Source organism: Streptomyces sp. CA-251387, assembly GCF_050936625.1.
Lineage (GTDB): Bacteria > Actinomycetota > Actinomycetes > Streptomycetales > Streptomycetaceae > Streptomyces.
In genome coordinates this window covers 5227018-5455374 of record NZ_JBNJMJ010000001.1, presented here as the reverse complement: position 1 = coordinate 5455374, position 228357 = coordinate 5227018, and the positions used below count along the sequence as shown (strand labels likewise).

The following is a 228357-nucleotide window of genomic DNA, read 5'->3' as shown; positions in this document are numbered from 1 at the left end:
GAGAGCGCCGTTGCGCTGGCAGGCATCCTTCAGTCCCTGGTTGAAGCCGGGGAGCGGCGGGACGACGCCCATGTTGCCGGGCGAGGCCTCGGTGATCACACAGGCGATCTCGCCGGGGAACCGGTGGAAGGCCTCCTGCACGGCCTCGAGGTCGTTGTAGGGCAGGACGATGGTGTCGCCGGCCTGGGCGCCGGTGACGCCGGGGGTGTCGGGAAGGGCGAAGGTGGCCACGCCCGACCCGGCCGCGGCGAGCAGCGAATCGACATGCCCGTGGTAGCACCCGGCGAACTTGATCACCTTGGTGCGCTGGGTGAACCCGCGGGCGAGCCGGATGGCGGACATGGTGGCCTCGGTCCCGCTGGACACGAGCCGCACCTGCTCGAGCGGCTCGATCCGCCCGACCATCTCCTCGGCGAGGGCGACCTCGCCCTCACCGGGCGTACCGAAGGAGGTACCGCGGGAGACGGCGTCCTGGACGGCGGCGATGACCTCGGGGTGAGAGTGCCCGAGGATCATGGGCCCCCAGGAGCAGACGAGGTCGACGTACTCACGTCCGTCGGCGTCGGTCAGGTACGGACCGGTGCCGGACACCATGAACCGGGGCGTACCGCCCACGGCACGGAAGGCGCGCACCGGGGAGTTCACGCCGCCGGGCGTGACGGCGGCGGCACGGTCGAACAGGGCCTGCGAGGCCGGTGCTTCGTACGGATAGGGCGATTCACTCATGGGCCTGCGACTTCTCCGACCTTCTGTCGACTTCTCGGACTCCGATTGCCAGTGACCTCCTCAGGGTAGGCCAGCGGGAGGTGACGGCAGCGGGGCCACCGCTGACCGGCAGGAGGGCCACCGCTGACCGGCAGTGGAGCCACCACGGACCCGGCAACGGGCCTCCCCTCCCCCGCGATCTGCGAGACTGGTCGTGATACACACAGCTCATGCGGGGTGTGGTGGTCGGGGACTGAAAAGATCCTGCGGACAGGTGTTTCAACGCACGTTTCGGCGGGCGGCCGTGGGGGAGGTCACTGACACGATGATCGGGTTGCGCGGCGGGGGCCACGCGTCCTAGAAAAGCAGTCGGGTGGAGATATGCATCGCGGTGGCGGACTGGGCGAGGGGACTGATGACCTGGGTCCTCGACGTGCCCGGCGGGGAAGGCACCGGCGCGACGCGGAGGATTCGAACGAAGCACGCCAGGGACACGTAGTACCGGATATGCCTGGTACACCGAACGAGTCAGAGCGGGCCGACCGACGCATGGATCGGCTGAGGGCGAGCAGGAATGGTGGTCGGGTGGGGGTGACGTACAAGTACTTCGGCGCGCCCGACGGCGCGACCGCGGCCCGCGTCCCGATCTCGATGCGCCCCGAAGAACTCGGCGGCGACGAACTCGGCATGAACGGCATGTTCACCAAGATCAAGCCGGAGACGATGGCCGCGATGGTCCTGACGGGCATCGAGGGCGTCCCGCTGCACAAGGTGCCACCGCTGGAGCTGGTCGTCCTGCACCCCGACTACGCGGTGGTCAAGCTGCCGATGACGGTGGTGGACCCGCTGCGGGGTATAGGAGAGGAAGCGGTCGGCGCGGCCGCGTTCATCTGGTCGACGGTGCCGGACCGGGGTGGGCCCCGGGATGCGTTCAATGTGTACCAGCTGCTGCACGAGTGGCAGGACTTCTCGCATCGGTTGCATGAGGCGGGGCATCAGCCGTACTGCCTTGTTTGGCCCTGAGCTGGGGTTTCGTGGTTTTCGGGCGGGGCTTTCGGGCTCCGCCCTCGTCGTGTGCCGGGAGGGGCCGTCAGGGGGCCGGGGCGCGGCCGGGCGCAGACCGCGGGCCGCCCTCACAGCCCGTTCCACCGCGGGGAGCACTTCACTACGATCACCGGCCATGGACTGGCTGGAGCGCACCGCGAAGTTACGGCAGTGGAGCAGGGGTGGGGCGCGGGCGCCGCACAAGCCGCTGCTGTTGCTGTACGCGCTCGGCCGGTTCCAGGAGGACGCCGACAGCGAGCTGCGTTACAGCACGGTGGAGGCCGACCTGGCCCGGCTGCTGGCCGAGTACGGCCCGCCCAACAGGACAACCCCCGCCTATCCGTTCCACCACCTCGTCAGCGACGGGGTCTGGGAGGTGCGGACCGACCGCGGACCTGGCAGTCCGGGCAGCGGGGTACGGGATCTGCGCGAGACAGGTGCCATCGGAAGGCTCGACCCCGAACTGCGCGCGGCGCTGCGGCGCGAACCGGCGCTGCTCGGCCGTATCGCGCGGGTCCTGCTCGACCTGCACTTCCCGCCCTCCCTCCACGGCGACCTGTGCGAGGCCGTCGGCCTGGAGCTGGAGCCGGTGGAGAACGCCCGGCTCTCCGACGGACGCCAGCAGCGGGATCGGCGTATGCGGGACCTGGTGCTCACCGCCTACGAATACCGCTGCGCCTTTTGCGGCTACGACGGCCGGATCGGCGCCGTACCCGTCGGGCTGGAGGCCGCGCACGTGCGCTGGTGGGCCTTCGACGGCCCTGACGACATCGACAACGGCCTGTGCCTGTGCTCACTGCACCACAAACTCTTCGACAAGGGCGTCCTCGGCATCGGCGACGGCCACCGCGTCCTGGTCTCCCAGCGCTTCGTCGGCCACAGCCCCGCCGCGCACCAGCAGGTCATCGCGCTCGCGGGCCGCCCTCTCCTCGGCCCCCAGCCCGGCGTGCGCCCCGTCGCTGCAGCCCACCGTGACTGGCACACCAGCCAGGTCTTCCACGGCGCTCCCCGCCTGGCGGATGCGGCCGGTCACATCCCGGAATCCCGTGCGTCGAGGAAGCGTACGCCGAACGTGGGGGCGCCGAGGGGTTCGCGGGGATGACGTTCGGGCCTGCCTGCCCAGCAAGGCTCGAGCGTCCTCAGACCCCACTCAAGCGCCCAACGCGGCGCGCACCGCCTCGGCCCTCTCCTCCGTGAACACGCCACCCCCCAGCAGCGACAGGACGGACAGCACCCCACCCGAGGAGCCCCAGCTCCCCTCCTCGATCACACGGAAGTTGACCCACCAGGCCGGCGACGGCCTCTCCATCCCGCATGCCGCCGCCAGCGCGGCCAGCACCCGCTCGATGACCTCGGCCCGGACCTCCATCTCCCAGGCGGCATCCATGACCGCCACGTCGATCACCATCACGTCGAGTGTCCCGGGTCACGCTGCGGGAGATCGCCGACGAGACGTTCGTGGACTTCGCGGCCGGCACCCCCGCCCGCGCCCAGTCCGATCAGGCGTTCGCCGCCGCGGGTCTGGTGCGGGACGTCGCGTACGAGGCCGGCGTCGTCGAGCTGATCTCCCGCCTCGTCGCGCGCGGACTCGGCATCTCGCTCCTGCCGTCGGCGTACATCCGGCCGCTGGCCGCCGACGACCCCGAACTGGCGCTGGTGCCGGTCGTGGACGGACCGCGGCGCATCGAGTATCTGGCGTGGAGCCGCTTCAACCCCAGCCCGGCCACGCGGGCGATGCTCGACGTCCTCGGGGTGACACGACAGGCGTAGGCCTCAGTCCCGCGTCGGCAGGTGCGGTGCCGTATCCGGATGACCCGCCGTCTCAGATGTCCCGGCCTTCCTCACCCGCGGGCGGCGGAGCCGTGGTCTCCCGGGGGATCAGGTGCGTGGGCAGGACGACGTGCCGGACGTGGTCCGCCTCGGAGTCGTTGATGAGGGCGAGGGCGAGTTCGCCGGCCTCGCGGCCCATGTCCGAGGGTGACTGGGCGACCGTGGACAGGTCGAACCAGTCGGCGATGGGCTGGTCGTCGAAGCCGAGGACGGAGACGCGTTCGGGCACCGGGATCTGTGTCTTGCGCAGGGTCCAGACGGCGGCGACGGCGACCTCGTCCTGTTCGGCGAAGACGGCGGTGGGCGGCTCGCGCAGGCTCAGCAGCTTGCCCACCGCCTCCGCGGCGGCGCGCTTGTCGCCGACCTCGGTGGCGACCACCAGGTCGTCGTCGAGGGGGATGCCCGCTTCGGTGAGCGCCTGCTGGTAGCCGAGCAGGCGCTCGTTGGAGCTGAAGGAGAAGCCGCTGGCACCGACCGTCTGGACGAAGGCGATCCGCCGGTGGCCGAGGTTGAGCAGGTGCCGGGTGCCGTGCAGGGCGGCGGCCACGTCGTCGACGTAGACGCTCGGCCGCCCCTCGACGTGCTGGCTGACGTAGATCACCGGCATGCCGAGGTTGTCCAGGCTCTCGGTCTCCTCGTCCGTGAGGTCGAAGCAGAACACCAGCAGCGCGTCGGCGTTGCGCCGGGCCGGGAGGCGTTCGAAGAACGAAGTGCGCGCGGCCAGGTCGGGGATCACGTAGACGTTCAGTTCCAGGCCGGCCGCCCGCAGCAGCGGGGCCAGGCTGGACAGGGCGGCTCCCATGAACCACGACTGGAGCGTCGGCACCATCACCGCCACGTTCCCGGTCTTCCCCGTGACAAGGCTTGCAGCCTGCCTCGACACGGCGAAGTTCAGCTCGCGTGCGGCCTGCTCGACGCGCGCGCGGACCTCCGGAGAGACGGTGGACATGCCGCGCAGGGTGCGCGAAACGGTGGATGTGGAGACCCCGGCCCGTTCGGCTACGTCAGCCATCGTGGGGTGCCGCTGAGCTGGTGGCATGAGCGGACGGTAGCACAGGCGGCACGGACTTCTGGGCAGTTCGTGACAGCGCTTTCATGCACCGTAAACCATCCACCGCATCGTATTACCGAGTAGTAACGCATTGACTTCCGCCAAATGCGACCCCTAGCTTGCAAGCGTTGTCACGACGAGGTCATACAGCCAGCCCGCCGAGCCGATAAAAACGGGCTTTACCTGCGGCTTTCATTCAGAAACAGGCGTGACAACGCGGTCTCGCAACAGGGACAGACGACTCCGTACGACCAGTACGAACCACGTACGACCAGGAGACACCGTGAAGACCACAACCACCAGAGCGTTCCAGTGTGTGGGCATGCTCGCCGTCGGCGCCCTCCTCCTCACCGGCTGCGGCTCGTCCGACGAGGGCGCCGCCGGGCAGGCCGGGCCGGGGACCTTCGAGGGCCGCGGCCCCATCACCTACGTCGCGGGCAAGGACACCACCGGGTCCGTCCAGCCGATGCTCGACCGCTGGAACAAGCTGCATCCGAAGGAGAAGGTCACCTTCATCCAGCTGCCGACGGACGCGGACGCGCAGCGCCAGCAGATGATCCAGAACGCGGAGACGAAGTCCGACGCCTATACGGTGCTCTCCCTCGACGTCGTGTGGACGTCGGAGTTCGCCGCCCACCAGTGGATCGACAAGCTGCCCGAGCAGCGATTCCCGCTCGACAAGATGCTGAAGCCGGTCGTGGAGACGGCCAAGTACCGCGACGGCCTGTACGCGGTCCCGGCCAGCTCCGACGGCGGCATGCTCTACTACCGCACCGACCTGCTGAGGAAGGCCGGCATCAGCCAACCCCCGGCCACCTGGGCCGAGTTGAAGGCCGACTGCGCCAAGGTGAAGAAGCTGCCCGAGGCCAAGGGCATGTCGTGCTACGCCGGGCAGTTCCAGAAGTACGAGGGCCTGACCGTCAACTTCGCCGAGGCGGTGAACTCCGCGGGCGGCGTCGTCACCGACGCCAACGGCAAGCCGGACGTCGACACGGCGGCGGCGAAGAAGGGCCTGGACTTCCTGGTCGGCTCGGTCAAGGACGGGACGATCCCCAAGGAGGGCATCACGTACCTGGAGGAGGACGGCCGCCAGGCGTTCCAGTCCGGCAAGCTGCTCTTCCTGCGCAACTGGCCCTACGTGTACTCCCTGGCCGGCAAGAGCGACATCAAGGGCAAGTACGCCGTCGCCCCGCTGCCCGGCCTGGACGGCCCCGGCTCCTCCAGCCTCGGCGGCCACAACCTGGCCCTGTCCTCCTTCGCCAAGAACAAGGCCACGGCCCTGGACTTCATGAAGTTCTTCAGCAGCGAGGAGAACACGGCCACCTTCCTCAAGGACGCCTCCCTCGCCCCGCCGTACGCCTCCCTGTACGACGACAAGGCGCTGGTGGAGCAGTACCCGTATCTGCCGGTGCTCAAGGAGTCCATCCTGCGCGCCGTTCCCCGCCCGCGCGTCGTGCAGTACGGCGACGTGACCTCGGCGGTCCAGCGGGAGGCGTACGCCGCCCTGACCGGGAGCAAGAGCAGCGCCGAGGCGCTGAAGGACCTGCAGGCAGCCCTGCAGAAGTCCACCGGGCAGTGAGGAGCGGGGTCATGGCCGACACCAAGATCCCGCCCCCGGCGCCGGTGGTGAACCCGCAGCCCGGGGAACCGGCGAGCCCCCGCCGTACGCCGCGGCAGTCCCGCGCGACCGCCGGCTCGGCACGGATGGCCGCCCTGCTGGTCTCCCCGACGCTGCTGGTGCTGACGATCGTCGTGCTCTACCCGACGCTCATGGCGCTGAACGAGTCGCTGTACGGGGCGAAGGGCCTGGATCCGGCGACCGGGTTCATCAGCACGACCGAGCCGTTCGTCGGGCTGCGGAACTACGCCGACATCTTCGGCGAGGCCGGGGAGCGGTTCTGGAACGCCTTCTGGAACACCACCGTCTTCACCGTCGTCACGGTCGCCCTGGAGACGGTGATCGGGGTGGCGATGGCCCTGATCATGCACAAGGCGTTCCGGGGCCGCGGCCTGGTCCGGGCGGGCATCCTCATCCCCTGGGCGGTGCCGACGGCCATCTCGGGACTGCTGTGGCGGTGGATCTTCAACAGCGACGGCATCGCCAACGCGCTGATCGGCCATCAGGTCCTGTGGACCACCGAGGGCTTCCAGGCCAAGGTCGCAGTCATCGTCGCCGAGGTGTGGAAGACCGCCCCGTTCATCGGGCTGCTGGTGCTGGCCGGACTTCAGGTCATCGGCAAGGAGGTGTACGAGGCCGCCCGCATCGACGGGGCGAGCCCGCCGCGCCAGTTCTGGCACATCACGCTGCCGCTGGTGAAGCCGGCGCTGCTGGTGGCGATGCTGTTCCGCTGCATGGACGCGCTGCGCATGTTCGACCTTCCGTACATCCTCATCGGCGCCCAGAAGCACTCGGTGGAGACCCTGTCGATGCTCGCGCAGAACGAGGCGTCCAACGTCCGCTTCGGACCGGCCTCCGCGTACTCGGTACTCCTCTTCCTCTACGTCTTCCTCGTCGCCCTGGCCTTCGTACGGCTGCTCGGGGCCGACCTGATCGGAGACGTCGGCGCGGGCGGCCGTAAACGGAAAGGCAGCCGCATCCCGGCACTGCGCCGCCGTACGGAGGTGACGGCATGACCACGCTCACGGCGAAGTGGCGCAGCGGCCTGCTGTACGCGGGTGTCATCGCGGTCGTGGCCTACTGCCTGGCCCCGTTCTACTGGATGCTGGTCTCCAGCCTGCGCCGCACCACCGACATCTTCGACACCTCGCTCTTCCCGTCAGCGGTGTCGTTCGAGAACTACCGTGCGGTGTTCGACCCCGCGCAGGGCTTCGGCCGCGCGCTGCTCAACAGCCTGGTCGTGGCAGGCATCACGACCGTCCTGGCGCTGCTGCTGGCGACCTTCACGGCGTACGCCATGGCCCGGCTGGAGTTCCGTTTCAAGCGGCTGATCCTGACCCTGATCATCGCCACCTCGATGTTCCCGGTGGTGTCGATCGTGGTGCCGCTGCTGAAGCTGTTCACGGACATGGGCTGGATCAACACCTACCAGGCCATGATCGTGCCGAGCATGTCCTTCGCGCTGCCGCTGGCGGTGTGGAACCTGACCACGTTCTTCCGGCAGATGCCGGACGAGCTGGAGCACGCCGCCATGGTCGACGGCTGCACACGCGGCCAGGCGTTCCGCAAGGTCATCATCCCGCTGGCGGCGCCGGGCATCTTCACCACCGCGATCATCACGTTCATCGCGGCCTGGAACGAGTTCCTCATCGCCCTGTCGATGACCAACAAGCCCGGCATGCAGACCGCGCCGGTCGCCATCTCCAAGTTCACCGGCGCGACGACGTACGAGACCCCGTTCGGCAGCCAGATGGCCGCGGGCGTCCTCGTCACGGTCCCGCTGGTGGTCATGGTGCTGGTCTTCCAGCGCCGTATCGTCGCCGGGCTCACCGCCGGCGCGGCGAAGTAGACACGCCCACCCTTCGACTCCCGAGGAGCAACCCCATCGTGCCCCCCGTGTCCCCCACCGCACCCTGGTGGCGCAGCGCCGTCATCTACCAGGTCTACATCCGCAGTTTCGCCGACGGCAACGGCGACGGCGTCGGCGACATCGCCGGCCTGCGCTCGCGGCTGCCGTATCTCAAGTCCCTCGGCGTGGACGCCATATGGATCAACCCGTGGTACAAGTCGCCGATGGCCGACCACGGTTACGACGTGGCCGACTTCCGCGAGATCGACCCGCTCTTCGGCACGGTGGCCGAGGCGGAGCGGCTGATCGAGGAGGCGCACGAGCACGGGATCCGCGTCATCCCCGACATCGTGCCCAACCACACCTCCGACCAGCATGCCTGGTTCCGGGCGGCGCTGGCCGCGGGCCCGGGCAGCCCGGAGCGCGACCGCTACGTCTTCCGTCCCGGCCGGGGCCCCGACGGCTCCGAGCCGCCCAACGACTGGGTGTCCAGCTTCGGCGGCCCGGCCTGGACCCGGCTCCCCGACGGCGACTGGTACCTGCACCTGTTCGCGCCCGAGCAGCCCGACCTCAACTGGGAACACCCCGAGGTGCGCGAGGAGTTCGAGTCGATCCTGCGGTTCTGGTTCAGCCGGGGCGTGGACGGCTTCCGGATCGACGTCGCCCACGGCCTGGTCAAGCACCCGGAGCTCCCCGACCTGCCGCCACGCCAGGACCCGGTCGACGGGCGGCCCTGGCAGCACATCGACCACCCGCACTGGGACCGCGACGAGGTCCACGACATCTACCGTGCCTGGCGCAAGGTGGCCGACGAGTTCCCCGGCGACCGGTGCTTCGTCGCCGAGGCATGGGCGGACACCCCCGAACGGCTCGCCGCCTACGTCCGCCGGGACGGCCTGCACACCGCGTTCAACTTCGACTTCCTGATGTCCATGTGGGACCCGAAGGAGCTGCGCACGGTCATCGACGACTCGCTCGCCATGCTCGGCTCGGTGGGCGCGCCGGCCACCTGGGTCCTGTCCAACCACGACGTCGTACGGCACCCCAGCCGCTACGGCCGCCCGAGCCCGGCCCGGCGCTGGGTGGCCAACGAGCCCTACCGCGCCGAAGGCCCGCTCGACCTCGACCTGGGCACCCGCCGCGCCCGCGCCGCCGCCCTCCTCATGCTGGCCCTGCCCGGCGGCGCCTACGTCTACCAGGGCGAGGAGCTCGGCCTGCCCGAGGTCGAGGACCTGCCCGAGTCCGTGCTGCAGGACCCCATCTGGGAGCGCTCCGGCCACACCCAGCGCGGCCGTGACGGCTGCCGGGTGCCGATCCCGTGGTCCGGGCAGAGCGCGCCGTACGGCTTCAGCCCCGACGACGCGACCGTCGCACCCTGGCTGCCCCAGCCGGCCGACTGGGCCGAGCGCAGCGTGGCCGCCCAGACCGGCGACGCGGCCTCGATGCTGGAGCTCTACCGCACGGCCCTGCGCCTGCGCCGCGACACCCCAGCCCTCGGCGACGGCACCCTGACCTGGCTGGACGCCCCCGACGGCGTCCTCGCCTTCCGCCGCGAGCCCGGCTTCGTGTGCGTGGTCAACCTGTCGGTCGATCCGTACCGGCTGCCCGGCCACAGGGCCGTTCTGCTGGCCAGCGGCCCGGTCGAGGGCGGCGTGCTGGCGCCGGACCAGGCGGCGTGGCTGGCGGTGTAGCGATCGAGCAGTGACCGGCGGGCAGTGACCGGCGCGCGGGAGGGGCGGGGTGCATCTCGCCCCTCCCGCGCGCTCAGCACACCGCCGCAGCTTTTCTCACGGATGCCGCCATTCCGTACCATGACAGTCATGAAGGAGCCCGTCGAGCCACCGCTGCCGCCCGCGCCGGGCGCGGAGCAGTACCCGTCGCTCGCCCTCGTCAACAGCGTCATGGCGCTGCCGGGCGGTCACTACGTCGATCTGCTCGGCACCCCGGCCGCCGCGAACCACTGGCTGGTCGGCCTCGGGCTGGCTCCCGTCGACGCCGGGATGCGGGAGATGTGCGCGGCGCAGCTGCGTTCGCTGCGGGAGCAGATCCGGTCGCTGTTCGACGCGCGCGTCGCGGCGCTGCCGGCCCTCCCCGCCGCCCTGGCCGCCGTGAACGACGCGCTGACCAGGGTCCCCACGGCGCCGCTCCTCCAGTGGGACGACAAGAACGGCCCCTACCGCGCGGCCCCGCATCCCACCACCGAGATCGTCGACCACGCCCTGGCGACGCTCGCCGCCGACGCCGCCGACCTGCTCACCTCCCCCGACGCCGAACGCCTCACGGCCTGTGGCTCCGCGCCCTGCACCCGCTACCTGCTCCGGCACGGCCGCCGCCACTGGTGCTCCACCCGCTGCGGGGATCGGGCGCGGGCGGCCCGTGCGTACGCCCGGCGCACGCAGGCCACGACCGACCGACCCGGCTAGACCCTCACCCGCCGCTCGCAGTTCGCGGCGATCAGGTCGCGGACGTTGGCGACCACGGCATCGTTGCCGCCGCCGTTGCAGTCCGCCGAGTCGTTGCCGATCACGCCGTCGCGGAGGTCGATCGTGTCGTTGCCGCCGCCGGTGCGGACGAAGTCGCCGCCGGTTCCGGCGTTGATGACGGTGTTGATGGGGGCCGTGGAGAAGAAGCTGTCCCCGAAGTTGCCCAGCGCGGCGTTGATACGGGTGACGCCGGTGGCAAGGCCGCAGTCGGCGGCGGTGCCGTCCGTGTTGGGCACCGCCGTGCAGCCCGGGCGCGCGAGGATGTCCGCGTCGTCTTCGACGATCAGATGCCCCTCCAGTGCCCCGTCGGCGGCGACGCTGACTCTCATGTGGTTCGCCACGTTGTGGAGGGCCAGGATCCGGACGGTACCGTCGACCCGGTCCACCACGGAGCCCGGCGTCTCCTGCGCCACGGCGGGGACGGCGGGTACGGCGAACGCGGCCAGGGACACACCCGCGACCAGCACCGGAGCGGCCGTTCGCGTCAGAGACCTCTTCGCGATCTTCATGATTGCGCTTCTCTCCTTGCTTCGGGAGAGGGTGCCAAGGGCGGCGCCCTCGGCTCAGCCAAACATTCGGCAATGGATCACGCGCGGTGAGTAAGGCGCATGGGTGTCGTCGGCGGGGGTGCGGGGGCCTTGAGGGCGAGGTCGAACCAGACGGCCTTTCCACGCGGTACGGCCGGGCCGTGGCCCCATTGGCCGTGGGTGAGGGCATCCACGAGATACAGCCCGCGCCCGCCCGTCTCCCACGCGTCGGGAATCAACTCCTTGGCCACCGGCGGACTTTCGTCCCGGTCGTACACGACAACCCGCACCCGCCCGTCCTCGACCCCCAGCCACAGCGCGGCACCGTCACCGCCCTTGGCGTGGACGCATGCGTTGGTGACGAGTTCCGAGGTGCAGAGGGTGGCGTCGTCGACGAGCTCGGCGTCGAGTCTGAGTTCACGGAGGACGGTGGCGACGAAGTCGCGGGCGATGCGGGGGGAGGTTTCGAGGGGCGGGCAGGTGAGGGTGTACGAGGGCATGGGGGATCAACTCCGGTGATGTGAGGGGTGCTTGGCGAGCCCGGCCGCGTTGCTGTCCGGCGCCCCGGGTGTCGACGGGCCGGGGTGGCGCTTCCAACGGGCTTAGGGCGTGCAGAAGTTGCGGATCCGTGTGCATGCAGGCACGCTCCGTGACTACGATGACGACGCTAGCGGTGATAATTACACCCGCGCAACCTCGTCGGACGAACTGCACTCAACTCCGTGATAGGGAGAACGCCATGCCACCGAGGATCACTCCCACCGCGCGGCAGCTGCGCATTGGCGTAGAACTGCGCAGATTGCGCGAGGCCGCAGGTGTCGTGTCCCGGGACGCAGCCGAGTTCCTCGGCACGAGCCAGGCGCAGATCAGCAACATCGAGGCTGGGAAGAACGGCATCAGCGAGGCGCGGCTGCGGAGACTCGCTCGCATCTACGGCTGCGACGACCCCCAACTCGTCGATGCGCTGGCGGAGATGGCGAACACGCAGGGGAAGGGCTGGTGGGAGGAGTACCGCGGCATCCTGCCTCCTGCAGCCCTCGACCTTGCCGAGCTGGAGCATCACGCGACGTTCGTGCGCACATTCCAGGTTGTGCACATCCCTGGCGTCCTGCAGACCGAGGAACACGTACGCGCGGCCTCGATCTTCGTGGAGCCCGACCTTCCAGAGGAAGACCGCGAGGCTCGCGTCACGTTCAGGATGCGGCGGCAGCATGTTCTCGCGTCTGGGACGCCGTACGACGTGATCATCCACGAAGCAGCGCTGCGTATGCGTGTCGGCGGCCCGAAGGTCACCCGTGCTCAACTTGAGCACATCCTCCAGGTGGCCGAGAGGGACAATGTCACGGTCCGCGTCATCCCGTTCACGGTCGACGGCTTCGCAGGCGCGGGGCACGCGATGCAGTACGTCGGCGGGTCCGTCCCTCAACTGGACACCGTGCAGCTCGACTCCACGCACGGAGCCGTTTTCATCGACGCCCCCACTCCACTGCTCCGCTACCGAGCCCGCTGGGAACGCGTTGACAGTGCCGCCACCACACAGGACGCTTCCCTCGACCTAATCCGCCGTATCGCCCAGGAACTGTGAAAGGCCGCTCATGTTCCCCACTCTCCACTGGCAGAAGTCGTCGTTCTCCGGCGGCGGGGCCGATGAGGACTGCCTGGAGATAGCCACCACGCCCACCGCCCTCCACCTCCGCGAAAGCGACGACCCCACCACCGTCCTCACCCCCACCCCCACCGCCCTCCACGCCCTGCTCACCACCCTGAAGGCAGATTGAGGGAAGCGTCCTACTTCGTCCCCACCGTCCGCAACACCGCAACCACCAACGTCCGGGCCACCTCCACGACCTCCGTCACGGACACGGACTCCCGCGCACTGTGCGCCACCCGAATATCCCCCGGCCCGAACTGCAACGTAGGAATCCCCGCCCCGGCATACAACCGCAAATCACTGCCGTACGGCGCCCCACACTCCCGCAACCCGCCCCCGCCCCCCACGGCATCGGCATAAGCCCCCCGCATCACCCCCGGCAACACATGCCCCTCCGGCAACCACCCACTCGCAAACTGCCCACCCGGCCAGCTCACGACCGCCGGATGCTCCCGCAACCAGGGATCCTCAGCGCACGCCTCGGCCACGCACCGCTCAAACGCACCCCGCGCCTCCGCCGGATCCTCCCCCAGCCGCACCCCCAACCGCCCCTCCGCAACCAGCAGATCAGGCACGCTGCTCGCCCAGTCACCGGCGCGCACGGTCCCCACCGACAGGGCATACGGAATCGGATGCTCGGCCATCAGCGGATGCACATCCCGATTCCGCTCGGCCTCCAACCGCCCCAGCGCCCGATGCAACGGCACATACGCATCGATCGCGCTCACACCCTGGTCCCGCGCACTCCCATGCGCCGCCTTGCCGGGCACAGCCAGCCGGAAGGTCAACGCCCCGGCGTTGGCGGTGACGAGCGCACCACCCGTCGGCTCGGTGATGACGCACGCATCACCCCCGTGCCCCCGCCGCAGCGTGCCGAAGGCACCGAGCCCGCCGTCCTCCTCCCCCACCACGAAGTGCACCCCCACCCGCCCGCGCAGCCGCACCCCGGCGGCCCGTATCGCGGCGAGCGCGGCGAGGTGGGCCACCAGCCCGGCCTTCATGTCGCAGGCACCGCGGCCGTGTACGACATCCCCGACCACCCTCGGCACGAACGGATCCCCGGCCCACGCGTCGAGATCCCCCGGCGGTACGACATCCACATGCCCCTGCAGGACGAACGTAGGCCCGTCTCCCCCGTCCTCCGTCACCCCGACCAGCCCCCACGCCTCGTCCCGCGCCGCCTCCGTCCCCGGGAACTCGGGATCCGCGCGCAGAGCCTCCAGATCCATGGACCACAGGTCGACGTCCAGTCCCAGCCGCTCCAGCCGCCCCGCCAGCAGATGCTGCAGCTCCGACTCGGCCGCGCTCCCGGTGACACTCGGCACCGCGATCAGCTCCAGCAGCGCCCGCCCGATCCCGGCCTCGTCGATCTCCGCCAGGACGGCGCTCTCCACATCACTGAGCACGATGACGCCCCTCCCCACCTCGCCCGGACAGACCCGGCCGCCGCGCACGGCACGCCGAAACCGATCGTCACCCATACCCAGGGAGAACCGACAGGGCCTAGACGGAACCGCCCACCGTGAACCCGTCCACCGTGAAGCCGCCCACCGTGAACCCGATCACCGTCCCACCCCCGTCCCGCCGGAAGGCGAACGGCGCTCCCCCGTGCGACAGCGCCACCTCCCGCACGATCGACAGGCCCAGCCCCGACCCGGGCAGCGACCGCGCGTCGGCGGCGCGGTAGAAGCGGTCGAAGACGCGGATCAGGTCGTCCTCGGCGATGCCCGGACCCCGGTCGAGGACCTCCACCCGGACCGTCCCGGGCCGCGCCGGCCCGGCGACGTTGATCTCGATCGGTGCCGTGCCGCCGCGGTCGAACTTCGCCGCGTTCTCGACGAGATTGGTCACCGCGCGCTGGAGCATCCCCGGCCGCCCGTCCGTCGTCGTGTCACCGCTCGCACGGACCTCGATCCGCCGTCCCGTACGCCTTCGGGCGAGCCCCGCGACGTCCTCGGCGATGTCGGCGAGGTCCACCCGCTGGGCCGGCTCGGTGTCCGACTGCCCGGCCGCCAGGTCGACCAACTCATTCACCAGGTCAGTGAGTTCGCGCGCCTCCTGGCCCAGGTCCGCCACCAGCTCGTCGCGCGTGGCCGGTGGCAGTTCATCGATACGGCGCAGCAACGAAATGTTCGTACGCAGTGAGGTCAGCGGGGTGCGAAGCTCATGCCCCGCGTCCTGCACCAGCCGCCGCTGGTCCTCCTCCGACTGCGCCAGCCGCCCCAGCATCCGGTCGAAGGCGCGGCCCAGGCGGCCGACCTCGTCGTATCCGGTGACCGGCACCTGGATGCCGAGCCGCCGGGTGCGGGCGACGTCCTCGGCGGCGGCGGTGAGGACGACCAGGCGGCGCGTGATGCGCCGGGCCAGCCACCAGCCGAAGAGCCCCGCGAGCGTGACCACGGCGGCCATCAGCAGCAGGGTCCGCTGCTGCAGCGCCCGCAGCAGGTCCTCGGTGTCGCTGAACTCCTGGGCCACCTGCACCGCACCCCGCCCGCCGCCGAGCGCGACGGTCGCGACGCGGTAGACGTCGCTGCCGACGCCGACGTCCTTGTACTGGACCATCCGCCCGGCCGTCGCGTCCCCCGCGATCCGCCGGTCGGCGGCCGTGACCGGCAGCCCCGGCCGCCCCGGGTCGACCACGGCACCGTCCGAGCCCAGCACCTGCACATCGGTCCGGGCGGGCCGTACGAGATCGTGGCCGGGCGCGGAGGACGAGAAGTCCTCCGGAGTCATCGGCCGCTCCCGCACCTCGCCGCGCAGATCCTGCACGACCTCGTCGAACACGGACTCCTGGTCCACCCGCACCAGCCGGGCGGCGGCGGTGTACGACAGCAGCCCGACCAGGACGGTGACGACGGCGGTCACGGCCGCGAAGGACACGGCGAAGGTGGTGCCGAGCCCGCTTCTGCGCCGCCCCGTCAGCAGCCGCCCCAGCCGACGGCGGACCCGGCGCACTCAGTCCTCCCGCAGCACATAACCCACCCCGCGCACCGTGTGGATCAGCTGCGGAGCGCCGGGCTCGTCGAGCTTGCGGCGCAGGTAACCGACGTAGACGGCGAGGTTCTTGGAGCCGGGGCCGAAGTCGTAGCCCCAGATGCGGTCGTAGATGGTGGAGTGGTCCAGGACGATGCCGGCGTTGCGGACGAGCAGCTCCAGCAGCTCGAACTCGGTCCGCGTCAGCTCCAGCTCCCGCGCGCCCCGCCACGCCCGCCGCGCCTGCGGGTCCATCCGCAGTCCCGCCGCCTCGATCAGCCGGCCGGACGCCGCGGGAGCAGCGGGAGTGTCGGGGGCCTGCTTCGGTACGTCGACGGGGGCGCCGTTCGTCTCCGTGGTGCGGCGCAGCAGGGCGCGCAGCCGGGCGAAGACCTCCTCGACGTCGAAGGGCTTCACCACATAGTCGTCGGCGCCCGCGTCCAGGCCGGCGATGCGGTCCTGGGTCTCCACGAGCGCCGTCAGCATCAGGATCGGGGTGCGGTCGCCCTCGGCGCGCAGCACCCGGCAGACCTGCAGCCCGTCGATGCCGGGCATCATCACATCGAGGACGAGCACGTCCGGAGGCGTCTTGTGGGCCTGCGCGAGCGCCTCCACACCGTCGGCGACCGCGGTGACCTGGTAACCCTCCAGGGTCAGCGCGCGCTCCAGCGCGTTGCGGATGGCGCGGTCGTCTTCGGCGAGGAGAACAGTCTGGGGCACGGATTCATACTGCCAAGCCATCACGTCGTACGACGTGATGAGCGGCTCACCCGGCGCCCTTCTTACTCCCCTCTCACCCGCCGGGGGACGACCGCGACCGAGCCCCGTACCGTCTTCTCACCCGGCGGGCCGCAGTGCCGCCAGCTGCTCCTCGAACGGCACCACCGCGAGGTCGTCCTTCACCGTCCGCCCCGCCGACAGCCCGGCCATCAGCCCCGCCAGTTCCCCCGCCGCCCGCTCGATCCGCCCGTCCAGCCCCTCGGCGCCCCAGTCCTCCGAGGCGGCGTAGACGCCGGTCGGGACGACGACGGCCCGCAGGTGGGAGAAGAGCGGACGCAGGGCGTGCTCCAGGACGAGGGAGTGCCGGGCGGTTCCGCCGGTCGCCGCGATCAGCACCGGCATGCCGGTCAGGGCGTCCTTGTCGATCACGTCGAAGAACGACTTGAACAGCCCGCTGTACGAGGCCGAGAAGACGGGCGTGACGACGATCAGGCCGTCCGCCGAGGTCACCGTCCCGATCGCGGCGGCCAGCTTCCGCCCCGGGAAGCCGTTGGTGAGGTTGTGCGCGATCTCCACCGCGAGGTCGCGCAGCTCGACGACCTCCACGTCCGCCTCGGTCTCCCGGACGGCCGCGGCCGCGAGCCGGTCACCCAGCAACCGCGTGGAGGACGGGACGCTCAGCCCCGCGGACACGACGACGAGCTTCATGCGACGGTCACCTCCTGGGCGGCCTTCGCAGCCTTGAGGGTGGCGTGGGTGGGCGCCTCCGGGACGTCGGCCGGGCGGCCGTTCGCGAACTCCTTCCGCAGCACCGGCACGACCTCCTCCCCGAGCAGGTCGAGCTGCTCCAGGACGGTCTTCAGCGGCAGCCCGGCGTGGTCCATCAGGAACAGCTGGCGCTGGTAGTCACCGGCGTACTCGCGGAAGGACAGCGTCTTCTCGATCACCTGCTGCGGTGAGCCCACGGTCAGCGGGGTCTGGTCCATGAAGTCCTCCAGCGACGGCCCGTGCCCGTACACCGGAGCGACGTCGAAGTAGGGCCGGAACTCGCGGATCGCGTCCTGGGAGTTCTTCCGCATGAAGACCTGACCGCCCAGCCCGACGATCGCCTGCTCGGGCGTGCCGTGCCCGTAGTGGGCGTACCGGGCCCGGTAGAGCTCGACCATCCGCTTGGTGTGGTCGGCCGGCCAGAAGATGTTGTTGTGGAAGAAGCCGTCGCCGTAGTAGGCCGCCTGCTCGGCGATCTCCGGCGAGCGGATCGAGCCGTGCCAGACGAACGGCGGTACGCCGTCCAGCGGGCGGGGCGTGGCGGTGAAGCCCTGCAGCGGCGTGCGGAACTTGCCCTCCCAGTTCACGACGTCCTCGCGCCACAGCCGGTGCAGCAGGGCGTAGTTCTCGATGGCGAGGTTGATGCCCTGCCGGATGTCCTGCCCGAACCACGGATAGACCGGCCCGGTGTTCCCGCGCCCCATCATCAGGTCCACGCGCCCGTCGGCCAGGTGCTGGAGCATCGCGAAGTCCTCGGCGATCTTCACCGGGTCGTTCGTGGTGATGAGCGTGGTGGAGGTGGAGAGGATCAGCCTCTCGGTCCGTGCCGCGATGTAGCCGAGCATCGTGGTCGGGGACGACGGCACGAACGGCGGGTTGTGGTGCTCACCGGTCGCGAAGACGTCGAGTCCGACCTCCTCGGCCTTCAGCGCGATGGCGACCATGGCCTTGATGCGCTCGCGCTCGGTCGGCGTCCGGCCGGTCGTCGGGTCCGGCGTGACGTCGCCGACGCTGAAGATCCCGAACTGCATGGTCGCTCACCCTCCAGGTTGTTGACTGTTCAACTATACCCGGAGAACAGAGGCCGGCCCACGACTATTCCGCCGCACTCAGCCCTTCCAGTGCGGGTCCCTCCCCGTCGCCGCCAGCAGCCGCTCGAAGTCCGACGAACCCTCCGCCACCGGCACCGGCTCCCCGAACACACCCATCTGCCGGGCCGTCGGCGCCAGCTCGTCGACCGCGCCCGCCAGCTGCTCCACGACAGCCCTCGCCGCCTCGCCCAGCCGGTACTCCCGCCCCGTGGCGCACGCCAGATCCCACACGTGCACGGTCAGATCTAGCAGCGCCATCGACCCGACGAGCCGCGCCGGCATGTTCATCGCGCCGGTCACACCGTCCTCGGCGCCGGGCGCCGACCAGGCCGCCACCAGCTTGTCGATCTCGTCCGCGAGCCGCTCGCGCCAGTCCGGCCCCGCACCGACCCGGTCGGGCGTCTCACCGAAGTCCGACGCCTCCTTCGCGGCCAGCTTCTGGAACTGCACGACCACCTGGAAGAGGTGATTGACCAAGGTCTTCACGTCGTACTCGGCACAGGGCGTGGGAGCGGCGAGCGCCGCGTCGGGAATGCCCCGCACCACCGGAACCGCCCGCTCCCGCGCCATGCCCAGCAGCTCGCCGATGCCGTACTCGTTCGCCTTCGCGCTCTTCGTGTCCATACCCCGACCGTAGGGACACGCGGGCCTGCCCTTCTTGAAGAAACGCGACATACGATCCGGTCATGGCCGCACCCCGCCACGACACCCGCGGGATCGTCGACCCGTCCGGACTGCTCAGCCGCGTCCGCTTCCGCCGCCACGAGCCCGCCGAGCCGCTGCGCCGGTACATCGAGTGGTACTGGCTCATCGACTGGGACCTGCCCGAGCCCTACGCCTCCCACATCGTCCCGCATCCCGCCGTCAACCTCACCTTCCAGTGGGACGAGGACGAAGGCGCGCCCTACAGCGAGGTCACCGGGGTCGCCCTCGGCCTGTACACCAGGAAGCTGACCGGGCGGGGCAGGGTCTGCGGGGTCAAGTTCCGGCCCGGCGGCTTCCGGCCGTACGCCCCCGACGCGCCGGTGTCCCGCTGGACGGGCGTGGCACTGCCCGCCGAGGACGTCTTCCCGCAGGCCACGGCCGACACCGCCCGCGCGATCGTCACCCGGGCCGACGACCACGCCAAGGTGGCCGCCCTCGACACCTTCCTCCTCTCCCTCCCCTGCGCCCCGGACCCCCAGGCCGACCTCGCCACCGCCCTCGTCCAGCGCATCCGCACCGACCGCACCGTGCGCCGCGTCGGCGACTTCGCCCGCGCACAGGGCCTGTCGGTGCGGGCCCTGCAACGGCTCTTCTCGGCTTACGTCGGCGTCAGCCCCAAGTGGTGCATCCTCCGCTACCGCATCCACGAGGCCCTGGAACTCGCCGGCACCAAGCAGGACGTCGACTGGGCGATCCTCGCCACCGACCTCGGCTACGCCGACCAGGCCCACCTGGTACGGGACTTCACAGCGACGGTGGGGGTGCCGCCTACGGCGTACGCACAGGGGGCGCAGTGAGCCGACGCGACATGCCCAGCGTCGAGACCACCGTCAACCGCACCGAAGCGGGCGCTCCGACTCACGGCACCAGCACCAGCCGCCCGCGAACCCCACCCTCCTCAAGCCACGCATGCGCCTTGGCCGCGTCCTCCAGCGCGAACGTCTCAGCCACCCGAGTGGTCAGCACCCCGCCATCGACCAGCCGCACCAACTCGGCCAACTGCCCCCCATCGGCGCTCACCTCGACCGCACCGGTCCGCACCCCCCGCACAGCCCCAGGCTGCGCCTGCGGAATGACCCCCACGTACACGCCCCCGTCCCGCACCCAACTCAACGCGGTCTCCCCCAGCACCGCCGCGTCCAGCACCGCATCCGCGCTTTCCGCCCCCACCGCCCCGCTCACGAACTCCGCCGCCCCCAGCGACCGTACGAACTCCTCGTCCCCCTCCCGCGCCAGCCCGGTCACGGATATCCCCCGATGCGCGGCCAGTTGGACGGCGTACCCACCGACGGCCCCCGCCGCCCCCGTCACCAACAGCGACTGCCCCGGCGCCAACTCCAGCAGATCCAGGGCCTGTACGGCGGTCAGCGCGTTCAGCGGCAGCGTCGCCGCATGGACGGCGTCCACGGTGGCCGGCGCCTTGGCCGCGGCATCGGTGTCCACGACGACGTAGTCGGCATGGGTACCCAGCGGCTTGACCATGCCGTAGTCGAGCGCCACGACCTCGTCGCCGACGCTCCACGAACTGGCCACACCCACCGCGTCCACGGTCCCGGCCACGTCCCACCCGAGCCCGATCCGCTTCCCCGCACCCCCGAAGACCCCGGCCCGCACCCCCGCGTCCACGGGATTCAGCGCGGCCGCCGAGACCCTGATCCGCACCTGACGCGCACCGGGCTCCGGTACCTCGGTCTCCACGACCTCCACGGCCTCGGGCCCGCCGAACGAGTTCACCACAACAGCACGCACAGCGCTCTCCTTGGTTGTCGGCATTCGGGATGTTCTCCCGTTGACTGGCAACAACCCTAGGAAGAGTTACTATCCCTCAGTAAGTAGTTACCTGAGAGTGCGTACGTACCCCGGAGGTGAGCCATGGCGACCATGACGGCGGCCCAGCGGCGCGAACAGGCCCGCGTCGAGTACGACGCGTTCCTCAGGAGCTGCCCCACCAACCAGCTCCTGGACCGCATCAGCGACAAGTGGGTCAGCCTCGTCGTCTCCGCCCTCGCCCCCGGCCCCCTGCGCTACAGCGACCTCGGCCGCAAGATCGCCGGCGTCAGCCCCAAGATGCTGACCCAGACCCTGCGCTCCCTGGAACGCGACGGCCTCCTCACCCGCACCGTCACCCCCTCCGTCCCGGTCCGCGTCGACTACGAACTCACCCCGCTCGGCCACAGCCTGGCCCTGCTGCTGACGGCGGTGAAGGACTGGGCGGAGACGCACTTCGACCAGGTCCGGGATGCGCGTGACCGGTACGACACCGAGAACCCCGACGACTGACCGCGAGCAGACGGCAGGCCGCCGGCGGCGAAGCGGACAACGGCCGTCAGGGGTAAGCGGACAACGGCCTCAGAAGTAGTACGTGTCCCCCGTGTCCAGCACCAGCACCCGCTGCCGTTCCTCGCTCCGCTCACCGTCCACCGCCGTGCCGCTCCGCACGGTGTCGAACTCCAGCAGCACCTCCGACGGCGCACCCCGCAGCCGTACCCCCAGCTCGATCCGCTCCCCCACCCCGTCCGCGTTCAGCACCCCCACCCGGCACAACACCGCCCGCTCCCCCTCACGCGCACACCCCTCCGGCAGCACCTGACGCTCCGCCAGCGGCTCCGACCAGCGCAGCCGTACCGTCGCCGCCGAGTCCGGCAGGGCGCTCGGCCCGGAGTGGTGCGGCGTGAACCGTACGTCGACCCGGCCGGCCGACAAGGCGGCGGAACCGTGATAGGCGAGGTCGGCCTCCGGACCGCCCACGGCCCAGGCGCCCACAGCCGCTCCCCCCACCGCAACCACCGCCGCACCGCAGCCCGCGAGCACCCTTGGAACCCTCCGCATACCGCCCGCTCCTCACTGCACCGTGGCCGTCGTGGTCGTACGGATGTATCCCACGCGCAGCGAGCCGCAGGCGCCGTCCAACAGGTGACGCAAGGCCCCGCCGACCGGCATGCCAAGCTGCCCCCATGCTCATCCTCCGCTCCGCCGCCCTGTTCGTCGTCGCCGCGCTCTTCGAGATCGGCGGCGCCTGGCTGGTCTGGCAGGGCGTGCGGGAACACCGCGGCTGGCTGTGGATCGGCGCGGGCATCATGGCCCTCGGCGCCTACGGCTTCGTCGCCACGCTCCAGCCCGACGCCGACTTCGGCCGCGTCCTCGCCGCGTACGGCGGCGTCTTCGTCGCCGGCTCCCTCGCCTGGGGCATGCTCGCGGACGGCTACCGCCCCGACCGCTGGGACGTGACGGGCGCACTGATCTGCCTCGCGGGCATGGCCGTGATCATGTACGCGCCGCGGGGCGACTGAGACCACCCACGGACCCTACGGCTCAGGCCGGCGGAAGCAGCCCCAGCTGGTCCAGGAAGTCCATTTCATCGAAGTAGATCCGGTACTCCACGATCTTGCCGTCCTTGACGGTGGCGAGGTCCACCCCGCGGATCTTGATCTCCTTCTGGGTCGGGGGAAGGGTCTCCCCGGTGGGCAGCTGAACGGGCCCGGTGTTGTGTCCGCTGAAGAACCCCTCGTCGATGGCCGTGTCCCCGACCTCGTACGCATGCAGCGTCTCGTACGTCCCGTCCGGAATCGCGTCCGTCATCTGACGCCAGTACGCCACGATGTTGTCGCGCCCGCGGATCTCACCGCCGTCAGGGGTGACGGCCACCGCGTCCTCCGCATACAGCTCGCCGAGGGCCTTCAGATCCGGGTGTGTGGTCACCGCGTCCGTGAGCCGGTCCATGACCTCACGTGCCTGTCCCATGATCCACCTCCGCTCCAGGGGATCACCCATCTCATTGTCGCACCGCAGCGCCCGCCTATCCTGGCCGGACAGTCTTCCGACTCGACCACGCTCGACTCGACCCGACCACGCACGAGGAGCAGCCATGCCCACCGCCGCCCCGTCCGCCGCCTCCCGCATCGCCGTCGTCACCGGTGCGAGCAGCGGAATCGGCGCCGCCACGGCACGGCAGCTCGCCGCGGCCGGATACCGCGTCGTCCTGACCGCCCGCCGCAAAGACCGCATCGAGGCGCTGGCGGAAGAGATCAACGCGACCGGCGGTTCCGCGACGGCGTACCAGCTGGACGTCACCGACCGCGCCGCGGTCGACGAGTTCGCCACGGCCTTCAAGACCATCGGCGTCCTCGTCAACAACGCGGGCGGCGCACTCGGCGCCGACCCCGTCGCCACCGGTGACCCGGACGACTGGCGCACGATGTACGAGACGAACGTCATCGGCACCCTGAACCTGACCCAGGCCCTGCTCCCCAAGCTGGAGGCGAGCGGCGACGGCACGGTCGTGGTCGTGTCCTCGACCGCGGGCCACGCCACCTACGAGGGCGGCGCGGGCTACGTCGCCGCCAAGCACGGCGCCCACGTCCTCGCCGAGACCCTCCGCCTGGAGATCGTCGGCCTCCCGGTCCGCGTCATCGAGATCGCGCCCGGCATGGTCAAGACGGACGAGTTCGCCCTCACCCGCTTCGCCGGCGACAAGCAGAAGGCGGAGAAGGTCTACCAGGGCGTCGCCGAGCCCCTCACGGCCGACGACGTGGCCGACACGATCACCTGGGCGGTCACCCGCCCCAGCCACGTCAACATCGACCTCCTGGTCGTCCGCCCCCGCGCCCAGGCGTCCAACACGAAGGTGCACAGGGAACTGTGACGGCGGGCAAGGGCGGAGACGGCAGCAAGGCCAAGGGCGAAGGCAAAGGCAAAGGTCAGGGCCCGCACGACGAACGCCAGATGTGGTGGTGGCTCGGCTACTTCCTCTTCGGCATCCACATCGTGGCGTTCGTGATGATCTACGCGGTGACGCACGCACCGAAGTAGGGTCACGCAGCGTGGACAGACACATACGTTTCGACGCCCTGCACAACTTCCGCGACCTGGGCGGCTACCGCGCCGGGGACGGCCGCCGCATCCGTCCCGGCCGCCTCTACCGCGCGGACTCCCTGGGCAAGCTGGCGCAAGCCACCCCGGACTGGTCCCGTTTCCGCTCCCTGGGCATCCGCACGGTGATCGACCTGCGCTACCCGTGGGAGATCGAGGAGCGGGGCCGTATCCCGGACGACGCCTCCTTCACGTACCACAACCTGAGCATCGAGCACCGCCCGTACAACCAGGCGGCGTTGGGCCCCGAGGTGGACGTCGGCCCCTACCTGGCCGAGCGCTACATGGAGGTGGCGCAGGACGGCACGAAGGAGATCCGCAGGGCACTGGAACTGGTCGCGGAATCCGCCGAGTCGGACGAACCCCTGGTCTTCCACTGCGCCTCCGGCAAGGACCGCACGGGCCTGCTGGCGGCGCTGGTCCTGGGCCTGCTCGGCGTTGACGAGAGCACGGTCATCGAGGACTTCACCCTCACAGAGCTGGCGGCCCCGGCCCTGCTCGCCGACTGGCGGGCGAAGCACGACGGCCGCGAACCGACATGGCCGGGCTACGGCCGAGCCCCGGAGGCGGTGATGCGCCTGTTCCTGTCGTCCCTCACCACCCACCACGGCTCGATCGAGGACTACGTCACCCAGACCCTGGGCCTCGACGCACCCTCCCTCGCCCGAACCCTCCGCACCCACCTCCTGGAACCATCCCCGACCACCTGGCCACCCCTGACCCACCGCAAGGCCGCCCCCGCGGACGCCGCCCTCCTGGTCCACCTCCGCGACTCGGCCGCCCTGTGGCAACTCGCCCGCGGAATCGACCAATGGCGCCCCGGCGAGAAGGACGAGGCCCACTTCCGCCACCGCATGGAGGAGGGCGAGGTCTGGCTGGCCCACGCGAACGGCCATGTCGCCGGCGCCTGGGAACTCTGGTGGACCGACCCCGCGGCCTGGGGCCCCCGCCCACCCGACGCGGGCTACATCCACCGCCTCATGACCACCCCTCACACGGCCCCACCCGGCACGGGCCGCGCGATGCTGGCCCAGGCGGAGACACGCATCGCAGCCGAGGGCCGCCCCTACGCCCGCCTCGACTGCCTCGCCTCCAACCCACGCCTGCGCGCGTACTACGAGGCGGCGGGCTACACGGTCGTCGGCGAACAGCGGGCGAAGGACGGCGGGTTGGGCAGCCCGTACGCGGTGACGTTGCTGGAGAAGCGGCTCGGGTGACCCACAAGCGGTCGCTGAGATGAGTGAGGCCCCCGGTTCTGGCCGGGGGCCTCTCGCATCAGCCCTTCACACAGACGACCTGCTTCAGCTTCGCCACGACCTCCACCAGGTCCCGCTGCTGGTCGATGACCTGCTCGATCGGCTTGTACGCCCCCGGAATCTCATCCACGACACCGGAGTCCTTACGGCACTCCACGCCCCGCGTCTGCTCCTCCAGGTCCTTCGTCGAGAACCGCCGCTTCGCCGCGTTCCGGCTCATGCGCCGACCCGCCCCGTGCGAGGCCGAGTTGAAGGACATCGGGTTCCCGAGACCCTTCACGATGTACGAACCCGTGCCCATCGAGCCCGGAATGATCCCGTACTCGCCGGAGCCCGCCCGGATCGCGCCCTTACGGGTCACGAGCAGGTCCATGCCGTCGTAGCGCTCCTCGGCCACGTAGTTGTGATGCGCGCTGATCTCGGGCTCGAAGGTCGGCTTCGCCTTCTTGAACTCCTTACGGATGACGTCCTTCAGGAGCGCCATCATGATCGTGCGGTTGTACCTGGCGTACTCCTGCGCCCAGAACAGGTCGTTCCGGTACGCCGCCATCTGCGGGGTGTCCGCCACGAAGACGGCGAGGTCACGGTCGACCAGGCCCTGGTTGTGCGGGAGCTTCTGGGCTACGCCGATGTGATGCTCGGCCAGTTCCTTGCCGATGTTCCGGGAACCGGAGTGCAGCATCAGCCACACAGCACCGGCCGTATCCGTGCACACTTCGACAAAATGGTTGCCCCCGCCGAGCGTTCCCATCTGCTTTCCGGCACGTTCCTGACGGAACTTGACCGCGTCCGCGATCCCGTCGAACCGCCCCCAGAAGTCGTCCCACCCCGCGGTGGCAAACCCATGCATCCGCCCCGGGTCGACGGGATCGTCATGCATCCCCCGCCCCACCGGAATGGCCTGCTCGATCTTCGACCGCAGCCGCGACAGATCCCCCGGCAGATCATTGGCCGTCAGCGACGTCTTCACCGCCGACATCCCACACCCGATGTCCACCCCCACCGCCGCAGGACACACAGCCCCCCGCATCGCGATGACGGACCCGACCGTCGCGCCCTTCCCGTAATGCACGTCCGGCATCACGGCGAGGCCCTTGATCCACGGCAGGGTCGCGACGTTGCGCAGCTGCTGCAGGGCCACGTCCTCGACCGTCGCCGGGTCGGTCCACATACGGATCGGCACCTTGGCGCCCGGCATCTCCACGTACGACATATCGCCCTCTATCCCCCGGAAACAAAACACAAGTCTGAAATCGCAAAACCGGCGCCAGGTCGGCTAAATGGGACAACGGACCGGCGTCCACGGCAGTGCGTGCGATACACATTGTCTCCAGGGAGCGCCCCCGCGCAGCAAGCGAATAACCAGCGGGGACACTGGGAGACCGGCAACGCACCGGCCACACGACCACCGTCGAGAGGAGCCTGACCGTGCAGCGGAAGGCGTACGTATCCGGCGTCGCCGCGCTCCTCGCGGCGCTGCTGGCCGGCTGCACCGGAAGTTCCGACGACGGCGGTACGACCGACGACTCCAACCCCGGCGGCTCCAGTACGGCGACCGCGGCGGCCGAGCCCGGCCGGTACCGCACGCTGCCCGAACCGTGCGGCGTGGTCGGCGAGGACACGCTCGACGCGCTGCTGCCCGGCATCAACGAGCTCACGGACGAGGAGCAGCGCCAGAAGGCGTACGAGGGCACGCCGACGCTGACGTTCGACACGGATCGCAAGGTCGGCTGCCGCTGGAAGGTGGAGTCGACGGAGGCGACGGATCATCTCTTCGTCGACTTCGAGCGTGTGGTGTCGTACGACAAGACGGTCAGCGACGACAGCGAGGCGGAGCAGCTCTTCGCGACGCAGCGGGAGGCGGCCGACCTTCCCGCGCCGACGAGTTCCGGTGCCGTCGACGGCGGCGCGAGTGCCGCGGCTGCCGAGAGCACCGAAGGGGGCTCGTCCGCCGGTCCGAGCGGCTCGCCCTCCCCGTCGACTTCGACGTCTACGTCCGCTTCGTCCAGCTCGTCCTCTTCCTCCTCCGCCTCCTCCACCTCCCCCGATGCCTCCGCCTCCAGCTCGACCGACGGCGTGCCCCCGGCCGAGCTTCAGCCGCGTGTCCTTGACGATCTCGGGGACGAGGCGTTCCTCGACGACGAGCTCAGCAGTTCCGGTTCGACGGCTCAGCAGCGCACGGTGACTGTGGCGTTCCGCACGTCCAACGTGATCGTGAGGATCGTGTACGAGGAGCAGCCGGCGACCGTCGGTGCGGTCCCGGACAGTGAGGAAATGCAGGACAGGGCCCGGAATCTGGCCGCGCAACTGGCGGACGCGCTGGCGGAGTAGCGCCCCTCGCTCACCCTCGTACGCCTGTGTGCGACGTAACCGAAACGAGACCACACAGCTTCTTCACCGCGTACCGTGGCCCCTCGGACCCGATCCGACGCAGGAACCACGAGTGTCAGTCATGAGTGAAGGAACCATGCAGCGAGCAGCAGAGCGAGAGCAGCGTGACCGGCGTGAGCAGCGTGAGCAGCGGGTGAAGGGGCTTCACCGCGTCCTTGTCTGCGCGGGCGTCGTCCCCGTGATGCTGATAGCCGCGGGCTGTTCCTCGGACTCCGGTTCGGACGACGCCGCCACCGACAGCAGCGCGAAGGCCTCGGCGTCGGCGTCCGCGAGTCCGTCGCCGACGGTGCAGGCGGCCGCGTACGCGTCGCTACCGGAGCCGTGCAAGGTGCTGGCGAAGAAGACGCTGGAGGACCTGGTCCCGAAGGCCAAGTCGGGCAAGAAGGGCTCGTCGGACGACGTCTCGACGCGGGGCTCCTGCTCCTGGAGCAGCCTCGACAACAACGGCGTGAAGGGCTCGCAGTTCCGCTGGCTCAACGTCTCCCTGCTGCGTTTCGACTCGGACGTCACGCGCGGGTCGGCCGACAAGCTGGCGCGGGACTACTACGAGACGCAGGTCCAGGACGCCCGGTCGGTGAGCGGCGCTAAGAACGTGAAGTCGGAGCCGGTCGCCGGGGTGGGCGACGAGGCGACGGCGGTGCGCTACGACCTGAAGAAGAAGGAGGGCGCCTTCAAGCAGCAGACGGTGGTGGCCCGGGTGGAGAACGTCGTCGTGACGCTCGACTACAACGGCGCCGGTCTGGCCGGTGACAAGACCCCGAGCGCGGACACCCTGAACAAGCTGGCGCAGAAGGCGGTCAAGGAAGCGGTGGCCGCGGTGGCGAAGGCCAACGGCAGCGGCGGCGCCAGCGCGGGCACGCCGAACAGCACCCCTTCGAAGTCGGCTTCGAAGTCTCCCTCGAAGTCCCCGTCCAGCAGCCCCTCGAAAACGGCGTCCAGGTCCCCGTCCACCTCAGCGTCGAAGAAGAGCTGACCGTCACACCTGCCCCACCGCTGCGTCACAACGCGCAGCTCAGCCCCGTCTGTCGCACGAGCCCGGCCCCCACCAGGGGCCGGGCTCGTGCCGTACGTGAATCCGTAGGCCGCACAGATGTGCCACCCTGTTGCGCGCAACAACACGCACTGGGAGGGGAGTACGAGTGGCCGGGCCACCGCAGCTGACTCGGATGCACCGCGTTCTCATCGGCGTGGTCGTGTTCGGCGCCGTGATCATCGCCGGCATCGGCTTCGCCGGTTCGTACGCGGCCGTCCGCGAGCTGGCCGTCAAGAAGGGCTTCGGGAACTTCAGTTATGTCTTCCCGATCGGCATCGACGCGGGTATCTGCGTCCTGCTGGCCCTGGATCTGCTTCTGACGTGGATCCGCATCCCGTTCCCGCTGCTGCGCCAGACGGCCTGGCTGCTGACGGCGGCGACGATCGCCTTCAACGGCGCGGCGGCCTGGCCGGACCCGCTGGGCGTCGGCATGCACGCGGTGATCCCGATCCTGTTCGTGGTGTCGGTGGAGGCGGCCCGCCACGCGATCGGCCGCATCGCGGACATCACCGCCGACAAGCACATGGAAGGCGTCCGCCTGACCCGCTGGCTCCTGTCGCCGGTCCCGACGTTCCTGCTGTGGCGCCGCATGAAGCTGTGGGAGCTCCGCTCCTACGAGCAGGTCATCAAGCTGGAGCAGGAGCGCTTGGTCTACCAGGCCCGCCTGCGCTCCCGCTTCGGCCGGGCGTGGCGACGCAAGGCGCCGGTGGAGTCCCTGATGCCGCTGCGGTTGGCGCGGTACGGGGTGCCCCTGGCGGAAACGGCTCCGGCAGGCCTGGCCGCGGCCGGTATCGAGCCCGCCCTGCTCCCTCCGGCACCGAAGCAGGCCTTGGACGCGGCACCTGCGGCCCAGGTGGCTGACGTAGCCGTAGCCGCTCCCGCTGCGGGCAGTCGTGCCGCTGCGGCGGCGCCCGTCCCCCAGAGAGCGGCACCTCCCAGCGAGCAGCGCCCTGAGCTGCTCGGCAACCAGGACGCCGAGCAGCCCGAATACGTACAGGACTGGTTCAACACCCCCCGCCAGGTCGAGTACCACGGCAGCTACAACCCCGCGTACGACCCCCAGGAACACTACGAGCAGTGGTACCAGGAACAGCTCCAGGCGGAGCAGTACCAGGACCAGTACCAGCAGGAACCCCCCACTCAGGAACCCTCCCCGGAGGACACCGGCACGTTCCCGATCCCGGTGACCGGCAACCGCACGCGCCAGCTCGGCGAGGGCGGCGGCACCCCGGCCCCCGAGCCGAACGAGGAGGACTACTACCAGGTCTTCCGCCAGTCGATCGACGGCAGCTTCCCCACGCCCCGGGTCCTCGGCGACAACATCCAGGCGACGTACGGCACGACGCTGAGCGTCAGTGAGCTGAAGAACCTCACGGAACGCTTCCAGAACCGCTTCAACACGGAGCTGGAAGAGGACCACATCGCCTGACGCGCAATCGCCTGACGCGCAGCAGAAAGGGGCCCTCACCGGAGGGCCCCTTTTCCATGCCGCCTGTGTTCGGTGCCGCTTACTCCCCGAGCAGCTTCCGCACCCGCTCCTGTCCCACCGCCAGCAGCAGCGTAGGCAGCCGCGGCCCGGTGTCGCGCCCCACCAGCAGGTGGTACAGCAGCGCGAAGAACGACCGCTGAGCCGTCTTGATCTCGGCCGGCAGCTCCTTGGGCGTCGCGTCCGCGGAGAACCCGGCCTGCACCTTGGGCACGCCGTACACCAGGTGGGTCAGCCCGTCGAGCGACCAGTGCTCGGCGAGCCCGTCGAGCAGCAGCCGCAGCGACTGCTGGGACGCCTCGTCGAGGGACTTCAGCAGCTCGACGTCCGGCTCGTCCCGGACGATCGTCCGCTGGTCGGCCGGTACGTGCGTGTTGATCCAGGCCTCGGCCTTGTCGTACCGGGGCCGCGCCTCGTCCAGCGCCGCCAGCGGGTTCTCCGGGTCGAGCTCGGAGAGGATCCGCAGCGCCTGGTCCTGGTGCCCGGCGGTGATGTCGGCGACGGACGCGAGCGTCCGGTACGGCAGCGGCCGCGGCGTACGCGGCAGCTCACCCGTGGCCGTGCGCACGGCACGCGAGTGCGCGGCGACGTCGGCCGGGAGCGCGGACCCGTCGGCGACCTTGGCGTCCAGCTTGTCCCACTCGTCGTAGAGCCGCTGGATCTCCTGGTCGAAGGCGATCTTGAAGGACTGGTTGGGCTTGCGCCGGGCGTAGAGCCACCGCAGGAGCTGCGGCTCCATGATCTTCAGGGCGTCGGCGGGGGTGGGCACCCCACCCCGCGAGGACGACATCTTCGCCATCCCGGAGATCCCGACGAAGGCGTACATGGGCCCGATGGGCTGCTTGCCGCCGAAGATCCCGACGATCTGCCCGCCGACCTGGAAGCTCGACCCCGGCGACGAGTGATCGACGCCGCTGGGCTCGAAGACGACGCCCTCGTACGCCCACCGCATGGGCCAGTCGACCTTCCAGACCAGCTTGCCGCGGTTGAACTCGTTGAGCCGGACGGTCTCCGCGAAGCCGCACTCGTTGCAGGTGTACGACAGCTCGGTGGTGTCGTCGATGTACGAGGTGACGGTGGTCAGGTCCTTCTCGCAGTTGCCGCAGTAGGGCTTGTACGGGAAGTACCCGGCGGACCCGGAGCTGCCGTCGTCCTCACTGGCCGCGCCCGACCCCTCGGCGGCCTCCAGCTCGGCCTCGTCGACCGGCTTCTGCGACTTCTTGGCACCGGCCTTGGGCTTGGTGCGGTACTGCGCGAGCACGGCGTCGATGTCGTGCCGGTGCTTCATGGCGTGCAGGATCTGCTCGCGGTACACGCCGGAGGTGTACTGCGCGGTCTGGCTGATCCCGTCGAACTCCACGCCCAGCTCGGCGAGGGACTCGATCATCGCCGCCTTGAAGTGCTCGGCCCAGTTCGGGTACGCCGAGCCCTTCGGCGCGGGCACGGAGGTCAGCGGCTTGCCGATGTGCTCGGCCCAGGACTCGTCGACGCCCGCGACACCGGCCGGCACCTTCCGGTACCGGTCGTAGTCGTCCCAGGAGATCAGGTGCCGGACCTGATACCCACGCCGCCGGATCTCGTCGGCGACGAGGTGCGGGGTCATGACCTCGCGCAGGTTGCCGAGGTGGATGGGCCCGGAGGGGGAGAGTCCGGACGCGACGACGACCGGTTTGCCCGGGGCCCGACGCTCCGACTCCTCGATGACCTCATCCGCGAAACGGGAGACCCAGTCGGTGGTCTCGGTGCTCTGAGCCACGATCGGCACGTCCTTCTTTCTCCTGAAGCAGCCGGTACGGTCACACGGCTGACCGCTCCATTCTCCCAGCTCCGACGGCAACCACGAAAACGCCTTTTCAGAGCAGGGCGGCGCTCTCGCCGAGCTCGCCGCAAAATCCGCTTTACCCCCCATGGGATACTGACCGTGTCTATCCATCCCCACGAGGAGAACGGCACCCATTCCTATGGCCTCGGTCACGTCCCTCACCGCTTCCGTCCACCAGCACCTCGCCGACGCCCTCGCTTCCGCCCTCCCGGAGGCCGACGGAGTCGACCCGCTGCTGCGACGTAGCGACCGGGCGGACTTCCAGGCCAACGGGATCCTGGCCCTCGCCAAGAAGGCGAAGGCGAACCCGAGGGAGCTGGCGACCCAGGTCGTCTCCGAGGTCGTCACCGGCGATGTGATCAAGGACATCGAGGTCTCCGGCCCGGGCTTCCTGAACATCACGGTCACCGACAAGGCGATCACCGAGAACCTCGCCGCCCGCGCCGCGGACGAGGACGGCCGCCTGGGCGTCCCGTACACCGAGAACCCGGGCACGACGGTGATCGACTACGCCCAGCCGAACGTGGCGAAGGAGATGCACGTCGGCCACCTCCGCTCCGCGGTGATCGGCGACTCGGTCGTCCAGCTCCTGGAGTTCACCGGCGAGACCGTCGTACGCCGGCACCACATCGGCGACTGGGGCACCCAGTTCGGCATGCTCATCCAGTACCTGGACGAGCACCCGCACGAGCTGGACCACAAGTCCTCGGAGGTCTCCGGCGAGGAGGCGATGTCGAACCTCGACCGCCTGTACAAGGCGGCCCGCAGGAAGTTCGACGCGGACGAGGAGTTCAAGACGCGGGCCCGGCGCCGGGTGGTCGACCTCCAGGCGGGCGACCCGCACACCCTCGCCATGTGGCAGAAGTTCGTGGACGAGTCGAAGATCTACTTCTTCTCCGTCTTCGAGAAGCTGGACATGGAGATCCGCGACCCCGACATCGTCGGCGAGTCCGGCTACAACGACATGCTCGCGGAGACCTGCCGCCTCCTGGAGGAGTCGGGGGTGGCCGTCCGCTCCGAAGGCGCCCTCTGCGTCTTCTTCGACGACATCAAGGGCCCGGACGGCAACCCGGTCCCGCTGATCGTGCAGAAGTCGGACGGCGGCTACGGCTACGCGGCGACCGACCTGTCGGCGATCCGGGACAGGGTCTTCAACCTGAAGGCGAACAGCCTCATCTACGTCGTGGACGCCCGCCAGTCGCTCCACTTCAAGATGGTCTTCGAGACGGCCCGCAAGGCCGGCTGGCTCAACGACGACGTGAAGGCCTACCAGCTGGCCTTCGGCACGGTCCTCGGCAAGGACGGCAAGCCGTTCAAGACGCGTGAGGGCGAGACCGTACGGCTGGTGGACCTGCTGGACGAGGCGATCGACCGCGCCACGGCCGTCGTACGGGAGAAGGACACCCAGGGTCAGCTGTCCGATGAGGAGATCGCCGAGCGGGGTGCCCAGGTGGGCATCGGCGCGGTGAAGTACGCGGACCTGTCGACGTCGGCGAACCGGGACTACAAGTTCGACCTGGACCAGATGGTCTCGCTGAACGGCGACACGAGCGTGTACCTCCAGTACGCGTACGCCCGTATCCAGTCGATCCTGCGCAAGGCCGGCGACGTACGCCCGGCCGCGCACCCGGAGCTGGAACTGCACGCGGCGGAGCGGGCCCTGGGGCTGCACGTGGACGCGTTCGCGGAGACGGTGGCCGAGGCGGCGAGGGAGTACGCCCCGCACAAGATGGCGGCGTATCTGTACCAGCTGGCTTCGCTGTACACGTCGTTCTACGACAAGTGCCCGGTGCTGAAGGCCGAGACGCCCGAGCAGGTGGAGAACCGCCTGTTCCTGTGCGACGTCACGGCCCGCACGCTCCACCAGGGCATGGCGCTGCTGGGCATCCGGACGCCCGAGCGGCTCTGAGCATCTGAGGGGCTCTGAGCATCTGAGGTGACGAGCGCGGCCCGTCCTCTCCCCCGCAGGGAGGACGGGCCGCGGTCGGTTCGCGGCGAGCGCTAGCAGTACTGCCTGGAGTCCGCCGCGAAGTCCTTGAAGGCGGCCTTGGTGCCCGATCCGGCGATCCCGTCGATCGCGCCGGTGTAGCCGTGGTACGCCTTCAGGTCACGTTGCAGGGCCTTGATGGTGTTCGGGCCGACGATCCCGTCGATGCTGTCGTTGTAGCCCCAGTGCGCCTTGAGCCAGCGCTGGAGCGCCTTCCAGCTGTTGGTGCCGAGCTGCCCGTCCAGGGCGCCGGTGTAGCCCCAGTAGTCCTGGATCCAGCACTGGACGTACTTGGCCTCCGTGGTGCTCAGGCCGAGGTTGTTGACCGCGAGGACGGTGACGTCGGAGCTCACGGAGCTCGCGACGGGCTTCGATTCCGACGCGGCGAAGCTGGTGCCCGCGGTCGCGATGCCTCCGGCGGCGAGGCCGACGACGGCGCTGACACCGACGAGGGTCCTCGTCCAGATATTCGGTCGCATGCGTTTCCCTCTCGCTCTGGTCGGTGGCGGTCCCTGCCGCCGGCTGGCGAGACGAGAGTGCGGGGCGGGCGGTGAGGGTTGCCACAGTTGCCGCAGAACCGACGTCATCGCGGGACGTCCCACCCCCTGACCTGGGTGAACGCCGAGCTCCGGGACGCCAGGGCGGGACGGCTGTGGCGCACGGTGGCCGATTCCTTACCGGTGCGGGAACCCGCTTCCGCTACGGGCCGTGGATGCTGATGCAGAATGCGACCGGGCGCGGGGCCGCCGACCACGGACCACGGGCCCGGACCGTGAACGCGAGTGGGGGGAACATGTCGCGTTGGGCAGCGCTGCCCGCGGATCTGGATCCGCGCGTACGGCAGTTGGTGGTACGGCTGCGCCGGCTGAAGGACCACAGCGGGCTGAGCCTGCGCCGGCTGGCGGGGAGGACGGGGTACAGCCCGAAGTCCTGGGAGCGGTATCTGGGCGGCAGGTCGCTGCCGCCCCGGGAAGCCGTCGAGGCGCTGGCCCGGGTGGGGGGCGAGGATCCGACCCGGTTGCTGGCGTTGCACGAGGTCGCCGCGGAGGCGTGGGCGAGGAGACGCGGGGACGTGACGGCGGCGGCCGCGGACACGTCCGTACCGGACGCAACGGCATCGGCCCGGACGGCACCGGAACCGATCGCGACAGAGCCGGAGCTCCTGTCGGTCGGGGTCAACGGGGCGCGGGCCCCTGGGGGTTCGCTGCGCATCGCGCTCGTGGCGGGGACCGTGGCACTGGTGCTGGCCGTCTGCACGGCGGTGCTGCTCGTCGTACGGCTGGCCGGCGGCGGGGGAGGGGGAGCAGCGGCTCCCGTCGTCGCGTCCGCCGGGCCCGCCACGTCCGCCGCGTCGGCACCGGCGTCGGCGCGCTCGGAGCCCCCGTACGTGTGCCGGGTCGAGCGGATCGACGGCCTCTGGTACGCGGGCAACAGCCGCACCCTGGATGCCGTCCTGGCGTACGGCCACGCGGGGCAGGAGGTGGCCGAGGTGCAGTGTCTGCTGCGCAGGGCGGGCATCTCGCCGGGCGGCATCGACGGGATCTTCGGCCCGCTGACGGAACGCGCGGTCAGCCGGCTGCAGAAGCGGGCGGGACTGGTGGTGGACGGCATCGTCGGGCCGCACACCTGGAAGGCACTACGGCGATGACGACACCGTCGCCGGCACGGGCCCGACTGGCCGCCGCGCTGGGGGAGTTGAAGGCCCGCACCGGCCTGAGCCTGGCCGGCCTCGCGGCGAAGACCGCGTTCAGCAAGTCCTCCTGGGACCGCTACCTCAACGGCAGGACGCTGCCACCGCGCGACGCGGTGCGGGAGCTGTGCCGCCTCGCCGGCGAGCCGGAGGGGCGCTGTGTGGCGCTGTGGGAGATCGCGGAGGCGGAGGGGAGCGGGCGGAGCGGACGGCCGCCGGAAGGGCGCCGACCGGCGTCGTCGGCCTCGTCCGGGACTCCTGCCTTGTCCCCGACTCCCGCCTCGTCTCGCTCCCCGGCCTCGTCCCGGCCCCCACCTCCGTCTTCCCCTCCAGCCGGGTCTCCGCCTCCGCCCGCTTCTCCGGCTCCCTCTCTCTTGGTCCCGTGCGCCGGTGGCGCTGCTGATGCCGATGCCGACGCCGATGCCGTGCACCGGACCGCGGCGGCCGTGGCCGTGCTCGCGTCCGTGTGTGCCGTGGCGGTCGGGGGCGTGGCGGCGGTGGCCCTCCTGCTGCCGCACGGGGACGGCGAACCGCGGTCGTCTTTGTCGCCGCCTCCGGCCGCGACCGAGCCGCGCTGCCGGGGTGCGGTCTGTGAGGGCAAGGACCCGATGCACATGAAGTGCGGCGCCACGCCGACGACTCTCGCCGAGCACCGCACGGTCGGCGGAGCCTGGATGGAGTTGCGCTACAGCGAGGAGTGCGGGACGAGTTGGGCCCGGATGTGGGGGACGCGGATCGGCGACCGGATCGAGATGACGGCGGTGGGTCAGGACGGCCCTGAGGATCCCGCGGGTCCCGTCCGCAGCGCGGAGGTGCAGGACGCCGTCGACGCGGACTCCTACGTCTACACCCCCATGACCGCGGCCCGCCCCGGAAGCGTCGTGCGGGCCTGTTTCCGGCCCACTGCGGGCGGCGAGGGGGAATGCTTCGACGGCCGGGTGGTGGGGTGAGCGGGCCGCTCATTGTCAGTGCCACCGCCTAGAGTCCCCGGCATGGCGACTCTTCCGAATCCCCTGCCGAAACTCGCGTCCCTCGGTCTGCGGCTCCCACCCGGCGGGCTGATCGACGCGACTGTCGACGGCCCGTGGCACGAGCCGCTGCTGTGGCTGGCGGACGACCGGGCGGCTCCCGGCGACTGGGCCGCGCTGCGGCGGACGGCACCGTCCGTCGGCCTGCTCCCGGTCGTCCTGGACGTCGGCGCGGGTCACGGCCGGCCGGAGCTGTGGGAGTTGATGCCCGGCGAGATGTCGTACCCGGGGGATCACGACGCCGAGGAGGTGCTGGAGGAGTTCTGGGACGAGTACGCGGAGGAGGACGCGGACTGGCCCGGCCTGGCCGGCACCGAGGGCGCCGACGACGACACGGACCTCGAACCCGCCGGCTCCGCCGACTCCGCCGAACCCGCCGAGTCCGTCGCCTCCGACATCGTGGACTCCCTCCTCGACGGCGGCGGCCCCCTCAAGGACCCCCGTCTCGCCCTCGTCCCGGCCCGCCGCAGCGCCGACATCCCCACGGCGATCGGCTGGATGGGCCCGGCGAACCACGAGAACGACACCGGCCGCCTGTCCGCGGTGCTGCGCTCCTGGGAGGACCGGTTCGGCATACGGGTCGTGGCGCTCGGCTTCGACACCCTGCTGGTGTCCGTCGCCGCCCCGCCCACCACCCTCGCCGAGGCGGAGGCCCTGGCCGCCGAGCATTTCGCGTTCTGCCCGGACAACATCTGGCAGGGCAGCGACCCGACCCTCACCGCGTACGCCGCACACCAGCTCCTCAACCAGCCGGCCTGGCACTTCTGGTGGGACTGACGCGCCGCGCGGCTCGTCCGTCGGCTCAACCCCGCAACCCCTCCCCCAGCCTCCTCAGCCCCTCCCCGATCTCCTCCGGCGTCTGCGTCACGAAGCACAGCCGCAGCGTCGACCGGTCGGGCTCACCGGCGTAGAAGGGCGCGCCGGGGACGTACGCCACGTTGTGCCGCACCACCTTCGGGAGCAGGGCCGTCGTGTCGTACGACCCCGGCAGGCGGGCCCAGAGGAACATGCCGCCCTGCGGACGGTTCCACGTCGAGCCGTCCGGCAGCGCCTCGGCCAGCCCCGCCAGCATGGCGTCGCGGCGTTCGCGGTAGACGTCCCTGACACGGGTCACGTGGGCGTCGAGGCCGGCGAGGCAGCGGGCGGCGGCGAGCTGGTTGACGGTCGGGGTGTGCAGGTCGGCGGCCTGCTTGGCGACGGCACAGGCACGCCGCAGCGCGGCCGGTGCGCGCAGCCAGCCCAGCCGCAGCCCCGGTGCCATCACCTTGGAGAAGGAGCCGAGCAGCACCGTGCGGTCCTCGGCGCCCGGGTACGAGGCGATCCAGGGCACGCGCTCACCGTCGTAGCGGAGTTCGCCGTACGGGTCGTCCTCGACGATCCACACCCCGCACCGGGCGGCGACCTCCGCGACGGCCGCCCTGCGCTCGGCGGGCAGGGTTCTGCCGGTCGGGTTCTGGAAGGTCGGCACGGTGTAGAAGAGCTTGGGCCGCTCCCGCGTCACCAGTTCCTCCAGCGCCCGCGGATCCACCCCGTCCGCGTCTCCCGGCACCGCCACGACCCGCGCTCCCGCGAGCCCGAAGGCCTGAAGTGCCGCCAGATAACAGGGGTCTTCGACGAGGACGGTGTCCCCGGGGTCCAGCAGCGCGGTGGCGAGCAGCGACAGGCCCTGCTGGGAGCCGGTGGTGACAAGCAGGTCGCCGGCGTCCGTGGGCAGACCCCGCGCCGACATGCGCGCGGCGAGCCCGGCCCGCAGGCTCGGCTCGCCCTCCGTCGTGGAGTACTGCAAGGCCTGCGCCGGCGTCTCGGCGAACACGTCATGGAAGGCGGCCGCGATGCCCTCCCGGTCGAACAGCTCCGGCGCCGGCAGCCCACCCGCGAAGTTGATGACCTCGGGGCGGGCGGTGACGGCCAGGATCTCCCGCACGGGCGAACCACCGACCGCCCCGGTCCGCGCGGCAAGCGGCGGCGTGGCGGCGGCGGTGTGGCGGGGGTGGGGGTGGGGCGCGGGTTCGACGACGGTCATGACACGGCTCCTTCAGCCTGCGACGACGAGGGTGGTGACGGCTCGTGCCGGGCAGCCTAGAGAACTACATGTCATCTACAAGCAGGTTTCCGGGATACGGACCACCCTGCCCGTCAGGGGCGCGCGCCGGCGGACTTCCTCCCCTCCGGCGTCCCACGTCACCCCCGCGGGACACGCCATCCCCGCAGGTCAGCCGTCGTCCCATCACTCGGGCGTCCCGAAATCCCGGCCGAAGGTGGCGGCCGGGACGAGTGATCACGCAGGCTGAGGCCAGACCCACCCCCCACCCACGGAGAGGGCCGCAGCATGTCCGCGTCCGCACACCCGACTGAGCAGATCGGGCTCATGCCGCTGCCCGGCGACGCCCCACAGGGGCGCGGGGCTGTCATCCATGTCCGGCTACCGCCGGGCGGGCGCGACCAACCACGACGGCGCCACGGTCGCCCGACAACACATCGCGGCACTTCGAATCGCGGCACTGCCGACCGAGCGCCCGCCCTGCTCGCCGCCACGCTGGTGGCGGTCGCCGCGCTCACGCTCACCGCGTGCGAGGACGGCGAGGGCCTGCGCGACGAGGGCCCGTCCACCCCGACCAGCCCCACCGCCACGACACCGGCGACACCCACGACACCGGCGACACCCGAGACGCCCAGGACGCCCGAGACGCCCGAGACGCCCGAGACGCCCCCGGCGTCGGACGGACGGTGACGAGACGACGTACGGCCGTTACTGGCGCCCCAGCTTCTGCGCCGCCTCGGTGGCCCAGTAGGTGAGGATGTTGCGCGCACCCGCCCGCTTGATGCCGGTCAGGCTCTCGAAGATCGCCCGGTCCCGGTCGATCCAGCCCTTCTCGGCGGCGGCCTCGATCATCGAGTACTCGCCGGAGATCTGGTAGGCGGCGACCGGCACGTCCACGGCGTCGGCGACCCGGGCCAGGATGTCGAGGTAGGGCCCGGCAGGCTTGACCATCACCATGTCGGCGCCCTCTTCGAGGTCGAGGGCGAGCTCCCGCATCGACTCCCGCGCGTTCGCCGGATCCTGCTGATACGTCTTCCGGTCACCCTTCAGCGACGAGGCGACGGCCTCCCGGAAGGGCCCGTAGAAGGCGGAGGCGTACTTGGCGGTGTAGGCGAGGATGGCCACGTCCTCCCGCCCGATCTGGTCGAGCGCGTCGCGAATGACGCCGATCTGCCCGTCCATCATCCCGCTGGGGCCCACGACATGGGCGCCGGCGTCGGCCTGCACCTGGGCCATCTCGGCGTACCGCTCCAGGGTGGCGTCATTGTCGACGCGCCCTTCGGAGTCCAGCACTCCGCAGTGCCCGTGATCGATGGTCTCGTCCAGGCACACGTCGGACATGACGAGAAGGTCGTCCCCCACCTCGGCGCGCACATCCCGGATGGCGACCTGCAGAATCCCGTCCGGGTCGGTCCCCGGCGTCCCGAGGGCGTCCTTCTTCGCCTCCTCCGGCACCCCGAAGAGCATGATCCCGGAGACACCGGCCTCGACGGCCTCCGCGGCAGCCTTCTTCAGGCTGTCCCGCGTGTGCTGGACCACGCCCGGCATGGCGGCGATCGGCACCGGTTCGCTGATGCCCTCGCGCACGAAGGCCGGGAGGATGAAGTCGGCGGGGTGCAGCCTGGTTTCGGCGACCATGCGCCGCATGGCGGGGCTGGTCCGCAGACGCCGCGGCCGCGTGCCGGGGAAGGATCCGTACGTCGTCATGCCACCTACGCTACGCCCGCCGCGACAGCACCTTTGCCGACGAGCCGTCGGCACGGCCGCACCGCCGAAACGGCCCGCATGCGCCCCTCACCCCCCGGGTCCATCCTGAAAAGAAGCCTCGGAAGACCCACCAAGCCCCTCGCACACGCCCTCACACCCTCGCAAGCCCGCTCGAACGGCAAGGACCCCGACGGCCGGACGGCCCGACGGCCCGAGGGCCCCGCCCCTCCCGCCTCGCCGCCGCCGTCCCTCCGTCCGTACCGTACGTACGCGCACCGCGGAGGACGCGATGACCGCCGCCCACCACCTCAACACCCCCGACCTGTTCGCCCTGTCCGAGATCCACGGCCCGGTCCTGCGCCCCGGCGAGGACGGTTACGCCGAGGAGGTCACCGGCTTCAACCTGGCCGCGTTGCACACCCCGGACGTGGTCGTGGGTGCCACGGGCGCCGACGACATAGTGACGGCCCTGCGCTGGGCGTCGGCCACCGGCACCCCGGTCGCGGTCCAGTCGACGGGCCACGGCGCGAACTTCCCCATCGACCACGGCCTGCTCATCAGCACGGCCCGCATGACCGACGTACGCATCGATCCGCAGGAGCGCCTCGCGACGGTCGCGGCCGGTGCGAAGTGGCGGCACGTCCTGGACGCCGCCGCACCCCACGGCCTCGCCGCCCTCTGCGGCACGTCCACGGACGCGGGCGCGGTCGGCTACACGCTGGGCGGCGGTCTCCCCGTCATGGGCCGGGCCTACGGCTACGCGACGGACCTGGTCCGCTCCTTCCAGGTCGCCACCCCGGACGGAGCGCTCCAGGAATGCGACGCCGCCCAGGAACCGGAACTGTTCTGGGCCCTGCGCGGCGGCAAAGGCAACGTAGGCATCGTCACCTCCATGACCTGCGAGCTGCTCCCCCTCCCCACGATCCTCGGCGGCGGCATCTACTCCCCCGGCGAGCACACCGAGGCCCTCCTGCGCGCCTGGACCGACTGGACCCGAACAGTCCCGGACGAGATGTGCAGCGCCTTCACCCTCCTGCGCCTGCCCCCCATCCCGGAAATCCCCGAACCCCTCCGCGGCGGCTTCTGGGCCCGCGTCGCGATCGCCTGGCCCGGCGACCCGGCCGAGGGAGAGCGCCTGCTGGCCCCGATCCGCGAGGCGGCACCGGTTGCGGTCGACACGATCGAGGACATGCCGTACACCGCCCTGGACCGCATCCACATGGAGCCGCAGGACCCGCTCCCGGCCCGCGAGTCGTGCAGCCTGCTGCGCGATCTGCCCCCCGAGGCCATCGCCGCATTCCTCTCCCAGGTGGGCCCCGAGGTCCCCGACTGCCCGCTCCTCCTGGTGGAGATCCGCCACATGGGCGGCGCCCTTTCCCGTCCCGCCCGCCAGGAGGACGCGATCTGCGCCCGAGACGCGAACTACCTCCTGGAAGCGATGGGCGTCCTGGCCGCACCGCCTGCGGCCGAGGCCATAGAACAGGCCACAACCGCCCTGCACACGGCAATGTCCCCCTACGGCACAGGCCGGACCATGATCAACATCCATGGCACCCCGGGCGACGAATCCGACCGGGCCCGAGCCTGGACCCCCGAGGTCTACGCCCGCCTGCGCAAGGACAAGTCCACGTACGACCCCGCCAACTTGCTCCGCTTCGGCCACACAGCCAGCCCGTCCGGCGTTTGAGAACAAGGCCCCTTCAGGGCCGAAGCAGGGGTCTGGGGCGGCGGGGGCGAAAACCCCCACCGCCACCCCACCTACGTCGTGGACCGTCTCCGCCGAGCCCCCGGCCGCCGCTCACTCGGCCGAGTAACCGGATCCCCGGCCTCCACCGCAGCCGCCCGCCGCCGCATCCCGAAGTCGGCAAGCGCCTCCGCGAGCTTGTGCACGGACGGCTCCGGAGCCATGACATCCACCCGGAGCCCATGCTCCTCAGCGGTCTTCGCGGTGGCAGGCCCGATACAGGCGATCACCGTCACATTGTGCGGCTTCCCGGCGATTCCCACCAGATTCCGCACGGTCGAGGACGACGTGAAGAGAACGGCATCGAAGCCACCCCCCTTGATCGCCTCCCGGGTCTCGGCCGGCGGCGGCGAGGCCCGCACGGTCCGGTAGGCCGTGACGTCATCGACCTCCCAGCCCAGCTCGATGAGCCCGGCCACAAGGGTCTCCGTGGCGATGTCCGCCCGCGGCAGGAACACCCGGTCGATCGGATCGAAAACGGGGTCGTACGGCGGCCAGTCCTCCAACAAGCCGGCCGCCGACTGCTCCCCACTCGGCACGAGATCCGGCTTCACTCCAAAGGCGACCAGCGCCTTCGCGGTCTGCTCCCCCACCGCGGCGACCTTGATCCCGGCGAACGCCCGGGCATCGAGCCCGTACTCCTCGAACTTCTCCCGCACGGCCTTGACCGCGTTCACCGAGGTGAAGGCGATCCACTCGTACCGCCCGGTGACGAGCCCCTTGACCGCCCGCTCCATCTGCTGGGGCGTCCGCGGCGGCTCGACGGCGATCGTCGGCACCTCGTGCGGCACGGCCCCGTACGACCGCAGCTGGTCGGAGAGCGAAGCCGCCTGCTCCTTCGTGCGCGGCACGAGCACCCGCCACCCGAAGAGCGGCTTGGACTCGAACCAGGACAACTGCTCACGCTGAGCGGCGGCGGAACGCTCACCGACCACGGCTATCACCGGCCGCCCGCCCTCCGGCGAGGGCAGCACCTTGGCCTGCTTCAGCGTCTGGGCAATGGTCCCCAGCGTCGCGGTCCAGGTCCGCTGCCGCGTGGTCGTACCGGCGACCGTCACCGTCATCGGCGTATCGGGCTTGCGCCCCGCGGACACCAGCTCACCGGCAGCCGCACCGACGGAGTCGAGCGTCGTGGACACGACGACGGTCCCGTCCGACGCGCCCACCTCCGTCCAGCACCGGTCCGAAGCAGTGCGCGCGTCCACGAACCGCACATCGGCGCCCTGCGCGTCCCGCAGCGGCACCCCGGCATACGCGGGCACACCCACGGCCGCGGCGACACCGGGCACGACCTCGAACGGCACGCCGGCCGCGGCGCACGCCAGCATCTCCTCGGCGGCGTACGCGTCGAGCCCGGGATCCCCGGACACCGCACGCACGACCCGCCTGCCGCTGCGCGCGGCCTCCATGACAAGATGTGCGGCATCCCGCACCGCGGGTAGCCCAGCGGTTGTTGACGCGCCGTCAACAACCGCTAGCTGAGGCGTGCCTGTGCCCGGAGCGGCGTCCGACTGGGGACCCGTGTCCGTGTGCACTTCGGCAACACCGGCTCTGGCGTGCTGGCGTACGACGTCGAGCACCTCGTGCTCGGCGACGAGTACGTCCGCGTTCGCCAGCGCCTCGACGGCGCGCAGAGTCAGCAGTCCCGGATCCCCGGGTCCGGCACCGAGGAAGGTGACGTGCCCGTGTTCAGGACCGGCGGCGGGAAGGGTGGTGGGGCTCAATGTGCTCGCTCCCCCATCAGACCGGCCGCGCCCTGGGCAAGCATCTCGGTAGCGAGTTCGCGACCGAGCGCCAGCGCTTGGTCGTGCGTCTCGGGCACGGGACCGGTGGTGGACAGCTGCACCATGCGGGTGCCGTCGGTCGTCCCGACGACGCCGCGCAGGCGCATTTCCTTGACAATCTGCCCGTCGGCCAACAGGTCGGCCAACGCGCCCACGGGGGCGCTGCAACCGGCCTCCAGGGCGGCGAGCAGTGAGCGCTCGGCGGTGACGGCGACCCGCGTGAACGGGTCGTCGAGTTCGCCGAGCGAGGCGACGAGGTCCGCGTTGTCCGCGGTGCACTCGATCGCCAGGGCCCCCTGGCCGGGGGCGGGCAAAACAGTGTCGACCGAGAGGAAATCGGTCACTTCATCGATCCGGCCGATGCGCTTCAACCCGGCGGCGGCCAGCACCACCGCGTCCAGCTCGCCATCGTGCACGTACCGGATCCGCGTGTCGACGTTCCCACGGATCGGCACCGCCTCGATGTCCAGCCCATGGCCGCGTGCGTACGCGTTCAGCTGCGCCATCCGGCGCGGCGAACCCGTACCGATGCGCGCACCGCGCGGCAGGTCGGTGAACTTCAGGGTGTCCCGCGCGACGATCACATCGCGCGGATCCTCCCGCTCGGGAACGGCCGCGAGGATCAGCTCCTCGGGCTGTGCGGTCGGCAGGTCCTTCAGGGAGTGCACCGCGAAGTCGACCTCGCCCCGCAGCAGAGCATCCCTCAGCGCGGTGACGAACACGCCCGTGCCGCCGATCTGCGCGAGGGCCTCGCGGGAGACATCGCCGTACGTGGTGATCTCGACCAGCTCGACGGGCCGTCCGGTCACCCGGCGCACGGCGTCCGCGACCTGCCCGGACTGGGCCATGGCGAGCTTGCTGCGCCTGGTGCCGAGCCGTAGTGGCTGCTGAGTCATCGTGGGCCTCGGTTCTTCTCGGTGCTGTCCTCGGCCCGGGAGACAGAGGCCACCGTCTCCTGGTCGAGGTCGAACAGGGTCCGCAGTGCGTCCGCGTATCCGGCGCCGCCGGGCTCGGCCGCGAGCTGCTTGACCCGGACGGTCGGGGCGTGCAGCAGCTTGTCGACCACGCGCCGCACGGTCTGCGTGATCTCACTGCGGTGCTTGTCGTCGAGGCCCGGGAGGCGGCCCTCCAGCCGGGCGATCTCGCTGGCCACGACATCGGCGGCCATGGTGCGCAGCGCGACGACGGTCGGCGTGATGTGCGCGGCTCGCTGCGCCGCCCCGAAGGCCGCGACCTCGTCGGAGACGATACGGCGGACCTGGTCGACGTCGGCCGCCATCGGAGCGTCGGCGGAAGCGTCCGCCAGCGACTCGATGTCCACCAGCCGCACCCCGGCCAGCCGGTGCACGGCCGCGTCGATGTCGCGCGGCATGGCGAGGTCGAGCAGCGAGAGGACCGGCGTGAGGCGGGGCGCCTCGGCGACCGGCTCGGGCTTGCGGCGCTCGGGGATCCGGCCCACCGTGGCCACGGTCGCGGCGAGCGCGGTGATCAGCTCGGCGTCGGCCTCGGGACTGCGCCGGGCGGCCTCACGGCGGTCGACGGCGCTGCCCGCCGCCCAGGCCGCGTGCTGCTCCAGCGTGGCCGCGTCCATACCGGCGACGGCGGCCTCCCCGAGCACAGAGAAACCTCCCTGCACGGCGGTGAGGTCCAGCGGGCAGTTCTCGTCGGTGCCGACGCCGGTGGGCGGCAGCGGAGTCTGCCGTACGTCGGCGGAGTCGGCGTTCGTCCGGAGAGCCGGCGCCTTGTCAGCCGTACGACCGCCGCTCGCGCCCTCCGCGAAGGCGACCGGCCGCCCGGTACGGCCCTCCACCGCCGACGCGACCTCCTCGGCCGTGAGGACGAGGCCGGTCGCACCGGTACAGGAGACGGCGACATCGGCACGTGTCAGCTCGACCGACACCGACTCCATCGGTACCGCGCGGGCGGGCACGTCCAGGTCGCCGGCCTCGGTCAGGATCTGCGCGAGGCGCTCGGCACGGTCGTAGGTGCGGTTGGCGATGACGATCTCGGCGACACCGGCACGCGCGAGCGTGGCGGCGGCCAGCGAGGACATCGAGCCGGCGCCGATGACGAGGGCCTTCTTGCCGGGGGCCCACGCCGTGACGTCCGTGCCCGCGGCCAGCTGTTCCAGGCCGAAGGTGACCAGCGACTGCCCGGCACGGTCGATGCCGGTCTCGGAGTGGGCACGCTTGCCGACCCGAAGCGCCTGCTGGAACAGGTCGTTCAGCAGCCGCCCGGCGCTGTGCAGCTCCTGCGCCTTGGCGAGGGAGTCCTTGATCTGCCCGAGGATCTGCCCCTCGCCGACGACCATGGAGTCGAGCCCGCAGGCCACCGAGAACAGGTGGTGGACGGCCCGGTCCTCGTAGTGGACGTACAGGTAGGGCGTGAGCTCGTCGAGCCCCACTCCGCTGTGCTGGGCGAGCAGCGTGGACAGCTCGGCGACACCGGCGTGGAACTTGTCCACGTCGGCGTACAGCTCGATGCGGTTGCAGGTGGCCAGCACGGCGGCCTCGGCGGCCGGTTCGGCGGCGACCGTGTCCTGCAGCAGCTTGATCTGGGCGTCCGCACTCAGCGCCGCGCGCTCCAGCACGCTGACCGGGGCGCTGCGGTGGCTCAGCCCTACGACGAGGAGACTCATGCCGGCATCACGGCGGGTACGTCCCCGTCGGGCCCCTGGTCGGCGGATGCGGCGGCGGCGTCGGCTTCCTCGCGGGTGACGGCGGCCGGTGCGGTGCCGTCGGAGTGGGCCTCCTCGCCGGCCTTGCGCTGCTCGTGGAAGGCGAGGATCTGCAGCTCGATCGACAGATCCACCTTGCGCACGTCGACGCCGTCCGGGACGGACAGCACGGTCGGCGCGAAGTTCAGGATGGAGGTGACCCCGGCCGCCACGAGCCGGTCGCAGACCTGCTGGGCGGCGCCGGCGGGGGTGGCGATGACGCCGATGGACACGCCGTTGTCCTCGATGATCTTCTCGAGGTCATCGCTGTGCTGGACGGGAATGCCGGCGACGGGCTTGCCCGCCATGGCCGGATCGGCGTCGATGAGCGCGGCCACCCGGAAGCCACGGGAGGCGAACCCGCCGTAGTTGGCGAGGGCGGCACCGAGGTTACCGATACCGACGATGACGACCGGCCAGTCCTGGGTGAGCCCCAGCTCACGGGAGATCTGATAGACGAGATACTCGACGTCGTAGCCGACACCGCGCGTTCCGTACGACCCGAGGTACGAGAAGTCCTTGCGCAGCTTCGCGGAGTTGACCCCCGCCGCGGCCGCGAGCTCCTCGGAGGAGACCGTGGGTACCGAGCGCTCCGACAGTGCGGTCAGCGCGCGGAGGTACAGCGGAAGCCTGGCGACGGTGGCCTCGGGAATCCCTCGGCTACGGGTCGCCGGTCGGTGAGTTCGGCCAGTTGCCACGGTGCTCCTGCGGGTAGAGCGGGACTGCCGGCGGTCAGTCGTCCCCAGACCGCCCCGTCGAAAGCAGGCTATGTCTTTGTGAACGCGTGCACAAAGATGGTGTCCGATTTGCCCGCCCAACGTGACCGGGCTCACGCACGCCCGGCGCACTGGTGTGGAACCGGCGCATTCGCACCACCGTTCCTCATCTCTTGGGGGCAAAACCGCACACTCTCCTCAACGATCCCCGCCCCCGAGACCAAGTCGCCGTCGATCCTAAGCCAGTTTCCGCCCCAGTTGGACTGGTCGGTCAGTGCTGGGGACTACTCACTCAGGGCTTTGCGGAGGCGATCTTCGTTCACGCGCCAGAAGGTGTGCTGGGCACCGTCGACGAGGACCACCGGGATCTGCTCCCAGTACTGGTCGTGGAGTTGAGGGTCCTCGGTGATGTCTTTCTCTTCCCAGGGAACCCCGAGATCACCACACACCTTCTCGATGACGATCTGTGCGTCATCACACAGATGGCATCCGGGCTTGCGGATGAGCGTGACCAGCCGGTCCTGGGGCGACTTGGCCGCGCCGCGACGAAAGAGAGGGCTCATGTCAGCCATTCTCGCGCGACGGGAGCGCCGACGGCGGTGACGGAGATCCGCAAGAACCACCAGCGAACCGGAGAGGCCGGCCGGCCGCCGAATCGGTCCTTTAACGACACGGTCGCGGAGAGTTCACAGCGTTCAAACCTCTCGACTCCGGTTGCACCGAACAAACTGGCTATGCTCACGGTCATGGCCGCTCTCGGATGGCTCACTCCCCGTAGGCGCTCCGCCACGGCGCGGAGTGTGTTGGCAGGCGAGGCCTCTGCGGAGGCAGCGCGCAAGTCGTCGCAGGAAGCGACGGCCTCGGAGGTCCCGGAGACCTCCTCGACCGAACCGGAGTTCCCGGTACTCGGCGACGAGAAGGCCGCCGCCTTCTTCGACCTCGACAACACCGTGATGCAAGGTGCCGCCCTCTTCCACTTCGGGCGGGGCCTGTACAAGCGGAAGTTCTTCGAGACCCGCGACCTCGCCAAGTTCGCCTGGCAGCAGGCGTGGTTCAGGCTGGCGGGCGTCGAGGACCCCGAGCACATGCAGGACGCACGCGACTCCGCGCTCTCCATCGTCAAGGGCCACCGAGTCTCCGAGCTGATGTCGATCGGCGAGGAGATCTACGACGAGTACATGGCCGAGCGCATCTGGCCGGGCACGCGCGCGCTCGCCCAGGCACACCTGGACGCAGGCCAGAAGGTATGGCTGGTCACAGCCGCCCCCGTGGAGATCGCCCAGGTGATCGCCCGCCGCCTCGGCCTGACGGGCGCCCTGGGCACGGTCGCGGAATCGGTGGACGGCGTCTACACGGGCAAGCTGGTCGGCGAACCGCTCCACGGCCCGGCGAAGGCGGAGGCGGTCCGCGCACTGGCATCAGCAGAGGGCCTCGACCTCTCCCGCTGCGCGGCATACAGCGACTCGCACAACGACATCCCCATGCTCTCCCTCGTCGGCCACCCCTACGCCATCAACCCCGACACCAAGCTCCGCAAACACGCCCGCCGGCTGGACTGGCGCCTACGCGACTACCGCACGGGGCGAAAGGCGGCAAAGGTCGGCATCCCGGCGGCCGCCGGGGTGGGCGCGGTGGCCGGAGGCACGGCTGCGGCAATCGCGCTGCATCGACGCCGGCGGTAGTACGGGGCGCGGCTGAGATCTGTGCGGCCGGGGGTCGCCCGAGCCCTGCGGTTGGGACGGCAGCGCAGGGCAGGGCAGGCAGTACGCAACTACCGGGAGCGCACGGGCCGCGCCGACGCCTCCCCTGCCGCTGGATCGGAATTGCCGCACACCCATCCCCGCCCCCACCCATCCACAGGCACCGCCACCTCTCGACACCGGTGACGGCACTCAGCCTGTCCGGCGTTTGAGGACGAGGCCCCTTCAGGGCCGAAGCGGGGGTCTGGGGGCCGCAGACCCCCAGGGACCGGGGTCGAAGGGGCAGAGCCCCTGGAGGATGGGACGGGTAGGGGCGGCGGGGGCGAGACCTCCGGGGCGCCGGGTTGACCACGCCCGGCCATGCGCCCAATCCGCACTCCATACCCCCACAACCCCCTGTCCAGTCCCCTTGGCTGCACACGGCCACAACACGCCCCGGAGTCAGCCCGAACACGGACGAATTCGATCAACAACCGGTCACTCTGCGGCACTTGATCGACCGTCAATCGGTTACAGAAGAGACGCAATCGGTGATTTGAGCAACTGGGCGTAGCAGTGCCTGCACGAAGCGTTATTCTCCTCAGACGCAAACCGGTACCCCTCCGTCGCTACGACGGGTGAACGGTCCCGCACTGCACGTGATGGAAGCTCTGCCTCTGGGAGTCCCGTGTACCCACACGTCGGGGTTGACGCCTCGGGCCTGGCTACGCTGCGCGCAACGGTCCAAGACCTGTTGCGCGGCTTCGTCCCCACCGCGTACGCCGTCCCCGCCCTCGCCGTAACCACCGTGCCCGTAGGCCCGTGCTACGCGCTCGCCGACGGCAGCGCCGCCGTCGGCAGACGCGGACGCTCGGCCGGTGCGGCGACCGCTCGGCGGCCGGCCGCGGACAGCGACAGCGCCCGCATGATGGATCTCGTGGAACGCGCACAGGCCGGCGAGGCCGACGCGTTCGGACGGCTCTACGACCAGTACAGCGACACCGTTTACCGCTACATCTACTACCGGGTCGGAGGCAAGGCCACCGCCGAGGACCTCACCAGCGAGACCTTTCTGCGGGCACTCCGACGCATCGGAACCTTCACCTGGCAGGGCCGGGACTTCGGCGCCTGGCTGGTCACCATCGCCCGCAACCTCGTCGCCGACCACTTCAAGTCCAGCCGCTTCCGGCTGGAGGTGACCACCGGCGAGATGCTCGACGCCAATGAAGTCGAGCGCTCCCCGGAGGACTCCGTCCTCGAGTCACTCTCCAACGCCGCCCTCCTCGACGCCGTACGCCGGCTCAACCCACAGCAGCAGGAGTGCGTCACCCTCCGTTTCCTCCAGGGCCTCTCGGTCGCCGAGACCGCCCGCGTCATGGGCAAGAACGAGGGCGCCATCAAGACCCTCCAGTACCGGGCCGTTCGCACCCTCGCCCGACTCCTCCCGGACGACGCGCGCTGAACACGCCGCCCGCCCGAAAATCGACACTCTCCGCAGCCGCCAACTCACCGTAAGTGAAAGTCCGTTGACTTCGCGGTCCGTTCATCCGCTGTCCGTAACCCAAGTGCCAAGCCGCTCGTTGTGCGGGATGCAGGCTCCCTGTGGTCACTCCCTGACCGACTTCGTTCACTCGATCGCGTGGATGTGGTCAGGGCGTGCAACCCTCAGGACCCCCTGGGGAGCCGACCGTCATCACGAGAGGAGGTGCCGCCAGTGATCGCGAACGTATCGGCACACCGGCGGGCGAACGCCTTCGCCCAGGCCCTGGAGGAGCTGACCGACCGGGGCTCGGCGGCCGAGCAGGCCGAGCAGCCCGATGGATCGGCACCGGCACCGGCTGCTGCGGAACAGACCGAGCAGGGGCGCCTGTTGGCCCTCACCGAGAGTCTCGGCGAGCTGCCCAAGCCCGTGCTCGACCCCGAGGTCAAGGTCGTCCAGCGAGCCCAGCTCGTGGCCGCGATGGAGGCCATGCTGCAGGAGGGCACGGTGGGAGGCGAGGCGGGCCCCGCCCTGCCCGAGCAGCGTTCGGACCGGGCACGGGGGCTCATCGGGCCTCCCCGCTGGGGAAGTTGCGGCCCCGTTCACGGCTCGCCAAGGGCCTCACCGCGGGCGGGCTCAGCGTCGGTGTCGCCGCGGGAGCCTTCGGTGGAGTGGCCGCCGCCAGCTCCGACGCCCTGCCCGGTGACTCCCTCTACCCCCTCAAGCGCGGCATCGAGGACTTCAGGCTCAACGTCCTGGCCGACGGCGACGACGAGCGCGGGCGCACCTACCTCGACCAGGCCTCCACCCGGCTGAGCGAGGCCCGCCGGCTGATGGAGCGCGGCCGCGGCGGACAGCTCGACCACGAGTCGCTCGCAGAGATCCGCCGCGCTCTGTCCGGCATGCAGCACGACGCCTCCGAGGGGCATCGCCTGCTGCGCGAGGCATACCAGCGTCATCCTGATTCCCTCGGCCCCATCCAGGCCCTCTCCGCCTTCTCCCGCTCGCACCGAGCGGCGTGGGGCAACCTCCGCGAGCGGCTTCCCCTCCAGCTCGTGGACGTCAGTGCCAAGGTGTCATCGGTGTTCGACGCCATAGACGAAGAGGTCGCCCCGCTGGAGTCCCTCCTCCCGCAGCCCCCGGCGAAGGACGGCGACGGCAAGCGGCGAGGCGGTTCCGGATCGACGTCGATCGGCAGCTCCGGCTCCGACCGGTCGGCGCACCCCAGCAAGGGCAGCGGCTCCTCCGACCGCAACCAGTCCAGCAGCCCCAGCAAGTCGACCGAGGGCTCCGGCAGCGAGAGCGAGGGCCTGCTCGGCGGAAACACCGGCGGCCTGCTCGACCCGCCGAAGGACACGGGCAGCACCAGCACCTCCCCGTCCACGTCCACCCCGAGCACCGAGCCCGCCGTCACCCTCCCCCCGCTCCTCCCAGGCCTCCTTCCCGGCCTGGGCATCGAGGGCGAGGACACGAACTAGCCGCAGCAGAGCAGCAAGTCGTACGGCCATGGGGGCGCCCCCCGTCACAGGGGGCGCCCCCATCGTGGTACGGACACCCCCGTCGTCGTACAAACGTTTCTGCCGTCAGCGTCACCCGGTCGGCGTCAGAAGAAGACCGACCTCCGCTGCACCAGCAACTTGTACAACGTGTGCTGAATCTGCTCCCTGACCTGGTCGGTCAGGTTGAACATCAGCATCGGGTCCTCGGCTGCCTCCGGCGGGTAGCCGTCCGTCGGGATCGGCTCGCCGAACTGGATCGTCCACTTGGTGGGAAGCGGGATCGCGCCCAGTGGGCCCAGCCACGGGAACGTCGGGGTGAGCGGGAAGTACGGGAAACCCAGCAGCCGGGCCAGCGTCTTGGCGTTGCCGATCATCGGGTAGATCTCCTCGGCCCCGACGATCGAGCACGGGATGATCGGCGTGCCCCTGCGCAGGGCCGTGGAGACGAAGCCGCCGCGGCCGAAGCACTGCAGCTTGTAACGCTCGCTGAACGGCTTGCCGATGCCCTTGAAGCCCTCCGGCATCACACCGACCAGCTCGCCCTCGCCCAGCAGCCGCTCGGCGTCCTCCGCGCAGGCCAGGGTGTGGCCCAGCTTGCGGGCGAGTTCGTTGACCACCGGCAGCATGAAGACCAGGTCGGCGGCGAGCAGGCGCAGGTGGCGGCCGGCCGGGTGGTGGTCGTGCACGGCGACCTGCATCATCAGGCCGTCCAGCGGCAGCGTCCCGGAGTGGTTGGCGACGATCAGGGCGCCGCCCTCGGTCGGGATGTTCTCGACGCCCTTCACCTCGACCCGGAAGTACTTCTCGTACACCGGGCGCAGCAGGGACATCAGGACCTGGTCGGTGAGCTCCTCGTCGTATCCGAAGTCGTCCACCTCGTAGTCCCCGGTGAGGCGGCGGCGCAGGAAGGACAGGCCGCTCGCGATGCGCCGCTCCAGGCCGCCGTCGCCTTGCGTCTTCTGGGGCGGCTGTTCCTCACGTGTCACAGGAACATCATCCTGCGCGAAGGACCGTCCGGGGAGAGGCTGGACCTCGCGTACCAGCGCGGATTCACCGTTCTTGCGCCGGCTCCCCACGCCCCGGCGCCGCTGCGGCCGTTGCACGGCGCTTCCGCGGGACCGGTCGTCGTCGAACGGAATGACCTTGGCGTCCGCCATCGTTGATGCGCTCCTCAGTTGGCGCTCTGCGTCGGGGGGTGTCCGCCGCCCAGGACGGGCAACGCGGCGATCCGGTCGACGGCCCCCGCAAGGGCCTCCGGCGGCAGCAGACCGGGGCCGCGGCTACGCGCGAACTCCGCGAAGGTCTCCGCCGTCGTGAACTTCGGCTTGAATCCGAGCGTCTCTCGCATCTGGTCCGTCGCCACGACCCGGCCATGCGTGAGCAACCGGATCTGCTCGGGCGAGAAGTCCGACATGCCCAGCGTACGCACCAGGGAGCCCGCCCAGGTGACCGCAGGCAGCAGCAGCGGCACGGTGGGGCGGCCCAGTCGCCGGGAGCACTGCGAGAGCAGCAGGACGCCGTCGCCGGCGATGTTGAAGGTGCCGCTGTTGAGCGTGCCCCGCTCCGGCTCGTGCGAGGCGATGCGCAGCACCTCGATCACGTCGTCCTCGTGCACGAACTGCAGCCGCGGGTCGTACCCGAAGACGGTCGGCAGCACGGGCAGCGAGAAGTACGAGGCGAGGGGGGTGTCGGCGCTGGGCCCGAGGATGTTGGCGAACCGCAGCACACACACGGCGACGTCCGGCCGCCGCCGCGCGAAGCCCCGCACATAGCCTTCGACCTCCACCGCGTCCTTGGCGAAGCCGCCGCTGGGCAGGGACTTGGGCGGGGTGGTCTCGGTGAACACGGCCGGGTCGCGGGGCGCGGAGCCGTAGACATTCGTACTGGACTTGACCACGAGTCGCTTGACGGCGGGCGACTTCTGACATGCACCGAGCAGCTGCATGGTCCCGATGACGTTGGTCTCCTTGACCGTGGTCCGGCTGCCGCTGCCGAGCGCGGTTCCGGTCACGTCCATGTGTACGACCGTGTCGGCGCCGCTCTCGGCCAGTACCCGCGCGATGGTGGGCTGCCGGATGTCGGCCTGGATGAAGTCGGCACCGCCCAGATGATGCTCGGGCGGGACCGCGTCCACGGCGACGACCCGGTCCACCTGCGGGTCACGCTGGATCCGTCGTACGAAACGGCCCCCCAGTTGACGGGCCACTCCGGTCACGAGCACGACCTTGCCCAAGATCAGCGCCTTCCTTCCAGCACTCGTACCCCTGCCGAGTTCCCCGTGTGCGGCCAACTTAGCGGTTCGATGTTGCGCTGTGATGACCGCCCAATGCATGAAGTGACGAGGATTCCCTGCGTACGACCAGACGGGTCACGGGCTTTGTCCAGGCATACGCACAGAGTTCGCCCCCTCGTACACCACCTCGATACACGTGTGGCCCCCCACCGGATGTGGTGGGGGGCCACAAGCACGCCGCCGCTTTCGCGGCGTCGCTTACTTCTTGTTGCGACGCTGAACGCGCGTGCGCTTGAGCAGCTTGCGGTGCTTCTTCTTGGCCATCCGCTTGCGCCGCTTCTTGATAACAGAGCCCACGACTACCCTCGCTCACTTCTCATCACTCGGTGTTTGGGCGCCATGGGCCCACACGACCTACGAGGGGCTAGCCTACCCGCCCGAGCGCTGAGGTCGTAATCGAGGGGGCGCGGGGGAATCCTGAACAGCCCTGAGGATCCCCCCTCGCCCACTGCCGTCAGGCGGTTTCCACCCCCACATAACTCTCGCGGAGGTACTCGTGAACCGCTTGCTCCGGGACGCGGAAGGACCGCCCCACCCGGATCGCGGGCAGATGACCGCTGTGCACCAGCCGGTACACGGTCATCTTCGACACTCGCATCACCGAGGCGACTTCCGCCACGGTAAGGAACTGAACCTCGTTCAGAGGCCTCTCGCCAGCTGCAGCCATGACACACCTGAACCTTCCGCACTCGACGGCCACCGGCTTCCCCTTCCGGTGACTCTTCGTCGCTGCGTGCTCACTCCCCAATGTAGGGGCGGGTGATGCGAGTGGGGAAGAGGTGCACCCATCGGCGGCCTACTGTGACAGACACGCTCGATTGAGTACGTAGCGGGTAAGCGGCCGGTAGTAAACAGACCGCACAGCGTCATCAACCGGAACGACGGCGGACACGACCCCCTCCGCCTCCCCCACAAAGAGCGCGGGGTCATTCGTATCGGCGAGACCAATGGCCTCAAACCCCAGCTGACCTGCCCCGCAGACCCACCCGTGGTCCCCGATCACCAGCTCCGGCAGCGGCCCGCCGGCCTCCGCGGCGGCGGCGAGCGCGGTACGAACCGGGAGGGGCGAATGGGTGTGTGCGCCGGTCTCACGCCCGGTGCGCGGAGCGCCGGGTTCCCGCACCAACGCGACTCCTCGTACGTAGTCAAGGTTGTACGTGCGTAGGCCGAACCGGGTCGTTATGTCGACACAGCGACCATGCGCGGGGGTGAGGACGGCACACCCCGCCGCCGACATCGCGTCCGCCAACGCGGCGTAGAAACCGAGCAGACGATGGGGGTGCCCGGTGCCGAGCAGCACGGGAGCGCCGCGCTGGACGGCAGCACCGATCCGATCGGCAAAGGCATCCAGCCCTCGCAAAGTCCGCCCGGGATCGATCACATCAAGTCCGGAAGTGCACGCCGGATCGGCCGAAACCCCACACTTGTCCGCCATCAACTCGATCAAATCCCGCTGCCGCCAGCTCAACTCGGGATCCAGCCCCATGAGCACCCGCGGATCACGAGCAGCGAAGAGCCGATAACTCCTGAGACTCTCCTCCCGAGAGGTAGCCACAGCCCCGGCAAGCCGAACGGCCAGAAGATGCGCCCGAAGGGCTCCGGTACTCACCACGCGAACGATGCTGACGGAGGGCACGGCACGGGGGCGTGGGAACGGGAAAACACCGCACAGTTGGGCTAACGGGCACAGCTGCATTCAAGCCCGTCCGGCTGCATTCAGCCCGTCCGGCGTTTGAGGACAAGGCCCCTTCAGGGCCGAAGCGGGGGTCTGGGGGCGGCAGCCCCCAGGAGCCGGGGTCGAAGGGGCAGCGCCCCTTCAGGATGGGACGGGTAGGGGCGGCGGGGGCGAGAAAACCCAGGCGCACCCCCACCACCTACGCCAACAACCCCCGCAACGGAAACACCGCCCTACGAGTAGCCAGCACCGCCTGATCCAGCCGATCCGCGGGGTCGTACCCCGCCTCCCACCCGGCCCACCCCACAGGCCACCGCCCATCAGTCATCCGCACCGGCCCCAACTGCCGCGTCCGCGCAAAAACTTCCTGCCGCCACCCCTCCGGAATCATCGCCTCCGGCTCAATCGGCCGCCCCGCCGCAATCCCCACCAGATGCGTCCACGACCGCGGCACCACCTCCACCACGGCGTATCCACCCCCGCCCAGCGCGACCCACTTCCCCCCGGCGTACTCGTGCGCCAGATCATGACAGGCCACCTGCACAGCCCGCTGCGCATCCAACGACACCGCAAGATGGGCAAGCGGATCCTCGAAGTGCGTATCGGCCCCATGCTGAGTCACCAGAACCTGCGGCCGAAAGTCGGCGATCAGCTCCGGCACCACGGCATGGAACGCCCGCAACCACCCCGCGTCCCCGGTCCCGGCCGGCAACGCCACATTCACGGCCGTACCCTCCGCGGACTCGGCCCCCGTCTCCTCCGGCCACCCGGTCTGCGGGAACAACGTCCGCGGATGCTCATGCAGCGAGATCGTGAGAACCCGCGGGTCATCCCAGAACGCCGCCTGCACTCCGTCCCCGTGATGCACATCCACATCGATGTACGCGACCCGCTCGGCCCCCAGCTCCAACAGCCGAGCGATGGCCAGCGAGGCGTCGTTGTAGATACAGAAGCCCGACGCGCCCCCCGGCATCGCATGATGCAGCCCACCCGCGAAGTTCACCGCATGCAGCGTCTCCCCCCGCCACACGGCCTCCGCGGCCCCCACCGACTGCCCCGCGATCAGCGCGGAGACCTCGTGCATCCCGGCAAAGGCAGGATCATCCAGCGTCCCGAGCCCGTACGACTGATCCGCCGCCCCCGGATCCGCCGAGGCCGCCTTAACGGCCTCGATGTAGTCCTCCCGATGGACCAGCCGCAACGTCGACTCCCCGGCCGGCTGCGCCGCCACGACGTCGACGTCCTTGTCCAGCCCGAAGGCATCGACGAGCCTCCTGGTCAGGGCGAGCCGGACCGGGTCCATCGGATGGTCCCGGCCGAAGTCATAGCCCGTTACTGCCTCGTCCCACATCAGCTGTGCGCGGCCGCTCATGCCCGCCACCGTATCGGTCCGGTTGAGCGGCGAACGACCGGGCGTACACAAGCGTCACCAGCACCAACACCATCGGCACCAGCATGGCCCCGCGATAGTTCCACGCATCACCCAGTGCCCCCACCAAGGGCGAACCGATCAAAAAGCCCCCGTAATTGAACACATTGAGACGCGCAATAGCCGCATCCGAAGCCCCAGGACCGTACTTCTCAGAAGCGAGCCGCCCGGCCGCCGCGAACGTCTGCGGCACCAGCACACACAACCCCACCCCGAGCAGCGTGAACCCCAGCATCCCGACCCACGGCCCCGGCGCCCCGGCCACGACCGCGAACCCCCCGGCCGCCACCAGCGCCCCCATCCGCACCACCGAGACAGCCCCGAACCGCCGCACCCCGAAGTCCCCCATGGCGCGCCCCAGCAACGTGGTCACCATGTACACGTTGTACGGCACGGTCGCCAGCTGCTCCGAGCTCCCCAGCACGTCCTGCAGATACTTCGCGCTCCAGTTGGAGACGGTCGAGTCCCCGATGTACGCGAAGGTCATCACAAGACAGAACGGCAGCAGCACCTTGAAGGCGACAGGCCCGCGCTCCCTCGACTCCTCCGCCACGGCGTCACCCCTGACGCCCCCACCGCCCCCGTCGACATACCACCGGCTCCCCACCAGCGCGGCCGGCAACAACACCACGACGACCGGCAGATACAAGACGACCAGCGCCAGATCCCAGTGCGCCCCCACCCAGGCCAACGAGGCCCCCACGATCCCGCCCAGGCTGTACGCGGCGTGAAAGCTGAGCATGATGCTGCGCCCGTACGACCGCTGCAGACTCACCCCGAGCATGTTCATCGAGGCGTCGAGCGCACCCACGCCCAGCCCGAACGCGGCGAGCGCGACCCCCAGCTCGACCATCCGCTCCCCCACCCCGACCCCGAGCAGCGCCAGGAGCACGACAGGCTGGGACCACCGCAGCAGCCGACTCGGCGGTACGCGCCGCACCAGCCGCTCCGTCGCCACACTCCCGACACCGGCCAGGATCGGCACGGCGGCAAGGAACGCGGGCAGCAGCGCGTCGGAGACCCCGTACCGGTCCTGAATGGCCGGAATCCGGGTTACGAGCAGCGCGAAGGCGACACCCTGAGCGAAGAAGCTGAACGCCAACGAGGCCCTACCGCGCCGCAGCACATCAGTCATGGCGGCGAGCGTAGGGCCCCGGACTACCCGTGGGTAGATCCAGCCAAAGATGAATTCTCCTCAGCTTTGTCGACGGGCAGAGCTTGAACCCCTCAGCCATCATCGGCTGGCCCAGCGCCACCAAAGCTCGGCATGACGCATGTCAGATCAGCGAGTGTCAGGCCCCGTTAGTCCAGCAGACCGGCCAACTTCCCCATGTCCGAGAAGAGTTGAGTGGCACCCCGAAGCCTGTCGGCAGGCGTCATGGCAGTGAATCCGTAGACGTCCATCCCGGCCGCGACAGCGGCCTGCACCCCGAGCGGACTGTCCTCGACGACAACACACCGCTCCGGCTCCACGCCCATCCGCTGGGCGGCGTGCAGGAACAGATCAGGCGCCGGCTTCCCCCGCCCCACGTCCTGCGAGCTGAAAATCCGCCCGTCATCGAAGAACCGCTCAAGCTCTGTCGCCCGATGCCCCACTCGAATCCGCTCATGACTCCCGGACGACGCCACGCAGTACGCCACCCCGTCCGCCGCAAGCTTCTCGAGGACGACCCGGGCTCCCGCCACCGCCTTCAACTCCCGCTCGAACGCGTCGAAGACACGCGCGTGGAAGACATCGTCGAAGTCCTCCGGCAACCGCTGCCCCGTACGTTCCAGGACCAGTTCATGGATCCGATGCATCGCGGAGCCCATGTAGTCACGTATCGAGTCCTCGTACGACGTCGGATGCCCCAGTTCGGTCAGGTAAGCCGCCAGGTGCCGGTTGGAGATGGGTTCACTGTCGACGAGAACGCCGTCGTTGTCGAAGATGACGAGGTCGTAGCGCATAGTGCGAGCTTAAACGCGAAAAGGCCCACACCGTGAGGCGTGGGCCTTTTCTCAAAATTTGTTCGGCGGTGTCCTACTCTCCCACAGGGTCCCCCCTGCAGTACCATCGGCGCTGTAAGGCTTAGCTTCCGGGTTCGGAATGTAACCGGGCGTTTCCCTCACGCTATGACCACCGAAACACTATGAAGTTAGACCGGAAAAAACACGGTCGTTGCCTCAGAACTAACACAGTGGACGCGAGCCTCTATGGACAAGCCCTCGGCCTATTAGTACCGGTCACCTCCACACGTTACCGTGCTTCCAGATCCGGCCTATCAACCCAGTCGTCTACTGGGAGCCTTACCCCATCAAGTGGGTGGGAGTCCTCATCTCGAAGCAGGCTTCCCGCTTAGATGCTTTCAGCGGTTATCCCTCCCGAACGTAGCCAACCAGCCATGCCCTTGGCAGAACAACTGGCACACCAGAGGTTCGTCCGTCCCGGTCCTCTCGTACTAGGGACAGCCCTTCTCAAGACTCCTACGCGCACAGCGGATAGGGACCGAACTGTCTCACGACGTTCTAAACCCAGCTCGCGTACCGCTTTAATGGGCGAACAGCCCAACCCTTGGGACCGACTCCAGCCCCAGGATGCGACGAGCCGACATCGAGGTGCCAAACCATCCCGTCGATATGGACTCTTGGGGAAGATCAGCCTGTTATCCCCGGGGTACCTTTTATCCGTTGAGCGACGGCGCTTCCACAAGCCACCGCCGGATCACTAGTCCCGACTTTCGTCCCTGCTCGACCCGTCGGTCTCACAGTCAAGCTCCCTTGTGCACTTACACTCAACACCTGATTGCCAACCAGGCTGAGGGAACCTTTGGGCGCCTCCGTTACCCTTTAGGAGGCAACCGCCCCAGTTAAACTACCCATCAGACACTGTCCCTGATCCGGATCACGGACCCAGGTTAGACATCCAGCACGACCAGACTGGTATTTCAACGACGACTCCACCTGAACTGGCGTCCAAGCTTCACAGTCTCCCAGCTATCCTACACAAGCCGAACCGAACACCAATATCAAACTGTAGTAAAGGTCCCGGGGTCTTTCCGTCCTGCTGCGCGAAACGAGCATCTTTACTCGTAGTGCAATTTCACCGGGCCTATGGTTGAGACAGTCGAGAAGTCGTTACGCCATTCGTGCAGGTCGGAACTTACCCGACAAGGAATTTCGCTACCTTAGGATGGTTATAGTTACCACCGCCGTTTACTGGCGCTTAAGTTCTCAGCTTCGCCCCACCGAAATGGAGCTAACCGGTCCCCTTAACGTTCCAGCACCGGGCAGGCGTCAGTCCGTATACATCGCCTTACGGCTTCGCACGGACCTGTGTTTTTAGTAAACAGTCGCTTCTCGCTGGTCTCTGCGGCCACCCCCAGCTTGAGGAGCAAGTCCTCTCACCAGAGCTGGCCCCCCTTCTCCCGAAGTTACGGGGGCATTTTGCCGAGTTCCTTAACCATAGTTCACCCGAACGCCTCGGTATTCTCTACCTGACCACCTGAGTCGGTTTAGGGTACGGGCCGCCATGAAACTCGCTAGAGGCTTTTCTCGACAGCATAGGATCATCCACTTCACCACAATCGGCTCGGCATCAGGTCTCAGCCACAAGTGCGACGGATTTACCTATCGCACGGCCTACACCCTTACCCCGGGACAACCACCGCCCGGGATGGACTACCTTCCTGCGTCACCCCATCACTCACCTACTACAGGTCTGGTTCGTCGGCTCCACCACTCCCCTTTGCCCGAAGGCTCCGGGGCGGCTTCACGGACTTAGCATCGCCTGGTTCGATGTTTGACGCTTCACAGCGGGTACCGGAATATCAACCGGTTATCCATCGACTACGCCTGTCGGCCTCGCCTTAGGTCCCGACTTACCCTGGGCAGATCAGCTTGACCCAGGAACCCTTAGTCAATCGGCGCACACGTTTCTCACGTGTGAATCGCTACTCATGCCTGCATTCTCACTCGTGAACCGTCCACAACTACCTTCCGGTGCTGCTTCACCCGGCACACGACGCTCCCCTACCCATCACGATCCCCGTTGGGGGTACATATCGCAATGACACGACTTCGGCGGTACGCTTGAGCCCCGCTACATTGTCGGCGCGGAATCACTAGACCAGTGAGCTATTACGCACTCTTTCAAGGGTGGCTGCTTCTAAGCCAACCTCCTGGTTGTCTGTGCGACTCCACATCCTTTCCCACTTAGCGTACGCTTAGGGGCCTTAGTCGATGCTCTGGGCTGTTTCCCTCTCGACCATGGAGCTTATCCCCCACAGTCTCACTGCCGCGCTCTCACTTACCGGCATTCGGAGTTTGGCTAAGGTCAGTAACCCGGTAGGGCCCATCGCCTATCCAGTGCTCTACCTCCGGCAAGAAACACACGACGCTGCACCTAAATGCATTTCGGGGAGAACCAGCTATCACGGAGTTTGATTGGCCTTTCACCCCTAACCACAGGTCATCCCCCAGGTTTTCAACCCTGGTGGGTTCGGTCCTCCACGAAGTCTTACCTCCGCTTCAACCTGCCCATGGCTAGATCACTCCGCTTCGGGTCTTGAGCGCGCTACTACATCGCCCTATTCGGACTCGCTTTCGCTACGGCTTCCCCACACGGGTTAACCTCGCAACACACCGCAAACTCGCAGGCTCATTCTTCAAAAGGCACGCAGTCACGAGACACCAGCAAGCTGATGTCCGACGCTCCCACGGCTTGTAGGCACACGGTTTCAGGTACTATTTCACTCCCCTCCCGGGGTACTTTTCACCATTCCCTCACGGTACTATCCGCTATCGGTCACCAGGGAATATTTAGGCTTAGCGGGTGGTCCCGCCAGATTCACACGGGATTTCTCGGGCCCCGTGCTACTTGGGTGTCTCTCAAACGAGCCGCTGACGTTTCGACTACGGGGGTCTTACCCTCTACGCCGGACCTTTCGCATGTCCTTCGCCTACATCAACGGTTTCTGACTCGTCTCACAGCCGGCAGACCGTGAAAGAGAGATCCCACAACCCCGCATACGCAACCCCTGCCGGGTCTCACACGTATACGGTTTAGCCTCATCCAGTTTCGCTCGCCACTACTCCCGGAATCACGGTTGTTTTCTCTTCCTGCGGGTACTGAGATGTTTCACTTCCCCGCGTTCCCTCCACATACCCTATGTGTTCAGGTATGGGTGACAGCCCATGACGACTGCCGGGTTTCCCCATTCGGACACCCCCGGATCAAAGCCTGGTTGACGACTCCCCGGGGCCTATCGTGGCCTCCCACGTCCTTCATCGGTTCCTGGTGCCAAGGCATCCACCGTGCGCCCTTAAAAACTTGGCCACAGATGCTCGCGTCCACTGTGCAGTTCTCAAACAACGACCAACCACCCATCACCCCGAACCTAGGTTCGAGTGCACTGGGGCCGGCAACTGAGGAAAAATCCATTCCCTCAGACACCCAACAGCGTGCCCGACACCCTCGCCACTCCCCATTCCGTTCCACGCCGAAGCAGTACTAGGAAGAAAAGCTGGTCAAGTGTGCCGAGTAGTCAACGTTCCACCCATGAGCTAACCACCGTCGATCGTTCGCCGACGTAGTGGCTCTGGACCACCAAGCAAGCTTGGCGGCCTAGATGCTCCTTAGAAAGGAGGTGATCCAGCCGCACCTTCCGGTACGGCTACCTTGTTACGACTTCGTCCCAATCGCCAGTCCCACCTTCGACAGCTCCCTCCCCGCAAGGGGGTTGGGCCACCGGCTTCGGGTGTTACCGACTTTCGTGACGTGACGGGCGGTGTGTACAAGGCCCGGGAACGTATTCACCGCAGCAATGCTGATCTGCGATTACTAGCGACTCCGACTTCATGGGGTCGAGTTGCAGACCCCAATCCGAACTGAGACCGGCTTTTTGAGATTCGCTCCACCTCGCGGTATCGCAGCTCATTGTACCGGCCATTGTAGCACGTGTGCAGCCCAAGACATAAGGGGCATGATGACTTGACGTCGTCCCCACCTTCCTCCGAGTTGACCCCGGCGGTCTCCCGTGAGTCCCCAGCACCACAAGGGCCTGCTGGCAACACGGGACAAGGGTTGCGCTCGTTGCGGGACTTAACCCAACATCTCACGACACGAGCTGACGACAGCCATGCACCACCTGTACACCGACCACAAGGGGGGCACCATCTCTGATGCTTTCCGGTGTATGTCAAGCCTTGGTAAGGTTCTTCGCGTTGCGTCGAATTAAGCCACATGCTCCGCCGCTTGTGCGGGCCCCCGTCAATTCCTTTGAGTTTTAGCCTTGCGGCCGTACTCCCCAGGCGGGGCACTTAATGCGTTAGCTGCGGCACGGACAACGTGGAATGTTGCCCACACCTAGTGCCCACCGTTTACGGCGTGGACTACCAGGGTATCTAATCCTGTTCGCTCCCCACGCTTTCGCTCCTCAGCGTCAGTATCGGCCCAGAGATCCGCCTTCGCCACCGGTGTTCCTCCTGATATCTGCGCATTTCACCGCTACACCAGGAATTCCGATCTCCCCTACCGAACTCTAGCCTGCCCGTATCGACTGCAGACCCGGGGTTAAGCCCCGGGCTTTCACAACCGACGTGACAAGCCGCCTACGAGCTCTTTACGCCCAATAATTCCGGACAACGCTTGCGCCCTACGTATTACCGCGGCTGCTGGCACGTAGTTAGCCGGCGCTTCTTCTGCAGGTACCGTCACTTTCGCTTCTTCCCTGCTGAAAGAGGTTTACAACCCGAAGGCCGTCATCCCTCACGCGGCGTCGCTGCATCAGGCTTGCGCCCATTGTGCAATATTCCCCACTGCTGCCTCCCGTAGGAGTCTGGGCCGTGTCTCAGTCCCAGTGTGGCCGGTCGCCCTCTCAGGCCGGCTACCCGTCGTCGCCTTGGTGAGCCGTTACCTCACCAACAAGCTGATAGGCCGCGGGCTCATCCTGCACCGCCGGAGCTTTACACCATCAAGGATGCCCAAGATGGTCATATCCGGTATTAGACCCCGTTTCCAGGGCTTGTCCCAGAGTGCAGGGCAGATTGCCCACGTGTTACTCACCCGTTCGCCACTAATCCCCACCGAAGTGGTTCATCGTTCGACTTGCATGTGTTAAGCACGCCGCCAGCGTTCGTCCTGAGCCAGGATCAAACTCTCCGTGAATGCTTCCCCGTAATCGGGGTGACACCACGAGAGCGGAACAGTCAGGCGGAATAAGCCCGACCGTTCACAGCGTCCTCGCTGTGTTTTTTCAAAGGAACCTCGCCACCAGGAACAATCCCGGTGTCGGGGTATCAACATATCTGGCGTTGACTTTTGGCACGCTGTTGAGTTCTCAAGGAACGGTCGCTTCCTTCGTACTCACCCTCTCGGGCTTTCCTCCGGGCGCTTCCCTTCGGTCTTGCGTTTCCGACTCTATCAGATCCTTTTCCGATCCGATTTCCTCGGCGCTTTCCAGGTTCCCGCTCTCGCGTTTCCCTTTCCGGCGGTTCTGACTCTATCAGATCCTTTCGGATCCGATTCCCGGTCAGTCGGGCTTGTCTTCACGGCTGTTGGGCCGTTCCGACGAGTGAGACTTTAGCGGATTCCCGGCTCCCGAGCTAATCGGGGGCCGCGTTCTTTCGAACGTGGATTCCTCATTCCGTAAATACGCATGCCAATGGCGCGACGGCAGACAGACGACTGTCGTCGAGTGATGGTTGGTACTTGCGGAGTGGCTGTCCGGGGACCGACCGGAGTCGGCGCTCACGTCGGACAACTCGGAGAACAGTACGGATGGGCTCGAGGCGTGTCAACTTCGCTCCCGACGGCGCCCCAGGGGGCGTAGTCTTGGACGTATGACGACGCGTACGTGTACCCAGCTGTGGTGGGCCGCCTGACGGCGGCCGATACTCACGTATGCACTCAACGGCCGCCGCCTCGGCGGCCGTTCTCGTATCTCCCTCCAGAGCTCCAGAGGGTCGGCCGGCCGGGGACGGCGGCCTCGACCAGGAGGAGGAGTAGAGATGACGCGGGTCTTCAGCGGGGTCAAGCCGACCGGGCATCTGACGCTGGGTAACTACCTGGGGGCCATGCGGCGGTGGGCTGTCGTCGATCAGCGCCAGGCCGACGCGCTGTTCTGCATCGTCGATCTGCATGCGCTGACCGTGGACCACGATCCGGCGCGGGTGCGCAGGCTGAGTCGGCAGGCGGCGACGCTGTTGCTGGCGGCTGGGCTGGATCCGGAGTTGTGCACCGTCTTCGTACAGAGTCATGTGGATGAGCACGCGCGGCTGTCGTATGTGCTGGAGTGCGTGGCCACCGATGGCGAGATGCGGCGGATGATCCAGTACAAGGAGAAGGCCGCGCGCGAGCGGGAGCGGGGCGGGGGCGTGCGGCTGTCGCTGCTGACGTACCCCGTGCTGATGGCGGCGGACATCCTGGCGTACGGGGCCGAGGAGGTACCGGTCGGGGACGATCAGGCGCAGCATGTGGAGCTGACGCGGGATCTCGCGGTGCGGTTCAACCAGCGGTACGGGCATACGTTCGTGGTGCCTCGGGCCACGCATCCGCAGGTCGCGGCTCGGGTGATGAATCTGCAGGATCCGACGTCGAAGATGGGCAAGAGCGATGACGCCGGGCCGGGGATCGTCTATCTGCTCGACGAGCCGGATGTGGTGCGGAAGAAGGTCATGCGGGCCGTCACCGACAGCGGGTGGGAGGTCGTGTACGACCCGGCCGCGCAGCCGGGGGTGGCGAATCTGCTGGAGATTCTGGCGGCGTGCACGGGTGGGAACCCATCGGACCTGAGCGGTGTATATGAGTCGTACGGCGCTTTGAAGTCAGCCACCGCGGAGGCCGTGGTGGAGGTCCTCAGGCCCGTACAGGAGAGGCACAGGGAGCTGTGCGCGGATCCTGGCTATGTGGAGGGGGTGCTGCGGGATGGTGCGGAGCGGGCTCGGGCGATGGCGCGGCCGACCGTGGATGCCGCGTATCGGGCGATCGGGTTGCTGCCGGCGGCTGCGGCCGCGGATATCCGCGTGACTGTTTAGGGGCGCCTGCTTGGGAGTGGTGCTGGGCCGCCCCTGGGCAGGGGCGGCCGGGTGCGTCAGCCGTTGTTGCCGGAGGCCAGTTCGCGACTGCGGTCGCGGGCGGCTTCGAGGGCCGCGATGAGGGCGGCTCGCACGCCGTGGTTCTCGAGTTCGCGGATGGCGTTGATGGTGGTGCCGGCGGGGGAGGTCACGTTCTCGCGCAGCTTGACGGGGTGCTCGCCGCTGTCGCGGAGCATCGTCGCGGCGCCGATCGCGGACTGGACGATGAGGTCGTGGGCCTTGTCGCGGGGCAGGCCCAGGAGGATGCCGGCGTCCGTCATGGCTTCGACCAGGTAGAAGAAGTACGCCGGGCCGGAGCCGGAGAGGGCGGTGCAGGCGTCCTGCTGGGACTCGGGGACGCGGAGGGTCTTGCCCACGGCGCCGAAGATCTCCTCGGCGTGGGCGAGGTCGGACTCGCTGGCGTGGGTGCCGGCGGAGATGACGGACATGGCCTCGTCGACGAGGGCCGGGGTGTTGGTCATGACGCGGACGACCGGCGTGCCGGGGGCCAGGCGCTCCTCGAAGAAGGAGGTGGGGATGCCGGCGGCTCCGCTGATGACCAGGCGGTCGGCGGGGACGTGCGAGGCGAGCTCGTCGAGCAGGGTGCCCATGTCCTGCGGCTTGACCGTGAGGATCAGGGTGTCGGCGGTCTTGGCGGCTTCCGCGTTGGTGACCGGGGTGACTCCGTAGCGGGTGCGGAGTTCTTCGGCTCGTTCCGCGCGGCGGGCCGTCACCAGGAGATCGGCCGGGGCCCAGCCGCCGCGGATCATTCCGCTGAGCAGGGCTTCGCCGATCTTGCCGGTGCCGAGGACTGCGACTTTCTGGGTCATGGCTGGGGTGCCCTCCGAGGGTTGCGTCGTCCGGGTTCATCCTCGCACCGGGGGCGGCCTTTGAGGTGGCGTGTCCGGTGGGCGGGACGGGCGGGAGGCGCGGGAGACCGGGTGCGCGCGTGCCGTGGCGACTGCCGGAGCGGTCATGCCGTCCTGCGTCGCAGGGTCGCCGCGCCCAGGCCCAGGACCAGCAGGGCGCAGCCCGCCACGATCAGGGCGTCGCGTACGAAGTTGGCGGTCATGTCGGTGTGCTTGAGGACTTCGTTCATGCCGTCGACCGCGTAGGACATCGGGAGGACGTTGGAGATGGCCTCGAGGGCGGGGTGCATGTTGTCGCGGGGAGTGAAGAGGCCGCAGAGCAGGAGCTGGGGGAAGATCACGGCGGGCATGAACTGGACGGCCTGGAATTCGGAGGCCGCGAAGGCCGAGACGAAGAGACCGAGCGCGGTGCCGAGCAGTGCGTCGAGCAGGGCCACGAGCAGGAGCAGCCAGGGGCTGCCGGTGACGTCCAGGCCGAGGAACCAGAGGGCGAGCCCGGTCGCCAGGGCGGACTGCATGATCGCGAGGGTGCCGAAGGCGAGCGCGTAGCCGGCGATCAGGTCGGCCTTGCCGAGGGGCATGGCGAGGAGGCGTTCGAGGGTGCCCGACGTGCGTTCGCGCAGGGTGGCGATGGAGGTGACCAGGAACATCGTGATCAACGGGAAGATGCCGAGGAGGGAGGCGCCGATGTTGTCGAAGGTGCGCGGGCTGCCGTCGAAGACGTAGCGCAGTAGGAACAGCATCACGCAGGGGATCAGGAGCATCAGCGCGATGGTGCGTGGGTCGTGGCGGAGCTGGCGCAGGACCCGGGCGGCGGTGGCGGCCGTGCGGGCGGGGTTCAGGGCGCCTGCGGGGGCGGGCCGGAGCGTCGTGGGCGTGCTCGTCGTCGTGGTCATCGCGTGGTCTCCTTCGCGCGGGCGGCCGCTGTCGCCTCGTCGACCAGGTGCAGGAAGGCCGCCTCGACCGTCTCGGAGTTCGTACGGGTGCGCAGGGCGTCCGGGGTGTCGTCGGCGAGGATCTGGCCCTCGCGCATGAGGAGGAGGCGGTGGCAGCGCTCGGCCTCGTCCATGACGTGGGAGGAGATGAGGAGGGTGGCGCCGCGGGAGGCGGCGATGTCGTGGAAGAGGTTCCAGAGATCGCGGCGCAGGACCGGGTCGAGGCCGACGGTCGGTTCGTCGAGGACGAGGAGTTCGGGGGTGCCGAGGAGGGCGACGGCCAGGGAGACGCGGCTGCGCTGGCCGCCGGAGAGGTTGCCGGCGAGGGCGTCGGCGTGGCTGGTGAGGTCGACGTCGGCGATGGCACGGGTGACGTTCTCGTGGCGCCGGTCGGCGGCTGCGTGGCCGGGGTCGAGAATCGCGGCGAAGTAGGTGAGGTTCTGGCGGATCGTCAGGTCGTCGTAGACGGAGGGGGCTTGGGTGACGTAGCCGATGCGGGTGCGCAGGGAGGGGTGGCCGGCGGGGCGGCCGAGGACGTCGAGGGTGCCGGTGACCTTGGCCTGGGTGCCGACGATCGCTCGCATGAGAGTCGACTTGCCGCAGCCGGACGGGCCCAGCAGGCCGGTGATCTGGCCGTGCGGGACGGTGAAGTCGAGGTTGCGGAGTACTTGGCGGGTGCCGCGTACGACGTTCAGGGTCTCGGCTCGGATGGCGGGGGAGTCGAGGGAGTCGGGGGGATCGGATCGGACGGAAGAGTAATTCATCATGTGATGAATAATGCTCCGGTGGGAGTGAGCCGTCAAGCGTCGAGGGGCTGCCTGAAGCGGCGGTGGACCAGGCGATGCGCTGTGCCGGGGGGCGGGGGCCGGGGGGCGGGTCGAGTGCCCGTGACTGCCCGGGCCTGCAGGTCGCCTGCCCTCTCGCGGCTCGGCGTTGCGCCGACGGGTGCAGATGAGGTCAGGGGGTGGGGGCGACGAGGAGGTCCACGTCGTAGGTCTCTTCGATGATTCCGTCCGGGAAGGTGTTGAGGAGGAGCCGCTTCTCCTCGGCGAGGAAGGCGGTGCTCGCCTCGGTGCCGTGCACCAGGAAGATCGAGTGGCTGCCGATGTTCGCCAGATGGGTGTCGATCGGGACGCGGCGGCTCCAGCGGACCTTGCGGCGGGCGAAGGTGAGGCGGCCGGTGGGGTCTGCCAGGGCTGCTCGGGCACCGCTGGCGTTCTGCTCGACGGCGGGGTGGGTGCCGAAGCGGCGCTCGATGCGTTGCGCTTGCGCGGCGTGCCAGGGGATGTCCAGCGGGGTGGTGTTCCACCACAGGGCGAGCGCGCCGCCGGGGCGCAGTACGCGGAGGGCCTCCGGTGCCGATCGGGTGGGGTCGGTCCAGTGCCAGGCCTGGGCGTAGGTGATGAAGTCGGCGGAGGCGGTGGCCACGGGGAGGGCGTTGCCGTTGCCGCGGACGATGGGTATGTCGGGGTGGGTTTGGCGGAACTGGGCCGCCATGCCGTCGCCGGGTTCCACTGCGAGGACGTCGGCGCCTCGTCCGCGGAGGAGGGCGGTGGCGATGCCGGTGCCGGCGCCCACGTCGATGACGCGCGCGCCGGGGAGGGGGCGGTCGGCGAGATCCTCGATCGCGTCGAAGAGGGCGGGTGGGTAGGAGGGGCGGTTCGCGGCGTACTGGGCTGCGGCGGCGTTGAAGGAGCGGGCGCGGGCGGTGTGGGAAGGGGCCGTCATACGGTCATGGTGGCGGCTGGTTGGTGCGGTGTGCCTCCGGCGGTTGAGCCGAGGGTGCGTGCGGGTGGTGGGGGTGCGCGTTCATGCCTGCGGCGCCTGTGCGGGTGAGGTGGGGGTGCGCGTAGCGCCTACGGGTCGGTGGGTGGGTCGGGGCCGCGCCGGGGGGTGTCCGTCCTCGGACCGGCGGCCGGACTTAGGCCAGGAGGTACCGCGTGTTGACGCCGGCCACTGCGGGCGGACACCCCCCGACACGTCCCCTTCCCGCCGTACGCCCCCGCGGGCCCGCGGGGGCTTGCGTCTCGGCACGCGGTCAGCCGCGCCTCTCGGCCCCGGTCCAGGCAATTTCAGCCCGTCCGGCGTTTGAGGACGAGGCCCCTTCAGGGCCGAAGTGGGGGTCTGGGGGCCGCAGGCCCCCAGCAGGGCCACGCCGACGCCGGAGTGTCGGGAAAGCGACGCGCGGGGTGGTTCGGCCCAACCGACGGAGTCACCCCGTGCGGCGGCGCTTCTTTGAGGGGTTGCCTGTGCGGCGGGTGGTGCGGTTCTCGTGTTGTTTGCGGGCCGCCTCGTATTCCTCGCGGTGGAGTTTCTCGCCAGGGGCCTCGGTGAGGGAGCGGAAGAAGTAGGCGAGGAGGGAGCCGACGAAGCCGATCATGAGGAGGCTGCGGAGGCTGGCATGGCGGTGCGGGTCGGGGCGTTTGGTGAAGCCGTCCCAGGTGTGGCGGAAGGCGAGGGCGCTGCACACCGCGAACATCACCACCACCAGGACGGTGACGAAGCTGCCGACGGCGGCGATCTGGATGCCCTCGTAGGCGAAGCGCAGGACCAGGCAGGAGGCGGCCGCGGTGACGAGGGAGCCGGCGGCCACCCCGATGCGGCGGGCGGTGTAGCCGCCCGTGTGGTCGACCCAGGTCGTGCCGAAGAAGCGGAGGGGCTCGGGGCGGGGGCCCGTGGAGCCCGCGGGGGTGTCCGGGGTGCCGTTCTTCTCGCTCACGCGTCGATTATGGCTCCGGTGTGGCCGCGGGCTCCGTACGGGTTTCCGGCGGACCCGGGTCGGTCTCGGTCCGATCGGGTCAGTCCGGATCAGTCCGGGTCAGGAGCAGCGCGGGCGGACGTAGCCGTCGCTGCCCGTGTTCACGTAGGCGTCCGAGACGTACTCGCCGTTGTCGATGTTGTCCCAGATGTTCGACGTGCCGTAGGGGCCGGCCACCGTCGTGCCCGGTGTCTGGCAGTAGATCGGGATCATGGCGCCCTCGGGCAGGACGCGGACGATGGAGTACTGGGTGCCGGGGCCCCGGCGGACGTTCAGGCGGACGCCCGGCGCGACCGGGTAGTAGCGCACCGCCGTGGTCGTGACCGCCGTGGCCGCCAATGTCGTGACGGCGTCCTCGCCGACCTCGGCCTCTGCGGCTCTCTCGACCTCTTCAGCGCGGTCCAAAGACATGAAAAACCTCCCCCGTTGATCCCCATGACGCCCATGGGGTCCCGTTGATTCCCCTAAATCACGCCACGCACACATGTGCGTGTTGGGAACACGGAGGCTAGCAAGCCGCCTCTGCCTCGCACGAGTCATCGACTAGGCTCCGTGCGTCGCGCGCGCGGACGAACAGCACGGGGGTGGTCCCAATGGCGCCACAGCAGAACGCCGGAGGGGGCGCGGAAGCGGAACTTCCGGAGTACGCCGGTCACTACCGCCTGGAGTCGCACCTGGGGTCCGGTGGCATGGGCGTCGTACATCTGGCGCGGAGCACCTCGGGCATGCAGCTCGCGGTGAAGGTCGTGCATGCGGAGTTCGCGCGGGATCCCGAGTTCAGGGGGCGCTTCCGGCAGGAGGTGGGCGCGGCGCGCAGGGTGAGCGGTGCCTTCACCGCGCCCGTGGTCGACGCCGATCCGGAGGCCGAACGACCCTGGATGGCCACGCTCTTCATCCCCGGGCCGACACTCTCCGACCATGTGAAGCGGAACGGTCCGATGGAACCGGCGCAGCTGCGGCGGCTGATGGCCGGGCTGGCGGAGGCGCTGCGCGACATACACCGGGTCGGCGTGGTGCACCGGGATCTGAAGCCGAGCAATGTGCTGCTCGCCGACGACGGGCCGAAGGTCATCGACTTCGGTATTTCTCGGCCAAAGGACAGCGAACTGCGGACCGAGACCGGGAAGTTGATCGGTACGCCGCCGTTCATGGCACCCGAGCAGTTCCGGCGGCCGCGGGAGGTCGGGCCGGCTGCCGACATCTTCGCGCTCGGGTCCGTCATGGTGCATGCGGCGACGGGGCGGGGGCCGTTCGACTCGGACAGTCCGTACGTCGTCGCCTACCAGGTCGTGCATGACGAGCCGGACCTGGCCGGCGTACCGGGGAATCTGGCGCCGCTCGTGCTGAGGTGCCTCGCCAAGGAACCCGAGGACCGGCCTACGCCCGACGAGTTGATGCGGGAGCTGCGGTCGGTGGCGGCGTCGTACGACACGCAGGCGTTCATTCCGGCGCAGCGGGCCAGTGAGAAGCCGCCCGAGTCGGAGCCGGATGCGGAGTCGGAGTCCGGGTCTGGGTCCAGGTCCGGGTCGGGGTCCGGTGGCGAGGAGCGGTCCGGGAGGTCGGGCGGGAGGCGTCGGCGCAGGCTGATCGCCCTCGGGGCCGGGGCCGTCGGGCTCGCCGCGGTCGTCGCGCTGGCCTCCGTGCATCTGCTCGGCGGTGCGGACCCGACACCGAAGCGGGAGGGCGCGCGGACCACGTCGGCCGGGTTCGGCGCGTGGACGGCGGCACCGGCGCCCAAGAAGGGTACGCCCCACTGTTCGTACGGTGCGGGGAAGGTGCTGTGCGCCCGTACCGGGCTCCTCTTCGCGCTCGACCCGCTGGACGGCCGGCTGCTGTGGCGGCACCCCGTCGACACGTCGGACGTGAACGGGCCCCCGGCCGTGGCGGGCGGCCTCGTACACGCGTCATCGGGGCAGGGCAGCCGGCTGGAGGCGCTCGATCCCGCTACGGGCAAGGCGCATTGGCAGCGGAACGTGCCCGCGTACGACGGGCTGGCGACCGTCGGCGGCATGCTGCTGCTCACCGGCGCCGACGGCACGGTCACCGGGGTGGAGGGTGCTTCGGGCGACACGAAGTGGACCCGAAGCCTGCCGGGGCACCAGATGCCGTACTTCGTCTCGTTCGCCGGAGATCCACTGGCGTACACGACGAGCACGTCCGACGACGGGTCGAGCACGCGGGTCACCGCGGTCGACCCGGCCACGGGTGATGTGCGCTGGGACGCCCGGCTGGACGGGACGCTGGAGCTCGTCGGTACGTCGGACGGGTCGGCCTTCTTCGTCTCCGTCGAGGGCGTCTACAGCGAGACGCGGGCCGTCGTCCGCTACTCCCCCGCGGACCGCACGTCGAGGCGGGTGTCGCTGCCCCTGCCTCTCCCGCAGGCGCACGGCACCGTGCGCGGGAACGTCGTCTACCTCATGGGCGGCGACGGTTCGCTGGTCGCCGTCGACGTGAAGGCGCGCAGGCAGCTGTGGAGTCTGCAGACGTCCGTGCTGCGGACGTCGTCGCCCGTCACCGACGGCCGCCATGTGTACGTCACGGCACCTGACGGCCGGCTGCTCGCCGTGGACGCCCGGGGCGGCAGCCTCCTGGGCCAGACGCCGCCCCGGCTCGGCGCGGAGGACCGGCTGTCGCCCGACCTGCCCGAGCCCGTGCTCGGCGATGGCCGTGTCTATGCGGCCGCCCCCGACGGCACCGTCTCCGCCGTGGACGCCCGCGACCCGTCCGCCTGGTGACAGGCAAAGAGGCCGCCTCCCGAGGAGACGGCCCCTGCGATACGAGCGTCAGCCCGGCATCGTGTGCCGGCGGCTCAGCCCAGCTTGGTCACATCCCGCACCGCGCCCTTGTCGGCGCTGGTCGCCATCGCCGCGTACGCCCGCAGCGCCGCCGACACCTTGCGGTCGCGGTTCTTCGGGGCGTACGCCCCGTCCAACGCCTGCTCACGGCGGGCGAGTTCCGCCTCGTCGACGAGTAGCTCGATCGAGCGGTTCGGGATGTCGATGCGGATCCGGTCGCCGTCCTCGACGAGGGCGATCGTGCCGCCGGACGCGGCCTCCGGGGAGGCGTGGCCGATGGACAGGCCCGAGGTGCCGCCGGAGAAGCGGCCGTCGGTGATCAGGGCGCAGGTCTTGCCGAGGCCGCGGCCCTTGAGGAAGGACGTCGGGTAGAGCATCTCCTGCATGCCGGGGCCGCCCTTCGGACCCTCGTAGCGGATGACCACGACGTCCCCGTCCGTCACCTGCTTGTTGAGGATCTTCTCGACGGCCTCCTCCTGCGACTCGCAGACGACCGCCGGGCCCTCGAAGGTCCAGATGGACTCGTCGACGCCGGCCGTCTTGACCACGCAGCCGTCGACGGCCAGGTTGCCCTTGAGGACCGCGAGGCCGCCGTCCTTGGAGTACGCGTGCTCGACGCTGCGGATGCAGCCGCCCTCGGCGTCCTCGTCGAGGGCCTCCCAGCGCTCGGACTGCGAGAAGGCCTCCGCCGACCGGACGCAGCCGGGGGCGGCGTGCCACAGCTCGACGGCCTGCGGCGAGGGCGACCCACCGCGCACGTCCCAGGTCTTCAGCCAGTCCGCGAGGGACGGGCTGTGGACGGCGTGCACGTCCTCGTTGAGCAGGCCGCCGCGGTGCAGCTCGCCCAGCAGGGCCGGGATGCCGCCGGCGCGGTGCACGTCCTCCATGTAGTACGTGCGGTCCTTGGCGACGTTGGGGGCCACCTTCGCCAGACAGGGGACCCGGCGGGAGACCGCGTCGATCTCGTTGAGGCCGAAGGGGACACCCGCCTCCTGGGCCGCCGCCAGCAGGTGCAGGATCGTGTTGGTGGAGCCGCCCATCGCGATGTCGAGGGCCATCGCGTTCTCGAAGGCCGCGAAGGTGGCGACGTTGCGCGGGAGGACCGTCTCGTCGTCCTGCTCGTAGTAGCGGCGGGTGATGTCCATGACCGTGTTGGCCGCGTCGACGTACAGCTGCTTGCGCGCGGTGTGCGTGGCCAGCACCGAGCCGTTGCCGGGCAGGGAGAGCCCGATGGCCTCGGTCAGGCAGTTCATCGAGTTGGCCGTGAACATGCCGGAACACGAGCCGCAGGTCGGACAGGCGTTCTCCTCGATACGGAGGATGTCCTCGTCCGAGATCTTGTCGTTCACGGCGTCGGAGATCGCGTCGACCAGGTCGAGCGTGCGGACCGTGCCGTCGACCAGGGTGGCGCGGCCGGACTCCATGGGGCCGCCGGAGACGAAGACCGTGGGGATGTTGAGCCGCAGGGCGGCGTTCAGCATGCCCGGGGTGATCTTGTCGCAGTTGGAGATGCAGATCAGGGCGTCGGCGCAGTGGGCCTCGACCATGTACTCGACCGAGTCGGCGATCAGGTCGCGGGAGGGCAGGGAGTACAGCATGCCGCCGTGGCCCATCGCGATGCCGTCGTCGACGGCGATCGTGTTGAACTCGCGCGGGATGCCGCCCGCCTCACGGATCGCCTCGCTGACGATCCGGCCCACCGGCTGGAGGTGGGTGTGGCCCGGGACGAACTCGGTGAAGGAGTTCGCGACGGCGATGATCGGCTTCCGGCCGATGTCCGCACCGGGTACACCGGAGGCGCGCATAAGGGCGCGGGCGCCCGCCATGTTGCGGCCGTGGGTGACTGTGCGGGACCTCAGCTCGGGCATCGTCGCTCGCTCCTTCAGAGAGTGCGATCAGAGACTTCTGACTGCTAACGAGCGTACGCCGGTCTTCCAGGGGTCGGGACGGGGTGTCCGGAATGCGGGACGCATGTCTCGCGGAACAGCCGACCGCAGCTGTCCACAGCCGCCGTCAGCGATCCACAGCCGTCGTACGTGCGTCAGCGGCCGGTGAGATGTCCCTGCACCACCGGCGCCACCCGCGCGATGATCTGCTCCACGTCCGCCGACGCGATCGGCTCGATCTTGATGACGTACCGCATCATCGCGATGCCCACCAGCTGGGCGGCCGCCAGCTCGGTGCGCAGCTCCGCGTCCGGCGCGTCGATCTCGCCGGCGATGCGGCGCATCAGCTGGGCGGAGACGAGACGGCGGAACACGGCTGCCGCGGCCTCGTTGTTGACGGCCGACCGGACGATCGCGAGCAGCGGCTTCCGCGTCACCGGGTTCTCCCAGAGACCGAAGATCACGCGGGTCATGCGCTCGCCGACATCGTCCAGAGGGCCTTCCAGGACGGCGTCGCGCACCTTCAGGGCGGGGGCGAACGCGACCTCGACGGAGGCCTCGAAGACCTGCTCCTTGGTGCCGAAGTAGTGGTGCACCAAAGCCGAGTCGACCCCGGCCGCCTTGGCGATGCCGCGCACGGACGTCTTGTCGTAGCCGCGCTCGGAGAACTCCTCGCGGGCCGCGTTCAGGATGCGGTCGCGGGTGTCGGCGGATTCCGTACGAGGGGGCCGGCCGCGGCGTCGGGAACCCGCCCCGTCCCGGCCCGACGTGGTGTCGGTCACGGTCGGGGCACCTTCACCGCCGAGGCCAGATGCAGCCGCGTGAAGGCGAGGGCCTCGGCGAGGTCGGCCTCACGTTCGGCGCTGGACATCGCGCGGCGAGTGTTGACCTCGATGACGACGTGGCCGTCGAAGCCGTTCAGGGCGAGGCGCTCCAGCACCTCCGCGCAGGGCTGGGTGCCGCGGCCGGGGACGAGGTGCTCGTCCTTGGCCGAACCCCTGCCGTCCGCGAGATGCACGTGGCCCAGCCGGTCCCCCATGCGGTCGATCATGTGCAGCGCGTCGGTGCGGGCGGTCGCCGTATGGCTGAGATCGATCGTGAAGTGACGGTAGTCGTCCTTCGTCACGTCCCAGTCGGGGGCGTACGCGAGCATCTCGCGGTCGCGGTAGCGCCACGGGTACATGTTTTCGACGGCGAACCGCACATGCGTCTCGTTCGCCATGCGCCAGATACCGGCGACGAAGTCGCGGGCGTACTGGCGCTGCCAGCGGAACGGCGGGTGGACGACGACCGTGCTCGCCCCCAGCTTCTCGGCCGCCGCCTGGGCGCGCTGCAGCTTGGTCCAGGGGTCGGTGGACCATACGCGCTGGGTGATCAGCAGGCAGGGGGCGTGGACGGCGAGGATCGGGATGCGGTGGTAGTCGCTGAGGCGGCGCAGCGCCTCCATGTCCTGGCTGACCGGGTCGGTCCAGACCATGACCTCGACGCCGTCGTATCCGAGGCGCGCGGCGATCTCGAAGGCCGTCGCCGTCGACTCCGGATAGACGGAGGCCGTCGAGAGGGCGACCTTCGCATCCGGGATGCGCACCACTGGTTCTGCCACGAAGGACAGAGTACGGGGCGGGGCTGGAGGCCGGGGAATGGATGGGTGTTGGCTCGCCATGGAGGCGTGGGGGTGGTCAGTGGCGCGAACTGGGCATATGCCGCGGGGGTGGAGTGGGGCCAGGGTTGACAGTGTGGCGGGGTTCACGACGCCCCCGGAGTGGACGCGGACCCGCCGGGGGCCGCGCCCCCAGACCTCCCCTTCGGCCCTGAACGGGCCTCGTCCTCAAGCGCCGGACGGGCTGAGATCGCCTGGCCCAGCGCCGAAAAGTGGCCGTCAGTCCACCGTCATGTGATCCAGCTTCCGCAGGATCACGCCCTCCCGCAGCGCCCAGGGGCAGATCTCCAGCGCCTCGACGCCGAACAGGTCCATCGCCCCCTCGGCCACCAGCGCCCCCGCGAGCAGCTGCCCCGCGCGACCCTCCGAGACGCCCGGCAGTTCCGCCCGCTGGGCGGCGGTCATGCCTGCCAGCCGGGGGACCCAGGCCTCCAGGGACTCCCGCTTCAGGTCGCGCTGGACGTAGAGGCCCTCGGCGGAGCGGGCGGCGCCGGCGAGGCGGGCCAGTTGCTTGAAGGTCTTGGAGGTGGCGACCACGTGATCGGGGGCTCCGAAACGGCTGAATTCGCCGACCGTGCGGGCGATCTGGGCGCGGACGTGGCGTCGTAGCGCCCGTATGTCCTCCGGCTCGGGCGGATCGCCCGGCAGCCAGGCGGCGGTCAGCCGACCCGCCCCCAGCGGCAGCGACACCGCCGCGTCCGGCTCCTCGTCGATGCCGTACGCGATCTCCAGGGAGCCGCCGCCGATGTCCAGCACCAGCAGCTTCCCGGCCGACCAGCCGAACCAGCGCCGGGCGGCGAGGAAGGTCAGCCGAGCCTCCTCCTCGCCGGTGAGAACCTGCAGCTCGACCCCGGTTTCGTCCTGCACGCGCGCGAGGACGTCATCGGCGTTGCTGGCCTCCCGCACCGCGGACGTCGCGAACGGAAGGACCTCCTCGACACCCTTGTCCTCGGCGGCCTGCAGCGCCTCATGGACGACGCCGATCAGTTTGTCGACACCCTCGGAATCGATGGCGCCACTGTCGTCGAGGAGTTGGGCAAGGCGCAGCTCCGCCTTGTGCGAGTGCGCGGGCAGCGGGCGCGCGCCCGGGTGCGCATCCACCACCAGGAGATGCACCGTGTTGGATCCAACGTCGAGGACACCGAGTCTCATGTACGGAACGCTACTGCCACCTGGGCGGTCCTCCGTCCTCGAAGGCGCAGGTACGGACGCCGTACCCTGGATCCGTGCCAAAGACGAAAAAGGCGAAGAACGACAAGACGGCCAAATCCGCCACGGGTTCTTCGCAGGCGAAGGCAGCCACGAAGTCGAAGCGGCCCGAGAAGGGCTCCCCGGAACCGGACGAGAAGGGGCTCGACTTCGCGCGCGCATGGGTGGAGTTCCCTGATCCGGCGGACGACGAGCAGGTTTTCCGCTGTGATCTGACATGGCTGACCTCCCGTTGGAACTGCATCTTCGGCAGCGGCTGCCAGGGCATTCAGGCGGGCCGCGCGGACGACGGCTGCTGCACGCTGGGCGCGCACTTCTCCGACGAGGACGACGAGAAGCGGGTCGCCGAGCATGTGGCGAGGCTCACGCCGGAGATCTGGCAGCACCATGACGAGGGCATGGAGCACGGCTGGATCTCGGAGGACGAGGACGGCGACCGCCAGACCCGCCCGTACCAGGGCTCGTGCATCTTCCAGAACCGGCCCGGCTTCGCCGGCGGCGCGGGCTGCTCGCTGCACATCCTCGCCCTGAAGGAGGGCCGCGAGCCGCTGGAGACCAAGCCGGACGTCTGCTGGCAGCTGCCGATCCGGCGGACGTACGACTGGATCGACCGGCCCGACGACACCCGGGTGCTCCAGGTGTCGATCGGCGAGTACGACCGCCGTGGCTGGGGCCCCGGCGGCCACGACCTGCACTGGTGGTGCACGTCGGCGACCTCGGCGCACGGCGCGGGTGATCCGGTGTACGTGTCCTACCGGGCGGAGCTGACCGAGCTGATGGGCAAGGCGGGTTACGACCGCCTGGTCGAGCTGTGCGAGGCACGGCTGGCGTCGCAGCTGCCGCTGCTGGCACCGCATCCGGCGGATCCCGTGGACTAGGTGAAGCGGGAGGCCGGCGCGCTAGGACGCCGACAGGGTCGGTTCGCCGCTGCCGCCGGGCGGTGGCGAGCTCCCCGGGGCGGACGGTGAGGGGTCGCCGGCCGTGGGGGACGGGTCGGGCGACGAGGGCGGCGGCTCGCTGGGCATGGGGTCGGGCGGGGCCGAGGTCGTCGGGGTCGGATCGGGGCCGGAGGACGAGGGCGGGGGGCTGCCGGGGTCGGTCGGATCGCCGGGGTGGGTGGGATCGGTGGGATACGGGTCCGGGCCGTGCCCCGGGTCGGAGGGGCTGGGGGCGGTGCCGTAGCCCTCGATGGAGACGACGGCGCCGGCGGGTGAGATCGCCACGCGCGCGCTCCAGTGCCCGGACGGCTCGCGCAGCTGGTCGACGTACACCTTGATCGTCAACGACTCGCCGGGCGCCAGGGTTCCCGCCGACCGGCTCAGATAGAGCCAGTGCGCGCCGGTGGTCGCGGACCAGCGCACCGGCGTGCGCCCCGTCGCCGTCAGGGTGACGAGCGTGGTGTCGCCGCTGTGGCCGGCCGTCACCTCCAGGTGACCGGTGCCGTGCGCGCCGCTGACGCCGATGACCTCCACCGAGACGTCCGGCTTGCCGCGGCTGCCGAAACGGCCACCTCGTTCGGGGCTCGCGTTGCCGGCGTTCTCGTAACCGCCGTCCGCCGTCTCTCCGTCGAGGCTGCCGGGGCCGTGCGCCTCGCTCGCGCTGGCCGAGTGGCCGTCGACACCCTCGCCGGTCGGGGTGCCCCGGTAGGCGGCCCACAGGGCGAGGACCGGGGCGGCGACGACGGTGGCGACGACGGTCGTGGTGACGGCACGCGCGCGTAGCCGGTCCCTGCGGGCGGCGCGGTCCTTCGGGTCCATCGGGAAGCCGCGCCGGTCGAAGCGCGGCACGGCGACGCCCCGCGCGCGCGGGTGGTGCGCCATGGCCGTGTGCAGGGCCGCGCGGGGCGCCTCCAGGACGGGCAGCTCGGCGGGGGTGACGGTCGCGCCGGGCCACCTGCCCGGGACCGCGCGCTCGGCGGTGCGACGGCAGCGCGGGCAGTCGTCGACGTGCCGGACGAGCTCGCGGCGCAGGGCCGTGCTGAGCACGAGCTGGTTGTCGCCGGTGAGCCGGGTGACGCTCGGGCAGGCGCCGGTCTCGACGACGGCGAGGGCCGCACGCGTGCGCTCGACCTCGCAGGCGGCGGAGGCGAGCAGGTCGCGGGCGGCGGCCAGGTCCATGCCGAGGACGGCGGCGACTTCGTGGGCGGCGAGGTGGTGGCGTACGGCGAGTTCGAGGGCCTCGCGCTGCTCCGGGGTGGTGCCGGCGGCCTCCGGCCAGGCCAGCAGGGCGAGTTCGCGGCGCCGCTGTTCCTGGACCTCCTCGGAGACGGGCGGCCCCGCGGACTGCGCCGCCGTCTGCCGATGGGCGCCGTGCCGGCCCGCCGCGTGGCTGCTCTGACGTTTCTGCTTGGCCTCGGCCAGCTTGCGCAGACACGCCCAGCGGGCCAGCGCGTACAGCCAGGGCCGCCGGTCCGCGGCGGCCTCCGGAACGCGCTGCCCGCGCCGCTCGGCGAGCGCCAGGGCGTCGCCGAGGGCGGCGGTCGCGGCGTCGTGGTCGCACAGCACGGACAGGCAGTAGGTGAACAGCCCGTCCAGATACGGCTCGTAGCGCGCGGGCGGCCGCTGCGCGACCGTACGCGCCGTCGCGCGATCACGCGCCTCCCGGTGCGCTCGATGGGCGCCGGCGGTGCGGGTCGAGGTTTCCGGACTGCTGCTCATCATTGGTGGACCGTAGGGGGCCTGAGGTGGCGCCTTCTTGCCGCTTGAGCGGTTTTAATCCATACGGGTGAAACGATCCCTCAATCGGGGACGGGAGCCCCGGATTCCGTGGCTTGTGCATGACGAGTTCGGTCGCTTGCGCATGAGGAATTCGGTGGCTTGCACATGCGGAGTCCGGTGGCTTGCGTATGACGAGGTGGCCATACGGCGGCCCGGAAGCGGTGGGTGCATGCGCGGCCGTACGGCGTTGTCAGTGGGCTCGGTTACGGTTCTTCGCATGGCTGCCCGTACCAAGACCACGAAGGACCGCCCGTCCTACCGCTGCACGGAGTGCGGCTGGCAGACGGCCAAGTGGCTCGGCCGCTGCCCCGAGTGCCAGGCCTGGGGGACGGTCGAGGAGTACGGCGCGCCCGCGGTCCGTACGACGACGCCGGGGCGGGTGACGACGTCGGCGCTGCCCATCGGCCAGGTCGACGGACGGCAGGCGACCGCGCGGCCCACCGGCGTGCCCGAGCTGGACCGGGTGCTCGGCGGCGGTCTGGTGCCCGGCGCCGTCGTCCTCGTCGCGGGCGAACCCGGCGTCGGCAAGTCCACGCTGCTGCTGGACGTGGCGGCCAAGTCGGCGAGCGACGAGCACCGCACGCTCTATGTCACCGGCGAGGAGTCGGCGAGCCAGGTCCGGCTGCGCGCCGACCGCATCGGCGCCATCGACGACCACCTCTATCTCGCCGCCGAAACCGATCTGGCCGCCATCCTCGGCCACTTGGACGCGGTGAAGCCGTCGCTGCTCATCCTCGACTCCGTACAGACCGTGGCCTCCCCGGAGATCGACGGGGCGCCCGGCGGCATGGCCCAGGTCCGGGAGGTGGCCGGTGCCCTCATCCGGGCCTCCAAGGAGCGCGGGATGTCCACCCTCCTGGTGGGCCATGTCACCAAGGACGGCGCCATCGCGGGGCCGCGGCTGCTGGAGCATCTGGTGGACGTGGTGCTGCACTTCGAGGGTGACCGGCATGCCCGGCTTCGACTGGTTCGCGGGGTCAAGAACCGTTATGGGACGACCGATGAGGTCGGCTGCTTCGAACTGCACGACGAGGGCATCACGGGCCTTACCGACCCAAGCGGACTTTTCCTGACCCGTCGTGACGAACCGGTCCCCGGCACCTGTCTGACCGTCACCCTGGAGGGCCGCCGCCCCCTGGTCGCCGAAGTCCAGGCGCTGACGGTCGACTCACAGATCCCGTCCCCGCGCCGCACCACCTCCGGTCTGGAGACCTCGCGCGTCTCGATGATGCTGGCCGTACTGGAGCAGCGGGGCAGGATCAGCGCGCTCGGCAAGCGGGACATCTACTCCGCGACGGTCGGCGGAGTGAAGCTCTCCGAGCCCGCGGCCGACCTCGCCGTCGCCCTCGCCCTGGCCTCGGCCGCCAGCGACACCCCGCTCCCGAAGAACCTCGTCGCGATCGGCGAGGTGGGCCTCGCGGGCGAGGTCAGACGGGTCACGGGCGTGCAGCGCAGGCTCGCCGAGGCGCACCGGCTGGGCTTCACGCACGCGCTTGTACCGGGCGACCCGGGCAAGATCCCCGCCGGCATGAAGGTGCTGGAAGTGGCCGACATAGGGGACGCCCTCCGGGTCCTTCCGCGCTCGCGTCGGCGAGAGGCCCCACGGGACGAGGAGGACCGCCGGTAGACTTTGCCCAGGTCTCGCCCGTCCGTACGAACCGAGTGTGCGAAACGGGAGCGCCCCAGAACCTGCGACCGGAGGAGTGCAGTGGCAGCCAACGACCGGGTAGCAGCTCCCGGAAAGTCCGGTGGGAGTGCCGGTTCCGATGGCCTGATGCGCGCCTCGCTGAGCGCGGTGGCTCCCGGCACGGCCCTGCGTGACGGACTGGAGCGCGTGCTCCGCGGCAACACCGGCGGGCTCATCGTGCTCGGCTTCGACAAGACCGTCGAGACGATGTGTACGGGCGGGTTCGTCCTGGATGTCGAGTTCACGGCGACGCGCCTGCGGGAGCTGTGCAAGCTGGACGGCGGCATCGTGCTGTCGTCCGATCTGTCGAAGATCCTGCGGGCGGGTGTGCAGTTCGTGCCCGACGCGACGATCCCGACGGAGGAGACGGGCACGCGGCACCGTACGGCGGACCGGGTCAGCAAGCAGGTCGGCTTCCCCGTCGTCTCGGTCTCCCAGTCGATGCGGCTGATCGCGCTCTACGTCGACGGGCAGCGCCGCGTCCTGGAGGACTCCGCGGCGATTCTGTCCCGCGCCAACCAGGCCCTGGCGACCCTGGAGCGCTACAAGCTCCGCCTGGACGAGGTCGCGGGAACGTTGTCAGCGCTGGAGATCGAGGACCTGGTGACGGTCCGCGACGTCTCGGCGGTGGCCCAGCGGCTGGAGATGGTGCGGCGTATCGCGACCGAGATCGCCGAGTACGTCGTGGAACTGGGCACGGACGGGCGGCTTCTGGCGCTGCAACTGGACGAGTTGATCGCGGGTGTGGAGCCCGAGCGCGAGCTCGTGGTGCGCGACTACGTCCCCGAGCCGACGGCCAAGCGGTCCCGCACGGTCGACGAGGCGCTGTACGAGCTGGACGCGCTCACGCACGCGGAGCTGCTCGAACTGCCGACGGTGGCACGGGCATTGGGGTACACGGGGTCTCCGGAGGCGCTGGACTCGGCGGTTTCTCCGCGGGGCTTCCGGTTGCTGGCCAAGGTACCGCGGCTGCCGGGGGCGATCATCGACCGGCTGGTGGAGCATTTCGGCGGGCTGCAGAAGCTTCTGGCTGCCAGCGTGGATGACTTGCAGACCGTGGACGGGGTTGGCGAGGCCCGGGCGCGGAGCGTGCGGGAAGGGCTTTCGCGGTTGGCGGAGAGCTCGATTCTGGAGCGGTACGTCTGAGCCAGCGGCCATGGCGAAGGTGCCCGGCGTTGCGGCTGCGGGCTGGGTGTGGCGCAGCGCGGCGCTAGCGGTGTGATGCCGTCTGGACGACTGGCCGTTGGCAACGCCGGTACGTCCAGTACGCCAATGCGGCGCGGGGAACTGCGCGACCAGCCACGACTGAGCGGGAGACAGCGGACGGCCGTCACGGCCTCCCAGCAGAGCGCTCAGTCGTTCTCCAGCACGAACGACGTCTGCGCCGTCCCGAAGCCCGGTGTCTTCGCCTCCACCAGATACGTCCCCGGCCCGGCCGTGCCCCCGGAAGGCGTCGCGCACTGGGGGGCGCTGGCGTTGCGGTCCCACTTCACCGTGTACGTGATGCTGGAGCCGGCGGGCACTCGGAACGGCAGGCTGCCGGCGACCTTTGGGCAGTCGGCGGAGGACCAGAAGTCGTCCTCGGCGCCCGCCTGAGTGATCGTCACCACCGCGTTCTTCGGGCCGAGGTCGACCTTGCAGTCGTAGGTGGAGGAGTTCGTCGCGGTCAGCAGCAGGGCGGGCGTCTCGCCGGGCTCGTACGCGTTGTGCAGGCTCCGCACGGCCAACTTGACCTGTCCCGCGATGCAGTTGGGCAGCGTGGAGCCCGCCGCGACCGTGTCGTCCACGCCGACACCGCTGCCCGAGCCGCCACCCGCGGATCCGCTGCCCGAGCCGGCCGACCCGCCGGAGTCCCCGGAGCCGCTGCCGTCCCCGGACCCCGTGCCGGACCCGGAGCCGTCGCCGGACCCGCCGGAGCCCCCACCACCGGTCGACTCGTCGCGCCCGCCCGGCGCCTGGCTGATCGCCGGACCCGAGCCCGACGGACCCGGCGTGATCGTCGAAGGTGCGGGATTCTTGCCGTCGGATCCGTCCGCGTTGTTCTTGCCGCCCCCGCCGCCCGACGCGACCACCCAGGTGATCAGCAGCGCCAACAGGGCGACCACAGACAGCAGTACGGCCCTCCGTCGCCAGTAGATGGAGGAGGGAAGCGGCCCGACCGGATTGCGCAGAGATCCCACGGCGCAAACTGTACGAGAGATCGGCGCGTTAGCTTGCTCCACCCGCCGCCGAGGGCCGCAACTTTTCCGGATCATCATCCCGGACATCACCCGGCGGCGGCCGTTCCACCCCTGTCTTCCGACCATGGACTTCGAGGGCGCGGAGCTGTACCGCGACATCACCGACTACGCCCACGACACTCCAACGCGGGTACAGCACACGGCCGAGACAGGGACGGAGGCCTGACTGCTGCTGCTCGCCGCGCTGTTCGTCACCAGGTGGTGGCGAGCCAGACGCGACAGCTCCCGCGCGTTCGCGATCGCGGCCCTTGCACCTCTGGCCACGGCTGTGGCGTACGTCCGCGGTGAGCTCCTCAAGTCCGTTGTCACACGGAACGTCCGTGCCGCGCGGTGCCGGAAGCGACCGCCCCGCCCGGCGTCTGCCCGCCACCCGGTGAGAACGCCCCGCCGCCGGGCCACGGCGACCGCGGCGGCGAGCACCACCAGACCTGCCGCCTGCTGCCACAGGGCACGCGGCTCGTTCGTCCCGAGCCGGTCGGCCGTGAGCGCCGACGCCACGAGCCGGGGGGGCGGGGCATCACTGCTGCCGATCGTCAGGTGCGGCGCGACTTCTTGGAGAGGGCGGAGGTCTGGCGCCCCGCAGCCACAAACGCACCGGCACCGCCACCTACCCACCCCGCCGCCCCCAACATGGCAGGATCGGAAAGGCCATGACTGCGCCCACGAAGCCCCAGCACTGCCACCCCACCGACGCCGACTCCGAGAGCCCCCTCGGTCAGCCACTGCACAGCCTTGTCATCGACTGGTTCGACGAAAACGCCCGCGACCTCCCCTGGCGGCGCCCCGAGGCCGGCCCCTGGGGGGTGATGGTCAGCGAGTTCATGCTGCAGCAGACGCCCGTGAACCGCGTCCTGCCCGTCTACGAACAGTGGCTGTCCCGCTGGCCCCGCCCCGCCGACCTCGCCAAGGAAGCCCCCGGCGAGGCCGTCCGCGCCTGGGGCCGGCTCGGCTACCCGCGCCGCGCGCTGCGGCTGCACGGTGCCGCCGTCGCCATAGCGGAACGGCACGGCGGCGACGTACCGACCGACCACGCCCAGCTCCTCGCGCTGCCCGGCATCGGCGAGTACACGGCCGCGGCGGTCGCCTCCTTCGCCTACGGCCAGCGGCACCCCGTACTGGACACCAACGTCCGCCGGGTCTTCGCCCGCGCCGTCACTGGCGTGCAGTACCCGCCGAACGCCACCACCGCGGCCGAACGCAAGCTGGCCCGCGCCCTGCTGCCCGACGACGAAGACATCGCCGCGCGCTGGGCCGCGGCCTCCATGGAGCTCGGCGCGCTGGTGTGCACCGCCAAGAACGAGTCGTGCCACCGTTGCCCGATCGCCGACCGGTGTGCCTGGCGGCTGGCCGGTAAGCCGGAGCACGACGGGCCGCCGCGCCGCGGGCAGACGTACGCCGGTACCGACCGCCAGGTGCGCGGCAAGCTGCTCGCCGTGCTCCGCGAGGCACACGGGCCCGTTCCGCAGGCGGCCCTCGACCGGGTGTGGCACGAGCCGGTGCAGCGCGCCCGCGCCCTGGACGGCCTCGTCGCGGACGGTCTGGTGGAGCCGCTGCCGGGCGGGGCGTACCGACTGCCGCTGACCTGACGAACCTGACGCACCGTCACATCACAGCTTCGGCGCCTGTGTGACAGCGAACAGACAGCAGCCGTACGGCCGTCGCACGGTCACCACCCCAACAAATCACCCCATACTCACCTCAACCCGACCTCCGTTTTGTCCCTTTCCTGATTCCGTTACACAACCGACGGACAGCCGAGCGCTAGCCGAAGGCTGCTTCGGACAGGCCCGTGACAACGCCTCCGTAGCTTCATTTCCGTACCCGACAGACGGGGACGACTACGAAGCACAGGCAGTGAAACCGACGGCGAACAGACCGGCGGACACGGGGAATCGGAGGCGGTCAACATGGCGCAGGGCGAGGTGCTCGAGTTCGAGGAGTACGTCCGCACCCGGCAGGACGCGCTGCTGCGCAGCGCCCGCCGACTGGTCCCGGACCCGGTGGACGCGCAGGACCTGCTGCAGACGGCGCTGGTGCGGACGTACCACCGCTGGGACGGCATAGCGGACAAGCGGCTCGCGGACGCCTACCTGCGCCGCGTGATGATCAACACGCGGACCGAGTGGTGGCGGGCGCGGAAGCTGGAGGAGGTGCCGACCGAGCAGCTCCCGGACGCCTCGGTCGACGACTCCACCGAGCAGCACGCGGACCGCGCCCTGCTGATGGACATCATGAAGGTGCTCGCACCCAAGCAGCGCAGTGTCGTGGTGCTGCGACACTGGGAGCAGATGTCCACGGAGGAGACGGCCGCCGCCCTCGGCATGTCGGCCGGAACGGTCAAGAGCACGCTGCACCGGGCGCTCGCCCGGCTCCGCGAGGAGCTGGAGTCCCGCGATCTGGACGCACGCGCGCTGGAGCGTGAGGAGCGGGAGCGTTGCGCGGCCTAGGCACGACGGCGGGCGGCACCGGGCGCACGGACAGGGGTGACAGGGGCACGGGCACGGTCGGGGGTTCCGGGGAGATCGGATCCGACCGCCCCGGACCCGCACCCGTCCGGGGGACCCTCCAGGCGGCGTTCACGGCGATGGCCGTGGTCGTCGCCCTCGCCCTTTTCGTCTCCGGCTGTGCCACCGGTGGCACCGGCGCCCGCGACGAGGGACCGGCGCACGACGACGCGATGGGCTCGGCCGTCTCGTCGTCGCTCGCGCCCGCGGCCTCGCCCTCCCCGTCCGCCGTCGCGGACCCTGCGGAGGCCGTCCGCCTGGTCAAGGCGGACCCCGAGGTCTCGGCGGAGGTCAAGCGCGAACTGAAGCCGTGCGTGTCCGACGGCTATCCCGTCGACGTGTCGTACGGCGACCTGACCGGCGGACCCGCGGACGACATCGTGGTCAACGTCCTGTCCTGCGGCGACCAGGTCGGGGTCGGCTCGTACGTGTACCGCGAGCAGGGTGGCGCGTACCACAATGTGTTCAAGGCCGAGGAGCCCCCGGTCTACGCGGAGATCGACCGCGGCTACCTGGTGGTGACCAAGCAGGTGTACGCGAAGGACGACGCGCTGTCGAACCCGTCCAGCGAGAACGTGGTCTCATACCTGTGGACGTCCGGCCGCTTCGTGCTGAAGTACCGCACGCGCACCGACTACGGCAATCTCGGCGGGGAGGACGAGTCGGCGGCGCCCGACGGCTGACGCGGCGCCCGCGGGAGTGAACGCATCGCCCGCTCCCCGCGTCCCTGAAGTGGACGCTTCCGACGGACCCCGAAGCACGCTTCGGACGCACACCAGAAGCACACGGCACACGGCACACGAGGACTGAGAGCACCGGGATGGCAGACCAGACCCACGTCCTGTTCGTCGAGGACGACGATGTCATCCGCGAGGCCACCCAGCTCGCCCTGGAGCGGGACGGCTTCGCGGTCACCGCCATGCCCGACGGGCTGTCGGGCCTGGAGGCGTTCCGGACGAACCGGCCGGACATCGCGCTGCTGGACGTCATGGTCCCGGGTCTGGACGGGGTCAGCCTGTGCCGCCGTATCCGCGACGAGTCGACCGTGCCGGTGATCATGCTCTCGGCGCGCGCCGACTCGATCGACGTGGTGCTGGGTCTTGAGGCGGGCGCGGACGACTATGTGACCAAGCCGTTCGACGGTGCCGTGCTCGTCGCGCGGATCCGCGCCGTGCTGCGCCGCTTCGGGCACGCGAGCGGCGGTGACCGGACGGACGAGGCCGATACGGCCGCCACCGGCGGGATGCTGACCTTCGGCGATCTGGAGGTCGACACCGAGGGCATGGAGGTGCGCAGGGCCGGGCAGCCGGTGGCGCTCACGCCGACCGAGATGCGGCTGCTGCTGGAGTTCTCCTCCGCGCCGGGCACGGTGCTGTCGCGGGACAAGCTGCTGGAGCGGGTGTGGGACTACGGCTGGGGCGGGGACACCCGGGTCGTCGACGTCCATGTGCAGCGGCTGCGGCAGAAGATCGGCCAGGACCGCATCGAGACGGTCCGTGGCTTCGGCTACAAGTTGAAGGCCTGAGCGGGGCGGGCATGCGGGGGATGTTCAGACGGCCGGCCGCGTCCGGCGCGGGACGCGTCAGCCTCACGGGTCCGGGGGACCTCGCGGGCCAGGGGGCGGGTGTCCGTACGGGCGCCGGGCGCATGGGTGGGCGTACGGGCCTGCGGGTGAGCGGTCACCGCGGCAGCCGTACGTCCATCCGCACGGGCCTGAGATGGAAGCTGAGCGCCGCGATCGCGCTGGTCGGCGCGCTCGTGGCGATCGTGCTGAGCCTGGTCGTGCACAACCAGGCCCGCGTCTCCATGTTGGACAGCGCGCGCGACCTCGCGGACGAGCGCCTCCAGATCGCCCAACGCGGCTACGAGCAGTCCAAGCGACTGAACTTCCCGAACGCCACCATCGACGACCCGGAGCTGCCGGCGGCACTGCGGGACAAGGTCGAGGAGGGCCGGCGGGCGACGTATGTGACGGACACGCCGAGCGGGGCGCCCGACATCTGGGCTGCCGTACCGCTCAACGACGGCCATGTCCTGTCCCTCCGCGACGGCTGGACCGACCGCAGTGAGCAGATCCTGAACCGCCTCGACCAGGCCATGATCATCGGCTCGATCGCGGTCGTTCTCGGCGGCAGCGCGCTCGGCGTGCTCATCGGCGCACAGTTGTCGCGCCGGCTGCGCAAGGCTGCGGCCGCGGCGAACCAGGTCGCGAGCGGCGAGCCGGACGTGCGGGTGCGGGATGCCATCGGGGGTGTCGTACGGGACGAGACCGACGATCTGGCGAGCGCGGTGGACGCCATGGCGGACGCGCTGCAGCAGCGGCTGGAGGCGGAGCGCCGGGTCACGGCGGACATCGCGCACGAGCTGCGCACCCCGGTGACGGGTCTGCTGACGGCGGCGGAACTTCTTCCCCCCGGCCGGCCCACCGAACTGGTCCTGGACCGGGCGAAGGCCATGCGCACGCTCGTCGAGGACGTGCTGGAGGTGGCCCGCCTGGACAGCGCCTCGGAGCGGGCCGAGTTGCAGGACATCATGCTGGGCGAGTTCGTCAGCCGGCGGGTCGCGGCGAAGGACCCCGAGATCGAGGTGCGGGTCGTCCACGAGTCGGAGGTCACGACCGACCCGCGCCGCCTGGAGCGGGTGCTGTTCAACCTGCTGGCCAACGCGGCACGGCACGGCAGGCCGCCCATCGAGGTCACCGTCGAGGGCCGCGTCATCCGCGTCCGCGACCACGGCCCGGGTTTCCCCGAGGATCTGCTCGCCGAGGGCCCCAGCCGCTTCCGCACGGGCAGCAGCGACCGCTCGGGCCACGGCCACGGCCTCGGCCTGACGATCGCGGCAGGTCAGGCCCGGGTCCTCGGCGCCCGCCTGACCTTCCGCAACGTACGCCCGGCGGGCGCCCCCGAGCATGTGCCGTCGGAGGGCGCGGTGGCCGTCCTCTGGCTCCCGGAGCACGCACCGACGAACACGGGGAGCTACCCGATGCTGCCGTAGTGAGCCGTACTGGTCGGCTCACTCGAACGGCTTGGAGAAGTCGAGCTCCTCGTTCCGCTCGGTCAGCGAGTACCAGTTGCCGTTGTCGTCGCGGAAGATCGCCTCGATGCCGTACGGCCGCTCCTGCGGCTCCTGGATGAACTCCACCCCGCGCGCCTTGAAGGTCTCGTAGTCCCCCCGGCAGTCGTCGGTCCGGAACGCCCCGGCCCCGATGACCCCCTTCCCGACGAGCTTCTTCAACGCCTCGGAGGACTCGGGATCAAGCCCGGGCCCGTCAAGGCTCATCAACGCGAGCTCGACATCCGGCTGGTCCTTGGCCCCCACGGTGACCCACCGCATATCACCCATCGAGAGATCGTTCCGCACCTCGAAGCCGATCTTCTCGGTGAAGAACGCTTTGGTGCGCTGCTGGTCAAACGTCCATACGGTGGTGATGCCCAGGCCCTTGATCATGACGGCACTCTCCCGTGCTCCGGCTTTGTCTTCCTGCCCGTCACGGTAGGCAGAGCCACCCTCGGCACGCTTCTCCAGAGTTGCTCTCCTGGCTCCTTTGCCGGCCGAGGTGGGTGTCAGTGGGGCGTGTCACCATCGGTTTCATGGACAAGGTGCGGCAGTTGCGGCTGGCCAAGGACGCCATGGACCGGGACTGGGCCGACCCGGACCTCGATCTGGATGCCGTTGCCGCGCATGCCGGGTATTCGCGGTATCACTTCGTGCGGGTCTTCAAGGCGGCATACGGCGAGACGCCGGGCCAGTATCTGACGCACCGTCGGATCGAGCGGGCCGAGGAGTATCTGCGGGGGGCCAATCTCACCGTGACCGAGATCTGCCATCTGGTCGGCTTCAGCAGCCTCGGCACATTCTCGGCCCGTTTCAAGGCCCGGACCGGACTGACGCCGAGCGAGTACCGGGACAAGCACGTCGGACGCGGAGCCTCGCTGATCCCGGGGTGCTACGCGATGTTGTGGGCCGGGGGGTTCCGACGACGGGACAGCCCGTCCGACACTTGAGATCACGCATTCCAGCCCGGCCGGTGTTTGAGGCCGAGCCACCACCGCCCCCAGCCCCCGCCCACCCGCAGAGGGCCGCCACCTCTCGACGCCGGCCCAGGCAATCCAGCCCGTCCGGCGTTTGAGGACAAGGCCCCTTCAGGGCCGACGGGGGTCCAGGGGGCGGAGCCCCCTGGGGTCGAAGGGGCGGAGCCCCTTCAGGATGGGACGGGTAGGGGCGGCGGGGGCGAAAAACCAACGGCGAAGACCCCCGGGCAGCACACCACCCGAGGGCCTCCCCACCGCACACTCAGACGGCCTCCACCACCGCCGCCTTGGCCCCCTCACCGGCACCACCGCCCGCAGCATCCCCCTTCGGCCCGGCCCCCTTCAGCGGCACCTCCTTCACGAACACCGCCGCCACCAAAGACACCACAGCAACCACGGCCCCCAGCAGAAACGCCCCATGCGTCCCAGCTGACACCGCCTGCCGATACGCCCCCGCCACAGCCTCCGGCAACCGCGCCAAGCTCGCCGCATCCAACTGCGCCGACCGCTCCGTCACCTTCGCCCCGAGCGCCCCACCCCGCTCGGCCATGACGTCCTGCACCCGGCTGTTGAACAGCGCCCCCATGATCGCGACACCGAACGAGGACCCGAGCGTCCGGAACAGCGTGGTGGACGAGGACGCGACACCCATGTCCTTCATCTCGACACTGTTCTGCGCGACCAGCATGGTGATCTGCATCAGACAGCCCATCCCGAGCCCGACCACGGCCATGTACACACCGGACGTGAAACGACTCGTCCCGGTGTCCATCAACGACAGCAGATACAGCCCGACGACCATCAGCACACTGCCGGCAATCGGGAACACCTTGTACCGCCCGGTGTTCGTGGTCACCCGCCCGGCCACCATCGACGTCACGAGCATCGCCCCGAGCATCGGCAGAAGCAGCAACCCGGAGTTGGTCGCGGACGCCCCCTGCACCGACTGCTGGTACAGCGGCAGGAACAGCGTCGCACCGAACATCACGAAGCCTGTGATGAAGCCGATGACGGACATCAGCGTGAAGTTGCGGCTGCGGAAGATGTGCAGCGGCACCACCGGCTCGGCAGCCTTGGTCTGCCAGAACACGAACCCGACCAGCGCGGCCACACCGATGCCGATGAGCTCCATGATCCGCGCGGAGGTCCAGGCGTACTCCGTACCGCCCCACGTGGTGACCAGCACGATCGCGGTGATCCCCACGGTCAGCAGCGCCGCCCCCAGATAGTCGATCCGCGCCTGCGCCCGCTTCTTCGGCAGATGCAGCACGACGCTGATCGCACCCAGCGCCACGACCCCGAGCGGCAGGTTGATGTAGAACGCCCAGCGCCAGCCCCAGTGGTCGGTGATGGTGCCGCCGACGAGCGGCCCGGCGATCATCGCGAGCGCCATCACGCCGGCCATCATGCCCTGGTACTTGCCGCGCTCCCGCGGCGGAATCAGATCACCGATGATCGCCATGACGCCGACCATCAGACCACCGGCGCCCAGCCCCTGCACAGCCCGGAACGCGATCAGCTGTCCCATGTCCTGGGCCATGCCGCTCAGCGCGGACCCGATGAGGAAGAGCACGATCGACGCCATGAAGACGCCCTTGCGCCCGTACATGTCACCGAGCTTGCCCCACAGCGGAGTGGAGGCCGCGGTCGCCAGCGTGTAGGCCGTGACGACCCACGACAGATGCTCCAGCCCGCCGAGTTCGCCCACGATCGTCGGCATCGCCGTGCCCACGATCATGTTGTCGAGCATCGCGAGCATCATCGTGATCATCAGCGCGAGCAGCACGACCCGCACGCTCCTGGGCTGCTTCTCCGCCCCTTGTCCGGCTTCTGTGCCGGCTGTCTGTGTGTCCGCCACGGTTCCCACGCCCCCAGCTACTTACTTGCCGCCCGGCTAGTTGTCTACACTCAGGGAAGGTAGAGGCGTAACTAGCCGGGCGTCAAGTAAGTTTTCCGGAAAGCCGAGGAGTACGAGGATGGGCGGCACCATGGACGGCACCAAGCAGCGGCGCCGCGGGAACACTCGCCAGCGCATCCAGGACGTAGCCCTCGAACTCTTCGCCGAGCAGGGCTACGAGAAGACCTCCCTGCGCGAGATCGCCGAGCGCCTCGAGGTCACGAAGGCGGCCCTGTACTACCACTTCAAGACCAAGGAAGAGATCATCGTCAGCCTCTTCGAGGACCTGACGCAGCCGATCGAGGACCTGATCGAGTGGGGCAAGCGGCAGCCGCACACACTCGAGACGAAGCAGGAGATCGTACGCCGCTACAGCGAGGTCCTGTCCCAAGCGGCCCCCCTCTTCCGCTTCATGCAGGAGAACCAGGCGACCGTCCGTGAACTGAGCATCGGCGAGATGTTCAAGAACCGCATGCTCGGCATGCGCGACATCATCATCGACCCGGACGCGGACCTCGTCGACCAGGTCCGCTGCATCAGCGCGCTGTTCACGATGCACGCCGGAATGTTCGTGCTGAAGGACCTCGAAGGCGACCCCGAGGAGAAGCGCCAGGCCATCCTCGAGGTCGCCACGGACCTGGTCACCCAGGCGCACAAGGGCGCCTGAGCGACTCGGTGACTCAGACCGTCAGACCCTTGGCCCGCAGGAAGGCCACGGGGTCGACGGCGGAGCCGTAGTTGGCGGTCGTACGGATCTCGAAGTGCAGGTGCGGCCCGCTGGAGTTGCCGGTGTTGCCGGACCGGGCTATCTCCTGGCCGGTCTTGACGACCTGGCCGACCCTCACGTCGATGCGCGACAGGTGGGCGTACTGGGTGTAGGTCCCGTTGCCGTGCTTGATGACGACGGCGTTGCCGTACGCGGGACCGTCACCGGCGCCGTTGCCGCCGGCCTTGACGACGGTGCCGCCGTGCGCGGCCATGACCTTGGTGCCGCTGGGAACGGCGAAGTCCTGCCCGCTGTGGGTGGACTGCCACCTGGCGCCGGCCTGCGCGAAGCTGGCGGTCTTCGTGTACTTCTTCACCGGGCTCACCCAGGAGACGGCCTTCTTGGCGGCGGCCTTCTTCGCGGCGGCGCTCTGCGCCTGTACGGCGGTGGAGACACCGGTGGCGGAGTTCATCTCGGCGGCGACCGCGCCTCCGGCGCCCAGCACGACCGAGGCCCCCAGGCCGGCGGCCAGCACAGCGGCACGGGTGCGGAACGAGGACGTACGGGACGAACGGAACGAGAAGCGCGGGGACATGCGAAACCTCGGGGGGAAGACGACAGGGAAAACCACCCGACGCACAGGCGGTCGCCGGATGGCCATCCCTTGGTAACCCGCGCCGCCCCGAACCCCAAAACGCCTTATCTACGACGGACTCTAGTACTCCCTAACAAAAATCCCTGCATCTTGACAGAGCTTCCATTAGAGATAAAACGGGACGAATGCCCACATCACCTGGCCAGTCCTGAGGCGAAAGCTCCTTTTGTCCGTGATCTCTTTTCCACTATTCCCTCTAGTAACGGACAAATCGCCTGTGCGGCATGTCACCGCCCAGCGCAATCACAAAACCCCGGAATGTGACGGGCGCTACGCCTCTCGCCCGATCTTGCTCAACCAATTCCGTCGCGACTCTGTGAGCGACGCCTCAACGTGAGCTACCGTCCGGTAACCCGCTGGTTCCCCACCAGCCACTCCTGCACACGAACATGCACGCGACAACCCAGCGCACGTGACGTGAGAGGACCCCCACATGACGCTTCGCCCCTGGGCGCGCCGTATCGCGGTCAGCACCGTCTCCGCGGCCGCCCTCGTGGCCCTCGCGGTCCCCGCCGAAGCGGCGACGACGACCGCGACCAGCACCTCCACCGCCACCACGGCCGCAGCGGCGTCCTCGGCGGATGTCGACTACGCCACCTGGCAGAAGGACTGCCAGGCGGTCATGGACCAGGCGCTGCCCTATCTCAAGCAGCGGATCGCGAACACCAAGCCGGGCGAGAAGCAGGCGATCGTCTTCGACATCGACAACACGACCCTGGAGACCGACTTCGGCTTCAGCTACCCGCAGCCGGCCAACAAGCCGGTCCTGGAGGTCGCCAAGTACGCCCAGGAGCACGGCGTCTCCCTGTTCTTCGTGACCGCCCGCCCGGGCATCATCTACTCGGTGACCGACTACAACCTCAAGCACGTCGGCTACCAGGTCTCCGGCCTCCATGTGCGGAGCTTCCTCGACCTCTTCAAGAACGTCGCGGACTACAAGACGGCCCAGCGCGCCACCATCGAGAACAAGGGCTACACGATCATCGCCAACATCGGCAACAGCGCCACCGACCTCTCGGGCGGCCATGCCGAGAAGACGTACAAGCTGCCGGACTACGACGGGCAGTTGTCGTAAGCCACGCCCTCCTGGGCATGCGAAAGGGGCCGGTGCGCATGTGCACCGGCCCCTTTCTTCGGCTCAACCCCCTGAGGGTCAGGCCTCCTTGCTCAGGTTCGGCCCGGTTCCACCGGCCGCCTGCTCGATCGGCGGGACGTCCGGCAGCGCCGACTTCTCCTCACCGCGGAAGGTGAAGGTCTTGGTCTCGCCCTCGCCCTCGGTGTCCACGACCACGATGTGACCGGGGCGCAGCTCGCCGAAGAGGATCTTCTCCGACAGGCTGTCCTCGATCTCGCGCTGGATGGTGCGGCGCAGCGGACGCGCACCCAGCACGGGGTCGTAGCCCTTCTTGGACAGCAGCTCCTTGGCGGACTGGGAGAGCTCGATGCCCATGTCCCGGTCCTTCAGGCGCTCGTCCACCTTGCCGATCATCAGGTCGACGATCCGCAGGATGTCGCCCTGGGTCAGCTGCGGGAAGACGACCACGTCGTCGACGCGGTTGAGGAACTCGGGGCGGAAGTGCTGCTTGAGCTCGTCCGACACCTTGTTCTTCATGCGCTCGTAGTTGGTCTTCGTGTCACCCGAGGCCGCGAAGCCCAGGTTGAAGCCCTTGGAGATGTCCCGGGTGCCGAGGTTGGTCGTCATGATGATGACCGTGTTCTTGAAGTCCACGACCCGGCCCTGGGAGTCGGTCAGACGACCGTCCTCCAGGATCTGCAGCAGCGAGTTGAAGATGTCCGGGTGGGCCTTCTCGACCTCGTCGAAGAGGACGACGGAGAACGGCTTGCGGCGGACCTTCTCGGTCAGCTGGCCGCCCTCTTCGTAGCCCACGTAGCCGGGGGGCGAACCGAACAGACGCGACACCGTGTGCTTCTCGCTGAACTCCGACATGTCGAGGGAGATCAGCGCGTCCTCGTCACCGAAGAGGAACTCGGCGAGCGCCTTGGACAGTTCGGTCTTACCGACACCGGACGGGCCGGCGAAGATGAACGAACCACCCGGACGCTTCGGGTCCTTCAGACCGGCACGCGTACGGCGGATCGCCTTCGACAGCGCCTTGACGGCGTCGTCCTGGCCGATGACCCGCTTGTGGAGCTCGTCCTCCATGCGCAGCAGGCGGCTGGACTCCTCCTCGGTCAGCTTGAAGACCGGGATGCCGGTGGCGGTCGCGAGGACCTCGGCGATCAGCTCGCCGTCGACCTCGGCGACGACGTCCATGTCGCCGGCCTTCCACTCCTTCTCCCGCTTGGCCTTGGCGGCCAGGAGCTGCTTCTCCTTGTCACGCAGGGAGGCGGCCTTCTCGAAGTCCTGCGAGTCGATCGCGGACTCCTTGTCCCGGCGGACACCGGCGATCTTCTCGTCGAACTCGCGCAGGTCCGGCGGCGCGGTCATCCGGCGGATGCGCATCCGGGAACCGGCCTCGTCGATCAGGTCGATCGCCTTGTCCGGCAGGAAGCGGTCCGAGATGTACCGGTCGGCCAGGGTGGCGGCCTGGACCAGCGCCTCATCCGTGATGGAGACGCGGTGGTGGGCCTCGTACCGGTCACGCAGACCCTTGAGGATCTCGATCGTGTGCGGCAGGGACGGCTCGGCGACCTGGATGGGCTGGAAGCGGCGCTCGAGGGCCGCGTCCTTCTCCAGGTGCTTGCGGTACTCGTCCAGCGTGGTCGCACCGATGGTCTGCAGCTCACCGCGGGCCAGCATCGGCTTCAGGATGGAAGCCGCGTCGATGGCGCCCTCGGCGGCACCCGCACCGACCAGCGTGTGGAGCTCGTCGATGAACAGGATGATGTCGCCGCGGGTGCGGATCTCCTTGAGGACCTTCTTCAGGCGCTCCTCGAAGTCACCGCGGTAGCGGGAGCCGGCGACCAGCGCGCCGAGGTCCAGGGTGTAGAGGTGCTTGTCCTTGAGGGTCTCGGGCACCTCGCCCTTGACGATGGCCTGGGCGAGCCCCTCGACGACGGCGGTCTTGCCGACGCCGGGCTCACCGATCAGGACCGGGTTGTTCTTGGTACGGCGGGACAGCACCTGCATGACCCGCTCGATCTCCTTCTCGCGCCCGATGACCGGGTCGAGCTTGGACTCACGAGCGGCCTGGGTGAGGTTCCGGCCGAACTGGTCGAGGACCAGGGACGTCGAGGGCGTGCCCTCGGCAGGCCCGCCGGCGGCGGCGGTCTCCTTGCCCTGGTAACCGGAGAGCAGCTGGATCACCTGCTGCCGCACGCGGTTCAGATCTGCGCCCAGCTTGACCAGGACCTGGGCGGCGACGCCCTCGCCCTCACGGATCAGGCCGAGCAGGATGTGCTCCGTGCCGATGTAGTTGTGGCCCAGCTGAAGGGCCTCGCGGAGCGACAGCTCCAGGACCTTCTTGGCACGGGGGGTGAAGGGGATGTGCCCGGACGGGGCCTGCTGGCCCTGGCCGATGATCTCCTCCACCTGCTGGCGGACCGCCTCGAGCGAAATCCCGAGGCTCTCAAGGGCCTTGGCGGCGACACCCTCACCCTCGTGGATCAGGCCCAGGAGGATGTGCTCGGTGCCGATGTAGTTGTGGTTGAGCATCCGGGCTTCTTCCTGAGCCAGGACGACAACCCGCCGCGCGCGGTCGGTGAACCTCTCGAACATCGTTAATCGCTCCTCAGAGCGGTCAGGCAGTGGGGGGAACTTCCCCTCCCTGTCCTTCCGCAGCTTAGTCCCGCAAGCGGGGACCGCTCATTCCAACTGCCGACACCGTCGATGGCCTCCTGACCCCGCTAACGCCGACATCTGCTCCAACCCGATGGTGCGAGACGATGTTCCCGCAGGCCAGGTGGTTACCCTCACCATCAGTACGCCGATGGCGAACGTGAGACCCACTGTCCTGCGTGTCGCCCCCTCCCACTAGGGATGTCTTACCCGCTGGGACTGACACTCCATGCCGCGCGCCCCGGTTCCCTCCGCTACGGGCGAACAACCTTGCGCCTCCCCACACCTCGCGCACGCCCCCATTTCAGCACCCTGCGCATTCGACAGGACACCTAGCGTAACCGGCATGCTCTTTCGGCGGTTGCACTTGGCATGGTCGGCACCCGCCCCGTGATCGCCACGGACCTCGCCACGATCCCCCTTCCCCGTCGGCCGCTCGGTCCGAGCGATCAGGTCCGCCGGTGGTACGAGAACGAACTGGGCTGGCCGGTGGTGCCCGAGGCACCCGGATTCCCGCTGTGTCTTCGCGTGGGACTGCGCTTCGACGTCCTGGACGTCCCGGCCGAGGCCGGCCGCGCGGCACTGCGCCATCTGACGCCGTACTCCCCGGTGGCCGTCCGAGGCGACCGGATGCGGCTGCTCATCGCCGCGGGCAGCGCGGAGGAAGTGCCGGGGGCGCTGGCCTGGCTGGAGTGGGGCACGCTGCCCCTGGACCTGACGACGCTCGGCGCGGGCGACCTCATGGAGGCACCCCTGCCACCCGAGCGGGGGCCGGTCATGGCCGTACGGCATCCCGTCGGTCCGGGACCGAGGGAGACCGCACGGCGTCCTGGCCTGCCGGGGCCCGGCGCGGTGCGGTCGCTTCCCCTGGGCCGCTCCGATGCCGTGCAGGGGGCCGCCGTATGGATGCGGCCCCCCGAGCCTGGGGGCGAGGTCGAGTCCTCGCTGCCGACGATGTCGGCCCTGGGGGGCGGTGGGGGCGCCCCCGATCTGGTGCGAATCCTGGACACGGTGGCCACGCACTGCCACCGTCTGCGGCTGCGACGCGCGTGCGCCCAGCCTTCGGCCTGTCCGTAGATCGGGCGTCGGCCCGAAGATCAGGCGTTGGCCTTCTCGTATGCCTCGCGAATGGACGCGGGGACGCGGCCGCGGTCGTTGACCTCGTAGCCGTTCTCCTTGGCCCACGCGCGGATCTGCGCCGTGTCCTGGCCGCCACCGGAAGCAGCGCGCGCCTTTCCGCGGCCACCCGAAGCACGGCCTCCGGTACGACGACCGCCCTTCACGTAAGGCTCGAGAAGGCCACGGAGCTTGTCCGCATTGGCAGTCGTGAGATCGATCTCGTACGTCTTGCCGTCCAGCGCGAACGTGACGGTCTCGTCCGCCTCGCCGCCGTCGAGGTCGTCGACAAGAAGGACCTGAACCTTCTGTGCCACCGGATTTCCTTTCATCGATAACTTGAGGGCCGGGGGTCTGCGGCGTCCGCCGTTTCGCCGTCCCCTGTTATATGCAGTACTGCAGTACGTCGGAAAGCAAACCGCTTTTGCGGGAAAAACACAAACCCCCGGGAGAGACCCACTGGCCCGACCCCGGCTCGGAAACATGCGCGTTTCGGACATAGGGCACCGGGGCATGGCCGTTCGGGCGGAATACCGGCTTGTGGATCCTTCGTGGATCCTTGATGGCTCCTTGGCGATCACAGATGCAGAAGCATCCGGCTGTTGCCCAAGGTGTTCGGTTTCACTCGTTCGAGACCGAGGAACTCCGCGACGCCCTCGTCATAGGAACGCAGCAGCTCCGCGTAGACATCGGTGTCGACCGGCGTCTCACCGATCTCGACGAAGCCGTGCTTGCCGAAGAAGTCAACTTCGAAGGTCAGACAGAAAACCCTGCGAACGCCGAGCCAGCGCGCGGTGTGCAGCAACTTCTCCAGCAACTGATGACCGACGCCGGCGCCCTTCAGACCCGGCTTCACGGCGAGAGTGCGGACTTCCGCCAGGTCTTCCCACATCACGTGCAGGGCGCCGCAGCCGACGACCTCGCCGTTGTCGTCGCGTTCCGCCACCCAGAACTCCTGGATGTCCTCGTAAAGCGTCACCGTGGCTTTGTCGAGCAGGATGCGGCGCCGGACGTACTCGTCAAGGAGACGACGTACCGCCGGGACATCGCTGGTGCGGGCCCGTCGGACGGTGATGGCTTTTGCGGTGACTTCCGGGCTCTCCCCCGAGGGGGTCTCGGCGGAGTGGCTCTCTGCTGACATGAGCGGACGCTATCGCCCGCCGGGCTGCTCCGCCGAGCCGGGGTTCTCATGGCCGGTATCGGGGCGGGTATCCGGGCCGGTATCCGGTGGGTGTATGGGGGGCCGTATCGGTGGTGGTATCGGTTGCGCGGGTATCGGCGCTGCTCGTATCGGTGCCGCGGGTATCGGGGCTGCTCGTATCGGTGGCGGCCGTATCTGCGGCGGGGGTATCGGTGGCTGTAACGGGGCGCGTATCGGGCGGCTGTGTGGGTTCGGGCGTTTCCGGGCCCTGGACGATGCGTACGGCGTCTCGCAGCGCGTGGCGCTGTTCCTCGCTCATCATGCCGAAGAAGGCGACAAGGGCGGCGGCGGGGTTGTCGCTCTGCGACCAGGCGTCGTTCATCAGGGCAGCGGCGTAGGCGGCTCGTGTGGAGACCGCCTCATATCGATAAGCGCGGCCTTCCGCTTCGCGGCGTACCCAGCCCTTCTGATGGAGATTGTCCAAAACGGTCATCACCGTGGTGTACGCGATGGACCGTTCCTGCTGGAGATCTTCCAGGACTTCTCGAACGGTCACCGGGCGGTTCCACTTCCACACCCGCGTCATGACCGCGTCTTCGAGTTCTCCCAATGGGCGAGGCACAGCTCAGCACCATAGTGGGAGATCTGGGTGTTGGCGTGCCGGACGGGCGCCTTCCCTGGCAAATGGGGATAAAAAGGGCGTACGACTCGGAAATTGCCGGGGTGGCCGTCGCGCTGGTGGGGGCGTCGGTCGGCTCAGGCGTCCGGGTTCGGGGAGGCCTGGCGGGTCCCCTCCACGCGCGCGAGGGCGGCGTCGACGGCCGCGTCCTCCTTGGCCTTGTTGGCTCCGCCCTGGGTCTTCACGATCACCCTGATCACACCGATGAAGAACACGGCCATGACGGCCGGGGGGAGGAGTGCGGAGACGTAGTCCATGCGTCCAGGGTAGCCAGGGGGTGGGCGGCGGGCGGGGTGGGGTGGCGTCGGGCGGGGTGGGGCGCCGTGCGGGCGGGACGGCTGCTCGGGGCGGGCGGGGCAGTGGCTCGGGGTGAGTGCCAGGCCGCTGGGTGGGCTGACTCCCTGGGGCGTGGCCCGTGTGGGTGAAGGTGTGGCTGGGGCGGCTGTTGCCCCCCGGGAAGTCGGGCTACGCCGTTGTCGGTGCTGCAGGGGGTTGCGTGGGGCTGCAGGAGGCTGCAGGGGGCTTCGGAGTGGCTCCCCGAGCCTCTGGCCCGGGAGCCCGGCCGGTGAGGCCGGGCGCGTTTCGGGGTCGCCTGCCTGGTCTTTGTGCTGCGGTTGTTCTCAGCCTGCGGCGAGTTGCTGGGTGGGGCTCGTCGTGGGCGGTGGGGTCGGCTTGCGGCGTGGGAAGACCTCGCCGGGGGTGGGGATGGGGCGTGACGGCTTGGGGGCGGCGGGGGTGGGCTCGGAGCCCGGGCCGGGGCCGGGGGCGGGTCGGGGGGCGGCCGGCTTTTCGGCGGGTTTCTTGCGGGGCTGCTTGGCCGGTTCCTGGCCGGCGTCCTGGGCGGGGAGGACGGCTGTGGTGGCGGGTGATCCCTCGGAAAGGCCTCCGGGGAGGGCCAGGAGGTGCGTGCGGGACGCCGGAATGGTGGGGATGGCCCGGGAGTCCGGCGCGACACGCGGCGCCGGGGTGGCCGCCGGGCGGACGTCCTGCTCGGCGAGGGTCTGGCAGCGGCTGAGGAGGGTGGCAGCGGTGGGGTTGCCGCGCAGGGGCCGGAGGGCGGCGAGGTCGTCGGGGGTGGGGAGGTACCCGGCGGCGAGGGACTCCTCGAGGAGGGTGAGGTAGCCGGCTGCGGTGCCGGGGAGGGCGGCGCGGTAGCGGGCGAGGTCGGCCACCAAGAACGCACGCAGCCGGGCGCCCTCGCGCATCGCCTCGTCTAGGGACTCGGTGAGACGGAGACAGTCCTGGACGTCCTCGGCCGAGGCGGGGCTGGGGTTGAGGGCAAGGGCGAGAGCGCGGCGGAGCACACGCAGCTCCTCCGCGCCGAACGCCATGCCGCCGCGGGATCCGTATGGCGTGGGCATGCGGCGACGATACGCGCTAATCAGACAAACGCGGCATAGGGCGGTGGGTGTGGCGCGGGGAGCCACTCGGGTGGTGGGGTGCGGCGTGCCTCCGGCGGTTGGGCGGGGGATGCCTGCGGCGGCCCGCGCGGGATCGGTGGGGGTGCGCGTAGCGCCTACGGGCCGATGGGTGGGTCGGGGCCGCGCCGGGGTGTCCGTCCTCGGACCGGCGGCCGGACTTAAGCCAAGAGCAACCGCGTCTTGACGCCGACCACTGCGGGCGGACACCCCCCGACACGCCCCCTTCCCGCCGTACGCGACTACAGGCCCGAAGGGGTACGCGCAGCAGCCCGCGCAGCTGCGGGCCCTCATGCCCACTTAGCTGCGGGCAGTCGTGCCGCTGGGGCGGCACGGGTGGGCGCAGCGGCACCCCGCCAGCGCCGGGCCGCGCGACCCACGCCCGCCCAGCACCGACGCCGAGCACCCCCGAACAGGCGGCACCGGTGCTCGCGGCCCCACCGACGGAGTCACATGCGGGAGACGTTGCGTTCGTACACCAGGCGTAGGCCGATCAGCGTCAGCCAGGGTTCGTGTTCGTCGATGACCGAGGATTCGCCGAGGACCATCGGTGCGAGGCCGCCCGTTGCGATGACCGTGACGTCGTCGGGGTCGTCGGCGAGTTCGCGGGCCATGCGGGTGACCACGCCGTCCACCTGGCCGGCGAAGCCGTAGATGATGCCGGACTGCATGGCCTCGACGGTGTTCTTGCCGATGACGCTGCGCGGGCGGGCCACCTCGATCTTGCGGAGTTGGGCGCCGCGTACGCCGAGTGCCTCGACCGAGATCTCGATGCCGGGGGCGATGACACCGCCGATGTACTCGCCGCGCGCGCTCACCGCGTCGAACGTCGTCGCCGTACCGAAGTCGACGACGATGGCCGGGCCGCCGTAGAGGTCGACCGCCGCCACCGCGTTGATGATGCGGTCGGCGCCCACCTCCTTGGGGTTGTCGGTCAGGATCGGTACGCCCGTCTTCACCCCGGGCTCCACCAGCACCGCGGGGACGTCGCCGTAGTAGCGGCGGGTCACTTCGCGGAGTTCGTGGAGGACCGACGGGACCGTCGCGCAGATGGCGATGCCGTCGATGCCGTCGCCGAGTTCCTCGCCGAGGAGCGGGTGCATGCCCATCAGGCCCTGGAGGAGGACCGCCAGTTCGTCGGCCGTGCGGCGGGCGTCCGTCGAGATGCGCCAGTGCTCGACGATGTCCTCGCCGTCGAAGAGGCCGAGGACGGTGTGGGTGTTGCCTACGTCGATCGTGAGGAGCATGCCCGTTCCTACTCCGCCGCTCGCAGGTCCAGGCCGATGTCCAGGATCGGCGAGGAGTGGGTGAGGGCCCCTACGGCCAGGTAGTCGACGCCCGTCTCGGCGTACGCCTTGGCGTTGGCGAGGGTCAGGCGGCCGGACGCTTCGAGCGCCGCGCGGCCGTGCACGATCGCCACCGCCTCCTCGCAATCGCCCGGCGTGAAGTTGTCCAGGAGGATCAGGTCCGCGCCCGCGTCCACCACCTCGCGGAGTTGGTGGAGGGTGTCCACCTCGACCTCGATGGGGAGGTCGGGGAAGGCTTCGCGGACCGCCTTGAAGGCCTGCGCCACGCCGCCTGCCGCCACCACGTGGTTGTCCTTGACCAAGGCCGCGTCGGACAGCGACATGCGGTGGTTCACTCCGCCTCCGCAGCGGACCGCGTACTTCTCGAGGGCGCGCAGGCCCGGGGTCGTCTTGCGGGTGTCCCGGACCCTCGCCTTCGTGCCTTCCAGTACGTCCGCCCACGCGCGCGTGGCCGTCGCGATGCCCGACAGGCGGCAGAGGATGTTCAGCGCGCTGCGCTCGGCCGTCAGGAGGTCGCGGGTGCGGGTGGTGACGGAGAGGAGTTTCTGGCCCTCCGACACGCGGTCGCCGTCCTCCACGTGGCGCTCCACCTCGAACTCGTCCTCGCAGACGATCGAGACCACCGCTTCGGCGACCCTGAGGCCAGCCACCACGCCCGCCTCGCGCGCGACGAAGTCCGCGGTGGCGACTGCGTCTTCGGGGATGGTGGCGACCGTCGTCACGTCCACGCCGTGCGCCAGGTCCTCCTGGATGGCCACGTTGGCGATGTCCTCGACCTCGACGGGGTCGAGGCCCGCGTCGGCCAGGAGCTGTGCGAGCGCGGGGTCGAGCCCGCACTCCAGGTACTCCTCGCCGTCGGTGTCGGCACCGCAGGCGCAGTCGTCGCCGCAGCCGCCGTTCGAGGCGAGGGGAAGATCGGGGGTGGTCACTTCTGTCACTGCTCCTGCTGTGGCTGCCGGGTCGGGGGGAAGTCTGCGGTGTCGGTGGTGTGCACGGCCAGTGTGCGGTCCGGGTTCAGGCGTACGACGATGTGGCGGCGCCAGGCCGTGTCGTCGCGGTCGGGGCTGTCCTCGCGCCAGTGGCAGCCGCGCGTCTCGTCGCGGAGTTGCGCCGCGGCGACCAGGACGCGGGCCACGCACAGGAGGTTGGTGCTCTCCCAGGTGTCGACGCCGGGCTCGGCGGTCTTGCCGTTCTCGGCGAGGGCGTCGCGGGCGTCGGTGTGCAGCTGCTGGAGCTGCTCGGCGGCCTTGGCGAGGGACTCGGCGGAACGCAGGACGCCGGCGCCGTCCGTCATGATCCGCTGGATCGCGAAGCGGGCCTCGGGGGTGAGGAGGGGGTGCTCCGGTGTTTCGGGGTACGGCACGGGGTGCGGCACGCGCGCGGGGAGGCCGTCGGCTGCGTGGGTGGCTGCGATGTCCGCCGCGATGCGTTCGGCGTAGACCAGGCCTTCGAGGAGCGAGTTGGACGCCAGGCGGTTGGCGCCGTGCACGCCCGTGCAGGCCACCTCGCCGCACGCGTACAGGCCGGGGACGGTCGTCCGGCCGTGGGAGTCGGTGCGTACGCCTCCGGAGGCGTAGTGGGCGGCCGGGGCGATCGGGATGGGGGTGGTGACCGGGTCGATGCCGTTCGCGCGGCAGGCGGCGAGGATCGTCGGGAAGCGGTGCTCCCACATGTCGGCGCCGAAGTGCCGCGCGTCGAGGAACATGTGCTCGGCGTCCTGCTCCTGCATGCGGCGCATGATGCCCTTGGCGACGATGTCCCGGGGGGCCAGTTCGGCGAGTTCGTGCTGTCCCAGCATGAAGCGCACGCCGTCGGCGTCGACCAGGTGGGCGCCCTCGCCGCGGACCGCCTCCGAGACCAGGGGCTGCTGGCCCTCCGCGTCCGGGCCGAGGAAGAGGACGGTGGGGTGGAACTGGACGAATTCCAGGTCGCTCACCTCGGCGCCCGCGCGGAGCGCGAGTGCCACGCCGTCGCCCGTCGACACGGACGGGTTCGTCGTCGCCGAGAAGACCTGGCCCATGCCGCCGGTCGCCAGGACCACGGCGGGGGCGTGGACCGCTCCTACGCCGTCGTGCTGGCCCTCGCCCATGACGTGCAGGGTGACGCCTGCGGTACGGCCGTCCGCGTCCGTCAGGAGGTCGAGGACGAGCGCGTTCTCGATTGTGCGGAGGGCACGCGCGCGTACCGCCTCGACGAGGGCGCGGGAGATCTCCGCGCCGGTCGCGTCGCCGCCGGCGTGGGCGATACGGCGGCGGTGGTGGCCACCCTCGCGGGTGAGCTCCAGGCCGCCTTCCTCCGACTCGTCGAAGTGGGCGCCGGTCTCGATGAGGCGGCGTACGGCGTCGGGGCCCTCCGTGACGAGGAGCCGTACGGCCTCCTCGTCGCACAGGCCCGCGCCCGCGACCAGGGTGTCGTCGAGGTGCTGTTCAGGGGTGTCGCCCTCGCCCAGGGCCGCGGCGATGCCGCCCTGGGCCCAGCGGGTGGAGCCGTCGTCGAGGCGGGCCTTGGTGACGACGACGGTCGTCAGGCCGGCGGCCTCGCAGCGCAGGGCGGCGGTGAGGCCGGCGACGCCGGAGCCGACGACCACGACGTCCGCGGAGATGGACCACCCGGGCGCGGGCGCGTGCAGTCGTATGCCTGTGCTGGTCACGAGGCGGCTCCGAAGGTCAGGGGAATGTTGTCGATCAGCCGGGTCGTCCCGACCCGGGCGGCGACGGCGAGGACGGCCTCGCCGGTGAAGTCGTCCTCGGTGATCTGCGTGAAGTCCGCCGGGTCGACGAGGGCGACGTAGTCCAGTTCGAGCGGCGGGTCGAGGCGGGCGGCCTCGTCGAGGACCAGGCGGGCGGCCGCGAGGACGGCCGCGGGGGCGCCGGGAACGGCTTTGGACACGGCGTGCGCGTCGGCCGCCGCGCGGGACTCCCCTATGGCGCTGAGCGCCTCGGCACGCGCGCGCGTGGCGGGCACTTCGCGCGCCCGTGCCCGCAGGGCCTCCTGCGCCGCGTGGCGGTCGCGGCCGGCGAACAGCGCCTGGGACAGCGCGAGCGCGGTGCGCCGTTCCTTGGGCGAGAGGTAGCGGTTGCGACTGGACAGCGCGAGGCCGTCCTCCTCGCGCACGGTCGGGACGCCGACGATCTCGACGCCGAAGTTCAGGTCGCGCACCATGCGGCGGATCAGGGCGAGCTGCTGGGCGTCCTTCTGGCCGTACAGGGCGACGTCGGGGCGGGTGAGGTGCAGCAGCTTGGCGACGACCGTGAGCATGCCGTCGAAGTGGCCGGGGCGTGAGGAGCCCTCCAGGCGCTCGCCCATGGGGCCGGCGCTGATGCGGACCTGGGGCTCGCCGCCGGGGTAGACCTCGTCCACGGCAGGGGCGAACACGGCGTCCGCGCCCGCCTGTTCGGCGATCTTGAGGTCGGCGTCCAGGGTGCGCGGATAGCGGTCGAGGTCCTCGCCCTTGCCGAACTGCAGGGGGTTCACGAAGACGGTGACGACGACCTCGCCGTCCGGTCCGGCGATCTCGCGCGCGGTGCGGATGAGGGTGGCGTGTCCCTCGTGCAGGGCGCCCATGGTCATCACGACGGCGCGGCGGCCGTCGCGCACGCGCGCGTGCAGTTCGCCGGCGGTGCGCAGCAGGGTGGTGGTCATCGGGCGTCTCCCTCGGCGCCGTTGGTCCCGTTGGCGAGTACCCCGAGGAGGTCCTCGGCGAGCTCCGGCTTGAGCAGTCCGTGGGCGAGTGCCCGGTCGGCGGTCGCGCGTGCCATCGCGAGGTAGCCGGCGACGGTCTGCGGGGCGTGCCGGCGCAGCTCGGCGACGTGCGCGGCGACGGTGCCCGCGTCCCCGCGCGCGACGGGGCCGGTCAGGGCCGCGTCCCCGGAGCGCAGCGCGTTGTCGAGCGCGGCGCCGAGCAGCGGGCCCAGCATCCGGTCGGGGGCCGCCACACCCGCCTCGCGCAGCAGCTCCATCGACTGGGCGACCAGCGTCACCAGGTGGTTCGCGCCCAGCGCGAGCGCCGCGTGGTAGAGCGGGCGCATCTCCTCGGCGATCCACTCGGGTTCGCCGCCCATCTCGATGACGAGGGCCTCGGCGGCCAGCCGCAGTTCCTCGGGCGCGGTGACGCCGAAGGAGCAGCCTGCAAGGCGCTGGACGTCCACGGGGGTGCCGGTGAAGGTCATCGCCGGGTGCAGGGCCAGCGGCAGCGCGCCCGCCCGCAGGGCGGGGTCGAGGACTTTCGCGCCGTACCGTCCGGAGGTGTGCACCAGCAGCTGGCCCGGCCGTACGGCCCCGGTCTCGGCGAGGCCCTCGACCAGCCCGGGCAGCGCGTCGTCCGGGACGGTCAGCAGCACCAGCTCGGCGCGCGCGAGGACTTCGGCGGGCGGCACCAGCGGCACGTCGGGGAGCATCCGCTCGGCCCGTCGCCGGGAGGCGTCGGAGACCCCGGAGACGGCCACCGGGCGGTGTCCGGCGAGCTGGAGGGACGCGGCGAGCGCGGGACCCACGCGGCCGGCGCCGACGACGCCGACGGTGAGCCGCGCGGGGCGGTCCTTGGGATCTGGCTGTTGGCTTGTACTCACTCGACGGCGGCCTTCCCGTTCCAGTCCGCTCTGGGTACCGGACGATTTCTCGTCATGTTAACGCGATCGGTTCGAGGGGCGTTCGGTTGTCCACAGGCTGTGGGTTACGCCACGCCTTCGCACGCGGGCCGGCGGGTGGGGATTTGCATGCGGTCCGGCGGGGTGGTGTGGGCGTGCGAAATGCGGATGCCCGCCGGGGTGGGCGCGCGGGATGATCCGGGGCATGAGCGATACGGCGGAGCAGGTCGGGCGGCGGGCAGGGGCGGAACCGGACGAGCAGTCACCGGGCCGGCGGGCACCGGACGGGCGAGGACCCGGCGAGCAATTGTCGGGCGTGCAGCTGTCGGACGACGAGCGGCGCAAACGGCGCCGTGAACGGCGCATCGCCGCCCTCCGCGGCGCGCAGCGCGTACTCGCACGCCCCGGCTTCCTGAGCACCCTCCGCGAGCGCCTGGCGCTGCTGGACGAGGCGCGTGCGCTGGATCTGCACGACCTGGACGAGCCGGCGGACATCTACGGCGACGGCATCGTCGAGGCCCTGGAGGAGAAGACCGCCGGGCTGCTCGGCACGGAGGCCGCCGCGTTCTTCCCGACGGGCACGATGGCCCAGCAGGTGGCCCTGCGCTGCTGGGCGGGCCGCACCGGCAACCCGACCGTCGCCCTGCATGCGCTGGCCCACCCCGAGGTGCACGAACGGCACGCGTTCAGCCAGGTCAGCGGTCTGCGCCCGGTCCGTGTGACGAGCGAGCCACGCCCGCCGACCGCCACCGAGGTACGCGACTTCGACGAGCCCTTCGGGGCACTGATGCTGGAACTGCCCCTCAGGGACGCCGGTTTCGTACTGCCCTCGTGGGAGGAGCTCACGGAGGTCGTGGAGGCGGCGCGGGAGCGCGATGCGGTGGTGCACTTCGACGGTGCGCGCCTGTGGGAGTCCCCCACCCACTTCGGCCGCCCGCTGGCGGAGATCGCGGGCCTGGCGGACAGCGTGTACGTGTCGTTCTACAAGTCCCTCGACGGCTTCGGCGGCGCCGCCCTCGCCGGCCCGAAGGCACTGGTGGACGAGGCGAAGGCCTGGCGGCACCGCTACGGCGGCACGGTCTTCCAGCAGTTCCCCACCGCGCTGTCGGCCCTCGCCGGCCTGGAGCGGGAGCTGCCCCGGCTGCCCGACTACGTCACCCACGCGCGCGTGGTCGCCGCCGCACTGCGTGACGGGTTCGCGGCGGCCGGGTGCCGTGGATGCGGGTTCACCCCGAGCCGCCGCACACGCACGAGTTCCAGTTCTGGCTGCCGTACGACGCCGATGTGCTCGCGGAGGCGGCGATCCGCCAGGCCGAGGAGACGAAGACCGTCCTGTTCGCCAATGCCTGGGACGCCAAGGGGCCGGACCTGGCCTTCACCGAGGTCTACGTACGGGCCGAGGGTCTCGAGTGGACGGCCGACGACGTGAAGGAGGCGGTCGGCGAGTTCGTGGCCCGGCTGACCGACGAGGTCAGCAAGTAGAGCGGGGCCGCGGGTGCAGCAACCGGCCCAGGGCCTGCCGTATCCGCCCATGGACCGGAGGCTCCGCCACGACCGCCCGGAACTGCCGGTAGTCGCGCCACTCGCGCGCGAGCTGCCAGTCGTGGGCGCCCGGCGCCGGCGGGGCGGGCTCGCCGAGCTGACGGGCGCGGTAGGTGTCGAGGACGTACTGCTGCGTGATGCTCATGGCGGGTCGCCTTCTCGGGACGTAGGAATCATGGGTGGTGGTGATCGGGCTCCGCGGCTGTCCCGGTGATCCCAGGTTGCGCCGCCCCGGCCGCCACGTCGCGTCGATTGACTGCCGCCGTCAATCGACGGCCGCGTTGTCAGTGCCGGGGTGCACCATGAGGGCATGAGCGTGACCATCGACATCGCGGGGCTGCGGCCGGAGAGGCTCGCCGTCGTGCCCTCCCCCCTGGCCGAGCTCGGCATGGCGCTGCACGCGCTGTCGGAGCCGGGGCACCACCCGGGCCTGCAGGGCTGGGTGACGGGCGTGACGGCCCGGCTGGACTCGCATCTGGCCGACCGGATGTGCGAGGCCGACTTCCTGTGGCGGACGACGTTCTCGGACCTGTTCCTGCCCTTCGCCGGAATCCCGGGCGGGAGCACGCTGCCGGGCGCCACGCTCGCCGAGGAGCTGGACCTGCTGGACAAGCTGACGGACGAGCAGTTCGTGGACGCGGCACTGGAGTTCACGTGCGCGCTTCCGTACACCACGCAGGCACCTGCCGTGCTGGCCGACGCGGAGCTGCGCGGGCGCGCTCTGGAGCTGGCCGCCGCGCGCGGGCCGCAGCAGTTGCGGTTCAGCCGGCGGCTGCTCGACGATCCGCCGCACATCCGGGCCTGGCTGCGGCAGTTCCTGGAGGACTGCGACGAGATGTTCTTCGCGGACGCCTGGTCCCGGCTGCGCCACCAGCTCGCGGCGGACGCCCGCCACAAGACCGACCTGCTGCGGCACAAGGGGCTGACCGAGGCACTGACCGCGGTCTCCCCGGCGGTGAGCGTCGACGAGGCCTCCGGCAGGGTCACCATCGACAAGCTGCGCCTGGGCCACACCGTCATCAAGGACAGCAGCCTGCTGCTCGTGCCGACGAGTCTGGGCTGGCCGCATCTGCAGGTGCTGGATCGGCACGGCTGGCAGCCGGTGCTGCACTACCCGGTCGGCTCCCCGGGGCTCGCCGCGCCTCCTCCGGTCGAGCAGCTGACCCTGAGGATGACCGCCCTGTCCCACCCGGTGCGGATGCAGCTCTGCCGCAACCTCGCCCGCAGCACGTACACCACGAGCGAACTCGTCCAGATCCACGGCATGACCGCGCCCGAGATATCCCGGCACCTGGGCGTCCTAAAGAAGGCGGGCCTGATCACCACCCGCCGCCGGGGCGGTACGTCCTGCACCAGCTGGACGCCACCGCGGTCGCGCGGCTCGGCAGCGACTTCCTCGAAGCGCTCCTGAGGTGACCGTCAGTCGAACCGGATGTGCCTGACCCCGACCCTCGCCTGCCGCAGCCTCGTCCGCAGCGGCCCCTCGTTGTTCGGCCGGAGCCTCAGCCCGGCCAGGACGGCGATCCGGTCCGCCGTCTTGGGCACGGTCGAGTGGTCCGTCCACAGATGCTCGGCGAACTCCGGCTCGCTCAGCCGCTCCAGGCAGTGGTCGAGCTGCTGTACGGCCCAGCTCTCCCGGCGCAGCCCGGCGTTCTTTCCGGCGACGTACGGAAGGACGTAGGGAAGGAGGTGGCCGAAGCCGCGCTCGCGCAGCCGCCTCAGCACGGTCTCCCGCTCGGCGAGGAGGGTGAAGTGCCGTACGTCATGACCCAGTTCGCGCAGTCGGCCGACCGTCTCGGCGAAGTAGTCCGGGTTGGTGACCGTCATGGGGGCGATCACCACGCCGTCATGCTTGGTGAGAGCCAGGTCGAGGACCTCGACGACGCCCTGCCGCCAGGACGCCAAGTCCTGGAAGTCCCCCCGCAGTTCCGGCGGAAGCATCCGCCGCAGGCCGAACCCGGCGTGCTCGGGATCGCAGATCACGCTGCCGGGCAGGCGGCGCTGGATCTCGTGTGCGGTCTGTGTCTTGCCGCCCCCGAAGGGCCCGTTGATCCACAGGAGCATGCGCAGACCCTAGTGGCCGCCGATCACGCGCACGTCACGTCGCCGCCCTCAGCCGTGGGCCGTACTCACACCGCAGGCCTCCTCAACCGTGCCCGCCGGCCCGTACCAGCCCCGTCTCGTACGCCAGGACCACCACCTGCACCCGGTCCCGCAGTCCGAGCTTGGTCAGGATGCGGCCCACGTGGGTCTTCACCGTCGCCTCGGACAGCACCAGCCGGGCCGCGATCTCGCCGTTGGACAGGCCCTGCGCGACCAGCACCATGACCTCGCGCTCGCGGTCGGTGAGCCGCTCCAGCTCCTTGTGCTGGGGCTCCTTGCCGGCGGAGGGCAGCATCGGCGCGAACCGGTCGAGGAGCCGCCGGGTCGTCGACGGAGCCACCACCGCGTCGCCGCTGTGCACCGAGCGGATGGCGCCGAGGAGCTCGGCGGGCGGCACATCCTTGAGCATGAAACCGGAGGCGCCCGCCTTCAGCCCCGAGAAGGCGTACTCGTCGAGGTCGAACGTGGTCAGGATCAGCACCTTGGGCGGATCGGGCTCCGAGCAGATACGGCGGGTGGTCTCCACGCCGTCCAGCTTCGGCATGCGCACGTCCATCAGCACGACGTCGACCGGGGTCGAGCGCAGCACCTGGAGGGCCTCGACGCCGTCGCCTGCCTCCGCGACGACCTCCATGTCCGGCTGGGCGGCGAGCACCATCCGGAACCCGGTGCGCAGCAGCACCTGGTCGTCGACGAGCATCACGCGGATCGTCATCGGGTCCTCTTCCGTGTCTTCCGTGTCCGGCTACGTCTTGCGTATCCGTCTACAGGGCCGTTACAGGTGTCAACAAAGGGCATACGCAGGCGTCAGTGTGCCGGTTTGAGCGGCAGCAGCGCACTGATGCGGAATCCTCCGCCCGGGCGCGGCCCCGCGTCCAGGGTGCCGCCGACCATGCCGACCCGCTCGCGCATCCCGATCAGGCCGTGCCCCTTGCCGTCGGCGCCGCCGTCCTCGTACAGCTCGTGCGGGGCGCCCTTGCCGTCGTCCTCGACGAGCAGGCCGAGGCCGTCGTCGAAGTAGACCAGGCGCACGCTCGCGCCCGCGTTGGGCCCGCCGTGCTTGCGCGTGTTGGTGAGCGCCTCCTGCACGATGCGGTACGCCGTCAGCTCGACGCCGCTGGGCAGCGGGCGCGGGGTGCCCTCGACCTTGAAGTCGACCGGCAGTCCGGAGTTGCGGCACTGCTGGATGAGGTCGTCGATCTGCTCGACGTCGGGCTGCGGGACGTACTCACCGCTCTCCTGGTGCTCGCCGGTGCGCAGGACGCCGAGCAGGCGGCGCATCTCGGCGAGGGCCTGGCGGCCGGTGGAGGAGATGGTCTCCAGGGCCTTCTTGGCCTGGTCGGGCGCGGAGTCGAGGACGTAGGCGGCGCCGTCGGCCTGCACCACCATCACGGAGACGTTGTGCGCGACGACGTCGTGCAGCTCGCGCGCGATCCGGGCGCGTTCGGCGGCGACCGCGACCTTGGCCTGCGCCTCGCGCTCCTTTTCGAGCCGGGTCGCGCGCTCCTCGAGCTGCTCGTAGTAGGCGCGGCGGGTGCGGATCGAGTCGCCGAGCACCCAGGCGAGCGCGAACGGCACCGTCGTGAAGATGACCAGGGCCACGTAGCCCAGGACGCTGGAGTCACGCTCCGGCCAGCGCAGCTGCGCCAGGGGAGCCGCGCACAGACCGACGCTCAGCGCGAGCCGGGAGGCCCAGCGGGCGCCGGTCGCGGCGACGGTGTAGATGATCACCAGGAAGGCGAAGTTGGCGGGCGTCGTCGCCACGTCCAGCACCAGCTGCGCCACTCCCACGCCGATGGCCAGCAGCAGCATTTTCTCCGGCATGCGGCGGCGCAGCGCGATCACCAGGCTCAGCAGGAGGAGGACCGGGACGATGACCGCCTCGGATCCGGTGCCCCGAGCCTCCTGCCCGCCCTCCTGCTCGACGGCCACGGTCACCGCGGAGATCCCGAGAAGGAAGACGGCCCAGAAGCTGTCGACCCATGTCGGGTGCCTGCGGAGGAAGTCATAGAGGCGCTGCACGTAACCCAGAGTAGGGAAGTGAGATGCGTGCAGGGGTCAACCGGAGGGCCGATCCGCATCACGCGCGCGTACTCCGCAAGGTGGAGGCTGTGTTCCCCTGTGCGCTTAGCCTGGGCCGGTGACAGCAGAGGCGACGGACGAGTGGCGCGGATGGCGTGCGGCGGCGGAGTCCGCCCTCTACGGGCCTGGCGGCTTCTATCGCAGGCCCGAGGGCCCGGCCGGCCACTTCCGTACGTCCGTCCACGCGTCGCCCCTCTTCGCCGGTGCCGTGGCCCGGCTGCTGTGCCGGGTCGACGAGGCCCTGGGCCGGCGCACCTCGCTCGACTTCGTCGACATGGCAGCAGGGCGCGGTGAGCTGGTCACCCGCGTCCTGGCCGCGCTCCCCGCCGACGTGGCGGCACGCACGCGTGCGTACGCCGTCGAGATCGCCGACCGCCCGGAATCCCTCGATCACCGGATCGAGTGGCTGCCCGAGCCGCCGCGGCGGATCACGGGCCTGCTGTTCGCCAACGAGTGGCTGGACAACGTCCCCCTGGAGGTCGCGGAGGTGGACTCGGCGGGCGTACCGCGCCAGGTCCTCGTACGACGGGACGGCACCGAGCGCCTCGGGAAGCCGGTCGCCGGCGCGGAGGCGGAGTGGCTGGCGCGGTGGTGGCCGCTGGGGCGCGCGGCGGGAGCGCGGGGCGCGGAGAAGACGCGGGGCACGGAGAAGACGCCGGTTGTGCAAGGGGCGCAAGCCGTTCCGGACACACCGGCCCCGGACGGGCTAGGGACCCTGGACGGGCTACGGGCCCCAGACGGGCTACGAACCCTGGAAGGGCTGCGGGCCGAGATCGGCCTCCCCCGGGACGAGGCCTGGGCCGCCGCTGTCGCGACGCTGGACCGCGGGCTCGCGGTCGCCGTGGACTACGCGCACACGGCGCGGACCCGGCCGCCCTTCGGCACGCTCACCGGCTTCCGCGAGGGGAGCGAGACGGCGCCCGTGCCGGACGGTTCGTGCGACATCACGGCGCATGTCGCGCTGGACGCGTGCGCAACGGCGTGCGCCCTGCCCGGCGTGCGCCTGCTGTCCCAGCGCAGCGCATTGCACGCCCTTGGCATCACAGGCGCACGCCCCCCACTGGAGCTGGCCTCCACACACCCGGCCGAGTACGTACGAGCCCTGGCGAGCGCGGGCGAGGCCGCCGAGCTCACCGCGACGGGAGGGCTCGGGGACTTCGGATGGCTGCTGCAGCCGGTGGGAATCCCGGACGTACTGGCGGATTGAACAGCAGTGCCCTACTTGTCGATGTCCCCCACCACGAAGAACATCGAGCCCAGAATCGCCACCATGTCCGCGACAAGCGTCCCCGGCAGCAGCTCGACCAACGCCTGGATGTTGTTGTACGACGCCGAGCGCAGCTTCAGCCGGTAAGGGGTCTTGTCGCCCTTGCTGACGAGGTAGTAGCCGTTGATGCCGAGCGGGTTCTCGGTCCACGCGTAGGTGTGGCCCTCGGGGGCCTTCAGCACCTTGGGCAGGCGCTGGTTGATGGGCCCGGGCGGCAGCTCGGCGAGACGGTCGAGGCAGGCGTCGGCGAGGTCGAGGGAGTTGTGGGTCTGCTCCAGCAGGCACTCGAACCGGGCGAGGCAGTCACCCTCCTGCCGGGCCACCACGTTCAGAACGTCTTGCAGCTCGCCGTAAGCGAGATAGGGCTCGTCCCTCCGCAGATCGAAGTCGACGCCCGAAGCACGCGCGATCGGCCCGCTCACGCCGTACGCATGCACGGTCTCCGGCGCGAGGGCGCCCACTCCCCGCGTACGCCCCCGGAAGATCTCGTTGCCGAGCACCAGATCGTCGAACCGGTCCATCCGCGAGCGCACATCCGCAACAGCGGCACGCGCGCGCGTGGTCCACCCGGCCGGCAGGTCCTCCTTCAGCCCTCCCACCCGGTTGAACATGTAGTGCATACGCCCGCCGGAGACCTCTTCCATCACATGCTGGAGCTCCTCGCGCTCCGTGAAGGCATAGAAGATCGGCGTGATCCCGCCCAGCTCCAGCGGGTACGACCCGAGGAACATCAAGTGATTGAGCACCCGGTTGAGCTCCGCGAGCAGCGTCCGTGTCCACACGGCCCGCTCGGGCACCTCCATCCCGAGCATGCGCTCGACGGCAAGCACCACACCGAGCTCGTTGGAGAAGGCCGACAGCCAGTCGTGGCGGTTGGCGAGCATGATGATCTGCCGGTAGTCCCGCGCCTCGAACAGCTTCTCCGCGCCGCGGTGCATATAGCCGATCACCGGCTCCGCGCGCGTGATGCGCTCACCGTCCAGCACGAGCTTGAGCCGCAGCACGCCGTGCGTGGACGGGTGCTGAGGCCCGATGTTGAGCACCATGTCGGTGCTCTCCGCGGCGCCGCCGATACCGACCATGGTCTCCGTCGTAGGAGTCATGGACACAGTCTCTCCTACGTACGCTGGCCCCATGGAGACGGGGAGCCCGGAGAACACGGGAACGGTGGGAGACGAACGGGTGGGGACCGACGAGGTGGAGCCGGACCCGGCGTGGACCGGGTTGCCGCCCGGCCTGCTCCGCATGCGCCGACTGTTGCTGGTGGTGTGGCTGGGTCTGCTGACGATCGCCGTGGCAGTGCTGCTCGGGATCCTCGCCGGCCCTGGCTGGGCCACCTTCGCCCTCCTCCCCCTGGCACTGATCGCATGGGGCTGGGTGATGCTCGGCCGCAACTGGCGTTCCTGGCGATACGCCGAGCGCGCCGACGACCTGCTGATCAGCCGGGGTGTGCTGTGGCGGGAGGAGACGGTCGTACCGTACGGCCGCATGCAGCTGGTCGAGGTCACCTCGGGCCCCGTCGAGCGTCACTTCGGCCTGGCGAGCGTGCAGCTGCACACGGCGGCGGCAGCAACCGACGCAACCATCCCCGGCCTCGACCCGGCGGAGGCGGAACGGCTGCGCGACCGGCTCACCGAGCTGGGCGAGGCCCGATCGGCGGGCCTGTGACGACGCCGGGCGTCGACGACGCCGTACGCGAACAGCGCCCCTTGACCGAACGCCGACTGCACCCCGTCACACCGCTCAGGCGCGCATGGGCACCGGTGGCCGTGCTCATCGGATGGGCGGTGCACGACCCGGACCAGGCGCAACGCCAGCTGACGAGGCTGACCACGACCACTCTCCTCCTGGCACTGGCCGTAGTGGTCCCCACAGCCGCCCTGTACGGCTTCCTCACCTGGTGGTACACGCACTTCGCGGTGACGGACACCGAACTGCGCATCCGCACCGGCCTGGTGTTCCGGCGCACCGCGCACATCCGGCTGGAACGCATCCAGGCCATCGACGTCACACAGCCGCTCCTCGCGCGCGTGGCGGGCGTGGCGAAGCTCAAACTCGACGTCATAGGCACGGACAGAAAAGACGAGCTGGCCTTCCTGGGCGCGGAGGAGGCACGCACGCTCCGCGCGGAACTCCTCGCCAGAGCCGCCGGTTTCGCCCCCGAAACGGCACACGAAATAGGCGAGGCACCCTCCCACCAGCTCCTCCGGGTCCCCCCGGCTGTCCTGGCCACCTCCGTCGTCCTCACCGGCGCGACATGGGGAACGCTGGCCGCCGCACTGGTCGTACCGACCGTCCTGTGGCTGATCACCGAAAGCGCATGGACGGTCCTGGCCACCGCGATCCCCCTGTTCGGCGCAGCCGGAGCGACGAGTGTGGGGCGCTTCGTCACCGAGTACGACTGGACGGTGGGCGAGTCACCCGACGGGCTGCGCATCGACCACGGCCTGCTGGACCGCGCGCACGAAACGGTGCCGCCCGGCCGAGTCCAGACCGTCCGGCTCGTCGAACCCCTCCTGTGGCGCCGACGCGGCTGGGTACGGGTGGAGCTGGACGTGGCAGGTTCCTCCAACTCACTCCTCCTCCCGGTCGCCCCGCGCGAGGTCGCCGAATCGGTCATCGCACGCGTGCTGCCCGGAGTGACGGTCCCCCCACGCGCGTCCCTCTCCCGCCCTCCCCGCCGGGCGGGTCGCTGCGTGCCGCTGTGGTGGCGCGGGTACGGCCTGACGGTCACGGACGCGGTCTTCGCCGCCCGCACCGGCCTGTTCCGCCGAAGCCTGGCGCTCGTACCGCACGCGAAGGTCCAGAGCGTACGAATGGCCCAGGGCCCCTGGGAGCGGGTGTGGGGCGTGGCCGACGTACACGTGGACACCGGAGCGAACAAGACGGTGACCGCGCGACTGCGGGACGCCGGGGAGGCGGCGGAACTGCTGCGCGGGCAGGCGGAGCGGTCGCGTACGGGGCGGAGGGATGCGCGGCCGGATCGGTGGATGGCGTGAGGCCTGTGACGTAGGAGCCCGGCGTGGGGGCTGGCCGGGGGCGGGTCGCGCAGCCCGGCGCTGACGGGGTGCCGCTGCGCCCACCCGTGCCGCCCCAGCGGCACGACTGCCGCAGCTAAGTGGGCATGACGGCTACACAGGCTGCTGCGGCCGTAAGGCGATGGCGCGTACCCCCACGGGCCCGCGGTCGCATACGGCGGGAAGGGGACGTGCCGGGGGGTGTCCGCCCGCAGTGGCCGGCGTCAACACGCAGCACCTCCTGGCCTAAGTCCAGCCGCCGGTCCGAGGACGGACACCCCCCGGCACGGCCCCGACCCACAACGAGACCGAAGGCGCAACGCGAACCCCCAACCAGCGACACAGGCCGCCGCAGGCATCCCGCCCAACCACCCCGTCAGGAAACCGCGCTCCGCAGCCCCTGCACATCGATCTGTTCCGTCTCGTCGTGAGCCGTCAGGTCGATGACCTGCCCGACTCCCCGGGACTCCTCGTCCGCAGGCTTGAACTCCGCCTCGGACTCAGCCTTGTGGAGGGCGAGGGCCTCCTGGCCCACGACGTCGGCGAGGTCCTCGTTCTGGACCGACTCCAACGCGGAGGGCGCCGCCCCCTTCTTCGTACCGAAGAAGTCGAACCCACCCTCGACCGCCGGACGCCGCACGGGCGTAGCAGGTACGACAGCCACGGCCGTCGGCGCGATGAAGTGCCCCGCCGGCTGCTGGGCCGGAGGCAGAGCAGGCTGGTCGGCCTTGGCGACCGCGCCTGCCGAGGGGTAGGCGGCCGCGCGCTCGTGCCCGTCGACCGCCCCGGGCTTCCCCTGCGCTTCGTCCTCCAGCGCGGGCTCCGTCACGGACTCGCCGCTGCTCACGGCCTCGGCAGCACCCGAACCATCGTGCGCGGACTCGTCGTTGGAAGGCCCGTCGCCCATCGGAGGCTTGTTCTTCGGGGGCTGGTTCTTCGGAGGCTCATCCTTCGGCGACTCGCCCTTCGGGGCCCCGCCCTTGGAGGGCTCGTCCTTGGAGGGCTCGTCCTTCGACCGCTCGCTGTCCGCAGCACCCTCCTCCCCGTCGAACCGCGCCAACGCCGCCTTGGCCCGCAGAAACAGCCGGGACCCTTCCGGAGAGAAGACCGCAGGAGCCACGGACGTCTCCTCGCCAGCCTGGCCCTCAGCGCCCTCGGCCGCACCCTCGACGTCAGACTCAGCAGCAGGGGCAGCCACAGCCCCCTCCGCAGCACCGGAACCCGAGCCGTCAGCCGGCACCGACACCGGCACAGGCGGCAACGCCCGCGCAGGCACAGCCGCCTCTATCTCCAGAACCCGGCGCTCCTCCAGGACACTCGCCCGCTCGGTCTCCGCCGTGGCGTACCGCCGCAGCAGCGCCGCATGCTCGTTGCGCAGCCCCGCGAGCTCCGCCCGCTTGGCCCGCAGCCGCTGCTCCAGCTTCACCCGCAGCTCGCGCGACTCCTCGAGATCGGTCTCCAGCTCGGCGACCCGCTCCTCGTACCGCCACTCGTCGCTCGCACGCGCGCGCGTGAGGTCGGCGACCTGCTTGCCCGCCTGCGTGTCCCAGCGACGCATGACGACCGCACCGACGACCGCCGTCGCCGCGGCGGCCGCGGCAAGGCCGCGCAGCACGATGGGCTCGGTGAACACCCAGGGGGCAAGGGCACAGACGACGGAGACGCCTGCGATCGCCGACGGGGGCAGCAGCCTGTGCAAGGGCGGGGAATGACGGTGACGTCCACGTGGCATGGCCAGAAACTTACCGCGCGTAGGCGAATCTTGTTGCCCCGCCCCGTAAAAAGACAGCCATCCCGAGCCGTTCGAAGAGCATCAGCAATCAGATGAGGCACCGAATTGCCCAAGAACCAAGATCACAAAGCCCCGCAGGGGACGTCACCTGCCACTCGACCTGCCGCTCAACCGTCCGCTCATCCACTCCAGCGTCCCCGGAATCTCCCGCCGCCAGGTGTTGAAGTTGTGCCCTCCGCTTTCGAGGATGATCGAGGAGATCCGCGTAACGCCGTTCGCCTTCACACGCTCAATGAACTTCAGCGTGTCCTTGTAGTTGGATTCTCCAACTTTGCTGCTGCTGACGAGCAGTGAAGTGTCCGGAGCCGGCATGTGCTTGAGGTACCACCACAGGTTCGCGCGATTGCGCAGTTCCTCGTCGCCATGGAAGAGATCGCCCGTCGTGGCGTCGATCGGCGCGTTGTAGTACGCGGAAAGCCCCGCCCCGGCGGCATACGCCTCGGGATGGTGCAGGGCGAGCTTCAACGCGCAGTAGCCCCCTGTGGAGTCACCGATGATCCCCCAACTGCCGGGCCCGCCGCCCACCCTGTAGTGGCCGCTCACCGCCTCGGGCAGATCCGAGGCGAAGAACGTCTCGGTCTGCGGACCGCCCGGAATGTCCACGCACTCCGTGTCCCGCGGCGGCGCCACGGTCGGCCGCATCATCACCAGGATCATCGGCTGCATACGACCGTCCTCGGCCAGCCTCGCAGCCGTACGCGGATAGTCGAGCTTGTCCACCAGCGCCTGCGCCGTGCCGGGATATCCGGTCAACACGACAGCCGCAGGGAACGTACGCGTGCGGAACTCCGGCTGAAAGTATTCGGGCGGCAGGTAGACGTACGCGGGCGTGGCGATGTGCGTCGTACGGCCCACGATGGCGACCTTCTGGACCTGACCGCCCCTCTGCGGACTGGCGCTCGCCGCCCCCGGCACCCGTCGCGTGTCGACGACCCGCAGCGGCCCACGCCCCGGCGTGTGGTCCACGACGACGCCCTGGCCCTTCTCCTGCCCGAACAGGTCGGCCCAGCTCGCGTAGAACCCGAAGGCCTGGTTGGCGCCGAGACCGACCGCCGCGAAGAGCATCAACTGAGTGGAGAGCAACAACCCGACCCGTCCCGACACTGCCCGCCAGCCGCGCCGCGCCAGCCGTGGCCACAGCCACACCGTGCCGACGAACAGCCCTACGGCGGCCGCGACCGCCAGCGCCAGCACCTTGTCGCTCGTGAGACCCATCGATGGTTACCTGTCCGCACTTTCCGCCCGGACGCCTCGGCCGCGCGGACACATGCTCCCCGCGCTGCCTCCCCCGCTCCTTCGCAAGGGCTTGCCCCGGACTTTCCTTGGCCTTTGAAACGGTTTTGGGGAGCCGAGTGAACCTCTCCCCTCGAGACACCGTCCTAGAGGGCGCAATGTCGCCGGATGCCCGAATCGGCACCGGATCCAAGGTCTCTCGCAGAACTGTGGGATGCGATGTCTGTCAGGACAGATGTGGAAATGTCGGGCAAGGTTCCTGAACGATCGAGCCAGGTGGGGCATCTGTCCGGCCGGGTACGGCACCTGCTGCGCGGGCCGCGCCCCGAGGCCGTACCCGTCCTCGTCGGCCGGGCCGGCGCCCTGGTGGGCCTGCTGAACATCGCCGCAGGCGTCTTCCCGCGCTTCCGGCACAGCCGTATGCACGCCATCGCCGAGGTGCTGCCGGGCGCGGTCGGCCCGTTCGCGGCCGCGCTGTCGCTCAGCACGGGCGTGCTGTTGCTGCTGCTCGCCCACGGCCTCAAGCGCGGCAAGCGGCGGGCGTGGCGCGCCGCCGTCGTCCTGCTGCCGGCCGGAGCCGTAGCGCAGTTCACCTACCGCCACTCCCTGGTGGGCGCCCTCATCTCCGTCGCGCTGCTCGTGGCCCTGCTGCGCCACCGCGACCAGTTCGCGGCACTGCCCGACCCGCGCAGCAGGTGGCGCGCGCTGGCCAACTTCGTCCTCATGGGCGCCGGTTCCCTCGCCCTCGGCCTGGTCATCGTCAGCGCCCACCCGGGGACCCTGGTCGGCGACCCGAGCCTGGCCGACCGCATCACCCACGTCCTGTACGGCCTCTTCGGCTTCGAAGGCCCGGTCGACTACCAGGGCAACACCTCCTGGACGGTCGCCTTCTCCCTGGGCGCCCTCGGCTGGATCACCGCGGTCACCACGATCTACCTCGCCTTCCGCCCCGAACACCCCGCCGCCCACCTCACTGAGGACGACGAGGCCCGCCTGCGCGCCCTGCTGGCCAAGCACGGCGGCCGCGACTCCCTCGGCCACTTCGCGCTGCGCCGCGACAAGGCCGTCGTCTTCTCCCCCAGCGGCAAGGCCGCGGTGACGTACCGCGTCGTCTCCGGCGTGATGCTCGCCAGCGGCGACCCGATCGGCGACGTCGAGGCCTGGCCGGGCGCCATCGAACGCTTCATGGACGAGGCCAAGGCCCACTCCTGGACCCCGGCCGTCATGGGCTGCTCCGAGACCGGCGCCGAGGTGTGGACCCGCGAGACCGGGCTCGACGCCCTCGAACTGGGCGACGAGGCGGTGGTGGACGTCCCGGATTTCTCGCTCGCCGGCCGCGCGATGCGCAACGTGCGTCAGATGGTCAAGCGCATCGAGCGCGCCGGTTACGAGACCCGGGTACGTCGTGTCCGTGACCTCGGCGAGGCCGAGCTGGAGCGCATCCGCCGCGCCGCCGAGGACTGGCGCGGCACCGACACCGAGCGCGGCTTCTCCATGGCGCTGGGCCGCGTCGGCGACCCGGCCGACGGCGACTGCCTGATCGCCACCGCGCACAAGGCGGACGAGGAGCCGGGTCCGTATGGCGACCTCAAGGCGATCCTCCACTTCGTGCCGTGGGGCACGGACGGCGCCTCGCTCGACCTGATGCGCCGCGACCGCTCGGCGGACCCCGGCATGAACGAACTGCTGATCGTGGCCGCGCTCCAGGCCGCCCCGAAGTTCGGCATCGCGCGCGTGTCGCTCAACTTCGCCATGTTCCGCTCGGCGCTGGCGCGCGGCGAAAAGATCGGCGCGGGCCCGGTGCTGCGCGCCTGGCGCGGGCTGCTGGTCTTCCTCTCCCGCTGGTTCCAGATCGAGTCCCTGTACAAGTTCAACGCCAAGTTCCAGCCCCGCTGGGAGCCCCGGTTCGTCGTCTACCGCGCCTCCGCCGATCTGCCCCGCCTCGGCTTCGCCGCCATGCAGGCGGAGGGTTTCGTGAACCTGGCCCTGCCGCTGCCGCGCTCCCTGCGCCGCCGCAGGACCGCTCCGCGCCCGTGCCCGCACCGGGTGGCGGAGCGAGAGGCCCAGGCGGCCTGACCGGAACCGCGGCCACCCGAGACCGGCCCGAGCGGAAGCCTCACCCCGCCCCACGCCCCCGAAGGCTCCCGCTCGGGCCACCGCACGTCGCGGCACCCGCTTGGGCCTACGCTGAACGTATGAGCAAGCAGAGCGGACGCGGGCGCGTCGCGGGCCTTCCGGAGTGGGACCGGTGCGCGGTCATGGGAGTCGTCAATGTGACCCCCGATTCCTTCTCCGACGGCGGCCGCTGGTTCGACGCCACGGCCGCCGTCAAGCACGGCCTCGCCCTCGTCGAGGAGGGCGCCGATCTGGTCGACGTCGGCGGCGAGTCCACCCGCCCGGGCGCCACCCGGGTCGACGAGGCCGAGGAGCTGCGCCGCGTCATCCCCGTCGTCCGCGGCCTCGCCTCCGAGGGCGTCACGATCTCCGTCGACACCATGCGCGCCTCCGTCGCCGAGCAGGCCCTCGCCGCCGGCGCCGCCCTCGTCAACGACGTCAGCGGCGGCCTCGCCGACCCCGCGATGATCCCGGTCGTCGCGGACGCCGGCGCCCCCTTCGTCGTCATGCACTGGCGCGGCTTCCTGCAGGGCGGGAACGTCAAGGGCGTGTACGCGGACGTCGTCACCGAGGTCGTCGACGAGCTCCACGCGCGCGTGGAGGCCGTACTGGAGGGCGGCATCGCCCCCGACCGCATAGTCGTCGACCCCGGGCTCGGCTTCTCCAAGGACGCCGAGCACGACCTCGTGCTCCTCGCCCACCTCGAACGCCTCCTCACCCTCGGCCGGCCGCTCCTCGTCGCCGCCTCCCGCAAGCGGTTCCTCGGCCGCGTCCTCGCCGGCCCGGAGGGCGCGCCGCCGCCCGCCCGGGAGCGTGACGCCGCCACGGCCGCCGTCTCGGCGCTCGCGGCGCAGGCCGGCGCGTGGGCGGTGCGCGTGCACGAGGTGCGCGCCACGGCGGACGCGGTACGCGTCGCGCGCGCCATCGAAGAGGCGCGCACCGCGGAGAACACGCCCGGCGCCCAGGCCGAGCCTGTCGCCGCACACGGCTCCGAAGGAGCCCGGTGAGCGCCCCCCACACCGATGTCGAGCAGGTCGAGGCCGCCAACGCCGCCTTCTACGAGGCCATGGAGCGCGGCGACTTCGAAGAGCTCTCCTCGCTCTGGCTCACCCCGGCCGACCTGGGTGTCGACGAGACGTACCACGACCCGGCCGACGCCGGTGTGATCTCCTGCGTCCACCCCGGCTGGCCGGTGCTCACCGGACGCGGCGAGGTCCTCAGGTCGTACGCGCTGATCATGGCGAACACCGACTACATCCAGTTCTTCCTCACCGACGTGCACGTCTCCGTCACCGGCGACACCGCCGTGGTGACCTGCACCGAGAACATCCTCAGCGGCGGCCCCGCCCCCGAGGGCGGGGAGGAGCTCGGCCCGCTCGTGGGCCAGCTGGTGGTCGCCACGAACGTGTTCCGCCGCACACCCGACGGCTGGAAGATCTGGTCCCACCACGCCTCACCGGTTCTGGCCGAAAACGACGAGGAAGAGGGCGACGGCAGCCCCTCCTGAGTGGGTAGGCGCCCGAAAGGGACGACCACAGGGACGACTCCCAGGAGCCCCGGGGACCACCCGCAAGGGGGCCCTCGGGGCCCCGCCGGGACCAAGAAGTGGTTGGAATCACGTCGCTCCGGGTAGGGGCGGCTACCAACCCGTGAGCCGCCGGGTTCCCCAGGGGAAACACGCGATGAATCCTCCTGGCCCCGGACCGGGCCCACGCCCCCGTGGCCCGGCCCTGTCAGTGCCCGCAGGTAGATTCGTTCGAGGCCGGCATGCCGCCCGCACGCGGCAGCGCCCGGCCGTCACCAACGATTGCAGGAGTGATTCGCGTGGATCGTGTCGCGCTGCGCGGCCTGAAGGCCCGCGGGCACCACGGTGTGTTCCCGCACGAGCGCGAGGAGGGCCAGACCTTCGTCGTGGACCTCGTGCTGGGCCTGGACACCCGGCCGGCCGCCGCCGACGACGACCTGGCGAAGACCGTGCACTACGGCATCGTGGCGGAGGAGGTCGTGGCCGTCGTCCAGGGCGAACCGGTCAACCTCATCGAGACGCTCGCCGAACGCATCGCCCAGGCCTGTCTGAAGCACGAAGGGGTCAAGGAGGCCGAAGTCACCGTCCACAAACCGGACGCGCCGATCACGGTCCCCTTCGACGACGTGACCGTCACCATCACCCGGAGCCGAGTATGACCGCGTTCTTCACCGAAGGTCACAGCGACCCGACCGTACAGCCGGTACCCGCCTCCGTCGTCGAGCAGGTCGACGCCGCCGACACCACCCTCAGCAACCCGAAACGGGCCGTGATCTCCCTCGGCTCCAACCTGGGGAACCGCCTGGAGACCCTCCAGGGCGCCATCGACGCCCTCGAGGACACCCCCGGCGTCCGCATCAAGGCGGTCTCCCCGGTGTACGAGACGGAGCCCTGGGGCGTGGAGCCGGGAAGCCAGCCGTCCTACTTCAACGCGATCGTGGTCCTCAAGACCACGCTCCCCCCGTCGTCCCTCCTGGAGCGGGCCCACGCGGTCGAGGAGGCCTTCCACCGCGTACGGGACGAGCGCTGGGGCGCCCGCACCCTCGACGTCGACATCGTCGCGTACGCCGACGTCGTCTCCGACGACCCGCACCTCACCCTCCCCCACCCGCGCGCCCACGAGCGCGCCTTCGTCCTGGCCCCTTGGCACGACGTCGAGCCACAGGCACAGCTTCCGGGCCGCGGACCGGTGGCCGACCTCCTGTCCGGGATCACGCACGAAGGCGTCACACCGCGCAAGGACCTGGAACTCCGGCTGCCTGAATAGTCGTTAAGGTCAAGACGACACAGTCCGGACCCCACAGTCCGTGGTGACCGGGGGAGCTGAAGGGACGCCGTGAGAGAGCTGCGCATCAGGATGCTGGCCGGTGTGTTCATCGTCGCCGGAGTCCTGTCCTGGGCGGGCGCCCGCCTCTGGAACTCCGTAGGGACCCTGCCGAGCGTCCCCCTGGCCGCCCCCATCGTCCTCGCCCTGATCGCCGTGGTGCTCCTGTCCACGGCGATCTCGATCCGTGCCCGCCTCAAGGCCCAGCGCGAACGCCGCCCCGAGGCCAAGGGCGTCGACCCCCTGATGGCCGCCCGCGCGGTCGTCTTCGGCCACGCCAGCGCCCTGGTCGCCGCCCTGGTCTCCGGCATGTACGGCGGCACCGGCGTCTTCCTCCTGGAGTACCTCGACATCCCCGCCCGCCGCGACCAGGCCATCTACGCCGGCTTCTCGGTCCTGGCCGGCATCGGCGTAATAGCGGCAGCCATGTTCCTGGAGCGCGTGTGCAAGCTCCCGGAGGACGACGAACACGATGGGGCGGGGACGGCGCCCACGGTGTGACGGTGCCGGGCTTACCAGGGCTGCCGGGCGAGGTGGCCGTTCACCAGGAGGCCCGGGTATGGATCGAGGCGGTAGCTGTAGAGCGTGAACGGCTTCGGGCTTTCGGCTCTGCGTAGCCGTACCTCGCGCACTTCGGTCCATGCGGACTCGGCCAGTCCCAGCGGATGCCGCTCGGGCTTGTACGTGCCTCGTGACGGCCAGCTGTCGACCACGACCAGATGCGAGGCCAGACCGCTGCTCTGTGGTGTGAACCTCGCACCGACTACCTGCACCAACTCGGACAGGAATGCCGCATTGGCGCTGACCAACAAGCGCCCGGGCCAGGTTTTCGAACGGAATCCATCCCCGTCCGTGTAGCCGTCGAGAAAGCCTTCGAACGTCTCCCTGTCCCGGAGGACGACACGCGGAAAGCGCTGCCGCATGTGATGGGCGTCCCCGCCCACGTACTGCCTCATCAAGTCAGACAGATACGACGAGACCACGCGCACCCGAAAGCCAGGAACATCGCGCTGAAGGTAGCCGGAAGGACGCGTCACTGCCTCCAGGCGGGCGGGCAACCCGGTTGCTGCGGTAAGGGACCTCGCAAAACGCGCCGCGAACGCCTTGTCGTTGACCACCAGCGAGACGTAGTTCTTACCGACCGTCCCGTCCGCGCAATTGGCGCCGAGCATGTAACCGAAGTCGTAGCCCGGTTTGATGGTCAACCGCTCGCGGCGCAACTTCCGCGCATGCGTCCAGGCGAGCACGGTTCACTCGACGTCTCTCGCATGGACCCAACCGTCAGGCGTACCCAGCAGCTGATCCGGCGCCACGGTGAACGTCACATGGTCGGTCGTCACGTCCACGACATCACGGACCTTTGCTGCCACCACGTGGGTGACGGTCGTCTGAACCGTGCGTTCCCCGTCCAGCGTCCAGAGTCGGCAACCCGCCCGAACGCTCCGCGCCTGCAAGCGCCCAGCGATCGACTCCTCTGATCAAGGACGGTATCGGGCACCACTGACAATCAGCTCAGCGCGCCAGTATCAGGCTCATTGCCTCGGCTCGGGTCGTAGCATCCCGAAGCTGACCCCGCACCGCCGACGTCGTGGTCTTGGCGCCAGGCTTGCGGATACCGCGCACCGACATGCACATGTGCTCGGCCTCGATGACGACGATCACACCCCGAGCCTCGAGGATCTCCATGAGGGAGTCGGCGACCTGCGTGGTGAGTCGTTCCTGCACCTGCAGGCGGCGGGCAAACACCTCAACCAGCCGCGCGAGCTTAGAGAGACCGGTGATCTTGCCGCTTTCTGCCGGAATATACCCAATGTGAGCTACGCCATGAAATGGCAACATATGATGTTCACACAAAGATACGATTTCGATGTCCTTGACCAGGACCATCTCGTCATGCCCGATATCGAACGTAGTCGTCAGGACATCCTCGGGCTGCTGTGTATGCCCAGCCAAGAGCTCCCGATAAGCCCGCGCCACCCGCGCTGGCGTCTCCCGCAGCCCCTCCCGGTCCGGATCCTCCCCGACCGCGATCAGCAGCTCGCGCACGGCGTTCTCGGCGCGCTTCTCGTCGAACTCGCCGATGAAGCCCTCGCCATCCAGCGTCACGGGGTCGGTCATGTGGTGCCTCGTTCCTGTGCGGGTCGCGCGCGTGTGGGCCACGTGCGCGTCTGATCTGCGGACATACCAAAATGCCGCGCCCCCCAGGCTAAAACCAGGGGGACGCGGCATCCATTCCGGGCCCGGCGAGGTCACCGGGGCGGGGCGGCGTCAGCTCTCGGGACGCTCCTCGGCGGCCGGCTCGGTCGCCGGGGCGGGCTCCGCCGCCGTCGACTTCGCGGTGCTGATCGCCGGCGTCGCGCCATTGGCGCCGTTCGTCAGTGCGAGCTCCTTCGGGGAGAGCACCGGCGGACGGGTGGACGGCGTGCGGCGCGAGGAGCCGGTCCAGGCGGGCCGCGGCGGGCGCTTGACGATGGGGGCGAAGATCTCGGCGATCTCCTCCTTGCCCAGCGTCTCCTTCTCCAGCAGCTGCAGGACGAGGTTGTCGAGGACGTCGCGGTTCTCGACCAGGATCTCCCAGGCCTCGTTGTGCGCGTTCTCGATGAGCTTCTTGACTTCCTCGTCCACCAGCGCGGCGACCTCTTCCGAGTAGTCGCGCTGGTGAGCCATCTCACGTCCGAGGAACGGCTCGGTGTTGTCGCCGCCGAACTTGATCGCGCCCAGGCGCTCGGTCATGCCGTACTGCGTGACCATCGCGCGGGCCGTGGCCGTGGCCTTCTCGATGTCGTTCGCCGCGCCCGTGGTCGGGTCGTGGAAGACGAGCTCCTCGGCCGCGCGGCCGCCCAGCATGTAGGCCAGCTGGTCCAGCATCTCGTTGCGGGTCGTGGAGTACTTGTCCTCGTCCGGCAGGACCATCGTGTAGCCGAGGGCTCGGCCTCTCGACAGGATCGTGATCTTGTGGACCGGGTCGGAGTTCGGGGAGGCCGCCGCGACCAGGGCGTGTCCGCCCTCGTGGTACGCGGTGATCTTCTTCTCCTTGTCCGACATGATCCGGGTCCGCTTCTGCGGGCCCGCCACGACGCGGTCGATGGCCTCGTCCAGCATCTGGTTGTCGATCAGCTTCCTGTCCGAGCGGGCCGTGAGCAGCGCCGCCTCGTTCAGGACGTTGGACAGATCGGCACCCGTGAAGCCGGGGGTGCGGCGGGCGACCGCCGAGAGGTCGACGTCCGGGGCGACCGGCTTGCCCTTCTGGTGGACCTTGAGGATCTCCAGACGGCCCTGCATGTCCGGGCGGTCGACCGCGATCTGGCGGTCGAAGCGGCCGGGGCGCAGAAGGGCCGGGTCGAGGATGTCGGGCCGGTTCGTCGCGGCGATGAGGATCACGCCGCCCTTGACGTCGAAGCCGTCCATCTCGACGAGCAGCTGGTTCAGGGTCTGCTCGCGCTCGTCGTGACCGCCGCCGAGGCCGGCGCCGCGGTGGCGGCCGACCGCGTCGATCTCGTCGACGAAGACGATCGCCGGGGCGTTCGCCTTGGCCTGCTCGAACAGGTCACGGACTCGGGAGGCACCGACACCGACGAACATCTCGACGAAGTCGGAACCGGAGATCGAGTAGAAGGGGACGCCCGCCTCGCCGGCGACGGCGCGCGCGAGGAGCGTCTTACCGGTGCCGGGAGGCCCGTAGAGCAGGACGCCCTTGGGGATCTTCGCACCGACGGCCTGGAACTTGGCCGGTTCCTGGAGGAACTCCTTGATCTCCTGGAGCTCCTCGACGGCCTCGTCCGAGCCGGCGACGTCCGCGAACGTCGTCTTCGGGGTGTCCTTGGTGATGAGTTTCGCCTTGGACTTCCCGAAGTTCATGACTCGGGAGCCGCCGCCCTGCATCTGGTTCATCAGGAACAGGAAGACGACCACGATGAGGACGAAGGGCAGCAGGGAGAGCAGGATGCCCACGAACGGGTTCTGCTTGGACGGCGAGACCGTGTAGCCGTCCGGGATCTGCTTCTGCTCGTACTTGTTCTGCAGCGTGTTGGCGATGTTCACGCCTTGGTCGCCGATGTAGCTCGCCTGGATCTTGGTGGCGCCCTCGACCTTTTCGCCGTCCTTGAGCTGGGCCTTGACGGTCTGCTCGTCGCCGGTGGTCAGCTTGACCGACTCGACCTTGTTCTCATTGATCGCCTGAACGACCTGGCCGGTGTCCACCGTCTTGTAGCCGCCGGACGAGCCGACGACCTGCATCAACACGACCACGGCAAGGACGGCCAGCACGATCCACATGACCGGCCCACGGAAGTATCGCTTCACGTCCATCCATACGGAGCGATGCCGCCCCGTCCCTCCTGCCATAGTGAGTTTGATAAGACAGTTCTTCTGACGGTACCCCAGCTTTGACGCCCGTAGCCGCACGGGCGGGCTGTCAAGCCCGTCTGCATGCTCCAACGCCGCGAGGCCCGCCGGGGTTCCCGATCTTCGTACGAGGCTTGGGCCCTTCGGGTCCGGATTTCCGGACCGTCCGGGTCAGCCGCCGTAGACGTGGGGCGCGAGCGTACCGACGAACGGGAGGTTGCGGTACTTCTCGGCGTAGTCGAGGCCGTAGCCGACGACGAACTCGTTCGGGATGTCGAAGCCGACCCACTCCACGTCGATGGCGACCTTGGCGGCGTCCGGCTTGCGCAGCAGCGTGCACACCTTCAGGGAGGCGGGCTCGCGGGAGCCGAGGTTGTTGATCAGCCAGGAGAGGGTCAGGCCGGAGTCGATGATGTCCTCGACGATGAGGACGTGCTTGCCCTTGATGTCGGTGTCGAGGTCCTTGAGGATCCGCACGACACCGGAGGACTGGGTGCCGGCGCCGTACGACGACACGGCCATCCAGTCCATGGTGACGGGGGTGGACAGCGCCCGCGCGAGGTCGGCCATGACCATCACCGCGCCCTTGAGGACGCCGACGATGAGCAGGTCCTTGCCCTCGTACTCCGCGTCGATCTTGGCCGCCAGCTCGGCCAGCTTGGCGTCGATCTCTTCCTTGGTGATGAGTACCTGCTTGAGGTCGGCACCCATGTCTTTCGCGTCCACCCGCATCACTTTCGGTCGTCCCACCGGCCGGTCCCGGCCGCTCTCGCGACCCCGATCGAGGGGCCGGTGGGAGGTCCGGTTTCAGCCTTGCCGAATCACCAGTCTGCCACCCTGGCGCTGGGCGACGACTTTGCCGGGGAGATTGATGGCTCCCTGGCCGCGCCAGCCGGTGATCAGCCGGTCGACTTCTTCGATGTGGCGGGCGAACAGCGCGCCGGCGGGCGCACCGGCCTCGATGGCGGCGCGGCGCAGGATCCGGCGGCGTACGGCGGGCGGCAGCGCGTACAGCTTCGCGCACTCCAGGAGGCCGGCCGAGTCGCGTACGGCGGCCTCGGCCTGGCGGGCCCAGGCGTCGAGGGCGTCGGCGTCGTCGCGGGAGAGCTGGGCCGTGCGGGCGAGGGCCTCCACGACGCCCTTGCCGAGCGCCTTCTCCAGGGCGGGCAGGCCTTCCTGGCGCAGCCGGGACCTGGTGTAGGCGGGATCGGCGTTGTGGGGGTCGTCCCAGACCGGCAGGGACTGGACCATGCAGGCCTTGCGGGCGGTCTGCCGGTCGAGCTGGAGGAAGGGGCGCCGGTAACGGCCGCCGGCCCCCGAGACCGCGGCCATGCCGGACAGGGAGCGGATGCCGGAGCCGCGGGCGAGGCCGAGCAGGACGGTTTCGGCCTGGTCGTCGCGGGTGTGGCCGAGCAGGACGGCGAGGGCGCCGTGGCGTACGGCCGCGTCGTCGAGGGCGGCGTAGCGGGCGTCGCGGGCGGCGGCTTCGGGTCCGCCTTCGCGGCCGACGGTGACGGCGACGGACTCGACCGGGTCGAGGCCGAGTTCGCGCATGCGCAGGACGACTTCTTCGGCGCGCAGGTCGGAGCCGGGCTGCAGTCCGTGGTCGACGGTGACGGCGCCGGCGCGGATGCCGAGTTTGGGGGCTTCGAAGGCGAGCGCGGAGGCGAGGGCCATGGAGTCGGCGCCGCCGGAGCACGCCACGAGCACGAGCGGGGAGGGGGGTCGCTCGTGCGGGGCGGGGGGCGGGGGCTCCTGCGAGGTTGCGCGGAGGGGCTCGTACGGCGGTTCGGGTGCCGTGCCGTGGGGGGCCGTGCGGTGGGAGGCCGTGGCCCGCTCGGGGTCGTACGCGGCCGTGGCGAGCATGGTGGCGGCCGACGTCACGGAGGGCGCCGTCGGCGGTGTCGCGGGCGGCGTCTCGTAGGAGATCGCACGCCGGCTGCCGGGCGCTGTTGCGTCGGTGATGTGGCTGTGTTCGGTGAGGATGTCGTGGAGGACGCGGCGGACCGCCAGGCGTATCGCCGCGACCGCAGGATGGGGACCCATGTCCGGTTCCCTTCATGAAGTTTTCGGGGGGTGAGCCCGAGGTCGGTCACTCAGAGTGTGTAGATGGTGACAGAACCGGGCCGTGCCCCGAGCATTGCACGCCTACCCATCGCCCACGGTCCCTCGGACGGGTGATTGGAGGGGCGTTTGCCTGCCGTCGGCCGGATTCGGTTCACGACGTTCGTATGAGATGCACGACTTCCCGTGTGATTTCACTACTCGGCCTTGCGGTGCACCCGCGCGATCCAGTCCGCCGGTTTGGCGATCTCCGCCTTGGTGGGGAGGGTGTTCGGGGACGTCCACACGCGGTTGAAGCCGTCCATGCCGACCTGGTCGACGACGGCTCGTACGAAGCGTTCGCCGTCGCGGTACTGCCTGAGTTTGGCGTCCAGACCCAGCAGCTTGCGCAGGGCCATGTCGAGCCTCGACGCGCCCTTGGCCCGCCGCTGCTGGAACTTCTCGCGGATCTCGGCGACGGTCGGTACGACCTGGGGGCCGACCCCGTCCATCACGAAGTCGGCGTGGCCCTCGAGGAGGGACATCACGGCGGTGAGGCGGCCGAGGATCTCCCGCTGGGCCGGGGTCTGCACCAGCTCCACGAAGGACCGCCCGCCGTCGTCCTCCTCGGCCTCGGGACGGCCGCCCGCCAGCGACTGCGCGGCCTCGCGGATGCGCTCCAGGACGGTCATCGGGTCGACGTCCGTCTCCCCCAAGAACGACTGGATTTCGCCCTCCAAGTGGTCCCGCAGCCAGGGCACGGCGGTGAACTGCGTGCGGTGCGTCTCCTCGTGCAGGGTCACCCACAGGCGGAAGTCGTGGGGCTGTACGTCGAGTTCGCGCTCCACGTGCACGATGTTCGGGGCGACGAGCAGGAGGCGGCCGCCGCCGTTCTCACCCGCCGGGAGTTCGCGGGTGGCGGGGGCGAAGGTCTCGTACTGGCCGAGGACGCGGGAGGCCAGGAAGGACAGCAGCATTCCGAGTTCGACGCCGGTGACCTTGCCGCCGACGGCGCCGAGCACCGCGCCGCCGGGGCTGCCGCTGCGGCGCTCCTGCATCTTTTCGAGCAGGGGCTTGAGGATCTCGCGGAAGCCGGCGACGTTCGCCCGGACCCAGCCGGGGCGGTCGACGACGAGGAGGGGGGTGTCGTGGGTCTCCTCCGTGCCCATACGAGTGAAGCCCCGGACGTGCTCCTCCGAGGCTTTGGCATGTCGGCGCAGCTCGGCGACGACGGCGCGGGCCTCGTCGCGGCTCACCTCGGGGCCCGGCCGTACGAGCCGGGTCGCGGTTGCCACCGCGAGATTCCAGTCGACCATCTCGGCACCACCGATGCTCGTCATGTGTCAACCGTACGTGAGCGTTCCCACTTGGGGCAGGCCGTGACGGGTTGGCTCGGTTGGCGGTGAGTTGTGTGGGGGCCCGGCGTTGTGCCCACGGCGGTGGCGGCACGACCGGCGGCGGCAGCGGCGAGCGGCGTGACCCGCCGCGATGTGGTCAGTCGCAGCCGCACGCCGCCAGTGCCGTCGCCGCCTTGTCCAAGGCGGACTGGGCCGCCCACGGGTCCGTCGTGTTCGAGGACAGGAAGGCGAAGGACAGGAGGCGGCCGTTTTGGTCGACCACCGTGCCCGCGAGGGTGTTCACACCGGTCAGGGTGCCTGTTTTGGCTCGTACGATGCCTGCCGCGCCGTCCGTGTAGCGGCCGGCCAGGGTGCCGGTGAAGCCTGCTACGGGGAGGCCGGTGAGGGTGGGGCGGAGTTCGGGGTGGGCCGGGTCGGCCGCCTTGGCGAGGAGGGTCGCGAGCAGGCCCGCCGTGAGTTTGTCGGCGCGGTCGAGACCGCTGCCGTCCTTGACGTCGATGCCGGACACCGGCAGTCCGAGCTTCGTCAGCTGGGCCTCGATCGCCTCGCCGGCGCCGTCGAAGTCGGCGCGCTTCCCGCTTGCCACGGCCGTCTGGCGGGCGAGGGCCTCGGCGATGTCGTTGTCGCTGTTGGTGAGCATCCGCTCGACCAGGGCGGAGAGCGGGGGCGAGGAGACCTCGGCGAGGGACTCGGCCCGGTTGGTCGCCTTGGAGAGGCCGGGGGATGTGGTCTTGATGCCGTGGTCCGCGAGGAAGGACGCGAACCTGGTCGCCGCGTCCTTCGCCGGATCCGCCACCCGGGGCGCCGGGCCGCTGCTGGAGCCGTCCGTGCGGGCCTCGTCGGCCATCAGGGGGGTGACCCGGGCGAGGTTGTCGTTCACGCCGATGGGGTGCAGGTCGCGGCCCGCGTAGAGGGTCGTGTCGAAGGAGAGGGTGACCTGCCGTACGTCCCGCTTCTGCAGCGCCTCTGCCGTGGCGGAAGCCAGCTCGCGCAGGCTCGCCCAGCCCCCGTCGTCCTTGCGAGCCGTCAGCGTGGGGTCACCGCCGCCGACCAGGACCAGTTCCTTCGTGTCCGGTTCGAGGACGGTACGGGTGGTGAGGCGGTGGTCGGGGCCGAGTGCGGCGAGGGCGGCCGCGGCGGTGGCGATCTTCGTCGTCGAGGCCGGGGTGAGGGGCTCGGCGGCTCCTCCGCCGTAGAGACGCTTGCCGGTGGCCACGTCCACGACCGCCGCCGCCCTGCGGGTGCCGAGCCCCGGTACGTCCAGGAGCGGCCCCAGGACGCCGGCGAGGGCCTTGCCGTTCGGGGCCGACTTCACGGTGTTGGTGCCGCCGCCGAGGCCGGTGAGGACGGAGGCGGCACTGGGGGCGGGACGGGGCGCCTCGGCCGCCGTATCGGAAGTATCGGCGGTATCGGAAGTATCGGCCGTATCAGCTTTACGGCCGTGATCTGTGCCACCCGTGCGCTCCCGGGCGGCCGCCCAGTCCCGCTCGGCCGTACGCTGACCGGTGGAGTCCCAGGGACCGGCGGCGGTGACCACTCCGGCGGCCAGCGCCAGCCCGGCGGTGGCGGCGCCCGCGGTGTACTGCCAGGTCTTCGGCTTGCGTGTCCGCGCGGCCTGCGGGGAGACGGCTCGCACGAGCCGGGCGGCCCGTGGTTTCGCGGCCGTCGCGGCGCGTGCGAGACGTGGGCGTACGGCCTGTGCGGCTCGCGCCAGACGCGGTCGTACGGCGTCCGCGACCCGCGTCACATGCGGTCTCGCGGCTCGCCAAGGCCTCAGCTCTGGCACGACCACCAGCCCCTTTCGCGATCACACACCTGCGTGAGGGACACTTAACCACCAGAACTATGTGCTGATCATGGAGGAGCCACCGGTGGAGTTCGACGTCACGATCGAGATCCCGAAGGGTTCGCGGAACAAGTACGAGGTGGACCACGAGACCGGTCGGATCCGCCTGGACCGTCGCCTCTTCACCTCGACCGCCTACCCGACCGACTACGGCTTCGTCGAGAACACCCTCGGCGAGGACGGCGACCCGCTGGACGCGCTGGTCATCCTGGACGAGCCGACCTTCCCGGGCTGCCTGATCAAGTGCCGCGCGATCGGCATGTTCCGGATGACGGACGAGGCCGGCGGCGACGACAAGCTGCTGTGCGTGCCGGCGACGGACCCGCGTGTGGAGCACCTGCGTGACATCCACCACGTGTCGGAGTTCGACCGCCTGGAGATCCAGCACTTCTTCGAGGTCTACAAGGACCTGGAGCCCGGCAAGTCGGTCGAGGGCGCCGACTGGGTGGGCCGCACCGAGGCCGAGGCCGAGATCGAGCGGTCGTACAAGCGCTTCAAGGACCAGGGCGGCCACTGAGGCACCGGTAGCCTCCTAAGCCGTGTGAACGGGCTGTACGCGTGCGCGTGCAGCCCGTTCGTGTGTCTGTGCGCATACTGAGTGCGGCAGGAGGTGTCGTACAGGGAGCGCTACAGACGTGACGGACGCGGAGGACCGCAAGCCGCAGTCGGACGAGGCGAGGATGGCCTTCACGCCGCCCGCCGGGGTCGAGGTGGGGGACAGCGAGTCGGAGACCACGTCCGAGTTCGCCCTCCCCAAGGGGCTGGACGTACCGCAGCCGCCATCGCCGGAGCCCGAAGGATCGGCGTTCAGCGCGCCCCGCGGCTACAGCCTTGAGGACGCCCTGCCCGCGTTCACTCCGCCGAACGGCATCCCGATGGTCAGCCTGACCAAGGACCTGCCCTGGCAGGACCGAATGCGGACGATGCTGCGCATGCCGGTGGCCGAGCGGCCCGCGCCGGAGCGGATGCCGAAGGCGGAGGACGAGGGTCCGGCCGTCCCGCGCGTGCTCGACCTGACCCTGCGTATCGGCGAACTGCTGCTGGCGGGCGGTGAGGGCGCGGAGGACGTCGAGGCGGCGATGTTCGCGGTCTGCCGGTCCTACGGCCTGGACCGCTGTGAGCCGAACGTCACCTTCACCCTGCTGTCGGTCACGTACCAGCCGTCGCTGGTGGACGACCCCGTATCGGCGTCGCGTACGGTGCGGCGGCGCGGCACCGACTACACGCGCCTGGCCGCCGTCTACCAGCTCGTCGACGACCTCAGTGACCCGGAGAGCCACATCTCCCTGGAGGAGGCCTACGGGCGGCTCGCGGAGATCCGCCGCAACCGGCACCCGTACCCGACCTGGGTGCTGACCGGAGCGAGCGGGCTGCTCGCGGGGGCGGCGTCCGTACTGGTCGGTGGTGACGTGATCGTCTTCATCGCGGCCATGCTGGGCGCGATGCTCGGCGACCGGCTGGCGTGGCTGTGCGCGGGGCGCGGGCTGCCGGAGTTCTACCAATTCACGGTGGCCGCGATGCCGCCGGCCGCGATCGGGGTCGCGTTGACGCTGGCGCACGTCGATGTAAAGGCGTCCGCGGTGATCACCGGTGGGCTGTTCGCGCTGCTGCCCGGGCGGGCGCTGGTGGCGGGGGTGCAGGACGGGCTGACCGGGTTCTACATCACCGCGTCCGCGCGGCTGCTGGAGGTCATGTACTTCTTCGTCGGCATCGTCGTCGGGGTGCTGGTGATCCTGTACTTCGGCGTGAACCTGGGCGCGAAGCTCGATCCCGACGCGGCGCTGAACATCTCGGAGCGGCCGTACTGGCAGATCGGCGCGTCGATGCTGCTGTCGCTGACCTTCGCGGTGCTGCTCCAGCAGGAACGGTCCACCGTGGTCGCCGTGACCCTCAACGGGGGTGTCGCCTGGGTCGTGTACGGCGCGCTGCATTACGCCGGTGAGCTGTCGCCGGTCGCCTCCACGGCTGTCGCGGCGGGGTTGGTGGGGTTGTTCGGGCAGCTGATGGCTCGGTATCGGTTCGCTTCGGCGCTGCCGTACACGACCGCCGCGATCGGGCCCCTGTTGCCAGGGTCGTCCACCTATTTCGGGCTGCTGTCGATCGCGCAGAACAAGGTGGATTCGGGGCTTGTTTCGCTGGCCACGGCGGCTTCTTTGGCCATGGCCATTGCTATCGGGGTCAACCTCGGGTCGGAGATCTCTCGGTTGTTCCTGAGGATCGGATCTCCCGAGAAGCGGCGCGCCGCCAAGCGGACGCGGGGATTCTGATGCCGGGTGCCTACGAGCTCGGTCCTGCTGGAGGTGGGCGGCTGCAGGTGGTTCGTGGCTTGTCGCGCAGTTCCCCGCGCCCCTTCGGGGCGTTTCAGTAACCCTGGTTGGGCGGGTACTGCCGGCCTTGCTGAGTGCCGTAAGGCTGCTGCTGGCCGTAGCCCTGGGGATACTGCTGGGCGTACGGCTGCTGCTGTTGCTGCTGGCCGCCGTAGTACTGCTGGTCGTAGCCGTACTGCTGCCGGCCGCCCTGCTCGTTGCCGTACTGCTCGTTGCCGTACTGCTGCTGGGGCTGCGGCTGGTCGTCGGACGGGATGCGGCGGAGCTGGGTCGTCGCGTCGTCCATCATCATGTGCTGCTGCTGGACGGGGGCGGGGGTCTCGGCCGCCGCGCGCTTCTTCTTGGCGCGCTCTCGCAGGAACTCGATGATGATCGGGACCACGGAGACGAAGACGATCAGGACGAGGATCGCCTCGACGTTCGTCTTGATGAACTCGATCTGGCCGAGCCAGTAGCCCGCGAGGGTGACGCCGGTGCCCCAGGCGATGCCGCCGATGACGTTGTACGTGAAGAACGTGCGGTACTTCATGCGGCCCGCGCCCGCCACGATGGGGGCGAAAGTGCGCACGATCGGGACGAAGCGGGCGAGGACGATCGCCTTGGGGCCGTACCTCTCCATGAACTCGTGGGCCTTGTCCAGGTTCTCCTGCTTGAAGAGCTTGGAGTTGGGCCGGTTGAAGAGCTTCGGTCCGAGGAACTTGCCGATCATGTAGCCGACCTGGTCGCCGATGACGGCGGCCAGGACGATGAGGGTGCAGACCAGCCAGAGGGGCTGGCTGATGTACTGGCCCTGGGCCACGAAGAGGCCCGCCGTGAAGAGCAGGGAGTCGCCGGGCAGGAAGGCGAAGAGGCCGGACTCGGCGAAGACGATCAGCAGGATGCCGGGGAGGCTGAAGGTCTCGATCAGATAGTTCGGGTCGAGCCACTCGGGGCCGAGCGCGAGCGTGGTCACGGGATTGTGGCTCCTGCTGGGAGGGGGCGGGCGGGGCGCAGCTGGCTGCTCAAGAATTATCAACGTTGCACTGGCCGCCCAGGTTCCATGGACCCCCTCAGGATGCACTGTGCCCCTGCTGGGACAAAGCTGTGTGTCATGGGCATTGATGAGTACGGCGGTGGGCAGGGGCCCCGGCCCGACGTTCTGGTCGTGACCACGAACGACATTCCCGGCCACCGCGTCACAGAGGTTCTCGGCGAGGTCTTCGGGCTGACCGTGCGCTCGCGGCATCTCGGCAGTCAGATCGGCGCCGGGCTGAAGTCGCTGGTCGGCGGTGAGCTCCGGGGTCTCACCAAGACGCTGGTGGAGACCCGCAACCAGGCCATGGAGCGGCTCGTCGAGCAGGCACGCGCGCGTGGCGCGAATGCGGTGCTGATGTTCCGGTTCGACGTGACCGAGGCGGCCGACATGGGCACCGAGGTGTGTGCCTACGGGACAGCGGTGGTCCTGGCCCGGGAGTGACCCGTACGGGGTCCCGGGCCAGGGGTCACGCGGTGTGGCGGGCGGCGTTGGCGAGGATCGCGTCCTTCATGTAGGCCGCGAGTCCGGGCTTGGCCTTGTCGATGTTGCGCGTGAACCGCTCGTCGGCGACGTACATCTCCCCGAGGCAGGTGTGCATCTCGTACCCGCAGTCGTAGTGGTTGCGGGAGATCCCCTGGCGGTGCTCCTCGGCGGCGTCCATGGCCGCCTCGGAGTCCGCCGGTTCACCGGCCTCCATCAGCGCGACGAAGCGCCGGCCGATCTCCTCGGCCTCGCGCTGGATCCGCAGCCAGTCCTCCTTGGTGTAGGAGGCTGCCCGCTGCTGCGACTGCCGGTAGGCGTCGGTGTCGCCCCAGCGCTCCTGCACCTCGTCCTCGTACTGGTCCGGGTCGAAGTCCCCGAACACCTCGAACTTCTCCTCCGGCGTCAGATTGATCCCCATCTTGCGTGCCTCCATGGCGTGCTCCACGGCCGCCGCCATCTTCTGCAGCTTCTCGATCCGGGCGGTCAGCAGCTCGTGCTGCCGGCGCAGGTGTGCGCGCGGGTCCACGTCCGGGTCGTCGAGCAGGGCGGCGATCTCCTCGAGCGGGAAGCCGAGCTCGCGGTAGAACAGGATCTGCTGCAGCCGGTCGAGGTCGGCGTCGCTGTAACGCCGGTGGCCCGCGTGGCTGCGCTCGCTGGGCACGAGCAGGCCGATGTCGTCGTAGTGGTGCAGCGTGCGCACCGTCACTCCGGCGAAGCCTGCGACCTGTCCCACGGAGTAGCCCACTTCCGCTCCCTTCCTCTTACGCACTCCACGGTGAGTCCTCACGCGACGTGAGGTGCAAGCCCGGGAGCCCGGACCTACCGTCGTAGGCATGCCCCTGCATCGTGGGAACAGCGAAGCACCGCACGACGACGGCCGCGGGCGCAGGCTCGCCGTCAATCCCTTCTACGGCGAGGCGAACCCGGTCGGCGGGATGACCGAGGCCCCGCCCAGGCACCGGCTGCCCGACGCTCCCCTGCCGCCGTCGACGGCGTACCAGCTGGTCCATGACGAGCTGATGCTGGACGGCAACTCCCGGCTCAACCTGGCCACCTTCGTCACCACCTGGATGGAACCGCAGGCCGGGGTGCTGATGGCGGAGTGCCGGGACAAGAACATGATCGACAAGGACGAGTATCCGCGCACCGCCGAGCTGGAGAAGCGGTGTGTGGCGATGCTCGCCGATCTGTGGCACGCCCCGGACCCGGCGGCGGCCGTGGGCTGTTCGACGACCGGGTCGAGCGAGGCGTGCATGCTCGCCGGGATGGCGCTGAAGCGGCGCTGGGCGCGGCGCAACGCCGACCGGTATCCGTCGCGGGACGCCCGCCCGAATCTGGTCATGGGCGTCAACGTCCAGGTCTGCTGGGAGAAGTTCTGCACCTTCTGGGAGGTGGAGGCCCGGCTGGTCCCGATGGAGGGCGAGCGGTTCCATCTCGATCCGCAGGCGGCGGCCGGCTTGTGCGACGAGAACACCATCGGGGTCGTCGGGATCCTCGGCTCCACCTTCGACGGGTCGTACGAGCCGATCGAGGAGCTGTGCGCGGCCCTGGACGGTCTGCGGGAGCGGACCGGCCTCGACATCCCCGTCCACGTCGACGGGGCGTCCGGCGCGATGGTGGCGCCCTTCCTCGACGAGGACCTGGTCTGGGACTTCCGGCTGCCGAGGGTCGCCTCGATCAACACCTCGGGGCACAAGTACGGGCTGGTCTACCCGGGCGCCGGCTGGGCGCTGTGGCGGGACAAGGAGGCGCTGCCCGAGGAGCTCGTGTTCCGCGTCAACTACCTGGGCGGCGACATGCCGACCTTCGCGCTGAACTTCTCGCGGCCGGGCGCCCAGGTCGTCGCCCAGTACTACTCGTTCCTGCGGCTGGGGCGGGAGGGTTACCGGGCCGTGCAGCAGGCCTCGCGGGACGTGGCCGGGAAGGTCGCCGACGCCGTGGAGAAGCTCGGTGACTTCCGGTTGCTGACCCGGGGCGACCAGCTGCCCGTCTTCGCGTTCACGACGGCCCCGGACGTGCGGGCGTACGACGTCTTCGACGTCTCCCGGCGGCTGCGCGAGATGGGCTGGCTGGTCCCGGCGTACACCTTCCCGCCGAACCGCGAGGACCTGTCCGTCCTGAGGGTCGTCTGCCGCAACGGCTTCTCCGCCGACCTCGCCGAGCTGTTCGTGGAGGACCTGGGCCGGCTGCTGCCCGAGCTGCGCCGGCAGCCGCACCCCCTGACGCGGGACAAGGGGGCGGCCACCGGCTTCCACCACTAGAGGGCTACTAGGACGGCCGTCAGCGGCTCAGGCGCGCGAACCGGCGTACGGCGAGCGGGAAGAACACCGCCAGGAGCACCAACGGCCATACGATCGCCGCCCCGAGGCTCTCGGTGCCCGTGCCGCCGAACAGGTCCCGCACGGCCGTCGCCGTATGGGACATCGGGTTCCACTCGACGACCGTGCCCAGCCAGTCGGGCATGGACCCGGGGAGGGCGAGGGCGTTGGACAGGAAACCGATCGGCCAGACCAGGATCTGCACCGCCTGCACCATCTCCGGCCTTCCGGCCACCAGCGCCAGGTGGATGCCGATCCACAGCATGGCGAAGCGGAAGAGCAGGAGGAGTGCCACGGCGCCGAGGAAGGCCCCGGGGCCGCCGTCCGCGCGCCAGCCGAGCGCGTACCCGACGCCCATGAGGACGAGCAGCGCCAGCGCCGACTGGAGCATGTCGGCCGCCGAACGGCCCACCAGCACCGCCCCGTTGGCCATCGGCATCGACCGGAAGCGGTCGATCACGCCCCTGTTGAGGTCCTGGGTGACCGCGATCATCGTGCCCTCGAGGCCGAAGGCCATGGTGAGCGCGAGCATCCCGGGGACGAGGTAGTCGATGTACGAGCCCGCCACGCCCCGGCCGCCGCCGATGAGGTAGCCGAACATCAGCAGCAGCATCACGGGGAAGACCAGGTTGACCACGACCTGCACGGGTTGCCGCGCCCAGTGGGCGAGTTCGCGGCGGGTCATGGTCCAGGAGTCGGTGAGTGCGTAGGTGGTCATGCGGCCTCCTTCACGCGCGCGTGCGCCTCGTCTCCGGTGAGGTGCAGGAACACCTCGTCCAGCGTCGGGCGGCGCAGGACGACGTCCTCCGCCTCGATTCCGGCCTCCTCCAGGGCGCGTACGACGCCGGAGAGCGCCGCCATCCGGTCGGTGACCGGGGCGCTGAGCAGGCGGCGGTCGGGGTCGACGCTCACGCCGTCAGTCGGTACGGGCAGCAGGGCGACCGCCGCGCCCAGGTGGCCCGCGTCGCGCAGGACGATGTCGATGCGGTCGCCGCCGGTGAGCGCCTTCAGTTCGTCCGCCGTGCCGTCGGCGATGACGCGGCCGGCGTCGACGACCGAGATGCGGTCCGCGAGCTGGTCGGCCTCCTCCAGGTACTGGGTGGTGAGCAGGACCGTCGTGCCGCCGCCGACCAGGGAACGGACCGCGGACCAGACCTCGGCGCGGCCGCGCGGGTCGAGACCGGTGGTGGGCTCGTCCAGGAAGAGCACGTGCGGGTCGGTGCCGTGCTTGTTGCCGATGAGCGAGACGGCCAGGTCCAGTCGGCGCCGCATGCCGCCGCTGTACTGCTTGACCGGCTTGCGGCCGGTGTCGGCGAGGCCGAAGCGCTCCAGGAGCTCGTCGGCGCGCACGCGCGCGTGGCGGGCGCCCAAGTGGTGCAGGCGGCCGAACATCTCCAGGTTCTGGTGGCCGCCCAGTTCCTCGTCCAGGGCCGCGTGCTGGCCGAGGAGGCCGATGCGCAGGCGCACCTCGTACGCCTGCCGCACCACGTCGTGCCCGGCCACCTCGACGCGGCCGCTGTCCGGCCGCAGGAGGGTGGACAGGATCCGGACCAGGGTCGTCTTGCCCGCGCCGTTCGGCCCGAGCACTGCGTGCACGGTGCCGCGCGCGACGCTGAGGTCGAGCCCGTCCAGTGCGTTCTTGCCGGCTTTGCCGCCGTACTTCTTGCGTGCCCCTTCGACGGTGATCGCCGCGTCGGCCACTGAGACTCCCTCGCTAGTCAAACTTGACTACCCGATCGAAGCTAACGCCGGGGGCATGGGTTAGTCAAACTTGATTAGCGGGCGTCCTCCGGATGCCGCTCCCCCGTCGCGTACGGGTTCTCCTCGCCTTCGGCGAGAATCCCCACGAAGGGCTCGCCCTCCCCCGCGAACGTGTACGCCCCGCCCTCGATCCGCCCGATGAGCCCCCGGGTCCACTCGGCCTCGGCGTCGGCCGTGTGGATCCACAGGTTCATGATCTCGCCGATGTGGCCCAGCTGTTCGGGGCCGTCCTCGGGGACGTAGTGCTCGGTGACGGCCCCGCGCCACTCCTCAATCCGCCGGATCCGCTCCTTGAGCAGCGCCATCACCTCGGCGCGCGGCAGGTCGACCATGAAGCCGATGGCCGCCGACTTGACGTCCATCTTCTGGTCGTAGGCCGTGAGGTACTGGCGCACCAGACCGAGGTATTCCTCGGTGCCCCGCTCGGTGATCTCGTACTCCGTGCGCGGCGGCCCGCCGGCCGTGGACGGCGCGATCTCGTGGGCGTGCAGCAGCCCCTGCTTCGCCATCTGCTTCAGGGCGTGGTAGATCGAGCCGGGCTTGGCGTTGGACCACTCGTGCGCGCCCCAGTACTCCAGGTCGTTGCGCACCTGGTAGCCGTGGGCCCGCCCGTGCTGACGGACCGCGCCGAGCACGAGGAGACGGATCGCTGACATGCGGTCCAGGTTAGAACGGGAAGCCGCTGCGCCCGTGCTGCACCGAGATCCACTTGATCGTCGTGAACGCGTCCAGCATCGTCTCGCCGTTCAGGCGGCCGAGGCCGGAGTGCTTCTCGCCACCGAAGGGGACGATCGGCTCGTCGTGGACCGTGCCGTCGTTCACGTGGAACATGCCGGTGTCGATCTGCTTGGCGAAGTTCACGCCCCGCTCGATGTTGCCGGTGTGGACGGCGCCGCTCAGGCCGTACGGGGTGTCGTTGACCAGGCGTACGGCCTCCTCCTCGCCGTCGAAGGGGATGAGGAAGGCGACCGGGCCGAAGACCTCCTGCTTCAGGAGGGCCGAGTCGGCCGGGAGGCCGGTCAGGACCGACGGCTCGACCAGATTGTCCGTGGTCGTGCCGTGCACCAGGGCCGTCGCGCCCTCGGCGATCGCCTGCGCGACGGCGCCGGAAATCGCCTCCGCCTGGGAGGAGTTGATCACCGGGCCGATGACCGTCTCCGGGTCGCGCGGGTCGCCGGTCTTCAGCGACTTCACCTTGGCGACGAACTTCTCGGTGAACTCGTCCGCGATCGAGCGGTCCACGAGGACCCGGTTCGCCGCCATGCAGACCTGGCCCTGGTGGACGTACCGGCTGAAGACCGCCGCGTCGACCGCGTAGTCGATGTCGGCGTCGTCGAGGACCACCAGCGCGCTGTTGCCGCCGAGTTCGAGGACCGAGCGCTTGAAGTGGGAGGCGCAGACGGTGGCGACGTGGCGGCCGACCTTGTCGGAGCCGGTGAAGGAGATGACCTTCGGGATCGGGTGCTCGAGGAAGGCGTCGCCGATCTCCGCGATGTCGGTGATGACGACGTTCAGCAGGCCGGCCGGCAGGCCCGCGTCCTCGAAGATCTTCGCGACCAGGGAGCCGCCGCAGATCGGGGTGTTCTGGTGGGGCTTGAGGACCACGGCGTTGCCGAGGGCGAGGGCCGGGGCGACCGACTTGATCGACAGGAGGAACGGGAAGTTGAAGGGGCTGATCACGCCCACGACGCCGACCGGCACGCGGTAGACGCGGTTCTCCTTGCCGTCCGTCGGCGACGGGATGATCTTGCCCTCGGGGCGCAGGGCCAGGTGGATCGCCTCACGCAGGAACTCCTTGGCGAGGTGGAGTTCGAAGGCCGCCTTCAGCCGGGTGCCGCCGAGCTCGGCGATGATCACCTCGGCGATCTCCTGCTCGCGGTCCTCGATCAGACGCAGCGCCTTCTCGAAGACGGCGCGGCGGGCGTACGGATTGGTCGCCGACCACTGCTTCTGGGCGCGGGCGGCCCCCTGGTAGGCCTGATCCACCTCGTCGACCGTGGCTATGGTGATCGATGCCAGCTTCTCGCCGTCGTACGGGTTGAAGTCGATGATGTCCCAGGAACCGGTGCCCGGGCGCCACTCACCGTCGATGTACTGCTGAGCCAGGTCGGTGAAGTACGACGACATGTGATCCCTCATCCCTAGCGACACCCTGATCAGCTGATCGACCTGACCAACCGATCGAACTTGATCAACTTCACGGTCTGATCACACGTCATCGTACTTGCGTTTCAAGTGAGTTGGGTGGCTCCGCCGGTGATCGAGGGGAATCCCTAGGAGAGCTGGAGGAGGCCCCGCAGCACGTCCCGGCTCTCGTCCGGGCCGGGGCTGTCCTGCTGCAGTTCCTTGAGCGCCTTCTCGTACTGGGTGACGTCCTCGTGCTTGTCGAGGTAGAGCGCGCTGGTGAGCTGTTCCAGGTAGACGACGTCCGAGAGGTCCGACTCCGGGAAGCTGAGGATGGTGAAGGCGCCGGACTCACCGGAGTGGCCGCCGAAGCTGAACGGCATGACCTGCAGCCGTACGTTCGGCCGCTCGGAGACCTCGATCAGGTGCTGGAGCTGGCCGCGCATGACCTCGCGGTCGCCGTAGGGGCGGCGCAGGGCGGCCTCGTCCAGGACGATGTGGAACTCGGGAGCGTTCTCGGAGACGAGGTACTTCTGCCGCTCCAGGCGCAGCGCCACGCGCCGCTCGACGTCCGCCTCGCTCGCGCCCTTCATGCCGCGCCGTACGACCGCGCGGGCGTATTCCTCGGTCTGCAGCAGGCCGTGCACGAACTGCACTTCGTACGCGCGGATGACGCTGGCGGCGCCCTCAAGTCCGACGTAGGTGGGGAACCAGCTGGGCAGGACGTCCGAGTAACTGTGCCACCAGCCCGCGACGTTGGCCTCGCGGGCGAGGGAGAGGAGCGAGTTGCGCTCCTGCTCGTCCGTGATGCCGTACAGCGTCAGCAGGTCTTCGACGTCCCGCGTCTTGAAGCTCACCCGGCCCAACTCCATCCGGCTGATCTTCGACTCGGAGGCGCGGATCGAGTAACCCGCCGCCTCGCGCGTGATCCCGCGTGCTTCCCGCAGTCGCCTCAGTTGCGAGCCGAGCAGCATGCGCCGCACCACCGATCCGGGCTCTCCCGCGCTCACGTTCGCCAGCCTCCCCAACCGTCTTCAGGGCCCGCAGTCTGCCACTAAATCACTTCGAGCAGTACTCGTCCGATTACAGAGATGGAAAGAAGACAAGGATTCCTGTCAGGGAGGGGTGACGGAGGGTGCACGGAAGACAAGGAGAGAGATTGAAGTTGGCGGAAAAAATGGCCAAGAAGCGGTACGGGAACGTCCAATTCGGTCACGTGCACGTGCATCTGCCCTTGCATCTGCTCTGCGCATCCGAAACCATGGTCCCGCGCAACCGCTGCATCGCAACGACCGCGAATTCCCGGGAGTGCCTCGCATGGGGACGAATGGATCGACCATGCTCGAGCCGTTACGGCAGGGCCTTCCGCCGCTGGATCCCGCAGCCGTGTCCAACGCCGCCTCCTGCGCTCTGCCGGCCCGCTACGAAGCGGTGCGTGAGGCTCGGAAGTTCACCCGGCGCACTCTTGACCAGTGGGAATTGGGGCATCGCTTCGACGATGTCTGCCTTGTGGTCTCGGAGTTGGTGACCAATGCGCTACGGCATGCACTGCCGGCGGGTGCGCAGCGAATACCCGAGCAGACGCCGCCTGTGCGGTTGCATCTGATGCGGTGGACCGAGCGGCTGGTGTGCGCGGTGCGCGATCCCAGTCACGAGAGTCCGGTTGCGCGTGACTCCGACGACTTTTCGGCGGAGTCCGGTCGGGGGTTGTTTCTTGTCGACTCCTTCAGTGACGGGTGGGGGTGGCATCCGTTGGCGGGGGCGCTCAGCGGGAAGGTCGTTTGGGCGCTGTTCCGGGTGCAGGGGCAGGGGTCGTCGGAGGGTGGGGCGGCTTCGGGCTCCGCGTCGGGCTCCGCTTCGGGGACGGCTCCGGGCTCGGCCTCGGCGGAATGATGGTGCGCGGCGTTTGCTGATGTCGCGGTTCTACGCGCGTTGCCCGGGGGCGGGGCGGTTACTGCGGCGCTGAAGGCGTCGATTGCCCTGGTGTGTCAGCCTGCGATCAGGTGGTCGAACTCGCCGTCCTTGATGCCCAGGAGCATCGCCTCGATCTCGGCGCGGGTGTAGACGAGGGCGGGGCCGTCCGGGAAGCGCGAGTTGCGTACGGCCACGTCGCCGCCGGGGAGTCGGGCGAACTCTACGCAGGAGCCCTGCGAGTTGCTGTGCCTGCTCTTCTGCCAGGCCACCCCGGTCAGAGCCGTGGCTGCCATGCCGTTGTACACGTCGTGGTCCACAGGTCGCTCCCCGGTGGTGCGGTGGTTTTGAGGCCATTGATGCCAGAGCTGATGCAGCTGGTGGTGGCCGCTCGTGGTGCAGTGGTCAACTGCTCCCGGATCATAGCTCTGTTCACGTGCAGCTGCATGAGCAGATGCACGTGCACGCGGGGTGTTGCTGCGGTTACTCCTGTGACGTACGCGGGCCCATTTGCGTTCCAGCGCGTGCCCCAGGCATCGCATCACATGCGTGCACTAGCAAGAGACGCGTTCTGGGGCTTTCTTGTTCCACGCCAAGTGACGGTGTGGGAGGCGGAGTTGGGTGCGGGCGGGTGGGGCGGGCTGGGGTGAGGTGCGCGTTGATGCGGGGGCCTCCGGCGGTTGGGCCGGGGGTGCGTGCGGGTGGTGGGGGTGCGCGTTGATGCCTGCGGCGCCTGTGCGGGTGGGGTGGGGGTGCGCGTAGCGCCTGCGGTCTCGTTGTGGGTCGGGGCCGTGCCGGGGGGTGTCCGTCCTCGGACCGGCGGCTGGACTTAGGCCAGGAGGCACTGCGTGTTGACGCCGGCCACTGCGGGCGGACACCCCCCGACACGTCCCCTTCCCGCCGTACGCGACCGCGGGCCCGCGGGGGTACGCGCCACCGCCTTACGGCCCGCAGCAGCCTGGGTAGCTGCTGGCCCCTCATGCCCACTTAGCTGCGGCAGTCGTGCCGCTGGGGCGGCACGGGTGGGCGCAGCGGCACCCCGTCAGCGCCGGGCCGCGCGACCCACCCCAGCCCAGCCCCCACGCCGGGCAAGCCGCGAGCGGGCAGGGCCGTCCGGCGTTTGAGGAGTGGGGGCCGGGCGCTCAGCGGGCGGTGTACGGGAGTAGGGCCATCTCGCGGGCGTTCTTGATGGCCTTGGCCAGTTGGCGTTGTTGTTGGGCCGTTACTCGGGTGACTCGGCGGCTGCGGATCTTGCCGCGGTCGGAGATGAACTTTCGGAGGAGGTCGGTGTCCTTGTAGTCGATGTAGGTGATGCCGGCCTGGTCCAGGGGGTTGGGGCGGGGTTTCGCGGGCTTGCGGGCGGGGGTGCGGGGCATGGGTGTCAGACCTCCAGGAGGGTGTCGAAGGCGGGCGGGAGTTGTTTCCAGGCGTCGCGGCCGGCGGCGTACTCGGCGTCCGTGAGGAGGCAGGACTCGAGGAGCTCGGACAGGCCGTCGCGGTCCAGGCCCGGGGACGTGAAGACCAGGTGCTGGCAGCAGTCGCCGTGCTCGGGGTGCCAGTCCAGCGCGGCGGCGGCCCGGCGGACCGGCGGGACCATGTCCCAGGCCGCGTCGGGGAGCGAGGCCAGCCAGGGGCCCGCGCTCTCCACGCACAGGGCACCGCCCGCCGCGTCCCAGTGGAGGAGGACGTCGGGTTTGTCGGCGAGCCAGAAACGGCCCCGGCTGCGGGCCGCCGCGCAGGTCAGGTCCTCCAGGGCCGCGTACAGCCGCTCGGGGTGGAAGGGGCGGCGGCGGTGCCAGACGAGGGTGGAGACGCCGTGCGCGTCCGCCTCGGCGGGGAGCAGGGCGCACGCCGGATGCTGGGCCGCCGCGGCCGATTCGACGTCGAAGCCGGCCAACGCCGCCTGGGCGAGGGAGGAGAGGGGGCGGCGGCGTGGGGGCGGAACCATCAGGTCGTCGGCTGCAGCGACGGGGGCCGACGCCGCCGCCGGGCCGCCTTCGGTGATCGGGACCTGGCGGGCCGTCGGGTGGAGCTGGGCGAGCAGTTCGCGGTCCTCGTCGTCGGCCTCCGGGGAGTCGGCGACGGCGAGGACCGGGGCGTACTCCAGCTGGCGCGCGAAGGTGTCGGCGACCGTACGCTGGTCGGTCGCCGCGGCCGCCAGGCCGCCCTCGGCCAGGTCGTCGCCGTTGCCCAGGTACGGCAGGACCAGCGCCGGGTCGACCGCGGTGATCACGCCGGTGACCGTCAGGCCGCCGGCCGTGACCACCTCGGCCATCGCCTTCGGCTCCACCGAGTCCCACAGTTCGACGACCGCCATGCGGGTGCCGCCCGCGTCCCGGATGCGCAGCAGCTCCGGCACCAGGTCCTCGCGCAGGGCGCAGCAGGCGCAGTCGTTCACGAGGGGCGCCTCGCCGGCGGTGACGATGCCGGTGGCGTCGCGGATCGTACGGACGACCGTGCCGGCCGCGGCCGTCGCCAGGTCGTGGTGGAGTACGACGCTGTCGGGGACGTCGGCGAGCAGCTGGTCCACGGTCGCCTTGCGGGCGTCGGCGTGCAGTCCGCCGACGACCACGACGGAGAGATCGGGCACCGTGCTAACCCTGCTTTCCGTAGCGGCGCTCGAAGCGCTCCACTCGGCCCGCCGTGTCCAGGACGCGGGCCGTGCCCGTGTAGAAGGGGTGGCTGACGTTCGAGATCTCGACGTCGACGACCGGGTAGGTGTTGCCGTCCTCCCACTCGATCGTCTTGTCGGTCGGTACGCCGGCCAGGGTCGAGCGGGTCAGGAACGCGTGGTTCGCGGCTCGGTCGCGGAAGACGACCGGGCCGTAGGAGGGGTGGATTCCCTTGCGCATGGCGGTCCTCAGCGCTCCTCTCGGAAGTCGACGTGGCGGCCGGCGACCGGGTCGTACTTGCGCAGGGTCATGCGGTCCGGGTCGTTGCGGCGGTTCTTGCGGGTCACGTAGGTGTAGCCGGTGCCGGCGGTGGACCGGAGCTTGATGACCGGGCGGAGTTCGTTGCGTGCCATGCTGCTATCTTACTGAAAATGAATTCCATTACGAGCGACGAGCGAGGAGAGGTTGGTCACCCGTGTCCGCCCACTGCATGCTGACCGGCGCCCAGCCCGGCTTCGGCAACACGATTTCCCACTCCCACCGGCGGACCTCCCGCCGCTTCGACCCCAACATCCAGACCAAGCGCTACTGGCTGCCGAGCGAGGGCCGGTATGTGCGGCTGCGGCTGAGCGCCAAGGGGATCAAGACCGTTGACGTCATCGGGATCGAGGCGGCCGTCGCCCGTATCCGCGCGCGGGGAGTGAAGGTCTGATGGCCAAGAAGAGCAAGATCGCGAAGAACGAGAAGCGGCAGGAGATCGTCGCGCGGTACGCCGAGCGGCGGGCCGAGCTCAAGGAGATCATCCGCAGGCCGTCGTCCAGCGAGGCCGAACGGCTTGCCGCCCAGCGCGAGTTGCGCAGGCAGCCGCGGGACGCCAGCGCCACGCGGGTGCGGAACCGGGACCAGGTGGACGGGCGGCCGCGCGGGTACTTCCGTGCCTTCGGGCTGTCCCGGGTGTCGCTGCGGGGGCAGGCGCACGCCGGGTATCTGCCGGGGGTGCGCAAGGCTTCCTGGTAGGTCCGGCACGTTCCCACGCCGCGGAGGGAACTCCCTGGTAACTTGCTGCGGTCGTTTCGGTCAGGTGGCCGATTCGGCCGTATGCCGACCGCTACAGCTTGGGAGCTACCAGTGACCTCGGCGACTTTCTCGCGTACGCGCACGATTCCGGGCCGGCGGATGCGGGGCGCCGCCGTGGCCGCCTCGCTTGCGGGTGCGCTCGCCCTCACCGCGTGCAGCGGCGACGGCGGCTCCGATTCCGACTCCAACTCCAAGGACAACCCCAGTCCCTCCGCGACCACCAGTGCCGACACCGGCGGCGGGACCGGAGGGTCGGCCTCCGCGGCCGGCCCTCTGGAGGGCAGCTGGCTCGCCACGACCGACGGCAAGGCCGTGGTGCTCATGGTCAACGGCACGGAGGCCGGGCTCTTCGCGACCGGCGGCACCGTGTGCAGCGGGACCGCCGGCGAGCAGGACGGGACCCGGACGATCCGCCTGAAGTGCACCGACGGCAGCAAGGACCGGGCGTCCGGGACGGTCGACTCCGTCGGCAAGACGTCGCTGAAGGTGACGTGGGAGGGCGGCCTCGGTGCGGAGACGTACACCAAGGCGGAGGGCGGCAAGCTGCCGACGGGGCTGCCGACGGCGGTTCCGGGTTCGTGATGTTGGATGCGTTGACCGCCCGCGATCACCGACGTCATTCCCTTGCCGACGTCACTGCCTGAAGGACCCCATGCGCGCCACTTCCCTCACCGTCGCCGCCCTCGCCGCGGCCCTCCTCCTGACCGCCTGCGACGACGGCGGAAACGGCGGAGACACGGACGACAGCCAGGACCGCAAGGCCGGTTCCGCCTGCGGGCTCGACGAGATGGCCGTGCAGGTCGGGCCGGCCAACGCCGCCCCGGCCGCCGGGGACACCGGCAACGTGCCCGTCACCCTCACCAACAAGGGCTCCCGGTGCACGTTGAAGGGCTTCCCGGGTGTCGACCTGTACGGCTCCGGCATGTCGGCCGGCCTCCCGGCGCAGGAGGGCGCCAAGGCCGTGAAGCTGACGCTGGACGAGGGCGCCGCGGCCACGTTCACCATCACCTACGAGCGCGGCGAGGCCGGCGCCGAGGACACCCTGGACGCGAAGACGCTGAAGATCAGCCTGCCGGGGGCGACGGCCCAGCAGAGCTACAAGTGGTCGTACGGACCGGTCCGGGGCGAGGACAACCCGGGCGTCCTGAAGGCCTCGGTCAGTCCTTTCGTGCAGGCCGGGGACTGAGCCGGGGGCGGCTTTCCACCTGCGCCCGGTCGGCCGCCTGCGCACCCTCCACCCAGCCCGCCTCGTCGCTGACGCCGCGCAGACGGGTCGTGGTCGTCTCCGGGAACATGCGGTCCAGGCGGTCGGTCACCGCGACCTCGCGGGAGGCGAGGACCGGCAGCAGGTCCTGAGTGACCTGGGTCTGCGCGGCCGCGGCCAGGTGGGTGCCTATGCGGTGGGCGTAGGCCGCCAGGAACGACTGGCGGAAGGTCTTGGTGCGCTTGCGGCCGCCCGCGCGCTGGGCCGCCTCCGCCTTCGTCATCGCGGTCTGGGCCTGCACGAGGAGCGAGGTGTAGAGGAGCTCGACCGCCTCCAGATCGGCCTCGAAGCCGACGACCGTGGAGAAGCCGAAGGGTTCGTTCCACACGGCACGGCAGTGGTTGGCGGTCGCCACCGCGTCCAGCAGGACGGCCTTCGCCTGCTCGTACGGCGGTTCCACACCGATCCGGCAGGCGCCCGGGGCGTCCTTCGCGGCGTGCTCGCGGGTTGAGAGCAGGGCCTCGTCGATGCTGTGCCGGGCCATCAGCTCCTGCGCCTTGGCGCTGAGCGCCTCCGCCTCCTCGGGGAAGCCGGTCGCCTCCGCCTTCGCCAGCAGCGCGCGGATGCGGGTGAGCATGCGGGACTCGGGCCTGGCGGCCTTGACGGCCGGCCCGGCCGCCTCCTCCAGGGGCTCCAGCGCGGGCAGGCGCAGCAGGAGGCGGTACAGCTCCAGGACGGCGGTCGCGTGCGAGAAGCGGTCGGGGCGGGGCGGGGCTTCGGTGGGCAGGTCGTCGAGCTGTGCGGTCCAGCGGGGGCCGCGGGGGCGGTCGTACGGCTGCTGCGCGCGGATCAGCGCCGAGAGCAGTCGTACGTGGACGTCGTCCAGGTCGCGCCGCACGAGCCGTACGACGTCGGCGGGCTGCCAGCCGCGGCGCCAGGCAGCCGCCACGAACTCCTGGCCGCGCCGGGCGAGTTCGGCGTCCGCGGCGGCGTCGGCGGCGAGGAGGGAGGCGCCGGTGTCGAGGGCGGTGTGGCCGGTGTCGTAGAGGGCGGCCTCGAAGGCACGGTCGACGGTGCTGGGCGTGCTCACCAAGGGATGGTAATTCCGTTGTGGGAGGCGCAGGACCGCGCCTACTTTCCGCCGTCATGGAGTTCCTGGAGGAGATCCGCCCCGTCCGCTTCGACCACTCCGACGCCGTGAAGCTCTCCGCCCTCGCGCAGGCCGAGTACATGCGGCGTTACGGCTACGACGACATGACCCCGCTGCATCCGGGCCACTTCGACCCGCCGCACGGCCTGTTCCTCCTCGCGTACCTCGGCGACAAGCCGGTGGCGTGCGGCGGCTGGCGTGCGCAGGAAGCGGACGAGGAGGGCTACGCGGACGGCGACGCCGAGGTCAAGCGCATGTACGTGGTGCCCGAGGCCAGAGGGCGGGGGCTCGCCCGTCGCATCCTGCGGGAGCTGGAGGACAGTGCACGGGCCGCCGGACGGATCCGCATGGTGCTGGAGACGGGCACGCCCCTGCCGGAGGCCATGGCGCTCTACGCCTCCAGCGGGTACGAGCCGACGGCCAACTTCGGCCCGTATCGCGGCTATTCCGACAGCCGCTGCTTCGCCAAGACGCTCTGACGCCCGATGTCAACCACGAGTTGACACCCCTGGGCTGTCAACCTACGGTTGACACATGTCGACGAACCCGAGCATCACGTCATCCGTACGTCTCGACGAACTCATCGCGGCCATCAAGAAGGCCCACCAGGAACCCCTCGACCAGCTCGAGGACGCGGTGATCGCCGCCGACCACCTCGGCGACGTGGCCGACCACCTGATCGGGCACTTCGTGGACCAGGCGCGTCGATCGGGGGCCTCCTGGACCGACATCGGCAAGAGCATGGGCGTCACCCGGCAGGCCGCGCAGAAGCGGTTCGTGCCGAAGGAGTCGTCCGACCTCGACCCCCAGCAGGGCTTCGGCCGCTACACGCCGCGTGCCCGCAACGCGGTGATGGCCGCCCACAACGAGGCCATCGCGGCCCGCAACCCCGAGGGCCGCCCCGAGCACCTCGTCCTCGGTCTGCTGGCCGACCCCGACGGCCTCGCCGCGAAGGCGATCACGGCCCAGGGCATCCTCCTGGACTCGGTGCGCCAGGCCGCAACCGCCGCACTGCCGCCCGCCGCCGACGAGGTCCCCGACCTCGTCCCCTACGGCTCCGACGCCAAGAAGGTCCTGGAGCTCACCTTCCGCGAGGCCCTGCGCCTCGGCCACAACTACATCGGCACCGAGCACATCCTGCTGGCCCTGCTGGAGTTCGAGAACGGCACGGGCGTCCTGTCCGGCCTCGGCCTCACCAAGCAGACGATCGAGGACTACGTCGTCGAGCTGCTCTCCCAGTTCCTGAAGAGCGGTGAGGAGACCGCCAAGAAGGCCGGCGAGCAGGGCGGAGCGAAGGACTGAGGCCGTTGTCAGACCCGGGTGCCACACTCGCAGCATGACCGACCGGTGGGCGCTCGCTCCGGCCGAGGACGGCGGCGTGGAGATCGCCCCCCTCGGTCCGGACGGGCTGCTCGCCGTGCCGGTGCGGTGGGAGGCGGACCTGGCCGAGGCCGTGCGGGGGCGGCCGGCGGTCACGCGGTGGGTGTGGCGGTCCACCGCCGAGGTCTATCCGCGGCTGCTCGCCACGGGGGTGCGAGTGGAGCGGTGCTACGACATCGAGGACGCCGAGACGCTCCTTCTCGGCCACGAGGGGCGGTACGGGGAGCCCAGGTCGGCCGCCGCGGCCCTGGCCCGGCTGCGCGGGCGCCCCGTACCGCCCGATCCGCCCCAGCGTGCCGCCGAACCCGGTTCGCAGTCCTCGCTCTTCGAGCCGCAGGCGGTCCATGTGCCGCTCGCCGACCTCGTCGAGGTGTACGCCGACCAGCAGCGCCGGCACGACGGGGCCGCGCACCCCGAGCGGATGCGGCTGCTGACGGCGGCCGAGTCGGCGGGCATGCTCGTGGCCGCCGAGATGAACCGGGCCGGGCTCCCGTGGAGCGCCGAGGTGCACCGCCGGGTGCTGCACGAACTGCTCGGCGAGCGGTATGCCGGGGGCGGGGAGCCGCGGCGGCTGGCCGAGCTGGCGGACGAGGTGTCGGCGGCGTTCGGGCGCCGGGTGCGGCCCGATCTGCCCGCCGATGTGATCAAGGCCTTCGCGCAGGCCGGGATCAGGATCAGATCGACCCGGCGCTGGGAGATCGAGTCGCTCGACCATCCGGCCGTGAAGCCCTTGGTCGAGTACAAGAAGCTGTACCGGATCTGGGTGGCCCACGGCTGGTCCTGGCTGCAGGACTGGGTGCGCGACGGGCGGTTCCGGCCGGAGTTCCTCGCGGGCGGCACGGTCACCGGGCGGTGGGTGACCAACGGCGGGGGCGCGCTGCAGATCCCCAAGGTCATCCGGCGTGCGGTCGTCGCCGACCCCGGCTGGCGGCTCGTCGTGGCCGACGCCGACCAGATGGAGCCGCGGGTGCTCGCCGCGATCTCCCGCGATCCCGGGCTGATGGAGGTGGCCGGGCGGGAGACCGACCTGTACCAGTCCGTCTCCGACCGGGCCTTCTCCGGCGACCGCACCCAGGCCAAGCTCGCCGTGCTGGGCGCCGTCTACGGGCAGACCTCCGGCGACGGGCTGAAGAACCTCGCCGCGCTCAGACGCCGGTTCCCCAAGGCGGTGGCCTACGTCGACGAAGCGGCGCGGGCCGGTGAGGAGGGGCGGCTCGTGCGGACGTGGCTGGGGCGGACCTGTCCGCCGGCGGCCGGAGCGACGGACGACGCGGCCGAGGAGGCGGGGATCCCGATCCCGGACGCCCAGGCCGATTCGGCCGACGGCTCCGGGCCGCAGGAGTGGGTGCCGGGCTACGCCTCCACCAACGCCCGCGCCCGGGGCCGCTTCGCCCGCAACTTCGTCGTCCAGGGCAGCGCGGCCGACTGGGCCCTGCTGATGCTCGCCGCGCTGCGGCAGGCCTGCGCGGGCATGGCGGCGGAGCTGGTCTTCTTCCAGCACGACGAGGTGATCGTGCACTGTCCCGAGGAGGAGGCCGAGGCCGTCGTGGTGGCGATCCGCGAGGCGGCGGACCTGGCCGGGCGGCTGACGTTCGGCCGGACGCCGGTGCGGTTTCCGTTCACCACGGCGGTGGTGGAGTGTTATGCCGATGCGAGGTGATCTGTGCAGGTCGGGAGGGAACGGTCGGCCGAACGACGCCGACCGCGAACAAGGTTGACCGGATGTCAGCCATCTCCCCGCATGGCTTAATCTGATCACTACATCGGATCCGGCCCGACGGTGCGCGCGTATGACGCGCAGCTCGGGGGAGTGCCGCCGCCGTGGCCGGATCCGGGGATACGGGTCCCGGTCGGCAGAGGTGAACGGCCGGGGCCCGCATCCCGCTCTCCGGGCCCGCTCAGACCCCTTTCCCCGGGCCCGCTCGGGCCTTTGCCGGTCCTCTGCCGGTCAGATGACCGGCGGCCGCCCCAGCCGGCACAGCCGCCACACCGTCCGCCACCGCATGGGCCGTCGCTCGCCCGCCGGTTCCCGTACGCCCTCCAGGAAGCCGCCGAACCAGGCGCGCAGCCCGCCGAGCGACCGGTTGCGGGCGAGGGTGAGCAGGACCCAGATGCCCAGGTGGACGGGGATGAGGGCGAGCGGCAGTCGGCGGCGGGTCAGCCAGACGCGGTTGCGGGCGTTCACCCGGTAGTAGATGGCGTGCCGGGCCGGCGAGGTCTTCGGGTGCTGGAGGAGGAGCTCGGGGGCGTACAGAATGCGCCAGCCCGCGTCGGCGGCCCGCCAGGCCAGGTCGGTCTCCTCATGGGCGAAGAAGAACTCGGCGGGCCAGTCCCCGGTCTCGGCCAGCATCGCCATGCTCAGCGCGTGTCCGCCGCCGAGGAAGCCGGTGACGTAGCCGCCCCGGAGCGGATCCGACTTGCCGATCCTGGGCACGTGCCGCTGCTGTGTCTCTCCGTGCTCGTCGGCGATGCGGAAGCCGACGATGCCGAGCCGGTCGTCGGCGGCGTACAGATCGCGTACCCGGCGCAGTACGTCGGCGTCGACGAGGAGCCCGTCGTCGTCCAGCTCGACCACGACGTCGACGTCCCCGAACTCGCGCAGGCGGGCGAGGGCCGCGTTCCGGCCACCGGGGCAGCCGAGGTTCTCGTCGAGCTCGATCGAGGTCACCTCGCCGGGCAGCGACAGCCGCTCGGCGAACTCGGGCAGCGGGCAGCCGTTGCCCACGACGACGATCCGGTCGGGGGCGAGGTCCTGTTTGGCCACGGATTCGACCAGTGCGTCGACCTCGGCGGGACGGTTGCCCATCGTCACCACGGCGACGGCGATCCTCGGTTCCGTCATGGCCTGCACCCACCTCGTCCCGGCTGCGATTACCGGCGCGATGCTAGTGGTTCACGGTAAAGACGTCTTCCGTTCGCCGATTTGCCGACCGACGGCCGGGCTACGGGCTGCGGCCTACGGGCTACGTACGGCGGTTCTCCCTGCGCCGTACGAACTTCAGGCCCGACCAGTCCTCCCCCAGCGCCGCGACCTTCACATCGACAACGCCCAGCGGGAGGAAGAGGTCCCGCAGCGCGTTCTCAGTGATGTCGCTGACATGGCCGGCCGCCCGCCGGGGCCAGGCGATCCACAGCATGGCGTCGTCGGCGAGGTCGCCGACCAGCGCGGGGCCTTCGGCGACGAGATCGCCGTACGACCGATAGAACGCGACGGCGACGTCCGCGCCGCGCGGGCTTCCCTCGGCCAGGTCGCAGCCCTCCGGCAGCCCGGGAATGTCCCAGCGGGCCGGCGCGTGACGGAGCCGGACCCGGTGGCCCGGCTTGATGCCGATCTTCCTGGCGAGCGGCGTACCGGAATAGCCCATGGCCCGACTCCTCCACCCGTATCCGTCCCGTATGCACCCGGAAATCCATGCACGGGAATCCGACTTGTCCGATTCTCGCGCGACGCGCACGCTGGAACTGTGAGTAACATCACCAGCGCGAATTGAGCAAGAATGACCACTTTTGATCACAACTTCGATCACAACGGGTGGTCACCAGATGCCGCGACAGCCACCATCAGCCTGGAGGGCATCGTCACGGGGTGGAGCGAGGGCGCCCGGCGGCTGCTGGGGTATCGCCCCGCCGAGGTGGTGGGACGGGCCGCGGCCGACCTCCTCGTGGACCGAGAGGCGACCGGCTTCTCCCCGGTCGGTTCCCCGGAGTGGAGCGGTACCGCGGCCCTCAGGCACCGCGACGGCCACCGCGTCGAACTGACCCTGCACGCCCATCCCCAGCTGGACGGCGCCAGTGCGACGCAGGCGTTCGTCATCACCGCCACCACGGGAACCCCCGCCTCGGAGCGCGACCGGCGGATGGTGGAGTGGGCCTTCGCCCAGTCCTCGATCGCCCTGTCGACCTACAGCGCAGCGTCGGGCTCGTGGCGGCTGAACAGAGGCGCGGAGACCGACCCGCTCGGCCAGGCCTGTTCCGACGAGGGGTTCCTCCGGTGCGTACGGCACGTCGCCGAGGAGGCCGTGCCGATGCGGTACGAGGGGTTCGCTCCGGCGCCGCACGCCGCCGCCCGGCAGCGCTCCTGGATCGTCGAGCTGTGGCCCGTGCGGGACCCGGGGACCGGCGAGGTGGCCGGCGTCGGCACCGCCGCCTTCGACAGCAGCGAGCAGCACGCCGCCCGGCAGCGGCTGGCCCTGCTGAACGAGGCGGGCACCCGCATCGGCACCACGCTGAACGTGAACCGCACCGCCCAGGAACTCGCCGATCTGGCCGTCCCGCGGCTCGCCGACTTCGCCAGCGTGGACCTGCTCGACTCGGTGATGCGCGGGGAGGAACCGGTGCCGGGGCCGGTCGACGCCGCCGTGGTGCTGCGCCGGGTCGCCCACCAGTCCTCCTCCGAGGGCGAGGGCGTGCCCGAGGCCGCCGTCGACCTCGGCGGGATCGACACCTATCCCCCGTTCTCGCCGCCCGCCCGCTCCCTGACCAGCGGCCGCCCGGTGCTCAGCGGCGCGGACGACCCCGACTTCGCCCGCTGGGTCGGCGAGCACGAGGCGCGGGCCGCGATCGTCCGTGAGCACGGCTTCCACTCGGTCGTGGCCGCCCCTTTGCGGGCCCGGGGCATCACCCTCGGGGTCGCGGTCTTCGTCCGCGGCAAGGGCTCGGCGCCCTTCCAGCACGACGACCTGATCCTCGCCGAGGAGCTCGCGGGCCGGGCCGCCGTCGGCGTGGACAACGCCCGCCGCTACACCCGCGAGCGCACCAACGCCCTCACCCTCCAGCGCAGCCTGCTCCCCCGCGACCTGCCGAAGCAGGCGGCCGTCGAGGTGGCGTACCGCTATCTGCCCGCCGGTACGGGTGCCGGCGTCGGCGGCGACTGGTTCGACGTCGTCCCGCTGTCGGGCACCCGCGTCGCCCTGGTCGTCGGCGACGTCGTCGGGCACGGAATCCACGCCTCCGCCACCATGGGACGGCTGCGCACCGCCGTACGCACCCTCGCCGACGTGGACCTGCCCCCGGACGAGCTGCTCACCCACCTCGACGACCTGGTCACCCACCTCACCTCGGACGACGACCACATCGTTCGGGACCTGCCGTACACCGGCGGGATCGGCGCGACCTGCCTGTACGCCGTCTACGACCCGGTCTCCCGGATCTGCACCCTGGCCAGCGCCGGCCACGTCCCGCCCGCGGTGCTGCTCCCCGACGGCTCGGTCAGCGTCGTCCACCTCACGCCCGGCCCGGTGCTCGGCGTGGGCGGGCTGCCCTTCGAGGCGACCGAGCTGGAGCTGCCGGAGGGCAGCCTGCTCGCCTTCTACACCGACGGCCTGATCGAGAACCGCGAGCACGACGTCGGCCTCGGCCTGGAACGGCTCTGCGCGGCCCTGGCCTCCCCGGTGCCGTCGCTGGAGGTCACCTGCGACGCCATCCTCAAGGACCTGCTCCCCGACAGCCCCGCCGACGACGTGGCCCTCCTCCTCGTACGCACCCGCGCCCTGCACGCCGACCAGGTCGCCGCCTGGGCCCTGCCGTCCGACCCGGCGATCGTCGCCGACGCCCGGGCGCAGGCCACCCGGCAGCTCGCGGCCTGGGGCCTGCAGGAGGCGGCGTTCGTCACCGAGCTGGTGGTGAGCGAGCTGGTCACCAACGCCATCCGCTACGGCGACGTACCGATCGGGCTGCGCCTGATCCGGGACCGCACCCTGATCTGCGAGGTGTCCGACGCCAGCAGCACGGCCCCGCATCTGCGCCGCGCCCGCACCTATGACGAGGGCGGCCGCGGCCTGCACATGGTCGCCCAGCTCACCCAGGGCTGGGGCACCCGCCAGACCCCCACCGGCAAGACGATCTGGGCCGAGCAGCCCCTCCCGGTCGGCTGAGCGTGGCGGCCACAGGTGACGGGGTTCAGGCCCGCAACGGATTGGAGCGCAGGGCCGCCATCAGGTACCAGGCGGTCGCCCCCAAGTGCCGGTACGGGTAGTACCCGAACCCGAACCCGGTGTCGAGCGGGCTGCTCGCCGAGACCACCCCGGACCGCTCGGGCAGCGCCCGCCCGCCGACCGTCTGGCCGCCGCCGAGCAGCTCCTGAGCCCGCTCGATGGAGTCGAGCAGCCGCCGGGCCCGCGCCTCGTCACCCCGCGCCTGCCGCTCCCGTAGCGCGAGCGCGAGATGGGCGGTGCCCTCGAACCACACGCCGTTCCGGTCCGGCCTGGGCTGCGAGTCGGCGATCGGGGCGTCCTCGTTCGCGAGGAGACTGGCGGAGCTGAAGGTGACCCCTTCGTACGACTGCCCCGCGGGCACCGTGCTGTTGCGCCGCCCGGCGTGGTCGAGGACGGCCAGTTCGCGGGCGGCCCAGTCCAACGAGCGGGCGTGGGCGCGGGAGTCGAGGGCGAGGTGGGTCCAGGTCTGGGTGTCCTCAGGGATCGGCGACGTATTGACCGTCACCCCGTCATTGGTCCCGGTGTAGAAGAAGCCGCCGTCCGGCTCCCACATCTTCTCCAGGAAGGCCCGGGCTCGAGCCCGCCGCTCCCGCCACACGCCGTCCCCGGTGAGCCGGGCGAGCCGCCCGAAGAGGCAGACGAGGTCGGTGTTGTGCTCGGTGGAGGTGAAAGGCAGCTTCTCGTCGGCCCCGTTCACCCCGAACTTGTACCCCCCGAGGGGTTCGTCGGTACGCCCGTTCCGCTCGACCCACTCCCCGATCCGCACGGCACCGTCGAGGAACCGCCGCTCCCCGGTCCGCCGGGCGAGCGCGGTGAGCGCGATCCCGGCCCAGGCCATGTCACCCACGGCCGTCCCCGTGAACCCGAACTGAGTGCCGACGTTGGCGGTCCCGTCCGCCCGCACGAACCCGTCCGGCTGCCGCGAGCCGTCGTAGAAGGTGTACGGCCCGACGTTGTAGGCCTGCCGAAGCCGGCCGTCGGCGTGGACGGGGTCGTGCCGCTGGGCGTAAAGCAGCGCGTCCCCGAGCACCACGGCCCGGGCCCGGCCGTCGGACGCACGTCCGGCGAGGAGGGCGAGGATCGCGAGGGCGTTGTCGTAGGTGAAGGCGGTGCTGAAGAGGCCGGCCTGGTCGGCGTAGCTCTGGGCGAGGCGGGTGGTGCCGTGGTCGGGGTAGGCGTCCATGGCGGCGGCCAGGAAGGCTTGGGCCCGGCGCTGGGCGCGGTGCCGGGCGGGGTGCTGGGCGGGGGTGCCGGGAGTGGCGTGAGCGGCACCTGACCCGGCCGCGGTGAGGGCCGCGGCGCCGAGAGCGAGGCCGGTGCCGATGAGCGTGCGGCGGGTGAGCGCCGGGTCTTGTCTGCCGGACATGGGTCTCCCTCGGATGATGCCGACCGGTGGGCACGCGCCTGAGACGCACTGCACCGCCGAGACCGCTGAGAGCGCTCTCAACGACGCGCGCTCATTCTGCTGGTGTGCCAGGGGCCGGTCAACGCCCTTGACCTGTCCGCGGATTGGAATGCGGGAACCGCAGGCCCGTGCTCGGTGTCGACATGATCGACTAGCCTGACGGCCGATCTGAACGGGGCGGGGAGACGGACATGAGCAAGGCGTCGGACCATCGGTTCCCGGACGCGACCGGCGTCCATCTGCCGAGGTGAGCCCGGTGACGGGCAAGGGGAAGAAGTTCTGGGGCCTCACGGGCGGCACGGCGGCGGTGGTCCTGGGCGGGCTCGGCTTCGCCGGATACGAGGCCGCCTCCGGCGACGAGGTGTGCTGCGCGCTCCCGAAGCCGCTGTACGGCGTGCCGCGCGGCCCGGACGGGGAGATCGACGTCGCCTCCCAGTCGGTGGAGACCAACGTGCTGACCGGGCACGACTTCTCGCTGCACATCCGCCCGGGCGGAGACGCCGCCGACTGGGAGGTCTCCGATGTGAACGGGTCGGGGCAGGTGCTGCGCGCCAAGGGCGAGAAGACCGTCAAGGGCACGCGCTACTTCACCTTCAGCGCCCTCGAACCCGGCACCGCGCGCATCGTGCTGAGGGAGACCGACGGCGACCGCACCATGACGTACCCGGTCGAGGTCAAGGACAGCATCCAGGGCAACGTCGTGACGGAGGACCCCAAGACGCAGTACGGCGACGCGGACGGGCCGGAGGGGTTCCGACGGCTCGAAGGAGACTTCGCGGGCACGGTCACCGTGCGCCGCGGCGAGGAGTTCTCGGTGGCCAACCGCTACGGCAACCAGCCGGGCTACACCTGGAAGGTCAGTGCCGAGCCGGACAGTGCGGTGGTGGGGCTGTGGCCCGGGCCGCCGCACACCACCGGCGACCCGGCCGCCGAACGCCAGGACTGGTACAGCTTCACCGCCCGGGAGAAGGGCACCACCACGGTCAGACTCTTCGGCTGCTACCGCTGCGGGTACGAGGACCGTCCCACGTCGGCCGAGAGCAGGAAGTTCTCCGTGACGAAGACGCTGACCGTGGTGGTGCGCTGACTCCCGATCAGTAGTGCACGCGACGGTTCTCCGGCGTCACCCGGTAGCGGATGTTCCACAGGCTGCGCCGGACGTACGTGCGCTGGAGCCAGCGGTCGCGGCCGTCGTAGCGGGCGGTGAAGGAGGTGCGGGCGTGGACGCCCTTGCGGTTGTTGATCAGCAGCGCCTGGCCGGGTCGGAGGTGGACGCCGTGGGCGACGGCGCGGCAGACCTCCTGGAGCCGGTCGAGGGCGGCCCGGGCACCTGTCGTCAGCGGCTGGACGCCGTTGGCGGAGATGGCGATCTCCGGGTACTCGTCGTTGCCGCTGATCAACGGCACCGGGTCGGAGAGCACCTCCGCGCCCCCGGCGACGTCACGGACGTAGCTGCCGGGTGCGTTGAGCCGGAACAGCGGTGAGCGCAGCGTCTCCAGCACCTCGGGGGCGAGGGCCGCCTGGATGTCGCGGGCGTCGGCGTAGTGGGTGCCGGCGATGCCTTCGTGGTCGGCGCGCAGGCAACTGAGCACCAGGAAGTCGGGGTTGGCGACGTCGTAGCGGCCGATCACGTCGTGCATGATGTCGCTGTGGAAGTTGAGGAAGACTTCCGAACCCTGATTGGTCTGCGTCATGGCGCCGCCCGGGACCGGGATGACGTCGTGGACGAGCTGCCCCGACTTCTCCGTCCGTACGCCCAGGGGTTCGCCGAGCAGCCCGCTCAGGCCCAGGAGCACTCCCTCGGCGACGAAGCTCCGCTTGTCGCGGCTCGGCCCGCCGTCGGCGGGGGTGTCGGGCAGTAGCGCGTCGACCGGCAGGTTGTCGACCAGCGTGACACCGGGGGTGTCGATGTGGCGGCCGAAGTCGAGGATCTGCTGCAGGATCGGGGTCGGCAGTCCGGCGAAGATCTGCAGGTAGCGGGTCATCGACCAGTCGATGTCGGCGTTCGGGTCGCCCACTTCGGCCAGCCCGGCGCCCAGGGCGTCGCGCACCTCGTCGGGCAGTTCGATCCGCGAGAAGGTCTGTACGGACGCGGGGGCGGCAGTCCCGGAGACGGCGCTGCCGCGGTCGGCGTCGAGCGGGTGGTCGGCAAGGGTGGTCATCCGGTGTCACACTCCCAGCAACTCGGGTTCGGGGAACAGGGCGTCGGGGTCCTGGAGTTCGTCGTGCAGGCGCTGCGCCAGATGCAGCGCCTCGTCCTCGCTCGCGGCGAGATGGGTGGCGACCTTGCTGCCGCGCAGTGCCGTGACCGGAACCCCCGCGAAGGTGCCGGGTATCAGGCCCTGGCGGCGCTGGAACTCCTCCAGGTCGACGAAGCCGCCGATGACGGCCACCAGCGGGCCGGTGGTCAGGCGGATGGTGTCGATGTTGGCGCCGTGGAAGGCGGCGAAGGCGCGGTCGGCCTCGTCCTCGGAGTCGTAACGCAGCACGGTGGACCGCTGGTTGAGCACGACGGCGGAGGCCGAGGTGCCGCGCGTGCCGATCACCGAGCCCTCCGGGAACGGGGCGCGGTTGAGCCGGCAGACGATGTCGATGCGGTGCTTCTGCGCGAGCCGTACGGATCGCCGGTGCAGCACCTTCGCCCCGTACAGCGACATCAGGGCCGCGATGTTGTACGAGACCTCCTTCAGCAGCCGGGTGCCGGTGACGAGGTGCGGGTCGGTGCTGTAGATGCCGTCCACGTCGGAGTGGATCTCGCACCGCGGGGCGCCGAGCGCGGCGGCGATGGCCACCGCGGACAGGTCGGAGCTGTTCTTGCCGAGCCAGGTCGGCCGGCCCTGGGCGTCGGCGGCCTGGCCACCGGGGACGACCACGATGTCGTTCTCCCGCAGGGCGTCTCTCAGCGGCCCGGGGTCGGACTGCTCCAACCTCGCCCACATGAACGCCGAGTTGGTCACGAGGCCCAGCTGATGGCCGGCGAGCACGGTGGCGCTGCGGCCCTGCCGGTGCAGAGCGGTGGCGAGCAGCTGCGCCCCGATGGTGTCGGCCAGGGTCAGCAGGCCGGCGACGGTCTCGTCCTCGGGGTGCGGGTTGATCTGGCTGAGCCGCTCCCGGAACTGCTCGGTCTCCCCGGGCTGTCCGCTGACCACGACGACCAGCTTGGTGCCCTCCTCGTCGACGCGGCGCCCGAGAGCCTCGGCGAGCGAGCCGTACGCCGCGAGGGTACGGAAGCTGGAGCCGCCGAACTTCAGCACGGCCGGAGTGGTCACAGGGTGCCCCGTTCCAGCAGTTCCTCGGCGATCTGGAAGGCGTTGAGGGCGGCACCGATGCGCAGGTTGTCGGCGACCAGCCACAGCCAGAAGGCGCGGGGATTGCTCTGTGTGATCCGGACCCGGCCGACGTGGACGTGGTCCGAGCTGCCCACGGTCGCCGGCGTCGGGAACTCCTTCAGATCGGTCCGGTCGTGGACGGTGACCTCCGGCAGGCCGCCGAGGACCTCGACGAGTTCGGCGCGGTCCACCGGCTCGTGGCACTCGATGTAGACCGCCTCGGAGTGGCAGTTGACGACCGGGACGCGGACGCATGTGGTCGTGACGTCCAGGTGCGGCATGCCGAGGATCTTGCGCGACTCCTGGAGCATCTTCTGCTCCTCCAGGGTGAAGCCGGAGTCCAGGAAGCGGTCGATCTTCGGTATGACGTTGAAGGCGAGCGACGGCTTGAAGTGCTCCGGCTCGAACGCGGAGTCCGGGCCGTTCAGGGACGCGAGGGTGGACTCCTGCAGCTCCTCCACGCCGGTGTAGCCGAGGCCGGAGGCGGCCTGGTAGGTGCTGACCACCGCGTGCCGGATGCCCCACCGGTCCTCGACGCCGCGCAGCAGCCGGACCAGGGGGATCGTGGAGCAGTTGGGGTTGGCGATCACGCCGCTCTTCGGGCGCCGGTCGAGCTCGTGCGCGTTGACCTGCGGCACCACGAGGGGGGAGTCCGGGTCCATACGGAAGGCGATCGTGTTGTCGATCACCAGGGTGCCGGCGGCGGTGGCGACGGGCACCCACTTCTCGCTCACCGAGGTGCCGGCGGAGAAGAAGGCCACGTCGGCCTGGGAGAAGTCGAAGGTCTCGATCGCCTGGACCTCGTACTTCGCCCCGTCCACCGTGAGCACCCGGCCCGCCGAGCGGGAGGAGGCGACGAGGTGCAACTCGCGGTAGCGCAGGCCCCGTTCCTCGATGAGCTCGATCAGGGTGCTGCCCACGGCACCGGTGGCTCCGACGATGGCGACGCGGGGCGCGGTGGGCTCCGCGGGGTCCGTTACCAGGGTCATCGGGACTCTCCCATCGTGATCTTCTCGGCGGAGGGGGTGGTGGCAGGGGCGGCTGCGGCAGGGGCGGCTGCGGCAGGGGCGGCGGCCGGAGCGGCGGCGGCAGGCGCGGCCGGGATGCGGGAGGCGGACGTGGTGTCGGGACGGCGCGGTGTGAGACGCCAGCCGAGGTTGACGCCGAGGCTCGCGGCGACGATCAGCGGAATGCCCAGCGCCTGCAGCAGGCTGATGCTGTGCCCGTACACGGCCCAGTCGCAGAGCATGGCGACCGCCGGGTAGATGAAGGCCAGGACGGCGATCTTCGGCGTGGGCAGCTTCTGGTACGAGGAGTACATGAGGATGTACATCAGGCAGGTGTGGATCAGGCCGAGGCCGACCAGCCAGCCCCAGTCCGCTCCGAGGCCGTTCATGTCGGCGAAGGAGGCGAAGGGCAGCAGCAGGGGGATGCCCAGCGTCACCTGGATCAGCGCGACCAGGTGCGGCTTGACCCCGGTCACCCGCTTGGTGATGACGGTGGCGAAGGCGTAGAAGAGGGCGGCAAGCAGCGCCTGGCCGAGACCGATCAGATACGCGCTCTGGCCGCTGTCCTGGAAGTCGGACACGGAGACTCCGGCGACCAGGATCAGCCCGACGAACGCGACGCCCAGCCAGCCGAACTTGGTAGCGGTCAGCTTGTCCCGGAACAGCAGCGTGCCCAGCAGCACCACGTAGAACGGCTGCGTGTGGTAGACGACGGTGGCGACGGAGATGGACGTCGACTCGTAGGCCTCGAAGAGGAAGGCCCAGTTGAAGACGATGAAGACGCCGCCGAGGGCCGCGAGGCCCAGCTTCTTCGGGGTGAAGCCGTGGTTCTTGAAGAAGCCGCGCACCAGGCAGTACAGGCCCAGGGCGACGGCTCCGAAGACGCACCTGAAGAAGACGACGTTGAACGGCGAGGCGCCGGACTCGATGACGAAGATGCCGAGGGTGCCGGAGAGCACCATGGCGATCGTCAGTTCCACGGTTCCTTTCAACTCGGTACCGGTGGAACGGGTGTCAATACTCATGAGGGTTCCTTCCTCGCGGGGTGCGCAGGGCGGGCAGGACACGGCCGGTCGTGGGCCGGACGGCGTCGTCGGTGCGGGCGTGCGGGCGGCTGTCGTCAGTGCAGGGGAACGGCGTAGTGCAGACCGCCGCGGGTCCACAGCTCGTTGAGTCCGCGCGGCACGCCCAGTCCGGAGGCAGCGCCCAGGTTGCGCTCGTAGACGTCGGCGTAGGTGCCGACGGCGTCCAGGACCCGCGCCGCCCAGCCCTCGTCCAGGCCCACCGCGCTGCCGTGCGGCCCCGCGAGCCGCGCGGCTTCCGCGAGGGCTTCGGTACGACGGCCCGGGCCCGCCTCGTCGACGTGGTGTTCGGCGGCGACCAGCAGCTGCAGCACCCAGCGGCACAGCCGGTACCAGTGGGGGTCGCTGTCGCGGACGGCGGCGGCCATGGGCTCGCGGGAGATCGACGTGTCGAGGACGCGGTGGGCCGCGGGATCGGGGAGCGCGGCCCGCTCGCCGGCCAGCGCGGTCCGGTCCAGGACGTACGCGACGCACTCGCCGCCCGCATAGCCGGCCAGGGCCGCGGCCGGGGTCGGGAAGGTCACGGGCTCGACGGACAGGCCCCGACTGCCGTACCAGGCGGCGAGGTTGGCGGCGCTCGTGGTCCCGGCCTGCACGGCCACCCGGGCCCCGGCGAGTTGCGCCGGGTCCTCGATCCCGCTGTCCGTGCGGACCATGAACCCTTCGCCGTCGTAGCAGGTGACTCCCGCGAACAGCACCGGCCACCGCGCCTCGCGGCCGAGCGTCCAGGTCAGGTTGCAGACCGTCAGCTCGGCATCGCCCGGCGCGAGTGGGTCAAGGCGCTCGGCCGGGTCGGTCGGCAGCCACTGGACCGCCTCGGGGTCGCCCAGGGCCGCGGCGGCCACGGCACGCGCCACATCGGTGTCCAGACCGGTCCAGCGGCCGCCGTCGTACTGCGAGAGCCCGAGGATGCCCCGGCTGACGACGGCGCGCAGCGCACCGCGGTCGCGGACGGCGTCGAGTGTCGGGGACGAAGACCGCGACGGGGACGGGCTGCTGGTGTGGGCGTTGGCCGTGTGGGAGTTGGTCGCATGGGCGTCGGGCGCGGTTGCCGTGGTCATGAAAGGCTCCACTGGGGTACTCGGGTCAGCTGCTCGCGGTCGAACCGCCGCTCGTTGTAGGCGAGCATGTCGATCAGGCTCTGCGCGGAGAGCGGCCGTGCGGTGGCGGTGGACGGCTCCGGCTTCAGGGGCATCGCCCCGGGCTTGGCCCACCGCAGCAGGCCGCGGGGGTCGACGTACGCCCGGGACTTGTTGGCGTTGTCCTGGTGCAGACAGAACGGCACGTCGAGATGGCCGCGGGCGAAGGCCCGCACGAGCGCGGTGCCCACCGTGGGGCCGAGTTCCAGCGTGCTGTCCACCAGCATCCGGGCCTCCTCGTACACCCCCGTCGACGTGGCGGCCCAGGGTTCGCCACGGGCGGCCTCGTCGGCGGCGACGGCCGCGGCGAACTCCAGCGCGTCGACGTTCTCCGCGACGGTCGGGATCCGGTACGCCTCGGCCGGGGTCTTGACGATCAGCCGCTCGGCCCCGCTGCGCACCGCGAGGCGCGCGCTGTCCTCCAGGATCCGGAAGGAGCCCACCGGAGTGCGCGGGTAGACGCCCATGTACGTGTAGAGCACGACATGCCAGTCGGTGCCGCCCAGCCGCTCACCCGCGAGCCGGCGCAGCGCGGCCAGCGCCTCCAGGTCCTGGCCCGGGTTGGTCTGCTGGGCATAGCTGACGGAGATGCTGGTCAGGCCGTGCTCCTGGAAGAACATGCCCTCCAGCACACTGAGCGCCACCAGCAGGCTCGGCGGGCACAACTGGCCCAGCATGCAGCCGCCGAAGCTCTCCAGGTGCATCTGCTCGTCCTGGGCGGCGAGCAGCTCGCAGCAGCGGGACCAGGCCTCGACGGCCTGGGACAGCGGGGCCCTGCTGTAGGGCAGGCAGTACGAGACCGGGCCGCCCTCGGTGGCGTCGATGCCCGCCGCCACCATCGCCTCGAACAGCGGGTACGGCAACGCGGAGCCATGCCTGACCTGGACCGGGAAGTCCGCTCCCGCCAGGCCGTCGAGCATCTGGCGGGTGGCCTGCGGGCCGTGCGCCACGAGCGGGAAGCCGTTGAGTTCGGCGCCGGTGCGCAGCGCGCTGCGGGCCGAGTCATGGTCGTTGACCCGGGTGTAGCTGTCCAGGGTGACGGTGCCGACGGCGGTGGCCTGCGCCGCACGGACGGCCCGCAGTCCCTCGCGCATGACGGGGATCTCGGCAAAGCCCATCCTGGGCTGAACGACGAGCCGGCCCTCGTTCTTCGCCCGGTGGACGAAGGCGGAGAAACGGCCGCGACGCGGCGCGGGAATCGCCGTGGAACCGGTGGTGCGTTCCGGGGCAGTGGCGGCGCCGTTCATGCGGCCGCCTCCACCGGGGAGAGCGCGGGCCGGGAGACCGGATTCAAAGCCGCGAGGAATTCCTGGAAATCCTGCAGACCGCCCTCGGACTCGAATACGGCGTCGAAACCGCCCGCCGCCAGCTCTTCGATGAACCTGACGTTTTCCGCACCGCGCACCCCGAGCTTTCCGCCGATGACGACGCGCAGTTCCCTGAGGTCGGGTTCCTTGCGTATCTTCCGGATGAGCCGGAGTCCGTCGAGATGACCGTGCCCGTTCACCGTACTGAGGACCAGGACGTCGGGTTTCTCCGCCCGGCATTCCTCGATGATGACCTCGTCCGGTACGCAGGCTCCGAGATTCCGCACCTCGCCGCCGTGCTCTTCGAGCAATAGTTGAAGAAACACCAGGTTCCACATGTGGGCGTCGGAGGACACGCTCGACACGATGAATTTCCTGCGCTGGCGCATGACATTCGACACGAATTCTTCTCCATACGGTGAGCGACGGACCGCGAAAATCATGTCCGGGCGCGCATAATCACGTCCAGGGACGACGGCATGGAAAACGCGATGCCGGTTATCAACGCCTTCGATCAGACGGCCGCGACTCGGACGGCTTGGACTCAGACGGCTTCGGCTCGGACGGCCTCGACTCGGATGGCCTCGACTCGGACGGCTTCGGCTCAGAGCGGCTTCGACTCAGACGGCTTCGACTCAGACGTCCGGCGATGCGTACTCGGCCGTCATGCACTCCATCGTCCGGTCGATGAAGAGGCGCATTTCGCGGGTGAGCTGCCGACCGCGCCGCCAGGCGAGCTGGGTGAAGACCTCGAACGGCGGTTCCCAGGCCAGCGCGGCGAGGGACCCCGCGGCCAGGTCGTCGGCCACGGTCATCGTGGGCAGCAGGCTCACCCCGAGCCCCACCGCCAGGCCACGCTTGATGGACTCGATGTTGCCGAACTCCAGGAACGGCACCGGCTCGCCCGTGCCGTCGTTGAGTTCGGCCTCGAACAGCTCCCGGTAGGCGCAGCCCGCCTCCGGGGCCAGCACCTGCACCTCGCGCAGCTGATCCAGGGTCACCTTCTCCTCGGCGGCCAGCGGATGGTTCGGGGCGGCGACCACCACGAGCGGCTCGCGTCCCAGCACCTCGCTCTCCACACCCGAGTGCCGGGTCTCCGCCTCCATGAGGAAGCCCATGTCGAAGGTGCCCTGGCGCAGCGAGTGGAGGGTCTCCGCGCAGAGGCTGGGCCGCAGCACCAACTGCACATGCGGATAGCGGTGGTGGAAGAACTCCAGCACCGGGGGCATCCGGTAGGAGGTGACGCTCTCCATGGTGCCGATGGTCAGCAGGCCCGAGGGCTCTCCCTCACCGACGGCCACGCCCCGCGCCTCGCCGGCGAGCGTCAGCATCTGCTCGGCGTAGGGCAACAGCCGCTGACCGGCCTGGGTGAGCTGGATCTTGCCCCCGAACCGCTCGAAGAGCTCGACGCCGAGCGAGGTCTCGAGGCTCTTGATCTGTGCCGTGACGCTGGACTGCGCGTACTTGAGCTCGGTAGCGGCGCGAGTGAAGCTGAGCAGGGTGGCGACCTTGTGAAAGGTCGTCAGTTGACGGATGTCCACGGTGGCTCCTAGGCGAGTTTCGATGATGAGTGACGAAGTCGGGCAGGTCGCTGTCGCGCCGAGGAGTGCAGCGCCCTTCAGGGGCGCGGGGAACTGCGCGACCAGCCACAACGGACCCGCAGACGACGGACGACCGATCGCGGCGCCCCCTCAGCGGAGCGGCTCGCGGCACCCCCTCAGCGGAGCTGCCCCCGGCATCCCCCGCGGCGCGCCGGCGTTTGGCTTGGCCAAGGCTTTACGGCGTGGGCGCCGCAGGCCCCTTGTCGTCCGCCACCACGTAGGAGCCCGTGCCCCCCTGCCCGGCGGCCGCAATCGACCCCGCGGCCCCGCCCAGGCCCAGCACCAGAGCCACTGCCGCGAGGAATCCGATGAGCCGCGCCGGCTTCTTGCGCATGTCTTGCTCCCCCTTGGATCGGTGAGTTTCTCGCTCGACGTCACCGATCCTGGGCGCAGCCCTTACCGCACCGTTCCCGCCCCGTTACCGCCCGCGACCGCTCCGTTCCCGTGCCACCGGGCGGGCGAACCCCTTATGATCGCGCGGCAGGGTCCCTGCCAGGGGCTTTGCCCGACCAGGGGGACATCAGGGGGCATGATGGCGGCAAGCGAGCAAGGAGAGGTGCGCTTCAACGTCCTGGGACCGTTGGAGGGTTGGTCCGGATCCTCGCGGCTGCGTCTCGGCGGAGCGGTGCAGGAACGCGTACTGGCCACCCTGCTGCTCGAACCGGGCAGGATGGTGCCGGTGTCCCGGCTGGTGGAGTCGGTGTGGGACGACACGCCCCCGACGACGGCCGCGCACCAGGTCCGCAAGGCCGTCGCCCATCTGCGCCGGCGCGTCCCGGACGGCAATGACGTGATCATCACCGACGGCCCCGGTTACCGCGCGTCGGTGGGCGACACCCAGCTGGATCTCATCGAGTTCGGCACCCATCTGCGCACCGCGGGCCGAGCGGTATCCGAAGGACGTACCACCGACGCCGTCACAGGCCTGCGCCGCGCGCTCGCGCTCTGGCGCGGCCCCGTCCTGTCGGGCACCGGCGGCGCGGTGATCGAGGCCGCCGCGACCGCCCTGGAGGAACGCCGCCTGGCCGCCGCCGAGCAGCTCCTGGAACTGCGCCTGGGACTCGGCGAGGCCGCTGAACTGGTCGCCGACCTCCGCGACTTGATCGTGGAGCACCCGCTGCGCGAGTCCCTGCGCGGCCATCTGATGCTGGCCCTGTATCGCAGCGGTCGCCAGGCCGAGGCGCTGGAGGAGTACCAGCGGGTCCGCGCTTTACTGGCCGAGGAACTCGGGATCGACCCCGGCCCCCAACTGACCAGGCTGTACGAGGGCATTCTGCGCGAGGCACCGGAACTGGCCGCCCCCGAGCCCCCGGTACCCGCCCCGGCCCCGCCCGCTCCCCCGCAGTCCACCGCCCTCCCTGCCGCCTCCGCGTCCGAGAGCTGGACCGCGACCACGGCTCCCTGCACGCTGCCCTACGACCTGTCCGACTTCACCGGCCGGCAGAAGGAACTCGGCGCCCTCCTCGACTGCATCAAGGGCAAAAACGATTCAGCGGAGCGGGGGCACACCCCGATCGTCGCGATCGACGGCATGGGCGGCAGCGGCAAGACCTCCCTCGCGGTGCGGGCCGCCCGCCAGATGTCGGACCTCTTCCCCGATGGCCAGCTCCACATCGACCTGCGCGGCTTCACCCCGGGCGAGCGGTCCGTGACACCCGCCTCCGCACTCGACAGCCTGCTGCGGGCGCTCGGCACGCCCGGCGACCGTATACCCGACGACGTCGAGGGACGGGCCGCACTGTGGCGGTCCACGCTGGCCGACCGCCGCGTCCTGCTCCTGCTCGACAACGCGGTCGACGCAGGCCAGGTCCTCCCCCTGCTGCCCCCTGCGCCCGGCTGTCTCGTCCTGGTCACCAGCCGGGCCCGGCTGCTCGACCTCGACGGCGCCGAATGGATCTCCATCGGCCCCATGTCACAGGAGGACGGCGCGCTGCTGCTCAAGGAGATGCTCGGCGAGGCGCGCGTGGCCGCCGAACCGAAGGCGGCGGCGGAACTCGTCGCACTGTGCGGACGTCTCCCGCTCGCGCTGCGCATCGTGGCCGCCCGGCTGCGCAACCGGCCACGGTGGACGGTGCAGTACCTGGCCGACCGGCTGCGCGACGAGACCCGGCGGCTGGAGGAGCTCAGCGCCGGCGAACGCAGCGTCGCGGCGACACTGCGCCTGTCGTACCAGGCGATGGCCGAGGAGCACCGCACCTCGTTCCGCATGCTGGGTCTGCACCCGGGCACCGACATCGACGTCCATTCGACGGCCGCCCTCCTGGGAAGGGACACCCGCGACGCAGAGGCCGTACTCGAACGCCTGCTGGACGTGCATCTGCTCCAGCAGCCCGACATCGGCCTGTACCGATTCCACGACCTGGTACGCAACTTCGCGCAGAGCCAGCGCGGCCCCGCCACCGAACGGGACGACGCGGCAGCCGTCGAGCGCCTCCTCGGCTACTACCTGACCGCCACCGAAGAGGCGTGCCAAGTGCTCTTCCCCGGGCGCAAGCGCAGCTCGACGGGCATCGCGGCCCACGTCGGCGAACTGCCGCCCCTCCAGGACCCGGCCCAGGCCGCACAGTGGTTCGATCGCGAGCACAGCAGCCTGCTGGCGGCCGTCGTCCTGGCCGACACGTACGGCCTCGACCGCCACACGGTGTGCCTGACCCGCAACATCGTCTTCCAGCTCAACGCCCATGGCCGGTTCGAGGACTTCCGATACCTCAGCCAGGTCGCGGTCTCGGCCGCGCGCCGGGTCCAGGACCTGGCCCTGCTGGGCGCCAGCCTGTCCAGCCTGGGCATCGCGTGCTGGAAGCTGGGCCGCTTCGACGAGGGGATCGAAGTGGCCGGCGAAGGGCGCGACATCGCCGTACGCCTGGGCGACAAGTACACCGAGGCGCACGGCGAGTCCACCATCGGGCTGCTGCTGACGGTGCTCGGCCAGCATGCGGAGGCCCTGCCCCACCTGGAGCGGGCGATGACCCTGGAGCGGGAGCTGAACATCCCGCGGGCGCATGCGGAGACCCTCACCATCCTCAGCACGCTGTACGAGCAGTGGGGCAGATACGAGGAGGCGGCCTCGGCGGCACGACGTGCCCTGGAGATCCACGCCGAGCTGGACTACCGCAACAACGAAGTGATGGCCCTGACGGATCTCGCCTTCGCCCATGTGGGCCTGGGCGAGTACGAAGACGCCCGCGCCTGCCTGGATCGGGCCCGCGGCCTGTGCGACGAGTCGAGCCCGCCCGGCGACTTCGCGCTGGTCCTGGCCCTGTCCGCCGAGGTCGCCCAGTGCCTGGGGCAGGGCCCGGAGCTCTCCGGTCTCACCGAACAAGCACTGGAACTCGCGCGGACGAGCGGCAGCCCGACCCGCCAGGCGAAGGTCGAGAACCTCATCGGCCGGTTCCACCGCCGAAGACACGAGTACGACCGCGCCATGGCCCTCCACACCCACGCCCACGAACTGGCGTCCGCGATCCGCTACCGCGCCGAAGACGCCCGCGCCCTGTACGGCATGGCCTGCGCGGCACAGGCACTCGGCGACGCGGCCTCGGCCGCCGAGCACAAGGCCGCGGCGATCACGCTCTTCGACTTCATGGGTTCACCACCGCACGGCTTCGGCTGACACCGCACGGCTCCCCTGCCGGCCCCGCCCCCCCCCCGTGTTCTCAGCTGTCCCTGTCCCACCTTCGCCGTACGGCGGTGAGGCGCTCGGCCACTTCGTCGGGCGAGGCACCGTCGACCACGACCTGGACGGCACGGCCACCGGAACCCGTCCCGGCGCCCAGGATGCGGACCTCATGGACATGCGCCATGTCGCGGATACCGTCCAGACCCGCGGCCGGCTCCGGAACGCCGTCGGGAAGCGTCAGCGTGGCGAGGGCCGCGAACCGTGCCGCGTCCGGCTTCCGCGGGGACCGCCCGGCCAGCGCCGACAGGATGTCCTCCCCGGATGCCGGCCGGTGGCGACCCTCATCAGGAGCCTGACCGGAGGGCCACCGGGCCGCGCCCGAGCCGAAGCGATCCGCGGACCGCTCTCGGTGAGCACGACGTGGGTGTGCGCGAGCCCGGACTCGTATCCGACCAGGTCGAGCAAGGAGCGCACGGTCGCCCGTACGCCGACCCGGTCCGCGTCGGACAGCGGCGCCGGATAGAACAGCTCGGCCCCGGCGGGCGCGGCGCTCCGCAGGGCGGTCATGCCGATCACTTCGTGCATGCCCTCACAGGTCAGCGTCTCCACACCGACCTCCGGCCCGACCAGGAACTCCTCGACGAGATACGGCCCCGCCTGCGCACCCGCGGTCCACTCGTCGAGGTCGGCCCGGTCCCGGACGACCGTGCCCCTCGTATCACCCCCCGCCTTGACGACCCATGGCAGCGGAAACCGCTCGGCCAGCACGCAGACCCCCTCCACGGACTCCACGGGCATGGCCCTGACCACCGAGACGCCGCTCTCATTGAGGATGCGCCGCATGGCCACCGGGTCACCGAGCCTGCGCAACGCCTCCGCGCGGCGCGGTGAGATGTCCCCCAGCGCACGCTCGACCACCCGATGAAGCGCCTCGGACCCGCCGAAGTACAGGATGTGCTCGATCCCGTGCGTGGACCCGCAGTCCACCAGCAGGGAGTGCAGTGCACCCACATCCTCGGTGGCGTTCTGCACCGACCAGACCTCAAGCCCCACCGCTGCCGCCGCGTCGGCCACCTCGGCCTCCGGCTCGACCAGCAGCACCCGCTGCGCCATCTCCCCCACTGCCCTCTCCTCCCGATCCTGGAGTCAAGGACACTGCCGCCTCGCCTTACCGATGGCTTCCCGGTCCGGTCCCGCGCTCAGCTGTCGACGACAGTGAGGTGGTACGTCGTGTCCACCCAGAAACCGCCGGTGGTGCGCGCCTTGATCTCGAGCACGTAGTGGCCGACGGGCAACGGATCGAACGCACACCAGAGCCCCCAGGCGATGCGCCGCCGCAGCGCCGCACGGAAGGGCTTCGAGGTGAACTCGTGCATCGGCAGAGGGGCTCCGTTCAGGAACGCCTTGGCCTCGGCGACCTCCATCACCATCGGCTCGCGAGAGGTCAGCGTCTGCGCCCGCTGCGTGTTGAACACGGGGAAGAAGACCGGCCGTCCGGAAGGCATCGAACAGCGCCGCACCACGCGACCACCGTAGGTACCGGCCAGGAACCAGACATCGTCGGGCTGACGCCAGCCCGCGAACTCCCCCGTCCGATCCCTGACCGGACTACGGTCGTCGGGCGCCGACAGCGCCCACTGCCACCAGCGGGCAGCCAGCTCACCCCCGCGCTCGGGCCCCAGCTCCTTGAAGCCGCCTCCGCCTCCGACCGACACGGACTCACTCACGACTCCCCCACCCCTCCACTCGCTCCACTCGCTCAGACGCGCGATCACGCCGGCGAGACCCTACAGGGCAGCCTCGAAGCCGCCGAGTTCGAGGCTCGACATCGGAGTGCTCCCCCACGACAGGACGACGGCGACGCGGACGCGACCGTCCCCACCGCTTTGAGGGGCCGTAGGACAGGTGAGCGCGTACCGCCCTTGGGCAACCCGCCGCTCCTCCACCGACGCTCGCCTCAAGCCCGGTTCGTGGACCGACGCGGTCCGGCGCGGGACCGAGTCCCGATCCAGCGGCGAGGATCAACCCTCGTTGTCGCGCGGGGTGATGTGGAAACCAAAGGGAACAGTCCCGGGATCCAGCGCAGTCACACCCCCGTCCACGGTGAGTACAGCTCCGTTGACGAAGGACGCAGCCGGCGACAGCAGCCAGGCGATGGCCTCGGCCACCTCACCAGGCTCGCCGGGGCGGCGTGCCGGCAGCAGCCGGGTGGCCTCCTCATATGCTCCGTCGACCCCGGCGGAGGCCAATCCGGCGTCCTCGGCGAACCGGGCCATGCGGCGGTCGGCCATCTCCGTGCGCACCCAACTGGGACAAACGGTGTTGGCCCGCAAACCCTGAGGCCCGTAGTCCACAGACAGCGACCGGCACAACTGCAACAGTGCCGCCTTGGACGTGGCGTAGGCAGCATTGCGCACCCCGTTGCGCAGGGCAGCGACCGAAGCGACCGCGACGACAGATCCCCGGGCCTGGAGCAGGTGAGGCAACGCCGCCCGCATCAGAAGGAAGGGGCCGGTGAGATTGGTACGCAGCACCAACTCCCAGTCCTCATCGGACAGCTCCCCGACACCCCCGCTGCGTCCCACTCCCGCATTGACGACCAACCCATCGAGTCGACCGAATCGCGCGACGGCAGTTTCCACGAGGTGGCGAACAGCGTCCGGGTCGGCGGTATCAGCCGGGCAGGCCAAGGCTCCGGTTTCCTCAGCGACGCGCTGCAAAGGCTCCGGTCGGCGCCCGGAGACGACAACGTCGTGCCCGGCCGCCCGAAGCAGCCGCGCGGTTGCCGCGCCGATCCCCGTTCCTCCACCGGTCACGACCACAACTCGCTGATCCGGCATGGGTGTTCAGCCTCCTGTCAACCATTGGATCGGGAGACGTGATCTTACGTGGCTGCAGGCCGGCGACCAGAGTCAGCGTGGCCAACGCGACTGCGTCAAGCCGAAGTTGAACACTGCACCTACGGCCAGACCCGATGCGCATCCCTTGCGCTCCCCTTCCTCGACGGCCACCCCGCAATATGAACTCCGCCGAGTTCACTCCGTCAGCAGCGCCTTCCCAGGATTCCGTTCCCGCCAGACCGCATACGCCGGAGTGGCGGCGCGGATCGCGTCGTAGCCCTCACCGAGCCGGCGCAGGATTTCGGGACCGTGCCCGGCGAGCGGGCCTTCGCGGTGCCAGGCCAGGATGTGGCGGTACCACAGCGGGTTGCCGGCGAGGGGGCGGACCACGACTCCTGGGACCTCGATGAAGGTCGCTTGGCAGAGGCTGACGGCCAGGCCCGCCCGGACGATCTCGATCAGCTGGCGGCCTTCGGCCTCGTACGGCGTGTGCGGGTGCCGGCCGGTCAGGGAGAAGACCGACGACCAGTACTCGCGGGTGCGGTCGCTGTCGGCGCGGGGTACGGCCCATTCCTCCTCCATGAGCCGGGCCAGATCCACCTCGTCCCGTGCCGTCAGCGGGTGGGTCGCGGGAAGCAGCGCGAACACCGGCTCGGTGACCAGCGGCCGCAGTGTCACCTCCGCCCGGGGCGCCAGTTCACAGCCGGGGCTGTCGCCGAGGACGGCTGCTTCCAAACGGTCGGCGGCGAGGTCGTCCAGCAGCGGCAGGGGGGAGTACTGGCAGCGCGTGGTGACGTCTGCCTCCGGCAGCACCTCACGCACGGCCAGGACCAGGTGCCCCAGCAGGGGTGCGCCCACCGAGGCGAGCCGGATGCGCGCGGGTGCGCTCCGGCGGCGGGCGGCGCGGGCGGTGTCGGCGATCAGTCCGTCGATGCCCGGCAGGATGGCGCGGGCCCGGCTGAGCACCAGTTCGCCCAGTGCGGTCGGTGCGACTCCGGCTTGCCGGCGTTCGAACAGCGTTCCGCCCAGAATCCTCTCGATGCGCCGCAATTGGGCGCTCACCCCCGGCTGGGTCATGCGCAAGGACGCAGCGGCACGGGTGAGGCTCCCGGACTCCGCGATCGCGCACACCACCCGCAGGTGCCGTACCTCCAGGTCCATGCGCGGATGTTATGGAGAGCTGCGAGCTTCCCGACAGGCCCGTGCAGTCACAGCCTTATGTCAAATGTCACATGTTCAACACCCGGAGGTCGTGACGCCATGAGGCGAAGATTCCTGTCGTCGACAACAGCCAGGCCGACGCTCATGTCGGCCTTGTTCGCCGCCCTGCTTCTGCTGTCGCTCGCCGCACCGCCCGCTCAAGCGGCCGACCCGGTGTCCTCGTGCAAGCTGTCCGGCACCACCGGCTGGACGGATGAAGGGCAGGACACGGACTACAACGTCTTCCAGCGCCCCACCGGGACCAAGAGAGTCATCATGCTCTTCGTGGACTTCCCGGACGCCGCCGCCACGGAGACGACGTCCAGCGACGCGGACCGGCTCACCCCTGCCGCCGACTGGATGTGGAACGCCTCGTACGGCAAGACCTGGCTGGCCATCACCCAGCACAACGCATGGCTGCGCATGCCGAAGAAGTCCACCGAGTACGGATTCGAGCGCGGGTTCTCGCACGAGACGCACGAGGCGTACATCAAGGACGCCGTGCACAAGGCCGATCCGAGTGTCGACTTCTCGCGGTACGACATGGTCTACGTCGTCGCCACCAAGAACGCCGAGGCCATCCCCTTCACCCCCACCTACGTCTACGCGCCCGGTACGGCGGGCGTCACCGCTGACCACGTGACCGTCAAGTGGGCGGTCACCTTCGGCCAGGACATCTGGAGCTGGGGCTACAAGATCGTGGCACATGAGACGGGCCACACCTTCGGTCTGCCGGACCTGTACGCCTTCGACACCGGCACCGACATGCACCGCCACGTGGGCGGCTGGGACGTCATGGGGAAGATCGGGGGCAAGGGACCGCAGTACTTCGCCTGGCACTCCTGGAAGCTCGGATGGACCCCTGACACACAGGTCGTCTGCCGGGCGACGGCAGGCAGCGACACCGTTTATCTCAGCGCCGTCGAGTACGGCAGCTACACCAAGATGGCCGTGATCAAGACGTCCCCCACCACCGCGTACGTCGTCGAATCACGGCGCGGGGTCCACGCCGACACCGACGTCTGCTCGACCGGTGCCCTGGTGTACAAGGTGGACACGTCCGTCAGCACGGGCAGTGGACCGATCCGCGTGATGGACGCCAACCCCAACGCCACGCCGAGCAGCGGCTGCCACCCGTTGGACGATGCGCCGTACTGGGTGGGGCAGTCGTTCACCGACCGCGCTGCCGGTGTGAAGATCGAGGTCACGGCCGCCGACGGCTACGGGGAGACCGTCCGCATCACCAAGTCGTGAGGCACGCAACGACACGACACCTGGCCGGGTCCTGGATCCCCCGTGGATCCAGGACCCGGCCAGGTCAGGCGGCCTCCGGGAAGTGGCAGGCCACCTGCCGCGCCTCGCCCGGTGTGGTGATCCGCAGCGGCGGGGCCTCGGTCCGGCAGAGCTGCTGGGCCTTGGGGCAGCGGGGGTGGAAGGTGCAGCCGGGCGGGGGTGACGTCGGGCTCGGCGGGTCGCCCAGGAGGGTGATGCGCTCGCGTGTGCGCTCGGCGGCGGGATCGGGCAGCGGTACCGCGGAGAGCAGTGCCCGGGTGTAGGGGTGAGCGGGGGCCGCGTACACCCGTTCCTTCGGCCCGATTTCGACGATGCGGCCCAGGTACATCACGGCGACCCGGTCGCAGGCCCGCTTCACCACCGACAGATCGTGGGCGATGAAGACATAGGCGAGCGACAGCTCTCGTTGCAGCCGCTGCATCAGATTGACGATCTGGGCCTGTACGGAGACGTCGAGGGCCGAGACCGGTTCGTCGGCGACGATCAGGCGGGGGCCGGTGGCAAGTGCGCGGGCGATGCCGATGCGCTGGGCCTGCCCGCCGGAGAACTCGTGCGGGAAGCGGTCGATGTGCTCGGGTATGAGCCCGACAAGCTCCATCAGCTCCGCGGCCCGCTTGCGGGCGTCGGCGGCCGGGCTGCCCTGCACCAGGAGTGGTTCGGAGATGATCCGGGCCACGGTCTGGCGCGGGTTGAGCGAGGAGTGCGGGTCCTGGAAGACCATCTGGAGGTGGCGGCGCAGCGGTCTGAGCTCTCGCCGGCCGAGGTGGCTGATGTCCCGGCCGTCGTAGGTGATGGACCCGGTCGTGGGTTCCAGCAGCCGGACGATCATGCGGCCGGTGGTGGACTTGCCGCAGCCGGACTCCCCGACCAGGCCGAGGGTCTCCCCCGCGGCCACCTCGAAGCTGATGTTGTCGACGGCCCGCACCGGGGCAGCGCGTCGTCGGCGGCCGGGGAAGGTCATCGACACGTTCCGTATGGAGAGCAGGGCCTGAGGGCTGGTGGTCATGGGGTGCCTCCGCGGGGCTCGTTGTCGATGGTGGCCCGTCGCAGGGGCAGATGGCAGGCCACCGCGTGTCCGCCCTCGGTGGTGAGCCGGGGTCTGACCTGCTCGCAGTGCCCGCGTGCGTCCGCCGAGGCGGCTGCCGCACGGGAGCAGCGCGGTGCGAAGGCGCATCCCGCCGCGGGGGTGAGGAGGGAGGGCGGGCTGCCGGGGATCGCCCGCAGCGGTTCGTCGTCGCTGTCGTCGAGGCGGGGCAGGGAATCGAGCAGGCCGCGGGTGTAGGGGTGCGCCGGAGCCGCGAACAGGTCGTCCACCGGGGCCTGTTCGGCCGCTCGTCCGCCGTACATCACCAGCACCTCGTGGGCGATGCGGGCGACCACACCGAGGTCGTGCGTGATCATGATGACGGCGAGGCCCCGTTCGGCCTGGAGACCGGCGATGAGGTCCAGGATCTGCGCCTGAACGGTGACATCGAGCGCGGTGGTCGGTTCGTCGGCGATGAGCAGTTCGGGCTCGCAGGCGAGGGCCATGGCGATCATCACGCGCTGCCGCATGCCGCCGGAGAACTGGTGCGGGTACTCGCCGGCCCGGCGGGCGGGTTCCGGGATGCCGACCTCGCCGAGCATGTCGACGGCGCGTCTGCGGGCCGCGGAGCGGCTAGAACCGAAGTGGACGCGGTGGTGTTCGGCGATCTGCTCGCCGACCGTGTAGTACGGGTGGAGGCTGGAGAGCGGGTCCTGGAAGATCATCGCCATCCGGCGTCCGCGCAGCCTGCCCAGCTCGCGCTCGGTGAGCCCGATCAGCTGTTGTCCGTCGAGCCTGATGGATCCGCTGACCTCGGCGCCCCGGTGCAGGCCCATGACGGCGAGGGAGGTGACGGACTTGCCGGAGCCGGACTCGCCGACGATGCCGAGGGTCTGTCCGCCGCGCACGGAGAAGCCGAGCGAGTCGACGGCCCGCACCGGGCCGCGTGCGGTGCGGAAGGTGACCGTCAAGTCCGCTACGTCCAGGAGTGGTTGTGGACCGGCCATCAGAACCTCACTCGCGGGTCGACGACGGCGTACAGCAGGTCGACGGCCAGGTTGGCGACGACGATGAAGGTGGCGGCCAGGAGAGTGACGCCCAGGATGACCGGCTGGTCGCCGGTGGAGAGCGCGCCGTAGAAGAGCCGGCCGATGCCGGGCAGTCCGAAGATGGACTCGGTGATGACCGCGCCCGCGAGCAGCCCGCCCAGGTCCATGCCGAAGATGGTGAGGATCGGGGTCATGCCCGCCCGCAGGCCATGTTTGACGACGACGGTGCGGCGCGGCAGGCCCTTGGCGCGGGCGGTGCGGATGTACGGCTCCGCCATGGTCTCGATCATCGAACTGCGGCTCTGGCGCGCGTACATGGCGGCGTAGAGCACGGCCAGCGCGAGCCAGGGCAGCAGCAGGTTGGACGCCCAGCGGGCGGGGTCGTCACCGAAGGGCCTGTACTGCGGGTACGGGAGCAGGCCCGCGACCCGGATCAGGCCGTAGATCAGCATCATCGAGGTGAAGTAGACCGGCAGCGAGGCCGCGGCGACGGCGCCGACCATCAGGACGCGGTCGGTGAGGGTGTCCTTGCGCAGGGCCGCGGTGACTCCGGCGGTCAGGCCGAGCAGCAGCCAGAGCACGGCGGCGCCCACGGCGAGCGAGGCCGAGACCGGCAGACGGTCCATCAGCAGGTCCCATACGGCCTCGCTGTTCTCGTACGAGTAGCCGAAGCAGGGGAAGTCGCAGTGCAGGGCGTACTGCCCGCTGCCCATGGTGCGGCCGGCGAAGATGCCGGTGAGGAAGCCGGCGAACTGCCGCCACAGGGGCTGGTCGAGCCCCATGTGGGTGCGGATCGCCGCCAGGCGTTCAGTGCTGCAGGACTTGCCGCACGCCGCCGCGGCGGGGTCGGAGGGCAGGACGTAGAAGATGGTGAAGGTGACGGCGGCGATGGCGATCAGGACGCCGACGACGCCGAGCAGCCTGCGGCCGATGTAGAGGGTCATGTGCGGCTTCCTCTCGGGTCGAGGATGTCGCGCAGCGCGTCGCCGAGCAGCGTGAACGCGAGCACCGTGAGGAAGAGGCAGGTGCTGGGGATGACGAAGTACATGGGGTCCGTGTCGTAGAAGGCGACGCTCTCCGCGATCATCTGGCCCCAGGAGGGGGTGGGCGGCCGGACGCCGACGCCGAGATAGCTCAGCGCCGCCTCGGTGGCGATCATCCCGGGGATGATCAGGGTGGTGTAGGCGATGACCGGCCCGGAGACACCGGGGAGGATGTCACGGGTGAGGATCCGCCAGGGGCCGGAACCGCCGACGCGCGCGGCGTCGACGTACTCGCGGTGCTTGAGCGAGAGGGTCTGGCCGCGGACCACGCGGGCGACACCGGGCCAGCCGAACACACCGATGACGACGGTCATCAGCAGGATCCGGTTGACGTCCTTCGCCACCGACATCATCGCGATCATGAAGATGAGGGAAGGGAAGGACATGGTGAGGTCCATCAGCCGGGAGAGCACGGTGTCGGTGCGGCCGCCGAAGTAGCCGGCCGCGATGCCCGCCGCTGTGCCGGCGATGACGACGATCGCGGTGGCGGCGAAGGCGATGAGCAGCGAGACCTGGGCACCGTGCACGACGCGGGCGAACAGGTCGCGGCCGGTGACCGGTTCGACGCCCAGCCAGTGGTCGGCGGAGATGCCGCCGAGCGGACCGATCGGCTGACCGCCGAGGTACGGGTCGACGGCGGACTTGTCGAACTCCGCGGGTGACCACCCGCCGAGCGCGCTGAGCACGGGGGCGCCCGCCGCCATGAGGACGAAGACCGCGACGACGGCGAGGGAGATCTTCACCGAGATGCGGCGGCGCAGCTCCCTGCGGGCGAGCTGCCAGGGGCTGGTGCCCGCAGGGGCGGCGGGGGCCGCCGGGGCGGAGGCGTTGAGGGAGGTCATGGTGCGGGGCCTCAGCTCTTGCTCTTGGCCGGGTCCTTGAGCCCGACCGTGGCGTAGTCGAGCTGCCCGCCGAAGGACGTCTGGCCGTAGGCGCCGGCGATGTTGGTGCCCAGCACCAGCGGCCACCGTCGCATCAGCACCGGGACGGCGGGGGCCTGCCGGAGTATCTCGCCGTCGAGCTGCTGCCATGCCTTGTCCGCCCGCTTGACGTCGGTCATCGTGGCGATCTCGTCCATCCGCTTCATGGTCGCCTTGTCGCGGAAGAGGGAGTGGTTGCCGGAGTTGCCCTTCTCCTTGATGTAGCGGCCGTCGAAGACGAACGGCAGGAAGGTGGAGCCGGAGGGGTAGTCGGGGCACCAGCCCGTGTAGACCATGTCGGTGCGGTTCGTGGTGTCGCCGATGGTGGCGTAGAACGCGGACGGGTCGACGGTCTCGATGGTGACCTTGATACCGACCCGGCCGAGGGCCTGCTGGATCGCCTCGGCCCGTCCCTTGTCCCCGGTCGACACGGTGATCTTGGTGGAGAAGCCGTTCGGCTTTCCCGCCTCGTGCAGCAGCTGCCTGGCCTTCTCGGCATCGCCCGTGGCGGGGATCTTCAGGGTGTCGGGCTGCTTGCCGTCGAAGAGGGAGGCGGGCATGTAGGCAGTGGACACGTCATTGAAGGCGGGGCCTCCGGACGCGGTGAGGACGGTCTCCTTGTCCAGGGCGTACTGCACGGCCTGGCGGACCTTGACGTTGTCGAACGGGGCCCGGCCGGTGTGCATCTGCACCATGTCGGTGCAGTTGGTGGACTCGGCGATCATCCGCTTCTTCACCTCGGCGCTGGGCAGCACCTTCGCCGCGCTCTCGGGTCGCAGCGCGTACCAGGAGACGGCGGAGGCGTCGGCACCCTGGCTGGCGATCATCCGGTCGTCGATCTGGTTCTGCTTCAGGCCCATGACCACGACCAGCTTGTCGGGGTGGGCCTTGCGCACCTGGTCGGCCTTCGGATCCCAGTGGGTGTTGCGGACCAGGACGAGCCTCTTGCCGCGCGCGTACGACTCGATCTTGTAAGGGCCGGAGGAGAACGGCCGGTTGTCGTACCGCGGCCCGTTGTCCTCGGCCTTCGGTACGGGCGCGAAGGTCGGCATGACGGTGGCGTTGGGGAACTCGGCGAAAGGCCTGCGCAGTTCGAAGACGATGGTGTGGTCGTCCGGGGTTTTGATCGAGTCGAGGTGCTCACCGCGCGCGGGGCCCTCGTAGCCCTCGGCGCCGGCCAGATAGCGGGCGGCGTAGTCGGCGCCGCCGGGGAGGTCGGGCGAGAAGGAGCGCTCGACGTTGTACTTGATGTCCTGGGCGGTGACCGGTGTGCCGTCCTCGTACTTGATCCCCTTCTTGAGCCTGAAGGTCCATGTCTTGGCGCCGTTGGAGGGGGTGCCGAGGTCGGTGGCGAGGTCGGGCACCAGGTCGCCGCCCCCCGTGCCGGGGGACGCCTTGTAGGTCACCAGGGTGCGGTAGAGCAGCCGGGTCCCGAACAGCATGTCGCTCATGACCCAGTTGCGGGCCGGGTCGAGGTGGGTGAAGTCCTGTTGGGACAGGACCGTCAGGGTGCCGCCCCTCTTCGGGGTGCCGCCGATGACCTGGCCTTCGAGTGCGGCGGCGGGGTTCTTGCCGGAACCCGGCCGCGACTGCTGGCCGCCGGAACATCCGGCCGCTCCGAGTGCGAGGCTCGCGACGAGCGCGACGGCGGTGCTACTGCGCATCTTCATGGGTGTCTCCGTGCGGGGTCGGACAGCCGGAAGCGACTTAAAATGTGACCGGTAAAATAGTAATGTGAAATTGTACTGCGCAAGGCGTCTGCAGGTGCGTTACCGACCTGTGTCCGGGGACGACCGATGAAGGGCCCCAGTGGAGCGGCATCACGGCCGGTCGCGATGAGAGCCTGGCGCGGCGCAGTGCAATGTGAAATATTACAGCCGTGCCCACGAGAAACTCCCCGGATCTCATCGTCGTCGGGGCGGGAGTGGTCGGCGCGGCCTGCGCCTACTACGCCGCCGGCTGCGGCCTCTCCGTCACCGTGATCGACCGTGGCCCCGTCGCGGGCGGGACCACGGGGGCCGGCGAGGGCAATCTCCTGCTCTCCGACAAGGAACCGGGCCCCGAGCTCGAACTGGCCCTGCTTTCCACGCAGTTGTGGCAGAAGCTGGCCGACCAACTCCCACCCCGGATCGAGTACGAGGCGAAGGGCGGCCTGGTCGTCGCCTCGGACGCGGCGCGCATGCAGGCCCTTCGCACCTTCGCCACGGCACAGGGCCTGGCCGGCGTCAGCGCGCACGAGGTCCCGGCCGACCGGTTGCACGACCTGGAGCCGCACCTCGCCCCGGGCCTGGCGGGCGGCTTCCGCTATCCCCAGGACGCCCAGGTCCAGCCCGCCCTGGCCGCCGCCCATCTGCTCCGCGCCTCGGGAGCACGCCTACGGCTCGGCGAGGAGGTCACCGGCATCCTCACCGGCTCGCACGGTGAGGTGCGCGGTGTACGGACCACCGCCGCCGACCTCCACGCCCCGTATGTGGTGAACGCGGCCGGGGTGTGGGGCGGTGAACTGGCCCGGCTCGCCGGGGTGGACCTGCCCGTCCTCCCCCGCCGTGGCTTCGTCCTGGTCACCGAGCCGCTGCCCCGCGTGGTGCGCCACAAGGTGTACGCGGCGGACTACGTCGCCGACGTGGCGAGCGACTCGGCGGCGCTCCAGACCTCGCCCGTGGTCGAGGGCACCCCGTCGGGCCCGGTGCTGATCGGCGCCAGCCGTGAGCGGGTCGGCTTCGACCGCACCCTGTCGACCCGGGCGCTCCGGCGCCTGGCCGCCCAGGCCACGGCGCTGTTCCCGGTGCTGGCCCGGGTGCGGGCGATCCGCACATACGCGGGGTTCCGGCCGTATCTGCCGGACCACCTCCCGGCGATCGGCCCCGATCCCCAGGTGCCCGGACTGCTGCACGCCTGCGGCCACGAGGGCGCGGGCATCGGGCTCGCCCCGGCCACGGGGCTGCTGATCGCCAGGCTGCTGACGGGCTCCGAACCGCCCCTGGACATGGCGCCGTTCGCCCCCGACCGCTTCCTGTCCACGGCTTGACCGGCATCCGGTCGACGACTGCGTCCGCATTCCACGTCCGCATTCCACGTCCGTATTACACGTCCGCATTCCACGAGAGGAGACAGGCAGTGGCCCGTACCCCCGCCGAACTGGTCGGAGCGCAGCCCGCTCCGCCGTTCGCGATCACTTTCGACGGCCGTAAGGTGACCGCCCTGCCCGGGCAGTCCATCGCCGCCGCGCTGTGGGGTGCCGGCGTTCTGGCCTGGCGCACCACGCGCCTCGGCGGCCATCCGCGCGGCGCCTTCTGCGGCATCGGGCAGTGCCACGACTGCCTGGCGACCGTGAACGGGCAACCCAACAAAAGGGCCTGCCTGGTCCCCGCCCGCCCCGGCGACGTGATCAACACCCAGGAGGGCAACGGCCATGCCGGGCTCGGTGTCTGACCCGTCCGTCGGCTGTGACGTCGCGGTGATCGGTGCCGGCTGCGCCGGTCTCGCGGGTGCGGTCACCGCGTCCCGCCTCGGTCTGTCGGTCACTCTGCTGGATTCGTCCGAGCAGGTCGGCGGGCAGTTCTACCGGCATCCGCCCCCGGGCCTCGGAGTCGCGCGGCCGGAGGCCCTGCACCACGACTGGCCTTCCTTCGCTCAGCTGCGGGAGCGCCGGCAGGCCGGCGGCATCGACCACCGGAGCGGGCACCACGTCTGGACGGTGACCCGCGACAGCGACGGGCTGCTGACGACGCACGCCCTCGCCGAAGCCGACGGCGCCGAACCGCGCCCGGTCCCCGTCCGGGCACGAGCTGTGCTGCTGGCGACCGGCGCGTACGAGCGGCAGCTGCCCTTCCCCGGGTGGACCCTGCCCGGCGTCGTGGGGGCCGGAGGCGCCCAGGCCATGCTCAAGTCCGGCCTGGTGCTGCCCGGTAGACGGGTCGTCGTCGCGGGCAGCGGACCACTGCTGCTCGCGGTCGCCGCCTCCCTCGCCTCGGCCGGGGCGCGGGTGCCGGCCGTGGTCGAGGCTTCCGGCTATCTCGGGTACGCCCGCCACTGGCGGGCCCTCACCGCCAACCCGGGCAAGGTCGCCGAGGCGCTGACCTACGGCTCGGCGCTGCTGCGTCACCGGGTGCTGCTCCGTCCGCGCAGTGCAGTGACCCGGGTGCACGGCACCGACCGGGTGGAGGCGGTGACCGTCGCCCGCCTCGACCGCGACTGGCGGCCCGTCCCGGGGACCGGCCGCCGGATCGCCTGCGACGCCCTCGCCGTGGGACACGGGCTGGTGCCGCAGATCGAACTGGCGACGGGACTCGGCTGTGCGACCCGCACGGCACCCGACGGGACGCGCGCCCTCGCCCTGGACGTCTCCCAGGAATCCTCGGTGCCCGGTATCTGGGCGGCCGGCGAGACCGGTGGGATCGGCGGCGCGCAACTCGCGCGAGTCGAAGGCGAGTTGGCGGGCATCGCGGTGGCGGCGCGGCTGCGCGGCCGGCCCGCGCTTCTCGTTAGCACGCACGCCCGGAAGCTTCGGCAGCGCCGCGACCGGCTGCGCGTCTTCGCCGACGCCATGGCCGCCGCCCACATGCCCGGCCCCGGCTGGACGGACTGGCTCGACGGCGACACCGAAGTCTGCCGCTGCGAGGAGGTGACCGCGAGCCGCGTCCGTGAGGCGGTCGGCGGCTACGGCGCCCGCGACGCGCGCACCGTCAAGCTGCTCACCAGGGCGGGCATGGGCTGGTGCCAGGGCCGCGTCTGCGGTACGGCCGTGGCGTGCCTCGCGGCGGGCGCGAACGGCCCGGCAATGGCTCCGTCCGCTGAGCGCCGTCCGCTCGCCGTGCCCGTACCGCTCGGCGTGCTGGGCTCGCTCGACGAGCCCGAGGCATCCACCGGCGAATCGGACAGCGCATACGAAGGCGCCGGCGGGCAGGCTTCGTAGGAAGCAGCCGACCCGGGCGGACAACGGCAGGAGCTCTTCCCTCAAAGAGGCCGACTGGCTCCCGTCAAAGAGGCGAACAGACCCCCGTCAAACAGGCCGACTGGCCCCCGTCCAGCCTTCAATGAAATGTCACACATCACAGAAAGGGAACGGCATGACCGCCACCACCTGGAACAGCGACCGCCCCTGGCGCGGCATCATGGTCGCCACCGCACTGCCCCTGCGTGAGGACCTCTCGGTCGACTACGACGCCTACGCCGAACACGTCCGCTGGCTCGTGGACAACGGCTGCGACGGGGTCGTGCCGAACGGCTCTCTGGGCGAGTACCAGACCCTCACCGCCGACGAGCGTGCCCGCGTGGTGCGCACGGCCGTCGAGGCGGCGGGTGACGCCGCACGGGTGATGCCCGGCGTCTCCGCGTACGGCAGCGGCGAGGCCCTGCGCTGGGCGGAGCAGGCCGGTGAGGCGGGCTGCGGCTCCGTACTGCTGCTTCCGCCGAACGCCTACCGCGCCGACCCGTCCGCCGTGCACGCCCACTACGCCGAGGTGGCGAAGGCCGGCGTGCCCGTCGTCGCGTACAACAACCCGATCGACACCAAGGTCGACCTGACCCCGGCGCTGCTCGCCGAGCTGCACACCGAGGGCCATGTGGTCGCGGTCAAGGAGTTCACCGGCGATGTGCGCAGGGCGTACGAGATCGCCGAACTCGCCCCGGAGCTCGATCTGCTGATCGGCGCGGACGACGTTCTCCTGGAACTCGCCGTCGCCGGTGCGGTCGGCTGGATCGCCGGATACCCGAACGCCTTCCCTGCCGGCTGCGCCGAGCTGTACCACGCGGCCGTCGACGGGGACCTCCAGAAGGCGCTGCCCCTCTACCGGTCGCTGCACCCGCTGCTGCGCTGGGACTCCAAGACCGAGTTCGTGCAGTCCATCAAGCTCTCCATGGACATCGTCGGCCGCCGCGGCGGCCCCTCCCGCCCGCCACGCCTGCCGCTCACCGGTGGGATCGAGGCCGCGGTGCGGGCCGCGACCGAGAAAGCCGTCGCCGACGGTCACCGCTGACCGCGAGAAGGAGCTTTCCGTGCGCACTCGTCATGTCTTCCATGCCGTCGACTCGCACACCGAGGGCATGCCCACCCGCGTCATCACGGGTGGTGTCGGGGTCATCCCCGGCGCCACCATGGCCGAGCGACGGCTGCACTTCATCGAGCACATGGACCACCTCCGCACGCTGCTGATGTGCGAGCCGCGTGGCCACGGCGCCATGAGCGGGGCGGTCCTCCAGCCGCCGACGCGGCCCGACGCCGACCACGGGGTGCTCTTCATCGAGGTCTCCGGCTGTCTGCCGATGTGCGGGCACGGCACCATCGGCGTGGCCACCGTCCTTGTCGAGACGGGGATGGTGCCGGTCGTCGAGCCCGTCACCACGGTCCGCCTCGACACGCCGGCGGGCCTGGTCACCGTCGACGTCCAGGTCGAGGACGGTGCGGCGAAGGCCGTCACGCTCACCAACGTGCCCGCATTCTGCGCAGGACTCGACCGCAAGGTGCAGGTGCCCGGGTACGGGACGGTGACCTACGACCTCGCCTTCGGCGGGAACTTCTACGCCTTCGTCGAACTCGGCGCGCTCGGCCTGCCGTTCGACCGCTCCCGCAAGGCCGACCTCCTCGCCGCGGGGCTCGCCATCATGGACGCGATCAACGCCTCACCCGGTCGGCCCGTCCACCCGGACCGTGTGGAATTCGGCGGCGTCAAGCACGTCTATCTGGCCGCCCCGGGCTCGAACGCGCGCCACTCGCGCCACGCCATGGCCATTCATCCCGGCTGGTTCGACCGCTCACCGTGCGGCACCGGCACCTCCGCCCGGATGGCTCAGCTGTACGCCCGCCGCGAGCTGCCCCTGGGCCGCGACTTCGTCAACGAGTCGTTCATCGGTACCCGGTTCACGGGCCGCCTGATCGGCAAGACGGAGGTCGGCGGGGTGCCGGCCGTGGTCCCGACCGTCACCGGCCGCGCCTGGGTCACCGGCACCGCACAGTACTTCCTCGACCCGGACGACCCCTTCCCAGGAGGTTTCCTGCTGTGACCACAGCCCCGTCCCTCCTCGTCTCGCACAATCCGGCGGACCCCTCCGACGTCGTCGCCGAGGTCCCGGCGCTCGGAGCCTTCGCCACGGCCGACGCGGTCGAGCGGGCCCGCACAGCCCAGCGCGGCTGGCTCCGCGCCGGATCGACCGCCCGCGCGACCGCGCTCGGCACCATCGCCGCCGAAGTCGAGGCAGCGGCCGAGGAACTGGCCGCGCTCGCCGTCCGGGAGGTGGGCAAGCCGCTCGCCGAGGCACGGGCCGAAGTGGCTCGCACCGCGGCGATCTGGCGCTACTACGCCCAGGCCCCCTACGAGCCCACCGGGGCCGTACACGAAACGGCGGGCGGACCAGGGCTGTTGCTGACCCGGCGCCGCCCGCACGGTGTCGCGGGGGCTCATCACGCCCTGGAACTTCCCCTACGCCATTCCGAGCTGGAAAGCGGCCCCGGCGCTGGCGGTCGGCAACGCGGCCGTGCTCAAACCCGCGCCCGAGGCCACCGCCTGCGCCCAGCGCCTGGCCGGGATCATCCAGCAGGCGCTCCCGGAGGGGGTGTTCACCGTGATCCCCGGAGGCGCTGTCGAAGGCAACGCGCTGGTCTCGACCGCCGACGTCGTCTCCTTCACCGGCTCCACCGCGGTCGGTGGTGCGGTGGTCCGCGCCGCCACCGGCCGGGGCGTTCCCGTCCAGGCCGAGATGGGCGGGCTCAACGCCGCCATCGTCCTGCCGGACGCGGACATCGGGCAGGCCGCCGCCCACATCGCCACCGCCATCGCCGGATACGCGGGGCAGAAGTGCACGGCCACCAGCCGGGTCATCGCGGTCGGCGGCGCTCTCGGCCCCCTGCGCGACGCCCTCGTCGAGGTGCTGCGCACCCTCCCGGTGGGCCATCCGGCCGACCCCGCCACCGTGTGCGGACCCCTGATCTCCGAGCAGGCCCGCTCCCGGGTGGAGGCGGCACGGGACGGCTCGCATGTCCTCACAGGCGGCGCCCGACCGGACCTCCCCGGCTGGTATGCGATGCCCACGCTGGTGGAGAACCTCCCCTCGGCCCATCCACTGCTGCAGGAGGAGGTCTTCGGCCCCGTCGCGGCCCTGCTGACCGCCTCCGATCCGGAGCAAGCCGTGCGCGTCGCGAACTCCGTACGCCACGGCCTCGTCACCTCGGTGCACACAGCCGACCTGGATGCGGCACTGCACGGGCTCGACCACCTGGACACCGGCATGATCCGCGTCAACGCACCGTCCACCGGGGTGGACTTCCATCTGCCTTTCGGCGGCGCGAAGGCATCCAGCCACGGCCCGCGCGAGCAGGGACGCGCCGCCCTGGACTTCTACGCCCTCTCCCGCACCTACACCCTGACACCTGCGCAGACAACGTGACATTGTACGCTGGCGATCCGCCGGGCACGCAGGACACAGGAACAGGACGCACCATGGGGCACCTGAAGCACCGCAACCTCATCACCACCAGGGAGCGGCTGCGCGACCAGGTCGCCCACGCCCTGCGGGCCGCCCTCATCTCCGGCGAACTCCGCCCCGGCGAGGTCTACTCCGCGCCGGGGCTCGCGGAGGACTTCGGCATCTCCGCCACCCCGGTGCGCGAGGCCATGCTCGACCTGGCCCGCGAGGGTCTGGTCGAGCCCGTCCGCAACAAGGGCTTCCGGGTGACCGAGGTCAACGAGCGCGACCTGGACCAGTACACCGAGATCCGCTCCCTGATCGAAGTCCCGACCATCGGCCTGATCACCCGCACCGCGGCCCGCGAGGACCTCGAAGCCCTCCGCCCTGTCGCCGACGAGATCGTGCGCGCCGCGCGCGACCACGATCTCATCGGCTACCTGGAAGCGGACCGTCAATTCCATCTCTCCCTGCTCGCGCTCTGCGGCAACGACCGTCTCGTCGAAACGGTCGGCGATCTGCGCAAGCGCTCGCGCCTGTACGGCCTGACGGTCCTGGACGAGCGCGACCAGCTGATCCCGTCGGCCGAGGAGCACCTGGAACTCCTCGATCTGATGCTGGCGGGCGACGCCAAGGGCGCCGAGAAGTGCATGGCGCGTCATCTCGGCCATGTGCGCTCGCTGTGGGCGAAGGGCAAGGAGGAGGAGCCGGCGGTCAAGCGGGGCGCCGGCACCGGGCGGAAGCCGCGCACGACCCGCTGAGCGGGGCCGTCGGACGGCTCTGATCCCTCGCGCCGTCGGGCGGTCCTGTCCGCGCGCCGTCGGGCGATCTGTCCGCACGCCGCCTCGCCGCATAACGCGGGGTTATGACCAAGCGGAGGCTGTCGGCGAAGCCCCTGGTACAGCACCCTGGGGACCAGTACAACGTCACACGTCACATGCTCACGGGGCCGCCGTCTCAGCCCGGCCCCTGCCGCACTGGCCGTGAAGGGACCTGCATGAACCCGACGTACGCCACCACCGACCATCTCTTCAGCGTGCCCCTGGACCACGCGACTCCGAACGGAACCCGTATCCAGGTGTTCGCCCGCGAGGTCGTGGACCCCGCCCGTGCGGGCGGGCAACTCCCCTGGCTGCTGTTTCTCCAGGGCGGCCCCGGCGGCAAGTCGCCCCGCCCGTCCGCCGGTTCCCCAGGCTGGCTGGAGCACGCGTTGAAGACGCACCGCGTCCTGTTCCTCGACCAGCGCGGCACCGGCCGCTCCACACCCGTCACCGCCCGCGTGGCCCGCCGGTTCGCCACGGCGGCCCAACTCGCCGGATACCTCACCCATTTCCGGGCCGACTCGATCGTCGCGGACGCCGAGCTGATCCGCCGCGAACTCTGCGGCGACGAGCCCTGGGAGACGCTGGGTCAGAGCTACGGCGGTTTCGTCACCCTCACGTATCTGTCCTACGCTCCCGAAGGGTTGCGGGCGTGCTACGTCGCGGGCGGTCTGCCCGGCCTGACCGCCACCGCCGACGATGTCTACGCCCGCGCATATCCCCGCGTGGCGGATCGTGTCCTGGCGTACTACGACCGATACCCCGACGACGCCCGCCTGTTGCGCGAGATGTCCGACGTACTGGCGACCACCGATGTCCGCCTGCCCAACGGCGACCGGCTCACCCCCCGCCGACTGCGCACGCTCGGCCTCGCCTTCGGTATGGGCGACGGTTTCGAACGAGTGCACTGGCTCCTCGACGAAGCGCTCGACGCCCACGGGGAGTTCACCGACACCTTCCTGCACCAGGTGATGACCTTGACCGGTTTCACGGACAATCCGCTGTTCGCCGTATTGCAGGAGACCCTCTACGGGCAGGGCGACAAGCCCACGGGCTGGGCCGCGGCGCGAGCGATGACCGCATTCCCCGAGTTCGCCGAGGACGCGGACCCCCTGATGCTCACCGGCGAAATGATCTATCCCTGGATGTTCCAGGACATCGCCGGGCTGCGCCCTCTGGCCGAGGCGGCCGATCTGCTGGCCGAGTGGACGGACTGGCCGCCGCTGTACGACCGGCACCGCCTGGCCGCCAACGCGGTCCCCCTCGCGGCGATGGTCTACCACGACGACATGTACGTGGACACCGGGCTCTCCCTTCGCACCGCGCGGGACGTCGGCTCCGTTCGGACCTGGATCACCAACGAGTGGGAGCACGACGGCATCACCGCCTCGGGCAGCCGCGTGCTCTCCCGCCTCATGGACCTGGTGGCGGGCCGCGCCTGACGGCGGCGGCCTGCGCGAGCACGATCCGCCCGACAACCCACCCCCTTGAGCACCGACTGAAGGCTCCCCGATCCGGAAGGGACCACCCCCATGCCTGGCCTCCCCACCACCCTGCGGGCTCTACCCGCCACCGCCCTGGCCCTGTGTCTCGCCACAGCTGCCGCCACAGCGCAGGCACAACCCGACGCTCGTCCCGAGCCGACGCCCGTCGCCGAGGACTGCGCCCTGCCCGGCAGAACCGGCTGGACCGACGAGGGCCGGGACACCGACCGGGTCCAGTTCCAGCGGTCCACCGGCAGGCTGCGCGTCCTCACCCTCTTCGTCGACTTCCCCGACGCCCGGGCCACCGACTCCACCAAGCCCTACGCCGACCAACTCGCCCCCGCCGCCGACTGGATGCGCCGAGCCTCCTACGGCCGCGCCCGGCTGGACATCGCCCCACTGCACCGCTGGATCCGCATGCCCGCGCCATCCACCTCCTACGGCTTCGAACGCGGTCTGACCTTCGAGACACACGAACGGTACGTGCGCGACGCCATCACGGCCGCCGACCCGTACGCCGACTTCTCCGGCTACAACATGGTCTATCTCGTGGCCCCGAAGGCCGCGCCGGCGATCTCCTTCTCACCCACGTACCTGTACGACCCGAGCACGTCCGGCATCACGGCCGACGGCACCCGCCTGAAGTGGGCCGTCACCTTCGGCCAGGACATGTGGCGCTGGGGCCACAAGGTCGCCGCCCACGAGACGGCACACACATTCGGGCTGCCCGACCTGTACGCCTTCACCGGTGAGACCCACCGCTACGTGGGCGGTTGGGACGTCATGGGCAACATCGCGGGCCACGCCCCGCAGTACCTCGGCTGGCACTCCTGGAAACTCGGCTGGACGCAGGACCACCAGGTCGACTGCCTGGCCGCACCGGGCCGACGGACGGTTCGGCTGACTCCCGTGGAGCGACCGGGTGGCACCAAGATCGCGGTGGTCCGTACCGGCGAGACGACGGCGTACGTGGCCGAGTCCCGCCGGGCCAGGGCCAACGATCCGGAGCCGTGCTCGACGGGCGTCCTGATCTACAAGGTCGACTCGGCCACCCAGACCGGAGAGGGCCCGATCCGAATCATGCCCGCCACCCCGGCCGCCCCTCCCTCGTCGGGCTGCGGCGCCCTGGACATGGCCGCGCACCGGCCCGGCCAGACCTTCACCGACCCGTCCACCGGCGTCCGCATCGAGGTGCGAGCCGGGGGCGGCTCCGGGGACACGGTGCACATCACGAGGCCATGAGCGGCTCCTCCTGATTGCCGCCCTGTTGATCGACGTTGTCCGCTGAACGCACAGCCGTCGGGCAGTCCCGCCTCCCGGCCGCATGCGGAGGCCCCACCAGAGGCCCCACCACCAGGAGCCGCATTTGAACGCCCCGATACACCGCAACGACATGATCCGGACGGCGGCTTACCTGCGCTGCTATCCGTACGACAGCTGGGAGATGTCCTTTCACCATGCGGCCCTGCGTCGTCACGCCGTGCAGTCGGGGCTGCCCGAACCGGACTGCTATCTGGACAACGGTCGCCCGTCCCGTGGACCGCTTCCTCAGCTGAGGCAACTGCTCCTGCTCGTCGCCGCGGGTGTGTACCAGGCGGTGCTGGTGCCGGGGCCCTTCGTCTTCTCGCTTCACGATGATGTCGCACGAGATCTCATACGACGGATCAACGCCGACGGCTGCACCGTCCTTGAACTCCCCCGCCCACACCCGCAGACGCTCCACCAGGAGACGACCGGTCTGCGAGAGTCGGTCCCCCGACAACCCCCCTCACAGCCGGACCCGGCGGCACTGAGCCGCCCCTCCACCTTCGGGTGGGCCGAGCGGTTACGGGAGGCGACATCCAGCGCGGTCCTGCCGCGCTCAACACGCAGCCTCGACTGATCAGTCGGAACCGACCGGGGAGCCGGGGTGGGCGCCGCTGTCCGGACCAGCGAAATGGACAACAACCCTGCCGCATCGGTCCAGCCGATCGACGCGGACACGCGCGACCCAGTGAGCACAACAACGCAGAAACCCCAGGTCATAGACATGACCTGGGGTTCAAGTGGAGCCGCCTTCGGGATTCGAACCCGAGACCTACGCATTACGAGTGCGTTGCTCTGGCCATCTGAGCTAAGGCGGCGCGCCGTCCGCACTATGGTGCGATCAGCAACGTCGGTAAGTCTACACAGTTTCTGGAGTGCTCCGTACCACCGCATCCAGGGCCCCGAACAGCCGGCACCCGGCCCCGGAGTCGTGTCCTCTGGGGCCGTCCGGGGCGGCTGTCAGCAGCGCTTGTCCCGGGTGGGCGGCGTCCCGCGGAGGAGGTAGGCGTTGATCGTCTTGTCGATGCACGCGCTGCCCCGCCCGTACGCGGTGTGGCCGTCACCCTCGTAGGTGAGCAGGCGGGCCGAGGAGAGCTGGCGGGAGAGGGCCCGGGCCCAGCGGTACGGGGTCGCCGGGTCGCGGGTAGTGCCGACCACGACGATCGGGGCCGCGCCCTTGGCCTCGATGCGCTGCGGCTCCCCGGTCGGGGCCACCGGCCAGTACGCGCAGTTCAGGGTGGCCCAGGCGAGGCCCTCACCGAAGACGGGGGACGCCTTTTCGAAGGCGGGGAGGGATCGGCGTACCTCGTCGGGGGTGGCGAAGGCAGCCGGGAGGTCCAGGCAGTTCACGGCCGCGTTGGCGAACATCAGGTTCGTGTAGCGGCCGTCGGCGTCGCGCTCGTAGTAGCTGTCGGAGAGGACGAGCAGGCCGGCGCCGTCGTTCTCCCGCATCGCTGCGGACAGCGCGTCGCGCAGTTGCGCCCAGGCTCCCTCGTCGTACATCGCCGCGATCACGCCGGTGGTGGCGAGGGATTCGCCGAGTACACGGCCGTCCGGGTCGCCGGTCGGAATGGGCTTCGCGTCGAGTTTCTCGAAGAAGGACTTCAGGTTCTTGCCGACGTCGGCGGCCTTCTTGCCCAGCGGGCAGTCCCGGTGCCGCACGCAGTCCCGCGCGAACGCCTGGAACGCCGTCTCGAATCCCGCCGTCTGGTCGAGGTTCATGCGGCGGGCCGGGAGGGAGGGGTCCATCGCACCGTCCAGGACCAGCCTGCCCACCCGGTTCGGGAAGAGCCCGGCATACGTCGCCCCGAGGAAGGTCCCGTACGACGCCCCCACGTACGTCAGCTTCTCGTCCCCCAGCGTCGCCCGCAGGATGTCCATGTCCCGGGCCGCCTCGGCGGTCGAGAGATGGCGCAGGACCCGGGCCGCGTCGGCTCCGCACCCTTCCGCGAACCTCTTGTACGCACCGACGAGCTCCTCGGTCTCCTTCTCGTCGTCGGGCGTGAAGTCGGTCTGCGTGTACCGGTCCATCGCCCGCCCGTCGAGGCATTTGACGGGCTCACTGCGGGCGACCCCGCGCGGGTCGACCGCGACGATGTCGTAACGGGCGCGCACCTCGGCCGGGTAGCCGATCCCCGCGTACTGCTGGAGGTAGGCGACCGCCGAGCCGCCCGGGCCGCCCGGGTTCACCAGCAGCGATCCGAGGCGCTCGCGCGGTTGCGTCGCCTTCTTGCGGGCCACGGCGAGCCGGATGCTCCCGGCGTCCGGTTTCGCGTAGTCGAGCGGCGCCCTCATCGTGGCGCACTGGAAGCCGGGTGCCCCGCAGCTGCGCCAGGTCAGCTTCTGCCCGTAGTACGGCGCGAGCGCGGCCGGCGTCGAGCGGGGCAGCGGCGCCAGCGCGGCCAGGGCCGCCTCGGCCGCCGGGTTCCCCGAGTTCGTCGACCCGCCGGAGGTGCAGGCGGAGACGATCATCGCTGCGGCGGCGAGAAAGGCGCCGACCATGCGGGTTCGCCGAGGGCTGGAGCGGCGGTTGCGTGGGCGGCCGGGCCCGGTCGGGCTCGGGTCCGGGCTGACTGAAGAGCTGCGCCTGGTGTGCATTCGCCGAGCGTAACTCTGTGCAGTGAATTGAATGCTGTGCGTGCACATCACGGCTCGTACGAGTTACATGGTCAATCTGCTGTTGATCAGTGTCGGGGGACGTCCGGGCAGGCAGCGGGACGTCTCAGCCCGCTCTGAGTGCCATGGTCATCGCCTCCACCGCCAGCAGTGGCGCCACATTGCGGTCGAGGGCGTCGCGGCAGGCGGCGATCGCCTCGATGCGGCGGAGCGTGGACTCGGGGGAGCTGTCGCGGGCCAGGCGCTCCAGGGCGTCCTCGGCGTCGGTGTTGGCGAGGGCGACGCGGGAGCCGAGCTGGAGGGCGAGGACATCGCGGTAGAAGGCGGTGAGGTCGGTCAGGGCGAGGTCGAGGCTGTCTCGCTGGGTTCTCGTGCGGCGCCGCTTCTGCTTGTCCTCCAGCTCCTTCATCACGCCCGCCGTGCCGCGCGGCATCCTGCCGCCCTGGGCCGCGCCCAGCGCCGCCTTCAGCTCCTCGGTCTCCTTGCCGTCCATCTCCTCGGCGAGCTGCTTGGCGTCCTCGGCGGCGGCGTCCACGAGTTCCTGGGCGGCCTTGAGGCAGCCTCCGACGTCACCGAGGCGCAGGGGCAGCTTGAGGACGGCGGCCCGGCGTTCGCGCGCGGCCGGGTCGGTGGCCAGGCGGCGGGCCCGGTCGACGTGCCCCTGCGTGGCGCGGGCCGCCGCGGCGGCGACGTCGGGCTCGATGCCGTCACGCCGTACGAGCATGTCGGCGACGGCGTCCACCGAGGGCGTGCGCAGGTTCAGGTGGCGGCAGCGGGAGCGGATGGTGGGCAGGACGTCCTCGATGGAGGGGGCGCACAGCAGCCAGACGGTACGGGGAGCGGGCTCCTCCACGGCCTTCAGGACGGCGTTGGCGGACTTCTCGTTCAGCCGCTCGGCGTCCTCGACGAGGATGACCTGCCAGCGGCCGTTCGCCGGCGAGGTGAACGACTTGCGGACGGTGTCCCGCATGTCGTCGGCGAGGATCTGGGTGCCGACGGCGGCGACGGTGGTGACGTCGGCGTGCGTGCCTACGAGCGCCGTATGGCACCCGTCGCAGAAACCGCATCCGGGGGATCCGCCGAGAGCACGGTCGGGGCTGACGCACTGCAAGGCGGCCGCGAAGGCCCGCGCCACCTGATTCCGCCCTGCCCCGGGCGGGCCCGTGAACAACCAGGCATGCGTCATCTTGGACGCCTCGGGGAGCGGCGTGTCGGCGGCAACGGCGGTGACGAGGGCGTCGGCGTCCCGTGCGGCAGCATCCAACTGCTCACTCACCTTCTCCTGCCCGACCAGGTCGTCCCATACGGTCACGGGTCACGCCGCCCTTCCGTCACATCTCGCGTCCACATTTCGCGTCGCGGATTCCATTGTGGGGGGCGGCACTGACAACGGGGTCCGCGCGGGCGACGACCTGCCGGACAGCGGGCGGGGAGCCCGGGGCGCACGATCTCGCCGGTCGAGCCGCGTACAGCTGCGGGCAGTCGTGCCGCTGGGGCGGCTCCCGTCCCGAAGAGAGCGGCACCCGCAAGCGCGGGCGAGCGATCCAACCCCGCGCCGGCCGAAGCACCGCCCACCTGAGAAACCGGCCTCAGATCCGGCCGGCCTCAGCGCCGCCGGCCCTTCCCGCGGCCCCCCTCGTCGTCCTCGTCCTCATGCGGCCCCAACAACTCGTCCGCCAGCGTCGGCAGATCATCCAGCGGCGTCTCCTCGGCCCAGTCGGACCGAGCCCTCCGCCGAGGCGCTCCCGCCTCGTCGACCTGAGGCAGCTCACGCGTACGTTCCTCGTTCCGGAAGAACCCCGGCGGAACCCGATCCGCAGACCCCTCCCCCGGCACCGGAGGCAGGACCGCCGTCTCGTCCGCCGCCCCCGGCGGCACTGGAGGCAGAACCGCCGTCTCATCAGCAGCGCCCGGCGTCACCGGCGGAAGCACAGCCGTCTCATCAGCAGCCCCCGGCGGCACCGGTGGCAACACAGCCGTCTCATCAGCAGCCCCCGGCGGCACCGGTGGCAACACAGCCGTCTCATCAGCAGCCCCCGGCGGCACCGGCGGCTGCGGCAGCTTCGTCGTCACCTCGGAGTCGGACTCCCCGGCGCCACGCTTCGCCGAAGGCCGCTTACCGCCGCGCTCGTCATCGCGCACCGGCCGCAGCACGGTCGTCTCGTCCGACGCCCCGCCCGGCGCCTTCCCCGGCGTCACCACCGGCGTAGGCACGGTCGCCGCGTCCCCCGAGGCAGCCCCGGTCCCGGGCCCCGCGGGCTTCGGCCCCGCCTCCGCGGCGGCCGCCGCCTGCTCCGCGAGCCGGCGTGCCTCCTCGGCGCGCAGCAGAGCCTCCTCCGCCTTGCGCTGCTTCTCCAGACGGAGCGCCTCCGCCTCGGCCCGCAGCCGCGCCTCTTCCTCGGCCTGCTTGCGGCGCCGCTCCTCCTCGGCCTTGCGGCGCGCTTCTTCCTCGGCGCGCACCTTCTCCTCCGCGAGGAGCCGCTGCCGCTCCTCCTCGGCCCGCCGACGCGCTTCCTCGGCCCGCTGCCGGGCCTCCTCCGCCTGCCGTTCGGCCTCGCGCCGCTGCGCCTCCTCCAGCTCGCGCCGCTTGCGCTCCTCCTCCTCGGCACGCAGCCGGGCGAGCTGCTCCTGGCGCTCGCGCTCCAGGCGCTCCTCCTCGGCCTTGCGGGCGGCCTCTTCCTCGGCCTTGCGGCGGGCCTCCTCCTCGGCCTTGCGGCGCGCTTCCTCCTGCGCCTGGATCTCCGCCTCGGACAGCGGCAGCATCTGGTCGAGCCGGTGCCGGATGACCGTCGTCACCGCCTCGGGCTCCTGGCCCGCGTCCACCACCAGGTACCGGCCGGGGTCGGCCGCGGCCAGCGTCAAGAAACCGGACCGCACGCGCGCGTGGAACTCCGCCGGCTCCGACTCCAGCCGGTCCGGCGCCTCGGTGAACCGCTCGCGGGCCACCTCCGGCGAGACGTCCAGCAGGACCGTCAGATGCGGGGCGAGGCCGTGGGTCGCCCAGCGGTTGATGCGGGCGATCTCCGTCGGGGACAGGTCACGGCCGGCCCCCTGGTAGGCGACCGAGGAGTCGATGTAGCGGTCCGAGATGACGACCGCGCCGCGCTCCAGCGCGGGCCGGACGACCGTGTCCACGTGCTCCGCGCGGTCCGCCGCGTACAGCAGCGCCTCCGCGCGGTGCGACAGCCCCGCGCTCGACACGTCCAGCAGGATCGACCGCAGCCGCTTGCCGACGGGGGTCGCCCCGGGCTCGCGCGTGACGACGACCTCGTGGCCCTTGCCCCGGATCCACTCGGCCAGCGCCTCGGCCTGCGTGGACTTCCCGGCGCCGTCGCCGCCCTCCAGGGCGATGAAGAAGCCGGACGTCGCGGGCACCTGCTCCGGGTCGTCCCCGCCGAGCACGGCGTCCCGCAGGTCCTGCCGCAACGGCACGCCGGAGCGATCGTCGACCTTGGCCAGCACCAGCGCGGCCACCGGCAGCAGCAGCGCCCCCACCAGCATCAGCGTGAACGCCGCACCGCCGTGCGCGAAGACGAACTTGCCGCTCTCCAGCCGGTGCGGCCCGATGAGCGCGGCCACCAGCGGCGCGATCACCGCGCCGAGCGCCACGCAGACCCGTACGACCGCGTGCAGATGCTCGGTCGTGCGCGGCCGCCGGAATTCCTCGGCCTCCTGGTCGAGGAGGGTGTGCCCGGTGTTGGCGGCCATGCCGGCGCCGATCCCGGCCAGGGCGATGATCAGCAGCACGGTGGTGACGTCGGGGACGAGTCCCGCGGCCAGCAGCGCGATGCCGGTGAAGGCGATGACCAGCGCCAGCAGCCGGCGCCGTGACAGGGCGGGCAGCACGGAGGGCGCCGTACGGATGCCGACGACCACGCCGCCGGTCAGTGCGAGCACCAGCAGGCCGTAGAGCACCGGCCCGCCGCCCAGGTCCTTGGCGTGCAGCACGGCCACGGCGACCGCGGCGGACACCGCCCCGGCGACGGCCGCGCAGGCGAGCACCAGCAGCGGGATCGCGCCGGTACGGCCCTTGTCGACGCCCGAGCCGGTCTTGGGCCGGCGCAGCCCCTCGAGCGGCGACCGCGCGCGCGGGGTGCGCGTGTCGGGCAGCTCCAGGAAGGTCAGCACGGACAGGGACGCGGCGAACAGTCCGGCCGCGACATACGACGCGAGGGCCGCCTGGTGCTGCTCGAACCAGTCGAGTCCGGCACCGAGCAGGTTGTTGAGCAGTGCGGCGACGACGAGTGCGGCGGCGGCCAGCGGGATCGCCACGAAGCCCGTACGCAGCGACAGGCGGCGCAGGGCGTCCATGTGGTCCGGCAGCGGTCGTACCGTCGCGCCCTCCGGCGGCGGGGGCGGCAGCAGCGCGGGCGCCGCGCTCTCCCGGCACACCGTCCAGAAACGCTCGGCGACGCCGGTCACGAAGACGGTGACCAGGAGGACGGCCAGTGCGTTGTCCGGCGTCCAGTCGATCCACAGAGGCGCGACGATCAGCAGGGCGACGCGCAGACCGTCCGCGCCGACCATGGTCCAGCGCCGGTCGAGCGGGCCCTCCTGGGCGGTGAGCGAGGTCAGCGGGCCGAGGAGTACGGCGCCGAACAGCAGGGTCGCCAGGATGCGCACCCCGAAGACGGTCGCCACTGCGAACGCCACGCCCCGGTACCCACCGCCGAACGACCCTTCGGCGATCGCCGCCTGAAGGGCCAGCAGAACCAGCACCAGGAGAGCGAGGATGTCGCCGACACCGCCCACCAACTGCGCGCTCCACAGCCGCTTGAGCTGCGGTCGGCGCAGCAGGGCGCGGACGGCACGCTCGCGGGAGTCCGCGAGCAGGGCGTCGTCGGGGGCGGGGCTGGAGGCCGTTGTCTGCTCGGCTCGGGTCATGCTTTCAGCCTATCGGGACGCACTGACAGCCCGGCGCGCCCGCCCGAACGTACGCCCGCCTCGACACCAAACTGATGCCGAGGCGTTCGTTTTGCGAACCGGAAGTGAAGAACCGGACCGTCAACCGGCCGCCGTGAGACCCCGGTTGGCCCTCACGGAGACCGGTCGGCCCTCGCTCTGAGGACGGTTCAGTCCTCCGCCGCCGACTTGGAGGCCGTCGCCTTCTTGGCGGCAGTCTTCTTCGCCGTCGTCTTCTTCGCAGCCGTGGTCGTCTTCTTGGCCGCGGTCTTCTTGGCGGCCGTCTTCTTGGCCGGGGCGGCCTTCTTGGCGGTCGTCTTCTTCGCGGGGGCCTTCTTCGCCGTCTTCTTGGCGGGCCCCTTCGCGCGCTTCTCGGCGAGCAGTTCGAAGCCGCGCTCCGGGGTGATGGTCTCGACGCTGTCGCCGGAGCGCAGGGTCGCGTTGGTCTCCCCGTCGGTGACGTACGGCCCGAAGCGACCGTCCTTGACGACGACCGGCTTCTTGCTGACCGGGTCCTCGCCCAGCTCCTTCAGCGGCGGCTTGGCGGCCGCGCGGCCCCGCTGCTTGGGCTGGGCGTAGATCGCCAGCGCCTCTTCGAGGGTGATCGTGAAGAGCTGCTCCTCGGACTGCAGCGAACGCGAGTCCGTGCCCTTCTTCAGGTACGGCCCGTAGCGGCCGTTCTGCGCGGTGATCTCCTGGCCCTCGGCGTCGGTGCCGACGACACGCGGCAGCGACATCAGCTTGAGCGCGTCGTCCAGCGTCACCGTGTCGAGCGACATCGACTTGAACAGCGAGGCCGTACGCGGCTTGACGGCGTTCTTGCCGGTCTTCGGAGTGCCCTCGGGGAGCACCTCGGTGACGTACGGGCCGTAACGGCCGTCCTTGGCGACGATCGTGTGCCCGGTGGACGGGTCGGTGCCCAGCTCGAAGTCGCCGCTGGGCTTGGCCAGCAGCTCCTCGGCCAGTTCGACGGACAGCTCGTCCGGCGCGAGGTCGTCCGGGATGTCGGCGCGCTGGTGCTGCTCGGTGTCCTTCTCGCCGCGCTCGATGTACGGGCCGTACCGCCCGACGCGTACCACGATGTCGTTGCCCAGGGGGAACGACGACACCTCGCGTGCGTCGATCGCGCCCAGGTCGGTCACCAGCTCCTTGAGGCCGCCGAGGTGGTCCCCGTCGCCGTTGCCGGCGTCGGCCGCGTCGCCGTTGCTGGTGCCCTCGCCGAAGTAGAACCGCTTCAGCCACGGCACGGCCTGCGCCTCGCCGCGGGCGATGCGGTCGAGGTCGTCCTCCATCTTGGCGGTGAAGTCGTAGTCGACGAGCCGCCCGAAGTGCTTCTCCAGGAGGTTGACCACGGCGAAGGACAGAAAGGACGGGACGAGTGCCGTGCCCTTCTTGAACACATAGCCGCGGTCGAGGATCGTGCCGATGATCGACGCGTACGTCGACGGGCGGCCGATCTCGCGCTCTTCGAGCTCCTTGACCAGCGAGGCCTCGGTGTAGCGGGCCGGGGGCTTGGTGGCGTGCCCGTCGACCGTGATCTCCTCGGCGCTCAGCGGATCGCCCTCGTTGACCTGGGGCAGCCGGCGCTCGCGGTCGTCCAGCTCGGCGTTCGGGTCGTCGGCGCCCTCGACGTACGCCTTCAGGAAGCCGTGGAAGGTGATCGTCTTGCCGGAGGCGCTGAACTCGACGTCCCGGCCGTCGGCCGCCGCGCCGCCGATCTTGACGGTGACCGAGTTACCGGTGGCGTCCTTCATCTGGGAGGCGACCGTCCGCTTCCAGATCAGCTCGTAGAGCTTGAACTGGTCGCCGGTCAGCCCGGTCTCGGCAGGCGTGCGGAAGCGGTCGCCGGAGGGGCGGATCGCCTCGTGCGCCTCCTGCGCGTTCTTGACCTTCCCGGCGTACGTCCGCGGCTGGGGCGGCAGGTAGTCGGCGCCGTACAGATGCGTGACCTGGGCACGAGCCGCGGCGATGGCGGTGTCGCTCAGCGTCGTGGAGTCCGTACGCATGTACGTGATGTAGCCGTTCTCGTACAGCTTCTGCGCGATCTGCATGGTCGCCTTCGCGCCGAAGCCGAGCTTGCGGCTCGCCTCCTGCTGCAGCGTCGTCGTACGGAACGGGGCGTACGGCGAGCGGCGGTACGGCTTGGACTCGACGGACCTGACCGAGAACCGGGTGTTCTCCAGGGCGGCGGCGAGGGCGCGGGCGTTCGCCTCGTCGAGGTGGAGGGTGTTCGCGCTCTTGAGTTGTCCCAGGGAGTCGAAGTCGCGGCCCTGCGCGACCCGCCTGCCGTCGACGGTCTGCAGGCGGGCGACCAGCGACGACGGGTCCGACGAGTCCCCCGCGCGGCCGGTCGCGAAGGTGCCCGTCAGGTCCCAGTACTCAGCAGAACGAAACGCGATGCGCTCGCGTTCCCGCTCCACGACGAGCCGGGTGGCCACGGACTGGACACGGCCCGCCGACAGGCGCGGCATGACCTTCTTCCACAGGACCGGCGAGACCTCGTAGCCGTAGAGGCGGTCGAGGATGCGGCGGGTCTCCTGGGCGTCGACCAGCTTCTGGTTGAGCTGGCGCGGGTTGGCGACGGCGGCCTGGATCGCGGCCTTGGTGATCTCGTGGAAGACCATCCGCTTGACCGGGACCTTGGGCTTGAGCACCTCCTGGAGGTGCCAGGCGATGGCCTCGCCCTCGCGGTCCTCATCGGTGGCGAGGTAGAGCTCGTCGGAGTCCTTCAGCAGGTCCTTGAGCTTCTTGACCTGGGCCTTCTTGTCGGCGTTGACGACGTAGATCGGCTCGAAGTCGTGCTCGACGTCCACGCCGAGGCGGCGGACCTCGCCGGTGTACTTCTCGGGCACCTCCGCGGCGCCGTTGGGGAGGTCGCGGATGTGCCCGACGCTCGCTTCGACTACGTAGCCGGGGCCCAGGTAGCCCTTGATCGTCTTCGCCTTGGCAGGCGACTCGACGATGACGAGTCGGCGGCCGCCCTGTGCGGTCTCGCTGGTCGGGGACAACTTCGCTCTTCTCTCCGGTCGACGCTGGGGCCTCCCCAGGCCTACATCCCGGGGTCAGGTAGGTGACGCTGCGGAGTGTGACGGTACATCCCGCCCCGTTGTCAAACGGGAAAAGCCCGCAACGGCCACTCGAACGGTAACCCGACTTCCGCCATTCCTGCCGCCCGGAGTGCCCACCGGTCTTTTCGAGCCTTTCCGGAAGACAGGCTCCCAATTATCGGCCCCGCAGCTCGCGGGCCGTTCTCAGAGGCGGGCGAAGCACCAGGTTCCGATGATCAACGCGGTCACCGAGACAAGGCCCGCGAGCGTCGCCGATGCGACAGGGCTCACACCGTGGGCCACGGGCTGACGCTGCCGTACCCGGACCGCCGTCCACATCAGCAGCCCGCTCCCGAACAGGGCGAACACGACCCCGGCGAAGATCGCCGGTCCCCTTTCCATGGTTCCGCTTGCCCCTTTTCTCCGATCCGCGAGTGCCCAGCCCGGCGAGGCTGACACGCGCGGGCGGCGCACAGGCGAACCCCAGGTGAACGCGGGGCCGACACGGCTGTGGACTGCGAGGCGGCGGAGCCCTGCGGGCTCAGCGGCCACGGCAGCCTCACGAACCCGCCTCCTCTCAGGGACCTCAACGGCCTCATAGTTCACAGGGCGCGGGTATCTTTTCGGTCGTCTTCTTGTCGCCAGTCCTGCTGACCGCGCGCACGATCTTGTTGAAGCTCTCTTCCCGATCCTCCTCGGACGGGATCCAGCCATAGACGGTCCCCTCCGGGCCCGGCGCCCAGATCGACTTCAATTTTGTTTTTGATCTCCTCCATCGCCGGGCCGAGGAATCTCCCTCCCGGTCCGCCCTGAACAGCCGTCAGCGGCACCGAACTCCGTACGACCGCCTGGGCATCCACGGGCTCAGGCCGGTTCCAGGAACCCCTGCTCCACCAGCAGCCGGATCTGCGCGGGCGTACGGTCGCGCAGCAATACCGGGTCCTCGCCCATGAGTTGGGCGATCGCGTCCAGGATGCGGCCCGCGCTCAGCGAACCGTCGCACACGCCCGCGAAACCCGCGCCGACCGTGTCCACCTGGGTGGCCCGGCGCATGCCGCGGTGCTGGCGCAGGACGACGTGCTCCGGGTCCTCGGCGCCGGGCAGCCCGACCTGCTCCTGCACGACCTCGGCGACGAGCTTGAAGTGGTCCTCCAGCAGGGCGGCGTCGTCACGCGTGCGCAAGTAGTCGAGCCGCTCGAAGTGCGCCCGGATCGTGTCCCCGAGTGGTTGTTCGACCGGATGTGGCCACTCCTCCACCGTGATCGAGGGCACGGCGGCCGATGTCTTCCGCAGGGTGATCCACCCGAACCCGACGGACTTCACCTTGCGCGCCTCGAACTCGTCCAGCCACGCGTCGTACCGCGCCTGGTACTCCGCCAGGTCCCCCCGGTGGTCGCCGGCGTCCCTGAGCCACAGCTCGGCGTACTGCGTGACGTCCTGGACCTCGCGCTGCACGATCCAGGCGTCGCACCCGCGCGGCACCCACGACCGCAGCCGGTCCTGCCAGTCCTCCCCTTCCACGTGCTGCCAGTTGGCGAGGAACTGCGCGAACCCGCCCTCGTTCAGCCGCTCCCCCGCCCCTTGAACGATCGACCGGCACAGATCGTCCCCGCCCATCCCGCCGTCCCGGTACGTCAGCCGCGCGGCCGGCGAGATCACGAACGGCGGGTTCGACACGATCAGGTCGTACGTCTCACCGTTCTTGAGCGGCTCGAACAGCGACCCCTGGCGCAGATCCGCGGCCGGGGCGCCGGACAGCGCGAGCGTCAGCGCGGTGATGTGCAGCGCGCGCGGGTTGAGGTCGGTCGCCGTCACGCGCGTGGCGTGCTGCGCGGCGTGCAGCGCCTGGATGCCGGAGCCGGTGCCGAGGTCAAGAGCGGAGGCGACGGGCGTACGGACGGTGATGCCGGCGAGGGTCGTGGAGGCGCCGCCGACGCCGAGGACCACGCCCTCGTCCTTGCTGCCGATGCCGCCCGCCCCGCCGACCGCGCACCCCAGGTCGGACACGATGAACCAGTCCTCGCCCCCGGGCCCGCCGTACGGCCGTACGTCCACGGTCGCGGCGAGGTCGTCACCGGAGTCGCCGCCCGCCCGGACCAGCCACCCGCTCTCCAGGCACCCGTCGACGGGCAGAACGTCCGCCACGCGCGCGTGCGGCACAGGCTGCTGCAACAGGAACAGCCGTACGAGCGCCTCCAGGGGCGTGTCTCCGCGGGTCGCCCGGAGCGCGGGCACGGTCTCGCTCCGCGCGAGCGCCGCGTACGCGGGCGCACCGAGCAGCTCGAGCAGCCCGTCGGCGGTGAAGGAGGCCCGAAGCAGGGCGTCCCGCAGCCGGGCGGCGACATCGGGGCGATCGGATGCGGGCAGGGCAGGCAGGCCGGAGTTACTCACGCCCCTCATTGTGACGCGTGTCCGCCCCCGCCCGCCCCGTGAGGGCTCAGCTGTCGGCGGCCGGCGCGGACGCCGAAGCGACCGCCTGCTTGCAGCCCTCCTGCGACGTCAGCGCCTTCTTGGTGTCACCGGACTCCAGCTTCTTCAGCGCCTTGACCGCGCTTTTGCGCTGGGTCTCCACCTGCTTCATCTCGGCCGAGACGTCCTTCAGACCGGACGCGAACTTCGCCTGGTCCTTCGTGTTCAGCCCGTCGACCTGCTTCTTCAGGTCGGCGTAGGCCGCGGAGAGGTCGGTGAGCTGCTTGACGACGTCCCGCTGGACCTTCGCGCCGCCCTCGACGCCGGGAGGCGCCCCGGCGGTGTCGATGACCGCGGCGCGCGCCTTGTAGCCGTCGGCGAGGTCCTGGAAGGCCTGGGAGTCGGCCTGCTGGAGCTCCTTGGGCGTGCTGGTGGTGTCCTTGGCCGCCTTGGTGATCGCGACGTAGGCCGCCGAGATCTTCGCGTTCTGCGCCGGCACGGCGTCGCAGACCTTCTTGGCCCAGGCGTCCAGCTCCGGGTTGCCCTCGTCGCCCGTGCATCCCGTCAGTGCCAGTGCCAGTACCGCACCGCCGGACAGTGCGGCCGCGAGCTTCTTGTTCACCGGATCGGTCCCTTCCATGGCTCTCGGCCCCCGGACTTTACACACCGGGCACAAGACAGCCACACGCCGAACGTTCCTTGCGTTACTTTTCGCGGCCTTTGCACCATGTGAGAGAAGGGTCACGGCGAGGGCGTGAACAAGCACGAGGCGGGCGGGCGGCACGTCAATGCGCGCCGCCCGCCCGCCCGTTGAGCTGGGCCGTCGTAAGACCGCCTATGAAACCACCGCGGGGTCGACCGGTTTGGCCACCCTCTCGGCGTTGTCTTCGTCACCCATGGCGATGCCGCGCCGCTTGGAGACGTAGACCGCGCCGACGATCACGAGGAGCGACAGTACGGCGATCGCGACCCTTACGCCGACGTTCTTGTCCTCGCCGTAGCTGAACTGGATGACCGCGGGCGCGATGAGCAGCGCGACCAGGTTCATCACCTTCAGCAGCGGGTTGATCGCGGGACCGGCGGTGTCCTTGAAGGGGTCGCCGACCGTGTCGCCGATCACAGTGGCGGCGTGGGCCTCGCTGCCCTTGCCGCCGTGGTGGCCGTCCTCGACGAGCTTCTTGGCGTTGTCCCAGGCGCCACCGGAGTTGGCGAGGAACACCGCCATCAGCGTGCCGGCGCCGATCGCGCCCGCGAGGAAGGCACCGAGAGCGCCGACGCCGAGCGTGAAGCCGATGAAGATCGGCGCCATCACGGCGAGCAGACCGGGCGTCGCGAGCTCCCGGAGCGCGTCCTTGGTGCAGATGTCGACGACCTTGCCGTACTCGGGCTTCTCGCTGTAGTCCATGATCCCGGGCTTCTCGCGGAACTGCCGCCGCACCTCGTACACCACGGCACCCGCCGACCGCGACACGGCATTGATGGCGAGTCCGGAGAAGAGGAAGACGACCGCCGCGCCCGCGATCAGGCCGACGAGGTTGTTCGGCTGCGAGATGTCCATCATCAGGCTCATCGGCGCGCCTTCGCCGCTGAGCTTCTCGCCCACGTCCCGCGCGCCGGTGGTGATGGCGTCGCGGTACGACCCGAAGAGCGCCGCTGCCGCCAGGACGGCGGTGGCGATGGCGATGCCCTTGGTGATGGCCTTGGTGGTGTTGCCGACCGCGTCCAGGTTGGTGAGCACCTGAGCACCCGCACCTGTGACGTCGCCGGACATCTCGGCGATGCCCTGCGCGTTGTCGGAGACCGGCCCGAAGGTGTCCATGGCGACGATCACGCCGACCGTGGTGAGCAGGCCGGTGCCGGCCAGGGCCACCGCGAACAGCGCCAGCATGATCGACGTACCGCCGAGCAGGAACGCCCCGTACACGCCGAGCCCGATCAGCAGCGCGGTGTAGACGGCCGACTCCAGGCCGACGGAGATGCCGGCGAGGACGACGGTGGCGGGACCGGTGAGCGAGGTCTTGCCGATGTCCATGACCGGACGGCGGTTGGTCTCGGTGAAGTAGCCGGTCAGCTGCTGGATGACGGCGGCCAGCACGATACCGATGGCCACCGCGACGAGCGCGAGGATCCGCGGGTCGCCGTCCTTGCCGGCGATCGCCGCGTCGGTGACGCCGTCGAGATCGGCGTACGAGGACGGCAGATAGATGAATACGGCCGCTGCCACGAGCACGATCGAGATCACCGCGGAGATGAAGAACCCGCGGTTGATCGCCGTCATGCCGCTGCGGTCACTGCGCCGCGGGGCCACTGCGAAGATGCCGATCATCGCGGTGATCACGCCGATCGCGGGCACGATCAGCGGGAAGGCGAGCCCGGAGTCGCCGAAGGCCGCCGAGCCGAGGATCAGCGCGGCCACCAGGGTCACGGCGTACGACTCGAACAGGTCGGCCGCCATACCGGCGCAGTCGCCGACGTTGTCGCCCACGTTGTCGGCGATGGTCGCGGCATTGCGCGGGTCGTCCTCCGGAATGCCCTGTTCGACCTTTCCGACCAGGTCGGCGCCGACGTCGGCGGCCTTGGTGAAGATGCCGCCGCCGACACGCATGAACATCGCGATCAGTGCGGCACCTAGACCGAATCCTTCAAGCACCTTCGGCGCGTCGGCCGCGTACACCAGCACTACACAGGAGGCGCCCAGCAGACCGAGCCCCACCGTGAACATGCCGACGACGCCGCCCGTGCGGAAAGCGATCTTCATGGCTTTGTGCGAGACGGCGGTGAGATCCTTTTCCGGCTCTCCCGGCGCCGGGGTCGCTTCCCGTGCGGCCGCGGCGACACGCACATTGCTGCGGACGGCGAGCCACATGCCGATATAACCGGTGGCCGCCGAGAACGCCGCGCCGATCAAGAAGAACACCGATCGGCCGATGCGCTGATTCCAGTCGTCCGCGGGCAGCAGCATGAGCAGGAAGAACACGACGACGGCGAATACGCCGAGTGTGCGCAACTGCCGGGCCAGATAGGCGTTCGCGCCTTCCTGGACCGCTGCCGCGATCTTCTTCATGCTGTCGGTGCCCTCGCCCGCCGCTAGCACCTGGCGCACCAGGACGCCGGCGACCACGAGCGCTGCCAGTGCGACGACGCCGATGATCGTGATGATGATCCGGTTGTCGTCGGTCAGCACCGCCGCTGCGAGGGTTGTGGGGTGGTCAAGCTGATGAGGGGTAGAAAGCCCCGCCATTCGTCCTCCTTGACGCTTGGGCTGAGCTCAAGATGTGGACGGATTCTAGGTACCGGAACCTGATCAAAACAGATGGCGGTAAACGGAATTGGCCTTCACATGCCGTTCAGCAAATGATCGACGTCACGCCACTGAACCCGAAAGCGCTAATGCCCTAAAACCGTTGACGCCAACATTGCCGCTTGATCAAATGATGGAGAGCTTGATCAATTATCGGAAGATCGATCGTGAATTCCTTCACGAATTCCCCCGCACTGACCCGGTAAACGCGAAGGGGCCCTGCTCAGCAGGGCCCCTTCGCTCAAGAGGTGGGTGCGGTGGGTCGTTCAGGAGAGCACCGCGGCCGGCGGCGTGGTCGGCCAGGTCATACGGATCAACCCGCCGTGCTCCCCGGCGGAGACCTCCACGTCGTCGACGAGACCGCTGATGACCGCGAGGCCCATCTCGTCCTCCTCGGCCTCCACGTCACCGTCGTCGCCCGCGGCGCCGGGTGCCCGCTCGCCGGGGACGATGTGCGGCGCCTCGTCGCCGACCTCGATGGAGAACTGTTTCTCCTCCTCGATCAGCGCCACCTTCACCGGCGCCGTGATGCCGACGCTCTGATGCAGTCCGACGGCCCGGCTGCAGGCCTCACCGACGGCGAGCCTGACCTCGTCCAGTACGGCCTCGTCCACTCCGGCCCTGCGCGCCACCGCTGCCGCCACCAGCCGGGCGGTCCTGACGTGCTCGGGCAGCGCGCTGAAGCGGAGTTCAACGGTGGCCATGCATCCCCCTCCGAACTACGGGCGTGCTGTCGGGAGGACCGGGCCGCCGAAAGCCCGATCCCCCTTCACTTCTTCAACTTCTGCCGCCCCGGGCCCGCTGTACGGCGGGCCCGGTTCGGTGGTCAGTCGGTCGCCGCCACCGCTTCCTCGACCGAGGTGTGGATCGGGAACACCTTGGTGAGACCGGTGATGCGGAAGATCTTCAGAATGCGCTCCTGGTTGCAGACCAGGCGCAGTGAGCCCTCATGGGCACGCACGCGCTTCAGGCCGCCGACCAGCACGCCGAGCCCGGTGGAGTCGAGGAAGTCCACGCCCTCCATGTCGACGACGAGGTGGAAACTCCCGTCGTTCACCAGCTCGACCAGCTGCTCGCGCAGCTTGGGCGCGGTATATACGTCGATTTCGCCACCGACCTCGACGACCGTACGATCGCCGACGGTACGGGTCGACAGGGACAGGTCCACGGATCCTCCAGCACCTTGCTATCGAGCGGTCGCCCCTCGGGACACCTCGGCTTGCAGCCCCCAGGACGGTTCGCCAGCCGCGATGGCATTCAATCACTTACCGGCAGGCGTGCACGACGCCTTGGTCCCATTGTCCGTCACGCCAGTGACACACTCGGTGCCGATGGCCAAGAATCACCGATCCGATCGATCCCCGACGGGCCCCGTATCCAGGGTGGACCCGGGCACGGTGCTGGGCCGACTCGCCTCGGGGCCGAGCCGGGCTTCGCGCATCACTCATACGGAGCATGTGCCCCCGCGCGAGGGCCGCCATGCCGTCTGGCCGGACCGGATCCGCGCGGAGGTCATCGCCGCTGTGCAGACGGCGGGAATCGAACATCCCTGGGCTCACCAGGCACGGGCTGCCGAGCACGCCCTGGACGGCGACTCGGTGGTCGTCGCTACGGGCACGGCGTCCGGCAAGTCCCTGGCCTACCTCGTGCCGGTCTTCTCGACGCTCTTGGACGGCTCCGAGGCCCCGAACGGCCGCGGCGCGACCGCGCTCTACCTCGCTCCCACCAAAGCTCTTGCGGCGGATCAGTGCCGTTCGGTGAAGGAACTTTCACATCCGCTGGGCAATTCTGTTCGACCCGCCGTGTACGACGGCGATACTCCATTCGAGGAACGCGAGTGGATCCGCCAGTACGCCAACTACGTCCTGACCAACCCCGACATGCTGCATCGCGGCATACTCCCGTCCCACCCCCGCTGGTCCTCCTTCCTCAAGTCGCTGAAGTACGTCGTCATCGACGAGTGCCACACCTACCGCGGCGTCTTCGGCTCCCACGTCGCCCAGGTCTTGCGCCGACTGCGCCGCCTGTGCGCCCGCTACGGCGCCTCTCCCGTCTTCCTGCTGGCCTCCGCGACCGCCGCCGAGCCCGCGGTGGCCGCCCGCCGCCTCACCGGGCTCCCGGTCGTGGAGGTCGCCGACGACGCCTCTCCACGCGGCGAGCTGGTCTTCGCCCTCTGGGAGCCCCCGCTCACCGAGCTCCAGGGCGAGAAGGGCGCCCCCGTCCGCCGTACCGCCACTGCCGAAACCGCCGACCTGCTGACCGACCTCGCCGTCCAAGGCATCCGCACGGTCGCTTTCATCCGCTCCCGGCGCGGCGCCGAGCTGATCTCGGTCATCGCCCAGGAACGTCTCGCCGAGGTCGACCGCTCCCTCGCCCGGCGTGTCGCGGCGTACCGCGGCGGCTATCTCCCCGAGGAGCGCCGCGCCCTGGAGCAGGCCCTCCACTCCGGCGAACTCCTCGGCCTGGCCGCCACCACCGCCCTCGAACTCGGCATCGACGTCTCCGGCCTGGACGCCGTACTGATCGCCGGCTACCCGGGCACGCGCGCGTCCCTGTGGCAGCAGGCGGGGCGGGCCGGCCGCTCCGGGCAGGGCGCGCTGGCCGTCCTGGTCGCCCGGGACGACCCGCTGGACACCTACCTCGTCCACCACCCCGAGGCCCTGTTCGACCGACCGGTGGAGTCGACGGTCCTCGACCCCGACAACCCGTACGTCCTGGCCCCGCACCTGTGCGCGGCGGCCGCGGAAATCCCCCTGACAGACGAGGATTTGGCGCTGTTCGGCCCTGAGGCCGAAGGGCTGCTGCCGCAACTGGAGGCCGCGAAGCTGCTGCGCCGCCGCACCAAGGCCTGGCACTGGACGCGCCGGGAACGGGCCGCCGACCTCACCGACATCCGCGGCGGGGGCGGCCGCCCGGTCCAGGTGGTCGAGGCCGGGACGGGGCGGCTGCTCGGCACGGTCGACGCGGGTGCCGCGCACAGCACGGTGCACGAGGGCGCGGTCCACCTGCACCAGGGCCGCACGTATCTCGTCCGCTCCCTCGACCTGGAGGACTCGGTCGCCCTGGTCGAGGAGGCCGCCCCGCCGTATTCGACGGTCGCCCGCGACACCACGTCGATCTCCGTGCTGGAGACGGACATCGAGATCCCGTGGGGCGACGGCCGCCTGTGCTACGGCTCCGTCGAGGTCACCAACCAGGTCGTCTCCTTCCTGCGTCGTCGGCTCATCACGGGTGAAGTACTGGGCGAGACGAAACTCGACCTCCCTCCTCGTACGCTGCGCACACGCGCGGTGTGGTGGACGATCACCGAGGACCAGCTGGACGAGGCCCGGATCAACCCCGAGATCCTCGGCGGCGCCCTGCACGCCGCCGAACACGCGTCCATCGGCCTGCTCCCCCTCTTCGCGACCTGCGACCGCTGGGACATCGGCGGCGTCTCGATCCCGCTGCACCCCGACACGCTCCTGCCCACGGTCTTCGTCTACGACGGCCACCCGGGCGGCGCCGGCTTCGCGGAGCGCGCCTTCCACACCGCCCGCGCCTGGCTCACCGCCACCCGCGAGGCCATTGCCTCCTGCGAGTGCGACGCCGGCTGCCCGTCCTGCATCCAGTCCCCCAAGTGCGGCAACGGGAACGATCCGCTGCACAAGAGGGGGGCGGTGCGGTTGCTCACGGTGCTGTTGCGGGGGGCGCCGGAGGAGAAGGGGGAGGCTGGACCGGGCGGGGAGGGGGAGCCCGCCCCGGCGGGGGACGCGGATGGCGCGGTTGGGGACAGGGGTGCCCCGGCGAGGGACGGGATGGCTCGGTGAGGGACCGGGTGCCCCGGCGAGGGACGCGGATGCTCCAGCCGGAGGCGCGTGGTTGCCCCGAGTGCGGCACCGGAACCGGTCAAAGGGCCGGAGTCGACCGATCCGTCTCCGCAGGGCCGGACGGCGGAGGCCCCATCGGCAGGGCCGGGCCCGCAGGTCCCGCCCGCGCCCTGACCTCCGTGGCGAACGGCCCTCGGCCCGACGCCGCCGTCACGTCGGAGACCTCGCCCACCACCTCGCACCGCACGAGCCGCACGTCCTGTGCCCGGGCCACCCGCTCCGCACGGGCGCAGGCCGCCGCACCGCCCTCCGCCCAGTGGTCGGCCGCCGCGAGCGCCGCGAGATCCGCACCGCGTGCCGCGTGATGCCGGGTCACGACGGCTTGACCAAGGGCGAGGACGACGCCGAAGACGATGCACAGCACGGCGATGGCACCGACGCTCCAGATCGTGGCCGAACCGCGGTCGGAACGCAGATCGGCGGCACGTTTGCGAAGCGCTTGCCGGCCGCCTCCCACGGCGGAACCCCCACTCATGTGCCCGCCCCCACCATCTCCTCCGCCGACGCCACGGCCTCCTCCCGCACTTCGAAGGGAAGCCCACGCAGCAGCGGCGGCTTGGCCACGACGACCACGCGAACCTCGTCCCCCTCCCGGCCGACCGTGACCGTCGCGCCACGCGGTGCCGCCTCACGAGTCACCTCGACGACCGCGTCGGCCGGATCCTGCCGGGCTGCGGCGCGGGCACCCGTCCGGGCCGCGTCCACGCACTGGATCTGTGCGGCCACGACGAGCAGCCCCCACACCAGCGCCATCGCGAACATCACCAGCACGGGCAGCACCACAGCCGACTCCGCCGTCACGAACCCCCGGTCCGACCTCCAGGCCAGTCCCCGGTCCAACCTCCGGGCCGGTCCCCGGTCCAACCTCCGGGCCGGCACCCGCTCCCGCGCCCGATCCAGCACCCGCTCCGACCCCCACTCGCGCTCCCGCTCACATCCGCGCATCGAGCGCCCGCTTCACGATGGCCTGCAGCTCCGCGCTGACCTGCCCACTCGTCACGACCTTGTAGAGCACCACGGCGAACGCCACCGCCGCGACGATCCCCATCGCGTACTCGGAGGTGACCATCCCCGCGTCCCTCCGCGCCCCGCGCACCCTGCACACCAGCTTGCGCATCCGCGCCCGTACCGCCTTGCACATCTCAACCCCCGTAAGGCTCAGTCCTGTCGAAACCGGCTGCCGAACATCGGCTGCCGAACGTCTGCTGTCTGAACGTCTGATGCTGAACATCTATCGCTGAACATCTGTTGCCGAACTCCGAAATCCCTCCGCTGACCTGCGGCGTCGCCGCCCCCACCCCGTCATCCACCACCCCCTCCCAGCACCCCGCCCGCAAGCCCGACCACCACCGGCGCCACGCCGACCGCGATGAACGCGGGCAGGAAGCACAGCCCCACCGGCGCGGTGACCATGACGGCCGCCCGCCTGGCCCGTTCCGTCGCGGTGCGCGCCCAGTCGGCGCGGGCCTCCGCCGCGAGCCGCGCGGCCGGGCCGGCCGCCGGAAGCCCCGACACATCGGCCCGTTCCAGCAACCGCGCCAACGCCCCGGCCCCCGGCATCGAGGCCAGCCGCTGCCACGCCTCGCCCGGTTCACCACCGAGCCGCACCTCCGCAGCGCCTCGCGCCAGCGCGTCTCCGACCGGGCCACCCAAGGCCTCGCCCACGGCCTGCGCCGCGATCACCGGCCCGGCTCCCGCCGCGATGCAAGCCGCCAACAGTTCGGCGGCCAGCGGTAGTTGCCGAACCACCTCACCGGCGTCGACCTTCTCCTCGGCGTCGGCGGCTCCCTGCCGACGCCGCCACAGCCACAGCGCGCCGGCGACGAACAGCCCCACTACCGGCCCGGCGACACCACCGACCAGCACCCAACCGGCGCCCACGACCGCCACCGTGGGCAGCCCTTGCCGCGCGCTCTGACGCACGTCGAACCGTCGGCGTTTCGACGTCACGTCGGTGGTGGTCATCAGCTCAGCCAGACGGCGCCGGACTCTCCGCTCGTGCCGTGCCGTCACGAACCAACGCAACAGCCACCCGACGACCAACACCGCCCCCAGGGTCACCCCCAGCCTGTGGACAACTTCCGCACTCACACCGTCACCTCCCTCTCACGCCCCGGCCCGAGCGATTCCTCACGCCGTCCCCTTCTCAGCCCCCGGATCCCTGCCATGGCTCCAATGCCTGCGATGACTCCGGCTCCTGTCACGCCCCCGCCGACGCGAGTCCTCACACCGCCTCCGCTCCCCGCACGATCCGCACCGCCCACCACATCCCCAGCCCCTCCAGCACTCCGCCGACCACCAGGCATGCGAGCCCCGCCCCGGTGTGCAGCAGCACATGCAGCGGGTCGGCCCCCATGGCGGCCCCGAGCAGCAGCCCCAGGACCGGCAGCCCGGCGAGCATCACCACGGTCGAGCGGGCGCCCGCCAGCTGAGCGCGCAGATCGGCGCGTTGATCCCGCTCGGCCCGCAACGCTCCTTCCAGCCGGTCGAGTCCGGCCGCGAGCCCGGCGCCCTGGTCCACGGCCACCCGCCAACATGCCGCCAACCCCCTCAGGCCCTCGGCACCCGGCTGCCGTGCCGCACAGGCGAGCGCGCCCGGCACATCCCCGCCGAACCGCGCCGCAGCCAGCACCGCGGCCTGCGCTTCACCGAGCCCGCCGGAGTCCCGCGCCGCCCGCAGCAGCGCCGCACCCGGCTGCCGCCCGGCCCGCACCTCCCCGGCAAGAGCCCCGCACAGAGCGATCACCGCGTCCCCGCGACGCTCCCGTGCCCGCCGCGCCTCCCGGGCCAGCCGCACCCTGCGCAGCAACGGCACCCCGGCCGCCCCCGCGACGACCGGCAGCACCGACGACCCCAGCACGGCCAGCACCAGCCCGACGGCCGGCGCCCACCACTCGGCCCGCAACCGCCCCCGCAGCCGCCGCAGTTCCCCGGCCACCTGCCGCCAGTCGGGAGGCCCGGCTCCCACCACCCCACCGCCCGCGAGCAGCAACTGCGCCCGCCGCGCCCCGGAGTTCCGCCCGCCCAGCAGCCAAACCGCGGCCCCGAGACACGCCACAGCCGCGCCCAACGACATCTCACCCATTCAGCCCACCGAACCCATCGCGATCACCTCGCCGCTCACCGGACCCTTCGCAATCACTGCGCCGCTCACCGGACCCATCGCAATCACCCCGCCGCTCACCGAACCCATCGCAATCACCCCGCCGCTCACCGCTCTCCTCCCGAAGCAGCCCCCGCAACCGCTCCCACCCCCGCTCGTACGCGAACGCCTCCGCTCCCCACCGCAGCGCCGGCACCGTCCGCACCAGCCCCGACACGTCCCGCTCCAGCACATGGACCTCGGCGATCCGCCGACGCCCGGTCCGGTCGCGCACGAGGTGGAGTACGACCGACAGCGCGGCCGCCAACTGGCTGTGCAGCGCGGCCCGGTCGAGCCCGGCCGCGGTCCCGAGCGCCTCCAGCCGGGCCGGCACGTCGGCTGCCGTGTTCGCGTGGACGGTCCCGCAGCCTCCTTCGTGGCCGGTGTTCAGCGCGGCCAGAAGATCGACCACTTCGGGTCCGCGCACCTCGCCCACGACCAGCCGGTCCGGCCGCATCCGCAGTGCCTGCCGCACCAGGTCCTCGAGGGTGACGAGGCCGGCGCCCTCCTGGTTGGCGGTTCTGCTCTCCAGCCGTACGACATGCGGATGGTCCGGTCTGAGCTCCGCCGAGTCCTCCGCGAGCACGATCCGTTCGCCCGGCCCGACCAGCCCGAGCAGCGCGCTCAGCAACGTCGTCTTGCCACTGCCGGTCCCTCCGCTGATCAGAAAGGACAGCCGCGCGTCGACCAGGGCCCGCAGCACCCGGTCCCCGCCCGGTGGCACCGTGCCCGCCGCGACCAGCTCGTCGAGCGTGAACGCTCGCGGCCGAACAACCCGCAGCGACAGGCAGGCACAGCCCACGGCGACCGGTGGCAGCACCGCATGCAGCCGAGTCCCGTCGGGCAGCCGGGCATCCACCCACGGCCGTGCGTCGTCCAGTCGCCGACCGGCAACCGCGGCGAGGCGCTGCGCCAGGCGTCGTACGGCCGCCGCGTCGGGGAAGGACACGGAGGTGAGCTCCAGGCCACCGCCCCGGTCCACCCACACCCGGTCCGGCGCCGACACCAGCACATCCGTCACGGACGGATCGGAGAGCAGCGGCTCCAGCGGCCCGCTTCCGACCAGCTCCGACCGCAACTGCTCGGCCGCCCCCAGGACTTCGGCGTCTCCCAACACCCTGCCCTGCTCCCGCAGTGCCTGCGCCACGCGCGCGGGCGTCGGCTCGGCCCCGCTCTCGGCCAGCCACTGCCGCACACCATCGAGCAACCCCGCCGGCATACCCGCCCCGGCCACCGTCCCGCCCGACGCCCACCGCACAGCCGACAGACCATCCCGGTCGCCCGACGCCCACCGCACTGGCGGCAGACCCTCCCGATCGGCCGAGTCCCGCCGCACAGCCGACGAACCATCCCAACCGCCCGACGCCCACCGCGCAGCCGACGAACCATCCCGATCGCCCGAGTCCCGCCGCACAGCCGACGAACCATCCCAACCGCCCGACGCCCACTGCACAGCCGACGAACCATCACGACCGCCCGACGCCCGCCGAGCAGTAGCCGCACTTCCCACGGGCCCCGCCTCCCTCCGCGCACTCGCCACACTCACCGCACGGTCCGGCTCCCGCCTCGCAACAGCCGCACTCCCCACGCGGTCCGCGTCCCGCCCCGCGATCGCCGAGCCCGCCCCACGTTCAGACAACCGCCCCGCAAGGGCATCGCTCGCCGAGCCGTCCAACGCCCAACGCGGCGTCGCCCTGCGCGCTGTGCCGGCCGCTGTCCCGCCCGACCTCCACCGCTCGGGGGCTGCCCGCACCGAGCCAGCCGCGCTGCCGTTCACCCAGTCGAGCCTTGAAGCCGTACTCATGCCGCCCTCGCTTCCAGCACCGCGCGCTCCCAGAACTCCCGGCAGAACCGCGCCAGCGGCCCCCGTCCCGCCGCGCCCGGCGGAGCCGTGCTCTCGTGCGGCCGCAGCAGTCCCGACTCGACCGGCACCTCGCCCACGAGCGGCAGTTCCAGGAGCCGCGCCACCTCGCGGTCGTCGAGCCCGGGTGCGTACGGCCCGCGTACGGCAACCCGCAGGTCCCGTAGGACCATCCGGACCGCGGAGGCCACCTGCCGGGCGGCGGCGACGGCGCGCAGTTCGGCGGGGACCACGAGGATCCCGACGTCGAGCTGGGCGAGGGCCTCCGCGACTCCGTCGTCGATACGGCGGGGCAGGTCGACGACGACCGTGCCACCCCGGCGCCGGGCCGCGGCCAGCACCGCTCGCATCGCCTGCGGCGGGACGGCGAGGCACTCGCCGCGGTCCCAGCTCAGGACCCGTAGAGAGTGCAGTTTCGGCAGGGATTCCTCCAGGGCGCCGCTGCCGAGCCGCCCGCGCGAGCCGGCGAACGCGGGCCAGCGCAGGCCCTCGGTCGCCTCGCCGCCGAGGAGGACGTCGAGTCCGCCGCCCAGCGGATCGGCGTCCACGAGCAGCGTGCGCAGCCCCTCACGCGCGGCGGTGACCGCGAGGGCGCATGCGAGCGTCGACGCTCCGGCCCCGCCGCGGCCGCCGATGACCCCGACGGTGAGGGCGGGCCGGCCGACGCCCTCGGCGACGTCGGCGATGCGGTCGACCAGCCACTGCTCCCCGTCGGGCAGCATCAGGACGTGATCCGCGCCGATCTCGACGGCCCGGCGCCAGACCCCCGAGTCGTCCTGGTCCCGGCCGACCAGCACCACTCCACGCCTGCGTCCGGCGCCCCGCACACGGCGTGCGGCGTCGTCGCCGACCAGGACGAGCGGCGCGGCCTCCCAGCTCCCTCTGGGCTCGGGCACCCCGTGGTGGACCTCGGGTGTGGCGCCGGCTGCCGCGCACAGGCGCAGCAGGTCGTCAAGCAGTACGGCGTCTTCCGTGACGATCAACGGCTTGCCCGGCCGCCCTGAGGCGGTGGGCGGCGGATCGTGTGTGACGGCTGCGGCCACGGTTTCCATCCCCCTTCGCTGCATCACTCGCGCAGCCCTGCGGCCCCGCGAATCCCAAACATGTGAAGAACCGGCAAGCGGCCTCCATATGAACGGCCGATACGAACCAGCCAAACACGCCCGACTAACCGGAACCGGCCATGAAGTCGGCCCGAGCAGGGCGCGCTGGAATCACGGTGCAGCGATCCCGGAAATCGTGTGGATCTTGGTCGATAACTGTGGACAACTCGGCGGTTGTGAATATCGCCGTCACCCATACCGGTGACTCTCGTACCGACCCCTGTGCGACTTCCGCAGAGCAGCGCGACGGCTACGCACAGTCACGGATCACGGGCATGGCGCAGATGCGGGCTCAGCAGCCTCGCTCTGGCACTGCGGCCACGTTCGAAGGAGAGAAACCACCCCGGACATGCGACGACCCCCGCCGGGGGGGAGAGCGGGGGTCGTCTCCACGGCCGACTCGGGGGGGGAGGAGTCGGACCGGGTTAGCACGGTCGCGAACGATCCGTGACTTCCATGGTGTACCCGAGAGCCCTCTCAGGCAAACCCACGCGCCCACCTTACGCCGAATGGGCTCCCCCTATGCTCAGGGTCGTGGAAAACCACTCCTTGCCCCGCACAGCCGCCTTCTTTGACCTGGACAAGACGGTCATTGCGAAGTCGAGCACGCTCACGTTCAGCAAGTCGTTCTACCAAGGCGGTCTGATCAACCGCAGGGCTGCCCTGCGCACCGCATATGCCCAGTTCGTCTTCCGCGTCGGCGGTATGGACCATGACCAGATGGAGCGCACGCGCGAGTACTTGTCCGCGCTCGTCCGTGGCTGGAACGTCCAGCAGGTCAAGGAGATCGTCGCCGAGACGCTGCACGACCTGATCGACCCGATCATCTACGACGAGGCCGCCTCCCTCATCGAGGAACACCACGCGGCCGGCCGCGACGTCGTCATCGTGTCCACGTCGGGCGCCGAGGTGGTCGAGCCGATCGGCGAGCTGCTCGGCGCCGACCGCGTGGTGGCCACGCGCATGGTCGTGGGTGACGACGGCTGCTTCACCGGGGAGGTGGAGTACTACGCCTACGGCCCGACGAAGGCCGAGGCGATCAAGGAGCTGGCCGAGTCCGAGGGCTACGACCTCTCCGGCTGCTACGCCTACAGCGACTCGGCCACCGACCTGCCGATGCTTCAGTCCGTCGGGCACCCGCACGCCGTGAACCCCGACCGCGCATTGCGCCGCGAGGCCCTCACGCGCGGGTGGCCGATTCTCGACTTCCACCGCCCGGTTCGGCTCAAGCAGCGGATCCCCTCCTTCTCCGTACCACCGCGTCCCGCTCTCCTCGCGGTCGCCGCCATAGGAGCGGCCGCGGCCACCGCGGGCCTCGTCTGGTACGCGAGCCGACGCCGTACGACACTCGCCTGAACTGACCTGCGCATCGCAGGTTCCGTGTGCATTGTTCGAGGTATCGGCGCCCGTTTGGCGCCTTTTTGAGGGTAAAAGTAAAGAACTGCAGCCAGGGCTTCCGCTTGGTTGGGTCCTGGAGTACAAAGGACTCAACGGCCCGCGAGACCAAGGACATCCGAGAGGATCACCTTTAATACGCATTTGGCCCCACGGACCGAGCATGGACACCGGGCACCCACGCGACGTCGACCCGTCGATTACGGGCCAGCCGCACCAGGTGACGGGCAAAGTTCCCGACCTGATGGGCAACATATCGAGGACGCTTGGTACCCCGGTGGACATGCCAGCGGCGGTACGAATCCTCGTACCGCCGCAACTCATATGAGCCCCGCGCGGGGCTTTTTTTCGTGCCTTACGGCGCTCAATCCGCCGTACGACGCCTCACGCGCGCGTGCGTTACGCCGCGCCGCGCTGCAGCGCCTCGCACACCGCCGTCGACTCGCGCGCCCCGAGCTCGATCGCCTTGCCGCAGTGGGCGATCCAGGCGGCCATGCCCTCGGGCGTGCCGGAGACATAGCCGTCGAGCGCCGCCAGATAGGCCGCGCGGCCCAGTTCGGCGTGGCCGACCTCGCCAGGGCAGACGGACTTCGGGTCGAGGCCGCTGCCGACGAGGACGATGCGCTCGGCCGCGCGCGCGACCAGGCCGTTGTGGGACGTGAAGGGGCGCAGCGCGAGCAGCTCACCGTGCACGACGGCGGCCGTCACCAGGGCGGGCGCCGAACCACCGGCGATGATGAGCTCGGCCAGCCCCTCCAGACGGCCATGCACTTCCGCCGCGCTCGGTGGCGGCAGCTCGACCAGCGGCTCGTCAACCGGCTCGCCTTCCTGGCGCGGACGCCCGACTTTGTCGTCGTTGCTCGCCGCGGCGACCAGGTGCAGCCGTGCCAGCACCCGCAGCGGGGACTGCCGCCAGATGGACAGCAGTTGGCCCGCCTCGGCGGTGAGCCGCAGGGCCGCGCCCATGACGCGCGCCTCGTCGTCACCGCTGAAGTCGGTACGCCGACGGACCTCTTCGAGGGCCCAGTCGGCACCCGACAGTGCGGCGGAGCCGCGGGCGCCGCGCAGGGCCGCCTCGGAGGTGATCTCGTTGCTGCGACGCCGCATGATCCGGTGCCCGTAGACCCGGTCCACGGCCTTGCGCACGGACTCCACGGACTCGGGCACACCGGGCAGTGCCCCGAGGGCCGCGAGCGGATCGGCGGTCGCACCTGTCGTACTCATGAGTACGACACTACGCGCCCACCCGCCACCCGGCCGCGACCCCCCATCGGGCTTCGTCCCCTTCGACGGCCGCACCCCACGATCGGGTGGCCTTCGCCACCCACGCCTGACACATACAGCTATCACCCCACTACCCTTCGTGAACATGAAAATTGCTTTCGTGGGCAAGGGTGGTAGCGGCAAGACGACCCTGTCCTCCCTTTTCATCCGCTGGCTCGCCTCGACGGGCGCGCCGGTCGTCGCCGTCGACGCCGACATCAACCAGCACCTGGGAGCCGCGCTCGGACTCGACGAGGCGGAGGCTGCCGCACTGCCCGCGATGGGCGAGCGGTTGCCGCTGATCAAGGACTATTTGCGCGGCTCCAATCCGCGGATCGCCTCCGCCCGGACGATGATCAAGACGACGCCGCCCGGCGAGGGTTCGCGGCTGCTGCGGGTGTGCGAGCAGAATCCGGTGTACGACGCATGCGCCCGGCCGGTGGAACTCGACGGCGGCACCGTCCGTTTGATGGTCACCGGCCCCTTCACGGACTCCGACCTGGGGGTCGCCTGCTACCACTCCAAGACGGGGGCCGTGGAGCTGTTCCTGAACCACCTCGTGGACGGTCCCGACGAGTACGTCGTGGTCGACATGACGGCGGGCTCGGACTCCTTCGCCTCCGGCATGTTCACCCGCTTCGACATCACGTTCCTCGTCGCCGAGCCGACCCGGAAGGGGGTCTCCGTCTATCGCCAGTACAAGGAGTACGCCCGCGACTTCGGCGTCGTCCTGAAGGTCGTCGGCAACAAGGTGCAGGGCCAGGACGACCTCGACTTCCTCCGCGCCGAGGTCGGGGACGACCTGCTGGTGACCGTCGGGCACTCGGACTGGGTGCGTGCCATGGAGAAGGGCCGCCCGCTGCGGTTCGAGCTCCTGGAGGACGCCAACCGCCACGCCCTGCGCCGGCTGCACGCGGCCGTGGACGCGACGTACGAGCTGCGGGACTGGGAGCGCTACACACGCCAGATGGTGCACTTCCACCTGAAGAACGCCCAGTCCTGGGGGAACGAGCGCACCGGGGCCGACCTGGCGGCGCAGATCGACCCCGGGTTCGTCCTGGGCGAGAGCGCCCCCGCCCGGTCTGCGGGCAACTCCCGGCTGACGCCTGCCCCGTGAGCGCTACTGCTTGACCGCCGGCGCCCCGGGCACCCCCTTCGGAGCCGGAGCCGGGTGCACCGACAGGAAGGACGCCCAGCCCTGCCTCGGGGCCTCGCCGACGCCCAGGGTGCGCAGTCTCTTCAGGGTCGCCGGGTCCTGCGCGTCCAGCCAGTCGGCGAGCTGCCGGAAGGAGACGCAGCGCACATCGGGCTTGTTGCAGACGGCCTCGATGACCTCCTCGACGGCACGCATGTAGGTGCCGCCGTTCCATGACTCGAAGTGGTTGCCGATGATCAGGGGTGCGCGGTTGCCGTAGTAGGCCCGGTGGAAGCCCTTGAGCAGGCCGTCGCGCATCTGGTCGCCCCAGAAGGCGTGCTTGGCGGGGTCGCCCTGGCTCGTGGTGCCCGACTGGTTGACCATGAAGTTGTAGTCCATGGTGAGCTGCTCGTAGGAGTGCCCGGGGAAGGGCACGAGCTGCATCGACAGGTCCCACAGGCCCCCTTTCCTCGTGGGCCAGACCTGGTTGTTGACGCCACTGGAGTCATAGCGGAAGCCCATCTCGCGGGCGGCCCTGACGAAGTTCTTCCGGCCCTCCAGACAGGGCGTGCGGGCGCCGATGAGCTCCTTGTCGTAGTCGAAGGGCAGGGGGGCCTCCCGGGTCATGCCGGTGTTG

203 protein-coding genes, 1 tRNA gene, 3 rRNA genes and 5 pseudogenes (2 of these 212 cut by a window edge) are annotated in these 228357 nt (G+C 70.4%); 82 read left to right on the top strand and 130 right to left on the bottom strand.

The window, feature by feature from the left end; genetic code table 11:
* Positions 1 to 726, bottom strand: the 5' portion of a protein-coding gene (hemL, locus tag ACQEV2_RS24440) for a glutamate-1-semialdehyde 2,1-aminomutase (protein WP_433045323.1). 594 nt of this gene lie to the left of the window's left edge; only the first 726 of its 1320 coding nucleotides appear in the window; the start codon lies at positions 724 to 726; the stop codon falls past the left edge of the window.
* Positions 727 to 1290: 564 nt separating this feature from the next.
* Between hemL and ACQEV2_RS24435 the strand changes: the two genes are divergently transcribed.
* Both ACQEV2_RS24435 and ACQEV2_RS24430 read left to right on the top strand, forming a co-directional pair.
* Positions 1291 to 1728 carry a hypothetical protein gene (locus ACQEV2_RS24435; RefSeq protein WP_003974483.1) on the top strand — a complete coding sequence of 146 codons (438 nt, stop codon included), beginning with the start codon at positions 1291 to 1293 and terminating at the stop codon, positions 1726 to 1728.
* Positions 1729 to 1885: 157 nt separating this feature from the next.
* Entirely contained in the window at positions 1886 to 2851 is a 966-nt protein-coding gene (locus ACQEV2_RS24430; RefSeq protein WP_433045320.1) for a phosphorothioated DNA-binding restriction endonuclease, read from the top strand.
* A gap of 48 nt (positions 2852 to 2899) precedes the next feature.
* Here the strand turns inward: ACQEV2_RS24430 and ACQEV2_RS24425 are convergent, their stop codons facing one another.
* On the bottom strand, positions 2900 to 3157 hold the full coding sequence (locus ACQEV2_RS24425) for a hypothetical protein (protein WP_433045317.1): 258 nt from the start codon (positions 3155 to 3157) through the stop codon (positions 2900 to 2902).
* 11 nt (positions 3158 to 3168) lie between these two features.
* Here ACQEV2_RS24425 and ACQEV2_RS24420 point away from each other — a divergent pair.
* Positions 3169 to 3519 (top strand): annotated as a pseudogene (locus tag ACQEV2_RS24420) (LysR substrate-binding domain-containing protein); the annotation flags it as partial.
* Positions 3520 to 3571: 52 nt separating this feature from the next.
* Here ACQEV2_RS24420 and ACQEV2_RS24415 read toward each other — a convergent pair.
* Positions 3572 to 4591: a LacI family DNA-binding transcriptional regulator gene (locus ACQEV2_RS24415; RefSeq protein ID WP_433054735.1), complete on the bottom strand. Its 1020-nt coding sequence runs from the start codon at positions 4589 to 4591 to the stop codon at positions 3572 to 3574.
* 322 nt (positions 4592 to 4913) lie between these two features.
* Here ACQEV2_RS24415 and ACQEV2_RS24410 point away from each other — a divergent pair, with 322 nt between their 5' ends.
* From ACQEV2_RS24410 to ACQEV2_RS24390, 5 genes are all read left to right on the top strand, one after another.
* Positions 4914 to 6209 (top strand): ABC transporter substrate-binding protein, encoded by a 1296-nt coding sequence (locus ACQEV2_RS24410; protein ID WP_433045314.1) that lies wholly within the window; start codon positions 4914 to 4916, stop codon positions 6207 to 6209.
* 11 nt (positions 6210 to 6220) lie between these two features.
* Complete coding sequence (locus ACQEV2_RS24405) at positions 6221 to 7264, top strand: carbohydrate ABC transporter permease (RefSeq protein ID WP_433045311.1); 1044 nt, start codon at positions 6221 to 6223, stop codon at positions 7262 to 7264.
* Positions 7261 to 8097, top strand: a complete 837-nt coding sequence (locus tag ACQEV2_RS24400) for a carbohydrate ABC transporter permease (RefSeq protein WP_433045308.1) — start codon at positions 7261 to 7263, stop codon at positions 8095 to 8097. The genes ACQEV2_RS24405 and ACQEV2_RS24400 overlap by 4 nt, the downstream gene beginning before the upstream one ends.
* Before the next feature lie 47 nt (positions 8098 to 8144).
* Positions 8145 to 9788: a glycoside hydrolase family 13 protein gene (locus tag ACQEV2_RS24395; protein ID WP_433045305.1), complete on the top strand. Its 1644-nt coding sequence runs from the start codon at positions 8145 to 8147 to the stop codon at positions 9786 to 9788.
* A gap of 129 nt (positions 9789 to 9917) precedes the next feature.
* Positions 9918 to 10520 carry a CGNR zinc finger domain-containing protein gene (locus ACQEV2_RS24390; protein ID WP_433045302.1) on the top strand — a complete coding sequence of 201 codons (603 nt, stop codon included), beginning with the start codon at positions 9918 to 9920 and terminating at the stop codon, positions 10518 to 10520.
* Here the strand turns inward: ACQEV2_RS24390 and ACQEV2_RS24385 are convergent.
* Both ACQEV2_RS24385 and ACQEV2_RS24380 read right to left on the bottom strand, forming a co-directional pair.
* Entirely contained in the window at positions 10517 to 11089 is a 573-nt protein-coding gene (locus ACQEV2_RS24385) for a hypothetical protein (protein WP_433045299.1), read from the bottom strand. The genes ACQEV2_RS24390 and ACQEV2_RS24385 overlap by 4 nt on opposite strands.
* Before the next feature lie 77 nt (positions 11090 to 11166).
* Positions 11167 to 11607 (bottom strand): ATP-binding protein, encoded by a 441-nt coding sequence (locus tag ACQEV2_RS24380; protein WP_433045296.1) that lies wholly within the window; start codon positions 11605 to 11607, stop codon positions 11167 to 11169.
* A gap of 239 nt (positions 11608 to 11846) precedes the next feature.
* On the opposite strand from ACQEV2_RS24380, the gene ACQEV2_RS24375 reads away from it, so the two are divergent.
* Both ACQEV2_RS24375 and ACQEV2_RS24370 read left to right on the top strand, forming a co-directional pair.
* Positions 11847 to 12692 carry a helix-turn-helix domain-containing protein gene (locus ACQEV2_RS24375; RefSeq protein ID WP_433045293.1) on the top strand — a complete coding sequence of 282 codons (846 nt, stop codon included), beginning with the start codon at positions 11847 to 11849 and terminating at the stop codon, positions 12690 to 12692.
* A 10-nt stretch (positions 12693 to 12702) separates the two neighbouring features.
* Complete coding sequence (locus tag ACQEV2_RS24370; protein ID WP_433045290.1) at positions 12703 to 12885, top strand: DUF397 domain-containing protein; 183 nt, start codon at positions 12703 to 12705, stop codon at positions 12883 to 12885.
* Between the two features lie 10 nt (positions 12886 to 12895).
* Here the strand turns inward: ACQEV2_RS24370 and ACQEV2_RS24365 are convergent, their stop codons facing one another.
* The 6 genes from ACQEV2_RS24365 to ACQEV2_RS24340 form a co-directional block, all read right to left on the bottom strand.
* Positions 12896 to 14164, bottom strand: coding sequence for an ArgE/DapE family deacylase (locus tag ACQEV2_RS24365; protein WP_433045287.1), 1269 nt, complete (start codon positions 14162 to 14164; stop codon positions 12896 to 12898).
* A gap of 97 nt (positions 14165 to 14261) precedes the next feature.
* Positions 14262 to 15692, bottom strand: a complete 1431-nt coding sequence (locus tag ACQEV2_RS24360; protein ID WP_433054732.1) for an ATP-binding protein — start codon at positions 15690 to 15692, stop codon at positions 14262 to 14264.
* A 21-nt stretch (positions 15693 to 15713) separates the two neighbouring features.
* Positions 15714 to 16451: a response regulator transcription factor gene (locus ACQEV2_RS24355; RefSeq protein WP_433045284.1), complete on the bottom strand. Its 738-nt coding sequence runs from the start codon at positions 16449 to 16451 to the stop codon at positions 15714 to 15716.
* A 117-nt stretch (positions 16452 to 16568) separates the two neighbouring features.
* Positions 16569 to 17159, bottom strand: coding sequence for an FMN reductase (locus ACQEV2_RS24350; protein ID WP_433045281.1), 591 nt, complete (start codon positions 17157 to 17159; stop codon positions 16569 to 16571).
* The gene (locus ACQEV2_RS24345; RefSeq protein WP_433045278.1) at positions 17156 to 18250 is read right to left on the bottom strand and encodes an LLM class flavin-dependent oxidoreductase; all 1095 of its coding nucleotides are present in this window, start codon (positions 18248 to 18250) and stop codon (positions 17156 to 17158) included. The genes ACQEV2_RS24350 and ACQEV2_RS24345 overlap by 4 nt, the downstream gene beginning before the upstream one ends.
* A 78-nt stretch (positions 18251 to 18328) precedes the next feature.
* Positions 18329 to 18934 (bottom strand): TIGR03086 family metal-binding protein, encoded by a 606-nt coding sequence (locus tag ACQEV2_RS24340; RefSeq protein ID WP_433045275.1) that lies wholly within the window; start codon positions 18932 to 18934, stop codon positions 18329 to 18331.
* Between the two features lie 62 nt (positions 18935 to 18996).
* Between ACQEV2_RS24340 and ACQEV2_RS24335 the strand changes: the two genes are divergently transcribed.
* A complete protein-coding gene (locus tag ACQEV2_RS24335) occupies positions 18997 to 19812 on the top strand; it encodes an AraC family transcriptional regulator (protein ID WP_433045272.1) in 816 nt (271 codons plus the stop codon).
* A gap of 61 nt (positions 19813 to 19873) precedes the next feature.
* Here ACQEV2_RS24335 and ACQEV2_RS24330 read toward each other — a convergent pair whose 3' ends face one another.
* A complete protein-coding gene (locus ACQEV2_RS24330) occupies positions 19874 to 20764 on the bottom strand; it encodes an NADP-dependent oxidoreductase (RefSeq protein WP_433045269.1) in 891 nt (296 codons plus the stop codon).
* Between the two features lie 123 nt (positions 20765 to 20887).
* Between ACQEV2_RS24330 and ACQEV2_RS24325 the strand changes: the two genes are divergently transcribed.
* Positions 20888 to 21295, top strand: coding sequence for a winged helix-turn-helix transcriptional regulator (locus tag ACQEV2_RS24325; RefSeq protein WP_433045266.1), 408 nt, complete (start codon positions 20888 to 20890; stop codon positions 21293 to 21295).
* A 69-nt stretch (positions 21296 to 21364) separates the two neighbouring features.
* Here ACQEV2_RS24325 and ACQEV2_RS24320 read toward each other — a convergent pair whose 3' ends face one another.
* Positions 21365 to 21844 (bottom strand): hypothetical protein, encoded by a 480-nt coding sequence (locus ACQEV2_RS24320; protein ID WP_433045263.1) that lies wholly within the window; start codon positions 21842 to 21844, stop codon positions 21365 to 21367.
* A 125-nt stretch (positions 21845 to 21969) separates the two neighbouring features.
* Between ACQEV2_RS24320 and ACQEV2_RS24315 the strand changes: the two genes are divergently transcribed.
* The gene (locus ACQEV2_RS24315; RefSeq protein ID WP_433045260.1) at positions 21970 to 22305 is read left to right on the top strand and encodes a YnfA family protein; all 336 of its coding nucleotides are present in this window, start codon (positions 21970 to 21972) and stop codon (positions 22303 to 22305) included.
* A gap of 22 nt (positions 22306 to 22327) precedes the next feature.
* Here the strand turns inward: ACQEV2_RS24315 and ACQEV2_RS24310 are convergent, their stop codons facing one another.
* Positions 22328 to 22756, bottom strand: coding sequence for an ester cyclase (locus ACQEV2_RS24310; RefSeq protein WP_433045257.1), 429 nt, complete (start codon positions 22754 to 22756; stop codon positions 22328 to 22330).
* A gap of 124 nt (positions 22757 to 22880) precedes the next feature.
* Here ACQEV2_RS24310 and ACQEV2_RS24305 point away from each other — a divergent pair, with 124 nt between their 5' ends.
* Genes ACQEV2_RS24305 through ACQEV2_RS24295 form a run of 3 tightly spaced genes read left to right on the top strand, consistent with a single transcriptional unit; the run spans position 22881 to position 25101 of the window.
* A complete protein-coding gene (locus tag ACQEV2_RS24305) occupies positions 22881 to 23657 on the top strand; it encodes an SDR family NAD(P)-dependent oxidoreductase (protein WP_433045254.1) in 777 nt (258 codons plus the stop codon).
* The gene (locus tag ACQEV2_RS24300) at positions 23654 to 23824 is read left to right on the top strand and encodes a hypothetical protein (RefSeq protein ID WP_433045251.1); all 171 of its coding nucleotides are present in this window, start codon (positions 23654 to 23656) and stop codon (positions 23822 to 23824) included. The genes ACQEV2_RS24305 and ACQEV2_RS24300 overlap by 4 nt, the downstream gene beginning before the upstream one ends.
* Before the next feature lie 11 nt (positions 23825 to 23835).
* On the top strand, positions 23836 to 25101 hold the full coding sequence (locus ACQEV2_RS24295) for a GNAT family N-acetyltransferase (protein WP_433045248.1): 1266 nt from the start codon (positions 23836 to 23838) through the stop codon (positions 25099 to 25101).
* A 58-nt stretch (positions 25102 to 25159) separates the two neighbouring features.
* On the opposite strand, the gene ACQEV2_RS24290 is transcribed toward ACQEV2_RS24295, so the two are convergent.
* Complete coding sequence (locus ACQEV2_RS24290) at positions 25160 to 26353, bottom strand: RtcB family protein (RefSeq protein WP_433045245.1); 1194 nt, start codon at positions 26351 to 26353, stop codon at positions 25160 to 25162.
* Between the two features lie 215 nt (positions 26354 to 26568).
* Between ACQEV2_RS24290 and ACQEV2_RS24285 the strand changes: the two genes are divergently transcribed.
* From ACQEV2_RS24285 to ACQEV2_RS24275, 3 genes are all read left to right on the top strand, one after another.
* Positions 26569 to 27471 carry a DUF3558 domain-containing protein gene (locus ACQEV2_RS24285; protein ID WP_433045242.1) on the top strand — a complete coding sequence of 301 codons (903 nt, stop codon included), beginning with the start codon at positions 26569 to 26571 and terminating at the stop codon, positions 27469 to 27471.
* Positions 27472 to 27607: 136 nt separating this feature from the next.
* The gene (locus tag ACQEV2_RS24280) at positions 27608 to 28504 is read left to right on the top strand and encodes a DUF3558 family protein (protein WP_433045239.1); all 897 of its coding nucleotides are present in this window, start codon (positions 27608 to 27610) and stop codon (positions 28502 to 28504) included.
* Between the two features lie 193 nt (positions 28505 to 28697).
* The gene (locus tag ACQEV2_RS24275; RefSeq protein ID WP_433045236.1) at positions 28698 to 29993 is read left to right on the top strand and encodes a DUF2637 domain-containing protein; all 1296 of its coding nucleotides are present in this window, start codon (positions 28698 to 28700) and stop codon (positions 29991 to 29993) included.
* 79 nt (positions 29994 to 30072) lie between these two features.
* Here ACQEV2_RS24275 and lysS read toward each other — a convergent pair whose 3' ends face one another.
* Complete coding sequence (lysS, locus tag ACQEV2_RS24270; protein WP_433045233.1) at positions 30073 to 31815, bottom strand: lysine--tRNA ligase; 1743 nt, start codon at positions 31813 to 31815, stop codon at positions 30073 to 30075.
* Between the two features lie 196 nt (positions 31816 to 32011).
* Between lysS and argS the strand changes: the two genes are divergently transcribed.
* A complete protein-coding gene (gene argS / locus ACQEV2_RS24265) occupies positions 32012 to 33781 on the top strand; it encodes an arginine--tRNA ligase (RefSeq protein WP_433045230.1) in 1770 nt (589 codons plus the stop codon).
* 92 nt (positions 33782 to 33873) lie between these two features.
* Here the strand turns inward: argS and ACQEV2_RS24260 are convergent, their stop codons facing one another.
* Positions 33874 to 34338 carry a peptidoglycan-binding domain-containing protein gene (locus tag ACQEV2_RS24260; RefSeq protein ID WP_433045227.1) on the bottom strand — a complete coding sequence of 155 codons (465 nt, stop codon included), beginning with the start codon at positions 34336 to 34338 and terminating at the stop codon, positions 33874 to 33876.
* Between the two features lie 314 nt (positions 34339 to 34652).
* Between ACQEV2_RS24260 and ACQEV2_RS24255 the strand changes: the two genes are divergently transcribed.
* From ACQEV2_RS24255 to ACQEV2_RS24245, 3 genes are read left to right on the top strand one after another with little or no spacing between them, the layout of a single operon-like run.
* Positions 34653 to 35507 (top strand): peptidoglycan-binding protein, encoded by an 855-nt coding sequence (locus ACQEV2_RS24255; RefSeq protein WP_433045224.1) that lies wholly within the window; start codon positions 34653 to 34655, stop codon positions 35505 to 35507.
* Complete coding sequence (locus ACQEV2_RS24250) at positions 35504 to 36499, top strand: DUF2690 domain-containing protein (protein ID WP_433045221.1); 996 nt, start codon at positions 35504 to 35506, stop codon at positions 36497 to 36499. Before ACQEV2_RS24255 ends, ACQEV2_RS24250 begins: the two co-directional genes overlap by 4 nt.
* Positions 36500 to 36541: 42 nt before the next feature.
* Positions 36542 to 37354: a DUF4253 domain-containing protein gene (locus ACQEV2_RS24245; RefSeq protein ID WP_433045218.1), complete on the top strand. Its 813-nt coding sequence runs from the start codon at positions 36542 to 36544 to the stop codon at positions 37352 to 37354.
* 25 nt (positions 37355 to 37379) lie between these two features.
* Here ACQEV2_RS24245 and ACQEV2_RS24240 read toward each other — a convergent pair whose 3' ends face one another.
* Positions 37380 to 38600 carry a PLP-dependent aminotransferase family protein gene (locus ACQEV2_RS24240; RefSeq protein ID WP_433045215.1) on the bottom strand — a complete coding sequence of 407 codons (1221 nt, stop codon included), beginning with the start codon at positions 38598 to 38600 and terminating at the stop codon, positions 37380 to 37382.
* 306 nt (positions 38601 to 38906) lie between these two features.
* On the opposite strand from ACQEV2_RS24240, the gene ACQEV2_RS24235 reads away from it, so the two are divergent.
* Positions 38907 to 39308 (top strand): hypothetical protein, encoded by a 402-nt coding sequence (locus ACQEV2_RS24235; protein ID WP_433045212.1) that lies wholly within the window; start codon positions 38907 to 38909, stop codon positions 39306 to 39308.
* A gap of 18 nt (positions 39309 to 39326) precedes the next feature.
* Here the strand turns inward: ACQEV2_RS24235 and hemB are convergent, their stop codons facing one another.
* On the bottom strand, positions 39327 to 40325 hold the full coding sequence (gene hemB, locus ACQEV2_RS24230) for a porphobilinogen synthase (protein WP_433045209.1): 999 nt from the start codon (positions 40323 to 40325) through the stop codon (positions 39327 to 39329).
* A 289-nt stretch (positions 40326 to 40614) separates the two neighbouring features.
* Between hemB and ACQEV2_RS24225 the strand changes: the two genes are divergently transcribed.
* Positions 40615 to 42012 carry an FAD-binding oxidoreductase gene (locus ACQEV2_RS24225; RefSeq protein ID WP_433045206.1) on the top strand — a complete coding sequence of 466 codons (1398 nt, stop codon included), beginning with the start codon at positions 40615 to 40617 and terminating at the stop codon, positions 42010 to 42012.
* A gap of 71 nt (positions 42013 to 42083) precedes the next feature.
* Here the strand turns inward: ACQEV2_RS24225 and ACQEV2_RS24220 are convergent, their stop codons facing one another.
* From ACQEV2_RS24220 to ACQEV2_RS24200, 5 genes are all read right to left on the bottom strand, one after another.
* Positions 42084 to 43793, bottom strand: coding sequence for a uroporphyrinogen-III synthase (locus tag ACQEV2_RS24220; RefSeq protein WP_433045203.1), 1710 nt, complete (start codon positions 43791 to 43793; stop codon positions 42084 to 42086).
* Positions 43790 to 44749: a hydroxymethylbilane synthase gene (hemC, locus tag ACQEV2_RS24215; RefSeq protein ID WP_433045200.1), complete on the bottom strand. Its 960-nt coding sequence runs from the start codon at positions 44747 to 44749 to the stop codon at positions 43790 to 43792. Before hemC ends, ACQEV2_RS24220 begins: the two co-directional genes overlap by 4 nt.
* Positions 44746 to 46491: a glutamyl-tRNA reductase gene (locus tag ACQEV2_RS24210; protein ID WP_433045197.1), complete on the bottom strand. Its 1746-nt coding sequence runs from the start codon at positions 46489 to 46491 to the stop codon at positions 44746 to 44748. Before ACQEV2_RS24210 ends, hemC begins: the two co-directional genes overlap by 4 nt.
* Positions 46488 to 47267, bottom strand: a complete 780-nt coding sequence (locus tag ACQEV2_RS24205) for a redox-sensing transcriptional repressor Rex (protein WP_433045194.1) — start codon at positions 47265 to 47267, stop codon at positions 46488 to 46490. The genes ACQEV2_RS24210 and ACQEV2_RS24205 overlap by 4 nt, the downstream gene beginning before the upstream one ends.
* Positions 47268 to 47569: 302 nt before the next feature.
* Positions 47570 to 47857 (bottom strand): glutaredoxin family protein, encoded by a 288-nt coding sequence (locus ACQEV2_RS24200; protein ID WP_433045191.1) that lies wholly within the window; start codon positions 47855 to 47857, stop codon positions 47570 to 47572.
* Positions 47858 to 48031: 174 nt separating this feature from the next.
* On the opposite strand from ACQEV2_RS24200, the gene ACQEV2_RS24195 reads away from it, so the two are divergent.
* From ACQEV2_RS24195 to ACQEV2_RS24185, 3 genes and pseudogenes are all read left to right on the top strand, one after another.
* Complete coding sequence (locus ACQEV2_RS24195) at positions 48032 to 48967, top strand: HAD family hydrolase (RefSeq protein WP_433045188.1); 936 nt, start codon at positions 48032 to 48034, stop codon at positions 48965 to 48967.
* A gap of 685 nt (positions 48968 to 49652) precedes the next feature.
* Entirely contained in the window at positions 49653 to 50426 is a 774-nt protein-coding gene (locus ACQEV2_RS24190; protein ID WP_433045185.1) for an ECF subfamily RNA polymerase sigma factor, BldN family, read from the top strand.
* A gap of 252 nt (positions 50427 to 50678) precedes the next feature.
* A pseudogene (locus tag ACQEV2_RS24185) lies at positions 50679 to 51922 on the top strand (DUF5667 domain-containing protein).
* Between the two features lie 125 nt (positions 51923 to 52047).
* On the opposite strand, the gene ACQEV2_RS24180 reads toward ACQEV2_RS24185, so the two are convergent.
* The 11 genes from ACQEV2_RS24180 to ACQEV2_RS24130 form a co-directional block, all read right to left on the bottom strand.
* Complete coding sequence (locus ACQEV2_RS24180; protein ID WP_433045182.1) at positions 52048 to 53100, bottom strand: lysophospholipid acyltransferase family protein; 1053 nt, start codon at positions 53098 to 53100, stop codon at positions 52048 to 52050.
* Positions 53101 to 53114: 14 nt separating this feature from the next.
* On the bottom strand, positions 53115 to 54176 hold the full coding sequence (locus ACQEV2_RS24175; protein ID WP_433045179.1) for an NAD-dependent epimerase/dehydratase family protein: 1062 nt from the start codon (positions 54174 to 54176) through the stop codon (positions 53115 to 53117).
* A 258-nt stretch (positions 54177 to 54434) separates the two neighbouring features.
* The gene (locus ACQEV2_RS24170) at positions 54435 to 54533 is read right to left on the bottom strand and encodes a 30S ribosomal protein bS22 (RefSeq protein ID WP_003948845.1); all 99 of its coding nucleotides are present in this window, start codon (positions 54531 to 54533) and stop codon (positions 54435 to 54437) included.
* 157 nt (positions 54534 to 54690) lie between these two features.
* Entirely contained in the window at positions 54691 to 54903 is a 213-nt protein-coding gene (locus tag ACQEV2_RS24165; RefSeq protein WP_004984898.1) for a helix-turn-helix domain-containing protein, read from the bottom strand.
* Positions 54904 to 55032: 129 nt separating this feature from the next.
* Positions 55033 to 55848, bottom strand: a complete 816-nt coding sequence (locus tag ACQEV2_RS24160; RefSeq protein ID WP_433045176.1) for a phosphatase — start codon at positions 55846 to 55848, stop codon at positions 55033 to 55035.
* Between the two features lie 262 nt (positions 55849 to 56110).
* Positions 56111 to 57283 carry an acetoin utilization protein AcuC gene (locus ACQEV2_RS24155; protein WP_433045173.1) on the bottom strand — a complete coding sequence of 391 codons (1173 nt, stop codon included), beginning with the start codon at positions 57281 to 57283 and terminating at the stop codon, positions 56111 to 56113.
* Positions 57234 to 58475, bottom strand: a complete 1242-nt coding sequence (locus ACQEV2_RS24150) for an MFS transporter (protein ID WP_433045170.1) — start codon at positions 58473 to 58475, stop codon at positions 57234 to 57236. Before ACQEV2_RS24150 ends, ACQEV2_RS24155 begins: the two co-directional genes overlap by 50 nt.
* A 167-nt stretch (positions 58476 to 58642) precedes the next feature.
* Positions 58643 to 59287, bottom strand: a complete 645-nt coding sequence (locus ACQEV2_RS24145) for an HAD family hydrolase (RefSeq protein WP_433045167.1) — start codon at positions 59285 to 59287, stop codon at positions 58643 to 58645.
* 60 nt (positions 59288 to 59347) lie between these two features.
* Positions 59348 to 59464, bottom strand: a 5S ribosomal RNA gene (gene rrf / locus ACQEV2_RS24140).
* Positions 59465 to 59533: 69 nt separating this feature from the next.
* Positions 59534 to 62654: ribosomal RNA gene (locus tag ACQEV2_RS24135) — 23S ribosomal RNA — on the bottom strand.
* Positions 62655 to 62957: 303 nt separating this feature from the next.
* Positions 62958 to 64484, bottom strand: a 16S ribosomal RNA gene (locus ACQEV2_RS24130).
* The 16S, 23S and 5S rRNA genes sit together here, the layout of an rRNA operon.
* 842 nt (positions 64485 to 65326) lie before the next feature.
* On the opposite strand from ACQEV2_RS24130, the gene trpS reads away from it, so the two are divergent.
* On the top strand, positions 65327 to 66352 hold the full coding sequence (gene trpS, locus ACQEV2_RS24125; RefSeq protein ID WP_433045164.1) for a tryptophan--tRNA ligase: 1026 nt from the start codon (positions 65327 to 65329) through the stop codon (positions 66350 to 66352).
* Between the two features lie 56 nt (positions 66353 to 66408).
* Here the strand turns inward: trpS and proC are convergent, their stop codons facing one another.
* The 6 genes from proC to ACQEV2_RS24095 form a co-directional block, all read right to left on the bottom strand.
* The gene (proC, locus tag ACQEV2_RS24120; protein ID WP_433045161.1) at positions 66409 to 67221 is read right to left on the bottom strand and encodes a pyrroline-5-carboxylate reductase; all 813 of its coding nucleotides are present in this window, start codon (positions 67219 to 67221) and stop codon (positions 66409 to 66411) included.
* Positions 67222 to 67364: 143 nt separating this feature from the next.
* Positions 67365 to 68156, bottom strand: coding sequence for an ABC transporter permease (locus ACQEV2_RS24115; RefSeq protein WP_433045158.1), 792 nt, complete (start codon positions 68154 to 68156; stop codon positions 67365 to 67367).
* On the bottom strand, positions 68153 to 68962 hold the full coding sequence (locus tag ACQEV2_RS24110) for an ABC transporter ATP-binding protein (RefSeq protein WP_433045155.1): 810 nt from the start codon (positions 68960 to 68962) through the stop codon (positions 68153 to 68155). The genes ACQEV2_RS24115 and ACQEV2_RS24110 overlap by 4 nt, the downstream gene beginning before the upstream one ends.
* 190 nt (positions 68963 to 69152) lie before the next feature.
* Entirely contained in the window at positions 69153 to 69923 is a 771-nt protein-coding gene (locus ACQEV2_RS24105; protein WP_433045152.1) for a class I SAM-dependent methyltransferase, read from the bottom strand.
* A 484-nt stretch (positions 69924 to 70407) separates the two neighbouring features.
* Positions 70408 to 70914, bottom strand: coding sequence for an EamA/RhaT family transporter (locus ACQEV2_RS24100; RefSeq protein WP_433045149.1), 507 nt, complete (start codon positions 70912 to 70914; stop codon positions 70408 to 70410).
* A 99-nt stretch (positions 70915 to 71013) separates the two neighbouring features.
* Positions 71014 to 71364 (bottom strand): SH3 domain-containing protein, encoded by a 351-nt coding sequence (locus ACQEV2_RS24095; protein ID WP_433045146.1) that lies wholly within the window; start codon positions 71362 to 71364, stop codon positions 71014 to 71016.
* A gap of 182 nt (positions 71365 to 71546) precedes the next feature.
* Between ACQEV2_RS24095 and ACQEV2_RS24090 the strand changes: the two genes are divergently transcribed.
* Entirely contained in the window at positions 71547 to 73688 is a 2142-nt protein-coding gene (locus ACQEV2_RS24090; protein WP_433045143.1) for a serine/threonine-protein kinase, read from the top strand.
* A 74-nt stretch (positions 73689 to 73762) separates the two neighbouring features.
* On the opposite strand, the gene ilvD is transcribed toward ACQEV2_RS24090, so the two are convergent.
* The 4 genes from ilvD to ACQEV2_RS24070 all read right to left on the bottom strand — a co-directional run bounded on the left by ilvD (position 73763) and on the right by ACQEV2_RS24070 (position 78446).
* Positions 73763 to 75616: a dihydroxy-acid dehydratase gene (gene ilvD / locus ACQEV2_RS24085; RefSeq protein WP_433045139.1), complete on the bottom strand. Its 1854-nt coding sequence runs from the start codon at positions 75614 to 75616 to the stop codon at positions 73763 to 73765.
* Between the two features lie 173 nt (positions 75617 to 75789).
* A complete protein-coding gene (locus ACQEV2_RS24080) occupies positions 75790 to 76416 on the bottom strand; it encodes a TetR family transcriptional regulator (protein WP_433045136.1) in 627 nt (208 codons plus the stop codon).
* On the bottom strand, positions 76413 to 77237 hold the full coding sequence (locus ACQEV2_RS24075; RefSeq protein ID WP_433045133.1) for a sugar phosphate isomerase/epimerase family protein: 825 nt from the start codon (positions 77235 to 77237) through the stop codon (positions 76413 to 76415). Before ACQEV2_RS24075 ends, ACQEV2_RS24080 begins: the two co-directional genes overlap by 4 nt.
* 276 nt (positions 77238 to 77513) lie before the next feature.
* Positions 77514 to 78446, bottom strand: coding sequence for a Ppx/GppA family phosphatase (locus ACQEV2_RS24070; protein WP_433045130.1), 933 nt, complete (start codon positions 78444 to 78446; stop codon positions 77514 to 77516).
* Between the two features lie 74 nt (positions 78447 to 78520).
* Here ACQEV2_RS24070 and ACQEV2_RS24065 point away from each other — a divergent pair, with 74 nt between their 5' ends.
* On the top strand, positions 78521 to 79381 hold the full coding sequence (locus ACQEV2_RS24065; protein ID WP_433045127.1) for a hypothetical protein: 861 nt from the start codon (positions 78521 to 78523) through the stop codon (positions 79379 to 79381).
* Positions 79382 to 79402: 21 nt separating this feature from the next.
* Here the strand turns inward: ACQEV2_RS24065 and ACQEV2_RS24060 are convergent, their stop codons facing one another.
* Entirely contained in the window at positions 79403 to 81163 is a 1761-nt protein-coding gene (locus tag ACQEV2_RS24060) for a BACON domain-containing protein (protein WP_433045124.1), read from the bottom strand.
* 274 nt (positions 81164 to 81437) lie between these two features.
* Between ACQEV2_RS24060 and radA the strand changes: the two genes are divergently transcribed.
* Together radA and disA are read left to right on the top strand one after the other, a co-directional pair.
* Positions 81438 to 82847, top strand: coding sequence for a DNA repair protein RadA (gene radA, locus ACQEV2_RS24055; RefSeq protein WP_433045121.1), 1410 nt, complete (start codon positions 81438 to 81440; stop codon positions 82845 to 82847).
* An 81-nt stretch (positions 82848 to 82928) separates the two neighbouring features.
* Positions 82929 to 84053 carry a DNA integrity scanning diadenylate cyclase DisA gene (gene disA, locus ACQEV2_RS24050; RefSeq protein ID WP_433045118.1) on the top strand — a complete coding sequence of 375 codons (1125 nt, stop codon included), beginning with the start codon at positions 82929 to 82931 and terminating at the stop codon, positions 84051 to 84053.
* A gap of 206 nt (positions 84054 to 84259) precedes the next feature.
* Here the strand turns inward: disA and ACQEV2_RS24045 are convergent, their stop codons facing one another.
* Positions 84260 to 85087, bottom strand: a complete 828-nt coding sequence (locus ACQEV2_RS24045) for a hypothetical protein (RefSeq protein WP_433045115.1) — start codon at positions 85085 to 85087, stop codon at positions 84260 to 84262.
* A 710-nt stretch (positions 85088 to 85797) separates the two neighbouring features.
* On the opposite strand from ACQEV2_RS24045, the gene ACQEV2_RS24040 reads away from it, so the two are divergent.
* The 5 genes from ACQEV2_RS24040 to cseC all read left to right on the top strand — a co-directional run bounded on the left by ACQEV2_RS24040 (position 85798) and on the right by cseC (position 90645).
* Positions 85798 to 86733, top strand: coding sequence for an A/G-specific adenine glycosylase (locus tag ACQEV2_RS24040; RefSeq protein WP_433045112.1), 936 nt, complete (start codon positions 85798 to 85800; stop codon positions 86731 to 86733).
* Between the two features lie 321 nt (positions 86734 to 87054).
* Positions 87055 to 87594, top strand: a complete 540-nt coding sequence (locus ACQEV2_RS24035; RefSeq protein ID WP_003999062.1) for a SigE family RNA polymerase sigma factor — start codon at positions 87055 to 87057, stop codon at positions 87592 to 87594.
* 137 nt (positions 87595 to 87731) lie between these two features.
* Complete coding sequence (locus ACQEV2_RS24030; protein ID WP_433054729.1) at positions 87732 to 88334, top strand: hypothetical protein; 603 nt, start codon at positions 87732 to 87734, stop codon at positions 88332 to 88334.
* A gap of 137 nt (positions 88335 to 88471) precedes the next feature.
* A complete protein-coding gene (gene cseB, locus ACQEV2_RS24025) occupies positions 88472 to 89176 on the top strand; it encodes a two-component system response regulator CseB (protein WP_433045107.1) in 705 nt (234 codons plus the stop codon).
* Between the two features lie 11 nt (positions 89177 to 89187).
* Positions 89188 to 90645 carry a two-component system sensor histidine kinase CseC gene (gene cseC / locus ACQEV2_RS24020; RefSeq protein WP_433045104.1) on the top strand — a complete coding sequence of 486 codons (1458 nt, stop codon included), beginning with the start codon at positions 89188 to 89190 and terminating at the stop codon, positions 90643 to 90645.
* A gap of 18 nt (positions 90646 to 90663) precedes the next feature.
* Here the strand turns inward: cseC and ACQEV2_RS24015 are convergent, their stop codons facing one another.
* Entirely contained in the window at positions 90664 to 91098 is a 435-nt protein-coding gene (locus ACQEV2_RS24015) for a VOC family protein (protein ID WP_433045101.1), read from the bottom strand.
* 143 nt (positions 91099 to 91241) lie between these two features.
* On the opposite strand from ACQEV2_RS24015, the gene ACQEV2_RS24010 reads away from it, so the two are divergent.
* On the top strand, positions 91242 to 91655 hold the full coding sequence (locus ACQEV2_RS24010; RefSeq protein WP_433045098.1) for a helix-turn-helix transcriptional regulator: 414 nt from the start codon (positions 91242 to 91244) through the stop codon (positions 91653 to 91655).
* Between the two features lie 289 nt (positions 91656 to 91944).
* Here ACQEV2_RS24010 and ACQEV2_RS24005 read toward each other — a convergent pair whose 3' ends face one another.
* Positions 91945 to 93540: an MDR family MFS transporter gene (locus ACQEV2_RS24005; protein WP_433045095.1), complete on the bottom strand. Its 1596-nt coding sequence runs from the start codon at positions 93538 to 93540 to the stop codon at positions 91945 to 91947.
* A gap of 118 nt (positions 93541 to 93658) precedes the next feature.
* Between ACQEV2_RS24005 and ACQEV2_RS24000 the strand changes: the two genes are divergently transcribed.
* Complete coding sequence (locus tag ACQEV2_RS24000) at positions 93659 to 94246, top strand: TetR/AcrR family transcriptional regulator (RefSeq protein ID WP_433045092.1); 588 nt, start codon at positions 93659 to 93661, stop codon at positions 94244 to 94246.
* A 13-nt stretch (positions 94247 to 94259) separates the two neighbouring features.
* Here the strand turns inward: ACQEV2_RS24000 and ACQEV2_RS23995 are convergent, their stop codons facing one another.
* A complete protein-coding gene (locus ACQEV2_RS23995; protein WP_433045089.1) occupies positions 94260 to 94880 on the bottom strand; it encodes a M23 family metallopeptidase in 621 nt (206 codons plus the stop codon).
* Between the two features lie 493 nt (positions 94881 to 95373).
* Here ACQEV2_RS23995 and ACQEV2_RS23990 point away from each other — a divergent pair, with 493 nt between their 5' ends.
* A complete protein-coding gene (locus ACQEV2_RS23990) occupies positions 95374 to 96015 on the top strand; it encodes an HAD family acid phosphatase (protein ID WP_433045086.1) in 642 nt (213 codons plus the stop codon).
* Positions 96016 to 96093: 78 nt separating this feature from the next.
* On the opposite strand, the gene ACQEV2_RS23985 is transcribed toward ACQEV2_RS23990, so the two are convergent.
* A complete protein-coding gene (locus tag ACQEV2_RS23985) occupies positions 96094 to 98619 on the bottom strand; it encodes an ATP-dependent Clp protease ATP-binding subunit (RefSeq protein WP_433045083.1) in 2526 nt (841 codons plus the stop codon).
* Positions 98620 to 99051: 432 nt separating this feature from the next.
* On the opposite strand from ACQEV2_RS23985, the gene ACQEV2_RS23980 reads away from it, so the two are divergent.
* On the top strand, positions 99052 to 99756 hold the full coding sequence (locus ACQEV2_RS23980) for an SCO3374 family protein (protein WP_433045080.1): 705 nt from the start codon (positions 99052 to 99054) through the stop codon (positions 99754 to 99756).
* A 20-nt stretch (positions 99757 to 99776) separates the two neighbouring features.
* Here ACQEV2_RS23980 and ACQEV2_RS23975 read toward each other — a convergent pair whose 3' ends face one another.
* From ACQEV2_RS23975 to ACQEV2_RS23930, 10 genes are all read right to left on the bottom strand, one after another.
* The gene (locus ACQEV2_RS23975; protein WP_433045077.1) at positions 99777 to 100112 is read right to left on the bottom strand and encodes a histone-like nucleoid-structuring protein Lsr2; all 336 of its coding nucleotides are present in this window, start codon (positions 100110 to 100112) and stop codon (positions 99777 to 99779) included.
* Positions 100113 to 100372: 260 nt separating this feature from the next.
* On the bottom strand, positions 100373 to 100936 hold the full coding sequence (locus ACQEV2_RS23970) for an amino-acid N-acetyltransferase (RefSeq protein WP_433045074.1): 564 nt from the start codon (positions 100934 to 100936) through the stop codon (positions 100373 to 100375).
* Positions 100937 to 100982: 46 nt separating this feature from the next.
* Complete coding sequence (locus ACQEV2_RS23965; RefSeq protein WP_433045071.1) at positions 100983 to 101522, bottom strand: BlaI/MecI/CopY family transcriptional regulator; 540 nt, start codon at positions 101520 to 101522, stop codon at positions 100983 to 100985.
* A gap of 170 nt (positions 101523 to 101692) precedes the next feature.
* Positions 101693 to 101872, bottom strand: a complete 180-nt coding sequence (locus ACQEV2_RS23960; protein WP_398830530.1) for a hypothetical protein — start codon at positions 101870 to 101872, stop codon at positions 101693 to 101695.
* A 363-nt stretch (positions 101873 to 102235) separates the two neighbouring features.
* Positions 102236 to 102946 carry a hypothetical protein gene (locus ACQEV2_RS23955; RefSeq protein WP_433054726.1) on the bottom strand — a complete coding sequence of 237 codons (711 nt, stop codon included), beginning with the start codon at positions 102944 to 102946 and terminating at the stop codon, positions 102236 to 102238.
* Positions 102947 to 103482: 536 nt separating this feature from the next.
* Positions 103483 to 104280, bottom strand: coding sequence for a type III pantothenate kinase (locus ACQEV2_RS23950; protein ID WP_433045068.1), 798 nt, complete (start codon positions 104278 to 104280; stop codon positions 103483 to 103485).
* Between the two features lie 8 nt (positions 104281 to 104288).
* Entirely contained in the window at positions 104289 to 105269 is a 981-nt protein-coding gene (nadC, locus tag ACQEV2_RS23945; RefSeq protein WP_433054723.1) for a carboxylating nicotinate-nucleotide diphosphorylase, read from the bottom strand.
* Between the two features lie 5 nt (positions 105270 to 105274).
* A complete protein-coding gene (locus ACQEV2_RS23940; protein WP_433045065.1) occupies positions 105275 to 106990 on the bottom strand; it encodes an L-aspartate oxidase in 1716 nt (571 codons plus the stop codon).
* On the bottom strand, positions 106987 to 107982 hold the full coding sequence (panC, locus tag ACQEV2_RS23935; protein WP_433045062.1) for a pantoate--beta-alanine ligase: 996 nt from the start codon (positions 107980 to 107982) through the stop codon (positions 106987 to 106989). Before panC ends, ACQEV2_RS23940 begins: the two co-directional genes overlap by 4 nt.
* Positions 107979 to 108908, bottom strand: a complete 930-nt coding sequence (locus ACQEV2_RS23930) for a Rossmann-like and DUF2520 domain-containing protein (protein ID WP_433045059.1) — start codon at positions 108906 to 108908, stop codon at positions 107979 to 107981. Before ACQEV2_RS23930 ends, panC begins: the two co-directional genes overlap by 4 nt.
* Positions 108909 to 109131: 223 nt before the next feature.
* Here ACQEV2_RS23930 and ACQEV2_RS23925 point away from each other — a divergent pair.
* Positions 109132 to 110408: pseudogene (locus ACQEV2_RS23925) on the top strand (threonine aldolase family protein).
* Here ACQEV2_RS23925 and ACQEV2_RS23920 read toward each other — a convergent pair.
* On the bottom strand, positions 110398 to 110613 hold the full coding sequence (locus tag ACQEV2_RS23920; RefSeq protein ID WP_433045056.1) for a hypothetical protein: 216 nt from the start codon (positions 110611 to 110613) through the stop codon (positions 110398 to 110400). The pseudogene ACQEV2_RS23925 and the gene ACQEV2_RS23920 overlap by 11 nt on opposite strands.
* A gap of 165 nt (positions 110614 to 110778) precedes the next feature.
* On the opposite strand from ACQEV2_RS23920, the pseudogene ACQEV2_RS23915 reads away from it, so the two are divergent.
* A pseudogene (locus tag ACQEV2_RS23915) lies at positions 110779 to 111884 on the top strand (DUF5937 family protein).
* Positions 111885 to 111887: 3 nt separating this feature from the next.
* On the opposite strand, the gene ACQEV2_RS23910 reads toward ACQEV2_RS23915, so the two are convergent.
* The 3 genes from ACQEV2_RS23910 to ACQEV2_RS23900 all read right to left on the bottom strand — a co-directional run bounded on the left by ACQEV2_RS23910 (position 111888) and on the right by ACQEV2_RS23900 (position 114593).
* A complete protein-coding gene (locus ACQEV2_RS23910) occupies positions 111888 to 112532 on the bottom strand; it encodes an AAA family ATPase (RefSeq protein WP_433045053.1) in 645 nt (214 codons plus the stop codon).
* Positions 112533 to 112614: 82 nt separating this feature from the next.
* A complete protein-coding gene (locus tag ACQEV2_RS23905; RefSeq protein ID WP_433045050.1) occupies positions 112615 to 113286 on the bottom strand; it encodes a response regulator transcription factor in 672 nt (223 codons plus the stop codon).
* A gap of 92 nt (positions 113287 to 113378) precedes the next feature.
* Positions 113379 to 114593 carry a sensor histidine kinase gene (locus ACQEV2_RS23900; RefSeq protein WP_433045047.1) on the bottom strand — a complete coding sequence of 405 codons (1215 nt, stop codon included), beginning with the start codon at positions 114591 to 114593 and terminating at the stop codon, positions 113379 to 113381.
* A gap of 118 nt (positions 114594 to 114711) precedes the next feature.
* On the opposite strand from ACQEV2_RS23900, the gene ACQEV2_RS23895 reads away from it, so the two are divergent.
* On the top strand, positions 114712 to 115860 hold the full coding sequence (locus ACQEV2_RS23895) for an SAM-dependent methyltransferase (protein ID WP_433045044.1): 1149 nt from the start codon (positions 114712 to 114714) through the stop codon (positions 115858 to 115860).
* A gap of 11 nt (positions 115861 to 115871) precedes the next feature.
* On the opposite strand, the gene ACQEV2_RS23890 is transcribed toward ACQEV2_RS23895, so the two are convergent.
* A complete protein-coding gene (locus ACQEV2_RS23890; RefSeq protein WP_433045041.1) occupies positions 115872 to 117023 on the bottom strand; it encodes an NADH-quinone oxidoreductase subunit D in 1152 nt (383 codons plus the stop codon).
* A gap of 31 nt (positions 117024 to 117054) precedes the next feature.
* Between ACQEV2_RS23890 and ACQEV2_RS23885 the strand changes: the two genes are divergently transcribed.
* Positions 117055 to 117588: a PH domain-containing protein gene (locus ACQEV2_RS23885; RefSeq protein ID WP_433045038.1), complete on the top strand. Its 534-nt coding sequence runs from the start codon at positions 117055 to 117057 to the stop codon at positions 117586 to 117588.
* Positions 117585 to 118919, top strand: a complete 1335-nt coding sequence (locus tag ACQEV2_RS23880) for a PH domain-containing protein (RefSeq protein WP_433045035.1) — start codon at positions 117585 to 117587, stop codon at positions 118917 to 118919. The genes ACQEV2_RS23885 and ACQEV2_RS23880 overlap by 4 nt, the downstream gene beginning before the upstream one ends.
* A 394-nt stretch (positions 118920 to 119313) precedes the next feature.
* Here the strand turns inward: ACQEV2_RS23880 and ACQEV2_RS23875 are convergent, their stop codons facing one another.
* Positions 119314 to 120669 carry a hypothetical protein gene (locus tag ACQEV2_RS23875; RefSeq protein WP_433045032.1) on the bottom strand — a complete coding sequence of 452 codons (1356 nt, stop codon included), beginning with the start codon at positions 120667 to 120669 and terminating at the stop codon, positions 119314 to 119316.
* Positions 120670 to 120813: 144 nt separating this feature from the next.
* On the bottom strand, positions 120814 to 121944 hold the full coding sequence (locus ACQEV2_RS23870; RefSeq protein WP_433045029.1) for an alpha/beta hydrolase: 1131 nt from the start codon (positions 121942 to 121944) through the stop codon (positions 120814 to 120816).
* Positions 121945 to 122205: 261 nt separating this feature from the next.
* Here ACQEV2_RS23870 and ACQEV2_RS23865 point away from each other — a divergent pair, with 261 nt between their 5' ends.
* The 6 genes from ACQEV2_RS23865 to ACQEV2_RS23840 all read left to right on the top strand — a co-directional run bounded on the left by ACQEV2_RS23865 (position 122206) and on the right by ACQEV2_RS23840 (position 127427).
* Positions 122206 to 124038: a phosphatidylglycerol lysyltransferase domain-containing protein gene (locus ACQEV2_RS23865; RefSeq protein WP_433045026.1), complete on the top strand. Its 1833-nt coding sequence runs from the start codon at positions 122206 to 122208 to the stop codon at positions 124036 to 124038.
* A gap of 119 nt (positions 124039 to 124157) precedes the next feature.
* Positions 124158 to 125084: a dihydropteroate synthase gene (gene folP / locus ACQEV2_RS23860; protein WP_433045023.1), complete on the top strand. Its 927-nt coding sequence runs from the start codon at positions 124158 to 124160 to the stop codon at positions 125082 to 125084.
* Positions 125081 to 125584 carry a nuclear transport factor 2 family protein gene (locus ACQEV2_RS23855; protein ID WP_433045020.1) on the top strand — a complete coding sequence of 168 codons (504 nt, stop codon included), beginning with the start codon at positions 125081 to 125083 and terminating at the stop codon, positions 125582 to 125584. Before folP ends, ACQEV2_RS23855 begins: the two co-directional genes overlap by 4 nt.
* Before the next feature lie 317 nt (positions 125585 to 125901).
* Entirely contained in the window at positions 125902 to 126261 is a 360-nt protein-coding gene (gene folB, locus ACQEV2_RS23850) for a dihydroneopterin aldolase (RefSeq protein ID WP_433045017.1), read from the top strand.
* Complete coding sequence (gene folK / locus ACQEV2_RS23845; protein ID WP_433045014.1) at positions 126258 to 126869, top strand: 2-amino-4-hydroxy-6-hydroxymethyldihydropteridine diphosphokinase; 612 nt, start codon at positions 126258 to 126260, stop codon at positions 126867 to 126869. The genes folB and folK overlap by 4 nt, the downstream gene beginning before the upstream one ends.
* Positions 126870 to 126938: 69 nt before the next feature.
* Positions 126939 to 127427 (top strand): DUF3180 domain-containing protein, encoded by a 489-nt coding sequence (locus ACQEV2_RS23840; RefSeq protein WP_433045011.1) that lies wholly within the window; start codon positions 126939 to 126941, stop codon positions 127425 to 127427.
* A gap of 11 nt (positions 127428 to 127438) precedes the next feature.
* Here the strand turns inward: ACQEV2_RS23840 and ACQEV2_RS23835 are convergent, their stop codons facing one another.
* The 7 genes from ACQEV2_RS23835 to dacB all read right to left on the bottom strand — a co-directional run bounded on the left by ACQEV2_RS23835 (position 127439) and on the right by dacB (position 136418).
* Positions 127439 to 128173, bottom strand: coding sequence for a hypothetical protein (locus ACQEV2_RS23835; protein WP_433045008.1), 735 nt, complete (start codon positions 128171 to 128173; stop codon positions 127439 to 127441).
* A 265-nt stretch (positions 128174 to 128438) separates the two neighbouring features.
* Entirely contained in the window at positions 128439 to 129044 is a 606-nt protein-coding gene (gene folE, locus ACQEV2_RS23830) for a GTP cyclohydrolase I FolE (RefSeq protein ID WP_433045005.1), read from the bottom strand.
* Between the two features lie 150 nt (positions 129045 to 129194).
* A complete protein-coding gene (ftsH, locus tag ACQEV2_RS23825; protein ID WP_433045002.1) occupies positions 129195 to 131234 on the bottom strand; it encodes an ATP-dependent zinc metalloprotease FtsH in 2040 nt (679 codons plus the stop codon).
* Positions 131235 to 131441: 207 nt separating this feature from the next.
* On the bottom strand, positions 131442 to 132002 hold the full coding sequence (hpt, locus tag ACQEV2_RS23820) for a hypoxanthine phosphoribosyltransferase (RefSeq protein ID WP_398814035.1): 561 nt from the start codon (positions 132000 to 132002) through the stop codon (positions 131442 to 131444).
* A gap of 75 nt (positions 132003 to 132077) precedes the next feature.
* A complete protein-coding gene (tilS, locus tag ACQEV2_RS23815) occupies positions 132078 to 133316 on the bottom strand; it encodes a tRNA lysidine(34) synthetase TilS (protein WP_433044999.1) in 1239 nt (412 codons plus the stop codon).
* Between the two features lie 215 nt (positions 133317 to 133531).
* On the bottom strand, positions 133532 to 134653 hold the full coding sequence (locus ACQEV2_RS23810; protein ID WP_433044996.1) for a zinc-dependent metalloprotease: 1122 nt from the start codon (positions 134651 to 134653) through the stop codon (positions 133532 to 133534).
* A gap of 154 nt (positions 134654 to 134807) precedes the next feature.
* The gene (gene dacB / locus ACQEV2_RS23805; RefSeq protein ID WP_433044993.1) at positions 134808 to 136418 is read right to left on the bottom strand and encodes a D-alanyl-D-alanine carboxypeptidase/D-alanyl-D-alanine endopeptidase; all 1611 of its coding nucleotides are present in this window, start codon (positions 136416 to 136418) and stop codon (positions 134808 to 134810) included.
* Between the two features lie 124 nt (positions 136419 to 136542).
* Here dacB and ACQEV2_RS23800 point away from each other — a divergent pair, with 124 nt between their 5' ends.
* Positions 136543 to 137034, top strand: a complete 492-nt coding sequence (locus tag ACQEV2_RS23800; RefSeq protein WP_031487466.1) for an inorganic diphosphatase — start codon at positions 136543 to 136545, stop codon at positions 137032 to 137034.
* A gap of 118 nt (positions 137035 to 137152) precedes the next feature.
* On the top strand, positions 137153 to 138784 hold the full coding sequence (locus ACQEV2_RS23795; protein WP_433044989.1) for a threonine/serine ThrE exporter family protein: 1632 nt from the start codon (positions 137153 to 137155) through the stop codon (positions 138782 to 138784).
* Between the two features lie 94 nt (positions 138785 to 138878).
* On the opposite strand, the gene ACQEV2_RS23790 is transcribed toward ACQEV2_RS23795, so the two are convergent.
* Positions 138879 to 139796 carry a DedA family protein gene (locus ACQEV2_RS23790; protein ID WP_433044986.1) on the bottom strand — a complete coding sequence of 306 codons (918 nt, stop codon included), beginning with the start codon at positions 139794 to 139796 and terminating at the stop codon, positions 138879 to 138881.
* 138 nt (positions 139797 to 139934) lie between these two features.
* Between ACQEV2_RS23790 and ACQEV2_RS23785 the strand changes: the two genes are divergently transcribed.
* A complete protein-coding gene (locus tag ACQEV2_RS23785; RefSeq protein WP_433044983.1) occupies positions 139935 to 140300 on the top strand; it encodes a YbjQ family protein in 366 nt (121 codons plus the stop codon).
* A 25-nt stretch (positions 140301 to 140325) separates the two neighbouring features.
* On the opposite strand, the gene ACQEV2_RS23780 is transcribed toward ACQEV2_RS23785, so the two are convergent.
* A complete protein-coding gene (locus ACQEV2_RS23780; RefSeq protein ID WP_433044980.1) occupies positions 140326 to 141087 on the bottom strand; it encodes a MerR family transcriptional regulator in 762 nt (253 codons plus the stop codon).
* 88 nt (positions 141088 to 141175) lie between these two features.
* Here ACQEV2_RS23780 and ACQEV2_RS23775 point away from each other — a divergent pair, with 88 nt between their 5' ends.
* Complete coding sequence (locus tag ACQEV2_RS23775; RefSeq protein ID WP_433044977.1) at positions 141176 to 142603, top strand: glutamate decarboxylase; 1428 nt, start codon at positions 141176 to 141178, stop codon at positions 142601 to 142603.
* 19 nt (positions 142604 to 142622) lie between these two features.
* Here the strand turns inward: ACQEV2_RS23775 and ACQEV2_RS23770 are convergent, their stop codons facing one another.
* The 5 genes from ACQEV2_RS23770 to ACQEV2_RS23750 all read right to left on the bottom strand — a co-directional run bounded on the left by ACQEV2_RS23770 (position 142623) and on the right by ACQEV2_RS23750 (position 147519).
* On the bottom strand, positions 142623 to 143378 hold the full coding sequence (locus tag ACQEV2_RS23770; RefSeq protein WP_433044974.1) for an ABC transporter permease: 756 nt from the start codon (positions 143376 to 143378) through the stop codon (positions 142623 to 142625).
* A complete protein-coding gene (locus ACQEV2_RS23765; protein ID WP_433044971.1) occupies positions 143375 to 144361 on the bottom strand; it encodes an ATP-binding cassette domain-containing protein in 987 nt (328 codons plus the stop codon). Before ACQEV2_RS23765 ends, ACQEV2_RS23770 begins: the two co-directional genes overlap by 4 nt.
* Before the next feature lie 74 nt (positions 144362 to 144435).
* Positions 144436 to 145077, bottom strand: coding sequence for a PadR family transcriptional regulator (locus ACQEV2_RS23760; protein ID WP_433044968.1), 642 nt, complete (start codon positions 145075 to 145077; stop codon positions 144436 to 144438).
* A 10-nt stretch (positions 145078 to 145087) separates the two neighbouring features.
* Positions 145088 to 146548, bottom strand: coding sequence for an aldehyde dehydrogenase family protein (locus tag ACQEV2_RS23755; RefSeq protein WP_433054719.1), 1461 nt, complete (start codon positions 146546 to 146548; stop codon positions 145088 to 145090).
* Between the two features lie 146 nt (positions 146549 to 146694).
* Complete coding sequence (locus ACQEV2_RS23750; RefSeq protein WP_433054716.1) at positions 146695 to 147519, bottom strand: helix-turn-helix domain-containing protein; 825 nt, start codon at positions 147517 to 147519, stop codon at positions 146695 to 146697.
* A gap of 343 nt (positions 147520 to 147862) precedes the next feature.
* Here ACQEV2_RS23750 and ACQEV2_RS23745 point away from each other — a divergent pair, with 343 nt between their 5' ends.
* Positions 147863 to 148438 (top strand): ATP-binding protein, encoded by a 576-nt coding sequence (locus ACQEV2_RS23745; RefSeq protein ID WP_433044965.1) that lies wholly within the window; start codon positions 147863 to 147865, stop codon positions 148436 to 148438.
* A 95-nt stretch (positions 148439 to 148533) separates the two neighbouring features.
* Here ACQEV2_RS23745 and ACQEV2_RS23740 read toward each other — a convergent pair whose 3' ends face one another.
* The 5 genes from ACQEV2_RS23740 to rpmG form a co-directional block, all read right to left on the bottom strand.
* Positions 148534 to 148752, bottom strand: a complete 219-nt coding sequence (locus tag ACQEV2_RS23740; protein WP_051827660.1) for a DUF397 domain-containing protein — start codon at positions 148750 to 148752, stop codon at positions 148534 to 148536.
* An 846-nt stretch (positions 148753 to 149598) separates the two neighbouring features.
* Positions 149599 to 149832 carry a 30S ribosomal protein S18 gene (gene rpsR / locus ACQEV2_RS23735; RefSeq protein ID WP_433044962.1) on the bottom strand — a complete coding sequence of 78 codons (234 nt, stop codon included), beginning with the start codon at positions 149830 to 149832 and terminating at the stop codon, positions 149599 to 149601.
* A gap of 5 nt (positions 149833 to 149837) precedes the next feature.
* Entirely contained in the window at positions 149838 to 151046 is a 1209-nt protein-coding gene (locus ACQEV2_RS23730; protein WP_433044959.1) for a GTP-binding protein, read from the bottom strand.
* A 4-nt stretch (positions 151047 to 151050) separates the two neighbouring features.
* Complete coding sequence (locus ACQEV2_RS23725) at positions 151051 to 151308, bottom strand: type B 50S ribosomal protein L31 (RefSeq protein WP_433044956.1); 258 nt, start codon at positions 151306 to 151308, stop codon at positions 151051 to 151053.
* A gap of 8 nt (positions 151309 to 151316) precedes the next feature.
* Positions 151317 to 151481: a 50S ribosomal protein L33 gene (gene rpmG, locus ACQEV2_RS23720; protein ID WP_030573688.1), complete on the bottom strand. Its 165-nt coding sequence runs from the start codon at positions 151479 to 151481 to the stop codon at positions 151317 to 151319.
* 62 nt (positions 151482 to 151543) lie between these two features.
* Between rpmG and rpmB the strand changes: the two genes are divergently transcribed.
* The 4 genes from rpmB to ACQEV2_RS23700 all read left to right on the top strand — a co-directional run bounded on the left by rpmB (position 151544) and on the right by ACQEV2_RS23700 (position 153331).
* Positions 151544 to 151780, top strand: a complete 237-nt coding sequence (gene rpmB / locus ACQEV2_RS23715; RefSeq protein WP_433044952.1) for a 50S ribosomal protein L28 — start codon at positions 151544 to 151546, stop codon at positions 151778 to 151780.
* Positions 151780 to 152085, top strand: coding sequence for a 30S ribosomal protein S14 (gene rpsN, locus ACQEV2_RS23710; RefSeq protein WP_433044949.1), 306 nt, complete (start codon positions 151780 to 151782; stop codon positions 152083 to 152085). Before rpmB ends, rpsN begins: the two co-directional genes overlap by 1 nt.
* A 159-nt stretch (positions 152086 to 152244) precedes the next feature.
* Positions 152245 to 152727, top strand: coding sequence for a hypothetical protein (locus ACQEV2_RS23705; RefSeq protein WP_433054713.1), 483 nt, complete (start codon positions 152245 to 152247; stop codon positions 152725 to 152727).
* A gap of 70 nt (positions 152728 to 152797) precedes the next feature.
* Entirely contained in the window at positions 152798 to 153331 is a 534-nt protein-coding gene (locus tag ACQEV2_RS23700) for a DUF4232 domain-containing protein (RefSeq protein ID WP_433044946.1), read from the top strand.
* Here ACQEV2_RS23700 and ACQEV2_RS23695 read toward each other — a convergent pair.
* A complete protein-coding gene (locus ACQEV2_RS23695) occupies positions 153303 to 154439 on the bottom strand; it encodes a DUF2786 domain-containing protein (protein WP_433044943.1) in 1137 nt (378 codons plus the stop codon). The genes ACQEV2_RS23700 and ACQEV2_RS23695 overlap by 29 nt on opposite strands.
* Before the next feature lie 56 nt (positions 154440 to 154495).
* On the opposite strand from ACQEV2_RS23695, the gene ACQEV2_RS23690 reads away from it, so the two are divergent.
* The 3 genes from ACQEV2_RS23690 to ACQEV2_RS23680 are packed head-to-tail and all read left to right on the top strand — an operon-like array spanning position 154496 to position 157539.
* The gene (locus ACQEV2_RS23690; protein ID WP_433044940.1) at positions 154496 to 154978 is read left to right on the top strand and encodes a GNAT family N-acetyltransferase; all 483 of its coding nucleotides are present in this window, start codon (positions 154496 to 154498) and stop codon (positions 154976 to 154978) included.
* A gap of 55 nt (positions 154979 to 155033) precedes the next feature.
* Positions 155034 to 155801, top strand: a complete 768-nt coding sequence (locus ACQEV2_RS23685) for a Clp protease N-terminal domain-containing protein (protein ID WP_433044937.1) — start codon at positions 155034 to 155036, stop codon at positions 155799 to 155801.
* A 34-nt stretch (positions 155802 to 155835) separates the two neighbouring features.
* A complete protein-coding gene (locus ACQEV2_RS23680; protein ID WP_433044934.1) occupies positions 155836 to 157539 on the top strand; it encodes a bifunctional 3'-5' exonuclease/DNA polymerase in 1704 nt (567 codons plus the stop codon).
* Positions 157540 to 157827: 288 nt separating this feature from the next.
* Here the strand turns inward: ACQEV2_RS23680 and ACQEV2_RS23675 are convergent, their stop codons facing one another.
* Together ACQEV2_RS23675 and ACQEV2_RS23670 are read right to left on the bottom strand one after the other, a co-directional pair.
* Positions 157828 to 158721: a glycosyltransferase family 2 protein gene (locus ACQEV2_RS23675; protein ID WP_433044931.1), complete on the bottom strand. Its 894-nt coding sequence runs from the start codon at positions 158719 to 158721 to the stop codon at positions 157828 to 157830.
* A gap of 121 nt (positions 158722 to 158842) precedes the next feature.
* Complete coding sequence (locus ACQEV2_RS23670) at positions 158843 to 159244, bottom strand: DUF3052 domain-containing protein (protein ID WP_433044928.1); 402 nt, start codon at positions 159242 to 159244, stop codon at positions 158843 to 158845.
* 132 nt (positions 159245 to 159376) lie between these two features.
* On the opposite strand from ACQEV2_RS23670, the gene ACQEV2_RS23665 reads away from it, so the two are divergent.
* Positions 159377 to 161752, top strand: a complete 2376-nt coding sequence (locus ACQEV2_RS23665) for a SpoIIE family protein phosphatase (protein WP_433044925.1) — start codon at positions 159377 to 159379, stop codon at positions 161750 to 161752.
* Positions 161753 to 161777: 25 nt separating this feature from the next.
* Here the strand turns inward: ACQEV2_RS23665 and ACQEV2_RS23660 are convergent, their stop codons facing one another.
* Positions 161778 to 163178: a Tat pathway signal sequence domain protein gene (locus ACQEV2_RS23660; RefSeq protein WP_433044922.1), complete on the bottom strand. Its 1401-nt coding sequence runs from the start codon at positions 163176 to 163178 to the stop codon at positions 161778 to 161780.
* Between the two features lie 295 nt (positions 163179 to 163473).
* On the opposite strand from ACQEV2_RS23660, the gene ACQEV2_RS23655 reads away from it, so the two are divergent.
* Positions 163474 to 164304, top strand: a complete 831-nt coding sequence (locus ACQEV2_RS23655; RefSeq protein ID WP_433044919.1) for a hypothetical protein — start codon at positions 163474 to 163476, stop codon at positions 164302 to 164304.
* Between the two features lie 7 nt (positions 164305 to 164311).
* Here the strand turns inward: ACQEV2_RS23655 and ACQEV2_RS23650 are convergent, their stop codons facing one another.
* From ACQEV2_RS23650 to ACQEV2_RS23610, 9 genes are all read right to left on the bottom strand, one after another.
* Complete coding sequence (locus ACQEV2_RS23650; protein WP_433044916.1) at positions 164312 to 165379, bottom strand: TauD/TfdA family dioxygenase; 1068 nt, start codon at positions 165377 to 165379, stop codon at positions 164312 to 164314.
* 6 nt (positions 165380 to 165385) lie between these two features.
* On the bottom strand, positions 165386 to 166486 hold the full coding sequence (locus ACQEV2_RS23645) for an aspartate kinase (protein WP_433044913.1): 1101 nt from the start codon (positions 166484 to 166486) through the stop codon (positions 165386 to 165388).
* Positions 166483 to 167535 carry an aspartate-semialdehyde dehydrogenase gene (locus ACQEV2_RS23640; RefSeq protein ID WP_433044910.1) on the bottom strand — a complete coding sequence of 351 codons (1053 nt, stop codon included), beginning with the start codon at positions 167533 to 167535 and terminating at the stop codon, positions 166483 to 166485. Before ACQEV2_RS23640 ends, ACQEV2_RS23645 begins: the two co-directional genes overlap by 4 nt.
* Positions 167532 to 168578 (bottom strand): DMT family transporter, encoded by a 1047-nt coding sequence (locus ACQEV2_RS23635; RefSeq protein ID WP_433044907.1) that lies wholly within the window; start codon positions 168576 to 168578, stop codon positions 167532 to 167534. The genes ACQEV2_RS23640 and ACQEV2_RS23635 overlap by 4 nt, the downstream gene beginning before the upstream one ends.
* 95 nt (positions 168579 to 168673) lie before the next feature.
* Positions 168674 to 169696 (bottom strand): amino acid ABC transporter substrate-binding protein, encoded by a 1023-nt coding sequence (locus ACQEV2_RS23630; RefSeq protein WP_433044904.1) that lies wholly within the window; start codon positions 169694 to 169696, stop codon positions 168674 to 168676.
* Complete coding sequence (locus tag ACQEV2_RS23625; RefSeq protein ID WP_433044901.1) at positions 169693 to 171021, bottom strand: methylaspartate mutase; 1329 nt, start codon at positions 171019 to 171021, stop codon at positions 169693 to 169695. Before ACQEV2_RS23625 ends, ACQEV2_RS23630 begins: the two co-directional genes overlap by 4 nt.
* Positions 171018 to 171524, bottom strand: coding sequence for a cobalamin B12-binding domain-containing protein (locus tag ACQEV2_RS23620; RefSeq protein WP_433044898.1), 507 nt, complete (start codon positions 171522 to 171524; stop codon positions 171018 to 171020). The genes ACQEV2_RS23625 and ACQEV2_RS23620 overlap by 4 nt, the downstream gene beginning before the upstream one ends.
* Before the next feature lie 192 nt (positions 171525 to 171716).
* A complete protein-coding gene (locus ACQEV2_RS23615; RefSeq protein WP_433044895.1) occupies positions 171717 to 172622 on the bottom strand; it encodes a LysR family transcriptional regulator in 906 nt (301 codons plus the stop codon).
* Between the two features lie 235 nt (positions 172623 to 172857).
* Positions 172858 to 173016, bottom strand: a complete 159-nt coding sequence (locus ACQEV2_RS23610) for a hypothetical protein (protein WP_433044892.1) — start codon at positions 173014 to 173016, stop codon at positions 172858 to 172860.
* A gap of 195 nt (positions 173017 to 173211) precedes the next feature.
* On the opposite strand from ACQEV2_RS23610, the gene ACQEV2_RS23605 reads away from it, so the two are divergent.
* Positions 173212 to 176292 (top strand): AfsR/SARP family transcriptional regulator, encoded by a 3081-nt coding sequence (locus ACQEV2_RS23605; RefSeq protein ID WP_433044889.1) that lies wholly within the window; start codon positions 173212 to 173214, stop codon positions 176290 to 176292.
* 43 nt (positions 176293 to 176335) lie between these two features.
* Here the strand turns inward: ACQEV2_RS23605 and ACQEV2_RS23600 are convergent, their stop codons facing one another.
* From ACQEV2_RS23600 to ACQEV2_RS23580, 5 genes are all read right to left on the bottom strand, one after another.
* Positions 176336 to 176482 (bottom strand): hypothetical protein, encoded by a 147-nt coding sequence (locus tag ACQEV2_RS23600; protein WP_433044886.1) that lies wholly within the window; start codon positions 176480 to 176482, stop codon positions 176336 to 176338.
* A 53-nt stretch (positions 176483 to 176535) separates the two neighbouring features.
* Positions 176536 to 177420: an ATP-grasp domain-containing protein gene (locus ACQEV2_RS23595; RefSeq protein ID WP_433044883.1), complete on the bottom strand. Its 885-nt coding sequence runs from the start codon at positions 177418 to 177420 to the stop codon at positions 176536 to 176538.
* Between the two features lie 77 nt (positions 177421 to 177497).
* Positions 177498 to 178025: a hypothetical protein gene (locus ACQEV2_RS23590; protein WP_433044880.1), complete on the bottom strand. Its 528-nt coding sequence runs from the start codon at positions 178023 to 178025 to the stop codon at positions 177498 to 177500.
* A gap of 294 nt (positions 178026 to 178319) precedes the next feature.
* Positions 178320 to 179138 (bottom strand): SDR family NAD(P)-dependent oxidoreductase, encoded by an 819-nt coding sequence (locus ACQEV2_RS23585; protein ID WP_433044877.1) that lies wholly within the window; start codon positions 179136 to 179138, stop codon positions 178320 to 178322.
* Between the two features lie 195 nt (positions 179139 to 179333).
* Entirely contained in the window at positions 179334 to 180299 is a 966-nt protein-coding gene (locus tag ACQEV2_RS23580) for a LysR family transcriptional regulator (protein ID WP_433044874.1), read from the bottom strand.
* A 144-nt stretch (positions 180300 to 180443) separates the two neighbouring features.
* Between ACQEV2_RS23580 and ACQEV2_RS23575 the strand changes: the two genes are divergently transcribed.
* A complete protein-coding gene (locus ACQEV2_RS23575; RefSeq protein ID WP_433044871.1) occupies positions 180444 to 181592 on the top strand; it encodes a M6 family metalloprotease domain-containing protein in 1149 nt (382 codons plus the stop codon).
* A 64-nt stretch (positions 181593 to 181656) separates the two neighbouring features.
* On the opposite strand, the gene ACQEV2_RS23570 is transcribed toward ACQEV2_RS23575, so the two are convergent.
* The 5 genes from ACQEV2_RS23570 to ACQEV2_RS23550 are packed head-to-tail and all read right to left on the bottom strand — an operon-like array spanning position 181657 to position 187337.
* The gene (locus ACQEV2_RS23570; protein ID WP_433044868.1) at positions 181657 to 182637 is read right to left on the bottom strand and encodes an ABC transporter ATP-binding protein; all 981 of its coding nucleotides are present in this window, start codon (positions 182635 to 182637) and stop codon (positions 181657 to 181659) included.
* The gene (locus ACQEV2_RS23565; protein WP_433044865.1) at positions 182634 to 183662 is read right to left on the bottom strand and encodes an ABC transporter ATP-binding protein; all 1029 of its coding nucleotides are present in this window, start codon (positions 183660 to 183662) and stop codon (positions 182634 to 182636) included. Before ACQEV2_RS23565 ends, ACQEV2_RS23570 begins: the two co-directional genes overlap by 4 nt.
* Positions 183662 to 184648: an ABC transporter permease gene (locus ACQEV2_RS23560; RefSeq protein ID WP_433044861.1), complete on the bottom strand. Its 987-nt coding sequence runs from the start codon at positions 184646 to 184648 to the stop codon at positions 183662 to 183664. The genes ACQEV2_RS23565 and ACQEV2_RS23560 overlap by 1 nt, the downstream gene beginning before the upstream one ends.
* The gene (locus tag ACQEV2_RS23555) at positions 184645 to 185589 is read right to left on the bottom strand and encodes an ABC transporter permease (protein WP_433044858.1); all 945 of its coding nucleotides are present in this window, start codon (positions 185587 to 185589) and stop codon (positions 184645 to 184647) included. Before ACQEV2_RS23555 ends, ACQEV2_RS23560 begins: the two co-directional genes overlap by 4 nt.
* Positions 185590 to 185600: 11 nt before the next feature.
* A complete protein-coding gene (locus ACQEV2_RS23550) occupies positions 185601 to 187337 on the bottom strand; it encodes an ABC transporter substrate-binding protein (RefSeq protein WP_433044855.1) in 1737 nt (578 codons plus the stop codon).
* A gap of 209 nt (positions 187338 to 187546) precedes the next feature.
* On the opposite strand from ACQEV2_RS23550, the gene ACQEV2_RS23545 reads away from it, so the two are divergent.
* The 10 genes and pseudogenes from ACQEV2_RS23545 (at position 187547) to ACQEV2_RS23500 (ending at position 198254) form a co-directional block, all read left to right on the top strand.
* Positions 187547 to 188695 carry an NAD(P)/FAD-dependent oxidoreductase gene (locus ACQEV2_RS23545; protein ID WP_433044852.1) on the top strand — a complete coding sequence of 383 codons (1149 nt, stop codon included), beginning with the start codon at positions 187547 to 187549 and terminating at the stop codon, positions 188693 to 188695.
* An 89-nt stretch (positions 188696 to 188784) separates the two neighbouring features.
* Positions 188785 to 189099 carry a (2Fe-2S)-binding protein gene (locus ACQEV2_RS23540; RefSeq protein WP_433044849.1) on the top strand — a complete coding sequence of 105 codons (315 nt, stop codon included), beginning with the start codon at positions 188785 to 188787 and terminating at the stop codon, positions 189097 to 189099.
* Positions 189080 to 190582, top strand: a complete 1503-nt coding sequence (locus tag ACQEV2_RS23535; RefSeq protein WP_433044846.1) for an FAD-dependent oxidoreductase — start codon at positions 189080 to 189082, stop codon at positions 190580 to 190582. The genes ACQEV2_RS23540 and ACQEV2_RS23535 overlap by 20 nt, the downstream gene beginning before the upstream one ends.
* 154 nt (positions 190583 to 190736) lie before the next feature.
* The gene (locus ACQEV2_RS23530; protein WP_433044843.1) at positions 190737 to 191645 is read left to right on the top strand and encodes a dihydrodipicolinate synthase family protein; all 909 of its coding nucleotides are present in this window, start codon (positions 190737 to 190739) and stop codon (positions 191643 to 191645) included.
* Between the two features lie 19 nt (positions 191646 to 191664).
* Positions 191665 to 192669: a proline racemase family protein gene (locus ACQEV2_RS23525; protein WP_433044840.1), complete on the top strand. Its 1005-nt coding sequence runs from the start codon at positions 191665 to 191667 to the stop codon at positions 192667 to 192669.
* A pseudogene (locus ACQEV2_RS23520) lies at positions 192666 to 194049 on the top strand (aldehyde dehydrogenase family protein). Before ACQEV2_RS23525 ends, ACQEV2_RS23520 begins: the two are co-directional and overlap by 4 nt.
* A gap of 53 nt (positions 194050 to 194102) precedes the next feature.
* On the top strand, positions 194103 to 194828 hold the full coding sequence (locus ACQEV2_RS23515; RefSeq protein ID WP_433044837.1) for a GntR family transcriptional regulator: 726 nt from the start codon (positions 194103 to 194105) through the stop codon (positions 194826 to 194828).
* A gap of 236 nt (positions 194829 to 195064) precedes the next feature.
* Positions 195065 to 196330 (top strand): alpha/beta fold hydrolase, encoded by a 1266-nt coding sequence (locus ACQEV2_RS23510; protein ID WP_433044834.1) that lies wholly within the window; start codon positions 195065 to 195067, stop codon positions 196328 to 196330.
* 90 nt (positions 196331 to 196420) lie between these two features.
* Positions 196421 to 197614, top strand: a complete 1194-nt coding sequence (locus ACQEV2_RS23505; RefSeq protein WP_433044831.1) for a M6 family metalloprotease domain-containing protein — start codon at positions 196421 to 196423, stop codon at positions 197612 to 197614.
* Positions 197615 to 197738: 124 nt separating this feature from the next.
* Positions 197739 to 198254, top strand: coding sequence for a hypothetical protein (locus tag ACQEV2_RS23500; protein ID WP_433044828.1), 516 nt, complete (start codon positions 197739 to 197741; stop codon positions 198252 to 198254).
* A gap of 164 nt (positions 198255 to 198418) precedes the next feature.
* On the opposite strand, the gene ACQEV2_RS23495 is transcribed toward ACQEV2_RS23500, so the two are convergent.
* The 11 genes from ACQEV2_RS23495 to bldG all read right to left on the bottom strand — a co-directional run bounded on the left by ACQEV2_RS23495 (position 198419) and on the right by bldG (position 215120).
* Positions 198419 to 198495: transfer RNA gene (locus tag ACQEV2_RS23495), tRNA-Thr, on the bottom strand.
* 142 nt (positions 198496 to 198637) lie between these two features.
* Positions 198638 to 200275, bottom strand: a complete 1638-nt coding sequence (locus ACQEV2_RS23490) for an alpha/beta hydrolase (protein WP_433044825.1) — start codon at positions 200273 to 200275, stop codon at positions 198638 to 198640.
* 124 nt (positions 200276 to 200399) lie between these two features.
* On the bottom strand, positions 200400 to 201605 hold the full coding sequence (locus ACQEV2_RS23485; RefSeq protein ID WP_433044822.1) for a DNA polymerase III subunit delta': 1206 nt from the start codon (positions 201603 to 201605) through the stop codon (positions 200400 to 200402).
* Positions 201606 to 201898: 293 nt separating this feature from the next.
* Positions 201899 to 205177, bottom strand: coding sequence for a dTMP kinase (tmk, locus tag ACQEV2_RS23480; protein WP_433044819.1), 3279 nt, complete (start codon positions 205175 to 205177; stop codon positions 201899 to 201901).
* 188 nt (positions 205178 to 205365) lie between these two features.
* The gene (gene topA / locus ACQEV2_RS23475) at positions 205366 to 208203 is read right to left on the bottom strand and encodes a type I DNA topoisomerase (protein ID WP_433044816.1); all 2838 of its coding nucleotides are present in this window, start codon (positions 208201 to 208203) and stop codon (positions 205366 to 205368) included.
* Between the two features lie 243 nt (positions 208204 to 208446).
* Positions 208447 to 208644: a hypothetical protein gene (locus ACQEV2_RS23470; protein WP_433044813.1), complete on the bottom strand. Its 198-nt coding sequence runs from the start codon at positions 208642 to 208644 to the stop codon at positions 208447 to 208449.
* 462 nt (positions 208645 to 209106) lie between these two features.
* The gene (locus ACQEV2_RS23465; RefSeq protein ID WP_433044810.1) at positions 209107 to 210642 is read right to left on the bottom strand and encodes a DUF7059 domain-containing protein; all 1536 of its coding nucleotides are present in this window, start codon (positions 210640 to 210642) and stop codon (positions 209107 to 209109) included.
* A gap of 37 nt (positions 210643 to 210679) precedes the next feature.
* Positions 210680 to 211291 (bottom strand): small secreted protein, encoded by a 612-nt coding sequence (locus ACQEV2_RS23460; RefSeq protein WP_433044807.1) that lies wholly within the window; start codon positions 211289 to 211291, stop codon positions 210680 to 210682.
* 195 nt (positions 211292 to 211486) lie between these two features.
* A complete protein-coding gene (locus ACQEV2_RS23455; protein ID WP_433044804.1) occupies positions 211487 to 213892 on the bottom strand; it encodes a sodium-translocating pyrophosphatase in 2406 nt (801 codons plus the stop codon).
* A 326-nt stretch (positions 213893 to 214218) separates the two neighbouring features.
* Positions 214219 to 214656: an ATP-binding protein gene (locus tag ACQEV2_RS23450; protein ID WP_433044801.1), complete on the bottom strand. Its 438-nt coding sequence runs from the start codon at positions 214654 to 214656 to the stop codon at positions 214219 to 214221.
* Between the two features lie 122 nt (positions 214657 to 214778).
* On the bottom strand, positions 214779 to 215120 hold the full coding sequence (bldG, locus tag ACQEV2_RS23445) for an anti-sigma factor antagonist BldG (RefSeq protein WP_003975386.1): 342 nt from the start codon (positions 215118 to 215120) through the stop codon (positions 214779 to 214781).
* Between the two features lie 82 nt (positions 215121 to 215202).
* Here bldG and ACQEV2_RS23440 point away from each other — a divergent pair, with 82 nt between their 5' ends.
* Positions 215203 to 217761: a DEAD/DEAH box helicase gene (locus ACQEV2_RS23440; RefSeq protein ID WP_433044798.1), complete on the top strand. Its 2559-nt coding sequence runs from the start codon at positions 215203 to 215205 to the stop codon at positions 217759 to 217761.
* A gap of 79 nt (positions 217762 to 217840) precedes the next feature.
* Here the strand turns inward: ACQEV2_RS23440 and ACQEV2_RS23435 are convergent, their stop codons facing one another.
* From ACQEV2_RS23435 to ssd, 7 genes are all read right to left on the bottom strand, one after another.
* Positions 217841 to 218296, bottom strand: coding sequence for an Rv3654c family TadE-like protein (locus ACQEV2_RS23435; RefSeq protein ID WP_433044795.1), 456 nt, complete (start codon positions 218294 to 218296; stop codon positions 217841 to 217843).
* Complete coding sequence (locus ACQEV2_RS23430) at positions 218293 to 218766, bottom strand: TadE family type IV pilus minor pilin (RefSeq protein WP_433044792.1); 474 nt, start codon at positions 218764 to 218766, stop codon at positions 218293 to 218295. Before ACQEV2_RS23430 ends, ACQEV2_RS23435 begins: the two co-directional genes overlap by 4 nt.
* Positions 218753 to 218962 (bottom strand): DUF4244 domain-containing protein, encoded by a 210-nt coding sequence (locus ACQEV2_RS23425; protein WP_433044789.1) that lies wholly within the window; start codon positions 218960 to 218962, stop codon positions 218753 to 218755. Before ACQEV2_RS23425 ends, ACQEV2_RS23430 begins: the two co-directional genes overlap by 14 nt.
* A 161-nt stretch (positions 218963 to 219123) precedes the next feature.
* Complete coding sequence (locus tag ACQEV2_RS23420) at positions 219124 to 219912, bottom strand: type II secretion system F family protein (protein WP_433044786.1); 789 nt, start codon at positions 219910 to 219912, stop codon at positions 219124 to 219126.
* A gap of 133 nt (positions 219913 to 220045) precedes the next feature.
* Positions 220046 to 220897 carry a type II secretion system F family protein gene (locus ACQEV2_RS23415; RefSeq protein ID WP_433054710.1) on the bottom strand — a complete coding sequence of 284 codons (852 nt, stop codon included), beginning with the start codon at positions 220895 to 220897 and terminating at the stop codon, positions 220046 to 220048.
* A gap of 1 nt (position 220898) precedes the next feature.
* Positions 220899 to 222182 carry a TadA family conjugal transfer-associated ATPase gene (locus tag ACQEV2_RS23410; RefSeq protein ID WP_433044783.1) on the bottom strand — a complete coding sequence of 428 codons (1284 nt, stop codon included), beginning with the start codon at positions 222180 to 222182 and terminating at the stop codon, positions 220899 to 220901.
* A 581-nt stretch (positions 222183 to 222763) separates the two neighbouring features.
* A complete protein-coding gene (ssd, locus tag ACQEV2_RS23405; protein WP_433044780.1) occupies positions 222764 to 223876 on the bottom strand; it encodes a septum site-determining protein Ssd in 1113 nt (370 codons plus the stop codon).
* 573 nt (positions 223877 to 224449) lie between these two features.
* Here ssd and ACQEV2_RS23400 point away from each other — a divergent pair.
* Positions 224450 to 225283, top strand: coding sequence for an HAD family hydrolase (locus ACQEV2_RS23400; RefSeq protein ID WP_433044777.1), 834 nt, complete (start codon positions 224450 to 224452; stop codon positions 225281 to 225283).
* A gap of 438 nt (positions 225284 to 225721) precedes the next feature.
* Here the strand turns inward: ACQEV2_RS23400 and ACQEV2_RS23395 are convergent, their stop codons facing one another.
* Positions 225722 to 226546 carry an oxidoreductase gene (locus ACQEV2_RS23395; protein WP_433044774.1) on the bottom strand — a complete coding sequence of 275 codons (825 nt, stop codon included), beginning with the start codon at positions 226544 to 226546 and terminating at the stop codon, positions 225722 to 225724.
* A gap of 145 nt (positions 226547 to 226691) precedes the next feature.
* Here ACQEV2_RS23395 and ACQEV2_RS23390 point away from each other — a divergent pair, with 145 nt between their 5' ends.
* Positions 226692 to 227702, top strand: coding sequence for an ATP-binding protein (locus ACQEV2_RS23390; RefSeq protein WP_433044772.1), 1011 nt, complete (start codon positions 226692 to 226694; stop codon positions 227700 to 227702).
* A gap of 3 nt (positions 227703 to 227705) precedes the next feature.
* Here the strand turns inward: ACQEV2_RS23390 and ACQEV2_RS23385 are convergent, their stop codons facing one another.
* Positions 227706 to 228357, bottom strand: the 3' portion of a protein-coding gene (locus ACQEV2_RS23385) for a hypothetical protein (protein ID WP_433044770.1). It continues 677 nt past the right edge of the window; 652 of the gene's 1329 nt are visible here — the last part of the coding sequence; the start codon falls outside the window, past its right edge; it ends in the stop codon at positions 227706 to 227708.

Coding starts and splice junctions, on each gene's coding strand:
- ACQEV2_RS24430 (WP_433045320.1), top strand. CDS start 1,886: ATGGACTGGCTGGAGCGCACCGCGAAGTTACGGCAGTGGAGCAGGGGT.
- ACQEV2_RS24425 (WP_433045317.1), bottom strand. CDS start 3,157: ATGGTGATCGACGTGGCGGTCATGGATGCCGCCTGGGAGATGGAGGTC.
- ACQEV2_RS24415 (WP_433054735.1), bottom strand. CDS start 4,591: ATGGCTGACGTAGCCGAACGGGCCGGGGTCTCCACATCCACCGTTTCG.
- ACQEV2_RS24405 (WP_433045311.1), top strand. CDS start 6,221: ATGGCCGACACCAAGATCCCGCCCCCGGCGCCGGTGGTGAACCCGCAG.
- ACQEV2_RS24400 (WP_433045308.1), top strand. CDS start 7,261: ATGACCACGCTCACGGCGAAGTGGCGCAGCGGCCTGCTGTACGCGGGT.
- ACQEV2_RS24390 (WP_433045302.1), top strand. CDS start 9,918: ATGAAGGAGCCCGTCGAGCCACCGCTGCCGCCCGCGCCGGGCGCGGAG.
- ACQEV2_RS24385 (WP_433045299.1), bottom strand. CDS start 11,089: ATGAAGATCGCGAAGAGGTCTCTGACGCGAACGGCCGCTCCGGTGCTG.
- ACQEV2_RS24380 (WP_433045296.1), bottom strand. CDS start 11,607: ATGCCCTCGTACACCCTCACCTGCCCGCCCCTCGAAACCTCCCCCCGC.
- ACQEV2_RS24375 (WP_433045293.1), top strand. CDS start 11,847: ATGCCACCGAGGATCACTCCCACCGCGCGGCAGCTGCGCATTGGCGTA.
- ACQEV2_RS24370 (WP_433045290.1), top strand. CDS start 12,703: ATGTTCCCCACTCTCCACTGGCAGAAGTCGTCGTTCTCCGGCGGCGGG.
- ACQEV2_RS24350 (WP_433045281.1), bottom strand. CDS start 17,159: ATGAAGCTCGTCGTCGTGTCCGCGGGGCTGAGCGTCCCGTCCTCCACG.
- ACQEV2_RS24345 (WP_433045278.1), bottom strand. CDS start 18,250: ATGCAGTTCGGGATCTTCAGCGTCGGCGACGTCACGCCGGACCCGACG.
- ACQEV2_RS24340 (WP_433045275.1), bottom strand. CDS start 18,934: ATGGACACGAAGAGCGCGAAGGCGAACGAGTACGGCATCGGCGAGCTG.
- ACQEV2_RS24335 (WP_433045272.1), top strand. CDS start 18,997: ATGGCCGCACCCCGCCACGACACCCGCGGGATCGTCGACCCGTCCGGA.
- ACQEV2_RS24325 (WP_433045266.1), top strand. CDS start 20,888: ATGGCGACCATGACGGCGGCCCAGCGGCGCGAACAGGCCCGCGTCGAG.
- ACQEV2_RS24320 (WP_433045263.1), bottom strand. CDS start 21,844: ATGCGGAGGGTTCCAAGGGTGCTCGCGGGCTGCGGTGCGGCGGTGGTT.
- ACQEV2_RS24315 (WP_433045260.1), top strand. CDS start 21,970: ATGCTCATCCTCCGCTCCGCCGCCCTGTTCGTCGTCGCCGCGCTCTTC.
- ACQEV2_RS24310 (WP_433045257.1), bottom strand. CDS start 22,756: ATGGGACAGGCACGTGAGGTCATGGACCGGCTCACGGACGCGGTGACC.
- ACQEV2_RS24305 (WP_433045254.1), top strand. CDS start 22,881: ATGCCCACCGCCGCCCCGTCCGCCGCCTCCCGCATCGCCGTCGTCACC.
- ACQEV2_RS24290 (WP_433045245.1), bottom strand. CDS start 26,353: ATGTCGTACGTGGAGATGCCGGGCGCCAAGGTGCCGATCCGTATGTGG.
- ACQEV2_RS24280 (WP_433045239.1), top strand. CDS start 27,608: ATGCAGCGAGCAGCAGAGCGAGAGCAGCGTGACCGGCGTGAGCAGCGT.
- ACQEV2_RS24275 (WP_433045236.1), top strand. CDS start 28,698: ATGCACCGCGTTCTCATCGGCGTGGTCGTGTTCGGCGCCGTGATCATC.
- argS (WP_433045230.1), top strand. CDS start 32,012: ATGGCCTCGGTCACGTCCCTCACCGCTTCCGTCCACCAGCACCTCGCC.
- ACQEV2_RS24260 (WP_433045227.1), bottom strand. CDS start 34,338: ATGCGACCGAATATCTGGACGAGGACCCTCGTCGGTGTCAGCGCCGTC.
- ACQEV2_RS24255 (WP_433045224.1), top strand. CDS start 34,653: ATGTCGCGTTGGGCAGCGCTGCCCGCGGATCTGGATCCGCGCGTACGG.
- ACQEV2_RS24250 (WP_433045221.1), top strand. CDS start 35,504: ATGACGACACCGTCGCCGGCACGGGCCCGACTGGCCGCCGCGCTGGGG.
- ACQEV2_RS24245 (WP_433045218.1), top strand. CDS start 36,542: ATGGCGACTCTTCCGAATCCCCTGCCGAAACTCGCGTCCCTCGGTCTG.
- ACQEV2_RS24240 (WP_433045215.1), bottom strand. CDS start 38,600: ATGACCGTCGTCGAACCCGCGCCCCACCCCCACCCCCGCCACACCGCC.
- ACQEV2_RS24235 (WP_433045212.1), top strand. CDS start 38,907: ATGTCCGCGTCCGCACACCCGACTGAGCAGATCGGGCTCATGCCGCTG.
- hemB (WP_433045209.1), bottom strand. CDS start 40,325: ATGACGACGTACGGATCCTTCCCCGGCACGCGGCCGCGGCGTCTGCGG.
- ACQEV2_RS24225 (WP_433045206.1), top strand. CDS start 40,615: ATGACCGCCGCCCACCACCTCAACACCCCCGACCTGTTCGCCCTGTCC.
- hemC (WP_433045200.1), bottom strand. CDS start 44,749: ATGACTCAGCAGCCACTACGGCTCGGCACCAGGCGCAGCAAGCTCGCC.
- ACQEV2_RS24210 (WP_433045197.1), bottom strand. CDS start 46,491: ATGAGTCTCCTCGTCGTAGGGCTGAGCCACCGCAGCGCCCCGGTCAGC.
- ACQEV2_RS24200 (WP_433045191.1), bottom strand. CDS start 47,857: ATGGCTGACATGAGCCCTCTCTTTCGTCGCGGCGCGGCCAAGTCGCCC.
- ACQEV2_RS24195 (WP_433045188.1), top strand. CDS start 48,032: ATGGCCGCTCTCGGATGGCTCACTCCCCGTAGGCGCTCCGCCACGGCG.
- ACQEV2_RS24180 (WP_433045182.1), bottom strand. CDS start 53,100: ATGGCGGACGCCAAGGTCATTCCGTTCGACGACGACCGGTCCCGCGGA.
- ACQEV2_RS24165 (WP_004984898.1), bottom strand. CDS start 54,903: ATGGCTGCAGCTGGCGAGAGGCCTCTGAACGAGGTTCAGTTCCTTACC.
- ACQEV2_RS24155 (WP_433045173.1), bottom strand. CDS start 57,283: ATGAGCGGCCGCGCACAGCTGATGTGGGACGAGGCAGTAACGGGCTAT.
- ACQEV2_RS24150 (WP_433045170.1), bottom strand. CDS start 58,475: ATGACTGATGTGCTGCGGCGCGGTAGGGCCTCGTTGGCGTTCAGCTTC.
- ACQEV2_RS24145 (WP_433045167.1), bottom strand. CDS start 59,287: ATGCGCTACGACCTCGTCATCTTCGACAACGACGGCGTTCTCGTCGAC.
- trpS (WP_433045164.1), top strand. CDS start 65,327: ATGACGCGGGTCTTCAGCGGGGTCAAGCCGACCGGGCATCTGACGCTG.
- proC (WP_433045161.1), bottom strand. CDS start 67,221: ATGACCCAGAAAGTCGCAGTCCTCGGCACCGGCAAGATCGGCGAAGCC.
- ACQEV2_RS24115 (WP_433045158.1), bottom strand. CDS start 68,156: ATGACCACGACGACGAGCACGCCCACGACGCTCCGGCCCGCCCCCGCA.
- ACQEV2_RS24110 (WP_433045155.1), bottom strand. CDS start 68,962: ATGATGAATTACTCTTCCGTCCGATCCGATCCCCCCGACTCCCTCGAC.
- ACQEV2_RS24105 (WP_433045152.1), bottom strand. CDS start 69,923: ATGACGGCCCCTTCCCACACCGCCCGCGCCCGCTCCTTCAACGCCGCC.
- ACQEV2_RS24095 (WP_433045146.1), bottom strand. CDS start 71,364: ATGTCTTTGGACCGCGCTGAAGAGGTCGAGAGAGCCGCAGAGGCCGAG.
- ACQEV2_RS24090 (WP_433045143.1), top strand. CDS start 71,547: ATGGCGCCACAGCAGAACGCCGGAGGGGGCGCGGAAGCGGAACTTCCG.
- ilvD (WP_433045139.1), bottom strand. CDS start 75,616: ATGCCCGAGCTGAGGTCCCGCACAGTCACCCACGGCCGCAACATGGCG.
- ACQEV2_RS24070 (WP_433045130.1), bottom strand. CDS start 78,446: ATGAGACTCGGTGTCCTCGACGTTGGATCCAACACGGTGCATCTCCTG.
- ACQEV2_RS24060 (WP_433045124.1), bottom strand. CDS start 81,163: ATGATGAGCAGCAGTCCGGAAACCTCGACCCGCACCGCCGGCGCCCAT.
- radA (WP_433045121.1), top strand. CDS start 81,438: ATGGCTGCCCGTACCAAGACCACGAAGGACCGCCCGTCCTACCGCTGC.
- ACQEV2_RS24040 (WP_433045112.1), top strand. CDS start 85,798: ATGACTGCGCCCACGAAGCCCCAGCACTGCCACCCCACCGACGCCGAC.
- ACQEV2_RS24035 (WP_003999062.1), top strand. CDS start 87,055: ATGGCGCAGGGCGAGGTGCTCGAGTTCGAGGAGTACGTCCGCACCCGG.
- ACQEV2_RS24030 (WP_433054729.1), top strand. CDS start 87,732: ATGGCCGTGGTCGTCGCCCTCGCCCTTTTCGTCTCCGGCTGTGCCACC.
- cseB (WP_433045107.1), top strand. CDS start 88,472: ATGGCAGACCAGACCCACGTCCTGTTCGTCGAGGACGACGATGTCATC.
- cseC (WP_433045104.1), top strand. CDS start 89,188: ATGCGGGGGATGTTCAGACGGCCGGCCGCGTCCGGCGCGGGACGCGTC.
- ACQEV2_RS24015 (WP_433045101.1), bottom strand. CDS start 91,098: ATGATCAAGGGCCTGGGCATCACCACCGTATGGACGTTTGACCAGCAG.
- ACQEV2_RS24010 (WP_433045098.1), top strand. CDS start 91,242: ATGGACAAGGTGCGGCAGTTGCGGCTGGCCAAGGACGCCATGGACCGG.
- ACQEV2_RS24000 (WP_433045092.1), top strand. CDS start 93,659: ATGGGCGGCACCATGGACGGCACCAAGCAGCGGCGCCGCGGGAACACT.
- ACQEV2_RS23995 (WP_433045089.1), bottom strand. CDS start 94,880: ATGTCCCCGCGCTTCTCGTTCCGTTCGTCCCGTACGTCCTCGTTCCGC.
- ACQEV2_RS23990 (WP_433045086.1), top strand. CDS start 95,374: ATGACGCTTCGCCCCTGGGCGCGCCGTATCGCGGTCAGCACCGTCTCC.
- ACQEV2_RS23985 (WP_433045083.1), bottom strand. CDS start 98,619: ATGTTCGAGAGGTTCACCGACCGCGCGCGGCGGGTTGTCGTCCTGGCT.
- ACQEV2_RS23980 (WP_433045080.1), top strand. CDS start 99,052: ATGGTCGGCACCCGCCCCGTGATCGCCACGGACCTCGCCACGATCCCC.
- ACQEV2_RS23970 (WP_433045074.1), bottom strand. CDS start 100,936: ATGTCAGCAGAGAGCCACTCCGCCGAGACCCCCTCGGGGGAGAGCCCG.
- ACQEV2_RS23965 (WP_433045071.1), bottom strand. CDS start 101,522: ATGACGCGGGTGTGGAAGTGGAACCGCCCGGTGACCGTTCGAGAAGTC.
- ACQEV2_RS23960 (WP_398830530.1), bottom strand. CDS start 101,872: ATGGACTACGTCTCCGCACTCCTCCCCCCGGCCGTCATGGCCGTGTTC.
- ACQEV2_RS23955 (WP_433054726.1), bottom strand. CDS start 102,946: ATGGCGTTCGGCGCGGAGGAGCTGCGTGTGCTCCGCCGCGCTCTCGCC.
- ACQEV2_RS23950 (WP_433045068.1), bottom strand. CDS start 104,280: ATGCTCCTCACGATCGACGTAGGCAACACCCACACCGTCCTCGGCCTC.
- panC (WP_433045062.1), bottom strand. CDS start 107,982: ATGACCACCACCCTGCTGCGCACCGCCGGCGAACTGCACGCGCGCGTG.
- ACQEV2_RS23920 (WP_433045056.1), bottom strand. CDS start 110,613: ATGAGCATCACGCAGCAGTACGTCCTCGACACCTACCGCGCCCGTCAG.
- ACQEV2_RS23910 (WP_433045053.1), bottom strand. CDS start 112,532: ATGCTCCTGTGGATCAACGGGCCCTTCGGGGGCGGCAAGACACAGACC.
- ACQEV2_RS23905 (WP_433045050.1), bottom strand. CDS start 113,286: ATGACGATCCGCGTGATGCTCGTCGACGACCAGGTGCTGCTGCGCACC.
- ACQEV2_RS23890 (WP_433045041.1), bottom strand. CDS start 117,023: ATGACTCCTACGACGGAGACCATGGTCGGTATCGGCGGCGCCGCGGAG.
- ACQEV2_RS23885 (WP_433045038.1), top strand. CDS start 117,055: ATGGAGACGGGGAGCCCGGAGAACACGGGAACGGTGGGAGACGAACGG.
- ACQEV2_RS23875 (WP_433045032.1), bottom strand. CDS start 120,669: ATGCCACGTGGACGTCACCGTCATTCCCCGCCCTTGCACAGGCTGCTG.
- ACQEV2_RS23870 (WP_433045029.1), bottom strand. CDS start 121,944: ATGGGTCTCACGAGCGACAAGGTGCTGGCGCTGGCGGTCGCGGCCGCC.
- ACQEV2_RS23865 (WP_433045026.1), top strand. CDS start 122,206: ATGTCGGGCAAGGTTCCTGAACGATCGAGCCAGGTGGGGCATCTGTCC.
- folP (WP_433045023.1), top strand. CDS start 124,158: ATGAGCAAGCAGAGCGGACGCGGGCGCGTCGCGGGCCTTCCGGAGTGG.
- folK (WP_433045014.1), top strand. CDS start 126,258: ATGACCGCGTTCTTCACCGAAGGTCACAGCGACCCGACCGTACAGCCG.
- folE (WP_433045005.1), bottom strand. CDS start 129,044: ATGACCGACCCCGTGACGCTGGATGGCGAGGGCTTCATCGGCGAGTTC.
- ftsH (WP_433045002.1), bottom strand. CDS start 131,234: ATGGACGTGAAGCGATACTTCCGTGGGCCGGTCATGTGGATCGTGCTG.
- hpt (WP_398814035.1), bottom strand. CDS start 132,002: ATGCGGGTGGACGCGAAAGACATGGGTGCCGACCTCAAGCAGGTACTC.
- tilS (WP_433044999.1), bottom strand. CDS start 133,316: ATGGGTCCCCATCCTGCGGTCGCGGCGATACGCCTGGCGGTCCGCCGC.
- ACQEV2_RS23810 (WP_433044996.1), bottom strand. CDS start 134,653: ATGACGAGCATCGGTGGTGCCGAGATGGTCGACTGGAATCTCGCGGTG.
- ACQEV2_RS23785 (WP_433044983.1), top strand. CDS start 139,935: ATGGGCATTGATGAGTACGGCGGTGGGCAGGGGCCCCGGCCCGACGTT.
- ACQEV2_RS23775 (WP_433044977.1), top strand. CDS start 141,176: ATGCCCCTGCATCGTGGGAACAGCGAAGCACCGCACGACGACGGCCGC.
- ACQEV2_RS23770 (WP_433044974.1), bottom strand. CDS start 143,378: ATGACCACCTACGCACTCACCGACTCCTGGACCATGACCCGCCGCGAA.
- ACQEV2_RS23760 (WP_433044968.1), bottom strand. CDS start 145,077: ATGTCAGCGATCCGTCTCCTCGTGCTCGGCGCGGTCCGTCAGCACGGG.
- ACQEV2_RS23755 (WP_433054719.1), bottom strand. CDS start 146,548: ATGTCGTCGTACTTCACCGACCTGGCTCAGCAGTACATCGACGGTGAG.
- ACQEV2_RS23750 (WP_433054716.1), bottom strand. CDS start 147,519: ATGCTGCTCGGCTCGCAACTGAGGCGACTGCGGGAAGCACGCGGGATC.
- ACQEV2_RS23745 (WP_433044965.1), top strand. CDS start 147,863: ATGGGGACGAATGGATCGACCATGCTCGAGCCGTTACGGCAGGGCCTT.
- ACQEV2_RS23740 (WP_051827660.1), bottom strand. CDS start 148,752: ATGGCAGCCACGGCTCTGACCGGGGTGGCCTGGCAGAAGAGCAGGCAC.
- rpsR (WP_433044962.1), bottom strand. CDS start 149,832: ATGCCCCGCACCCCCGCCCGCAAGCCCGCGAAACCCCGCCCCAACCCC.
- ACQEV2_RS23725 (WP_433044956.1), bottom strand. CDS start 151,308: ATGCGCAAGGGAATCCACCCCTCCTACGGCCCGGTCGTCTTCCGCGAC.
- rpmG (WP_030573688.1), bottom strand. CDS start 151,481: ATGGCACGCAACGAACTCCGCCCGGTCATCAAGCTCCGGTCCACCGCC.
- rpsN (WP_433044949.1), top strand. CDS start 151,780: ATGGCCAAGAAGAGCAAGATCGCGAAGAACGAGAAGCGGCAGGAGATC.
- ACQEV2_RS23705 (WP_433054713.1), top strand. CDS start 152,245: ATGCGGGGCGCCGCCGTGGCCGCCTCGCTTGCGGGTGCGCTCGCCCTC.
- ACQEV2_RS23700 (WP_433044946.1), top strand. CDS start 152,798: ATGCGCGCCACTTCCCTCACCGTCGCCGCCCTCGCCGCGGCCCTCCTC.
- ACQEV2_RS23690 (WP_433044940.1), top strand. CDS start 154,496: ATGGAGTTCCTGGAGGAGATCCGCCCCGTCCGCTTCGACCACTCCGAC.
- ACQEV2_RS23685 (WP_433044937.1), top strand. CDS start 155,034: ATGTCGACGAACCCGAGCATCACGTCATCCGTACGTCTCGACGAACTC.
- ACQEV2_RS23680 (WP_433044934.1), top strand. CDS start 155,836: ATGACCGACCGGTGGGCGCTCGCTCCGGCCGAGGACGGCGGCGTGGAG.
- ACQEV2_RS23675 (WP_433044931.1), bottom strand. CDS start 158,721: ATGACGGAACCGAGGATCGCCGTCGCCGTGGTGACGATGGGCAACCGT.
- ACQEV2_RS23670 (WP_433044928.1), bottom strand. CDS start 159,244: ATGGGCTATTCCGGTACGCCGCTCGCCAGGAAGATCGGCATCAAGCCG.
- ACQEV2_RS23665 (WP_433044925.1), top strand. CDS start 159,377: ATGACCACTTTTGATCACAACTTCGATCACAACGGGTGGTCACCAGAT.
- ACQEV2_RS23660 (WP_433044922.1), bottom strand. CDS start 163,178: ATGTCCGGCAGACAAGACCCGGCGCTCACCCGCCGCACGCTCATCGGC.
- ACQEV2_RS23650 (WP_433044916.1), bottom strand. CDS start 165,379: ATGACCACCCTTGCCGACCACCCGCTCGACGCCGACCGCGGCAGCGCC.
- ACQEV2_RS23640 (WP_433044910.1), bottom strand. CDS start 167,535: ATGACCCTGGTAACGGACCCCGCGGAGCCCACCGCGCCCCGCGTCGCC.
- ACQEV2_RS23635 (WP_433044907.1), bottom strand. CDS start 168,578: ATGAGTATTGACACCCGTTCCACCGGTACCGAGTTGAAAGGAACCGTG.
- ACQEV2_RS23630 (WP_433044904.1), bottom strand. CDS start 169,696: ATGACCACGGCAACCGCGCCCGACGCCCATGCGACCAACTCCCACACG.
- ACQEV2_RS23625 (WP_433044901.1), bottom strand. CDS start 171,021: ATGAACGGCGCCGCCACTGCCCCGGAACGCACCACCGGTTCCACGGCG.
- ACQEV2_RS23620 (WP_433044898.1), bottom strand. CDS start 171,524: ATGATTTTCGCGGTCCGTCGCTCACCGTATGGAGAAGAATTCGTGTCG.
- ACQEV2_RS23610 (WP_433044892.1), bottom strand. CDS start 173,016: ATGCGCAAGAAGCCGGCGCGGCTCATCGGATTCCTCGCGGCAGTGGCT.
- ACQEV2_RS23605 (WP_433044889.1), top strand. CDS start 173,212: ATGATGGCGGCAAGCGAGCAAGGAGAGGTGCGCTTCAACGTCCTGGGA.
- ACQEV2_RS23600 (WP_433044886.1), bottom strand. CDS start 176,482: ATGGCGCATGTCCATGAGGTCCGCATCCTGGGCGCCGGGACGGGTTCC.
- ACQEV2_RS23585 (WP_433044877.1), bottom strand. CDS start 179,138: ATGCCGGATCAGCGAGTTGTGGTCGTGACCGGTGGAGGAACGGGGATC.
- ACQEV2_RS23580 (WP_433044874.1), bottom strand. CDS start 180,299: ATGGACCTGGAGGTACGGCACCTGCGGGTGGTGTGCGCGATCGCGGAG.
- ACQEV2_RS23575 (WP_433044871.1), top strand. CDS start 180,444: ATGTCGGCCTTGTTCGCCGCCCTGCTTCTGCTGTCGCTCGCCGCACCG.
- ACQEV2_RS23570 (WP_433044868.1), bottom strand. CDS start 182,637: ATGACCACCAGCCCTCAGGCCCTGCTCTCCATACGGAACGTGTCGATG.
- ACQEV2_RS23565 (WP_433044865.1), bottom strand. CDS start 183,662: ATGGCCGGTCCACAACCACTCCTGGACGTAGCGGACTTGACGGTCACC.
- ACQEV2_RS23560 (WP_433044861.1), bottom strand. CDS start 184,648: ATGACCCTCTACATCGGCCGCAGGCTGCTCGGCGTCGTCGGCGTCCTG.
- ACQEV2_RS23555 (WP_433044858.1), bottom strand. CDS start 185,589: ATGACCTCCCTCAACGCCTCCGCCCCGGCGGCCCCCGCCGCCCCTGCG.
- ACQEV2_RS23550 (WP_433044855.1), bottom strand. CDS start 187,337: ATGAAGATGCGCAGTAGCACCGCCGTCGCGCTCGTCGCGAGCCTCGCA.
- ACQEV2_RS23535 (WP_433044846.1), top strand. CDS start 189,080: ATGCCGGGCTCGGTGTCTGACCCGTCCGTCGGCTGTGACGTCGCGGTG.
- ACQEV2_RS23530 (WP_433044843.1), top strand. CDS start 190,737: ATGACCGCCACCACCTGGAACAGCGACCGCCCCTGGCGCGGCATCATG.
- ACQEV2_RS23515 (WP_433044837.1), top strand. CDS start 194,103: ATGGGGCACCTGAAGCACCGCAACCTCATCACCACCAGGGAGCGGCTG.
- ACQEV2_RS23510 (WP_433044834.1), top strand. CDS start 195,065: ATGAACCCGACGTACGCCACCACCGACCATCTCTTCAGCGTGCCCCTG.
- ACQEV2_RS23505 (WP_433044831.1), top strand. CDS start 196,421: ATGCCTGGCCTCCCCACCACCCTGCGGGCTCTACCCGCCACCGCCCTG.
- ACQEV2_RS23490 (WP_433044825.1), bottom strand. CDS start 200,275: ATGCACACCAGGCGCAGCTCTTCAGTCAGCCCGGACCCGAGCCCGACC.
- tmk (WP_433044819.1), bottom strand. CDS start 205,177: ATGACCCGAGCCGAGCAGACAACGGCCTCCAGCCCCGCCCCCGACGAC.
- ACQEV2_RS23470 (WP_433044813.1), bottom strand. CDS start 208,644: ATGGAAAGGGGACCGGCGATCTTCGCCGGGGTCGTGTTCGCCCTGTTC.
- ACQEV2_RS23465 (WP_433044810.1), bottom strand. CDS start 210,642: ATGAGGGGCGTGAGTAACTCCGGCCTGCCTGCCCTGCCCGCATCCGAT.
- ACQEV2_RS23460 (WP_433044807.1), bottom strand. CDS start 211,291: ATGGAAGGGACCGATCCGGTGAACAAGAAGCTCGCGGCCGCACTGTCC.
- ACQEV2_RS23455 (WP_433044804.1), bottom strand. CDS start 213,892: ATGGCGGGGCTTTCTACCCCTCATCAGCTTGACCACCCCACAACCCTC.
- ACQEV2_RS23450 (WP_433044801.1), bottom strand. CDS start 214,656: ATGGCCACCGTTGAACTCCGCTTCAGCGCGCTGCCCGAGCACGTCAGG.
- ACQEV2_RS23440 (WP_433044798.1), top strand. CDS start 215,203: ATGGCATTCAATCACTTACCGGCAGGCGTGCACGACGCCTTGGTCCCA.
- ACQEV2_RS23435 (WP_433044795.1), bottom strand. CDS start 218,296: ATGAGTGGGGGTTCCGCCGTGGGAGGCGGCCGGCAAGCGCTTCGCAAA.
- ACQEV2_RS23430 (WP_433044792.1), bottom strand. CDS start 218,766: ATGCGCGGATGTGAGCGGGAGCGCGAGTGGGGGTCGGAGCGGGTGCTG.
- ACQEV2_RS23425 (WP_433044789.1), bottom strand. CDS start 218,962: ATGTGCAAGGCGGTACGGGCGCGGATGCGCAAGCTGGTGTGCAGGGTG.
- ACQEV2_RS23415 (WP_433054710.1), bottom strand. CDS start 220,897: ATGTCGTTGGGCGCGGCTGTGGCGTGTCTCGGGGCCGCGGTTTGGCTG.
- ACQEV2_RS23410 (WP_433044783.1), bottom strand. CDS start 222,182: ATGCCGGCGGGGTTGCTCGATGGTGTGCGGCAGTGGCTGGCCGAGAGC.
- ssd (WP_433044780.1), bottom strand. CDS start 223,876: ATGGAAACCGTGGCCGCAGCCGTCACACACGATCCGCCGCCCACCGCC.
- ACQEV2_RS23400 (WP_433044777.1), top strand. CDS start 224,450: ATGCTCAGGGTCGTGGAAAACCACTCCTTGCCCCGCACAGCCGCCTTC.
- ACQEV2_RS23395 (WP_433044774.1), bottom strand. CDS start 226,546: ATGAGTACGACAGGTGCGACCGCCGATCCGCTCGCGGCCCTCGGGGCA.
- ACQEV2_RS23390 (WP_433044772.1), top strand. CDS start 226,692: ATGAAAATTGCTTTCGTGGGCAAGGGTGGTAGCGGCAAGACGACCCTG.